This is a genomic window from Acinetobacter populi, assembly GCF_002174125.1.
GTDB lineage: Bacteria > Pseudomonadota > Gammaproteobacteria > Pseudomonadales > Moraxellaceae > Acinetobacter > Acinetobacter populi.
The window spans coordinates 1-203,265 of sequence record NZ_NEXX01000007.1 but is presented as its reverse complement, the minus strand read 5'-3'; the positions used below and the strand labels follow the sequence as shown (position 1 = coordinate 203,265).

General features: G+C 41.1%; 188 protein-coding genes, 6 tRNA genes, 1 rRNA gene, 1 other RNA gene, 3 pseudogenes, 1 CRISPR repeat array and 1 riboswitch. Of the genes and pseudogenes, 107 read left to right on the top strand and 92 right to left on the bottom strand.

Annotated features, from left to right (window positions below):
- A 5S ribosomal RNA gene (rrf, locus tag CAP51_RS17755) occupies positions 1-83 on the top strand; the annotation flags it as partial.
- 67 nt (positions 84-150) lie between these two features.
- On the opposite strand, the gene CAP51_RS16515 is transcribed toward rrf, so the two are convergent.
- On the bottom strand, positions 151-1,524 hold the full coding sequence (locus tag CAP51_RS16515; RefSeq protein WP_087621846.1) for a dihydrolipoyl dehydrogenase: 1,374 nt from the start codon (positions 1,522-1,524) through the stop codon (positions 151-153).
- Between the two features lie 180 nt (positions 1,525-1,704).
- On the opposite strand from CAP51_RS16515, the gene CAP51_RS16510 reads away from it, so the two are divergent.
- Positions 1,705-3,636, top strand: coding sequence for an Ig-like domain-containing protein (locus tag CAP51_RS16510; protein WP_087621845.1), 1,932 nt, complete (start codon positions 1,705-1,707; stop codon positions 3,634-3,636).
- A gap of 244 nt (positions 3,637-3,880) precedes the next feature.
- Here the strand turns inward: CAP51_RS16510 and CAP51_RS16505 are convergent, their stop codons facing one another.
- Positions 3,881-4,216, bottom strand: a complete 336-nt coding sequence (locus tag CAP51_RS16505; RefSeq protein ID WP_087621844.1) for a protein tyrosine phosphatase family protein — start codon at positions 4,214-4,216, stop codon at positions 3,881-3,883.
- A 127-nt stretch (positions 4,217-4,343) separates the two neighbouring features.
- Between CAP51_RS16505 and CAP51_RS16500 the strand changes: the two genes are divergently transcribed.
- The 3 genes from CAP51_RS16500 to CAP51_RS16490 are packed head-to-tail and all read left to right on the top strand — an operon-like array spanning position 4,344 to position 6,081.
- Positions 4,344-5,243, top strand: a complete 900-nt coding sequence (locus CAP51_RS16500) for an alpha/beta hydrolase (RefSeq protein ID WP_087621843.1) — start codon at positions 4,344-4,346, stop codon at positions 5,241-5,243.
- Positions 5,240-5,668, top strand: coding sequence for a thioredoxin TrxC (gene trxC, locus CAP51_RS16495; RefSeq protein WP_087621842.1), 429 nt, complete (start codon positions 5,240-5,242; stop codon positions 5,666-5,668). Before CAP51_RS16500 ends, trxC begins: the two co-directional genes overlap by 4 nt.
- 8 nt (positions 5,669-5,676) lie before the next feature.
- Entirely contained in the window at positions 5,677-6,081 is a 405-nt protein-coding gene (locus CAP51_RS16490; protein WP_087621841.1) for an acyl-CoA thioesterase, read from the top strand.
- A gap of 67 nt (positions 6,082-6,148) precedes the next feature.
- On the opposite strand, the gene CAP51_RS16485 is transcribed toward CAP51_RS16490, so the two are convergent.
- The 5 genes from CAP51_RS16485 to CAP51_RS16465 form a co-directional block, all read right to left on the bottom strand.
- Entirely contained in the window at positions 6,149-7,681 is a 1,533-nt protein-coding gene (locus CAP51_RS16485; RefSeq protein ID WP_245809190.1) for a flavin-containing monooxygenase, read from the bottom strand.
- A gap of 18 nt (positions 7,682-7,699) precedes the next feature.
- Positions 7,700-8,530, bottom strand: a complete 831-nt coding sequence (locus tag CAP51_RS16480; protein WP_087621839.1) for an SDR family NAD(P)-dependent oxidoreductase — start codon at positions 8,528-8,530, stop codon at positions 7,700-7,702.
- Between the two features lie 42 nt (positions 8,531-8,572).
- A complete protein-coding gene (locus CAP51_RS16475; RefSeq protein ID WP_087621838.1) occupies positions 8,573-9,541 on the bottom strand; it encodes a metal-dependent hydrolase in 969 nt (322 codons plus the stop codon).
- A 368-nt stretch (positions 9,542-9,909) separates the two neighbouring features.
- Positions 9,910-10,404, bottom strand: a complete 495-nt coding sequence (locus tag CAP51_RS16470; protein ID WP_087621837.1) for a DUF4442 domain-containing protein — start codon at positions 10,402-10,404, stop codon at positions 9,910-9,912.
- Positions 10,405-10,420: 16 nt separating this feature from the next.
- Positions 10,421-10,909 (bottom strand): YajQ family cyclic di-GMP-binding protein, encoded by a 489-nt coding sequence (locus CAP51_RS16465; RefSeq protein ID WP_087621862.1) that lies wholly within the window; start codon positions 10,907-10,909, stop codon positions 10,421-10,423.
- 90 nt (positions 10,910-10,999) lie between these two features.
- Between CAP51_RS16465 and CAP51_RS16460 the strand changes: the two genes are divergently transcribed.
- Positions 11,000-11,311: a rhodanese-like domain-containing protein gene (locus CAP51_RS16460; protein WP_087621836.1), complete on the top strand. Its 312-nt coding sequence runs from the start codon at positions 11,000-11,002 to the stop codon at positions 11,309-11,311.
- A gap of 156 nt (positions 11,312-11,467) precedes the next feature.
- A CRISPR array of direct repeats spans positions 11,468-12,995; the repeat unit is 28 nt; unit sequence TTTCTAAGTGGTGTATGCCACCGTGAAC.
- Positions 12,996-13,156: 161 nt separating this feature from the next.
- Here CAP51_RS16460 and CAP51_RS16455 read toward each other — a convergent pair.
- From CAP51_RS16455 to CAP51_RS16430, 5 genes are all read right to left on the bottom strand, one after another.
- A complete protein-coding gene (locus tag CAP51_RS16455; protein ID WP_087621835.1) occupies positions 13,157-13,567 on the bottom strand; it encodes a DNA-binding protein in 411 nt (136 codons plus the stop codon).
- 361 nt (positions 13,568-13,928) lie between these two features.
- Positions 13,929-15,800 carry a bifunctional tRNA (5-methylaminomethyl-2-thiouridine)(34)-methyltransferase MnmC2/FAD-dependent 5-carboxymethylaminomethyl-2-thiouridine(34) oxidoreductase MnmC1 gene (gene mnmC / locus CAP51_RS16445; protein ID WP_087621833.1) on the bottom strand — a complete coding sequence of 624 codons (1,872 nt, stop codon included), beginning with the start codon at positions 15,798-15,800 and terminating at the stop codon, positions 13,929-13,931.
- Between the two features lie 27 nt (positions 15,801-15,827).
- Positions 15,828-16,289 (bottom strand): SH3 domain-containing protein, encoded by a 462-nt coding sequence (locus CAP51_RS16440; RefSeq protein ID WP_087621832.1) that lies wholly within the window; start codon positions 16,287-16,289, stop codon positions 15,828-15,830.
- Positions 16,290-16,292: 3 nt separating this feature from the next.
- The gene (locus CAP51_RS16435; protein ID WP_087621831.1) at positions 16,293-16,598 is read right to left on the bottom strand and encodes a YciI family protein; all 306 of its coding nucleotides are present in this window, start codon (positions 16,596-16,598) and stop codon (positions 16,293-16,295) included.
- Between the two features lie 11 nt (positions 16,599-16,609).
- A complete protein-coding gene (locus CAP51_RS16430; RefSeq protein WP_087621830.1) occupies positions 16,610-17,221 on the bottom strand; it encodes a septation protein IspZ in 612 nt (203 codons plus the stop codon).
- A 45-nt stretch (positions 17,222-17,266) separates the two neighbouring features.
- On the opposite strand from CAP51_RS16430, the gene CAP51_RS16425 reads away from it, so the two are divergent.
- A complete protein-coding gene (locus tag CAP51_RS16425; protein WP_087621829.1) occupies positions 17,267-18,121 on the top strand; it encodes a PHP domain-containing protein in 855 nt (284 codons plus the stop codon).
- Positions 18,122-18,202: 81 nt separating this feature from the next.
- Positions 18,203-19,351, top strand: coding sequence for an acetyltransferase domain-containing protein (locus CAP51_RS16420; RefSeq protein WP_087621828.1), 1,149 nt, complete (start codon positions 18,203-18,205; stop codon positions 19,349-19,351).
- A gap of 61 nt (positions 19,352-19,412) precedes the next feature.
- Here CAP51_RS16420 and CAP51_RS16415 read toward each other — a convergent pair whose 3' ends face one another.
- Positions 19,413-21,236, bottom strand: a complete 1,824-nt coding sequence (locus CAP51_RS16415) for an acyl-CoA dehydrogenase C-terminal domain-containing protein (RefSeq protein ID WP_087621827.1) — start codon at positions 21,234-21,236, stop codon at positions 19,413-19,415.
- 270 nt (positions 21,237-21,506) lie between these two features.
- Between CAP51_RS16415 and CAP51_RS16410 the strand changes: the two genes are divergently transcribed.
- A complete protein-coding gene (locus tag CAP51_RS16410; protein WP_087621826.1) occupies positions 21,507-23,873 on the top strand; it encodes a hypothetical protein in 2,367 nt (788 codons plus the stop codon).
- A 146-nt stretch (positions 23,874-24,019) separates the two neighbouring features.
- Here the strand turns inward: CAP51_RS16410 and aroE are convergent, their stop codons facing one another.
- The 4 genes and pseudogenes from aroE to ribA all read right to left on the bottom strand — a co-directional run bounded on the left by aroE (position 24,020) and on the right by ribA (position 26,718).
- Positions 24,020-24,808, bottom strand: coding sequence for a shikimate dehydrogenase (gene aroE / locus CAP51_RS16405; RefSeq protein ID WP_087621825.1), 789 nt, complete (start codon positions 24,806-24,808; stop codon positions 24,020-24,022).
- A 74-nt stretch (positions 24,809-24,882) separates the two neighbouring features.
- A pseudogene (locus CAP51_RS17570) lies at positions 24,883-24,993 on the bottom strand (type II toxin-antitoxin system VapC family toxin); the annotation flags it as partial.
- A gap of 66 nt (positions 24,994-25,059) precedes the next feature.
- Positions 25,060-26,001, bottom strand: coding sequence for an oxygen-dependent coproporphyrinogen oxidase (gene hemF / locus CAP51_RS16395; RefSeq protein WP_087621824.1), 942 nt, complete (start codon positions 25,999-26,001; stop codon positions 25,060-25,062).
- Positions 26,002-26,130: 129 nt separating this feature from the next.
- On the bottom strand, positions 26,131-26,718 hold the full coding sequence (gene ribA, locus CAP51_RS16390) for a GTP cyclohydrolase II (protein ID WP_087621823.1): 588 nt from the start codon (positions 26,716-26,718) through the stop codon (positions 26,131-26,133).
- A 290-nt stretch (positions 26,719-27,008) separates the two neighbouring features.
- Here ribA and dxs point away from each other — a divergent pair, with 290 nt between their 5' ends.
- The 3 genes from dxs to CAP51_RS16375 all read left to right on the top strand — a co-directional run bounded on the left by dxs (position 27,009) and on the right by CAP51_RS16375 (position 30,686).
- On the top strand, positions 27,009-28,943 hold the full coding sequence (gene dxs, locus CAP51_RS16385; RefSeq protein WP_087621822.1) for a 1-deoxy-D-xylulose-5-phosphate synthase: 1,935 nt from the start codon (positions 27,009-27,011) through the stop codon (positions 28,941-28,943).
- A gap of 104 nt (positions 28,944-29,047) precedes the next feature.
- Positions 29,048-29,878, top strand: a complete 831-nt coding sequence (locus CAP51_RS16380; protein ID WP_087621821.1) for an inositol monophosphatase family protein — start codon at positions 29,048-29,050, stop codon at positions 29,876-29,878.
- Between the two features lie 76 nt (positions 29,879-29,954).
- Positions 29,955-30,686, top strand: a complete 732-nt coding sequence (locus tag CAP51_RS16375) for an AAA family ATPase (RefSeq protein WP_087621820.1) — start codon at positions 29,955-29,957, stop codon at positions 30,684-30,686.
- Between the two features lie 19 nt (positions 30,687-30,705).
- On the opposite strand, the gene CAP51_RS16370 is transcribed toward CAP51_RS16375, so the two are convergent.
- Positions 30,706-31,617 carry a bestrophin family protein gene (locus tag CAP51_RS16370; RefSeq protein WP_087621819.1) on the bottom strand — a complete coding sequence of 304 codons (912 nt, stop codon included), beginning with the start codon at positions 31,615-31,617 and terminating at the stop codon, positions 30,706-30,708.
- A 56-nt stretch (positions 31,618-31,673) separates the two neighbouring features.
- Positions 31,674-32,360, bottom strand: coding sequence for a RadC family protein (gene radC / locus CAP51_RS16365; protein ID WP_087621818.1), 687 nt, complete (start codon positions 32,358-32,360; stop codon positions 31,674-31,676).
- A gap of 140 nt (positions 32,361-32,500) precedes the next feature.
- Here radC and coaBC point away from each other — a divergent pair, with 140 nt between their 5' ends.
- Complete coding sequence (coaBC, locus tag CAP51_RS16360; RefSeq protein WP_087621817.1) at positions 32,501-33,766, top strand: bifunctional phosphopantothenoylcysteine decarboxylase/phosphopantothenate--cysteine ligase CoaBC; 1,266 nt, start codon at positions 32,501-32,503, stop codon at positions 33,764-33,766.
- A gap of 443 nt (positions 33,767-34,209) precedes the next feature.
- Here coaBC and CAP51_RS16355 read toward each other — a convergent pair whose 3' ends face one another.
- Entirely contained in the window at positions 34,210-34,992 is a 783-nt protein-coding gene (locus tag CAP51_RS16355; RefSeq protein WP_087621816.1) for a YdcF family protein, read from the bottom strand.
- Positions 34,993-35,202: 210 nt separating this feature from the next.
- Between CAP51_RS16355 and mscL the strand changes: the two genes are divergently transcribed.
- Positions 35,203-35,634 (top strand): large conductance mechanosensitive channel protein MscL, encoded by a 432-nt coding sequence (gene mscL, locus CAP51_RS16350; RefSeq protein ID WP_087621815.1) that lies wholly within the window; start codon positions 35,203-35,205, stop codon positions 35,632-35,634.
- Positions 35,635-35,696: 62 nt separating this feature from the next.
- On the opposite strand, the gene CAP51_RS16345 is transcribed toward mscL, so the two are convergent.
- On the bottom strand, positions 35,697-35,981 hold the full coding sequence (locus CAP51_RS16345; RefSeq protein ID WP_087621814.1) for a peptidylprolyl isomerase: 285 nt from the start codon (positions 35,979-35,981) through the stop codon (positions 35,697-35,699).
- Positions 35,978-36,826 (bottom strand): bifunctional DNA-formamidopyrimidine glycosylase/DNA-(apurinic or apyrimidinic site) lyase, encoded by an 849-nt coding sequence (gene mutM / locus CAP51_RS16340; RefSeq protein ID WP_087621813.1) that lies wholly within the window; start codon positions 36,824-36,826, stop codon positions 35,978-35,980. Before mutM ends, CAP51_RS16345 begins: the two co-directional genes overlap by 4 nt.
- A 101-nt stretch (positions 36,827-36,927) precedes the next feature.
- Here mutM and CAP51_RS16335 point away from each other — a divergent pair, with 101 nt between their 5' ends.
- From CAP51_RS16335 to CAP51_RS16325, 3 genes are read left to right on the top strand one after another with little or no spacing between them, the layout of a single operon-like run.
- Positions 36,928-39,033: a TonB-dependent receptor gene (locus tag CAP51_RS16335; RefSeq protein ID WP_087621812.1), complete on the top strand. Its 2,106-nt coding sequence runs from the start codon at positions 36,928-36,930 to the stop codon at positions 39,031-39,033.
- Between the two features lie 11 nt (positions 39,034-39,044).
- Positions 39,045-40,154, top strand: a complete 1,110-nt coding sequence (locus tag CAP51_RS16330; RefSeq protein ID WP_087621811.1) for an NADH:flavin oxidoreductase/NADH oxidase — start codon at positions 39,045-39,047, stop codon at positions 40,152-40,154.
- A 43-nt stretch (positions 40,155-40,197) separates the two neighbouring features.
- Positions 40,198-41,118, top strand: coding sequence for an AEC family transporter (locus tag CAP51_RS16325; RefSeq protein WP_087621810.1), 921 nt, complete (start codon positions 40,198-40,200; stop codon positions 41,116-41,118).
- A 245-nt stretch (positions 41,119-41,363) separates the two neighbouring features.
- On the opposite strand, the gene CAP51_RS16320 is transcribed toward CAP51_RS16325, so the two are convergent.
- From CAP51_RS16320 to ygfZ, 3 genes are all read right to left on the bottom strand, one after another.
- Positions 41,364-42,071 carry a DsbC family protein gene (locus tag CAP51_RS16320; RefSeq protein ID WP_087621809.1) on the bottom strand — a complete coding sequence of 236 codons (708 nt, stop codon included), beginning with the start codon at positions 42,069-42,071 and terminating at the stop codon, positions 41,364-41,366.
- 120 nt (positions 42,072-42,191) lie between these two features.
- A complete protein-coding gene (locus CAP51_RS16315) occupies positions 42,192-42,686 on the bottom strand; it encodes a DsbC family protein (RefSeq protein ID WP_087621808.1) in 495 nt (164 codons plus the stop codon).
- A 145-nt stretch (positions 42,687-42,831) separates the two neighbouring features.
- Positions 42,832-43,569 carry a CAF17-like 4Fe-4S cluster assembly/insertion protein YgfZ gene (gene ygfZ, locus CAP51_RS16310; RefSeq protein WP_087621807.1) on the bottom strand — a complete coding sequence of 246 codons (738 nt, stop codon included), beginning with the start codon at positions 43,567-43,569 and terminating at the stop codon, positions 42,832-42,834.
- A 269-nt stretch (positions 43,570-43,838) separates the two neighbouring features.
- Between ygfZ and CAP51_RS16305 the strand changes: the two genes are divergently transcribed.
- From CAP51_RS16305 to acnD, 4 genes are all read left to right on the top strand, one after another.
- Positions 43,839-44,492, top strand: a complete 654-nt coding sequence (locus tag CAP51_RS16305; protein ID WP_087621861.1) for a GntR family transcriptional regulator — start codon at positions 43,839-43,841, stop codon at positions 44,490-44,492.
- Between the two features lie 2 nt (positions 44,493-44,494).
- On the top strand, positions 44,495-45,379 hold the full coding sequence (gene prpB, locus CAP51_RS16300) for a methylisocitrate lyase (RefSeq protein ID WP_087621806.1): 885 nt from the start codon (positions 44,495-44,497) through the stop codon (positions 45,377-45,379).
- An 81-nt stretch (positions 45,380-45,460) separates the two neighbouring features.
- Positions 45,461-46,618, top strand: a complete 1,158-nt coding sequence (prpC, locus tag CAP51_RS16295) for a bifunctional 2-methylcitrate synthase/citrate synthase (protein ID WP_087621805.1) — start codon at positions 45,461-45,463, stop codon at positions 46,616-46,618.
- Complete coding sequence (gene acnD, locus CAP51_RS16290; protein WP_087621804.1) at positions 46,618-49,212, top strand: Fe/S-dependent 2-methylisocitrate dehydratase AcnD; 2,595 nt, start codon at positions 46,618-46,620, stop codon at positions 49,210-49,212. Before prpC ends, acnD begins: the two co-directional genes overlap by 1 nt.
- A 113-nt stretch (positions 49,213-49,325) precedes the next feature.
- Here the strand turns inward: acnD and CAP51_RS16285 are convergent.
- From CAP51_RS16285 to CAP51_RS16270, 3 genes and pseudogenes are all read right to left on the bottom strand, one after another.
- Positions 49,326-49,472: pseudogene (locus CAP51_RS16285) on the bottom strand (3-ketoacyl-ACP reductase); the annotation flags it as partial.
- Between the two features lie 382 nt (positions 49,473-49,854).
- Positions 49,855-50,715 (bottom strand): SDR family oxidoreductase, encoded by an 861-nt coding sequence (locus CAP51_RS16275; protein ID WP_213062707.1) that lies wholly within the window; start codon positions 50,713-50,715, stop codon positions 49,855-49,857.
- 45 nt (positions 50,716-50,760) lie between these two features.
- Positions 50,761-50,901, bottom strand: a pseudogene (locus CAP51_RS16270) (SDR family NAD(P)-dependent oxidoreductase); the annotation flags it as partial.
- A gap of 123 nt (positions 50,902-51,024) precedes the next feature.
- Between CAP51_RS16270 and CAP51_RS16265 the strand changes: the two are divergent.
- On the top strand, positions 51,025-51,921 hold the full coding sequence (locus CAP51_RS16265) for a LysR family transcriptional regulator (RefSeq protein WP_087621802.1): 897 nt from the start codon (positions 51,025-51,027) through the stop codon (positions 51,919-51,921).
- 82 nt (positions 51,922-52,003) lie between these two features.
- On the opposite strand, the gene CAP51_RS17565 is transcribed toward CAP51_RS16265, so the two are convergent.
- Positions 52,004-52,141, bottom strand: a complete 138-nt coding sequence (locus CAP51_RS17565; RefSeq protein ID WP_245809189.1) for a PIN domain-containing protein — start codon at positions 52,139-52,141, stop codon at positions 52,004-52,006.
- A 565-nt stretch (positions 52,142-52,706) separates the two neighbouring features.
- On the opposite strand from CAP51_RS17565, the gene CAP51_RS16255 reads away from it, so the two are divergent.
- The 4 genes from CAP51_RS16255 (at position 52,707) to CAP51_RS16240 (ending at position 55,442) form a co-directional block, all read left to right on the top strand.
- The gene (locus CAP51_RS16255) at positions 52,707-53,177 is read left to right on the top strand and encodes an Lrp/AsnC family transcriptional regulator (protein WP_087621801.1); all 471 of its coding nucleotides are present in this window, start codon (positions 52,707-52,709) and stop codon (positions 53,175-53,177) included.
- A gap of 181 nt (positions 53,178-53,358) precedes the next feature.
- Complete coding sequence (locus CAP51_RS16250) at positions 53,359-54,204, top strand: GGDEF domain-containing protein (protein WP_425426833.1); 846 nt, start codon at positions 53,359-53,361, stop codon at positions 54,202-54,204.
- Positions 54,205-54,259: 55 nt separating this feature from the next.
- Positions 54,260-54,925, top strand: a complete 666-nt coding sequence (locus tag CAP51_RS16245) for a pseudouridine synthase (protein ID WP_087621800.1) — start codon at positions 54,260-54,262, stop codon at positions 54,923-54,925.
- Positions 54,926-55,094: 169 nt separating this feature from the next.
- A complete protein-coding gene (locus CAP51_RS16240) occupies positions 55,095-55,442 on the top strand; it encodes a DUF488 domain-containing protein (RefSeq protein ID WP_087621799.1) in 348 nt (115 codons plus the stop codon).
- Positions 55,443-55,494: 52 nt separating this feature from the next.
- Here CAP51_RS16240 and CAP51_RS16235 read toward each other — a convergent pair whose 3' ends face one another.
- From CAP51_RS16235 to CAP51_RS16220, 4 genes are all read right to left on the bottom strand, one after another.
- Positions 55,495-56,679, bottom strand: coding sequence for an iron-containing alcohol dehydrogenase (locus CAP51_RS16235; RefSeq protein WP_087621798.1), 1,185 nt, complete (start codon positions 56,677-56,679; stop codon positions 55,495-55,497).
- A gap of 1 nt (position 56,680) precedes the next feature.
- A complete protein-coding gene (locus tag CAP51_RS16230; RefSeq protein ID WP_087621858.1) occupies positions 56,681-57,202 on the bottom strand; it encodes a hypothetical protein in 522 nt (173 codons plus the stop codon).
- A gap of 134 nt (positions 57,203-57,336) precedes the next feature.
- Positions 57,337-58,002, bottom strand: a complete 666-nt coding sequence (gene lipB, locus CAP51_RS16225) for a lipoyl(octanoyl) transferase LipB (protein ID WP_087621797.1) — start codon at positions 58,000-58,002, stop codon at positions 57,337-57,339.
- An 81-nt stretch (positions 58,003-58,083) separates the two neighbouring features.
- Positions 58,084-58,662 carry a TetR family transcriptional regulator gene (locus CAP51_RS16220; protein ID WP_087621796.1) on the bottom strand — a complete coding sequence of 193 codons (579 nt, stop codon included), beginning with the start codon at positions 58,660-58,662 and terminating at the stop codon, positions 58,084-58,086.
- A gap of 128 nt (positions 58,663-58,790) precedes the next feature.
- Between CAP51_RS16220 and CAP51_RS16215 the strand changes: the two genes are divergently transcribed.
- The gene (locus CAP51_RS16215) at positions 58,791-60,296 is read left to right on the top strand and encodes a SmvA family efflux MFS transporter (protein ID WP_087621795.1); all 1,506 of its coding nucleotides are present in this window, start codon (positions 58,791-58,793) and stop codon (positions 60,294-60,296) included.
- Between the two features lie 429 nt (positions 60,297-60,725).
- On the opposite strand, the gene CAP51_RS16205 is transcribed toward CAP51_RS16215, so the two are convergent.
- Together CAP51_RS16205 and rpoD are read right to left on the bottom strand one after the other, a co-directional pair.
- Positions 60,726-61,013, bottom strand: coding sequence for a YbeD family protein (locus tag CAP51_RS16205; RefSeq protein ID WP_087621793.1), 288 nt, complete (start codon positions 61,011-61,013; stop codon positions 60,726-60,728).
- 108 nt (positions 61,014-61,121) lie between these two features.
- Entirely contained in the window at positions 61,122-63,014 is a 1,893-nt protein-coding gene (rpoD, locus tag CAP51_RS16200; protein WP_087621792.1) for an RNA polymerase sigma factor RpoD, read from the bottom strand.
- Between the two features lie 376 nt (positions 63,015-63,390).
- Here rpoD and CAP51_RS16195 point away from each other — a divergent pair, with 376 nt between their 5' ends.
- The 3 genes from CAP51_RS16195 to gltS all read left to right on the top strand — a co-directional run bounded on the left by CAP51_RS16195 (position 63,391) and on the right by gltS (position 65,730).
- Positions 63,391-63,600 (top strand): PA3496 family putative envelope integrity protein, encoded by a 210-nt coding sequence (locus CAP51_RS16195; RefSeq protein ID WP_087621791.1) that lies wholly within the window; start codon positions 63,391-63,393, stop codon positions 63,598-63,600.
- Positions 63,601-63,648: 48 nt separating this feature from the next.
- Positions 63,649-64,176 carry a YecA/YgfB family protein gene (locus CAP51_RS16190; RefSeq protein ID WP_087621857.1) on the top strand — a complete coding sequence of 176 codons (528 nt, stop codon included), beginning with the start codon at positions 63,649-63,651 and terminating at the stop codon, positions 64,174-64,176.
- Between the two features lie 324 nt (positions 64,177-64,500).
- Positions 64,501-65,730 (top strand): sodium/glutamate symporter, encoded by a 1,230-nt coding sequence (gene gltS / locus CAP51_RS16185; RefSeq protein WP_087621790.1) that lies wholly within the window; start codon positions 64,501-64,503, stop codon positions 65,728-65,730.
- Positions 65,731-65,780: 50 nt separating this feature from the next.
- On the opposite strand, the gene CAP51_RS16180 is transcribed toward gltS, so the two are convergent.
- From CAP51_RS16180 to trhO, 3 genes are all read right to left on the bottom strand, one after another.
- Entirely contained in the window at positions 65,781-66,392 is a 612-nt protein-coding gene (locus CAP51_RS16180; protein ID WP_087621789.1) for a DedA family protein, read from the bottom strand.
- 87 nt (positions 66,393-66,479) lie between these two features.
- The gene (gene tmpT / locus CAP51_RS16175; RefSeq protein ID WP_087621788.1) at positions 66,480-67,142 is read right to left on the bottom strand and encodes a thiopurine S-methyltransferase; all 663 of its coding nucleotides are present in this window, start codon (positions 67,140-67,142) and stop codon (positions 66,480-66,482) included.
- A gap of 245 nt (positions 67,143-67,387) precedes the next feature.
- The gene (gene trhO, locus CAP51_RS16170) at positions 67,388-68,323 is read right to left on the bottom strand and encodes an oxygen-dependent tRNA uridine(34) hydroxylase TrhO (RefSeq protein WP_087621787.1); all 936 of its coding nucleotides are present in this window, start codon (positions 68,321-68,323) and stop codon (positions 67,388-67,390) included.
- A 140-nt stretch (positions 68,324-68,463) separates the two neighbouring features.
- On the opposite strand from trhO, the gene CAP51_RS16165 reads away from it, so the two are divergent.
- Positions 68,464-68,949 carry a DUF1289 domain-containing protein gene (locus tag CAP51_RS16165; RefSeq protein WP_425426832.1) on the top strand — a complete coding sequence of 162 codons (486 nt, stop codon included), beginning with the start codon at positions 68,464-68,466 and terminating at the stop codon, positions 68,947-68,949.
- A 29-nt stretch (positions 68,950-68,978) separates the two neighbouring features.
- Here the strand turns inward: CAP51_RS16165 and ribB are convergent, their stop codons facing one another.
- Positions 68,979-69,638 carry a 3,4-dihydroxy-2-butanone-4-phosphate synthase gene (gene ribB / locus CAP51_RS16160; protein WP_087621785.1) on the bottom strand — a complete coding sequence of 220 codons (660 nt, stop codon included), beginning with the start codon at positions 69,636-69,638 and terminating at the stop codon, positions 68,979-68,981.
- 91 nt (positions 69,639-69,729) lie between these two features.
- A riboswitch (FMN riboswitch) is annotated at positions 69,730-69,865 on the bottom strand.
- Between the two features lie 348 nt (positions 69,866-70,213).
- Here ribB and CAP51_RS16155 point away from each other — a divergent pair.
- From CAP51_RS16155 to CAP51_RS16145, 3 genes are all read left to right on the top strand, one after another.
- Positions 70,214-70,420, top strand: a complete 207-nt coding sequence (locus CAP51_RS16155; protein ID WP_483855336.1) for a DUF2798 domain-containing protein — start codon at positions 70,214-70,216, stop codon at positions 70,418-70,420.
- 189 nt (positions 70,421-70,609) lie between these two features.
- The gene (locus tag CAP51_RS16150; protein ID WP_087621783.1) at positions 70,610-71,137 is read left to right on the top strand and encodes a PadR family transcriptional regulator; all 528 of its coding nucleotides are present in this window, start codon (positions 70,610-70,612) and stop codon (positions 71,135-71,137) included.
- Positions 71,138-71,170: 33 nt separating this feature from the next.
- Positions 71,171-71,995 (top strand): siderophore-interacting protein, encoded by an 825-nt coding sequence (locus tag CAP51_RS16145; RefSeq protein WP_087621782.1) that lies wholly within the window; start codon positions 71,171-71,173, stop codon positions 71,993-71,995.
- Between the two features lie 74 nt (positions 71,996-72,069).
- Here the strand turns inward: CAP51_RS16145 and panD are convergent, their stop codons facing one another.
- The 11 genes from panD to CAP51_RS16090 all read right to left on the bottom strand — a co-directional run bounded on the left by panD (position 72,070) and on the right by CAP51_RS16090 (position 78,811).
- Positions 72,070-72,450 (bottom strand): aspartate 1-decarboxylase, encoded by a 381-nt coding sequence (gene panD / locus CAP51_RS16140; protein ID WP_087621781.1) that lies wholly within the window; start codon positions 72,448-72,450, stop codon positions 72,070-72,072.
- A gap of 113 nt (positions 72,451-72,563) precedes the next feature.
- Positions 72,564-73,154, bottom strand: a complete 591-nt coding sequence (gene pth / locus CAP51_RS16135; RefSeq protein WP_087621780.1) for an aminoacyl-tRNA hydrolase — start codon at positions 73,152-73,154, stop codon at positions 72,564-72,566.
- Positions 73,155-73,161: 7 nt separating this feature from the next.
- Positions 73,162-73,797, bottom strand: coding sequence for a 50S ribosomal protein L25/general stress protein Ctc (locus CAP51_RS16130; protein ID WP_087621779.1), 636 nt, complete (start codon positions 73,795-73,797; stop codon positions 73,162-73,164).
- A 99-nt stretch (positions 73,798-73,896) separates the two neighbouring features.
- The gene (locus CAP51_RS16125; RefSeq protein ID WP_087621778.1) at positions 73,897-74,850 is read right to left on the bottom strand and encodes a ribose-phosphate pyrophosphokinase; all 954 of its coding nucleotides are present in this window, start codon (positions 74,848-74,850) and stop codon (positions 73,897-73,899) included.
- Positions 74,851-75,183: 333 nt separating this feature from the next.
- Positions 75,184-75,258, bottom strand: a tRNA-Gln gene (locus CAP51_RS16120).
- A gap of 113 nt (positions 75,259-75,371) precedes the next feature.
- A tRNA-Gln gene (locus CAP51_RS16115) sits at positions 75,372-75,446 on the bottom strand.
- Between the two features lie 19 nt (positions 75,447-75,465).
- A tRNA-Gln gene (locus CAP51_RS16110) sits at positions 75,466-75,540 on the bottom strand.
- A gap of 20 nt (positions 75,541-75,560) precedes the next feature.
- Positions 75,561-75,635 (bottom strand) — tRNA-Gln (locus CAP51_RS16105).
- The gene (ispE, locus tag CAP51_RS16100; protein ID WP_087621777.1) at positions 75,634-76,476 is read right to left on the bottom strand and encodes a 4-(cytidine 5'-diphospho)-2-C-methyl-D-erythritol kinase; all 843 of its coding nucleotides are present in this window, start codon (positions 76,474-76,476) and stop codon (positions 75,634-75,636) included. Before ispE ends, CAP51_RS16105 begins: the two co-directional genes overlap by 2 nt.
- Before the next feature lies 1 nt (position 76,477).
- Positions 76,478-77,047, bottom strand: coding sequence for a lipoprotein insertase outer membrane protein LolB (gene lolB / locus CAP51_RS16095; protein ID WP_087621856.1), 570 nt, complete (start codon positions 77,045-77,047; stop codon positions 76,478-76,480).
- Positions 77,048-77,065: 18 nt separating this feature from the next.
- Entirely contained in the window at positions 77,066-78,811 is a 1,746-nt protein-coding gene (locus tag CAP51_RS16090; protein ID WP_087621855.1) for a tetratricopeptide repeat protein, read from the bottom strand.
- A gap of 78 nt (positions 78,812-78,889) precedes the next feature.
- On the opposite strand from CAP51_RS16090, the gene hemA reads away from it, so the two are divergent.
- A complete protein-coding gene (gene hemA / locus CAP51_RS16085) occupies positions 78,890-80,185 on the top strand; it encodes a glutamyl-tRNA reductase (protein ID WP_087621776.1) in 1,296 nt (431 codons plus the stop codon).
- A 68-nt stretch (positions 80,186-80,253) separates the two neighbouring features.
- Here hemA and CAP51_RS16080 read toward each other — a convergent pair whose 3' ends face one another.
- Entirely contained in the window at positions 80,254-82,122 is a 1,869-nt protein-coding gene (locus tag CAP51_RS16080; RefSeq protein WP_087621775.1) for a DNA primase, read from the bottom strand.
- An 83-nt stretch (positions 82,123-82,205) separates the two neighbouring features.
- On the bottom strand, positions 82,206-83,348 hold the full coding sequence (locus tag CAP51_RS16075) for an outer membrane protein assembly factor BamD (RefSeq protein WP_087621774.1): 1,143 nt from the start codon (positions 83,346-83,348) through the stop codon (positions 82,206-82,208).
- Between the two features lie 75 nt (positions 83,349-83,423).
- On the opposite strand from CAP51_RS16075, the gene rluD reads away from it, so the two are divergent.
- The 3 genes from rluD to CAP51_RS16060 are packed head-to-tail and all read left to right on the top strand — an operon-like array spanning position 83,424 to position 85,895.
- A complete protein-coding gene (rluD, locus tag CAP51_RS16070) occupies positions 83,424-84,473 on the top strand; it encodes a 23S rRNA pseudouridine(1911/1915/1917) synthase RluD (RefSeq protein WP_087621773.1) in 1,050 nt (349 codons plus the stop codon).
- 11 nt (positions 84,474-84,484) lie between these two features.
- Positions 84,485-85,312, top strand: coding sequence for a peptidoglycan editing factor PgeF (pgeF, locus tag CAP51_RS16065; protein ID WP_087621772.1), 828 nt, complete (start codon positions 84,485-84,487; stop codon positions 85,310-85,312).
- Positions 85,313-85,337: 25 nt separating this feature from the next.
- Entirely contained in the window at positions 85,338-85,895 is a 558-nt protein-coding gene (locus CAP51_RS16060; RefSeq protein WP_087621771.1) for a flavodoxin family protein, read from the top strand.
- A gap of 17 nt (positions 85,896-85,912) precedes the next feature.
- Here CAP51_RS16060 and CAP51_RS16055 read toward each other — a convergent pair whose 3' ends face one another.
- Positions 85,913-86,785: a DMT family transporter gene (locus tag CAP51_RS16055; protein ID WP_087621770.1), complete on the bottom strand. Its 873-nt coding sequence runs from the start codon at positions 86,783-86,785 to the stop codon at positions 85,913-85,915.
- Between the two features lie 131 nt (positions 86,786-86,916).
- On the opposite strand from CAP51_RS16055, the gene CAP51_RS16050 reads away from it, so the two are divergent.
- Positions 86,917-88,296 (top strand): aminotransferase-like domain-containing protein, encoded by a 1,380-nt coding sequence (locus tag CAP51_RS16050; protein WP_087621769.1) that lies wholly within the window; start codon positions 86,917-86,919, stop codon positions 88,294-88,296.
- A 27-nt stretch (positions 88,297-88,323) separates the two neighbouring features.
- On the opposite strand, the gene smpB is transcribed toward CAP51_RS16050, so the two are convergent.
- Positions 88,324-88,800: an SsrA-binding protein SmpB gene (smpB, locus tag CAP51_RS16045; RefSeq protein WP_087621768.1), complete on the bottom strand. Its 477-nt coding sequence runs from the start codon at positions 88,798-88,800 to the stop codon at positions 88,324-88,326.
- A 126-nt stretch (positions 88,801-88,926) separates the two neighbouring features.
- Between smpB and coaD the strand changes: the two genes are divergently transcribed.
- The 4 genes from coaD (at position 88,927) to CAP51_RS16025 (ending at position 90,231) form a co-directional block, all read left to right on the top strand.
- Positions 88,927-89,418: a pantetheine-phosphate adenylyltransferase gene (gene coaD, locus CAP51_RS16040; RefSeq protein ID WP_087621767.1), complete on the top strand. Its 492-nt coding sequence runs from the start codon at positions 88,927-88,929 to the stop codon at positions 89,416-89,418.
- Positions 89,419-89,430: 12 nt separating this feature from the next.
- Complete coding sequence (locus CAP51_RS16035) at positions 89,431-89,691, top strand: YfhL family 4Fe-4S dicluster ferredoxin (protein ID WP_087621766.1); 261 nt, start codon at positions 89,431-89,433, stop codon at positions 89,689-89,691.
- Between the two features lie 28 nt (positions 89,692-89,719).
- Positions 89,720-90,089: RNase P RNA component class A (gene rnpB / locus CAP51_RS16030), an RNA gene on the top strand.
- Between the two features lie 65 nt (positions 90,090-90,154).
- Positions 90,155-90,231, top strand: a tRNA-Met gene (locus CAP51_RS16025).
- 113 nt (positions 90,232-90,344) lie between these two features.
- Here CAP51_RS16025 and CAP51_RS16020 read toward each other — a convergent pair.
- Positions 90,345-90,587 (bottom strand): hypothetical protein, encoded by a 243-nt coding sequence (locus tag CAP51_RS16020; protein ID WP_087621765.1) that lies wholly within the window; start codon positions 90,585-90,587, stop codon positions 90,345-90,347.
- A 480-nt stretch (positions 90,588-91,067) separates the two neighbouring features.
- On the opposite strand from CAP51_RS16020, the gene serC reads away from it, so the two are divergent.
- Positions 91,068-92,147, top strand: a complete 1,080-nt coding sequence (gene serC / locus CAP51_RS16010) for a 3-phosphoserine/phosphohydroxythreonine transaminase (protein ID WP_087621763.1) — start codon at positions 91,068-91,070, stop codon at positions 92,145-92,147.
- A 53-nt stretch (positions 92,148-92,200) separates the two neighbouring features.
- On the opposite strand, the gene CAP51_RS17380 is transcribed toward serC, so the two are convergent.
- The 5 genes from CAP51_RS17380 to CAP51_RS15990 all read right to left on the bottom strand — a co-directional run bounded on the left by CAP51_RS17380 (position 92,201) and on the right by CAP51_RS15990 (position 96,448).
- On the bottom strand, positions 92,201-92,338 hold the full coding sequence (locus CAP51_RS17380; protein WP_171294815.1) for a hypothetical protein: 138 nt from the start codon (positions 92,336-92,338) through the stop codon (positions 92,201-92,203).
- A 36-nt stretch (positions 92,339-92,374) separates the two neighbouring features.
- Complete coding sequence (locus CAP51_RS16005) at positions 92,375-93,301, bottom strand: hypothetical protein (protein WP_087621762.1); 927 nt, start codon at positions 93,299-93,301, stop codon at positions 92,375-92,377.
- 169 nt (positions 93,302-93,470) lie between these two features.
- Positions 93,471-94,451 (bottom strand): bile acid:sodium symporter family protein, encoded by a 981-nt coding sequence (locus CAP51_RS16000; RefSeq protein WP_087621761.1) that lies wholly within the window; start codon positions 94,449-94,451, stop codon positions 93,471-93,473.
- 2 nt (positions 94,452-94,453) lie between these two features.
- Positions 94,454-95,641, bottom strand: coding sequence for an amidase family protein (locus CAP51_RS15995; RefSeq protein WP_087621760.1), 1,188 nt, complete (start codon positions 95,639-95,641; stop codon positions 94,454-94,456).
- Positions 95,642-95,650: 9 nt separating this feature from the next.
- Positions 95,651-96,448 carry a cysteine hydrolase family protein gene (locus CAP51_RS15990; RefSeq protein ID WP_087621759.1) on the bottom strand — a complete coding sequence of 266 codons (798 nt, stop codon included), beginning with the start codon at positions 96,446-96,448 and terminating at the stop codon, positions 95,651-95,653.
- Positions 96,449-96,607: 159 nt separating this feature from the next.
- Between CAP51_RS15990 and CAP51_RS15985 the strand changes: the two genes are divergently transcribed.
- The 12 genes from CAP51_RS15985 (at position 96,608) to CAP51_RS15930 (ending at position 111,330) form a co-directional block, all read left to right on the top strand.
- Positions 96,608-98,209: a gamma-glutamyltransferase family protein gene (locus CAP51_RS15985; protein ID WP_213062706.1), complete on the top strand. Its 1,602-nt coding sequence runs from the start codon at positions 96,608-96,610 to the stop codon at positions 98,207-98,209.
- Between the two features lie 237 nt (positions 98,210-98,446).
- Positions 98,447-99,481 carry a BMP family protein gene (locus CAP51_RS15980; RefSeq protein WP_213062705.1) on the top strand — a complete coding sequence of 345 codons (1,035 nt, stop codon included), beginning with the start codon at positions 98,447-98,449 and terminating at the stop codon, positions 99,479-99,481.
- 2 nt (positions 99,482-99,483) lie between these two features.
- Positions 99,484-101,055, top strand: a complete 1,572-nt coding sequence (locus CAP51_RS15975; protein ID WP_087621758.1) for an ABC transporter ATP-binding protein — start codon at positions 99,484-99,486, stop codon at positions 101,053-101,055.
- A 1-nt stretch (position 101,056) separates the two neighbouring features.
- Positions 101,057-102,124 (top strand): ABC transporter permease, encoded by a 1,068-nt coding sequence (locus tag CAP51_RS15970; RefSeq protein WP_087621757.1) that lies wholly within the window; start codon positions 101,057-101,059, stop codon positions 102,122-102,124.
- Positions 102,125-102,126: 2 nt separating this feature from the next.
- Positions 102,127-103,056: an ABC transporter permease gene (locus tag CAP51_RS15965; RefSeq protein ID WP_087621756.1), complete on the top strand. Its 930-nt coding sequence runs from the start codon at positions 102,127-102,129 to the stop codon at positions 103,054-103,056.
- Between the two features lie 27 nt (positions 103,057-103,083).
- Complete coding sequence (locus CAP51_RS15960) at positions 103,084-103,734, top strand: TetR/AcrR family transcriptional regulator (protein WP_087621755.1); 651 nt, start codon at positions 103,084-103,086, stop codon at positions 103,732-103,734.
- 69 nt (positions 103,735-103,803) lie between these two features.
- Positions 103,804-105,036, top strand: a complete 1,233-nt coding sequence (locus CAP51_RS15955; protein ID WP_087621754.1) for an amidohydrolase — start codon at positions 103,804-103,806, stop codon at positions 105,034-105,036.
- A gap of 79 nt (positions 105,037-105,115) precedes the next feature.
- Entirely contained in the window at positions 105,116-105,601 is a 486-nt protein-coding gene (locus tag CAP51_RS15950) for a YaiI/YqxD family protein (protein WP_087621753.1), read from the top strand.
- A 40-nt stretch (positions 105,602-105,641) separates the two neighbouring features.
- A complete protein-coding gene (locus tag CAP51_RS15945) occupies positions 105,642-106,544 on the top strand; it encodes a DMT family transporter (protein ID WP_087621752.1) in 903 nt (300 codons plus the stop codon).
- A gap of 185 nt (positions 106,545-106,729) precedes the next feature.
- Complete coding sequence (locus tag CAP51_RS15940; protein ID WP_087621751.1) at positions 106,730-107,965, top strand: lipoprotein-releasing ABC transporter permease subunit; 1,236 nt, start codon at positions 106,730-106,732, stop codon at positions 107,963-107,965.
- The gene (gene lolD, locus CAP51_RS15935; RefSeq protein ID WP_087621750.1) at positions 107,958-108,659 is read left to right on the top strand and encodes a lipoprotein-releasing ABC transporter ATP-binding protein LolD; all 702 of its coding nucleotides are present in this window, start codon (positions 107,958-107,960) and stop codon (positions 108,657-108,659) included. Before CAP51_RS15940 ends, lolD begins: the two co-directional genes overlap by 8 nt.
- A 157-nt stretch (positions 108,660-108,816) precedes the next feature.
- Complete coding sequence (locus tag CAP51_RS15930; protein ID WP_087621749.1) at positions 108,817-111,330, top strand: DNA internalization-related competence protein ComEC/Rec2; 2,514 nt, start codon at positions 108,817-108,819, stop codon at positions 111,328-111,330.
- Here the strand turns inward: CAP51_RS15930 and CAP51_RS15925 are convergent.
- Positions 111,286-112,197 carry a lysophospholipid acyltransferase family protein gene (locus CAP51_RS15925; protein ID WP_245809187.1) on the bottom strand — a complete coding sequence of 304 codons (912 nt, stop codon included), beginning with the start codon at positions 112,195-112,197 and terminating at the stop codon, positions 111,286-111,288. The genes CAP51_RS15930 and CAP51_RS15925 overlap by 45 nt on opposite strands.
- Before the next feature lie 224 nt (positions 112,198-112,421).
- Here CAP51_RS15925 and sppA point away from each other — a divergent pair, with 224 nt between their 5' ends.
- Both sppA and CAP51_RS15915 read left to right on the top strand, forming a co-directional pair.
- On the top strand, positions 112,422-113,450 hold the full coding sequence (sppA, locus tag CAP51_RS15920; RefSeq protein WP_087621747.1) for a signal peptide peptidase SppA: 1,029 nt from the start codon (positions 112,422-112,424) through the stop codon (positions 113,448-113,450).
- A 137-nt stretch (positions 113,451-113,587) separates the two neighbouring features.
- Positions 113,588-114,385: an alpha/beta fold hydrolase gene (locus tag CAP51_RS15915; protein WP_087621746.1), complete on the top strand. Its 798-nt coding sequence runs from the start codon at positions 113,588-113,590 to the stop codon at positions 114,383-114,385.
- A 70-nt stretch (positions 114,386-114,455) separates the two neighbouring features.
- Here the strand turns inward: CAP51_RS15915 and CAP51_RS15910 are convergent, their stop codons facing one another.
- The 3 genes from CAP51_RS15910 to CAP51_RS15900 all read right to left on the bottom strand — a co-directional run bounded on the left by CAP51_RS15910 (position 114,456) and on the right by CAP51_RS15900 (position 118,521).
- Positions 114,456-115,697 carry a CaiB/BaiF CoA transferase family protein gene (locus CAP51_RS15910; protein WP_087621745.1) on the bottom strand — a complete coding sequence of 414 codons (1,242 nt, stop codon included), beginning with the start codon at positions 115,695-115,697 and terminating at the stop codon, positions 114,456-114,458.
- A 60-nt stretch (positions 115,698-115,757) separates the two neighbouring features.
- Positions 115,758-117,080: an MFS transporter gene (locus CAP51_RS15905; RefSeq protein WP_087621744.1), complete on the bottom strand. Its 1,323-nt coding sequence runs from the start codon at positions 117,078-117,080 to the stop codon at positions 115,758-115,760.
- 226 nt (positions 117,081-117,306) lie between these two features.
- The gene (locus tag CAP51_RS15900) at positions 117,307-118,521 is read right to left on the bottom strand and encodes an acyl-CoA dehydrogenase (RefSeq protein ID WP_087621852.1); all 1,215 of its coding nucleotides are present in this window, start codon (positions 118,519-118,521) and stop codon (positions 117,307-117,309) included.
- A gap of 258 nt (positions 118,522-118,779) precedes the next feature.
- On the opposite strand from CAP51_RS15900, the gene CAP51_RS15895 reads away from it, so the two are divergent.
- From CAP51_RS15895 to sbmA, 3 genes are all read left to right on the top strand, one after another.
- The gene (locus CAP51_RS15895) at positions 118,780-119,727 is read left to right on the top strand and encodes a LysR substrate-binding domain-containing protein (protein ID WP_087621743.1); all 948 of its coding nucleotides are present in this window, start codon (positions 118,780-118,782) and stop codon (positions 119,725-119,727) included.
- 153 nt (positions 119,728-119,880) lie between these two features.
- Entirely contained in the window at positions 119,881-120,423 is a 543-nt protein-coding gene (locus CAP51_RS15890; protein WP_087621742.1) for a flavin reductase family protein, read from the top strand.
- A gap of 150 nt (positions 120,424-120,573) precedes the next feature.
- Positions 120,574-121,767, top strand: a complete 1,194-nt coding sequence (sbmA, locus tag CAP51_RS15885; RefSeq protein ID WP_087621741.1) for a peptide antibiotic transporter SbmA — start codon at positions 120,574-120,576, stop codon at positions 121,765-121,767.
- 49 nt (positions 121,768-121,816) lie between these two features.
- Here the strand turns inward: sbmA and CAP51_RS15880 are convergent, their stop codons facing one another.
- The 3 genes from CAP51_RS15880 to CAP51_RS15870 all read right to left on the bottom strand — a co-directional run bounded on the left by CAP51_RS15880 (position 121,817) and on the right by CAP51_RS15870 (position 123,820).
- Entirely contained in the window at positions 121,817-122,338 is a 522-nt protein-coding gene (locus tag CAP51_RS15880) for a chromate transporter (RefSeq protein WP_087621740.1), read from the bottom strand.
- Positions 122,335-122,883 (bottom strand): chromate transporter, encoded by a 549-nt coding sequence (locus tag CAP51_RS15875; RefSeq protein WP_087621739.1) that lies wholly within the window; start codon positions 122,881-122,883, stop codon positions 122,335-122,337. The genes CAP51_RS15880 and CAP51_RS15875 overlap by 4 nt, the downstream gene beginning before the upstream one ends.
- A 151-nt stretch (positions 122,884-123,034) precedes the next feature.
- Positions 123,035-123,820: a DUF4850 domain-containing protein gene (locus CAP51_RS15870; protein ID WP_087621738.1), complete on the bottom strand. Its 786-nt coding sequence runs from the start codon at positions 123,818-123,820 to the stop codon at positions 123,035-123,037.
- A gap of 259 nt (positions 123,821-124,079) precedes the next feature.
- Between CAP51_RS15870 and CAP51_RS15865 the strand changes: the two genes are divergently transcribed.
- The gene (locus CAP51_RS15865) at positions 124,080-124,592 is read left to right on the top strand and encodes a hypothetical protein (protein ID WP_087621737.1); all 513 of its coding nucleotides are present in this window, start codon (positions 124,080-124,082) and stop codon (positions 124,590-124,592) included.
- Here the strand turns inward: CAP51_RS15865 and CAP51_RS15860 are convergent.
- From CAP51_RS15860 to gatC, 5 genes are all read right to left on the bottom strand, one after another.
- Positions 124,587-125,183, bottom strand: a complete 597-nt coding sequence (locus tag CAP51_RS15860; protein ID WP_087621736.1) for a hypothetical protein — start codon at positions 125,181-125,183, stop codon at positions 124,587-124,589. The two genes, CAP51_RS15865 and CAP51_RS15860, sit on opposite strands and share 6 nt — an antisense overlap.
- Before the next feature lie 492 nt (positions 125,184-125,675).
- Entirely contained in the window at positions 125,676-126,125 is a 450-nt protein-coding gene (locus CAP51_RS15850; protein WP_213062704.1) for a GNAT family N-acetyltransferase, read from the bottom strand.
- 87 nt (positions 126,126-126,212) lie between these two features.
- Entirely contained in the window at positions 126,213-127,667 is a 1,455-nt protein-coding gene (gene gatB, locus CAP51_RS15845; protein ID WP_087621733.1) for an Asp-tRNA(Asn)/Glu-tRNA(Gln) amidotransferase subunit GatB, read from the bottom strand.
- Entirely contained in the window at positions 127,667-129,145 is a 1,479-nt protein-coding gene (gatA, locus tag CAP51_RS15840) for an Asp-tRNA(Asn)/Glu-tRNA(Gln) amidotransferase subunit GatA (protein ID WP_087621732.1), read from the bottom strand. Before gatA ends, gatB begins: the two co-directional genes overlap by 1 nt.
- Before the next feature lie 53 nt (positions 129,146-129,198).
- Positions 129,199-129,513: an Asp-tRNA(Asn)/Glu-tRNA(Gln) amidotransferase subunit GatC gene (gatC, locus tag CAP51_RS15835; protein WP_087621731.1), complete on the bottom strand. Its 315-nt coding sequence runs from the start codon at positions 129,511-129,513 to the stop codon at positions 129,199-129,201.
- Between the two features lie 134 nt (positions 129,514-129,647).
- On the opposite strand from gatC, the gene CAP51_RS15830 reads away from it, so the two are divergent.
- From CAP51_RS15830 to CAP51_RS17375, 6 genes are all read left to right on the top strand, one after another.
- Entirely contained in the window at positions 129,648-130,688 is a 1,041-nt protein-coding gene (locus tag CAP51_RS15830; protein ID WP_087621851.1) for a rod shape-determining protein, read from the top strand.
- Positions 130,689-130,706: 18 nt separating this feature from the next.
- Positions 130,707-131,561, top strand: a complete 855-nt coding sequence (mreC, locus tag CAP51_RS15825; protein WP_087621730.1) for a rod shape-determining protein MreC — start codon at positions 130,707-130,709, stop codon at positions 131,559-131,561.
- Positions 131,548-132,042, top strand: coding sequence for a rod shape-determining protein MreD (mreD, locus tag CAP51_RS15820; protein WP_087621729.1), 495 nt, complete (start codon positions 131,548-131,550; stop codon positions 132,040-132,042). Before mreC ends, mreD begins: the two co-directional genes overlap by 14 nt.
- The gene (locus tag CAP51_RS15815) at positions 132,027-132,605 is read left to right on the top strand and encodes a Maf family protein (RefSeq protein WP_087621728.1); all 579 of its coding nucleotides are present in this window, start codon (positions 132,027-132,029) and stop codon (positions 132,603-132,605) included. The genes mreD and CAP51_RS15815 overlap by 16 nt, the downstream gene beginning before the upstream one ends.
- 34 nt (positions 132,606-132,639) lie before the next feature.
- Positions 132,640-134,094, top strand: coding sequence for a ribonuclease G (gene rng, locus CAP51_RS15810; RefSeq protein ID WP_087621727.1), 1,455 nt, complete (start codon positions 132,640-132,642; stop codon positions 134,092-134,094).
- Between the two features lie 164 nt (positions 134,095-134,258).
- The gene (locus tag CAP51_RS17375) at positions 134,259-134,417 is read left to right on the top strand and encodes a PA1571 family protein (protein WP_171294017.1); all 159 of its coding nucleotides are present in this window, start codon (positions 134,259-134,261) and stop codon (positions 134,415-134,417) included.
- A gap of 98 nt (positions 134,418-134,515) precedes the next feature.
- On the opposite strand, the gene CAP51_RS15805 is transcribed toward CAP51_RS17375, so the two are convergent.
- Positions 134,516-135,898, bottom strand: coding sequence for a WS/DGAT/MGAT family O-acyltransferase (locus CAP51_RS15805; protein WP_087621726.1), 1,383 nt, complete (start codon positions 135,896-135,898; stop codon positions 134,516-134,518).
- Positions 135,899-136,237: 339 nt separating this feature from the next.
- Positions 136,238-137,140 carry a LysR family transcriptional regulator gene (locus tag CAP51_RS15800; RefSeq protein ID WP_087621725.1) on the bottom strand — a complete coding sequence of 301 codons (903 nt, stop codon included), beginning with the start codon at positions 137,138-137,140 and terminating at the stop codon, positions 136,238-136,240.
- Between the two features lie 266 nt (positions 137,141-137,406).
- Between CAP51_RS15800 and CAP51_RS15795 the strand changes: the two genes are divergently transcribed.
- From CAP51_RS15795 to CAP51_RS15770, 6 genes are read left to right on the top strand one after another with little or no spacing between them, the layout of a single operon-like run.
- Positions 137,407-138,705, top strand: coding sequence for a CitMHS family transporter (locus CAP51_RS15795; protein WP_087621724.1), 1,299 nt, complete (start codon positions 137,407-137,409; stop codon positions 138,703-138,705).
- Between the two features lie 12 nt (positions 138,706-138,717).
- The gene (locus tag CAP51_RS15790) at positions 138,718-140,079 is read left to right on the top strand and encodes an acyclic terpene utilization AtuA family protein (protein ID WP_087621723.1); all 1,362 of its coding nucleotides are present in this window, start codon (positions 138,718-138,720) and stop codon (positions 140,077-140,079) included.
- A complete protein-coding gene (locus CAP51_RS15785) occupies positions 140,076-140,417 on the top strand; it encodes an AtuA-related protein (RefSeq protein WP_087621722.1) in 342 nt (113 codons plus the stop codon). Before CAP51_RS15790 ends, CAP51_RS15785 begins: the two co-directional genes overlap by 4 nt.
- Before the next feature lie 2 nt (positions 140,418-140,419).
- Positions 140,420-141,127, top strand: coding sequence for a CoA transferase subunit A (locus CAP51_RS15780; RefSeq protein ID WP_087621721.1), 708 nt, complete (start codon positions 140,420-140,422; stop codon positions 141,125-141,127).
- Positions 141,128-141,130: 3 nt separating this feature from the next.
- Positions 141,131-141,760, top strand: a complete 630-nt coding sequence (locus CAP51_RS15775; protein ID WP_087621720.1) for a 3-oxoacid CoA-transferase subunit B — start codon at positions 141,131-141,133, stop codon at positions 141,758-141,760.
- A 25-nt stretch (positions 141,761-141,785) separates the two neighbouring features.
- Positions 141,786-142,964 (top strand): thiolase family protein, encoded by a 1,179-nt coding sequence (locus tag CAP51_RS15770; protein ID WP_087621719.1) that lies wholly within the window; start codon positions 141,786-141,788, stop codon positions 142,962-142,964.
- A 117-nt stretch (positions 142,965-143,081) separates the two neighbouring features.
- Here CAP51_RS15770 and CAP51_RS15765 read toward each other — a convergent pair.
- From CAP51_RS15765 to CAP51_RS15745, 5 genes are all read right to left on the bottom strand, one after another.
- A tRNA-Arg gene (locus tag CAP51_RS15765) sits at positions 143,082-143,157 on the bottom strand.
- A gap of 57 nt (positions 143,158-143,214) precedes the next feature.
- A complete protein-coding gene (locus tag CAP51_RS15760) occupies positions 143,215-144,594 on the bottom strand; it encodes an amino acid permease (protein WP_087621718.1) in 1,380 nt (459 codons plus the stop codon).
- Positions 144,595-144,860: 266 nt separating this feature from the next.
- Positions 144,861-145,535 (bottom strand): hypothetical protein, encoded by a 675-nt coding sequence (locus CAP51_RS15755; RefSeq protein WP_087621717.1) that lies wholly within the window; start codon positions 145,533-145,535, stop codon positions 144,861-144,863.
- A 28-nt stretch (positions 145,536-145,563) separates the two neighbouring features.
- Entirely contained in the window at positions 145,564-145,998 is a 435-nt protein-coding gene (locus CAP51_RS15750) for a ClpXP protease specificity-enhancing factor (protein ID WP_087621716.1), read from the bottom strand.
- Positions 145,999-146,010: 12 nt separating this feature from the next.
- Positions 146,011-146,676 (bottom strand): glutathione S-transferase N-terminal domain-containing protein, encoded by a 666-nt coding sequence (locus tag CAP51_RS15745; protein WP_087621715.1) that lies wholly within the window; start codon positions 146,674-146,676, stop codon positions 146,011-146,013.
- Positions 146,677-146,902: 226 nt separating this feature from the next.
- On the opposite strand from CAP51_RS15745, the gene CAP51_RS15740 reads away from it, so the two are divergent.
- Positions 146,903-147,901 (top strand): asparaginase, encoded by a 999-nt coding sequence (locus CAP51_RS15740; protein WP_425426830.1) that lies wholly within the window; start codon positions 146,903-146,905, stop codon positions 147,899-147,901.
- A gap of 212 nt (positions 147,902-148,113) precedes the next feature.
- Here the strand turns inward: CAP51_RS15740 and rpsI are convergent, their stop codons facing one another.
- The 3 genes from rpsI to CAP51_RS15725 all read right to left on the bottom strand — a co-directional run bounded on the left by rpsI (position 148,114) and on the right by CAP51_RS15725 (position 150,087).
- On the bottom strand, positions 148,114-148,500 hold the full coding sequence (gene rpsI, locus CAP51_RS15735; protein ID WP_070068517.1) for a 30S ribosomal protein S9: 387 nt from the start codon (positions 148,498-148,500) through the stop codon (positions 148,114-148,116).
- A gap of 12 nt (positions 148,501-148,512) precedes the next feature.
- Positions 148,513-148,941: a 50S ribosomal protein L13 gene (rplM, locus tag CAP51_RS15730; protein WP_087621713.1), complete on the bottom strand. Its 429-nt coding sequence runs from the start codon at positions 148,939-148,941 to the stop codon at positions 148,513-148,515.
- 117 nt (positions 148,942-149,058) lie between these two features.
- Entirely contained in the window at positions 149,059-150,087 is a 1,029-nt protein-coding gene (locus CAP51_RS15725) for an AraC family transcriptional regulator (protein ID WP_087621712.1), read from the bottom strand.
- Between the two features lie 271 nt (positions 150,088-150,358).
- On the opposite strand from CAP51_RS15725, the gene CAP51_RS15720 reads away from it, so the two are divergent.
- The 4 genes from CAP51_RS15720 to CAP51_RS15705 all read left to right on the top strand — a co-directional run bounded on the left by CAP51_RS15720 (position 150,359) and on the right by CAP51_RS15705 (position 155,417).
- A complete protein-coding gene (locus tag CAP51_RS15720) occupies positions 150,359-151,474 on the top strand; it encodes a CaiB/BaiF CoA transferase family protein (protein WP_087621711.1) in 1,116 nt (371 codons plus the stop codon).
- Positions 151,475-151,714: 240 nt separating this feature from the next.
- Positions 151,715-153,103, top strand: coding sequence for an NAD-dependent succinate-semialdehyde dehydrogenase (locus tag CAP51_RS15715; protein WP_087621710.1), 1,389 nt, complete (start codon positions 151,715-151,717; stop codon positions 153,101-153,103).
- A 177-nt stretch (positions 153,104-153,280) separates the two neighbouring features.
- Entirely contained in the window at positions 153,281-154,924 is a 1,644-nt protein-coding gene (locus tag CAP51_RS15710) for a nitrite/sulfite reductase (protein WP_087621709.1), read from the top strand.
- A complete protein-coding gene (locus CAP51_RS15705; protein ID WP_087621708.1) occupies positions 154,917-155,417 on the top strand; it encodes a DUF934 domain-containing protein in 501 nt (166 codons plus the stop codon). Before CAP51_RS15710 ends, CAP51_RS15705 begins: the two co-directional genes overlap by 8 nt.
- A gap of 56 nt (positions 155,418-155,473) precedes the next feature.
- On the opposite strand, the gene CAP51_RS15700 is transcribed toward CAP51_RS15705, so the two are convergent.
- The gene (locus CAP51_RS15700; RefSeq protein ID WP_087621707.1) at positions 155,474-156,649 is read right to left on the bottom strand and encodes a thiolase family protein; all 1,176 of its coding nucleotides are present in this window, start codon (positions 156,647-156,649) and stop codon (positions 155,474-155,476) included.
- A gap of 136 nt (positions 156,650-156,785) precedes the next feature.
- The gene (locus tag CAP51_RS15695) at positions 156,786-157,307 is read right to left on the bottom strand and encodes a GspH/FimT family protein (RefSeq protein ID WP_087621850.1); all 522 of its coding nucleotides are present in this window, start codon (positions 157,305-157,307) and stop codon (positions 156,786-156,788) included.
- Between the two features lie 349 nt (positions 157,308-157,656).
- Between CAP51_RS15695 and omp38 the strand changes: the two genes are divergently transcribed.
- Positions 157,657-158,703, top strand: coding sequence for an outer membrane protein Omp38 (gene omp38 / locus CAP51_RS15690; RefSeq protein ID WP_087621706.1), 1,047 nt, complete (start codon positions 157,657-157,659; stop codon positions 158,701-158,703).
- 157 nt (positions 158,704-158,860) lie between these two features.
- On the top strand, positions 158,861-159,967 hold the full coding sequence (locus tag CAP51_RS15685; protein ID WP_087621705.1) for an OmpA family protein: 1,107 nt from the start codon (positions 158,861-158,863) through the stop codon (positions 159,965-159,967).
- 77 nt (positions 159,968-160,044) lie between these two features.
- Here the strand turns inward: CAP51_RS15685 and CAP51_RS17370 are convergent, their stop codons facing one another.
- Together CAP51_RS17370 and CAP51_RS15680 are read right to left on the bottom strand one after the other, a co-directional pair.
- The gene (locus CAP51_RS17370) at positions 160,045-160,209 is read right to left on the bottom strand and encodes a hypothetical protein (RefSeq protein WP_171294814.1); all 165 of its coding nucleotides are present in this window, start codon (positions 160,207-160,209) and stop codon (positions 160,045-160,047) included.
- Between the two features lie 4 nt (positions 160,210-160,213).
- Positions 160,214-161,419, bottom strand: coding sequence for an RtcB family protein (locus CAP51_RS15680; RefSeq protein WP_087621704.1), 1,206 nt, complete (start codon positions 161,417-161,419; stop codon positions 160,214-160,216).
- A gap of 555 nt (positions 161,420-161,974) precedes the next feature.
- Here CAP51_RS15680 and CAP51_RS15675 point away from each other — a divergent pair.
- Positions 161,975-162,790, top strand: a complete 816-nt coding sequence (locus CAP51_RS15675) for a PhzF family phenazine biosynthesis protein (RefSeq protein ID WP_087621703.1) — start codon at positions 161,975-161,977, stop codon at positions 162,788-162,790.
- Between the two features lie 111 nt (positions 162,791-162,901).
- Positions 162,902-164,296 (top strand): FAD-binding oxidoreductase, encoded by a 1,395-nt coding sequence (locus tag CAP51_RS15670; RefSeq protein WP_087621702.1) that lies wholly within the window; start codon positions 162,902-162,904, stop codon positions 164,294-164,296.
- Positions 164,297-164,368: 72 nt separating this feature from the next.
- Here the strand turns inward: CAP51_RS15670 and CAP51_RS15665 are convergent, their stop codons facing one another.
- The gene (locus CAP51_RS15665; protein ID WP_087621701.1) at positions 164,369-165,304 is read right to left on the bottom strand and encodes a LysR family transcriptional regulator; all 936 of its coding nucleotides are present in this window, start codon (positions 165,302-165,304) and stop codon (positions 164,369-164,371) included.
- A gap of 105 nt (positions 165,305-165,409) precedes the next feature.
- Here CAP51_RS15665 and CAP51_RS15660 point away from each other — a divergent pair, with 105 nt between their 5' ends.
- From CAP51_RS15660 to CAP51_RS15635, 7 genes are all read left to right on the top strand, one after another.
- A complete protein-coding gene (locus CAP51_RS15660) occupies positions 165,410-166,741 on the top strand; it encodes a D-serine ammonia-lyase (protein WP_087621849.1) in 1,332 nt (443 codons plus the stop codon).
- 74 nt (positions 166,742-166,815) lie between these two features.
- Positions 166,816-166,983, top strand: coding sequence for a hypothetical protein (locus tag CAP51_RS17365; RefSeq protein ID WP_171294813.1), 168 nt, complete (start codon positions 166,816-166,818; stop codon positions 166,981-166,983).
- Positions 166,984-167,175: 192 nt separating this feature from the next.
- Positions 167,176-168,666: an alanine/glycine:cation symporter family protein gene (locus CAP51_RS15655; RefSeq protein ID WP_087621700.1), complete on the top strand. Its 1,491-nt coding sequence runs from the start codon at positions 167,176-167,178 to the stop codon at positions 168,664-168,666.
- Between the two features lie 646 nt (positions 168,667-169,312).
- Positions 169,313-171,736, top strand: coding sequence for a membrane-bound PQQ-dependent dehydrogenase, glucose/quinate/shikimate family (locus tag CAP51_RS15650; protein WP_087621699.1), 2,424 nt, complete (start codon positions 169,313-169,315; stop codon positions 171,734-171,736).
- Positions 171,737-171,937: 201 nt separating this feature from the next.
- Positions 171,938-172,450 carry an RNA polymerase sigma factor gene (locus CAP51_RS15645; protein ID WP_087621698.1) on the top strand — a complete coding sequence of 171 codons (513 nt, stop codon included), beginning with the start codon at positions 171,938-171,940 and terminating at the stop codon, positions 172,448-172,450.
- Positions 172,451-173,443 (top strand): FecR family protein, encoded by a 993-nt coding sequence (locus tag CAP51_RS15640; protein WP_087621697.1) that lies wholly within the window; start codon positions 172,451-172,453, stop codon positions 173,441-173,443. It begins immediately after the preceding gene.
- A gap of 140 nt (positions 173,444-173,583) precedes the next feature.
- Positions 173,584-176,121, top strand: a complete 2,538-nt coding sequence (locus tag CAP51_RS15635; RefSeq protein WP_140404454.1) for a TonB-dependent siderophore receptor — start codon at positions 173,584-173,586, stop codon at positions 176,119-176,121.
- Between the two features lie 60 nt (positions 176,122-176,181).
- On the opposite strand, the gene CAP51_RS15630 is transcribed toward CAP51_RS15635, so the two are convergent.
- Positions 176,182-177,468 (bottom strand): ribonucleotide-diphosphate reductase subunit beta, encoded by a 1,287-nt coding sequence (locus CAP51_RS15630; RefSeq protein ID WP_087621696.1) that lies wholly within the window; start codon positions 177,466-177,468, stop codon positions 176,182-176,184.
- A 322-nt stretch (positions 177,469-177,790) separates the two neighbouring features.
- Positions 177,791-180,622, bottom strand: coding sequence for a ribonucleoside-diphosphate reductase subunit alpha (locus tag CAP51_RS15625; protein WP_087621695.1), 2,832 nt, complete (start codon positions 180,620-180,622; stop codon positions 177,791-177,793).
- Between the two features lie 512 nt (positions 180,623-181,134).
- Here CAP51_RS15625 and CAP51_RS15620 point away from each other — a divergent pair.
- Both CAP51_RS15620 and CAP51_RS15615 read left to right on the top strand, forming a co-directional pair.
- Complete coding sequence (locus CAP51_RS15620) at positions 181,135-181,851, top strand: response regulator (RefSeq protein WP_087621694.1); 717 nt, start codon at positions 181,135-181,137, stop codon at positions 181,849-181,851.
- 43 nt (positions 181,852-181,894) lie between these two features.
- Positions 181,895-183,562 carry an ATP-binding protein gene (locus CAP51_RS15615; RefSeq protein ID WP_273338418.1) on the top strand — a complete coding sequence of 556 codons (1,668 nt, stop codon included), beginning with the start codon at positions 181,895-181,897 and terminating at the stop codon, positions 183,560-183,562.
- Positions 183,563-183,599: 37 nt separating this feature from the next.
- On the opposite strand, the gene CAP51_RS15610 is transcribed toward CAP51_RS15615, so the two are convergent.
- The gene (locus CAP51_RS15610; protein ID WP_245809184.1) at positions 183,600-183,956 is read right to left on the bottom strand and encodes a hypothetical protein; all 357 of its coding nucleotides are present in this window, start codon (positions 183,954-183,956) and stop codon (positions 183,600-183,602) included.
- 132 nt (positions 183,957-184,088) lie between these two features.
- On the bottom strand, positions 184,089-185,573 hold the full coding sequence (locus CAP51_RS15605; RefSeq protein ID WP_087621692.1) for a GGDEF domain-containing protein: 1,485 nt from the start codon (positions 185,571-185,573) through the stop codon (positions 184,089-184,091).
- Positions 185,574-185,897: 324 nt separating this feature from the next.
- Here CAP51_RS15605 and ndhC point away from each other — a divergent pair, with 324 nt between their 5' ends.
- The 13 genes from ndhC to nuoN all read left to right on the top strand — a co-directional run bounded on the left by ndhC (position 185,898) and on the right by nuoN (position 201,006).
- Positions 185,898-186,449, top strand: a complete 552-nt coding sequence (gene ndhC, locus CAP51_RS15600; protein WP_087621691.1) for an NADH-quinone oxidoreductase subunit A — start codon at positions 185,898-185,900, stop codon at positions 186,447-186,449.
- 6 nt (positions 186,450-186,455) lie between these two features.
- Positions 186,456-187,133 carry a NuoB/complex I 20 kDa subunit family protein gene (locus CAP51_RS15595; protein ID WP_087621690.1) on the top strand — a complete coding sequence of 226 codons (678 nt, stop codon included), beginning with the start codon at positions 186,456-186,458 and terminating at the stop codon, positions 187,131-187,133.
- Positions 187,134-187,222: 89 nt separating this feature from the next.
- Positions 187,223-189,007, top strand: a complete 1,785-nt coding sequence (gene nuoC / locus CAP51_RS15590; RefSeq protein ID WP_087621689.1) for an NADH-quinone oxidoreductase subunit C/D — start codon at positions 187,223-187,225, stop codon at positions 189,005-189,007.
- A 12-nt stretch (positions 189,008-189,019) separates the two neighbouring features.
- The gene (gene nuoE, locus CAP51_RS15585) at positions 189,020-189,529 is read left to right on the top strand and encodes an NADH-quinone oxidoreductase subunit NuoE (protein ID WP_087621688.1); all 510 of its coding nucleotides are present in this window, start codon (positions 189,020-189,022) and stop codon (positions 189,527-189,529) included.
- Positions 189,526-190,857, top strand: a complete 1,332-nt coding sequence (gene nuoF, locus CAP51_RS15580) for an NADH-quinone oxidoreductase subunit NuoF (RefSeq protein WP_087621687.1) — start codon at positions 189,526-189,528, stop codon at positions 190,855-190,857. Before nuoE ends, nuoF begins: the two co-directional genes overlap by 4 nt.
- An 11-nt stretch (positions 190,858-190,868) precedes the next feature.
- The gene (gene nuoG, locus CAP51_RS15575; RefSeq protein WP_087621686.1) at positions 190,869-193,568 is read left to right on the top strand and encodes an NADH-quinone oxidoreductase subunit NuoG; all 2,700 of its coding nucleotides are present in this window, start codon (positions 190,869-190,871) and stop codon (positions 193,566-193,568) included.
- A 2-nt stretch (positions 193,569-193,570) separates the two neighbouring features.
- Positions 193,571-194,581, top strand: coding sequence for an NADH-quinone oxidoreductase subunit NuoH (gene nuoH, locus CAP51_RS15570; RefSeq protein WP_087621685.1), 1,011 nt, complete (start codon positions 193,571-193,573; stop codon positions 194,579-194,581).
- A gap of 13 nt (positions 194,582-194,594) precedes the next feature.
- Positions 194,595-195,158: an NADH-quinone oxidoreductase subunit NuoI gene (gene nuoI / locus CAP51_RS15565; RefSeq protein ID WP_087621684.1), complete on the top strand. Its 564-nt coding sequence runs from the start codon at positions 194,595-194,597 to the stop codon at positions 195,156-195,158.
- Positions 195,158-195,697 (top strand): NADH-quinone oxidoreductase subunit J, encoded by a 540-nt coding sequence (gene nuoJ, locus CAP51_RS15560; RefSeq protein WP_171294816.1) that lies wholly within the window; start codon positions 195,158-195,160, stop codon positions 195,695-195,697. The genes nuoI and nuoJ overlap by 1 nt, the downstream gene beginning before the upstream one ends.
- Entirely contained in the window at positions 195,697-196,005 is a 309-nt protein-coding gene (nuoK, locus tag CAP51_RS15555) for an NADH-quinone oxidoreductase subunit NuoK (RefSeq protein WP_087621682.1), read from the top strand. The genes nuoJ and nuoK overlap by 1 nt, the downstream gene beginning before the upstream one ends.
- Positions 196,002-197,915, top strand: a complete 1,914-nt coding sequence (nuoL, locus tag CAP51_RS15550) for an NADH-quinone oxidoreductase subunit L (RefSeq protein ID WP_087621681.1) — start codon at positions 196,002-196,004, stop codon at positions 197,913-197,915. Before nuoK ends, nuoL begins: the two co-directional genes overlap by 4 nt.
- A gap of 1 nt (position 197,916) precedes the next feature.
- Complete coding sequence (gene nuoM, locus CAP51_RS15545; RefSeq protein WP_087621680.1) at positions 197,917-199,533, top strand: NADH-quinone oxidoreductase subunit M; 1,617 nt, start codon at positions 197,917-197,919, stop codon at positions 199,531-199,533.
- 3 nt (positions 199,534-199,536) lie between these two features.
- Positions 199,537-201,006 carry an NADH-quinone oxidoreductase subunit NuoN gene (nuoN, locus tag CAP51_RS15540; protein WP_087621679.1) on the top strand — a complete coding sequence of 490 codons (1,470 nt, stop codon included), beginning with the start codon at positions 199,537-199,539 and terminating at the stop codon, positions 201,004-201,006.
- 54 nt (positions 201,007-201,060) lie between these two features.
- Here the strand turns inward: nuoN and pcaU are convergent, their stop codons facing one another.
- Positions 201,061-201,870 carry an IclR family transcriptional regulator PcaU gene (gene pcaU / locus CAP51_RS15535; RefSeq protein WP_087621678.1) on the bottom strand — a complete coding sequence of 270 codons (810 nt, stop codon included), beginning with the start codon at positions 201,868-201,870 and terminating at the stop codon, positions 201,061-201,063.
- A 275-nt stretch (positions 201,871-202,145) separates the two neighbouring features.
- Here pcaU and CAP51_RS15530 point away from each other — a divergent pair, with 275 nt between their 5' ends.
- Both CAP51_RS15530 and CAP51_RS15525 read left to right on the top strand, forming a co-directional pair.
- Complete coding sequence (locus CAP51_RS15530; RefSeq protein WP_087621677.1) at positions 202,146-202,829, top strand: 3-oxoacid CoA-transferase subunit A; 684 nt, start codon at positions 202,146-202,148, stop codon at positions 202,827-202,829.
- Between the two features lie 2 nt (positions 202,830-202,831).
- Positions 202,832-203,265, top strand: a 434-nt coding sequence (locus CAP51_RS15525) for a CoA-transferase (RefSeq protein WP_087621676.1), incomplete at its 3' end; no start/stop codon positions are given.

Below are 203,265 nucleotides of genomic sequence, written 5' to 3'. Positions count from 1 at the left end.
TCCCTTCCCGAACTCAGAAGTGAAACCTCTTCGCGCTGATGGTAGTGTGGGGTTACCCATGTGAGAGTAAGTCATCGCCAGCTCATTATTCAAAACCCCCAAGCTGATGCTTGGGGGTTTTTTTTAGTCTGCGCTTAAATTCGCGTTTTATTAAGAGAGTTGCCGGCGTGCATGCTTAAATGCAGTTCTTAGGCCTTCTTCCAACGTCGGGTGATAATAAGGCTGTGCTAATAAATCGGATAAAGTGGCATCTTTAGCAATCATCCAGCTAAGTAAATGGGCGAGATGTTCTGCATGTTCAACAAATAACTCTGCGCCGAGTAATTTTTGAGTCACATGATCAATATACACTTCTATAGCTCCTTTATTTTTGCCAAGTACCAAAGCACGTCCTTGTTTTTCATAAGAAACAAAGCCAGTAACAAAATCTTTATTCTCTTTTTTGAGTTGTTGATAAGACTGTCCTACAATTGCCATTTCGGGGGCGCTAAAGACGATACTTAAAGGCGTAAGGGCTTTAATCTTTTCAACATGTGGATAATGCAAGCAGTTATGCACAGCCATTTTTCCTTCATGTGCGGCTTCATGCTGTAATGGCGTTAGGGTGAGTGCATCGCCAACAATAAAGATAGGTAAATCTGCTAACTGTTTGGTGTGAGTGTTAAGAGGTAGGTCTTTAAGATTTTCAAAGGCAGGGTTAATTTTTTGCAGATCCAGAGTGTTTAACAAAGAAGAGCGGCCTGTGGCACTTAATATATAATCCACATAAAGCGTTTTGAGTTCTTGATCAACTCGATATTCAATTTTAACCTGATCATTCTCAAGTGTTACATGTTGCGGCAATGTTTCAAATAAAATATCTAGTTCTTGCCCTAACTCTTGTTGGGCAAGTTGCTGTAAATCTGGTGATGATAGTGATCCAACCTTACGACTTCGTGCAAAGATTGTGGTTTTTACACCTAGACGATGGAAGGCTTGAGCTAGTTCAATGGCGATAATTCCACTTCCAATCACGGCAATAGATTGTGGTAATGTTTCAAGTTCGAAAATTTGATCAGTAGTGATTAAGTGATGTTTTAATTGTTTTTTCCAGTCCTGATCGAAATTTGGTGTGGAACCGACTGCAAGAATAAAACTCTTGGCTTGATATTGTTTTCCATTCACCTCGATTGTATTTTGATTGATAAAACTGGCCTTTCCAGAAATTTTATGTTGCTCATCCCAGTGATTTACTTCTTTTAATGTTGCTGTGGTAAAACGATCCCTTAATTTACGTAAATGTGTCATAACTAAAGTTGTGTCGGCATGAATCTTTAAATTCAGACCGACTTGGTTTGCATGCTCTGCATCATAAAGGCGATTTGCTGTTGAAATCATGACTTTGCTGGGCATACAGCCAACACGGGCACAAGTGGTATCCCAAGCACCATCGTTAATAATTAAAATGTTTTGAGTATGTTTTATGGCTGCTTTATAGGCACTAATACCCGCTGTTCCTGCACCAATGATGATGATGTCGTACATATTAAAACTCATATTTTAATTCCCTTGTAGAATAGTATTATCTTGACTAGATTTATGCTTAAAAAAATAGTTTAATTACTTATAATGTTATAGTTTGTAATTATAGATTAATATCTTAACGGAATTGTTAAAGAAATCTGAAAATAGACTGTTTAATTAAAGGAAATATTGGGGTAAAAGATGATTGATAGTAATATTTTAAAAATTACAGCATTGGCGGCTTCACTTGCCTTAGCTGGTTGTGGCGGTGGCGGCGGATACTATGGTGACAACTCTTCAACCTCTACAGATAGTAGTTCAACAAGCTCTTCGGTAAATGTTTCGAATATTACGTTGACAGACAGCAGCGGCAAAATAGTAACCACAGTTTCAACATCTGGTGTTACAGCAACAGTAACAGTTAAAAATGCGAGTGGTGCGCCAATTAGTGGCGCTATAGTTACATTTTCTGGCGATAATATGACATTTAGTACAACTAATGGTTCAGTTGTAACAAATGTTGATGGGGTTGCAACGATTGGAATCACCCCCACAGATTCCACAGTAACGGGTGCTTATGTTTTAACTGCATCAGCATCGTATGATGGAACGACGAATACCAATACTGCAAATGTAGAGTTTAGCAAAACAGATATTGTCATTTCAAATTTAACCTTAGCAAGCTCAACACTTGAGTCTGGTGGATCTACACTATTAAGTCTTGTAATAAATGATACTGATGGAAATTATCAAAACGGTCAGACTGTAAATTTTACAACAACATGTGGTAGCTTTAGTGATGCCAGTTTGGTTTCTTCAAGTGAAGGGAATGTGGCTACTACGTATTATGCGTATGATGCAGAGGGGAAGTTATGTAGTGGTTCACAAACAATTACAGCAACACCAGTGACAAGTACATCTAATACACAAACTGCATCCGTTACAATAGAAACAGCAACAGCAACCTCGATTGTTTATACTACTACAGACGAAATAAAATTGGCAATTAAAGGTAGTGGTTCTTCGTCTACTGGTCAGATTGAATTTATTGTTTATTCAAATGGTACAGCACTTGCAAATCAGGACGTAACATTAAGTATAAAAAATGCACCAAGAGGGTTTAGCTTTATCACTGAAGGAAATACTGCAAACAAAATTGTAAAAAGTAATAGTGCAGGAAAAGTTATTGTAAATTTATATCCGGGAAATACGCCTGGCCCTGTAGAGGTTGAAGCAACATTGACAAGTGGTTTCAGTGCATTATCTAAAAATGTAACAATAACAACAGGCCGTGCCACTCAAAATAGTTTTAGCTTATCTGTATCTAAAAATTCATTACAGACAGATATTGATGGGGATACTGCGACGATTACAGCAATGTTAGCTGATCGAAATGGAAATAGTGTTCCTGATGGTACCGTAGTTAACTTTGTTACAGAAGGTGGAAAAGTAGATGGTTCATGTTCGACCAGCAATGGTCAATGTTCGGTAACGATACGTACCCAAAATCCTCGTCCTGCTGATGGTCGTGTGAGTGTACTGGCTTATGTAGAAGGTGATAAATCTTATACTGATGTAAATGGTGATAATACTTATACTATAGGTACAGATAAACTAACTAGTAATATTGGTAGTTTTTTCCGTGATGATAATGAAAACAATACATATGATAGTGCTAATGGTGAATTTAAATACGATCGGGTTTTATTAGGTAATAGTCAGGATTGTGCAGCATCAACATTTACACAACCAAATATTGCGGGCACTTGTGATGATCAATTAGCTGCTATTTTACGCAGACAAGTTGTTATATATTTTGCATCAAGTACGGCAACGATTCCAGATGCTTCAGCCAGCGGTTCACTATTGAGCTTTAATCTTTATGGTAACAGCAGTCTAACAATACCTATGCCATCTGGAACTACAGTTGCTGTAACGCCAACAGATGGAACAAGTAGTAATAATCTAACTTGTTCGGCAGAGCTATCTTCTGGTAGTACACCAGTTGCGAATATTGCATCAAGTACCTATTATGCATATAAATTAACAGGATGTGCTGTAGGTGATAGTTTTAAAATAACTGTAACAGCTCCGAATGGAAAAATATCGAATGAATATGTAAACTATAAATAGAAATCATCAATAGAACAGCACTTCGGTGCTGTTTTTTTATTCTTATTATAATGCTGTACCAACACTGACAGTCGCTGTTGGGCGGAATTGCATAGATTGGCAGCCTACAATAGAAACAATACACAGGCTGATCAGGAGAAATTTTAACATTTGATTTTTGACCAAAGAAATAAAGCAAAATCATAGGGCAGCACAAATTGTTTTTATAGATTTGTGCTGTTTATTTTTGTATGAATAATTTTGACTAGTCGTCCAGCAAATCCATCTGTTTTGCCAACTGATATAGATTATTGGAACGATTGCCGGTACGGCAGAACATTAAAATGGGCTTGGGTAGTTCATTAAAATGATTGGCAAAAGTTCGGACGTCGAGTTCGGTGATCTGACCTGAAACAACCGGTTGATAGACATAGTCCAAGCCTGCTTTACGTGCAGCTTCTTCGATTTGTGCAGAGGTTGGTTGCTCGGTACCGCCCTCTAGATCAGGGCGATTATTAATTACAGATTTAAAGCCTTTTTCAACCACTTGCGGAATTTGTTCTGGCGAAATTTGACCTGCAAATCCAACATGTTGTTCCATCATAATTTCCTTTAATCGTACATTTAATAAGGGTATGATAACACTACAATCTGCTTTATAAAGATGGATTTTTATAGCAGATGATGAATTTTTTGGTAATAAAAATTAAGATAAAGGAAGTGCTTAAGTGTTTAGTTATACGATGGAGCCTTTATATTTTCAAAGTGAACAGGAAATTATCGCTGCCGATTTTTATCGACCCAAATTATTAAAAACACCTGCTGTGATTGTGATGGCACATGGTTTGGCCGCAGAGCGAAGTTTTGGTTTGGCGGTTTTTGCCAAACGATTTGCACAGGCAGGTTATGCTGTTGTGGTATTTGATTATCGAAATTTTGGTGGGAGTACAGGCAAGCCCAGAGGTTTGGTATCGATACGGCAACAGTTACAGGATTGGGAAAATGTATTATTACAATTACAAAAACGACGGGATATTAATACCAGAAAAGTGGTTTTATGGGGCACTTCATTAAGTGGTGGACACGTCCTTAGTCTTGCGCCGCAGTATAAATATGTACAGGCTGTGATTACACAGGTTCCCTATATCGATGGACAAGAGAGTCTAAAGATTTATCCCAAAAAATATTTAACCCGATTGTCTAGCATCGTGGCAAAAGATTTTATGAGTAAACAGTTGGGATTGGAACCGCATACCATTGCAGTGATTGCCGAGTCGGGGATTCGTTGTTTTGCTTCTGCTGATAGTTATTCTGGCTTTTTAAGTATTGTGCCACAGCATGTAGAACGTATCGAAGAAATTCCGGCACGTATCATGTTTAGCTTGTCACGTTATCGGCCAATATTAACCGTACGCAAAATCACGGTACCCGTGTTTTTACTTGGGGTGACGCAGGATCAAATCGTGCCGATAGAGATAACGCGCTTATGTGTTACCAATCTTGCACCATTTGTACAGTATCATGAGTTTCCGGTGGGACATTTTGATGTGTATCATGGGCAATGGTTTGAAAAAAATATTTCGATGCAGATTGATTTTTTGCATCAACATATAGGAGTTGAGTCATGATAGTTGTATGTCCGCATTGTATGAAAAAAAATAATTTGCCTGCTGATGTGCCAGTTGCAGAAGCACAATGTGGGCAATGTGATCAGGATTTATGGTCGGCGCATCCGATTGCACTCAATGATGATAATTTCATGCATTTTGTCCCGAATACTGAAATCCCGGTATTTGTTGATTTTTGGGCAGAATGGTGTGGTCCGTGTAAGGCAATGGCACCAGTATTTGAACGTTTGGCTGCACAATATAAAACAGTGCAGTTTGCCAAGGTGGATACAGAAGTTTCTCCAAAACTTAGTCAATTTTTTCAAATTCGCAGCATTCCGAGTTTAATTTTATTCAAACAGACGACTCAGCTAGGTCGAATTGCTGGTGCAATGAATGCGACACAGTTAGAATCATGGCTACATCAACATAAGATTCAGAAGTAGGAGTTAATATGGTCGCAGAGCCAAGAGGTAATCTTTCTTTACAGACGATTGCCATGCCAGCAGATGCCAATTGGAGCGGAGATATTTTTGGTGGATGGTTGGTATCACAAATGGATCTGGCGGGTGCCATTCATTCAGAGCGTATTAGTCGTGGGCGTTGTGCAACCATTTCAATTCATGAAATGACTTTTATGGTTCCGGTGAAGATTGGAGATGTGATTTCCTGTTATACCGAGATTGTGAAAGTGGGCAATAGCTCTATGCAGGTTCATATTGAGGTGTGGAGTAAGAGTAATCAGCGTGAATTTCCCAAAAAAGTAACTGAAGGTATTTTCACCTTTGTTGCTGTTGATGCAGAAGGTAAAAAACGTCAAATTCCTGACGATGTCAAAGCTGAATATCAAATTAAGTAATTTTTATCTGTGAAGATTGCACCTGTTTCATCTTGTATGTGTTGAAACAGGTGTTTTTTATTGTAGATTAAGAGGCAGTTTTTAGCGTCTGATCTTTTTGCATTTTGCCATCTTTTTGATAAATCACATCATAATCATCGAGGTTAAACTTGGACAAACGTTGTTTCAGCGTTTTTAATGACCATGGCCAAGCAGCAAAATTACGCCCGTTTTGATCCAGATAATAGCTTTTACAGCCACCACTATTAAACACGGTGCTTTGCAGGTGTTGCTGGATCAGTTGATTATGTTGTGCAAGCACATCAGCCTTGATGGTGAACTTGCGTATGGCTTGTTGTTTCATCTGGGTTAAACCGTCAACAATATAATCGAGTTGGGCTTCTGCAAGTCCGATAAAGGAATCATAGACCAATACATTCGGTCCCAAAATTAAAAAAGCATTGGGAACATGTGCAAGGCTTGTGCCTAGATATGCTTCTGGAGAACTGTTTTTCCAGCGATCTGCCAGAATTTCACCTTTTTCATCTTTAACACGTTTGCCAATCGGGGGATGTGATACATCAAATCCTGTACCCCAGATGATGACATCGACTTCATGACGTTCACCATTGGCTGCAATCACTACATTATTTTCAACTTTAACCAGACCATGAGGAATCAACGTGGTATTTTCTGCTTGCAGTGCAGGGTAATAGTTGTTTGCAAACAATAAACGCTTACAGCCAATGGTAAAGTTGGGCGTGACATCTTTTAATAGTTGTGGATCATTGATTTGATATTTCAATACTTGTTTAAACAATTGATTAACTGGCTTTAAAAATATCGGATGCCGTAATCCAAAATTAATGGCATTCAGTGAACGTGCCACTGTTTTGCGCCAGTTATGCTGTAAGGCCGGATACTTGGCAATCATTGACTGACTAAACTCACCCAGTGGTAGATCTGGCTTTGGCACTACCCATGGTGCTGTGCGCTGGAAGACATACAATGCTTTGGCTTTGGGCTGGATTTGTGGAATAAATTGAATGGCGGATGCGCCTGTACCAATCACTGCAATACGTTTGTCCGTTAGATCATAATCATGATTCCAGCGTGCAGAATGGAACATCTCGCCGTTAAAGGTATCAAGACCTTCTAATTTTGGAATTTGTGCTTCGGTAATTGGTCCGGTCGCGAAAATCACGGTTTTTGCCTGATAATCGCCTGTACTGGTTTTTAATTCCCATAAGGCCAGTTGTTCATTCCAATTGGCATCAAGAAGCTCGGTATTAAAGACAATTTTATCCTGAATATTAAACTGACGGCTGACATGCTCCAGATAATTTAGAATTTCTGGTTGCCTCGCAAATAAATGCTGCCATTTTGCATTGGGCGCAAAAGAATAGGAATATAATGCAGAAGGTACATCACAACCGCAGCCCGGATAAGTATTGTCACGCCAGGTTCCGCCAACACGATCCGCCTTTTCAATGATTTTGTAGTGAGATAGATTTGCCTGATCCAAACGATATGCGGCGGCAATACCGGAGATTCCTGCACCAACAATAAACGTATCATAAATTTGAGAAGGTGTGGAGTTGTCTTTTTTGCTTGTTGTCATCGTCATTTACCTGAAGAATTACTTAAAAAACTGGTAAGAGAAACCAAGGAATTTGTTATAAAACGTTGGAGAAGTTCTTTTCATTGACCAAAATAATTTTGCATCCATTTGTGGAATGGTATAAAGCTCGCCTTTGTCAAGGCGGTCTAAAGTGAGTTTGGCGACTGCATCACTGGTGGTAAAGGCATAATTCATTAAGGCATGATCTGCCAGTTTTGAATAGCGTCCTGGAATCCGCCCGTTCTTGATGATATTGGTGGGTACAAGCGTTGGACAAAGCACATTGACCTGAATCTGATATTTCTTTAATTCTGCCGCCAATGTTTCGGACAGGGCCATCACGCCTGCTTTACTGACGTTATACACACTCATTTCTGGCGCAGCAGTATAAGAAGCCGCAGAACCGACATTAATAATGCCACCAAAACCATTTTTCTTGAGCTGGGGCACAAAGGCGTGACAGCCATGAATTACGCCCCACAAGTTGATATTCAAACACCAATGCCAATCTTCCAGACGCATTTCTTCAAATTTTCCACCTAAACCGACACCGGCATTATTGATCACCAGTGTGACCGGATGTCCCATGATTTGTTCTGCCTGATCGGCTAGCGCTTGTACTTGATCGGCCTGTGCCACATCGCATTGATAGGCATAAGCAGTTGCGCCCAGAGATTCAATTTGCTGTACGGTGTCGTTAGCAGCATTTAAATCAATATCCGCACAAATGACTGTGCCACCACGTTTTGCCAGTTGTAGTGCAAAGCTACGACCAATGCCGCTACCTGCACCTGTGACCACAGCATAAGCGTGATGGCTGAGCTTTTTTTTCTTGCCAAATAAGTTCATGTTTTTATATCCTTATTTTTATTTCTAAAGTGTATTGGTCATTTATGCACTTGCCCGAACAGGCGGCACAAATTCTTTCACAAAATAAGGCGTTAACAGACCAGTTTCGGGATGTAATAATCTGTCCTTGTAATATTCTAGATAGGCCGTGGTATCGTGATCATTGGGATGAAAGCTGAAACGTAAATAATCGAAAATATGCGGTAGGCTACTACCAAATACACCTCGTTTGGGGCCAAACAGCAGTGACCAGCTTTCTTTTGCTTCTTTCCAGAAACTTAAATTTATCATATTGCGTGGATCACGCAGGAAGGGCAGCATCATTGCACCGCTTCCTACCCCGATCATCAAGGTAATGAATGCCAGAAAAAATCCAAAGACTCTTAATGGATAGTTTGCAGAAAGTAGTTGATAAACATCATAGGCAATATCCTTATGCTCGGATTCTTCCAGCATATGCCACATCCATAAAGCACGGGCCTTTTCGTCATCGGAATGGAAAAAATTGCTTTCATTTTCCATCATGTATTGTGCCAAAACCGCAGTAAAATGTTCGATGCCCGCCATTAATGATAATTTTAAGGGCTGGGGAAATTTCAAAAAAGTATAGTTAAAGACCTGTTCGGCCAGATAACGATAAAATTGCACCGGAATATTGTTGGGGATCATGATGTCGTTATATTCATTATGCAATTTGGAATGAATGGCTTCTTGTCCAATCAAGCTGGTTAGACGTTGTTTTAATACCGGATCATGGATCATGTCACGATGATAACGGGCTGTTTCAATGACCAGCTCTTCACCATAGGTCAGAAAAATTGATAAGGCTGCAAAATAGGCTGTCGCCCATTCTTTTTGCATATAAAATTTGATATCCAGTTTTTCCGGATCAAATTTAAAATTAAAATGGCGAATAGGAATTGGGGATTTTTGATTTGCAATCTGGATCTGCTTAAGCGTTTTATCTTTAAGCTTCGCTGAAACTGCTTTTTTGACTGTCGCAATAACCATAATCAATACCTTCTCAATATAAAGATAGATCACAAAAAATATCAACCTCAGCATAAAAAAGTTTGCTTAAGTTATTCCTGCAACAAGGTCTAGCCCATTGCATTTTTGAAGATTAAAACAGATAAATTTCACTGAATATGTCAATGATGCTAGATCCGCTTATATATCTACTTTTGATTCTAGGTAAAGAAATGTGCTGCGACTTTGGCGAGAATAGACAGAGTAATTGGCAAAAACTTACAAATTGAAAGCCATCATGTGGTAAAAGGACATTGTTGTAGAATGGTGTCCTGTAAGGACAATTTTTCACAAAATAAAAAACGCCTCGAAAATCGAAGCGTCATGAATTTAAAGCAGGGAAATGATGTCTACTTTTGTTTTTTGGGTAACCAAGCCCAAACCATATGACATTGAATTGGTGATTCACCGGAATCATCAATGACTGTCACCGGAATTTCCAGATCGCCTTTTTCCTGATTCAGAATAAACTGTTGTTGCTCGGCACTTAAAGTTGCGGTGGCAATTAAGCCACCTTTAGCCACTTTCAGATAATCCACATGTAGGGATTTAATCAATAAAATTCGGTCATCCGGTACATTTAAGCCGGTTACAAAACCAGTTGCAGTTTCGGCAAGCAGTGCCATGGCAGCAGCATGTACACCTTTAATATGATTTTGCATATTGCGCTGGTTTTCAAGCCGAACCACAACTTTTGACTGACTGACCTCAAGATAACGGATATTGGCAGTACCCACCATTGGGACAATACGACCAAATGCTTTGCTCCAGATCGTGCTACGTAAAGCTTTTGGGAGCTTATACGTTGCCTGTACCACCTTAAATAAACGGTTTGCTTTTGCCATGGTCTGCCTCAATCGATTAATCTTTAAAATTATTGAATTGTAGGGGAAGACCGAATTGCTGCTCTTTTAAAAATGCCATTACACTTTGTAAGGTATCACGCTTTTTATCAGTGACCCGAATCTTATCGCCCTGAATGGAAGATTGCACTTTAATTCCACTTTCTTTAATGGCTTTATTAATTTTTTTTGCAGTATCTGCGTCAAGTCCATCTTTAAGCTTAATCACCTGAATCACATGTTTACCCGACGCCGTTGCTTTTTGCGGATCGAGTGCTTGAACATCAACCTTGCGTTTAAAAAAATGATTTTCCAGCATGTTATAGACTTGTTCACACTGGAAATCACTTTCGGTGCTGATTTTAATTTCCTTGGCTTTTTCATTTAATTCTATGGACACGTCTTGACCACGGAAGTCAAAACGGGTCGCAATTTCTTTTTGCGTGTTTTGTACGGCATGATTGACTTCAAAAACTTCAAGTTCTGACACAATATCGAACGATGGCATAATATAGACCTTTACAACACTAAACATTATTGAGATGCTAAGGGTGTTTTCTATTTTTGCCAAGTGCTGTTTTGATCAAAGGAGTGCAGAATGATCCGCAAGCAAGAAATCACCACCTTTGAATTTCCCGAAGGTGCTGTTATTTGGGATGTACGAGATCCAAAATCTTATGCCGAAGGACATATTCAAGGTGCAATCAATTGTCCGATTGATACCTTAAACGAAAGTAATTTACAGCAAGTGCCGACTGATGCCACAATTTATATTCTATGTGGCGGAGGAAGCAAGGCACCTCGAGCGGCAGAACAGTTAAATCAGATTGATGAGCAGCGTGAGTATGTGATTTTAATGGGAGGAACTCGAGCTGCACGCGATGCAGGCATGACTTTAGAACAAAGTTAATAGAGATGCTCAAAAAAGTGCCCTGATGTGGCACTTTTTTATTTTGGCAGGGGATTGTTGATATTCCAATCATATAAAAAATGTTCATCACCCTTGAACCCTAAAGTTTAAAGGGCATGGTGAGCAAAATATTTTAGATAATGTTGTTTGATTTAAATTTTAAGCGGTGTATGCCACCGTGAACATAAAAAAGTTGTACATCGCACAATCAAACATTTTCTAAGCGGTGTATGCCACCGTGAACTTATTCCATCACGGACATCTGTAATCAATAATTTTCTAAGTGGTGTATGCCACCGTGAACTGCCTCAATTTGCTGGTTGTGTTCAATACGATTTTCTAAGTGGTGTATGCCACCGTGAACTGGGCCCTTTTTGATGATATCACTTCTAAAACTTTCTAAGTGGTGTATGCCACCGTGAACGTGCATTTGAAACTAAAAATATTGACGGTCTTTTTCTAAGCGGTGTATGCCACCGTGAACGCAGCAAAAGCAGAACAGCAGGTCAAAAGTCATTTCTAAGTGGTGTATGCCACCGTGAACTTACCGCTTGTACCAGTTCGTTTGACTTGCCCTTTCTAAGTGGTGTATGCCACCGTGAACTTTGAGATCATGATGTGCTCGTTTCGTGTCAATTTCTAAGTGGTGTATGCCACCGTGAACTTAACAAAGCTGTTTCAGCATGTTCAAATTTATTTCTAAGTGGTGTATGCCACCGTGAACGTTCAAAAATATTTGGATGGGACAATTATTCATTTCTAAGTGGTGTATGCCACCGTGAACAAGTATTGATAGTTGCTACCATCAAAGCCTTATTTCTAAGTGGTGTATGCCACCGTGAACATTATTGCAATATTAATAATTTAAAGGTCTGTTTTCTAAGTGGTGTATGCCACCGTGAACCTCTGCCGTTGTCATATTGGTTGGAACTAAAATTTCTAAGTGGTGTATGCCACCGTGAACCTTTTTCTTTGCCTGTATGATTGTTGCTAACATTTCTAAGTGGTGTATGCCATCGTGAACTACTTCCGAGTGATGCAATTAGTGTGTAAACATTTCTAAGTGGTATATGCCACCGTGAACAAGTATTTCGTTCTGCTCCGCACGGGAACACATTTCTAAGTGGTGTATGCCACCGTGAACATGAAACATTGTTTTGCGGAACTCGTGGTAATTTTCTAAGTGGTGTATGCCACCGTGAACAAGCGTTGTTGGCAAGGTAAATGTATTTAAATTTTCTAAGTGGTGTATGCCACCGTGAACAAAATGCACATGGGATATTGATACTCACCCATTTTCTAAGTGGTGTATGCCACCGTGAACTCATGTCCCAGAACAACGACTGACTATGCTTTTTTCTAAGTGGTGTATGCCACCGTGAACTATTTCAAATGTTAGATGATACTTGGCTTTTCTTTCTAAGTGGTGTATGCCACCGTGAACTACGGAATTTGCCACCGTGGTACCGAATAAGCTTTCTAAGTGGTGTATGCCACCGTGAACCAACAACCCCAACGGCTTGGAAAAAGATGTTATTTCTAAGTGGTGTATGCCACCGTGAACAGCTTTTGGCGTTGTCCGGTGAATTGCTTCATTTTCTAAGTGGTGTATGCCACCGTGAACTACACACTAGATGAAGATGGTGAATTTGTGGATTTCTAAGTGGTGTATGCCACCGTGAACATAAAAATAAAGTAAAAATTAAAATGAATAACAACAAGTTATCACCAAAATACTTACAATACCAAAGATTTTGGAATTATTTTTAACTTGTTGATTGTATTGGGCTATTAAAGAGTGAAAATATATTGGGTTATTTTAACAGAATGATCTAGGAATAAAAGTTAGTCATCTTTAGTTTGATATGCTTTGGCAAATGCCACAATCACTTCTCGAACAATTTTCTTTTGTGAAGCAGGAAGCTTGATAAAAGCATCAAAGATTTCTTTATCTCTATAACCAATTTCTTCTTGCCAGTGGGCTTCTCGTTGTTGAATTGCTTTTTGGATATCTTTATCAAAAGCAAGTTCTTCGGGTGGAAGGTTGAGCCATTTGGCAAGCGTGAGTAATTTATCCGCAGGTGGAATAGCTTCACCTATCAGCCATTTTCTTACCCCTTGAAGCGTGATGGGTTTTCCAGAATAACGTAAATTAAACTCCCGTTCTAAAACGGAAGCTTTCACTTTATAACCTTGGGCTTGCATTGCAGCAATAAGTCGCTGCGCAAATTGCATTTTTGCATCTTCATTTTCCATTAACTAAAAATAAAAGTTTAATTTTTTAGTTTACTTACTTTACTTATAGTTTAGTTTTAAAATAAACTATGATTTAGTAATAAGGGTGATTTTTTGTAAAATAAAGTGATGAGATAAAATGGAAATCGCAAGTTTTGTGTTAGAAATATGTTTTTGGCTTTTGTTATTCGGGGCAATCTTTTTTCTTATTCTTTCAATTATCTATATGGATTTTATGATATTTATATGTAGTATTTTAATGGTGATTTCCAGTATCTTGCTTGCCTGCGAATTTCGGTTAAAAGTATATGATTATTTTATGAAAAAAGATTAATGTTAAAAGTGATAATAAATAGTGAATTAAAATATAAAGTTAAGGCGTTTAGGGATTCTTTTTCACCTTTTTCTTAAAACGATTGGGTCTAAGCTGATGTGCCAGCATCGCAGGTACAGGTAATGCTTCGCCAAGCATTTGACTGACAATTATTTCACTACATAAAGGCGCAAATAGAAAACCTTTGGAACCAAGCCCAGCCAGACAATACAGATTTTTAGTATTTTCATTGATTGGTCCGACCAGTGGAAAATAATCTGGTGTCTGTGCTCTTAGCGAAGCACGTCCTTGCCATTGATCAATTGGAGCGAGCTGCTGTACCAAATCAGGCAATGCATGTTGCATTAACTGTAAATTATGTTGATGGTCGCTCAGGGTAATTTCTGTTGACGCTTGATGTGGCAAGAATGAGGCACCGAAAACAAGTTGATCGGAACTTAATGGCAGGGCATAGCCGCCATAGCTAAAGCCTGTCTGCATCTGCTCAGTGGTAAAAGGCGTTTTGACTTTACACCATGACACCTGCCCGCGAATAGGTTTCAGTTGAGTCAGTTCGGGAAATAGGTGATTAACGGCAAGTGCATTACAGGCAATGACATGGGTCACATCATAATGCTGCTGGTTTTGATCTATTAAACGATAACCATGCGCCGTGGTTTCAATGTGTTGAATGTCAGCCTGTTTCCATTCAATCAATGGATGTGCCAGTACCTGTTCGGCAAATTGATGGGGAGAAAGTGTTCCGGCATAATGTAATAAACTGGCTGGTAATGGCGATTGTGCGATATTTTGCCAGGATAAAATATCTTGTGGATAATCCTGTGTTAGCGTTTGTACCTGTTCTATATTTTTGTCTTGTAATTGATAAATTTGTACTGCCTGAAATGCGGAAAATTGTTGATAAAACTTAAGAGCATATTGCCAGCTAACAGTCATTAAATGGGTTGCGACTTGCTCAATCGGGCAAAGTTTTGGATTGAGTAATGCCCGTGGATTGCCAGAACCACCAGATAATGGCTGTTCTTTTTCAAATAGTGTGACTGCTACACCACGTTGTGCCAATGTCCACGCACAGTTGAGTCCTGCAATTCCTGCACCAATAATGCTGACATGCTGTGGTGGTGCAATCTCGGGTATTGCGATTGTGCTAGCCAACAGGTTTTGTCCATCTTCGTCATTTTGATGTTGCCAAATCGCTTTGAGCATTTCCCGTTTATGACCGAAACCTTTGGGACGACGAATTGTTACCCCGTAGCTTCGTAATGCACGTTTTAATATACCGGCCACACTAAATGAGGCAAAGCTGGTGCCAAAAGCTGAAAGCCGCATGATATGACTAAAAATCTGCTCTTGCCAAAGTTCCGGATTGCAGGATGGGGCAAAGCCATCCAAAAACCATGCATTCACTGGTTGTGCTGACTGGATCAAAGGAAAGGTCTGTGCTGCATCGCCTAACCATAAGTCAATAGAAATACGTTCTTCTGGGAATGACAACCGGTGACAACCTGCCAGAGGAAGGGGATATTGGGCAATCAATTGATCTGCCAAAGGTCTGAGCTCGGTCCAGACACCTAGGGCATGTTTTAAATCTGGCAAGGAAAGCGGATATTTCTCAACGCTAATGAAATGTAGATGGCTACGATTCGCTGGTCGAACCTGTTGCCAGAGTTGCCAGAGTGCCAGAAAGTTCAGACCTGTACCAAAACCGGTTTCACCGATTGAAAAATATTGTTGATCTTGCAGTTTTGCCAGACGTTCGGTTAAATCATTACCATTTAAAAATACATGCCGGGTTTCCAGTAAACCATTGGCCTTGGAAAAATAGACATCACCAAACTGCCGTGATAGGGGGATATCCACCCCATCAACCTGTTGCCAGTCCAGTTCGGCAGTTTGTATGGCAGGAAATTTTTCAGTCATGATTTGGCACGTATAGGCAGGAGTTTGTTACCACTGTCTGCGACGACGGGTATATAAAATGCTATAAATCACAATCCCTGCCAAGATACCAATACCAAAGGTGACGGCACCATAAATAAACATCTGGGCGCTGCGTTCACTTTGCAGAACTTGTACCTGAACACTCAGATTGTCGTTTTTAAGCTGGAGTTCCTGATTCTGTGCCAAAGCTTTTTGATTGGCCTGTTCCAGAAGTTCCAGACGTTTTTGTTGTTGTGCCAGTTCAAGTTTATGCTTTTGTTGCACATCAACCAATGTTGCAGAAACATTGGCAGGTGCAGTCCCCGAACTACCCTGACGTAACGGCGCAGAAGTCGGCGGTGTGGTTGTTGTCGCCACAGGATTAGGTTTTACTGCTGCATTGGTTGTGGTAGCAGGTTCGGTCACTGCCCAGCTTGCAGATGTCACCATACAACAAAGTAAGGACAATAATGCATGATGTTTTAACATGCGTTATTCATCCTTTGGAAAAACTTTGATAAACGGTTTGACATCCACACTTTTATATACGCCTGCATGTACATAAGGTTCATCTGCCAGCCATTGATCCAGCGCATCGTGCGAGTCAAAATCGACAATAATTACACTGCCATAAAAACCTTTGCTGGTATCATCCGCATCTTTGGGCATGGGACCTGCCACAATTAATCGTCCCTGTTGCTTTAATACATCCAAACGCTTTAAGTGCTGTGGTCGCACTTCCATACGTTTTTCTAAAATATTGTCATTGTCGGTACATTGCACAACAAATAATGGCATGGCAAGGTCTCTTATTCTGGAGATTTAAAGTGTTTGCGGACACAAAAAAACATGATCGCAATATAACTGAGGGTAAATATAATATCACCAAATGCAGTGAATTCGCCCCAGTATTTTCCGTCCATATACACAAAGCCAAAGAAGCCATGTAACGCCGCCAGAATAAAGAATTGTATGCACCAAATCCAGTTTAGACGAATCCAGCCTTTATCATCGAATTGCAGAATTGATTCAAACAATTTCTTGATGATGGGTTGTCTGTCTTTGGTGAAGTAGGGGGTTAACAGGAATGCAATACCTATACCTACATTAATGATAATGGCTTTGAGTTTGATATAGGTCACATCACTTAAAGCAAGCGTAATCCCGCCAAACACCAGTGACATGATGACGATAAACCATTGGGTTTTTTCCAGACGGAATTTCTGAAAAATAAATAAACAGCCATACACAATTAATGTTGCGATCAATAATGCACTGGTGGCGACTAAAATATGGTTTTGATCAGCATTGCCTGCGCTGCCTACCAGTTGTAATAATGGGTGATGATTGTCTTTTGGATCAGTCGTTTTATAAAAATAAAAGAAGATAATCAGTGGTAGGTAATCTAGCAGTGCTTTCATGTTACAGTAGCGTGATGAGTTTGGTGGGATAGCATAATACAAAGCATGATCGGTGTCGATTTACATATGCATAGCAATTTTTCTGATGGTGAGCTATCGCCAGTAGAACTGATTGAACTTGCGAGAGAAAAACAACTGCTGACGCTAGCATTGACCGATCACGATACGATAGACGGTAATGTTCTGGCTGCACAGCATGCTGCATTGCATGGCATTCAATTTATTCAAGGGGTTGAAATCTCAAGCTTTTGGCATCGACCCAGTATTAAAAAGACTCATGCTGTACATATCGTTGCTTTAAATATGCAAAACCTTGAACCCATGCAGCAACTTTTACTCAAACAAAAGCAGCTTCGTGCCAAACGTGCGCTATTGATTTGTGAAAAATTGCAACAGATCCTCAAAACCGACTTTTTACCTGAAATTCGTGAGCTGGTTGATGGACATGATGAGCGTATTACGCGTAGCCATATTGCAAAAGTTTTATTAAAACGCAATGTGGTGACTCGAGCGCAACAGGCATTTGATCGTTTTCTTAAAGAAGGAAAAGCGGCTTATGTACCATTTCTGGGGGTGGAAATGGTAGATGCCATAGCGATTATTCATCAGAGTCAGGGCTTTGCTGTGCTGGCGCATCCAACCAAATACGATCTGTCGGCCACCAACATTCGTTATATGATTGAGCAATTTGCCGCTGCTGGTGGTGATGCCATTGAATTACCACCTGCCAATACACCATTATCGACGCGTCAAATGCTGGATCGAATGGTGGAGCAACATCAGCTTAAAGTGTCGATTGGCAGTGATTTTCATGGTGCACATATGCCATGGTTAAGTTTGGGTCATGTACCAAAACTGAAAGATGGGCAACAGGGGATTTGGGAGTTTTTTGAACTTTAGAGATTTATTAGGAAAGATTCTCAAGTAAATCATCAATATTTATGAAATAATATAACATTTCATTTATTCTAAATTTTGATTATGCCCATTGAGAAAACTGCCTCACGTTTACAAATGATTGATGCTTTGCGGGGATTGGTCATTATTTTTATGATGCTTGATCATGTGCGTGAAACCTTTTATTTATACCATCAGGCGTCTGATCCGGTTGATATTGCCCATACCGAACCCGCATTGTTCTGGAGTCGGATGCTGTCACATTTATGTGCACCGATTTTCGTTGTTTTAACGGGTTTATCAGCCTATCTTTATCAACAGAAACGCCAGAATCTTCAGCAAACTCGTGAGTTTTTATTAAAACGTGGTTTATTTCTGATTGTATTAGAGTTAACACTGGTCAATTTCGCATGGACCGCACAATTCCCACCACAAGTGATTTATTTGCAAGTGATCTGGGCTATTGGGCTGAGTATGGTGGCTTTGGCATGTTTGATTGGTCTGCCTTTACGTATCCAGCTTGCTTTGTCTTTATTGATTATTTTTGGTCATAATTTGCTGGATCAAATCACCTTTTCTCAACCGTTTGTACAGAACATCTGGCATGTGCTACATCAACGGGGCTGGATTGAGTTTGGTGAAGATCTAAAAGTTCGTACATCTTATCCTGTATTGCCGTGGATTGGAGTGATTCTATTCGGCTATGTGCTGGGACATTTGTTTAATCAGAAGATTGCACCTGCCAAACGCAATCAATATTTGATCATGATTGGTTCGGGAAGTATCGCTTTATTCATTGTATTGAGATTGCTGAATTTTTATGGTGATCAGCCATGGTTAGAGATGAATACATGGCAACAGACTTTGATGAGCTTTTTTAATTTAACCAAATATCCACCATCTCTTTTGTTTCTTTTATGGAATATTGGATTGGGTATATTGATTCTGGTGGCAATTGATCGCTATTCCAAATTAAAAATTATGCAGCCTTTGGTGGTGTTTGGCTCTGTGCCGATGTTCTTTTATTTATTGCATTTGTATGTCTTAAAAATTCTCTATGTGATTTGCGTGATGTGGTTTGGTCACAATTATGGTGAATATTTTGGCGTTTCTTCTGTGGCCATATTATGGATTTTAACTGCAATATTTTGTGTCTTGTTATATCCGGTGGTGAAAGCTTTCTCACAATATAAGCATAGTCATCCAGAGATCAAAATTTTGAAATACTTCTAATTAATTGAAATAATAAAGGGCAATCAATTGAATTGCCCTTTATTTTTTGTTTCAGAGGCTATTAATAGTCAAAACTAAAATGTTCTGCTTTTAAACTGGTGATGCCACGCGATGGATTCACCATGGCTTCGGCATGCCCTTGGGTACGAGGCAACAAGCGGTCAAAATAGAAATCAGCCACTTTGATTTTTGCCTTGTAGAAATCGACTTCCTCCTTACCATCGCCTTTTTCCAGTTTTTCTGAAGCAACGGCAGCTTGTTGCGCCCAGAAATATGCCATCATGGCATAGCCTGAGAACATCAGATAATCAACTGATGCGCTGGATACAATGTCACGATCTTTACGTGCAGTTAGCATGATACGTAAGGTCAAGGTATTCCACTGTGCGCAGATCTTGGTTAGATCCCAGACAAAGCGGCGCATATATTTATTACGGGCATGACGACCACAGAATTTTAGGATTTCGGCAGTGTATTCACGGACTACTTTGCCTTTGGAAGACAGTAATACTTTACGTCCTAATAAATCCAGTGCCTGTACGCCAGTTGTACCTTCATACAGTGTGGCAATACGTGCGTCACGTGCGATTTGCTCCATGCCCCATTCTTTGATATAACCATGTCCACCAAAGACTTGCATACCATTGTTTGCAGATTCCAGACCCAGTTCGGTCAGAAAGCCTTTAAGAATTGGGGTATAGAAACCGAGTTTGTCATCATAGGCTTCAAATGCAGCATTATCGCCAGTGAGCAAGGCATCAGTCATTTTGTCTGCCAGTTGTGCAGCATGATAAATCATGGCACGACCACCTTCGGCCACGGCTTTTTGTGTTAACAGTAAGCGGCGGACATCGGCATGATGAATGATGGCATCGGCAACTTTATCCGGATCTTTTTTCCCAGACAGGGCACGCATCGACATACGTTCCTTGGCATAAGGCAAAGCGCCTTGGAAGGATAATTCAGCATGGGCAATCCCTTGTACCGCTGTACCAATTCGTGCGGTATTCATAAAGGTAAACATGGCATGTAAGCCTTTGTTTGGTTCACCAATCAGATAACCGGTTGCTTCCTCAAAGTTAAGTACCGCAGTTGCAGAGGCACGGATCCCCATTTTGTGTTCGATTGAACCACAGAATACTGGGTTGCGATCGCCGATTGTACCGTCTGTTGCCGGAATGAATTTTGGCACGATAAATAACGAAATCCCGCGTGTACCCGCAGGTGCATCCGGCAGACGAGCCAGCACGATATGAATGATATTTTCGGTTAAGTCATGCTCACCGGCAGAAATAAAGATTTTTGTACCCGAAATTTTATAGGTGCCATCAGCTTGTGGTTCTGCTTTGGTTTTGACCTGTCCCAGATCGGTACCACATTGTGGTTCGGTTAAACACATCGTACCAGACCAAGTGCCTTCAACCAGTTTTGGCATATAGGTCTGTTTTTGCTCATCGGTACCGAATTGCAAAATGGTATTCATACATCCCATGGATAAACCGGGATACATGGTAAATGACCAGTTGGCAGTTCCCATCATTTCTGATTTGATCAGATTGAGCGACATTGGCAAGCCTTGACCACCAAACTCGACCGGATAGGAAAGGCCTTGCCAGCCACTTTGGACAAAAATGTCATACGCTTCTTTAAAGCCTTTAGGCGTGGTGACATTGCTGTCTTCCCAATGACAGCCTTCAGCATCACCTGACTGATTTAATGGTGCGATCACATTTTCACAGAAATCTGCTGCACCTTCGAGGATCATATCAATGGTATCGGCGTCGGCAAGATCACCATTAGAGAGTGTTTGATAATGTGTGGTGTAATCTAAAACTTCGTTCATCAAGAAACGAATATCACGCAAAGGGGCTTTATATGTTGGCATAGCGTTTTCCCGTATTAGTCATAATTCGATAGCAGAATTAATCATTTCATTATTCATATTTGGCACATAATGACATTGATTGATTGTTACTAAAAAAATGTCAGAAATGCGAATTCGCCATGCGAAAGATGGGTTGATTCATATAGAATACCTAGGTTATTTGACATTTTTCGTATTCCGGAAAAGATAATTTTATAAGTTTGGTTAAAGGATTAATTGAACATTGATGTAATGAATATTCAAGCGATCCTCATCATAAGAGTATTGGTAATGAAATATAATTTTTTGGCATTTTCTATTATGGCATTGGGTTTGTTTGGTTGTGCAACCCAGCCTGTTCAGCATTCATCATTGGCAATTGATCAAAAAGTTTATCAAGGCTATGAACAGTTGCTTTCAAAACAAAGTTATGCTTTTGATGGTAAGGTAAGTTTTAATTTTGAGCCGACTTCCTCCCAAGCCGTCAATGCCACCAAGTCAGAAGAATATCTGCTGCGTCAGAAAGTATTACAGGATATTTTTGCACAGCAGAAATTTAATCCCGAGCAGCAAGCAGTGTTGCAAGACGGTCTGGAGAAATTTAACAAGACAAAATCATCCAGCAAAAAAGATAAACAGTTTGCTACGTTAATGAAATCTTTTATGGATCGTTATTACTACTCATTTGATGGGGTCGTGGACCTCAAGCGTGGCCAGATGAGTATGAATCCTAAACTTGGTTATACTGCCAAAAACTTACAGGCTTGGATTAGTCTGCCACTGGCAGTTGATTTTCAGCAATATAAAGCCTATGCCGATATTTCGGCGTTGTCTCCAATCGTGACTGATCCGCAATATGATGGTCGTTATGTGGTCTTTGATTTTGCCGATTTAGCCAAAAATTCCAAGCTAAATTTTAAACCTGCTTTACAGCTGGCACGTGAATGGATGTTGGTTGGACCAGCCTTGGCAAATGCCACAGATTATCAGCAGGTCAAATTAACTGCACAAGACCGACAGCAAGGCGGGATTGAGCGGATTCGCTATGTCGGCAGCTATGAAAATATATTGGCAGATTACTATTTATATTTTTATTTGAACAGTGATTATCTGAAGACCATTGTTGCCAATAAAGATAATAAATTAGCGAATGATTTGGGAATTGATGATCTGATCAGTGGCGATCAAATCAGCCTTCAAAAGAAAATTTTAAAAGCTACAAAAAATCTGGATACAGCAAGCACTTTGACAGATCGTGCTTATACCAAGCAGGAGTTAGCAAATCAGGCAGTTGACCGATTATATATCGCGATTGATGAGCGCTACTATCAAAAAGAAAATAGCCAAACAAATAATAGCCAGAATCAGATTGCTGTGACACCACCATTAGGCAAAACTTCGAATGTAACTGAAGCGGCGGGTCAAGCCGCCGATGACGCTGCGCAAGCCGCAGCTGATGCACTCGCTTCTTCTAACGTTACTGAGTCATCGTATGCTGCAATACAGCAATCCGAAACAGATCAAGAGAAGGATTGGAATGATGCTGTAGAGGAAGAGTATTCCTCAAGTTATGGCAAATTGGCTGCACAGCAAAAACTGCGTGAACAGATTTTACAAAAATTTGCACCCTATAAATCCAGTGAGTTGGTTGATGCAAAGCGCTTGAAACAAATTATCAATGCACAGCCAGATGCATATCAGGAACTGATTAAGCTAGTAAAAGATGAGTTTGGCACGGCTGATATGTTAAAGGGTGCAAAATACACTATGGATATGGTGTTAGACCAAAAAGGTCGCTTGGTTCATATCGATGTAGATGCTGGTTTTGCTGGGCTTGAGGATATCGGAATTAAATCGGTATCGTCCAAAATGCAGATGAATATTTTTAACTATGGCACAGCCCAGGTTGATCAACAACAGTTAAAGCAGGCAGTTAGCTTTAAGGAAGCAGCAAATCAGAATACTTTACTAAATCTCGGTGAGAAGTTTGGTAAATTCCAGCAAAGTCTGGAACCCAAGACAGGATCAGCGACTGAAAAAAGCACGACTTCATGGTCGAATGATGAGCGTTATCAGGCTTTGGTAGAGCAATTGAATGCAAAAAATGTCAATTTTATTGATGCCTATACAACAGTCTATAAATATGCCTATTTACTCGATGGACTTGATCTGGACGAGGGTGAGTTCTCTGCACCAGATTTAAATAAGACGGCATACTGGACTGCAATTTATTATGCCAGTGAAAAAGGCCTGCCTTACAGCAAGAAGCAATATCAGGAATATGAAAATGCGCCTGAAGAATGGCCTTACTACGATGAATATGTGGCAGAAAAAGTCTGGAAAGTGTTTGCAACACAACAGGAGAATAGCCAGCTTTTAAAAACATTTCAGCAACTTAACAAACAGGGTAAATCTACTGCCGAGATTTTTAGCCAGCTTTATATGCAAGAAGAGCTTGCCAAAAAACATCGTTACGATGATAAAGCACAATTAAAGCCGCGTTTGGTAGAATATATTCAGGCGCTGGGTAAAATTGCCGAAGGTGATCTAAAAAATCAGAAAATTGACAGTGATTTGTTAACCCCATTTACTGTGGTAGAGCTTGATCAATTAGATTCTTCGATTTACCGTAAAATATATCAATTGTTTTTAAAGTAATGCTTTATTTTGATTGACTGATTTTTAATGCGACCCCGAAAGTTACGATCAATTTTCGGGGTCGTTTTTTTATGATGCTGTTTTAGTCTTAAAGCGGATTTTCAATCCGTAATTTATAATGAACGTACAATTGCAAAATACCTAGATTAAATAAAGTCTTCCAGATTTGGACGTTCACCATTCCAGATAGCAAATGCTTCAATGGCTTGACCAACCAGCATGGAAAAACCCTCGGCATAGGGAATTTGACGAGCTTTGGCCTCGGCAATAAAACTTGAATCTTTACCATAGGCCATTTCATAGGCTGCATCGAAAGTCAGGCTTTGCGGCAATTGTAAATGGTCACCACTTAAACTTGCAGAGGTTGCATTGACGATAATGTCAAACTCGCCGTTAAGTTGATTCAAGTCCAATGCTTTAAGCTGTACATCTGCAACAAAGGGCTGTACATCTGCGATCAGTTGTTCAGCGCGAGCAAGCGTGCGATTGGCAATGACAATCTGTTTAACGCCAGCTTGTGCCAAAGGATAAATTACCCCCCGAGTTGCCCCGCCAGCACCAAGAATTAAAATTCGGGCATCTTGTAAATTCCAGCCTTGTGCCTGTAATGCAACGACTAGGCCTTGTCCATCGGTATTGTCACCATGTAATTTGCCATTTTCCATCCATAGAGTATTGACTGCTTTAGCAATTTTTGCCCGTTCTGTGAGCACATCACATAAAGCAAACGCTTGTTCCTTAAAGGGAACGGTAATATTTAAACCAGAACCACCTTGCCCAAAAAACTGTTTAACCGTCTGCTCAAAGCCATCTAAAGGCGATAGAATTTTTTGGTAATGCAGATCAATGCCTGTTTTGGCAGCAAAGGCATGATGTAGTTCGGGAGAGCGTGAATGTTCAATCGGATTTCCGACAACGGCAAATTGTTTGGTCATGATTCAAAAGTGATATTGATATTGTTTAAAGTGTATGGCAATAGAAGTACAGACTGCAATAAAAATGATGAGGTTTAAAGTTCAAACCAGTTTCTTAATCTTAAACCTTCTATATTCTGAAAGTCCTTAATATTCCGAGTAATGAGGATTAGACCATTTGCTATTGCTGCAATTTGACCATCAACAAGATGTCTATAAATACAAAAATCCCTGACCAAAACGATTAGGGATTATGTTTTAGATACAATGTATTAGTTATCTAAACCCAACCAATCCCTCGGCTTTAGATAAAAATCAGTTAAACGTTTTTCCGCAGAATCTTCATCCCATTCCGGACGATACGACCATGCTGCCAGATTCGGCAAGCTCACCAGAATGGATTCAATCCGACCACCAGTTTGTAGGCCAAAGATTGTGCCCCGATCATGGACAAGATTAAATTCTACATAACGACCTCGACGATAAAGCTGAAACTCACGTTGTGCTTCGCTATACGGTTTATCCTGATTGCGCTGATAGACCGGTATGATAGCTTCTAAATAACCATTACCAACAGCTTGAATATATTTAAAGCAGGTTTCAAAGTCCCATTCGTTTAAGTCGTCAAAGAACAGTCCGCCAATGCCACGCTGCTCATCACGATGGGTTAAATAAAAATAATCATCACACCATGCCTTATGTTTGGCATAGACATCTTCACCAAATGGCTGGCATAGATCATAGGCTTTTTGATGCCATGCCACGCAATCTTCATCATTTGGATAAAACGGGGTTAAGTCAAAGCCACCACCAAACCACCAGACAGGTGGTTGACCTTCTTTTTCAGCTACGAATAGGCGCACATTGGCATGTGATGTTGGCACATTGGGATTTTTAGGATGAATAACCAGTGATACACCGAGTGCCTGCGCTTTGGCACCTGCAATTTCTGGATGGCGTGCGGTAGCAGATGCTGGCAGGTTTTTGATGTCAATATGTGAGAACATGACACCACCTTTTTCGATGACTTTTCCATCCTGAATCACACATGATCGACCACCACCGCCTTCCGGGCGTTCCCAATCGTCAATCATAAATTTTGCAGTGCCACCACCAGCTTGTTCTTGTTGTTCTAAGCCAGCACAAATACGCGCTTGTAAATCGAGTAAAAATTCCCGAACACGTTGAATATCATCAGAAGTTGGGTGTTGCATTTTGAATCACCGAGTTTCGATTGAGATTGTTTCAATCAAAGCATAAAACCATAAAAAAAGTAAGGCTTTTTGCATTTAAATTTTTACTTATGATCAAAAAAAGTGCGCCAGAGGATCATGTTGATGCACTTAATACATATGATCCATACGGTCACGTTTGGTTTTCAAATAAGCCTCATTCAATGGATTTTTTCCGACCAGCAAGGGCAGCCGATCAACCACATTGATACCTAAGTCTTTGAGTGCCTGAATTTTAAGCGGGTTATTAGTAATCAGCTTGACTTGTTGCACACCCAGATGATGTAACATAATAGAGCACATATCATATTTACGTGCGTCGGCCGGTAGATTGAGCAATAAATTGGCATCAACTGTATCATGGCCCTGATCCTGTAATGCATAAGCACGGATTTTATTGGTTAATCCAATACCACGACCTTCCTGACGTAAATATAAAATGACGCCACGGCCCTGTTTTTGAATCAGATCCATAGTGGCATTGAGCTGTGGACCACAGTCACATTTTAATGATGCAAAAGCATCGCCGGTTAGACATTCGGAGTGGATACGCACCAGTGTAGGCGCAGAGTTGGGTATCTCAAGCCCTTTGGACAATGCAACATGTTCTTCTTTGGTTTCAGGGTCCTGAAACACACTGATAATAAAATCGCCATGTGCAGTAGGGAGTTTTGAGCTGGCAACAAATTCAATCGACACCGTAAAATACTCGTAAACTGGATTAAAAAGGGCTTAAGTATAGCGTAATGTGCTAGAGTTGTTAGAATTCTTCTATATATTTTATGCAATCTATCATCTTTTTTTGTACAAAGCAGTCAATAATAGTTGATAAGTAAGGGCATTATTCAGGATAATCTACTCTTGCTTTGCTACTTTGCAATCTTGATTGCAGTTTTAAAATGTGGCGGTTGAATGATGTTTGACATCATAAACATGACGTAAACTTTATCCTAGCGTAAACTTGCAAGGTATATCTAAGGCTAAGCCACATGTTGTATACACAGATTCCTACACATCGTCCAGAGACACCCCTGTTAGATAGCATAGACTATCCTGCACAGTTACGCCTATTATCTATAGAGCAACTCAAAACGCTTGCAGATGAGTTACGTCTCTATCTACTCTATGCCGCAGGACAAAGCGGTGGCCATTTTGGTGCAAACTTGGGTGTGGTCGAGCTCAGTATTGCATTACATTACTGTTTTAATACACCACACGATCGCCTGATTTGGGATGTCGGGCATCAAGCCTATGCACACAAAGCTTTGACGGGTCGTCGTGAAGCTTTGACCAGTATTCGTGCGCAAGGTGGTCTGGCTGCATTTCCTGCCCGTGAAGAGTCCGAATACGATACCTTTGGGGTGGGGCATTCATCTACTGCAATTTCTGCCGCCTTGGGCATGGCATTGGCAAGTCGTTATCAACAACAGCAACGTGATATTATTGCAGTGGTTGGTGACGGTGCGATGACAGCCGGCATGGCATTTGAAGCCATGAATGATGCGGTTGCACATCAGGCCGACATTCTGGTGATTCTGAATGATAACGACATGTCCATTTCCTGTAGTACAGGTGGTTTTGCCAAACATCTGGCAGCGATCTGGCAAAGTGGACAACTGGTCAGTATTAGTGAAACAGGCGAAGTCGGCGTATTCCCACATCCGGAGTGGGACTACACGTCCAGATTACATCAGGCAGCGACAGATGCCGCGGATAATTTGTTTAAGGCCATTGGCTTTGAATATTTTGGTCCTTTTGATGGTCATGATCTTAAGCAACTGGTTCATGTTTTAAATGCTGTCAAGCAGCGTAAAGGTCCACGGCTGATTCATGTCTATACCAAAAAAGGGAAAGGCTTTGCACCTGCCGAACAGGATCCGATTGGCTATCATGCCATTGCCAAAGTTAATCTTTTAACCAGTCCTGCGACGTCTGGTAAAAAATTAAAAAAATATTCTGATGTCTTTGGAGACTGGTTATGTGATGAAGCCAGACAGAGCGAGCAATTATTGGCAATTACTCCTGCGATGTGTGAAGGTTCGGGCATGGTGGCATTTGCCAAAGCATTTCCCGAACGGTTTTTTGATGTAGCCATTGCCGAACAACATGCCGTCACTTTAGCTGCTGGTATGGCGTGTGAAGGTGTAAAACCTGTCGTTGCAATTTATTCAACCTTCTTGCAGCGGGGTTATGATCAACTGATCCATGATGTAGCACTTCAAAATCTAGATGTCACCTTTGCCATTGATCGTGCTGGTCTGGTGGGAGAGGATGGACCTACACATGCTGGCGCATATGATTATGCTTATATGCGTACCGTGCCGAATATTGTGATCATGGCGCCAAAAGACGAAAATGAATGTCGTCAGATGTTGCATACAGCCTATGTTTACCCGGGTCCTGCGGCGGTGCGTTATCCTCGTGGTACCGGGGTTGGTGTAGAAATTCATTCAGAGCTTAATACATTGCCGATTGGTCAGGCAGAAATTGTTGCAGAATTTGGCGATAGTCCTTTACGTATTTCCATACTGGCCTTTGGTAGTAGAGTATATCCGGCGATTGATGTCGCCCGTCAGCTTTATGAACAGCATGACGTCGCGGTACGTGTAGTGAATATGCGTTTTGTGAAGCCACTCGATGATAAAATGCTGAAACACTGTGCGGGTGATAGTCATCTGATTGTTACGGTTGAAGAACATGCTGTGATGGCAGGTGCCGGTAGTGCAGTGAATGAATGGCTGGCAGAGCATTTATATACTTTACCTATCCTGAATGTTGGCTTGCCGGATAGCTTTTTACATCAGGCCACACATGATCAGATGCTGGCATCTGTAGAGTTAGATTGTGCTGGCATCTATAAACAAGTGGAAAAACGCCTATTGACGATGCAGCAGGAACCAGCCCAGTTTTCATTAAAAGTGTAAATTTTAAAATTCTTGTCACCTATTTATGACAAACTTTGCTAGAATATGCGCCGCTTTATGCATTATTCTTTGTCAAATTTCGTTAATTTAGGGTCGGGTGTTCAATGGAACCTATGGTGGTTATGGCTGCGCGTGCAGCGCAAACAGTTGGTCAAGAGCTATTAAAAGCACATAAAAATCGTCATATGCTCGATTTGCAGGTGGAAGAGAAAGGCATTGATGGTCCTGTGACACGTGTTGATCGCTATATTGAACAACTGACAATCGATACCCTAAAACGAAGTTATAAAAACCATAGTTTTCTTGGTGAAGAATTTGGTTTACAAGAAGGCAAAGGCCATGATGCCGACTGGTGCTGGGTCATCGATCCGCTTGATGGCACGCAAAATTTTATTCATGGTTTTCCACATTTCTGTATTTCCATCGCTGTACAACACAAAGGTGTGACACAGCATGGTGTCATTTATGATCCTGTGCGTGACGAATTATTCTCGGCCAGTCGTGGTCGTGGTGCCATGCTGAATCAACGCCGTATTCGAGTCAATATCAAAGATACACTGGAAAATAGTTTTCTGGCAGTTGGTCATCCATTTAAAGCTTTGCGTGGTGAAGAAGTGGTGTCTTATGCAGAGCAGCATTTTGCTTCTTTGTTGGCAGTGACTAAAGCTGGTGCCAATATTCGTCGTGGTGGTTCGGCTGCACTGGATCTGGCATATGTTGCAGCTGGTCGTTTTGATGGTTTCTTTGAAGTCAATTTAAAACCGTGGGATATTGCTGCGGGTGAATTGTTGGTGCGTGAAGCCGGTGGCACAGTGGTTGACGTGCGTGGTGGCCAAGATTCCATGAAAAATGGTCAAGTGCTGGCATGTTCAATGAAATTATTAAAACCATTGATGCAAACTGTTGTGCCTGCATGGGGCGATGCGGTTAAATAAATAATGCATATGTGACAAAAAACACCATTCTTTGGTGTTTTTTTTATTGTAGTATCAAAAAAACGAGATGACAATAATGCAGGCAAGACCTTATTTACGTTCCCTGAATTTTTATAGCGAAATAGATGCGGACTGGAGTCAATATCCTCTATCCATTCCTGCGGTGAATGATCTCGATAAAATTGAATTTCATCCCGATGTGAATTTTTTCGTGGGTGAAAATGGCGCTGGAAAATCTACGATTTTAGAAGCGATTGCCAGAGTTCTGGGATTCCCGGAGGAGGGCAGCACAAAGAATGTTAATTATCAGACTGTCGGCACCACATCCAAATTATCACAATATCTAAAACCGATTCGTAGCTATAAAAAGCCTAAAGACGGTTATTTTTTGCGTGCAGAAAGTTTTTATAATGTGGCATCTTATATGGATGAAGTACATTATCTGGGCGGATATGGTGGAAAATCCCTGCATGCACGTTCGCATGGTGAAGCATTTCTATCGATATTGACCGATAAGTTGCAGGGACACGGCTTATATTTATTTGATGAGCCTGAAGCAGCACTTTCGCCTTTGCGTATATTGACCATGATTGCCATTATTGATCAACTGGTGAAGCAGGAGTCGCAATTTATTATCGCAACGCATTCCCCGATTTTATTGGCTTATCCCAATGCAAAAATATTGCAGTTTTCAGATCAGGGCATCAAAGAAGTTCAATATGAAGAAACCGATCATTTTATGGTGACCAAAGATTTTCTAAATAATTATCCAAAACGTATTCGTCAACTCATTGAAGACGAACATTAATTAAAAGAATATTTATGTGTTACAACAAATTATGATCATGCGCCTGTATCGGTGGTGGAGTAGGTTTACCCAAACTGCTGAGTAAATCGATTTCAATGGTACGCACCATAAAATCAAGCGGTAAATCATTACTTTGTGTGCCAAATGGCTCTTCGATTTCGGTACTTAATGCATCAAGACCCAGAAAAGTATAAGCCAGCAAACCGACGACTAGTGGTGTTGCCAGACCTAATAATCCACCCAGACTAAAGGGTAACAGCAGACAGAAACAATAGACGGTGCGATTCAGTAACACAGAATAGGCATAGGGAATCGGTGTGGTGGCGATACGATCACAACCGGTATGAACCAAGCTTAATTCATGTACATGCTGGTTTAGCTGGGCATAGCAAATATCTGAAATTTCACCTTCTTTTAAGGCCTGCATAAATTCCCACTGAATGAGGCTTAAAGTATATTGTGGCGCATTGACATGTTGATGGAGCTGGCGTAATTGAGCTTCACTTAAACCAATCGCTGTATTTAACGGGGTAGGATTATTGGTTTGCTGGCGTAGTCGATCTCTTAGAATATTGGCAAAAACAATGGTTTGTTCAATCACTCGTTCACGACGTGCCTGCGTTAGAATACGACAATCACGATCTAGATGGCGGGCAGTTGCAATTAGAATTCCCCATAACTTACGCGCTTCCCACCAGCGGTCATAACATGCGGTATTTTTAAAGCCTAAGAAAATCGAAAGTACCAGACCAATTAGGGTAAATGCAATCAAGGGAAGTTCAGGAAAATGGTAAATATTATTGTATTCAAGGCCACCGATAATCGCTGACAACAGCATGACGAAACCTAAAGGTGGCAAAATTTTGGGCAATAATGTACCTCGCCATGAAAACAGCATTTTAAAGGTATTTGTTGTATGTCGAATAATCATGACTTGTATGCATCATTTTTTTTGAATTAAATAGACCTAAGATATTAGCATGCTTTTTATGGTACTAAAATTCCTTGCTCTGCAAAGGAAAAGTAATCGTTACAATTAATAATAAAATGATCAAGTAAATGTAACTCTAAAAGTTTGCTTGCCTCTGCAAGTTTTTTGGTAAATTGTAAATCTTCTGGCGATGGCAAGGCATGTCCCTGTGGATGATTGTGAACAGCAATGATATGACAGGCATGTTTATCAAGAGCAAAACGGACAATTTCTTGTGTAGAGACGCTACATTGGGAAAATGTGCCACGAAACAGAACTTTATATTCAACAAACTGACAATGTTGATTGAGCAATAGCACCGCAAACAGTTCCTGTTTTTCACTGCGTAGTTGTACTTTCAGGAAATCTACAATTAAGGCAGACGAATCTAGTTTGTCTTCGGTTTTTAATTGTTGTTTTAAATAACGCTGTGCCAGTTCTTTACTTGCCAGCAGTTGAGAAAACTTACTGTGTCCCATACCTTTAAAATTAATAATGTCTTCATTCGGCGCATCAAGGATTTGTCTTAATCCACCAAAGTGATGTAATAATTGGCGTGCCAGTTCAACGGCACTATGTTCTTTGTAGCCTGTACGCAGAAAAATGGCCAGTAACTCGGCATCGGAAAGTACATGTCCGCCATGCTCAAGCAAGCGTTCGCGGGGACGCTCCTGTGTCGGCCAATGTTTGATGGATTTTATCATTTTTATTTCACACATCTCAAAGTTATCAGTTGTTTAAACCAAGACTATCACCAAGATCATATTTCTGACGACATCACTTGGGCATCTTCATATTTAATGCTATTGTGTGCGTCATTGCAATAATAAGGGTGCCTGCTGCAATGAAACTTGATGCAAATGCATTACAAACACGACGTATCGTATTAGGCGTAACAGGCGGTATTGCCGCCTATAAGAGCGCAATTCTGGTAAGGCGCTTGAAGGATTTTGGTTTCGATGTTCGTGTGGTGATGACGCATGGTGCACAGGCTTTTATCACACCTTTAACTTTTCAGGCTTTATCTGGAAATCCGGTACATACCGAATTACTTGATCCAACTGCGGAATCGGGTATGGGGCATATCGAACTGGCACGCTGGGCCGATTTATTACTGGTTGCACCGGCAAGTTGCGATACCATTGCCAAGTTTGCCAATGGTTTGGCAGATGATTTACTCAGCACCATTTATCTGGCAACAAAAGCTCCTGTTTGGCTTGCACCTGCCATGAATCAACAAATGTGGGCGGTCAAATCAACCCAGCGTAATTTAACCACACTGGTACAAGATGGCATTCATGTGGTGATGCCGGAAGCTGGCGAACAAGCTTGTGGTGATGTGGGGTTGGGACGTCTGGCAGAGCCAGAGATTATTGCAACATGGGTCAATGATTTCTTTGCACAGGCAGAACGTGAAATTTGGGAAAAATTTGGTTTACTGGCCGGACATCATGTGGTGATCACCGCAGGGCCCACCCGAGAGTCGATTGATCCTGTGCGTTATATTTCCAACCATAGTACCGGAAAAATGGGTTATGCCATTGCCACGGCATGTTATGCCGCAGGCGCAGATGTCACACTAATTTCGGGACCTGTAAGTTTACCCACACCCAATGGTGTAAGGCGTATTAATGTGCAATCCGCACGAGAAATGCTTACACACAGTATGCAATTGGTTGAGCAGGGATGTGATGTGTTTATTGCCACTGCCGCAGTTGCAGATTATCGTGTGGCGCAGGTTGCTGAGCATAAAATTAAAAAAGCCGGTGATGAGCTCAATGTATCACTGGTCAAAAATCCAGATATTGTCGCGACCATTGCCCAACAGAAAAAAAGACCATTTATGGTTGGTTTTGCCGCAGAAACACAAAATATTGAAGAATATGCCAAAGCGAAGCTACAAGCCAAACGTCTGGATATGATTGCCTGCAATGATGTCTCACGTAGCGACATTGGTTTTGCTTCCGATGAAAATGCCATGACAGTATTTTTTGCCGAACAATATCAGATGGATAAAGAGGAACTCGAAAAAGCCTCTAAACTGGACATTGGCAAGCAATTGGTTGAGGCGATTGCCAAAGCGTTAAACAAGCATGTTCCGGTATCTTGAGTTATACAGCATTTAGTTGTGAACAAGATGATTTTAGACATTGATTACATCATTTTTAACGTCAGTTCTGGATAACAGCACTTGTTTTGTATAAATAAAATTAATTCCAATAAAAGAATTACGACGGAGTCTTGCAAGATTAGGCATATTTCAGGATAAACTCACTTCGCCTTGCACTGCGATTGAAATATATTTCAATCTTGTTCAGGTTCGACCTGAGAGGCATTGCCTCGCAAGGCTTTCGGGATGAGAAACATCGTTTCGCAAGGGCAAAACCATCTTGCGCAGCGGTGCTGCTCACTGCAAACTCAGTCAAATACCGCTAAAAAAACAAATTAATTGAAAAACATTATTTTGCAGATAATCTGCTGACCTCGAACAAGCAGCGGACGCTGCTACGAAATTGATTTCTTCTACTCATCTTACCCCAAATTTACGTTTTTTTAATACTCGTTTAGAATCCAGCCACTGACAAAAGCGAAATACTCACGCAAGATGGCATTATAGCGAATCGAAAGCGGGGTTTCGCTGCTTAACATCAGGATATTTTGATAACCTTGCTTTCGGGCAATGGCTGCCGAGCGAATAATATGAAAATCATTGGTGATAATCGCAATCGGTTGATTGAGTTGGATATCGTGTTCTGCCAGTATGTGTTTGCTGTTGATTAAATTTAATTCGGTGCTGGTGCTTTGATCTTCTAGTGCAATTTGTTGTAGAGGAAGATGGTATTTTGCATGTAAATAATTGGCCATCACTTCGGCTTCACTTTGTTTTTCATTAAACCCGACACCACCACTGACAATGACCAATGCTTTGGGTTGAGCCAGTGCAATCGGTGCTGCACGATCAAGTCGTTTGGCCAATGCAGGTGAGGGTTGTCCATTTTTTTCAATTCCGGCGCCCAATACAATCATGGCTTTAACCGGAGGCACGAGAGCGTGATCATCAATCTTTTGCTGTAATGCCCAGACAAAATAAAAGAAACTTGCACACCAGATGAGAAAAGCAACCCATATGGTTTGCCAGAGTCGTTTTAATTTGATTCGATTGTGTAGAAAGGATTGAATCTTGGTCCAGTAAAAAGCATGAATCAGGAGAATCAATCCGAGTAAAAAAGGAATGACTGTACCAAAATTAATCTTTGCTTTAAGGATTAGAATTAATCCATCTAGAAATAGAATACTACCGATGAATAATAAAATAATGCGAATAATTTTAGTCATATTGACAATCTTTTCTATTTTAAAAATTGCTGATTCATGGTTACCGATATTGCCATGCTGTCGAGGATAATTGCGCTTCTTTTTGTAATTTTATAGTTTTTTGTGCTGAAATACTTGGAATTTCCTGAAAACCGAGTAAATTAGTCGTCATCAGATTCGGTTCATTGAGAAATCGAAAAACATAGTAAACAAATAATCTGGAGCAATTTAATGAGTATTTTAAAAGAGTTTAAAGAATTTGCCATTAAAGGCAATATGATGGATTTGGCAATTGGTGTCATTATCGGTGGTGCATTCGGGAAAATTATCGATTCGCTGGTAAAAGATATTATTATGCCGTTAATTTCATGGATCTTGGGTGGCGAAGTTGATTATACCAATTGGTTTATTGTTCTGGGTGATAATCCGAACAATATTACCAATCTTGCGGCAGCACAAGCAGCCGGATTAAACGTGTTTGCCTACGGTAGTTTCCTCACCATTCTGATTAATTTCTTATTATTGGCATGGGTGGTATTCCTGTTAGTCAAAGTGATGAACCGTTTGCGCAAACAAGAAGAGGCTGCGCCAGAACCAGAGGCTACACCAGAAGATATTCAGTTATTACGTGAAATTCGTGACGAGTTAAAAAATAAATCCTAATCCTTATTCTTCCAGATCATGAACTTGAAACGGTGCTAATTACGCACCGTTTTTTTTATGAGTCAAAATTCCATGCGGAATTTAATTTCCAGTAAGTGCCAGCCGAACTGGCTTTTAATGGGGCCATGCAACTCACGCTCTTTTAAGCGAAACACAGCTTGATCAATCGTGCGTACCAGATCGCCTTGTTTGACTTCACCGAGCTCACCGCCACGTTTGGCAGAATTACAGACCGAATGCTGTTTGGCAATTTTGGCAAAATCAGCACCTTGTAGAATTTGTTGTTTGAGTTGTTCTGCCAAGGTTTTGTCTTTGACCAGAATATGCCGTACGATGGCTGTTTTCATGTTGATTTTACCTTGGGCATACTTACTTTCTTAATCTTTTTAAGTGGTTGGCATTGTGGACAAAATACACTGGCACGTTGTCCGAGTTTTAAATTTTCAAGTAGGGTTTCACAGTTAATGCACATCTCGCCTGCACGTCCATAAGCGAGTAAAGTTTGCTGAAAATAGCCATTTTCACCCATGGCATTGGAATAGTCACGTAAGGTAGAGCCGCCTAGATCAATGGCTTGTTTTAAAATTCTTTTAATCTCAATGACTAACATTTCGATTTGTTTACGGGAAAGGCTGGATGCCGGTTGTGCTGGATGAATCCCGGTATTAAACAAACTTTCGGTTGCATAGATGTTACCAACGCCGACCACAACATGGTTATCCATCAGGGCTACTTTAACCGCAACATGTTTGTTTTGTAGTTTTTTGAATAAATAATCGGAATTAAATACCTCGGATAAAGGTTCAGGTCCAAGCGGATTAAGCAGTTTGCTTTGTGTATTGTCATCAAGCCACAATAAACAACCAAAGCGGCGTGGATCATGATAGCGTAACTGTTGCTCACCAAAATCAAAAATGACATGATCGTGTTTACGCAACTCTTCTTCCGGCTGACAGATCCGGAAACTGCCAGACATCCCCAGATGCCATAGCATCTGTTGTTCGCCAAAATCAGCAATAATATATTTGGAGCGGCGTTGTAAAGAGCGTAATTGATGATTGACTAACTGATTTAAATCATCAGGCACAGCCCATCTTAAACTGGCATTGCGTACGGTCACCTGTTTTACGGTTTGTCCGATTAAGGGACTGAGACTGACTTTGGTGGTTTCAACTTCGGGTAATTCGGGCATAGGAATTTTATTCAACAAAACTAAAGATCAAGATGAGGCCGATTTTAGAAATTTCAATTTCTAGGCTAAGATAGGCTGCATTACATCATAGGAACAGATCAATGTTTTTAAAAGCACAGCATCAACCTTTTTTTAAAATTCTGACTTTAACTGCGGCAGTTGTGCAGTCCATGTCGATTTATGCTGAAGACCCTGTTCATCAACTCCCTGTTATAGAAGTACAAGCAATTCATACCGATAATAATATCTTGACTACACCTGCATCAATTTATCAGATTGATGCCAGTCCACAACAAAATAATAGCAATGTGAATGTTTCTGAAGTGCTACAGGGTGTTCCTGGTTTACAAATCAATAATCGTGAAAACTATGCACAGGATTTACAGATTTCCATGCGGGGTTTTGGCGCACGATCAACCTTTGGGGTGCGTGGTATTCGTTTATATGTGGACGGGATTCCTGCAACCATGCCGGATGGACAAGGGCAAAGTTCTAACATCGATTTAAATAGTTTAAGCAATATCGAAGTATTGAGTGGTCCGTTTTCTTCTCTTTATGGGAATTCTTCCGGAGGAACGATTCTAGCCCAGAGTAAAGAAGGCGAGGGTAGAGATTCCATTCAACTGGGCTACAATGCCGGTAGCCATCAAAAACAACAGGGCAATATTGTTTTGCAAGGTGGTTCGGATCATGCTGGTGCACCCGCCTATGTGATTAGTTCCTCTTATTTTGATACCAATGGTTATCGTGAGCATAGTGGTGCTGATAAAGTCATGACCAATGCCAAACTGACATGGCAGCTGGATGATGGCAGTAAAATTAACTGGGTGCTTAATCGGGTCAATATCAATGCCGATGATCCACAGGGTTTAACCCGTGCACAATGGCAAGAAAATCCGAAACAACAGGTTGCATATTTAAAGCAGTTTGATGTACGTAAAGAAATTGAACAGACCCAGACGGGATTAACCTGGACCAAGCCGATTAATGATAAAAATGAACTCTATGTGATGGGTTATTTTGGTAATCGGGCGGTCACGCAATATCAATCTATTCCTGCTACGACCCAGACCAATCCACAGCATGCAGGTGGGGTAATTGATTTTGCTCGTAATTATTATGGGCTGGATTTACGCTGGAAAGGCACAGATTTATTACCGAATACGGTTTTTGTCGCAGGCGTTGCACTCGATCAGATGGATGAAGACCGTAAAGGTTATGAAAATTTTAATGCATCAGGTCAGTACGGGGTAAAAGGTAATTTACGCCGTAATGAAGACAATACCTTATGGAATATTGACCCTTATTTACAGGCTTCATGGCAGTTTTTACCTGCATGGCGTATTGATACAGGGGTTCGTTATAGCAATGTGCATTATAAGTCTCAGGATCATTATTTAAGTAATGGTGATGATAGTGATGCCACAGACTATCAAAAAGTTTTACCTTCGGTTGCACTGAGCTGGGAAATTTTACCATTCTTGAATGCATATGCCAGCTATGGCAAAGGATTTGAAACGCCAACCTTTACAGAAATGGCCTATCGTCCAGATGGTGAGGCAGGCTTTAATTTTGCCTTAAAACCTGCCAGCAGTGATACTTATGAGTTGGGTTTGAAATCACAAAATGATTGGGGCTTATGGACTGCCGCAGTTTTCCATACCAAAACTCAAAATGATATTGTCAGCTACAAATCGGTTGAGGGACGCGCAACTTATCAAAATGCAGATGAAACTCTGCGTAAAGGGGTAGAGTTATCATGGCAGAATAAATTCTGGAAAGAACTGGCAGCACAGGCGAGCTATAGCTATATCGATGCCAAATTTAATGCAGATTATAGTGCGTCTTCAGGCGTAGTGGAAAAAGGCAATGCTATTCCCGGTATTGCAAAAAATCAGGCTTTTGCCCGTTTGGCATGGCAACCAGAACAAGGTTTTCAGGCCGGGGTTGATGTACGCTATATGGATCGTATCTTTGTCGATGACATAAATTCGGAAGATGCCCCAAGTTATACAGTTGTCGGAGCAAATATTGGTTATTTATGGAAAAATGCCGACTGGACAGTGAATAGTTATCTACGCATTGATAATTTATTTGATCGCGATTATGTGGGATCGGTTATTGTAAATGATGGTAACGGACGCTTTTTTGAACCCGCAGATGGGCGTAATCTAAATGCTGGGCTGAGTGTGACCAAAGCATTTTAAAGGAAAGCGTTATGTCATTGTTATTTGAACCGATTAAATTCGGGACTTTGCAATTAAGTCATCGTATTGTGATTGCACCGATGTGTCAGTATTCTGCCAAAGATGGTTTTCCGACCTATTGGCATGCCCAGCAATGGGGAACCTATGCATTGTCTGGTGCAGCACTGGTGATTATTGAAGCAACTGCTGTACAGGCCGAAGGTCGCATTACCTATGCCGATGTCGGAATATGGACGGATGAACACGCAGAAAAAATCAAGTATCTGATTGATGAAATTCATCAGTTTGCGCCTACACCTTTTGCCATTCAGCTTGCCCATGCAGGGCGTAAAGCCTCGTGTGACAAGCCCTGGCAGAGTAATGGCGAACAGTTAACACCACATGATCCTTTAGGTTGGCAAACTGTCGCACCAAGTGCCATTGCCCATAATCCGAGTGATGTACCACCATCTGCATTGAGTATTGAGGAAATCAGGAAAGTACAGGAAGATTTTGCTGCGGCGGCAAAACGTGCGGTAGCTGCCGGTATTGCATTGATCGAAGTACATGCTGCACATGGCTATTTACTGCACCAGTTTTTATCGCCGTTGTCCAATCAGCGTGATGACCAATATGGTGGGAGTCTAGACAACCGTATGCGTATGACTCTGGAAACATTCAAGGCAATTAAAGCAGTCGTGCCAGAAGATTTTCCCATAGGCGTGCGTATATCGGCAACCGACTGGATGGAACAGGGCTGGGATGTGGCATCTTCCATTGAACTCTCCAAACAATTGGAAGCACTGGGGGCAGCTTATATTCATGTGTCTAGTGGTGGCCTGCATCCAGATCAGAAAATCGATATAGGTCCGGGTTATCAGGTGCCATTTGCAGATGCTATTAAAAAAGTCATCAATATTCCGGTGATTGCGGTAGGATTGATTACCGAAGCTGAGCAGGCAGAAGACATTTTGCAAAAACAGCAGGCGGATGCGATCGCGATTGCACGCGCACAATTGTATGATCCGCGCTGGGCTTGGCATGCCGCTGCAACTTTGGGGGATGAGATTGGGGTTGCACCCCAATATTTGCGCTCACAACCGCATGGGTTAAAAGACCTGTTTCATTCTTTTGCACCATAAAACCGGATTGAAATTAAATATTTACAAATGACATGGACGTATCATGGTTTTAACGGTGATTTTACCGATTATTTTTTTAGCGATACTGGGTTATCTCAGTGTCGCTTTTAAGATAATTACACCTGCACAAATACAGGCACTCAGTGCATTTGTGATTAAAATTGCCTTACCGGCTTTTTTGATTTATGCCTTAAGTAGCAAAAATATTCATGAACTTTGGCATCCGTCCTATGTGATTGCGTATGCTGTCGGATCCCTGATTATTTTTGCATCTGCCTATTTACTGTTTTGGCGTTATTTTCATTTCAACCTGACACAAAGTGCCATCATGTCAATGGGTGCATCGATGTCCAATACCGGATTTATTGGTACAGCGATTCTCACCATGTTAATTGGCAGTCATGCGGCTGTATATATTTCCCTGACACTGATTATTGAAAATATCGTGATTCTGATGTTGGTATTGATCATTGCCGAAATGGGGCAGCAACAGGGACAGATGCTACGTGTAATCAAGTTAACGCTTAAAAATGTCAGTAAAAATCTGGTGATTGCCGCAATTTTTATTGGGTTATTACTATCATGGTTTAATGTCGATTTACCTGCGCAGGTACACTATGCGCTGGAGATGCTAGGCAAAACCGCAGCACCACTGGCTTTATTTGCCATTGGTGGTAGCTTATATGGAATCGGACTTAAAAGTATTGAGATCAATGGTGTCATTCTGGTCATATTTAAAGTGTTGCTGATGCCCTTGGTGATTTTCTTATTATTTTTACTGTTACCTGATGTCAGTTTGGAAATGCGACATGCCGGCACATTGATTGCTGCCTTACCTATGCCGATCGCCTTTGGAATTTTCGGGCAAATGTATGGATTAAATGAACGTGCTCTAACGCCTTTGATGTTGAGCACATTCCTTGGCATGCTGGGTGTCAGTAGTCTGATTTATCTCTGGTACTAGGGCCTGTTGAGAATTAATCACATATTAAATTTAAGCTAGAAATAAGGCGTTTTATGTTCTATTTTTGCATGAAAAATGGCTAAATTAGACTTATACTGCGTTAACCAGCTTGCCAATATACACATATTGCCTGTGCTGGTTGCCTTGTCTAAGCCATAATTTTTCTCATTTTTCATTGCAAAGATCAAATCTCAACAAGCCCTAGCCAATTGAGATGATCAAGATTTCAGATTAAATCACCGCCATTATTTTTGGCTATTCAGCAAGTTTTCAATGTCTTCTGCTTCACGGGCGCCAGAGATACGTTGACCATCTTTTAGGAAAATTGTCGGTGTACCACTGATTTTTAAGCTTTGTCCTAAAGCTAGATTTTTATTGATCGGATTGCTACAGGTCGGCAATGCCGTAGGCGCTTGCTGATTGATCATATGATCTTCCCACGCCGCATAGCGGTCACTGGAACACCAGATTTGCTTGGCAACTGTTTCTGCATTGGGGTGGATTGATTTTAGCGGATAAAGGAACAGGTAAATGGTAACATTATCAACACTGGTTAATTCCTTTTCTAGTTGTTGACAATACGGGCAATCAGGATCACTAAAGATATAGAGCACACGGCTACCATTACCTTTGACATATTTAATCGCCTGATCCAGAGGCAGTTTTGTCACATCAATTTTATTGATTTGCTGTTCACGTTTGGCAGTGAGATTTTCTTTATTTTTAAAATCAACCAAATTACCCACAAAAAAATACTGACCTTTGTCATCGGTATAAACAATTTGATCCCCTACAGTCACTTCATATACACCTTTGAACGGTGTTGAGCCAGAGACTTTGGCATTCATTTCCGGATAATTTTTTTGCAAATTTTTTTCTAAACTTGTTTGATCGGCCTGTGCAAAAGTGGCAGCAAAAATGCTCAGGCTGACCATAGATAAAAATTTCTTCATGTGGAAGCTCAAATAATAGAGAAGTGAAATAAAAACCACGCAGTTATACCAGCATCAATATGCTGTCAGAGCGTTATCATAGACAAAACTCAGCGCTGTATTTGTGAAAAATTGTTGAAATTATTCGGCCTGATAGAGCAAGCGTTCGATATCTTCTGCTGGCAAAACGCCCTCGACACGGAAACCATTTTCCAAGAAAAAAGTTGGTGTTCCTGTAATCTCCAGTTGACGTCCAAGTGCGATATTTTGTTCAATCGGGGTGTTTTCACCATCTCCTGACGTATCTGGAGCTGTACGATACAGCATATAATTTTCCCATGCAGCATAGCGGTCTTTGGCATTCCAAATTTGATTGGCCCGAAATTCTGCATTCGGATGGATTTCAGTAACCGGGAATAAGAACAGGTAAATGGTTAAATCGTTAATATTTAACAGCAGTTGCTCTAACTCTTCACAAAAAGGGCAGTCCGGATCGCTAAATTCGTAAATGGTTCGTTTACCACTGCCTTTCACATATTTGATGGCCTGACTTAGAGGGAGTAAAGTGGTATTGATATGATGTTCATCAATGATAAAACTAGATTGAGTATGAAGAGAATCGTTATTATATGACATCAAGATATGCTCCGTTTTTCTGTTGTTGTTTGAATTATGAGCTTTTTAAATGCAGATGCACATTGAATATTGTTGAGAAATTGTGAGCTTGTATAAAAGCCTTAACGCTTGGGTTTAAGGCTATAAAAAAACATCTTGAGTATTTTTACTTTGGTCTTGCCACATCACCATTTAAAGCTTCGGGTAGATCCAGAACCTCTACGTTCAGGTCAATCAGACTTTCCGGTTTAGCTGTCACTAATGCAATCCAGCCATTGGCATCATTTAAACGATTGACCACTTGCACATCTTTATTGAGTTGTTCGGCCACATTCGGTGCTTCCCCTTGACCCTGAATCAGATGCAGCCAATGTTTGGGTTTTGCCTTAAACCATAGTCTGGCAATAATTTCCTGACCCAGATAGCAACCTTTGTCATAATCGACACCGCCACGCTGATGCAGACGTAATTCCTGTGGCTGGAATAGATGTGAGGTCGCCTGACTAATCCATGCCTGCCCATTTTGAATGGCTGTTGTTTGCCAGTCAAAAATTGTCGCTGCCTGATTTTCTTCTGGCGTAAATGTCGCTTGATTGTCAATAATCGCCGGATAAATGGTAGAAGCCATGCTTAAAGTAGCTTTAGAAAATGCGCCGAATTTTTTTACGTGTGCGGCAAATTCTTCTGCCAGATCTTCTGTCATGACAATTTCGATCAGTTCTGCGGATTGGCGTTTTAACCATAGTCCAAACTGGATACGACCTTTTAAATCACAAATCGCAGTCGGACGAAATTCGTTATTGCCAAGTTTGCTGACATTTACCGTAACCTGACCTTGTAGAAATTTTTCCGCATCTACACCGGCGTACTGGAAATGTGCAAATTGCAGCGTATCTTGAGACATAACAGTTTAAACCTCAGAAAATTTTAATAGATATCATCGGCTATTTTGCCTGATTTTGCACGATGTGGAGACGTTTACAAAATTTTTTTATACGACAACTACGACGATAAATGTGTGTCGCCCTATTAGACTTTGGACGCAATTTTACTTTATTGTAGACAATTATGTTGAAATTGGCGTAAAAAAATGCTTTATTAAGCTTATATTCTTAATATTGTCTACAATATGGTGTGTGCGTGTTATTGGAAGAATTAAAAAATGATCAGGACATGACATTGTCAGATCAAATATTTCAAACCATTCAGGCGGCGATTGTCAGTGGCGAGATTCCTGCTGGCAAAAAAATTTCCGAACCTGAATTGGCGCGTATGTATGGCATCAGTCGTGGACCATTACGTGAGGCGATTCGGCGGCTGGAAGGACAAAAACTGGTTGAACGGACTGCCCATGTTGGGGCAAGGGTAGTATCACTCTCACATCAACAATTGTATGAGCTATATCAGATTCGGGAAAATCTGGAAGGGTTGGCATGTCGTCTGGCAGCAAAGCGGATTGATAAACAGCAGATTCTGGCACTACGCGATGTGTTAAAAAAACATGCCGAAGATGATGCTTTTAAGGCTGGCAAAGGCTATTACTTGCAGGAAGGTCAGGATGATTTTCATTATTGCATTATCAAAAATAGCGGCAATAAAACGCTGGAAAAAATGCTCTGTGATGAGTTGTATCACCTGATCCGTATGTATCGTATTCAGTTTTCCAATACCCCTAATCGTCCGCCAAAAGCTTTAAATGAACATATTCGTATTTTAGATGCCATTGCCGAAGGTGATGGCGAATTGGCTGAGCTATTAATGCGTCGACATATTGCACAGTCATATAAAAACATTGAACAACACTGGATGTCATCTCAAGGAGAATAAGGATGTCAACATTATCCGCAGGTCAACGCTTTCGTGATGCAGTTGCCGAGGAACACCCTTTACAGGTGGTGGGTACGATTAATGCCAATCATGCACTTCTGGCCAAACGTGCCGGTTATAAAGCCATTTATCTATCAGGCGGTGGCGTTGCAGCAGGTTCGTTGGGTTTACCTGATTTAGGCATCAGTAATCTGGATGATGTACTTACCGATGTGCGCCGTATTACCGATGTCTGTGATCTGCCTTTACTGGTTGATGCGGATACCGGTTTTGGTGCCTCTGCTTTTAATATTGCCCGTACCACCAAATCACTGATTAAATTTGGTGCTGCTGCCATGCATATTGAAGATCAGGTCGGTGCCAAACGCTGTGGCCATCGTCCCAATAAAGCCATTGTTTCGACACAGGAAATGGTCGATCGTATCAAGGCAGCTGTTGATGCACGTGCCGATGATCGATTTGTGGTGATGGCCCGTACTGATGCTTTGGCAGTAGAAGGTTTACAGGCTGCAATTGATCGTGCGAGTGCATATGTTGAAGCGGGTGCAGATATGCTGTTTCCGGAAGCAATTACCGAGCTTGCGATGTATCGTCAGTTTGCGCAGGCGACACATGTACCGATTCTGGCCAATATTACCGAGTTTGGTTCGACGCCACTTTTTACCACAGAAGAGTTGGCATCTGCCGATGTGAGTTTGGCACTTTATCCTTTGTCGGCATTTCGTGCCATGAATAAAGCCGCAGAAAATGTGTATCAGGCATTGCGTCGTGATGGTACACAAAAAAATGTGGTTGATACCATGCAAACTCGTCAGGAATTGTATGAACGTATCAATTATCATCAATTTGAACAGCATCTGGATGCATTGTTCAATCAGGCCAAGTAAATGGTCTTGATTTAATTGCAAAGCTGCATGACATGATGTCATCAAAAATAAAGTTACCCATCAGGATGAAAGGAAAGAATTATGAGTCATTTAGAACAGGTTGCAGGATTTAAACCGAAAAAATCAGTGGCATTAAGTGGTCAGGTTGCAGGGTCTACTGCTTTATGTACCGTTGGTCGCAGTGGCAACGATCTACATTATCGTGGTTATGACATTCTTGATTTAGCCGTGAACTGTGAGTTTGAGGAAGTCGCTTATTTGCTGGTACATGGCAAATTACCGACCAGCTCAGAACTTAAGGCCTATAAAGCCAAACTCAAAGGTTTGCGTGGCTTGCCAGCCGCTCTAAAAACTGCCTTGGAACAGTTGCCGCCATTGTCACACCCGATGGATGTGATGCGTACAGGGGTATCGGTTTTAGGGTGTTTAAGACCTGAAGCTGAAGAACGTAGCTATGCCGCAGCACGGGATATTGCCGACAAACTGATGGCATCACTTGGTTCGATGTTGTTGTACTGGTATCACTTTAGCCATAATGGTAAACGTATCGATGTGGAAACCGATGATGATTCTATTGGTGCACATTTTTTACATCTATTGCATGGTGAAAAACCGAATGAGCAATGGATTCAGGCGATGCATACTTCATTGATTTTATATGCAGAACATGAATTCAATGCCTCAACTTTTACCTCTCGTGTGATTGCAGGTACAGGCTCGGATATGTATTCCTGTATTGCTGGCGCAATCGGTGCTTTACGTGGACCCAAGCATGGCGGTGCCAATGAAGTGGCATTTGTAATTCAGCAGCGTTATAACAATGCCGATGAAGCCGAAGCTGATATTCGTCGCCGAGTAGAAAACAAGGAAGTCGTCATTGGCTTTGGTCATCCAGTCTATACCATTGCCGACCCACGCAATGATGTCATTAAAAAAGTCGCTTTTGATCTGGCCGAAGCACATAACAATAAGAAAATGTACCGCATTGCCGAACGTCTGGAAACAGTAATGAAAGAGGCCAAAAACATGTTTCCAAATCTGGACTGGTTTAGTGCGGTGAGCTATCACTTGATGGGTGTGCCGACCGAAATGTTTACGCCATTGTTTGTGATTGCACGTACCGCAGGTTGGTCGGCACATGTGCTAGAGCAGCGACAGGATGGCAAAATCATTCGTCCAAGTGCAGATTATACCGGCCCGGAAAACCTAGAATTTGTTCCTATTGCAGAGCGTGATTAATGAACACCCAGTATAGAAAAAACTTGCCAGGCACGTCATTAGATTATTTTGATGTTCGTCAGGCAGTCGAGGAGATTCAGCTAGGAGCCTATGAGGGCTTGCCCTATACCTCAAAAGTTCTGGCTGAACAATTGGTCCGTAAAGCGGACAGTGAAAACCTGACCGATTATTTAAAACAGTTAATTGAACGTCGTCAGGATATGGATTTTCCTTGGTATCCAGCGCGTGTGGTATGTCATGATATTTTGGGACAAACTGCACTTGTTGATCTGGCTGGTTTGCGTGATGCGATTGCCGATCAAGGCGGTGATCCTGCCAAAGTCAATCCGGTTGTGCCGACACAATTGATCGTGGATCATTCGTTGGCAGTAGAATATGGCGGTTTCGACCCGGAGGCCTTTGCCAAAAACCGTGCGGTGGAAGATCGCCGCAATGAAGATCGTTTTCACTTTATCGAATGGACCAAGACTGCATTTAAAAATGTTGATGTGATTCCCGCAGGTAATGGCATCATGCACCAGATTAATCTGGAAAAAATGTCGCCTGTGATTCAGTCAAGAGAAGGTGTTGCATTTCCGGATACTTGTGTGGGTACGGATTCACATACTCCACATACTGATGCACTGGGTGTTATTTCAGTCGGTGTTGGTGGTCTGGAAGCAGAAAATGTCATGTTGGGTCGTGCTTCATGGATGCGTTTACCCGATATTATCGGCGTGGAATTGGTTGGACAGCGTCAGGCAGGCATTACCGCAACCGATATTGTATTGGCACTTACCGAGTTTTTGCGTAAGGAACGGGTGGTCGGCGCCTATCTGGAATTTTTTGGTGAAGGTGCAGATACCATGTCGGTGGGTGATCGTGCCACCATTTCCAATATGACACCGGAATATGGTGCAACTGCGGCGATGTTCTATATCGATCAGAATACGATTGATTACCTGACCTTAACAGGACGTGAGGCGCAGCAAGTACAACTGGTTGAGCAATATGCCAAGCAAATTGGATTGTGGGCAAGTGATATGACACAAGCGGTTTATCCTCGTGTCTTGCATTTTGATTTATCCAAAGTTACGCGTAATATTGCCGGACCATCTAATCCGCATGCGCGTGTTTCTACTACTGATCTTAAAGAGAAAGGCATTGCCGGTGTGGTAGAAAATCGTACCGATGGTCTTATGCCGGATGGTGCCATTATCATTGCAGCGATTACCTCGTGTACCAACACCTCAAATCCACGTAATACTGTTGCGGCAGGCTTACTGGCGCGTAAAGCCAATGAACTAGGCTTAACCCGTAAACCGTGGGTAAAATCCTCATTTGCACCGGGTTCAAAAGCCGCAGCACTCTATCTGGAAGAAGCAGGCGTATTAAAAGATTTGGAAAAACTCGGCTTTGGTATTGTCGCCTATGCCTGTACTACGTGTAATGGAATGTCGGGCGCACTTGATCCTGTGATTCAGAAAGAAATTATTGATCGTGATCTCTATGCCACTGCGGTATTGTCTGGCAATCGTAATTTTGACGGGCGTATTCATCCCTATGCCAAACAGGCATTTTTGGCATCACCACCTTTAGTCGTGGCGTATGCGATTGCAGGGACGATTCGTTTTGACATCGAAAAAGATGTATTAGGTACGGACAAAAATGGCAATCCGGTTTATCTGAAAGACATTTGGCCTTCAGATGAAGAAATAGATGCCTTGGTCAAACAGTCAGTGAAACCTGAACAATTCCGTAAAGTCTATATTCCGATGTTTGATCTGGGTAAATTTGAACAGGCAGAAAGTCCACTATATGACTGGCGTCCACAAAGTACTTATATTCGTCGTCCACCTTATTGGGAAGGTGCACTGGCTGCACCACGCACTTTAACCGGAATGCGCCCACTGGCGATTTTGCCTGACAATATCACTACCGATCATTTATCACCATCCAATGCCATTGTACTGAACAGTGCTTCAGGTGAATACTTGGCAAAAATGGGCGTACCGGAAGAAGATTTTAACTCTTATGCCACACATCGAGGCGACCACTTGACGGCGCAGCGTGCGACACTGGCAAATCCCAAAACATTTAATGAAATGGTATTAAATGCTGATGGTACAGTGAGACAGGGATCCTTGGCACGCGTTGAGCCAGAAGGTCAAGTGATGCGTATGTGGGAAGCCATTGAAACTTATATGAACCGCAAACAGCCATTAATTATTATTGCTGGTGCAGATTATGGACAAGGTTCGAGCCGTGACTGGGCGGCCAAAGGTGTACGTCTGGCAGGAGTAGAAGTTATTGTGGCAGAAGGTTTTGAGCGGATTCACCGCACCAATTTGATTGGTATGGGAGTATTGCCGTTACAGTTTAAACCCGGTACCACGCGTAAAACTCTGCAACTTGATGGTACAGAAACCTATGATGTCAAAGGTGAACTATCACCACGTAATGACTTAACTTTGGTGATTCACCGAAAAAATGGGGAAGTAGTTGAAGTCCCTGTCACTAGTCGTCTAGACACCCTTGAGGAAGTATCTGTCTATGAAGCAGGTGGCGTATTACAACGCTTTGCACAAGACTTCTTGGAAGGGCAGGTGGCTTAGATAAGTTATTGTAAAGAAAATCCCTATATCTATTTGATCTAGGGGTTTTCTATTTACCGTGACCGCAATGATTTTATTTATGATGACTAGAGATGCTGCAATGACATTCTTTATTAGGCAAAAACACCATTTACACGAATGACTTGCGAATTAACCCAGCTTCCGTCAGGTCCTACCAAGGTTGCAACGATATTTGCAATCTCTTCTAGTGTTGCAATAGGTTCCAGCGGAGCGAGCTTTACAATTGTTGCGATCTGTTCTTTGATTTAGTCATAGTGAGAAGTTAATCTAATATTTAAACGGATATTTAAGCCAAATCAGTATCAAGGGCAACGCTAAAAATGGAATTTCGATTAACGTTATTTTGTAGTTTCCTGTTCGTAATGCCAATGCCATAATCAAGACAATTGAAATTGCGTTCAGCAAATTTCCGATGAAAAATGTTTTGGGAATGAGTAATAAAATTCCAATAGCAATAGTCAAAATGCCCAAGAAAGGGATTAGCGGTTCGCTAATCCCTAATGCATACATCAACTTGACCGATTCCGGATTGTTTTTATAATTAAATATGTCCCAACCATGTTTAAAACTTAATACTACGGAAATTAATTACCACTAACACTAATGAAATTATATTCTTTGTCATTTGTTTTTCATTTCCTTAAATTTCTTAAACTCCTTGTGTCCAATATTCAAAATAGAATTGGGTGCAATTCTACTCGCAATTTTTATTATGCCGGCTAACCCTGGTTTGATTTCAAATTGGTCGTTCAAAATTCCTTGAACTGCAACATGTACCATTTTGTCCACTTGCATAAACTGATTTTTGTTGTGTCGGTGTGTCCAATCTTTTTCAAGTGGTGTGTCTACGGCTGGCGGTACCAGTTCAAAAACTTTTACATTCGTGTCTTCCAATTGTAAACGCAATACTTGTGTATAAGCCCGAACACCAGCTTTTGAGGCACTATAAATGGGGGAAATTGAATATGGCATAAATGCAATACCTGATGAAACATTGACAATTGCCGATGTTTGTTGTTTTAGCAAATGTGGTAAAAACTGGTGCACCATTTGGATTGTCCCAGAGAGGTTGGTTACAATTTCACGGTTTATGTTTTCCAAACCCAAAGTAGTGTCCTGTAAATCTATTTCTCTCATAATTCCCGCATTATTGATGATAATGTTCAGTTGTGGAAATTGCTCGGTGATATCTTTGTAGAGTTGTTCAATGTCTTTCGGTTTGCTCACATCACTTTGAAAGGTGTGGACTTCTGGGAACTGCTTTTTCGTTGTATTTAATGCGTCAAGATTACGCCCTGTAACGATAATGTTTGCGCCTTGTTCGGTGAGTTGTTTTACAAGCTCTAAACCAATTCCGCTTGTTCCACCTGTGATGAGGATGGTGCTGTTTTTTAATTCCATTTTTTCTGCCCTTTTTTGTTGCTGCAAAATTGCGATGATGTCAAAAAAAGATTTAGCCAAAACGATTTTTGTCTTAGCCAAAAACTAGTATGTTTATGAGACGAAGTATCTGTTAGCTTTGTACACAATAGTTTCATTTGCACTTATCGGATTGTGAACATAATTTACAATGACATAAAAACTATCCTGTGCAAGACGTTTGGCAACGGCTTGACCTATGCCACGTGAGGCACCTGTTACCAATGCTGTTTTGATTAAATGATTCATGTATTTTTTCCTTTTGTAGAAATTTGATTAAATTTTACTGTTTATTTATTTGGGATAAAGTCCGATAAATTGATAAGATAATTCCATTTAAATTAATAATTTAAAGTATTATTAGGCCGACTCATGGATAAATTTGAAACCTTACAATTATTTACTCGTATTGTTGAATTAGGCAGTTTTAGCCGGGCAGCGGATCAATTAGGGATCCCCAGAGCAACGGCTAGTAATGCAATTAAACAACTGGAAAAAAATCTACAAAGTCGCTTATTGGAACGAACAACTCGTTATGTACGTACATCACAAGATGGACAAGCTTTTTATGAGCGTTGTACTCAGATTTTATCTGAACTAGAGGATGCAGAGTCCTCATTAAAAAATGTAATAACACGACCCTATGGGCGCTTACGAGTGGATTTATCAGGTGCACAGGCAACTCGAATTGTATTACCACATATTGATGATTTTCATCGTAGTTATCCTGAGATTGAATTGGTAATCAGCAGTGGTGATCGATTAGTTGATCTGGTGCGGGAAGGTATAGATTGCGTGATTAGAGCAGGTCATCTGGAAGACTCTTCTTTAGTTGCCAAACATTTGGTTGATGTACCCCAAGTGATTTGTGCTAGTCCTGATTATTTAGAGCAATACGGTATTCCTCAACATCCTAAAGAATTAAATCAGCATTATTGCGTTAATTTCTTTTCGGTGACAGGTGGTCGCTATTACCCGATTGAATTACAGGAGAATGGTAAAATACAAGATTATTTTCTTAAAAGCTGGATTGCGGTAAATGATGCTGAAAACTATGTTTTATGTGCTTTACGCAATATGGGATTAATACAAGTACCACGTTACCATGTGTTAGATCAGTTGAAAAATGGACAATTAATTGAAGTCTTATTATCATGGAAAAGTCCGGATATGTCTATTTCTGTGTTATATCCCCAGCATCGGCAATTATCTCCAAGAGTAAGCGTATTTGTGGAGTGGTTGAGCCGATTGTATGGAAATTTTTTATGAAATATCAAGTTATTATGTAGTTTCATTTTTAGAGTACAGGCGGTTTTACTTTTTGTGGAAAAGATTGTCCATTCATCATATATCACTCAAACGGATTAAATAACTTCGCTCCAAAGTCTTTAAAATCTGCAATATTACGCGTCATGACAGTTAAATCATGGACTTTTGTTGTTGCTGCAATCATAAGAGTTTCATACAAAGTATCAGAAGTACGATGCATGAGTTTTGCCCAGGCTCTAAAAATATCAGTTGTCATGGGTAAAGTATTGTAGGTATCGGCAACAGCATTTAACCATTGTTCTAATCTACTACAGCCCCTTATTTTTTAGTCAAACTTTATGAGGAACTTTCAATAAATTGATTAAGATAAGAATAAAAATGAAGCTAAATTTATTTAGTTCGTAAAAAACTCTCTTTATTTTATTAAATACGAAAATTTTTCCCAAAATTTATATCAAAGGCTTTATTTAAGGGAAATAATTTAATCCTTAAATTGTTATCTTATATCGCAAGGGTGTGAGAGGGACGAAAAGATCAATATGCGCTAACAGGGTAATCCAACCTAAGCGTATTGACTCAAAAGGTCTCAATTCGGCTAACAACGCTATAGATCAAAAGTCTGTAGGCAAAGCGATATCTTACCAAGATGAAGTGGTTACAGTGAAACGTAAGTTTTCCCTTAACACCCTAAAAAATTCTTGCAGATACAAACTTTTTTATAGATAAAATAATAATTACCCCATCTCATAGTAAAATTTACAGCTTAAAGGCACAGGACAGTTATGATGGAACTTGATAATTTTGATAAACAGATTCTGGAAATTCTTACCCATGAAGATATGAATCTGAATGAACTGTCGGAGCGGATTCATTTATCGGTCAGTTCTGTGCATCGCCGTATCAAGCATTTAATTGATAATAATATTCTGAGCCAGCTTAAACGCAGTATCAACTATCAGAAATTGGGGTTTAGCCTGCATGTGATTCTGCAAGTGTCGTTAAGCAAACATGATACCGATACCTTTGATAAATTTCTGGAAGAACTCAAAGACATTCCGGAAGTGATTAATGCATTTTTGATTACTGGACAATCCGCAGATTTTCTGGTCGAAGTGGTGGCTAAAAATATGGAAAACTATAGTGATGTGCTACTTAAACGTATGGGAAAAATTGAGCATGTGGCTGCACTGCATTCCAGTTTTGTGATTAAGGAATATGATGTATTTAATTGCAATGGATTGCTACGACGAGTATAGCCGTTTGCTTTATTTTATGTCATATTGTTCTAAATGCTGATTTATGTTTAAAAATCAATCGTTGTAAGTGCTGTATGTTTTTATTTGCTGTAATATGATAAGAATATTGAAAATTGATTGGTAAGTTCAGGAGACTGCACTGCGCGTGGGTAAAACGATTAGACTATTTCAATTAAAAAAATTGTCTTTTGATAGAATAATTTCTACGAATCCTTCTGTTCGTCGGGCACTCATTGTTGCGATTATTTTAGTCTTTGGTTATATCGATTTTCGCACTGGTTATGAATATTCCTTTGCAATATTCTATTTATTACCAGTTGCGATTGCTGCGTGGTATGACAATACCAAAATGACAATGCTGACCGTTTTTATGTCTATCGGGACATGGTTTGTTGCTGATATAAGTGCTGGTCATCTTTATTCAAACTTTATTATTCCTTTTTGGAACGGTCTGGTTCGCGTCATATTCTTTTGTATTGTTGCCTTCTTATTAATAAAGGTGCGAAAAAACTGGAATGATCTGAAAAAGATGGCGATGAATGATCCTTTAACTGCATTGGATAATACTCGTGCTTTGGATATTGAATATCGAATATTACGAAAATTAAGTTTTAGGAAAAAAATTTCTTTTGCAGTCGCGGTGATTGATCTGGATGGTTTTAAAGCAGTAAATGATACACATGGACATATTCGCGGTGATGATATCTTGGTGACATTTGCCAGTATATTAAAAAAAGCCAATCGTTCCTCAGATGTTGCAGCCCGATTAGGCGGCGATGAATTTGCTGTGATTTTACTAGATATCAATGAATATGGTGCCTATCATTACGATTCAAGATTAAGAGAGCTGTTTGATCTAAGTGCTTTAAAGCAGAATTATCAGGTCGATTTTAGTATGGGACTAGCGATTTTCGATGATTTTCCGTCGAGTCTGGAAGATGCATTGCATATTGCAGACCAGTTGATGTATCAATCAAAAGGACAAGGAAAATCACAAACCACCATTCAATACTGTCAGCACAATTGACAGGGTAAATCTTGCCTGTTATTTTGCAGCCGATTTTGTCGTACTGATCCTACCAATGTCACATACCGATCATTTTATTTATATGCCACCGCAAGCACCTTTAATCACGCTTTATGAAGATGATGATTTTGTGGTAATTGATAAACCCGCAGGATTATTATCTGTGATGGGACGTTTGCCACAGCATCAGGACAGTGCCTATCTGCGTATTTTGGAAAAATTTCCCAATGCCAAAGTCACGCATCGTCTGGATATGGCAACATCCGGCATCCTCATGTTTGCCAAGCATCGTGATGCGGAAGTTGCGATGAGTAAATTATTTCAGGCAAGATTGGTCAAAAAAAACTATGTGGCATTGGTGCAAGGAAAATTAGAGGGTGAGGGCAGTGTCGATGTACCACTGATCACTGATTGGGACAAGCGTCCCAGACAAAAGGTGGATTTTGAAACGGGTAAGTCGGCAAAGACTTTATATTATGCTTCGCAATATGATCAAGAACAGAAAATTAGTCGAATTTTACTGGAACCCATCACTGGGCGTTCTCATCAGTTACGTGTGCATATGGCCTATATTGGTCATCCGATTACCGGAGATAAACTTTATCATCCCAATCCTGAAAATAGCCCATTAAAACGTATGGCATTACATGCTTGTCACTTGTCTTTTGTGCATCCGTTACGACATCAAGACATAGACATATATTCTACTGCACCTTTTTAGACAGGATATTGTTGTTTATATATTTTGGTAGCTTAAGTTTTAATTTTTATTATAAGTAATTGAATTATAAAATTAATATTTTTTTATCTGTATAGTGTTGGTTTTGATCTTAGCTTTGATCATGACAAAGTGAGCTGCTATACTGAGAAAAAATCGGAGTCACTTTAAGATGACAATTTTACTTAAACGTATTTATGATGCACCTGCTGCAAGTGATGGTCTACGTATTTTGGTTGATCGATTATGGCCAAGAGGTGTAAAAAAGGCCGATGCAAAAATTGACTGGTGGATGAAGGAAGTTACACCTTCAACAGAATTGCGTCAGTGGTATGGACATGATCCAGATAAATGGATTGAATTTCAGCAAAAATATCGTGCTGAACTAAAAGGTAATCCGAAATTAAAAGAACTACATGATCTGGCAAAACAGCAAACCATTAGTCTGATTTATGCTGCTAAAAATACTGCAATTACGCATGCAATAGTGCTAAAGCAGATGATCGAAGAAGCAAATTAAAACTTGCCTTATGCAGTGATAAGGCAAGAGAAAATCGAATAATGTATGGTTTTTACCAGGCTTTTTCCAATATTCCTAATAAATCATTTAGATTGGCCTCTTTAGGATTATAGATAATCGATCCATCATCCAATGCTTTTGTTGCCACTTCTACAAGCTGTTCACGTGTGACTTTTCCTGTTTCCTGTAGCGTACGGGGTAATTTTGTCTGGATATGTAATTGGTCACGTATTTGACGAATATAATCAATGGCTTTATCTGCACGTTTATCGGCTGGTGTATGCGCATAAATATCTGCACCAGCTAGCGGTAATAATAAATCTGCAATTTTATCGCCATTTACTTCTTTATTATAATCCAGCACATAGGGCAAGAATAAATTCATACATAAGCCATGAGGTAAGTGTGCAACTGCACCTAGTGCATGACCTAGAGAATGCACCACACCAACCATTGAATTTGAGAAAGCGATTCCTGCCATGGTCGAAGCCTGCGCCAATTCCAGACGGCCTTGGGCATCGGTTGGATTATCCAGTACCTTAAATAAATTCGCACTGATCTTTTTGATTGCAGCGGTGGCATAAGCATCACTGATTGGATTTGCTGCTAGACAGGTATAGGCTTCAACTGCATGGGTCATTGCATCCATTGCAGTCATTGCAGTTAGATGTGGTGGCAGGGTCTGGGTCATACGAGGATCAAGAATTGCTGCGTGCGGCATCAAATAATAAGAGGCAAATGGTATTTTAATATTTTTCTCGGTATCAGATACCACAGCAATCATGGTCACTTCGGAACCTGTTCCCGATGTGGTCGGAATCACAAACAATGGTTTAAGTGGTTTGGGGAGATTGTGTGCCCCGGAATATTTTAAAAGGTCATCACCACCTTCAGATACCAGAATATTGGTGGCTTTTGCAGTATCAATGACCGAACCCCCACCAATTGCCAAAATGGCATCGCAGCCATGCTCACGATAAATGCGGGCAGCTTCACGTACTGTTGATAGGCTACTATCAGGTGGAACGTCATCAAAAATCGCACTGATATCGACATCCGTTTCACTAAATGCGTTTTCAATCGGGGCTAATAAGCCGTTGCTGCGTACACCTTTATCGGTGATGATTAAGGCTTTTTTTGAGCCTAAAGCAGCCAGTTCAAAAGGAATATGTTCTAAGGCAGCGTTTCCTGCAATGACTTTGACAGGACAAAAAAATTCGTAATAAGGCTTTGCCATGTTATGTACTCCGTTTTAAATAGGATTGGGCAATTTTGAGATAAATACTGGCTGCTTCCGTTGCTTTTTCTTTTAAGGATAAATTTTTTGGATATTCCTTAACTGCCAGATCTGCGACCAATTTTGGTAGAATTAACGCTTCCATTTTGTTTAGGCAACGTACCAGACGAATGGCATAAGACAGCTCGCCATCGGCCACCATCCGATCATTGGCAAATGCTTGTGCCGTGCCTTCCTGAAAAGAAAACACCAGAAACGCATGAGTCAGATGTTTAAACGTAATAGTTAAATCAGGTCTGCCAGAAAAATTTTTAAGTAGTTTTAATTGATGATCACGCTGGATCTGAATCACAAAACTTGGTCCTTTGGGAAAGACTTTCATGGAAAAAACGAAATTGGTTGGAAAACCCGAAATTTCCGATTTAATTTCAGGGTCAATTTGATTCGCCACCACCAAACCACGCCCGATGACATCCATCATCAGGCTAACATATGCATGCTGTAATGTCGGTTTCACCGTCATTAGACTGGCATACGCATGTTGAAGTGTGGGTTTTACAGATTTTGTAGAGATCACACGCCTGTCCTTGTTCATGTAAAAACAATTAAGATTAGAGTAATTACTCTAGGTGTGTTTTCCCGAGAACGCAAGTGCTTTTAATGAACTTGAGTGTCAATTTTTGCAAAAATATTTTGCTGTTTGATAAACTTCTGGGCCAGATCACAGACTTGCAAAAAAGTAGGGGTTGGCTGGACCAAATCACACAGTCTTACCATTTCTAGACCAGCATAACCACAAGGATTAATGGTGTGAAAGCCATCTAGGGCACAATCTATATTTAATGCCAGACCATGATAACTACGACCACGGCGGATTTTAAAGCCTAAGGAACCAATTTTTCGTTGATCAACATAGACGCCTGGTGCATCTTTTTTGGTATAGGCATCGATGCCATATTGTTGCAAAATCCAGAGCATCATATTTTCGGCAAAATCCACCAGATCGCGCACATGCCATTTCAGGCGGTTGAGATCAAACAAAAAGTAGGCCACCAGCTGACCCGGACCATGCCAAGTCACTTGACCGCCACGGTCCGTATGTACTACGGGAATATTGGTTGGAATTAGAATATGTTCCGCTTTACCAGCCTGTCCTTGGGTCAGGGTAGAAGGATGTTGTAATAACCAGAGTTGATCAATACTATGTTCATCGCGGTTGAAGGTAAATTCCTTCATGGCTTCAAATTTTTCAGTGTAATCTTGTAATTGCTCAAATGTATGAATGATTAATTGTGGTTGAATCAATGGTGCAACATTGCTCATAGCGTCCTAATCCAAAAAAATTAAGTGATATATAAAAATCATATCACTTTCCTGAGTGTAATTTGGGGCAGAATAAATCACTTAGAATAATTCTGCTTTTATTATAATTTGAGTGTGACGCGTGAAGTCTTGTTCCTTCAAACCCTGTAATCCTAATTTATAAATACCATCTAAGCCACAAACAAAGGCGATCAATCGCCAGGCAATATCTTCGCTTGGATGATTTTTTTTAAATATATTTTGATCTTGTCCTTGCTGAATGACCTGCTGAATCGATTGGTGCCATTCCTGCATGGCTTGGTTATAGGCATTATTTAATTCTGCATCATGTTTTGCCAATATTTCTGCTTCATTCCATAGTCTAAAATAAGGTTGGGCATATTCTAAATTTATACAGCCCAGTAACAATAATAAATGTGCAATGGAATCTTGAGTTTCCATAGTGTTGGCAATCTCATCTAACTGCTGCATCAAGCAGAGAAATACTTCTGCTTTGAGATGGGAGGAAGAGGAGAAGTGGTGATGAATTTGCCCTACGGATATTTGGGCTTCACTTGCGATTTTACGCACGGTCATTGCAGCTAGACCTTCAGATAGAGCAATTTTTTTCGCTGCATCTAAAATGCTTTCTCGTCTTTGTTCACGGTTAAGATAGCTCATAAGATCTGATATTTCATTTATGGGATAGGGGAATAAATTCAGTTTACAGAATAACCTAAAAAACTAATTGGACAAATGTTCAATTTTGGCTAAAATTTAATTTGAACGTTTGTCCAGTTTGGTGTGTTATGTTTCGTAGGTGGTTGATTTTAGCAATTGTGATTTTGATTTATCTTCCTGTGGCGATGGATGCGACCATATTACATGTGGCTGCACCGACGTTAAGTGAAGCACTGGCTTTATCCAATAAAGAATTGCTCTGGATTATTGATATTTACTCCCTAGTCATGGCTGGCTTGATTTTGCCGATGGGAGCATTGGGTGATCGTATTGGATTCAAACGATTGATAATCATCGGTAGTACTTTATTTGGTATTGCATCTGTTTTTGCTGCATTCTCTGATTCCGCAATGCGTTTAATCGCCTCTCGTGCTTTGCTTGCTGTTGGTGCGGCGATGATTATTCCGGCTACATTATCAGCCATTCGTAATACCTTTCTGGAAGAAAAACAGCGTAATTTTGCATTAGGGATATGGGCAACAGTCGGCGGTGGAGGTGCAGCATTTGGCCCCTTATTAGGGGGAGCAATTTTGGGACATTTTCATTGGGGGGCTGTTTTTTTAATTAATATCCCTGTGATTATACTTGTTTTACTGATGACAATATTTTTTGTACCAAAGCAAAAAGTTCAAACCACGCAGAATTTAAATTTGCTACAGGCTTTAATTCTTGTCATTGCAATTCTCAGTATTATTTATGCATTAAAAACTGGAATCACAGCGTTTAATTGGATGAGTATTACAATATTTACGGTCGGTTTTGCGCTGTTGGCTGGATTTATTCAAAATCAGTTCCGTTCTGCATCTCCAATGATTGATTTTCATTTGTTTAAAAATCGCTTTATTTCTACCGGAATTATTATGGCCATTGTGGCAATGATGGCATTGGTCGGATTTGAGCTTTTGATTTCTCAAGAATTGCAATTTGTTTATGGCTATACAGCACTTGAAGCTGGATTGTTTGTTTTACCATTTATGCTTGCTATTAGTTGTGGTGGACCGATTGCGAGTGTTTTAGTGAATAAATTTGGTCTTAGAAGAATTGCAACAACCGGCATATTATTGAGTGGTTTAAGTATGTTTGGCTTGGCGCATACCGACTTTGCTTCGGCGCAATTGCAGGCATGGGGGATGATGATTTTACTTGGTATAAGTGTGCAAATTGCTTTGTTGTCGTCAACCGCAGCAATTATGTCATCTGTTTCGCCTGAGAAAGCAGCTGCGGCCGGGGCGATAGAAGGAATGGCCTATGAGTTGGGGGCAGGTTTTGGTGTGGCATTTTTTGGTCTCATGTTATCTTGGTTTTATATGCAGTCTATTGTCATGCCAAGCGATTTACCCCAAGCACTGATACCCGCAGTAAGTAGTTCAATTGGTGAAGCAATGTATGTTGCAAATGATATGGATATCTCATTAGCCACACAAATTCAGGACAATGCCAAGGCTGCATTTATCCGATCACATCGTCAGGTATTAAATACCTCAGGCATTTTATTGATGATTCTAGCTGCTTATGTTTGGTTAAGGCTGCCTAATCCGCACAGAAAAGATCGCGTTGTGGAGAGCTTAGGTTAAATATTTATCGGTAGAGGTATAAGCAATATATCGAAGCGTAAAGTGAGTATTATATTCACTTTACATCTACTGATGTTTGAATGTCTGTTCTTTTTAATTTTTTATATTTGACATGATAATATAAAAGCTGGAGCAGATTTAATATCACTAGAAGTACTGCAATTCCAATAATAACAGGAAAGTCCTGAGCACTTTGTAAACCTATAAAATAATAAATAATCAGAAACATGAATATCGGTTGCAAGATTGATGTAATGAATAAACTACGGCGCTTAGTTTCTAGACGTTTTAGTTGTTGTGAAGTAGATAGATTATTCATGGTTACTCTTTTTAAAAATATAAATAGGGTAAAAATATAATATGAAGCGCTTATATCATGTTTAAAATAGTTAAAGCTCCTACGTGGAGGAGCTTTAAATCATCTCAATTTTAGAGTGCAGTTTTGATATGTGGACAAGCAGCCAGATCTGCATAAAGGGCATGTACTTGTTCCAGTTCTTCAAAACGCAATTGCGCAGTAATCGAATGGTATTTGCCTGAACTTGAAGGCTGAGTTTTAAGGGTTGCTTCATCAAATTCTGGAAAATGTTTGACCAGAATATCGATAACGGCAAGACGTAAATCATCGCCTGCATTGCCAATCAATTTGATCGGATAGTCCATAGGGAATACCCAAAGATGTTCTTGTAACTCACGAGATGGTGTGCGGTCTGTCATGATATTCCCCTAGTTGAAACGCCTGCGTGAGGCAGGCGTTTTTATGTTTCTTTTCATTTAATGGGGCTGAATGATCATATTTCAATACCCCATCGGCATGATGCCCATTTAGTCATTCTCAAGGAATGAACGTAAATGTTCTGAACGGGAAGGGTGGCGTAATTTGCGTAATGCCTTGGCTTCAATCTGACGAATACGCTCACGTGTTACATCAAACTGTTTGCCGACTTCTTCCAAGGTATGGTCGGTTGGCATATCAATACCAAAACGCATTTTTAATACTTTCGCTTCACGTTCAGTCAGGTTTTCCAAGACTTCACGAGTTGCTTCACGTAGACCTTCTGAAGTCGCTGCATCAACCGGAGAGGTGATGTTTTGATCTTCGATAAAATCACCAAGATGCGAATCTTCATCATCCCCAATCGGTGTTTCCATCGAAATTGGTTCTTTGGCGATTTTTAACACTTTACGGATTTTGACTTCGTCCATTTCCAGACGTTCGCCCAGTTCCTCAGGTGTCGGTTCACGACCCATTTCCTGTAAAAGCTGACGTTGTACACGATTGATCTTGTTGATGGTTTCAATCATATGCACTGGAATACGAATGGTCCGTGCCTGATCGGCAATCGAACGGGTGATTGCCTGACGAATCCACCATGTTGCATAAGTCGAGAATTTATAACCACGGCGATATTCAAATTTATCTACCGCTTTCATCAGACCAATGTTACCTTCCTGAATTAAATCAAGGAATTGTAAGCCACGGTTGGTATATTTTTTAGCAATCGAAATCACCAGACGCAAGTTGGCTTCAACCATTTCTTTTTTGGCACGGCGTGCTTTTGCTTCACCAATTGCCATACGTTTGGAAATATCTTTGATTTCTTTAACACTCAGACCCAGCTCGTTTTCAATTTCGCCAATCTTTTGCTGGAAAGCCAAAATGTCAGGGCGAACTTTTTCAAGATGGCCTTTAATATTGCTGTCTACAGCATTGATTTGTTCTTCAATCCAAGCCTGGTTAGACTCGTTACCTGGGAAGGTATTACGGAATAGATCACGGCTCATACGACCACGGCGGATACTATAGCGCATGATTTCTTTTTCGTTAAAGCGGATTTGATCATGAGTGCCACGAATCATTTCGGAAACCAGATCAAATAAACGAGGGGTCAGCTTAAACATCATAAAGATGGACGCCATTGCCTCAAGTTGTGCTTTACCTTCTGGGCTATTACGACCATGTTTGGCCAAGACAGCTTTGGTTTCGTTCCAGATATTTTCCAGTTCGTTAAAACGTTGTCTGGCAATTTCAGGATCCGGACCAGATTCACCTTCAGAATCACTGTCATCCGAAGATTCTTCATCTTCTTCGTCGTCATCATCAAGTTTAACGTCTTTGGTCGATGTGCTCGTGCTTTCATCATCGTCATCTAGTGCTTCATCTTCAAGCACTTCTGGAATTTCTTCTTCTGATTCCAAATCAAGATAGCCGGATAATACATCGGCTAAACGACGTTGTGGTTCGTCTGTCAGTGTTTCTTTATATTCGTTTAAAACGACTTCTACAGTATTCGGCCAGTAAGCGATGGCATGTAGAACATCACGGATCCCGTCTTCAATCCGTTTGGCAATACTGATTTCACCTTCACGTGTTAACAGTTCAACCGTACCCATTTCACGCATATACATACGTACTGGGTCGGTGGTACGACCTGGCTCACTTTCTACCGAAGCAAGCACAGCTGCTGCTTCTTCTGCTGCAACTTCATCACCGGCATCCGGTGAATCTTCCAGCATCATGTCATCAGATTCTGGAGCGCGCTCGTGAACCGGAATACCGACGTCATTAAGCATTTGAATGATATCTTCAATTTGCTCACTTTCGGTAATCGAGTCCGGGAGATGATCGTTAACCTCAGCGTAAGTTAAATAACCCTGCTCCTTGCCTCGGCTAATTAATGCCGCAACTTGAGAGGTCGGGGAATGCATATCGCTCATCTTAGCTCACTCTTGTTTTGAATCTGTGATCGTGAAACAGTGCATCATAGCACAAAAACCACTGTTGTAATTTTACAACAACGGTTTTATGTAGAAAAATTTTGCACCATACGCCTAAAAACCCGGTACTTGACTAGGTCAGTAATTCGTTGATCCTTGCAATATTGGGATAAATTTTTAAATTTCAAGTTTAAATGATATCGAAATCGGAGAAATCGGCTAGCCCTAAAAAATTTGAACCGATGGTAAAAAACCAAATTGTAACATAGGGATTAATCTTATAAAAAACAGTTAATTAATATTTAGTGCTTGACAATTTTATTTAGCCCAGATAAATAGCGGCTAACGCTCTCATTTTTTATTTGGGGTAATTTGCGTGGCGAGTTCTCAAGATTTTGAATTAGATGATAACTTTTCTGATGATGATACGCAGTTTGATGAAACTGCCAGTAAAATCAGTGCAAAGGAGTCATTGGAAAAACGTCGATTGATTGATGATCTTTTAGCAGAGCGTCGTTTACAGCGCGAGTTAAAAGAATTTGATTATGATTTCGATGACGACGATCTGGACGATGATGAAGATTAATCCGTTGTTCAAATTGAGTAGTGATGTTTTTGTGGGATGGGCAATGGTATGGCAGCATTAGATTTAGACAAGTTAAGTGATTACTTGGATGGTGAAAATAACGAATTTGGTTTAGATTTTGCTGCTACACATGGTTTCTTATGTGCTGTTGCAGTGGGTCCGGCATTAACAAATTGGCTGTCTTTATTATTCGATGAGCAGGACAAACAAGTTCCCAAGCAGGTAATTGAACAGATCGAGCTTTGGCTTGCAGATATTCAGCAAACACTGGCGAATGAAGAATTAATCGAATTTCCTTTCGAAATCGAAGAAGCGGATGTCGATTCAAGTCTAGGCGACTGGAGTGTTGGTTTTGTCGATGCGATGTTTCTTAACGAAGAAGCATGGTTTGTTCCAGAGCTGGAAGATAATCTGGTTGAACTGACATTGCCGATCATGGTGTTTAGTGGCATTGATGAAGAAGATCCACAAATGGAATCCTTCCGCCGCAATGGTCAGTTGATGGATGATCTTGCTCAGGAAATTCCGGATAATTTAACCGAAATTTATTTGCTTTATCATGCACCAAGTGCTTGATCTGCATCTTGCTTTAAAATAAGAGTAATGCCTGTTCAGGTTGGCGAGATTAATCGTTTGAAGTGACTGCTTTAGACATTATATCGATATTCGCCACGTCCTGAATTTAGGGATTACTCTTTTATTTTTCCCATAAAAATAAATAAATTTGTGACGATAAAGGATTTATCAGGTATCATCTCCCGTCTTTAATTTTACCCGATCTCATTGCTTGGGTATTATCGGCTATTCTAATCACAATCTACATCTTTAGATTAGTTCATTTTCAATCATTTATGATTTTCATCATCTGTATAAATGAATCTATATAAATAGGAGTGTTGGATGGAATATATTCTGAATCCTACTTTTAGTTTAATGCTTGCGGTTTTGGTGCTCTATACCGGACGTATCTTAAATAAAAAAATCCCTTTCCTGACAAAATATAATATTCCCGAGCCTGTTGCAGGTGGTTTGATTGGTGCGATTATCTTTTTCATATTGCATAATTATTTCGGCTATACGGTCTCTGTAAATAAATTGATGCAAGATACATTTATGCTGATGTTTTTTGCATCAATTGGTTTAAGTGCAAATTTTGCCAAACTGCGCGAAGGCGGCAAACCCTTGGTCATTTTCCTGGTTGCGATTTCTGCATTTGTTGTGGTGCAAAATGGTGTGGGTATGATCGTGGCAAAAGCTGTTGGTCTGGAACCATTGATGGGTGTCGTTGCCGGATCAATTGCACTGATTGGTGGTTTGGGTACAGCAGGTGCATGGGGACCAATCTTTGAAACCAAATATGGTATCGAAGGCGCGTTACCCATGGGGATTGCCAGTGCTACTTTTGGTATGGTGATTGGTGGTTTGATGGGTGGTCCTTTGGCCAGATATCTGATTCGTAAGCATCATCTTGCTTCGCCCATCAATCAGCAAAAAGAGCAGGACAGTAATAGTCAGGTATCGACTGAACCGGAATATATTTTTGAACAACCTAAACGCGTTCGGTTGATTACCTCAGACAATGCGATTTCAACTTTGGGTATGTTTGCTTTTGCGCTGGCGTTTGCCAATATTATGCGTGATTTAACGGTGGATACAGTATTTGAGTTGCCGACTTTTGTCTGGGCTTTAGGTGGCGGCATTATTATTCGTAATGTTCTGGAAACTGTATTTAAACGTCAAATTTTTGATCGTGCAATTGATGTATTTGGTAATACCGCTTTGGCATTATTCTTGGCAATGGCACTGGTGTCCTTAAAATTATGGCAATTGACTGATTTGGCTCTGCCAATGATTATCTTATTGATTGCACAAACTGTTGCAATGTGGCTTTTTGCTGTCTATGTAACATTTAAGGTCATGGGCAGTAATTACGATTCAGCCGTATTGGGTGCGGGCTTATGTGGTTTTGGTATGGGCGGAACAGCCAATGCCATTGCCAATATGCAGGCCATTACCAATATGTATGGCCCATCGCATAAAGCCTTTTTGATTGTACCTTTGGTCGGTGCATTCTTTATCGATCTGGTCAATGTGGTGGTGATTCAGGCGTTTCTTAAAATATTTGGTTAATTAGAAAATAAGTATGGCAGATTCAATGGATAGCATTGGATTTGCCATTTTTAATGGTGTTTTTTAGCCAACTTTTTATATAAAAATAGCATTAAATAAGCAACCAATCCTATTAAGATCACCAAGCCAGCCTTGTTTAATACACTGTGCATCAGTGCCTGATTTTCACCGAAATAAAATCCTATACAGGCTAAAAATGTCGTCCAGATCAGTGTGCCGACACTACTGTACAGTATGAATTTTCCAAAAGGCATACCACTGATTCCAGCTGGGATACTAATCAGGGAACGAATTGCTGGAATCATCCGGCCAAAAAACACAATACGATGACCATATTGCTCGAACCAATGCAATGCCTTGCTGACATCTGTGGATTTGATAAACAGATATTTGCCATAACGATCAACCCAATTGAACAGAACAGACTTAGGGATTTTTCGTCCAATCCAGTACAACACTGCCGCAGCGAGTATTGAGCCGATACTACCGGCAATAATCACACCAAACAATTGTAGTTGCCCCTGTGAGGCAGTATAACCGGCCGAGGGCATAATGATTTCTGAGGGAATAGGTGGAAAAATATTATCCAGAAACATCAGCAGGGCAATACCTAAATAGCCTAGTTGTTCCATGATATTTAAGACCCATTCTTTTAAATCCATGCTATATATTTGATGTTGATAAGGGATTAAAAGTTTGCAAAAGAAATATGATAAATACCAGATGTTTTAGGTTATTTTGTTTTGACATTATCGATGGGGTTTTGGCATCAGTTGCCAGATATTTTCATCAATTGTCCCTTGACCCTTAAACTTTTCTGCCAGTTTATCTTCGATTAGCACATGTCGCTGTAACAAGGTAATCTCATAGCTGGACTGATAATGTCGCAGAATTTCATGCTCAGATACTGCAAAGGGTGGGCCTGCATAAAGCTGTTGGGGGTAGTCATAGCTAATTAATAGCTGGGGCGCAGCTTGTGTGAGTTGAATTAAATGTTGTGTGTACTTTTTGCGCATATCTAAAGGCAGCGCCACGAGAGCAGCCCGATCATAAATGGCATCAACTTGATCTAATTGATTCTGTTGTAAATCAAAGATATTCCCGACATACACATCCAGATGTTCTGCCTGATAATAGTGTAACTGGTCTTGTACAGTTATCTGATAGGGAATATCAAGTTCGCTAAACAGCTGTTCAATCGCAAGCGAACTTAGTTCTATGGCACAAACCCGATACCCTTGTGCCAGTAACCATGAGATATCTAGAGTCTTGCCGCATAAAGGCACAAAGATACGTGCATGTTTAGGTAATTTAAAATTTTTAATATATTGAATGAGGTAAGGATTAACCCGTGCCTGATGAAAACCTATCTGATGGTTGTGCCAGCGTTGTTGCCAAAATTCAGTATCCATATAAATTCCATATTGAAATGATCATAAATGAAGCTAAACTGACAGTGTACAAGTTAAAATTGATCAAATGATTGTCGAACTGGATATTTTAGGCCGTACATTACGTCATGTTGCCAATTGTCCTTATGATAATCCGATAGACTGTGAGAAGTTTCAGGCGATTCTTAATTCAATAAAATAAATACTATAAACATAAAAATGCCATAGACAAGCTATGGCATGGAAAATACTGCTAGATATATAGATTACAGACGTTTGCGTTTTGCTGCGACGATTTGTGCCTGACGCATACGGAAACCCTGTTTTTGTTTTTCAGTGGTTTTGTCGATGCAATGGATACAGGAAACGCCATGTTCATAACTTGGCAAGGCTTGTTCTTCTGGTGTGACAGGCCAACCACAGGCATGACATTTTTCATGAATGCCTTCTTGAACACCATGTGTAACCGCAGTACGACCATCAAAAACAAAACATTCACCTTCCCACAGGCTTTTTTCTGGTGGGGTTTCTTCAAGGTATTTTAAAATACCACCTTTAAGGTGATAAACTTCTTTAAAACCTTCTTGTAAAAGTAGGGAAGTCGATTTTTCACAGCGAATTCCACCCGTACAGAACATGGCAACTTTTTTATCTTTTTTATCTGCCAATTGTTGACGTACATAGTCCGGGAATTCACGGAAAGTTTCGGTTTTCGGATCAATCGCCCCTTTAAATGTGCCCGCTTTATATTCGTAGTCATTACGGGTATCGATCAAAATCACATCGTCTTGCGCAATTAATTCGTTCCATTCTTCCGGATTTAAATAATGACCCACCAAATCACGGGGCTTAACTTCTACGCCCAGCGTTACAATTTCTTTTTTCAGTTTGATTTTCATTTTACGAAATGGTTTATCATGGCTGAAAGATTCTTTATATTCCATCGCCGTGAAACCTTCATCAATCAAAAATTGATGAATTGTGTCAATCGCCTGTTGATCACCTGCAACTGTGCCGTTAATCCCTTCACCTGCTACAATCAGCGTGCCGCACAAATTAATCGTTTTTACGAGATCAAGCAGGCGTTGTTGTAAATCTGCTGGATCTGAAACTTCACGAAATTGATAAAGTGCTGCCACAACCCACTGGTTGTCGGTCGCTTGTGCTGCGACAGGTGCAAGCTGTTCTACAGTAGCGTTCATGGGATTAACTCCGAGATAAGGTTAGTTATTAGGTTGATAAAAAAAATCAGTGCGCTATTCTAGCGAATTATGAAAGATAAAGCGATAAAACCCTATACAAAATATGGGTTATAGAGATAGGTTGCTGCATGTCAAATATGATCATCAAAACACACACGCTTGGCGCATTGACACCTTGTGCTGGTCGCTGCTCAACCGTTTTTGGTGATAGTGTCTGTCGCGGCTGCCGACGTTTTAATCATGAAGTGATCAACTGGAATCGTTATACCGCCGAAGAAAAAGCTGCGGTGTGGCAGCGTTTAGATGCCCAGCTTGATCAAATTTTAGTGCCAATGTTGCCTGAGTATAACTTGATCAAGATTATGCATTTTTTACAGCATAAGCGGATTCGACTGATGCCCAATGCAAGTGTGGGACGTAAGTTATACCATGCCTTAAAGCTGTGTGAAAAAATGCCGTCCTGTGCAGAAGAAAGTGGTTTGGGTTTAACACAGCAACAAATTAAACCCACATGGAAAGCATTTGAAAATCGTGTACTGGCATTGGCACAAGCCAGCTATGAACTGGCCTGGTTACGCGCGAGTTTTATTCATCAGAACATCAATGAATTTGATGACGATGAATAAATTATCAAGGGAATGATAAGAGCAGTTCATCAAACATTATTGCTTAAGCGATAACTGACAATTTCTTCAATGGTTAATACTGTTAACTGATGAGTTTGTGCATAAGACAGCACTTGTAGCCCCTTCGCCATAGAACCATCAAAATTGGTTAATTCAACCAGTACACCGGCAGGTTTTAATCCTGCCAGTCTTGCCAGATCGACACTGGCTTCGGTATGGCCTCGACGTGTCAATAAGCCACCTGTGCGTGCACGTAATGGAAATACATGGCCCGGACGGTTTAAATCCGAAGCAACGGCACCGTCTTTAATCGCTGCTTTGATTGTGGTGACCCGATCCTGTGCAGAAACACCAGTGGTTACACCTTCTTTGGCTTCAATGGTAATGGTAAATGCGGTCTGGAATTGGCTGGAGTTGTGTTCCACCATCGGACAAAGTTCCAGATGATTAGCCAGTTGTTCAGTGAGACAAAGACAAACAATACCAGAACCGTCACGGATCATTTGTGCCATAGTCGGCACAGTGAGGGTTTCGGCAGCAATGATCAGATCGGCTTCGTTTTCACGATCAAAATCATCCATGACCAAGACAGGTTTGCCTGCTTTTAGGTCAAGCAAGGCTTGTGCAATGCGTTGTTCGATAGGCGCAAGTGCAGCGTAAAAAAATTCGGCAGGAAGTAAACTAGACATAATGAAACGCTCTCGTAAAATATACGTGGGAACATTTCAGGACATATTAAGAAAAGCAGGCGTATTCCAACAATACTAAAGATTATTAGAGAAATGTCTTCTTTCATCCGGACTATACCGTCGGCTTTGGATTTACACCAAATCTGCAATTTAAAAAATCGCTCGTGGGCTTTTGCAAGATGCAATTTACCACCGGTGAGGAATTGCACCTCGCCCTGAAGATAAATTTATTTTAGTAGCATTCACTTGAAAAAAGCAATCTAAAGTTAAGTATCCTTAATTTAAATTATAGATATTGTTATATGAATATGTTTTAAAAGAATTTAAATTCATGGTTGTGGCGATGATTATTATTATAACTTGACATTTTGTGTGTAGATGAATAGGATTTAAACCGCAAAAATAAATGCCGTAAGCGTTTACGTTAATCAACGCACCAACAGATGCCAGCTGAGCGTGGCACTGTGTGATGTCTTTTTGATGACGTTAATTGGTGCAAAAGTTGGTTGGCTTACGGAGATAAATCTTAATGAATTACTTTTATTTAAAAAAAATTACCCGCTCGTTTTAATCCCATTGTGATGCCTTTTTTATTGTCCTTGTTGATGACCTGCGTGGTTTCAATGATCAGTACCTTAAAGAGTCTCGGATTTAGCAATTTTACCCTGCCAGATTGGATTGGGGCTTGGGTCATTTCATGGCTGATTGCTTTTCCAGTGCTATTGCTCGCATTGCCTATTGTTAAAAAATTGACACTTATGCTAGTAGAGCCACCGCATTAAGCAATTTTGAGTTAAAGACTGCTTCTAGATTTTAGTAAATCCGTTAATGTGTTGTCTTGACAGAATATCTATGTCATTCATTGATCATTTAATCTATCGAATGCATTTGGTTTTTAAAGACAACAAAAAATGGGTTGCTAAAAATATTATTTAGATATATCTTTTTTATATCTGGAAAGGATAATTCATATGAAATCATCTGAAGAAAATGACTTTGGCACACCTCGTATCAAGAAGCAACGTGGTTTTGGTCATGGTGGTTTACGATTGATTTTGTTGCACTTGTTACAGCAAAAAGCGCAGCATGGATATGAGTTGATGAATGCAGTTGAAGCATTAAGCTTTGGCTTATATCGACCGAGTGCGGGTGTGATTTATCCTGCACTGAATCAACTGGTTGATGAGCAATTGCTGGTTAAGCTTGAACCTGCACCGGATATAGAACAAGAGCAGCCTGGAACCCATGCAAAAAATAAAGTGTTTTACCAAATTACTGCATTGGGACAGGAAGAATATCAACGCAATGCCACACATATACAGCATATTCTGGATCGAGTAAAACAAAGAGCGGCTCGTCCACTGGTTGTTATTCGTGCCATTGAAAATCTTAAATTTGCCATACATTTGAAACTGGAACAACAAGGTTTAACTGCACAACAGGCACAACAGTTGGCAGATATTCTGGACCAAACTGTACGACAAATTGACCAAATTTAATCAAACAGCATGCCTCATGCTGTCGGAGTAATCATGAATCAACAAACATTGATCGAACAGCGTAAAGCCTATCGAGTACGTCACGAATTAAAATTTAGAACCATTACTGTGCGTGAGGTGCAATTATTGTCACCTACACTCAAAAGAATCGTTTTTACTGGAGAGAGTCTAAAAGATTTTGTCAGTGCGAGCTTTGACGATCATATCAAAATGTTTTTCTATGCCGATCCAGAACATGCAGTGGTAATCCCGACATTCTCGGGGCGTGGGCTGGACTTCCCTAATCCGGAAGATAAGCCTGTGGCAAGAGATTATACACCTCGATATTTTGATGCAGATCAGGGTACATTAACCATTGATTTTGTCTTGCATGATACTGGTTATGCAACAAGTTGGGCCAAGCAAGCCAGAGTCGGTCAACAATTGGGAATTGGTGGACCAAGAGGGTCAATGGTTCAGCCACTTGCATTTGATCATTATGTATTGATTGGTGATGATACTGCAATTCCAGCAATTGCTCGTCGTCTGGAAGAGTTGCCAGCAGCGAGTCATGCACATGTCTGGATTGAGGTAGAAAGCGAGCAGGATCAAATTACGTTGCATAGTGCTGCGCAGACACAAATTCACTGGTTATACCGCAATGGTCAGGACGCTGGACAAGCAGATGGGTTACTTGCTGCATTGGCACAGTATCAGTTCCCGGCAGAGGATTTTCATACATGGATTGCCGCAGAAACCAATGTGGCCAGACAGTTAAGAAAAGAAATGCTGGAGCACGGTGCACAAAAACAGTGGACTAAGGCAAGTGGCTACTGGAAAAAAGGAAATCCCGGTGCACATGATTCAATTGAAGATTAACTGGTGATTAAAAATGAAAAAACATCTTCTGGATAAAGAAGATGTTTTTTTGATAAAATTTTTATGAAATTGGTTTAGGCAACCTGTACCGGAATGCAATTTGCAGTATGGTTTACGGTATTGTTCGGATTTGCATACACGAGGCGAGGCTGATGTGCAGCCGCTTCTTTCTCATCGAATAAACCAAAAGTTGCAATAATAATAATATCACCGATTTCGGCTTGATGTGCTGCACCACCATTGACAGAGATAATGCCGGAATCATCCTCACCACGAATGGCATAAGTAGTAAAACGCTTGCCATTGGTGACATTCCAGACATGGATTTCTTCGTATTCACGAATACCTGCCAGATCCATCAGCGTGCCATCAATTGCACATGAGCCTTCATAATGTAGTTCGGCCTGAGTGACTACTGCACGATGGATTTTGCATTTTAATAAGCGAGATTGCATGGGAATACTCCTCAGTAAAATCTCATGACGACGACATCATGAGCTGCTACAACCTTTCAGTTGTGCATTTTGCAATTTTTGATAGTGGAATACAAGTTGATTTGGTCATTACCCTAGATTTTGAATGCATTAATGGCATTCATCGCCTGAGCAACATCTCCGTTGATGAGCGCTTTAGTTTGTGCCAAGGCATGATCGATGGCTTGATCAATCAGAGTTTGTTCAGCACTAGGTGCTTTACTCAATACATGACCTGATACTCGCTCTTTGCTACCCGGATGACCGATACCAATGCGTAAACGTAAAAAATCTGCACCGAGATGGGGGACAATATCTTTTAAACCATTATGTCCACCGTGCCCACCGCCATTTTTAAGACGAATGACACCAGGATTCATATCTAACTCATCGTGTGCGATAAGGATATTTTGGGTTGGAATTTGATAGAACTTGGCAAAGGGAACAACACTTTGACCGGAACGATTCATGTAGGTGAGCGGAAGTAATAACCGGACATCACGTCCTTCAATTTGACCTCGCCCGGAAATCGCATGATATTTGCTGTCATTTTTGAGTTGAATATTATAGCGATCGGCCAATTGTTCAACATACCAAAAACCAGCATTATGTCGGGTTTGGGCATATTCCGCACCCGGATTGCCCAAACCGACAATGAGCGACAGCGATTGATCACGATCACTCATCAAAGGATTACTCGCCTTTGTCTTCTTCTTCAGCAGCTTCTGGCGCCGCTTCTTCAGCAGCTTCCGCCTTAACTACAGTGATAGACGCAACTGTTAAGTCGTGACCTTCACCTTGAAGTGCAGTTAAAGTTACACCTTTTGGCAATTTGATGTCAGACAGGTGAATTACATCACCAACGTCTAAATCTGCCAAATCAACAGTGATTGATTCAGGTAAATCGGCTGGAAGTACAGAAACTTCAACTTCAGCTGCATTGATTGATACAACACCACCTGCTTTAACGCCTTTGGCTTCTTCTTGATTTGCGAAGTGCAACGGAACATTTACAGTAATCGCTTCACCAGCTTTTACACGTAAAAAGTCTGCGTGTAATGGTGTGTTTTTGGAAGGGTGACGTTGTAATGCTTTGATGATCACACTTTCTTTTTTACCGTTTAAGTTGATTTCAACGATAGAAGAGAAGAATGCTTCGCTTTCAAGCACTTTAACCACTTCACGTAATTCCAGAGTGATAGATGCTGGTTCTTGGTCTGCACCATAGATGATAGCAGGAACTTTAGCTTCACGACGAAGGCGGCGGCTCGCACCTTTCCCTTCTTGCGCAGCGTCACGAACGCTAGCATTTAATACAAAATTGCTCATGAGAATACCTCAAAAGTTTAAAGAAACCGCTAAGTTTGCGACCAGCTTAGCGAATAAAAACCCTATGAATCGATATCCATAGGGTTCGAAAGTGCAATATTATAGATAACTATCGAACATTGCGCTAATAGATTCTTCATTATTTATACGACGAATTGTTTCCGCGACCATAGAAGAGACCGAAACCTGACGTATTTTACCTAAATCCAGTGCAGCTTGAGACAGTGGAATGGTATCTGTCACCACCAACTCATCAATCACAGAATTACGAAGATTTTCAATTGCCTTGCCAGACAGCACCGGATGCGTTGCATAAGCCAGTACACGACGTGCACCAAATTGCTTTAAGGCATCCGCAGCTTTACATAATGTACCCGCTGTATCCACCATATCATCAACGATGACACAATCACGATCTTTTACATCACCAATCAGATGCATGACTTGTGATTCGTTGGCTTTTTGACGACGTTTGTCGATAATGGCGAGGTCGATATCACCCATTTGTTTGGCAACCGCACGAGCACGTACCACACCACCTACGTCTGGAGAAACAACCATCAGATTGTCGTGGTGTTGTTGGCGTAAGTCTGCCAATAACACGGGTGTACCGTAGATATTATCCACTGGAATATCGAAGAAACCCTGAATCTGGTCGGCATGTAGGTCGATCATCACCACACGGTCAATACCGACGGTGGTCAGCATATCTGCAACGACTTTTGCGGTAATTGGTACACGGGCAGAACGTGGACGACGATCCTGACGAGCATAGCCAAAATATGGAATAACAGCGGTAATACGACCTGCGCTTGAACGGCGCAGCGCATCGGCCATCACTAAAATTTCCATCAAATTGTCATTGGTTGGCGCACAGGTTGATTGTACGATAAATACATCTTTACCACGAACATTCTCGGTAATTTCCACAGCGATTTCGCCATCAGAAAAACGATTGACAGAGGCAGAGCCTAAAGGGATATGTAAGTGGCTAACAACTTTGTGGGCTAATTGTGGATGAGCATTTCCACTAAATACGACAAGATTGGGCATGTAACACCTGAGCGAGGATTAAGCGAAGCACTGCTTCGCCCGAGCGCAAGGGAAAAATCTGGGATTTTTCCAACGAGGATTAAGCAATATGCAACTTTGTCCGAGCATAAAATCTATGACTTTTCCCAAAAAAATCAAGCAATATACTGTTTTGCTCGAGTGCAAGGGAAAAATCCATGACTTTTGCGACGAGGACCAAGTTCGATGTATGCATCTTTGTCTGAAGGTAGAATCTAAGATTTTTCCCACAAAAAATAAGCGATATGCAACTTTGTCCAAGCGTAAAATCTATGATTTTTTCAACGGTAATTTAAAAAAATATACTATGGAAACTGGCAGGGGCGGCTGGATTCGAACCAACGGATGCCGAGATCAAAACCCGGTGCCTTACCACTTGGCGACGCCCCTAATGGGTGTGAACTTTAATAGGTAATCCACGATTTGTCAACAATAGAATACAATAAAAATTTTATGGGATTTTTACAAACTATTGAATTATCTGGATTAATTTTGCAGGTAATTGGCAGGGGCGGCTGGATTCGAACCAACGGATGCCGAGATCAAAACCCGGTGCCTTACCACTTGGCGACGCCCCTAATAGAACTTATAAGATAATGGCAGGGGCGGCTGGATTCGAACCAACGGATGCCGAGATCAAAACCCGGTGCCTTACCACTTGGCGACGCCCCTAAATAGAACTTATAAGATAATGGCAGGGGCGGCTGGATTCGAACCAACGGATGCCGAGATCAAAACCCGGTGCCTTACCACTTGGCGACGCCCCTACAGCGATTGTACGATGTCAAGTACAGGTGAGCTTGTTAAACTATTGGCAACATACCCGGGGTATGGTGCATGGGTCAACATTACATCTGTATCTGCATCACAATCTATTTCAACAAAAACACAAGCCCCTGTACCTGTCAATCTTACTTTGCCGTATTGATTTAAATACTGAAAAGCCTGTTCAACCTCTGGATATAATGTTCGGGCAATTGCTTCGAAGTTATTTCCAAAATCACTTGGGTTTTGTTGATAGGCGGCAAATTTAGTTGGCTTTGAATTTCTTGTCAATAATTTTTGTGAAAATAATGATTGAGTGCTGATAAAACAGTCAGGTTTTAAGATCAAATAGCGTTTCTCTGGTAAATCTGTGATCGGTGTAATGATTTCCCCGATTCCTTCAGCCCATGCATTTTGTCCATAAATAAAAATAGGAACATCGGCACCGAGCTGAATCGCAAGATCAAGTAATTGTGACTGATCGAGTCCGCATTGCCATAATTTGTTCAGTACCAGCAAAGTCGTTGCGGCATTGGAAGATCCACCGCCGAGTCCTGCACCCATGGGAATATGTTTCTCAAGCGTAATACTGCAACCTTGTGTTGTTTTCCGATAAGGTAATAATAATTGCGCGGCACGATAGATCAAATTGTGCTGCTGCTCGACCTGCTGTAAACCTTTGACTTCAATGTGATCCTGAACGGTATATTCAAAACTCAGATAATCATATAGATCAATCAGGGCAAAAATGGTTTGTAATTCATGGTAACCATCTTGCCTGCGACCAGTGATGTGTAAAAACAGGTTAAGTTTTGCCGGTGAAGGTATGCGAATCGGGTTCATATCAATTGCGGGTTTGAATCGTCAAGGTCACACGATTTTGCTGTGCATCATCAATTAAGACAAGTTTATTTGGCAATTTTTGTTGATCTGAATAACTTAAGGTTGCAGACCAGCCACCTTCCTGAATATTTTCAATACGTCCCGCAGTATCTTTTTTGACTTCGGCATTTTTGCTGGCAGGTTCGGCATTGATCCATGAAATCAGATAGGTAATGGGGGCTTGCCAACCAGTTGCCTTGAACAGTAATTCTTCCGGTGTTTCGGCCTGAATGGTGCCTGTTTTACTACTGGTCAAGGTGACATCGCCAACTTGTCCGCGAATACTGGTCTGCCCAATACCCAGTGCACCGGTAAGATCAATGGCAAACTGATCGCCAACCTGAGTCCAGCCATAAAATGCCGAACCATTTTGCTGTGGTGTTCGTACACCGATTTTACCGGTAATTTTAAATTGCTGTGCTGTTTGCTGTTGGGATGTAATTTTGCTTGGGCTTTGCATGGTCTGACAACCGGTTAAGGCAAGACCAAGGCTGATGGCAGTACAAAAAAACAGTGTAGGTTTTAACTTCATAGACATAGACTTAAACTGCTAAGAGGGTTGAAGATGTGGATTTGGCACCAGAAGGTGTAGCAATTGCGCCACTTCTTCTGAATCCGGATATTGATTGTGGAGGGTTTCACAGATTTGAGCAAAATATTCGATATCACCATGCATATATAATGCCTTGGCATAACGCACACCGATGGACAGATTAGGCGATAAAGCATAGGCTTCAGCCAGTGCTTTTACTGCAAGATCAAAGTCATTCTGTAAAAATGCAATATAACCCAGTGTATCTAAAATAGATGCTTGCTGCGGTGCATAACTCAAGGCTTGTTCGGCATATTTTCTGGCGACATCGAGTTTGCGGTTCTGACGAGCCAGTGTATAAGCGTAGGCATTTAGAAAGGTTGGACTGTTTGGTTCGATTTCCAGGAGTTTATTTAAGGCATTATCCAATGCATCACGATCGGTAAATGGATCATACAACAGAACTTGTGCATAAATGAGTTCCGGATCCTCAGGCATTTGCTGGATCGCTTCATTTAACAAGATGATTGCCCGTTGGTTTTCGCCCATCATTTGTAAAATTTGTGCCTGTAACTGATAGAGAAAACTGGCTTGATGTGGATGGCTCACGCGTTCCTGCGTGAGTAAACGAATGGCATCGGCAGGACGTTGTTGTTGTAGATAAATAGAGACCAGATTTTTTCTGGATACGGTATAAAAATTGCCATCAACAGCTTTGTATAATTCAATCGCAAGCGCATCATCTTTTTTACGTTCGGCATTCACCGCAAGATAATAATTGGCCTGATCCTGATATGCGTTTGAACGCTGCAATTGCGTGAGATATTTTTCAGCCTGACTAAATTGTTTTAGGTCAATACTGGTGATACCGGCAAGAAAAAGTAATTGTTCATTATCTGGCCATTTTTTTAACATGCGTTTTAGTTTTTTTAAGGCATCTTCGGTTTTATTTTGCCTGATCAGATGTTGTACTTCATAAAGTCCGACATCCGGTGTCTTCTGATAGCGGCTACTATAGTCCAGCCATTTAAAGGCATCATCATTTTGATTGGCAGCAAAATATAAATTGGCTTTCAGAATCACAAAACTCGGTACATTTGGTCGTTTACGCAGCGCAAGATTCACTTTTTTGAGTGCACTTTCAAATTGCCCACTTTGTGCCTCAAGACCCGCGATCATCACCAGAACAGAAGGATTTTCTTTTTTATTAATTTGATTGAGCGCCTGTAAAAGTGCTTGCCGGGCTTCAGTTGATTCAGGATAAATTCCTTCCAGAATTCCTTCCAGATCGGCATTTGGATCGATTTGTAAAATGCGGTCCAGCGTTTTTGCAGCCAGCGCATACTGATGCGCTCTTAAGGATAGATGTGCCAGATAAAACATGGCTGGCACATCATCGGGATAATTTTCTACCCAGAGTCTGGAAATATTGAGTGCCGTATCGATATCATCAAATTCCAGTGCAATATTCAAAGCACGTTCATTGATGTTGGGTAAATTATAATTTTCGACCAGATACTGATAGGTATTGAGGGTTTGATTAATATTTCCCTGACTGAGTGCAAATTCAGCGATAAATACGGGTAAAAATGCGCTATGATTCGTATCGGTTGTTGTCTGATGAGTAGATGTTGTGATATTCGTTGTTGTAATCGGTGTTATTGCATAAATTTGAGACGCGTAAGCAATGCTTCCTAAAAGAAGGAATGTGATAGAATGGCAAGTTGCAGGTAACTGCAATATTTTTCTGGATTTTATCCGCATTAATTTTAAATTTTGAGTCATGGTTGTTTAAACATATATGCGTCTTTGTATCATACCTTTTCTAATTGATGAAGTACTATGGGTTTCTTGGCTTTAGGTGTCAATCATCATACGGCTTCTGTCGAAATGCGTGAAAAAATTGCTTTTAATACAGAGCGATTGCTGACGCTATTTGAACAAACCAAACAAAATCAAAATCTTAATAACATGGTGGTGGTCTCCACCTGTAATCGCACCGAAGTTTATGCCCTTACAGAACAGCCAGACGATGTACTGCACTGGATCGCACAGTCTAACGGAATTGATGTAAACACTCTGTTAAGACATGTTTATCATTATGAAAATGTACAGGCAATGACACATTTGATGCGTGTCGCCAGTGGTCTGGATTCCCTGATGCTGGGTGAACCACAAATTCTGGGACAAATTAAAAGTGCACTTGCCTTAGCCAAAACATCGGATAACGTATCGCCACAGCTCAATCGTTTATTTGAATATGCATTCTATGCGGCCAAAAAAGTTCGTACCGAAACTGCGGTCGGCGAGCATGCTATTTCGATGGGCTATGCAGTGGCACAGCTTGCGGCACAAGTGTTTAGCCATGTTTCACAACTCACAGTGATGATTGTTGCCGCAGGTGAAATGAATACCTTGGTGGCAAAGCATCTGGCCGAGATGGGGGTAGCAAAAATGTTGATTTGTAATCGTACCCGAGCCAAGGCAGAGCATTTGGCACAGGAGCTTAGTACACGAGTAGATGTAGAGGTCATTGATTTTGATCAACTTGATGCCAATCTGGCGCGTGCTGATGTCGTATCTAGTTGTACAGGGAGTCTACATCAGGTGATTCATTATGCTGCGGTTAAGCAAGCGTTAAAACAGCGTAAATATCAACCCATGTTACTTGTGGATTTGGCTGTACCCCGCGATATTGATTCAAAAGTCGAACAGCTTGATAGTGTCTATCTTTATGGCATTGATGATTTGCAGGCAGTGATTGATGAAAATTTATCACAGCGTCGGCAGGCCGCACTTGATGCGGAAGTGCTGGTTTCACAGCTGGCATCTCAATTCGTGATTAACGAAAAAGTACAGCAAGCCGGGGAAGAGATTCAGCATTATCGTGACTATGCCGAGCAACAGCGAATTAGGGAACTAGAATTTGCCTTGCAGCAATTGAAAAAAGGTGCAGATGCTGAGCAATTATTAACACAATTATCCCATCGTTTAAGCAATAAAATGCTGCATATTCCCTCAAAATTATTTCGTGAAGCCGCCAAAGCAGAAGATCCAGCGCATTATGAATGGTTAAAAGACACCGTGCAGTCGGTAGAAGCGCATTCCCGTGAAGCGAAGAAAAATAAATATGAATGAGATTGTATGTTCATTCCTAATCAATAAACAGATTACGATTTAACCAAAGTCCTGTGTTTGCAATAGCATCAGTTGGTATTTTTAATCACTGTATTACTTAATTGCTTGGTAATTTGATGCAGTTGCTGCATCAGGTTCTTTGACTCCTGTACCGAAGACGGTTTTTTGATTTTTTGTTTTAAGTATTTATATTTTAAAGAAATAAATAATGATTGGGCATGGTTATCCAGCTCTTCTGGATTTTCAATTTGTAAATCATCCAGATCAATCGAGTTGAGTATGGCTAAAAGTTGTTGTTGCAATTCATGGCAGGCGCCTAAAGCAAAATAACGGCTGAGTTCAACCTCTTTGGGCAACTGATCATAAACTTGATTCAGGGTATCCAACAATTGGCGGAGTAGGCCATTTTGCGGTATGAATGCGCGTAGTGTTTCAAATTGTGGAAACAAGACAGGATAATGCAGCAATAAGGCAATCAGTAAAGCATTGCGATCAATACGACTAAAGCTTAAATCCTTGTCCTGTAATGCCTGATCAAAGCGTTTGCGTCCAAATCCTAGGCGTTCACGGAAAGATTGAGAGAGCAGATATTTGTATGAGCCATTGGGTAATTGATTGCTTAAATTGCGTAGTTCTGCCATCACCATTCCTTTACCTTCGGGATGGCTGACATCAAATTGCTTGGTCAACTGGGCAAATAAATAATCGGAAAGTAACGGTGCTTTATTCAGTAATTGCTGGAATTGTTCTAAGCCGATTTGACGCATTAAGGAGTCGGGGTCATGTTGTTCGGGTAAAATAAAGAAGCGTAATTCCCGACCATCCTGAAGCAAGGGTAGGGCAATTTCTAGTGTACGCCATGCTGCTTTTTGTCCGGCATTGTCTCCGTCAAAAGCCAAAGTCAGACGTGAGCTTTGTTTAAATAATATATTGAGATGTTCGCTATTACTGGCAGTTCCCAAGGTCGCGACAGCACCACTAATCCCGGCCTGATGCAGGGCAATTACATCCATATAACCTTCAACCATCAGCCAGTCATTGGCTTTAGATTTTCGTCCTTCATATAAACCATAGAGCAATTGGTTTTTATGGAAAATTTCCGAATCCGGCGAGTTGATATATTTGGGTTTGATTTCGTCATTGAGCGCACGACCACCAAAACCGACTACGCGACCCTTACTGTCCCGAATCGGAAAAATCACCCGATCACGTAGCAAATTAAAGGTTTTGCCATTTTCATTTTCACGAATCAGACCCACCAGTTTTAAGCCTTCAATATCTTGAGGGAAGGCCTGTTCCAGATGTTGCCAATCACTGGGCGCATAGCCTAATCGCCATTGCTGAATGGTATTCTCATTTAAGGCACGGTTATGGAAATAATTTTGTGCATGTGCAGCATTGCCGAGTTGCTGTTGATAATAAAGCGTGACTTGCTCCAGCAGATCATACAGACTGACTTCTTCATTATTTGCACCACCACTAAAATCTTCAATGAAATACTGTTCCAAATCATGATGATCGTTTTCTGGTGGCAGATTAAATGGATCACTTTCTGGAATAGTCGGCGAATTTTGTTCGGAAGATTGAGGGGCAGAAATTGGTTTTTGCTGACGCTGATAGGTGGCCTTTTTGACATTGAAGTCATCTTTGGGCAATTCGATGCCGGCATTTTGAGCCAGATCCTTAATCACATCAATAAAGCTGCGACCTTCTAATTCCATCAAGAATTTAATGGCATTACCATTGGCCTGACAACCAAAGCAATGATAATAGGCTTTGTCCCGATAAACATGGAATGAAGGTGTTTTTTCCTGATGAAACGGACAGCAGCCAGAATAGGTTCTACCTGTTTTTTTAAGTTTAACCCGTTGTCCGATCAAGTCGACAATATCAACGCGATCCAGAATCTGGTCAATGGTATGCTGAGGAATTGCCATATTAAAATTTGCTAGCCCTAAAAGTTATTGAGCATCTTAACGATGCTCAATATATTAACCTGATTTTTTAAACCTTGCCTGCCTTAGTTATCCTGTGGTGAGGCATTGTCTGGTAAGGCAAGATTAATTCGGGGTTTTTTTTCTTCAATGATATTGGAAAGTTTTTGCTGTGGTGTAGTGGTTTCTTCACTCTCAACTTGAGTTGCTGGTGCAGTAAATGTGACAGCATCTACGTTTTGAGTTGTCGTATTCGCTACCTCAGTGTCATTTTCCTGATCACCCAGTAAGCCAAAGCTCAGACGATTCAACCAACTTCTTTGAGTCGTATCTTCACTGTTGGCAACCACTTCACCATTTTTAACTTCGGCATGGTCAGATGAGCGACCTAAAATTCCGAGTGTTAATTTATTCAGTAAGCTACCCTGATGACGTGCTGCACGAAGATCGACTTCACCATTACGTTTGAGTAATTGTGGATAATTGGCTTTTAACAGTTCGGTATATTGTTGTGCAGACTGTTTATCACCCAGTTGGTCATATGCATAGGCCAGTGTTGCAATCGCTTCTGGAGTCTGGGGTGCTTGTGGATAATATTCCAGAACCCAGCGTGCACGTTGTATTGCAGCGACCCATGCTTTACGCTGAAGGTTGTAACGCGCAACATTCATTTCACTTTCGGAAAGTTCTTCGCCGATGAATTTCATACGTTCGGCAGCATCTACAGCATATTTACTGCTTGGGAAGCGGCGAATAAAATCGGCAAAATTCTGATAAGCAACTTTTAAATAACTGGTATCACGATGTGCCTGTTTTAAAGAGGTATAACGTAATAAGCCATCGTAGTTTTGTTCCATATTGGACACACCACGTAAATAATAGGCATAATCTACTTGCGGATGTTGTGGATTCAGACGAATAAAACGCTCTGCCAGTGCAATCGCGCCGGGATAATCTGCCTGTTTAAAACGTGTGTACATCAAATCCAGTTGCGCTTGCTGGGTATATTGTCCAGTTGGGAAATAAGTATCCAGTGCTTCGAGCTGTTTGCTTGCTTCGCTGTATTGCCCTTTATCCAATGCTTTTACAGCATTTTGATAATATGCCTGCTCACTAGATTGAGGACCTGCATCGGTGACTTTTTTTGGATTGCTGCTACATCCCACCATTACAGAAGCGATGCCTATGGATAAAGACAGCACTAAAATATTAAAACGTGGTAGCGACATAAAAACTCCTCTGTGTCATGATGGGCAATCAGCTACAATACGCCTATTAAACCATTTTTATTGAAATGTGAGCAAATGACTTCCACGCAATCTGCACAAAATTCTACATTAATTACAGCTCAACCAGAATTTGAAGATTCAATAGATCTTCAAGAACAAAATTCTGAACTGCAAGCTACGCATATTCATCGCCAATGTCAATTGGATGAGCGTTATATTGGACAGCGATTTGATCAAATTGCTGCACAAATCTGGGATGACTTCTCCCGGGAAAAGCTCAAGACATGGATGACAGATGGTGTCTTGCGGGTGAACGGGCAAAAAGTAAAACCCAAAGCACGCAGTGAAGGTAATGAAATTTTTACACTAGATGTCGAGCTGGAAGCACAGCTTTTTAATCAGCCGGAAAATATCGCGCTGGATATTGTCTATGAAGATGATGATCTATTGGTGATTAACAAGCCGGTAGGTATGGTGGTTCATCCCGGCGCAGGGAATCCGACAGGGACATTGGTCAATGCCTTACTTTATCATTATCCAAAATCACGCGAACTGGCCCGGGCGGGTCTGGTACACCGGATTGACAAAGACACCAGTGGATTGCTGGTGGTGGCCAAGACGCTTGAAGCACAGCATAGTTTAACCCGACAACTTTCCAGTAAATCCGTCTATCGGTTATATGATTTGGTGTGTTATGGCCGAATTATTGCCGGTGGGACTATTGATGCGCCAATCAAACGCCATCCTGTCGATCGTACCAAAATGGCTGTTGTTAATGGCGGCAGAGATGCTGTGACGCATTATAATGTGATAGAACGTTTTCAGGATTTTACCTTGGTGCAGGCACAACTGGAAACAGGACGGACGCATCAGATTCGCGTACATTTTAGTCATATTTCTCATCCATTGGTGGGTGATCAGACCTATGCACGCTTAAAACTGCCAAAAGGTATCAGTTCGGAATTGGCGACTTATTTACAGCAGTTTAAACGTCAGGCACTGCATGCCTGTGTACTGGGCCTGATTCACCCGACTACAGGTGAGGAAATGGAGTTTGAAGCTGCATGGCCGGAAGACTTTGCAGAATTGGTCAATCTACTGCAACAGGAAGAACGGGGACAATAACAGGACAGAACATGACAGAAACAGCCAAATCAGCAATCATCGATTCAGATTTTTTCCAGTCACAGTATTGGCAGGCTGCAACAGGCTTGCCAGATCATATTTATGCCGGACAAACGCTGGCGATTGTGGAGAAAATCCAAAATTCTTCCCAAGCTTCTGTTGTACAGGATTTTGGTCAACAAAATTTGGGATTACATGTCGGTGATGTTGCTGAGGCTGTGCAGCATCGACGTATAGCGCTACTCAAACACTTACAGCCATTTGGAGCAAAGCGACTACAGTGGCTCAATCAAACCCATAGCACAACCGCTTATATCGTTGACGATCGACCAGTTTTAACCCTGCTTGATGGCGATGGATTGGTGACGCAAAGTAAAGGTGTGGCCTTGATGATGATGACTGCCGATTGTCTGCCAATTGTGGTGAGTAATGCACAAGGAACAGAAATTGCCTGTTTACATGCCGGCTGGCGTGGACTGGCAAATGGCATCATTGAATCTACACTTGGCAAAATGCAAACTCAGCCTGCTTATGCATGGATTGGGGCGGCCATTAGTCAGCCGAATTTTGAGGTGGGCGCAGAAGTAAAAGCGGCTTTTGTTGATCAAAATTCTGATTTTGAGGCTGATTTTCTTGCCCGAGAAAATGGTAAATATCTTGCTGATTTATACGGCATAGCCCGTAAAAAATTAAAGGCTTTGGGCATAGGTTCGGTGACAGGCGGTGATCGTTGTAGCTATGCTGAAGATCAATATTTTTATTCTTATCGCCGACATGCTCAGACAGGACGTATGGCAACGTTCATCTTTATTTCTGCAAAAGATGATAAACTTGTGTAAATTATTCAATGTCTGCATTTAGATTATGTCGGTTACAGCGCAAGCCATAAGTTCCAAAATAACAGTCTGTGTGGTTTATCATAGTGCCTATGGGCATACTGCCAAAGTTGCACAATATATTGCCAAAGGTGCCGAAAAAGCCGGTGCTGAGGTGCATTTTATGTCCGTTGCTGCAATTCAGTGGGAATTGCTGGATCAGACGGACATCATGATTATGGGTTGTCCGACTTATATGGGTAATATCACCGCAGCCTTTAAGCAGTTTATGGAAGATTCCTCCAAGCGCTGGAAAGCACGTGCATGGCAGGGCAAATTGGCTGCTGGTTTTACCAATGCTGGTGGCTTAAGTGGCGATAAACTTGCAGTGTTACAACAAATCAATTTATTTGCCATGCAGCATGGCATGCTCTGGGCTGGCATGCCTTTTATGCCGACAGGCGATGGAAAAGAAGACATTAACCGTATGTCGAGCTTCTTGGGTTTGATGACACAATCGGATAATGATCATATTGACGTTACCCCACCGGTCGGTGATTTAAATACAGCGGAAATGTTTGGTGCCTATCTGGCTGGCCTAAAATAGATAGTTTTTTTAAGTCATCATGCTGCATAGGCATATTTTTTTGCAAAACCGACACAGCATAAAACTGCTAGCGTGATGACAACAAATTGCCAGTGAATGGTTTCATGTAAAAATAAAGCCGCTAGCACAAAACCAAAAAATGGTTGTAATAGCTGTAATTGCCCTACCGCGGCAATGCCACCTTGTGCCAATCCTTTATACCAGAACACAAATCCCAAAAACATACTAAAAATAGACACATAGAGCAGACTTAAAATTCCAGAAAGTTGCACATGCGCAAAACTTTTCGGTAGATAAAACACGGTAAAAATCAACATGATCGGTAGAGAAAGAATGAGTGCCCAGGCAATTACTTGCCAACCACCGAGCGTACGCGATAATTTCCCGCCTTCGGCATAGGCCAGACCACAAACCATAATGGCACAGATCATCCAGAGATAACCAATCAGGTCGTTTTTGCTATGGGTTTGCAGATAAATAAAATAAACAATACATGCACTACCTAGCACGGCAAATAACCAGAATTTGGGTTGAGGATGTTCCTTACCGCGTAATACTGCAAAAATTGCTGTCGATAACGGCAATAAACCGATAAATACGATGGACTGGGCAGAACTGATATATTGCAGTGCTAAAGCGGTAAAAAATGGAAATCCGAACACAGCACCTAATGCCACAATCGCAATTGAAGGATAGTGCATGAGTTGTGGTTTGTTTTGCTTGAATATCAATACCATGAACAAACTCAATATTCCTGCAATGCAAGCTCTGGCACCGGTTAAGAATTCCGGACTAAAGTCTGCTAGAGCAAGCCGTGTGGCAGGTAATGACCCTGCAAAAATAAGCACACCAAGTAAACCATTTAACCAGCCTTGTGATTCTTGACGCATGAGTAACTCCCTGAAAATAGGTTTACTTTAGCTTTGGAATGGGCCAATCGCTATGTACAATCCAGTACAATTTAAGCTAACTGTTAGGTATGATATTCCAGTACAGTGTATCGAACTGGAAAATCCGAGCCATGACCAAGATAGAAAAAACCATACACCATATCAGGCTGCAAATTGAAAATCGCAGTCTAATGATGGGCGCGCGTTTGCCTTCGGTAAGAACTTTAGCCAAAACATTGGATTATTCTGTTTCCACCATTGTCGAAGCCTATGATCGGTTGGTTGCAGAGAAGGTAATTGAGTCACGACAAGGTGCAGGTTATTTTGTGTCGGGTACTCAGGTGACTTTTCCTTATCATGAACTCGCAAGACCGATAGAACGGGAAATTGATCCTTTGTGGATTTCTAGACAATCCCTGATAGCACAGCCGCATGTACTTAAACCCGGCTGTGGTTGGTTGCCCGAGCATTGGATGCCGGAACTCAGTATTCGTAAGGCGCTGAGAAAAGTGTCGAAACAACATACCGATCTATTGGTGAATTATGCCAATCCATGGGGGCATCAGCCATTACGCCACTGGATTGCCAGACGAATAGAACGACGTGGAATTCAAATTCAACCCGATCAGGTTCTGTTAACGGAATCAGGTACGCAGGCAATAGATTTAATTTGTCGGTTATTTTTACAGGCAGGTGATAGCGTACTGGTTGATGATCCGTGTTATTTTAATTTTCAAAGCCTATTAAATGTCCATCAGGTCAATATTGTCGCCGTACCGTTTCAATCCCATGGTCCGGATCTGGAGCAATTTGAGCAGATTGTACAGCAGCATAAACCCAAACTTTATATCACCAATGCCGGAATTCATAATCCTACAGGCGCAACCTTATCCACACATACTGCCTACCAAATTTTAAAACTGGCAGAGCAAGCCAATTTAACCATTGTTGAAGATGATATTTTTGCAGATTTTGAAGTGGTTTCGGCACCTCGTTATCTGGATTTGAATGGTTTTGCCAATGTGATCCAGATTGGCAGTTTTTCCAAAACTGTTTCCGCTTCGATTCGATGTGGTTATATTGCTGCTCATCCGCGCCTGATAGACAGTTTGATAGACTTAAAAATTGCAACCAATTTTGGTTGTGGTTTATTAAGTGCAGAAATCATTTATACGGCATTGTCTGATAGTAGCCATCGAAAGCATCTGGACGGATTAAAACTGCATTTGGCCGATGCCATGAGTAAAACCATTCGACAATTGGGGAAATTAGGCATTACGCCATGGGTGATTCCTAAAGGTGGACTTTTTTTGTGGTGTAAACTACCTGAACAGATTGATTCTGCCGAATTATCCAAAATCTGTCTGGCGCATCATGTGATTTTGGCACCCGGCAACGCTTTTAGCCAATCGCATAGTGCAAGTCATTTTTTAAGATTTAATGTGGCGCAGTGTAATGATCAACGCATATATCAGGTGTTGGAGATGGCGATGCAGCAATTATCGGGATAGTGTTTCATCATAAATAAAGCATTCACTTTATTTATGAAAAATCCTTGCCTTATCTCTTTGCCAATCACGATCTTTTTCAGTCTGACGTTTGTCATGTAACTGTTTACCTTTTACCAAAGCAATTTCCAGCTTAACCAGATGACCTTTCCAGTAACAGGCTAAGGGTACACAGGAATAGCCTTTTTGATTGACGGCACCGAGTAAGGTGTCAATCTGACGACGATTCAGTAATAATTTACGCGTACGGTTGGCTTCTGCAACCACATGGGTAGACGCGGAGAGCAAAGGCTGAATTTGTGCGCCAAATAAAAAGGCTTCATTATTTTTTAAAATAATATAGCTTTCGACTAGACTCATACGTCCAGCACGTAAGGATTTGACTTCCCAGCCCTGTAATGCGAGTCCAGCTTCAAATTTTTCTTCGATAAAATAGTCATGGCGTGCACGTTTATTCTGTGCAATCGTCCCACCATTGTTTTTTTTAACGACTTTAACATTAGCCATAAAAAGAAAATCTTCCAAAATATATTAATGCAGTAAACCACTCATCATAACATTTCAATAAGGACTTTAGCTAAAAAATCAAGTTTTTGTTAGAATATAAAAGATTTTTCAAAGAGCCTCTCTGCAATGGTTAAAACTCGAGTCATTTATCCAGGTACATTTGATCCAATTACCAATGGTCATGTTGATCTTGTTACTCGTGCATCCAGAATGTTTGATGAAGTGGTGGTCGCAATTGCCATTGGTCATCATAAAAAGCCATTGTTTTCGCTAGATGAACGTGTTGAACTGGCAAAACAATCTTTAAGCCATCTTTCCAATGTCGAATTTGTTGGTTTCGATGGATTGTTGGTGAATTTTTTTAAAGAGCAAAAAGCCACTGCGGTCTTGCGTGGTTTACGCGCGGTATCCGATTTTGAATATGAATTTCAGCTTGCCAATATGAATCGGCAACTGGATAATCAGTTTGAAGCAGTATTTTTAACACCATCTGAACAATACTCTTTTATCTCTTCGACATTGGTGCGTGAAATTGCCCGATTAAAAGGCGATGTTAACAAGTTTGTACCCAAGGCTGTGTGTGAAGCATTTGCACTCAAGCATCAGCAAGGCTGGTAAATAGGAAATCGTATGGCTTTAATTATTACAGATGAATGCATCAATTGTGATGTCTGTGAACCTGTATGCCCAAATGAAGCTATTTACATGGGCGAGGACATCTACGAGATTGATCCTAACCTATGTACCGAATGTGTGGGACATTTTGACCAGCCACAATGTGCTTTGTTTTGTCCGGTGGATTGCATTCCCCATGATCCTTTGCATAAAGAAACAGAGCAACAACTGCTACAGAAGTATCAAAGGATATTATCCGAAAAAAATAGCGCATAAACGGTATTTTTTTGCTAAGATGTGCGCCGAAGTGAGCTAGACGATCGCTGCTGTGGAGGTCTCCGTGACTAAAACAGGGGAGGAAAGTCCGGGCTTCAAAGGGTAAGGTGCCAGATAACGTCTGGGCGGCGTGAGCCGACGGCAAGTGCAGCAGAGAGTAGACCGCCTGATTTTGCTTTTGGCAGAGTCAGGTAAGGGTGAAAGGGTGCGGTAAGAGCGCACCGCATGGCTGGTAACAGTACATGGCAAGGTAAACCCCACCTGAAGCAAGACCAAATAGGAATCCATTAGGTGTGACCCGCATCGGATTCGGGTAGGTTGCTTGAGCATGTGAGTAATTGCATGCCTAGAGGAATGATCGTTCTTGACAGAACCCGGCTTATCGGCTCACTTCACTAAATTTTTAATTATTTTTTTCTTGACGATGTGTTGAGAAATCAACATAATGCGCAAACAGTTTTTTGGCTATGTAGCTCAGTTGGTTAGAGCACAGCACTCATAATGCTGGGGTCACAGGTTCAAGTCCCGTCATAGCCACCATTTTATAGATCATGCATCCCTGCATGATCTTTTTTTTTTGCCGAAAATATAAAAAGATTGAGATGGGGGCATCTCAATCTTTTTATATACAACAAACGTTAGGAGGAAAGGGATTATTCCTGAACTTGTTTGTTTTGATCTTCGTCTATCGCAGCATCCTGAGCACCAGGTTGTTCAGTTTGTGGTTGAGCTGCAACAGCGGCATTTGGATCTTGTGTACCATCAGCTTGTGTGGTCACAATCACTGGTTGTTGTGTACCAGCTTCAGCTTGGCCAAGTTCTTGGGTTTCAGCTGCAAATGCAGAAATTGATAATGCAGATAAACCACTAATCAGTAAAGCTTGAACGAGTTTCATATTTGTCATCCTTTTAACACTATAAGAGATAATTGCATGACACTCAAAAAACATAAGAGCATAAAGGAGTGCATGCAAGTTGCAAAATGTATTTGGCATCAACATTTGCTACTGAACGAATGCTATGAGAAAACGCAGGAATTATGAAGTGTTTTGACAGTTGCTTAACAAAATGGATTAGACAGAAAACAATAAGTATAGTTTTGTTAATTTTGTGTGAAAAAACAGGTTAAATCACAAAAATAATTGTGTGAAAATATGAAAATGCGGTCAAATAATAATCACATTATTTACTCATACTTAACATAAGAAAGATAAGCAACAAATTTACTGGCAATCATTTTATAGAGTTTTGTAACTTCTATGTGATAAAAATCACGAAACTGATAGATATAACTGATTTTCTCTGTCGCTAAAATTATGTTTAAATAGCCATCTTTATCATCGCCTTCTTTAATCACCTCACTTAAGGGAAATCTCATGCGTGCTTATAATTTCTGTGCTGGTCCTGCTGCCTTACCGACAGCCGTATTGGAAAAAGCTCAACAAGAGTTATTAGATTGGCATGGTAAAGGGCTTTCCATCATGGAAATGAGCCATCGTAGTAAAGATTATGTTGCTGTTGCCGAAAAAGCCGAAGCAGATTTTCGTACCTTATTGAATATTCCAGGAAATTATAAGGTGCTTTTCCTGCAAGGTGGCGCATCATTACAGTTTTCAGCAATTCCACTGAATTTACTGGGTAAGAACCAACAGGCCGATTATATTCATACCGGTATCTGGTCAGAAAAAGCCTTAAAAGAAGCCAAGCGTTATGGTGATATTCATGTGATCGAAGCCGGAACCGAGCTTGATGGCAAAAAAGCGATTCGTGCACAAAATGAATGGAACTTATCTGATCATGCGGCTTATGTACACTATGCCGAAAATGAAACCATTGGTGGAATCCAGTTTCCCTTTATTCCAGATGTAAAGGCGCCTTTGGTTGCCGACTTGTCTTCAAGTATCTTATCTGCACCCATTGATGTTTCAAAATTTGGTTTGATTTATGCCGGAGCACAAAAAAATATTGGACCTGCCGGTTTAACATTGGTGATTGTTCGTGACGATTTACTGGATCAGACCAAACCTGAAATTCCAAGTATTTTAAAATATGCAGATCAAGCCAAAAATGGCTCTATGGTCAATACTCCTGCAACATATGCCTGGTATCTTGCGGGACTGGTCTTTGAATGGTTACTGGCACAGGGCGGTGTGGATGCCATTCATCAAATCAATCAGCAAAAAGCAAAATTATTGTACGATTATATCGATGAGAGCGGTTTTTATCAGAACCCGATTGCCAAGGATTATCGTTCATTAATGAATGTACCGTTTACATTGGCAGATGCAAGTCTGGAAAAAACCTTTTTGGCTGAAGCAGAAAAACATCATTTACTCAATTTGGCAGGACATCGTTCTGTGGGTGGTATGCGTGCTAGCATTTACAATGCTGTACCATTAGAGGGTGTAAAAGCTTTGGTCGAATTTATGCAAGACTTTGCCCGTCAAAACGGCTAAATCTAAAATTTTAAAACATAAAAAAATCGGTATTTATGCCGATTTTTTTATGCTTAAAAAATAAAACGATGTAGAAACCATGCACTGATCATTATCCCTAGGATAAAAAACAGACAAGCGAACTTGTCAACTTTTAAGCCGGATAAAGAGAGTGCAACCATACGCTGAGGTTGTTGGACATTGCTTTTCATTGTTATGCCTTTGTCATTACTGCATAAAAATTATACTTACAATGTAGTTGTATCATAAATTTTAAATTGAATCCAGATATTCCCGCGAATATAGTCACCAATTTCAAATTGTTGCTGTTGTTCTGGATAAGCAATACGCACAATGACTGGTTTTGCTTTTTCTTCCCGCATTAATGCAACGTCATATAATACAAAATTTCTGTCCATAAATTGTGATGACGTTTTACCTACAATATCGCCCTGGAACCAAGCTTCATCTTCTTGCCCCATAGTTTCACCATAGAGATAGGCCACCATTTTGGAAATGTCCAGTGTGACAGGCAGTTCATCATCGGGTGAAGAGGGCTGCCATGCGGCAAGTAATTCTTGTAGATTATCAGGTGTTTCACCGTGATGGTCGGCCAAAATATCATTTAAAGCACGATGATGACGAATCGCCACAGGGTCTTCAATCAGCATGGTCTCTTTATCTGGCACTGCTTCAAGTGCGTAGGCCCAAGCATTGATTTCAATATCATAGGATTGATTGGCATGATATTGTTGCTGGTTAACAGCGTATAAGGTGTCATAACCATAAATCACACTGCCATTTTCTAACTCTACGCTTAACACTGCTTCATGATTGTCAGTACATGCCAGAATACGGGAAATTTTTGCCTGAATCTTGTAGGGACTTTGAAATACAGGGAAAGCTGTTTTTAATGATTTTGGACGATTATTTTCGACATCGACGATTTGTGCAACTTGAATATTTTGTTGTGGACCCAGCAATAACCAGACATTTTCCGGTAAATCCTGTTCGGTTTTGCATAATCCCATCGGTGAGCTGGCTTGATCCAACGCCTGATGTAACCATTTTCCCACGTCCTGCTCGGGTGTTGCCGTAATGATTTTCCAATGTTCGGCATGACCACCAAAATTTTCACAGTTTAGTGCGATGGTTTCAGGTTGTTGATTGCTCATAATGATCCAATATTTAAAAATAGTTATCTTCCTATTAAATAAGGGAAAGGGCTAGTTTTTCAAGAGCTAAAAGGTAAAATCGTTTGTCAAATACGATTTCGATTAAAAATTGATGTAAAAATTATCCTTTTATGATGGATTAATCAATTCAACCCACCGATTCACTTAATTAATCCAGATTTTCATCTCGCTTTGCAAAGTGACTAGCTAAAATACCGCATACCAGCAACTGGATTTGGTGAAATAGCATTAATGGCAGCAGAATTAAACCAATCGGATGACCTGCAAAAATAATTTTTGCCATGGGTACGCCACTGGCAAGCGTTTTTTTGGAACCGCAAAACAAAATGGTAATTTGATCTTTTTGATTAAATCCAAGTTGTTTACTACTCACTAGTAATATGACCATGATGATAGCAAGCAAACTTAGACATATGCCTATTAAGATCAATAGAGTGTTTATCGATACCTGATGCCAAATTCCTTCTTGTGTAGCTTCACTAAATGCAGCATAGACCACCATTAAAATCGAACCCTGATCGACTATTTTGACCAGTCGCGGTTGTTGTTTTATTAACGGAAAAATACGTTCACGAAAAATTTGACCGAGGATAAAGGGTAAAAGTAATAGAAGAAGAATATTGATGACCGCCTCAGTGGACGTGTCTGAGGATGTATAAGTAGATTGTGCAATAAATAGACTGACTAAAAATGGCGTTAGAAACATGCCCAAGATATTGGAGGCTGAAGCACTACATAAGGCAGCAGGGACATTTCCTTTGGCAATAGAGGTAAATGCAATCGAAGATTGTACGGTAGAGGGTAAAAGACATAAATACAAAATACCCAAATAGAGCTGCTCATGCAGAAGTGGTTCAATAATGGGTTTAAGCAGTAATCCTATCATCGGGAAAAAGACAAAAGTTGAAGCAAAAATGGTTAAATGAAGTCGCCAGTGGGTGAGGCCCTGAATCACTGCTTGACGGGAGAGTTTTGCGCCATGAAGAAAAAATAATAGGGCAATTGCAATATCGGTGAAATGATTAAAAACATTGGCCGCTTGGCCTGTAATAGGCAAAATGCTGGCAAGGATCACCATAGCAATAATCATTAAACTAAAATGATCTGGCAAATATTTAGGTTTAAGCATGCCTAATATCCTATTACTTGATTTGAATGCACCTGTTGATAAAGTGAACTGGCAAGGTTAATTAATTGCCGGTCACTATAGCGTGGACCAATAATGGAAATAGCGATGGGATAATCATCATGCTGTGCAATAGGAATATTGACTTGAGGTAATCCGGCAAATGCGGCAATGGCATTAATGGTTAATGCCTGTTGATAAAATTTATATAAATCCTGTGGATTGATATCTTTTGGAACGAGTGCCAGCGGTGTGGTGGGAAGAATGAGTATATTTTCATTCACAATTGTATTGATATGTACTTTTGCAATCGCAATCTCGGTTTCAAAATGTTCGATTTGGTCTCCGGTATTGGCAAGGACACGGCGGAAATTTACATCCATTTCTGGACCAAATTCTGGATGATTGTTTTTAATCCATTTTCCTAGTGCGGTTTTAATATTATGGTCCTGTAGGTATTGATAGCAGGCTAACCAGTGTTTGGGATGGCGGTTTAAAATTGGTGTGGTCTTTTGCATGCCTAATCTTTGACAGACCTGAAAGATTTCTGCTGCCTGTTCAGGCGCATTGTGCTGGCGATAGTCAAAAGCTTCTGCAACACCTAATAAGGGTAAGTCTTCAAGATTCATAGACGAGAGATCTGAGGGCAATAAAACTTCACCAACTCGTTTAAATATATCTTTATCTTGGCTCAACCATCCGACTGTATCAAAACGTGGTGCGAAAGGAATGACGCCTTGTGTAGAGATAACATCATGGGAAGGACGTATTCCCCATAAACCACAAAACGCAGCAGGCACGCGCACAGAACCACCAGTATCTGTGCCTAATGAAAAATCTACCAAGCCTTGTGCTACGGCTGATGCAGAACCACTAGAAGATCCGCCTGGCAATGCCGAAGGCCAGCGTGGATTAATCGGTGTGCCATAAAAATAATTATGACCCTCCAGACTATAGGCGAGTTCATCGGTAATGGTTTTCCCAGTTAAAATTGCGCCCTGATCCAGAAGTTGTTGCACACAAGGAGCATTTTTTTTTGCTGCGGTGTGTAGTTTGCGCCAGCTTGGGTTGCCTCCGCCAGTAATGGTATTTTGCACATCAATGAGATCCTTTACTGCAAATTTTAAATGCGCCAGTTGGCCAGTTGTATGGCACTGTAGGTCTGGGAGCATTTGTATAAATGCGCTATTCATCATGGCGTCCTATTGTTCAGGTGATGTAATGGCTTCCATTACATCGGTTGAATCACAGACAAAGCCAAAGCATTTTTTTACATTCCAGATGGTCGCCTCAGTACAAAAATCAGGAGAACTGGTGGCACAGCAATCTTTAAGCATAATGCAGCCATAACCTAGAAAGTTGGCATCAGTCAGGGTATGTAATACACATTGATCAGTATTTACTCCGGCAAATAATAGGGTACGGATATCCAGATTACGCAAAATACTGTCCAGTTCGGTATCCCAAAAGCCAGAAATACGATATTTATTCACCAGAATGTCATTATCCAGTGGCTTTAATTCATCAACCGTTGCTGCTGCCCATGAACCTTGTTCAAGTACGTGGGCCTGATGCTCGGGTAAAGGTTCACACAGTCCAATCCCACGACCAGTCGGTTTGTAGAGATGATGTTGATTGGCTGGTGCATTTGCCAGATCCGGGCGATGCCCCCAGTTGAGCCAGATCACAGGAACATCGTGCTGGCGCAGTGTAGGTAAAAGTTGTTGTAAAGGTTCAATTGGGCTACGATCAATTTGATAATTGCCGCCAATATGATCTACCCAACCTTTTGCCGTACAAAAATCATTTTGCATATCAACAATGACAATAGCAGTTTGATTTAAATCAATAATGAGTTTTTGGGGTTCTGTCTCAAGATGAAGCGGTATTACAGGCTTACGTAGTGCAAGCATGGAAACGGTATCTTTAGAAGCTTGCCATGCAGTTTGTGCATAGGTACCGATAGGTAATAGCGTATCAAGATCATCTTTATGATTCATTACTGCTCCTTAAAACATTAAAATTGAGCCGGGTCAAAACCTCATCAGCCAGAATGAGTGCTTTGGCATCTTAATTGCAGATAAGTAAATACTTACTTACAATGAAATTAGCAATATTAATGCCAACTTTGCTATTTGCTTTACAGGTTTATGCTACTTATGAATAAAGATCAATTGGCTCCGACAAAAAGTACATTTGCTAGGCAAGGGATGGTAACCAGCCCGCATACCGTGGCAAGTCAGGCAGGACTGGATGTGCTTCAACAGGGTGGCAATGCCATCGAAGCAGCCATTACTGTGGCATCGGTATTAAGTGTGACCTATCCACATTTTAATGGCTTGGGTGGCGATGCTTTTATGGTTTTCAGTGATGCACATGGTGAGGTAATGACCTTATCCGGTATTGGGCAGTCTTTCCAGAATCTTGAACATATTGAGCAAAAAATTCCTGAAAGGGGTATTGGTGCTGCACTTACCACTGCTTGTACTGTAGATACATGGGGAAAGGCTTTTGAATACAGTCAGCAGCATTGGCAAGGGGAAATGGCGTGGCAGGATCTCTTTAAGGTCGCCATTGATTTGGCTGAACATGGGACGCAGGTAACTAAATCACAAAAATTCTGGTTTGATTATCGCCAACAGGAGGTGGCAAAGTGGGCAGGATTTAATGCAATTTTTAGTCAGTATGGAAATGGTTTTTTATCTGATCAATTGATGTTACAACCACAATTAGCACAAAGTTTAAAACGAATTGCCGAGTATGGTTATCGCGATTTTTATGAAGGTGAATTGGCAGTAAGGATTGTACAGGGTTTGCAAAAATTGGGATCGACTATCCAGTTGAGCGATTTACAGCGTACACATGCCCGGTTGGAAAAGCCATTGAGCATACCTTACCGTAATGGCATTTTATATAGTCTGCAACCGCCCACCCAAGGCATTACAACCCTAGAAATTATGGGTATTTTATCAAAATTTGATTTAAGACAATCGATTAAAGAAGGTTCGGCAGATTATTACCATATACTGGTAGAGGCCATTAAACGGGCATTTCTGGATCGTAACAAATATGTCGGAGATCCTGATTTTTCAACGCATTGTAATGATATTTTATTAAGTAAAGCACATTTAACCCGGCAAGCAGAGAGGATTTCTCTACAACAGGCTGCACCATGGAGCGAAGTTTATCAGCATGGTGATACGGTCTACATTGGTGTTGTGGATGCACAGGGACATGGTGTCAGTATGTTGCAAACCATTTATTATGATTGGGGGAGTGGTGTGGTAGCAGGAGATACTGGCATCTTATGGCATAACCGTGGTGCTTCATTTTCTCTTGATCCAAACCATGTGAATTGTCTGGCACCTTGTAAAAGACCTTTTCATACTTTAAATCCCGGCATCTATACAGAAAATGGACAGACTAAACTTTTATTTGGTACGCAGGGTGCGGACGGTCAGCCGCAAACGCTGGCAACTATCTTAACCCGTTTGATTGATTATGATTTTCCCCCTTATGAAGCCTTACAGGCACCCCGGTTTTTACTGGGTAAAACATTTTCCAGTAGTAAAAATAATTTAAAGATTGAGGAAGATGCGGATATTCAAGCACTTGAAACGCTCCTACAGATGGGACATCAGGTAGAACGTATCACTGCTCAGAATCCACTTTCTGGGCAACCCGGTGTCATTTGTATAACACCTGAAGGTTATTATGGTGCACATGATCCACGTAGTGATGGCCGGGCACTTGGATATTAAAAATGTTTTATGGCAAATATATTAATGATCGATTTCTGTGCATAAATTGCAAAATAATAGGGCATATTGCTTTATTTAAATGCCGGAAGATATCGGGATTTTACTTTTTTGCATGCTGTGTTAAGGCTGGAAGATAAAAAACCTTTCTCTATTTTATTTTAAAAGTTGGCACAGTGGTTGCTTAATAGTTATGTAAGTAAATACTTACTTATGTGGAATAGGCTGAGGAATATAACCATGGGCGCATTTAAAAAAAGTTTTATGGCATCAATGATGATATGTACTACTACGGCAGGTCTGTTGACGGGTTGTGATAGTAAAAAAGAAGCCACAACAGCTAATAGTGGAACTGATACTGCGGCAACAGCGCCCAGTGATGATATGAGTGTAGGAATTTTAATTCCCGGTTCGAAAACAGATAAAGGCTGGATGGAGTCAGGTTATCAGGGTATTACTGATGCACAAAAAGAATTTGGAAATAAACTGAAAACCCAGATTATCGAAAATATTAATTATGCCGATATGGATCAGGCCATTACTACGCTGGCTTCTAAAAATGAAATGGTTATTGGTGTAGGTGGCCAAACCCAAGCGTCAATGTTTAAAGTGGCAAAAAAATTCCCACAAGTAAAATTTGTGGTGATTGGAGGAAATCAAGAGCCTAATATGCCAGCCAATGTTGCTGGCTATGATGTGAAACAATCGGAAATCTTTTTTGTGGCAGGTGCAGCTGCAGCAATGCTCAGTAAAACCGGTACTATTAGTTATGTAGGCGGTATGGAAATTCCTGCCATTGTTAACGCAGGGACTGAATATGCCAATGGCGCACATTATATCAATCCACAGATTAAAGTGATTACTAATTATACCGGTGATTTTGAAGATGTGACCAAAGCGCATGAGGCAACATTAGCTGCCATTGCACAAGGTGCAGATATTCATAGTTATATTGTGAATCTGGGAACCAAAGGTATCGAACAGGCAGCTAAAGAGAAAGGCACCCACATTATTGGTGGTTATACCGATCGCTGTGATGACAAAAATCCCCTTTATCTTGCATATAGCACCACCGGTGTAGGTTATCAGGTGGAATATGCCATTGAGCAATTAGATAAAGGGACTTGGCAAGCCGGTTATAAGCCTTTTGGATTGGCAATGGGGCCAAAATCTTCCGGTTTTAGAATTTGTAATGGTACTGCCGAAATGAACCAGAAAATTGAACAAATCGAAAAAGATTTGGTGGACGGCAAAATTAAAGTTGCAGAAGGTTAATTATGTCATACGTTGATCATTCTGATTGTCCCGTCAAGCAAGATACATCTAGTGTATTATCTTTACAGGGTGTCAAAAAATCATTTGGTGCTTTTCAGGCATTAAAAAATGTGTCACTTACGCTTGAAGCAGGAGAAATACATTGTCTATTAGGTGAAAATGGTGCAGGAAAATCAACGTTATGCAATATTATTTTTGGTTCCCTGCAGGCAGATGAAGGGCAGATTTTACTTCAGAATGAAGCTTTTCAGCCTGCCAGCCCAAAAGATGCCTTAAAGCATGGCATTGCTATGGTGCATCAACATTTTTCCTTGATTGAAAATACCTCTGTTCTAGACAATTTGTTATTGGGGCGGGTTACGGGAGTTTTAAACCGTAAACAACAGGCAGAACAAATTAAAAAACTTCTGGTTGAGTTGAATTTTGATATTGATTTAAATGCCCAGATCAGTGACATGGCGGTCGGTGAAAAACAGCGTGTTGAAATTATTAAATGTTTGATTCGCAATCCGCGTGTTCTGATTCTTGATGAACCTACAGCTGTATTGCTACCCAATGAAATTGCTGCCTTGCTGGAGATTTGTCAAAGGGTTGTCGAGCGTGGTTGTAGCATTTTACTGGTGACTCATAAACTGGCTGAAATTACTCAGGTTGCGTCTAAAGTGTCGGTATTGAGAGCCGGTACGATTGTGGACTATTCAGATCATCCACGTGAAGACATTCATCGTTTGGTCAATTCGATGATGAATGGGCAACAGCAACAACAGACGGTAAAACTGATACAACGTGAGTCATCTTCTTCTACAGCTAATCCCAATACCCGTGCCATTGAAGATGAAGTTTTGCATGTTAATGGTTTGTCTTATGTCGATACGGAAGGCGTAACCAAGCTGGACAATGCAACTTTTATTGTCAATAAAGCTGAAATTGTGGCAATTGCTGGTGTAGAAGGAAACGGACAAAGTGAACTTGCCAGCATTTTATCGGGAATGTTACCGGCAAGTCGTGGACAGTTTTTAATTGAGCGACAGGATTTTACTCATGCAACACCACGGCAATTAACCCGATGTGGTGTTGGTGTGATTGCCGAAGATCGGCATGATACTGGCTGTGTAGTGGAAATGTCGCTGGCCGAAAATATTTTGTTCAATCATCTGGATCGATACTGCAAATATGGATTTTTAAATCGAAAAAAAATTAGGAAGGATGCACAACAACTGATGCAACAGTTTGATGTACGTGCTGCTTCTCCCGATGTGCCATTTGGACGTTTATCGGGAGGGAATCAACAAAAAGCGGTATTTGCACGGGAACTGACCTTAAATCCTCTGAAATTTTTATTGGCTTCACAACCAACCCGTGGTTTGGATGTGGGTGCAGTTGCAGCAATTTACCAGCATATCCGTGCAGCACGTGATAAAGGACTGGGGGTGTTATTAATTTCTTCAGAGCTGGATGAATTGCTTGCAGTGGCAGATCGAATTCTGGTGTTTTACCGCGGCAAAATTGTAGGCGAAGTCAGTGGCGAACAAGCAACACGTGAAAAAATCGGGGCTTGGATGGCGGGACAATGAAATGAATATACATCAGCTTTTAAAACATTCCTATATCAGACTTTTACTGATTTTATTGTTGGTTACCGCCATTTCCTTAAGTATTTCCTTTTTGATTGTAAAGGCTTATGGTCTGTCATTTCAGGATGCCTTAAGTGCTTTTGCTGAAGGTGCATGGGGATCACCCTATGTGATTGGTGCTTCAATCAATCGTGCAATTTATTTTGCCTTGATTGGCCTAGGCTTTATTCTGGCTGATCGTGCCAAACTCGCCAATATTGGCGCAGAAGGTCAGATCGCTGTAGGTGGAATTGCTGCAACAGCTTTGTGTTTATATGGCGGTGCATCTGGCTTGCCCGCTGGTTTAGTATTTTTATATCCATTGTTGGGGGCAATGCTGGCTGGTGCATTCTGGGGAGGCATTGCCGGCTTTTTGAAGGCGAAAATGGGGACCAATGAGGTCATTAGTACCTTGTTGCTTTCCTTTATCGCGGTCTGGTTATTGTATTGCTGTGTACAAAGTGAAAATTTATTAAAACAACCGATGACTACAAGTGCATCTTTACCAGAATCTTTGCCAATTCCTGACGCCACTACTATTCCACTATTATTTGCAACGAGTGGTTATAACCTAAATCTGGGTTTGATCATTACTTTGCTTCTGGCAATTGCAGTCTATCTAATTTTGAATTACAGCCGGTTTGGTTTTAATCTGAAAAGTGTGGGTTTTAATGCACATGCCTCAAAACGTGCGGGAATTTCTGTATTTTCCACCATCGTTTTGGCGCTGGTAATTTCTGGTGCATTTGCTGGTCTAGCAGGCGGATTAATGTTGCAAGGTGATCAGCAGGTGTTAAAAACAGGTTTTTCTTCTGGTTATGGTTTTGATGGACTGGTTGTTGGTTTACTGGCACGCGGATCGGTACTAGGGGTATTTGCTGCGGCACTGGTTTTCGGTTTTTTAAGATCTGGCGGTATTAATCTGGAAATGGTGGCACAACTGCCTTCCGCATTGGTACTGGTGATTCAGGGCATCATTATTCTGGTGATTGCTGGTGCTTCAACCTGGTTAGGACGTCGAGGTGAATAAATATGGGAATTGATATTCTGGCAATCTTTATTGGCTCTGCGATTCGTCTATCTGCACCGTTATTAATTGCTTCGACAGGTGAATTAATCAGCCAAAAAACCGGTGTGATTAATACCAGTGTGGATGGCATGATGTTATCGGGCGCGTTTCTGGGAATTTATGGTGCTTATTTGACAGGCAACCCATGGTTGGGGTTTTTAATTGCGATTATTGGCACCATTCCTTTAGCCTTGCTTCAGGCTTTTTTGAGTGTGACCCTAAAAGCCAATCAACTAGTCACTGGTATTGGGATCAATATTCTGGTATTGGGGGCGACCACTTTAATGTATCGGAAAGTTTTTTTTGAAAATTCGGCAGGGGCTGCTGTACAAAGTAGTTTTGGTTTTGCCAAACTTAAACTGTTTGATCCAGTCCAGTTTCCAAGTCTGGCCAATATTTTTAATCAATCCTGGATCGTCTATTTAGGCATTGTCTTATTGCTTGCAATTTTTGTAGTGATGAAACGAACTGCTTTAGGTGTTTCGATTAACGCAGTGGGTGAAGAACCTAAAACTGTAGATCAGGCCGGTATGTCGGTCACTGCTTTACGCTATCTCGGTGTTATGATTTCGGGCATAATGGCAGCCATTGCAGGGAGTTTAATTTCCCTTGGGGATATTCACACGTTTACCGAAGGGATGACCAACGGTATTGGCTTTCTGGCATTGGCAGCCATCATTTTTGGCAATTGGGGAATTTTAAAAACGGCTTTGGCTTGTGTATTGTTTGGTGCGGTGAGTGCATTGCAATATCAATTACCAGCCATGCATATTAATATTCCGCCTGCGTTATTGATCATGCTGCCTTATGTATTGGCACTTTTTGCAGTTGCAGGATTTATGGGAAAACAAACTGCGCCTAAAGCCTTAACTGTGCCTTATGTACGTCATTAATCCTACAGCATTGATATTGAGAATCAGATGATGAATATAACGGAAAACGCTAGTCATGAAACAGTCGCTCCGCTTTCCAATCGGGATAAAATTTTACAGGTAGCGCTGGAAGAATTTTCTGAAAAAGGATTTAGTGGCGTTCGGGTAGAACAACTGGCAAAAGCTGCACAAGTCAATATCCGGATGATCTATCATTACTTTAAAAGTAAGGACCAACTTTATCTGGATGTATTAGAATATACGGTCAATGAGTTGCGTAACAATGAATTGCAACTGAATCTTGATATTGCCAGTATTGATCCGATTCAGGGCATATTAAGTTTGTATGATTTTACCGAACAACATTTTGCCACACATCGTGAGTTATTCCGTATTTTGCAATATGAAAATCTGCACAATGCAGAAAATATCCAGCGTTCCAGTCATATCCCGTTAATTTCTTCGCATTTATTACATTACTTTGAAGTGTTACTGCAACGTGGTGAGCAAATTGGAAGTGTCCGCTCCGGAATCGATCCTCTGCATTTATATACCATGATGGTTAGTCTGGTGGTTTTTCCAAAATCCAATGCCTATACCATGTCATTTATGTTTAAAACAGATTTGTTGCAGGTCGATTGGCAAAATGAGCACAAGTTGATGTGTCGGGAAGTATTAAACAGTTTTTTAAAAGCATAGATATATGACAACAACCGAGATATTTTTTATTGAAAACATCAGTATTGACTGATACATCATGGTACTCGCATGCAACATCATCACAACTATATATTATCCAATATCTTACTTGAAGTCGGCTTTGAATATGATGATCTGGGTGAGGTACAGGCAACCAAAACCCGTACAGTTGCGCTTCATATTCAGGAAGGCAAAATTGTTGGTATATATTTTGACGCTTTACCTGAAACCTTAATGGCACTACCACATATTGATGGACAAGGTTATCTGGCTTTACCTGGTATTCAAGATGCCCATATTCATCTGGATAAAACCTATTATGGGGGTACATGGCAAGCGGCAGAGCAAGATAAGTCCGTGGCGGAAATGATTGCGATGGAAAAGCAGTTATTACCCAGACAATTGCCAGTTGTAGAACAACGTGCACAAGCTATTCTGGATCTGATCATCTCTAAAGGTGCAGTCAAAACACTGGCACATTGTAATGTTGATCATTCAATAGGCGTAGAACACTTTTTAAAAACTCAACAGGTATTGCAACAGTATCGATCCCGAATCTGTGGACAAATCGTAGCTTTTCCACAGCATGGTTTATATCGGGACAATACTGTTGCTTTAATGCAGCAGGTGTTACAACTGGGATGTGACTATGTTGGGGGAATTGATCCACAAACACTTGATGGCGATCGGCAAAAATCTCTGGAAACCACCTTTCAGCTGGCGCTGGATTATAAGGTGGGAATTGATCTTCATTTACATGAACGAGGAGAAGTCGGAAAACAGACGCTCAAATTGATTTTGAGATTGATTGAAGAAAATCCTCAGTTAAAAAATAAGTTTCACCTCAGTCACGGCTTTGTAATTTATGATATTGCACAGGATGGGGAACTTGAAGAATATGCTGAGCAGATGAAACGGTTGGGTATCACTTTAATCAGTGGCGTGCCGATCCAGTTTAGAATGCCATTAGCTGAGTTGCATCAGTTGGGTGTTAAGGTGCAGGTGGGTACAGACAGTGTCATGGACCATTGGTATCCTTTTGGTCAGGGCGATATCATTGAACGCAGTAATGTAATCGCCCAGTTATATGGCTGGAAAAATGAATATTCATTGTCACGTGCCTTATATTTTGCCACTGGTATTTTACCCTTGAATCAACATGGTGAGCGGCAATGGCCTCAAATACAGGATGCCGCTGATATTATGTTGGTGCAGGCCAGTTGTTCAGCCGAAGCGATTGCTCGTGTTTCTATGCGTAAGATGACAATCTATCGCGGACAGGTTACTTATCAGGAAAAATGATTTTTGTCTTCGGCATTTCGAGCATTGCGATATAGAAATCGGCTACAATGCAGATTAATTTTATTGATCTGCATTTTTTATGTCCACCACACCAAAGTTCCAGCTCTGGGTTGATGCCGATGCTTTGCCCAATGTCCTGAAAGACGTGATTTTACGTGCTTCTGATCGCTTTATGCTGAATATTATTTTTGTCGCCAATCAACCGTTGAATATTCCTCGTTCTACACGTATTAATACCTTACAGGTATTATCCGGAGCGGATGAGGCAGATAAAACCATTGTCGAGAAAATGCAGGGCAATGATATTGTAGTGACACAGGATATTCCGCTTGCTGCACAGGTGATTGAAAAGGGCGGTGTTGCCATCCATCCACGCGGTGAAATTTTTACCGAGAGTAATATTAAGGCTCGATTGCATCTGCGTGATTTTATGGATACTTTACGCGGTGCCGGTGTACAAACTGGTGGGCCTGCACCGATGAATATCAGAGATAAACGCGAATTTTCCAATGCACTGGAACAAACCATTCGCAAGCAAATACAAAAAACAAAGATCGAACATTAGGATTAAAGACAAATTGATCATATTAAGATGGGATGTATAAATGGCGATTAGCAAACAAAATGCCATATTCACTTATATCATTTTGGTTTTTATCTGGGCGTCTACACCACTGGCGATTGTTTGGAGTGTGGAAAGTATGCCTGCACTCTGGTCTATGGTCTTTCGTTTCTTGTTGGCGTTGCCTTTAACCTTTTTTATCTTGTGGCTGTTTAAATCGCCTTTGCCTTTACATCGTCAGGCATGGCTTAGTTATCTGGCGGGCAGTTGTAGCCTGATTGTTTCGCAAACATTCACCTACATGGCAACAGCTTATTTGTCATCGGGCATTATTGCGCTGATGTTTGGTTTAGCACCGATTATTGCAGGTTTGATCGGGGTATTATGGTTTTCATTACGATTAAGTGCGGTGCAATGGCTGGGCATGTGTATTGCCTTGTTGGGCTTGGGTAGTATCTGTTTATTTGCGCAGCAATCCATGCATTTTAGTTTGTATGGGATCGCCTTGATGCTGATGAGTGTTTCGGTCTATTGTTTATCAATTTATCTGGTGAAAAAGGTCAATGCCAACGTCACGCCTTTTGCTCAGGCCACAGGCTCAATTCTATGCTCAACAGTCATGGCGATCTGTATAGTGCCTTTTATCTGGCAGAATTTTCCCACACAGTTACCCTCTTTAAAATCCATATTGGCACTGTTTTATACTGTGATAATGGCATCTATTGTCGCCATGTTCTGCTATTTTAAACTGGTGCAAAATATTTCTGCCACGACCTTGTCACTCACTACAGTTTTAACACCGATTATCGCCTTGGTGATTGGTGCTGCATTGAATCATGAACATCTAGCTCTCACCACTTATGCTGGTGTCATGGTAATTTTCATTGGCATGGCGCTCTATTTTTGGCGGGATATCAGTGCAAAGTTGCGCTTGGTATCAAAATAAATGATCCCGAAAAGATATTGAATATTCCTTTCACTTCAAATTTCCTTTAAATTTAAAGAGTTTTGTTTGAATTATGCAAGTACGATAATTTATCATGCTAACATTCTGCGCAAAGATGATATGGCTGTAAGGTTGTTTTCCCAAAAGCTATAAATATAGAAATTAAACTCTGGATATAAGGTCGTATGTTTAAACCGATCTCGCTATTTGTTGGGCTGCGTTATACTCGGGCTCGACGCAGTAATCATTTTATTTCCTTTATCGCACTGGTTTCCATGATCGGCTTGATGCTTGGCGTCGCTGTATTGATTACTGTGCTTTCGGTGATGAATGGTTTTGACCGTGAACTCAAAAATCGTGTGCTGGGTATGGTGCCACAGGCGACTGTCTCGTCGAGTCATATCGTGACTGACTGGCAGGAGATGATTCCGGCACTGGAAAAATATCCGCATGTCAAAGGTGCAGCGCCCTTTACCCAGTTACAGGGTATGTTGACTGCACAGGGACAGGTATCGGGTATTCTGGTCAACGGGATTGATCCCAAATATGAACCTAAGGTTTCAATCATTCAGGATTATATGGTTGCAGGTTCACTGAATGATCTGAAAGATGGCGAGTATGGCATTATTCTGGGGAAATCTTTGGCGGATGCCTTGGGATTACAACTGCACGATAAAATTACGCTGGTTTTACCTGAAGCCACGCCTTCACCTGCTGGTGTAGTCCCTCGTTTTAAACGCTTTACCATTGTCGGGATATTTAGTATTGGTGCAGAAGTCGATGGCATGATGGGTTATATCTCATTAAATGATGCATCGACCTTATTGCGTTTACCCAATGGTGCACAAAGTATTCGGTTAAAACTGGATGATATTTTTGCGGCACCGGAAGTGGTTCAAAGTGTCTTAAAAGATTTGCCACCTTATTTCTATGGTTCTGACTGGACTTACACGCATGGCAATTTATTTAGCGCCATTCAAATGGAAAAAGCTATGGTCAGTTTGCTACTGTTTCTGATCGTACTGGTGGCAGCATTTAATATTGTTTCATCTCTGGTGATGGTGGTGACCGATAAAAAAGCTGATATTGCGATTTTGAGAACGCTAGGTGCTTCACCGGCTACGATTACCCGTATTTTTATGGTACAGGGAACGGTGATTGGCGTGATTGGAACATTGTCGGGTGCAGTGCTTGGGGTCATTCTGGCAACATCAATCAGTGGTATTTTGGGCTGGATCAATAATGCGCTCGGCTTAAATTTATTTGCAGCTTACTTTATTAATTATTTGCCATCGGAATTGTTATGGCGAGATGTCGTTGTGATTGTTGGTTTATCACTGATTTTGAGTTTCCTTGCCACCATTTATCCTGCGTTACGTGCAGCAAAAATTCAACCTGCGGAGGCTTTACGCTATGAGTAGTCATATCAAGAGTGGTCAGGTGATTCTTGCGGCAAAAGATGTATATCGTAGTTTTGATGATGGACGCAATCAAGTCGAGGTATTAAAAGGCATCAATCTGGAGGTACATCAGGGCGAATTTGTTGCGGTAATTGGTGCCAGTGGTTCCGGTAAAAGTACCTTATTACATGTTTTGGGCGGATTAGATCGTCCGAGCAAAGGTGAAGTCTTGCTCAATGGTCAACGTTTTGATCATCTTGATGAAACCACACGTGGTAATTTGCGTAATCAGCATTTGGGCTTTGTCTATCAATTTCATCATCTATTACCGGAATTTTCTGCGTTGGAAAATGTCTGTATGCCATTGATGTTACGCAAAGGTACCGAGTTTAAGCAGGTCAAACAAAAAGCGGAAAAATTGCTAGATCAGGTGGGTTTATCCCATCGTTTGACCCATAAGCCCGGCGAGCTTTCCGGTGGTGAGCGGCAACGTGTGGCACTTGCCCGTGCACTGGTAACAGAGCCGGAATTGGTACTGGCCGATGAACCAACAGGAAATCTGGATCGCCATACCGCAGAAGGGATTTTTGACTTACTGACCGAATTGCGTAAAGAACATAATATGGCGATGTTGGTCGTGACACATGACGAGTCTTTGGCAAAATCCGCAGATCGTATCCTACAGATGCGAGATGGTCGTTGGTTTGAAAATTAAGCTCGCTTTTTTAGCAAAAGTTTTGGCAAAAGCGTGTTATTAAATCTGAATGTATAACAGAGCATTTAACACGCATTAAAATTACGTTAATATCAAAATAATCAATACACATGATAATGGTGTGTGAACAACAAAAACAAATTGAGTAGTCATAATAATGATTCGATGGTTATGTGTCGGATGGATTGCTGCGATCAGCTGTATTGGATTGACGCAAAGTTTTTTTCAATATTGCCATGCATCAGTGTGGTGGTTTTCCTTATTTTTTGCCTTGCTCTTCTATTATCTACTCTGGTTTAAGGATTATTCCCGATCTTATTTTATTCTTTCACTTTTGCTGAAAAGCATTGCCGTGCTTTCAATTTTTGCCTTGGGTTGGTCCTATGCCGATCATCAATTGAAGCAACGACTGGCCGATGAGGTGCAATATAGACAAACAGTGCAGGGTATTGTTTATATTCAGAGTATCAGTGATGGAAAACTGGAAAATTGGCGGCAAAATGCCGAGTTATTAATTCCGAATGAAAATCGCAGTTTAAAAATATTGCTCTATCCAAAGCGGATTTACAATGCAGCGGGTGAGGCAATTGGCTTAAGCACAGAAAAATTACAGCTTGGTCAGTTTTATCAGGTCATAGTCGATATCAAACCACCACATGGCTATGTCAATCCCGGTGGTTTTGATCAGGAAAAATGGTTATTACAAAACGGCATTCATGGTACAGCGACTGTTCTGTATAGCCAGCCTTTAAGTGCAGATGAAATCCAGCGTATGGGCTGGTATCGCTTTGTGGTTGAGCAACAACGGCCTTTGGCACAGTGGCGGTTATGGATTGAACAGTTACGTTTGAGCTATCGGCAACAATTGGTGGGTGATACGGCTGCCAATCAAAATAAAGCATTATTATTGGGTTTATTGACTGGGGATCGTAGCGGGATCAGTAAAGATAGCATTGAATTGTATCAAATGATGGGCATCAGCCATTTACTGGCAATTTCCGGTCCGCATGTGTTGATTCTTGCCGCCATGTTGACTTGGGTATTGATGCAGATTTTACATGCGTTGATGCGCCGTGGCGTATGTCGTAATCTTTATCAGTATATTCCCAAACCTTATGTCTGTTTACCGATTTTTTTACTCTGCGTTAGTTTTTATGTGGCATTTACCGGATTTGAAATTCCGGCACTACGCACATGGATTATGGTTTTCATCTGTAGTCTGGCATTGTTATTACGGATCAGGATTTCTCCTTTTACGACCTTGTTATGTGCTGCCTGTGTGGTGCTCTGGTGGGATTGTTTTGCGATTTTATCGGCAGCATTCTGGTTGTCTTTTGGGGCTTCGGCCATTCTTTTATTGATCTATCAGCAAGTTCAGGAGAAAAAGCAAGAGCCTTCCCTTGGTTTAATCGAACGTTTTAAGGTTTTGATTGCGCTGTTATGGCAATCGCAGTGGCGTATTTTTATTGCACTTTTACCTATCGTGTTATGGCAGTTTCAGGCGGTTTCGTTGATTTCACCTGTGATCAATTTAATTGCCATTCCATTTTTAAGTCTGGTGATTGTGCCGCTTGATATTATTGCTGCGTTGATCTGGCTGATTATTCCGAGTTTTGGACATCTAATCTGGTCGATGGCCGCTTTTTTGCTGGCGATGTTTAATCATGTTTTATTGCTTTTGCAACCTGTTGCAGCGTGGTTGTATCTGCCAAGCTATCTTAATGTTTTTGCTTTGCTCAGTCTAAGCATTGGCATCATATTGATTTCTTTGCCCAAAGGGTTGATTCCCCGATATTGGGCGGCTTTTTTCATCTTGCTGACGTTTATTCCCCAAAAACGTGCACTATTACAGTTTGATATTCTGGATGTCGGGCAGGGACAGGCGACCTTACTCAGAACAGCAAATCATCAGCTATTGATTGATACGGGGGGACCCGCTTGGCAAGAAGGGCAAGCATCGATGGGAGATCGGGTAATTGTGCCATTTTTACGCAGTCAGGGCATACGTTCACTGGATGAAATTTTATTGTCGCATTTGGATCTGGATCATAGCGGTGGTGCCGCGGCAGTCATTGATCATATTCGGGTCAAACAGTTACGCAGTAATAGCTATGATAAAGTATTGACTAATTATCCAGCGGTTCCATTTATACGTTGCGATCAGGGACAGGCTTGGCAATGGGATGGCGTGAATATAGAGATTCTTTTCCCAAGAGAAAATTATTCAAGGCGTAATCAGAATGAATCTTCCTGTGTGGTATTGATTCAAACAGAAATGTTGGGGCAACCGTTTAAGATTCTGGTGATGGGTGATTTAGGCTGGGAAGGTGAATTTTATCTATTGCAGGATTATCCAGATTTAACGGCTGATATTCTGGTGCTGGGACATCATGGCAGTCGGCATAGTTCTGCCTATGATTTTCTAGCGCAGGTCAATCCCAAACTGGCTGTGATTTCGGCAGGCTTTGATAACCGTTATGGACATCCTACGCCGGAAACACTGGCTCGATTACAGGCATTGAATATTGCCTATGTGAATACCGCAGATTTAGGGGCAATTCATATTGAATTAAAACAGCACCAATCCATCTGGTCATGGCAGAGTGCGCGTGCCACACGACAGTGGTTATTGCCCAAAAGTACTGCTTTGCGTCTGGATTTTGCGGATTAATGCGAGCGCTTTGTCGTTTGGAAGTGTATATAGAGCTGAAGTGGCGGGATTGGCCTTAAAGCGTTTATAACTCCAGTGGTAATGTTCTGGATAACGGCGGATCAATGCTTCCATGGTTTTATGAATCAGTAATGTGCCATTTTTGCTGGTGTCATAAATCTCCTCCGACATTGGTTCGATAAACATATCGAAACCTTCATTTTCATTCCGCAGGGCATAGAGCAACAGGGATCTGGCTTTGGTTTTTTGAATCATTTTGGCACTTAATTGGCTGGAATATAAGGGAACGCCAAACCAGTCAATTAATTCACCGCCATGATCCGGACTATGGTCTGGCAGAATTGCCGTAATGCCACCAGACTTAAGTGCCTTGAATATTTGTTTCACACCAGTTTCATCGGTTGGAACCAGATGTGCCTGTTCACGACTACGTGCCTGTAAAACGAATTTATTGACCGCTGAATTTTTCAGGGGTTTATACATAATGGTCATCGGGGTAAATTGACTGACCCAAGCATTCATAATTTCCCAAGTACCGAAATGTGGCACAATTAAAACAATTCCCTGTTTGGCTGCCAGTGCTTCATGTAAATATTCTGCACCGGTGACAGAATGTAGCATCGCCAGATTTTTTTCGGTACGGTTGCCCCAGATATGAATAAACTCAAAATAGGATTTTAGTTCATTGATGGCTGAAGATTGATAAATCTGTTGTATTTTTTCAGGTGAGGCATCGGGAAACGCAATTTCGATATTGAGTTTTGCATATCGGGGTGTTTTTACAGGAAGTGCTTTGGTGATAATAACACTGATACCTGTAGCACATGTTTGTAATAATTTTAAAGGTAACTTGCTGATGAAGCGCATGCTGGTTACCAAGCCATCTAGTTGTTTCTGCATCATAAAAAAAATTAAAATCTCAATATTTGTATATTATAGACTTATTTGAGTAAATTTACGTAGTATAGGGTGATTATCTATGCAAGATTTTTGACAACCTGTTAGAGTAGGGCCTGTTGAATCTTGTGACTTCATTTTGAAAAAAGACGTTCAACACGCTTTCATTACTTTTAATCATTGGGATAAATTTCATGTCGGAATGGCCACCAAAACCACCTGTCGAACAACAAAAACCATCAACATCCGAACAAACGACCGGACAAGAATGGAAAATCCTTGAAAAAGCTGTACTGGCTTCTGTTGAAGAACAGCGGCGTAGTCGTCGATGGGGGATTTTTTTTAAATTACTTTCTTTTGCTTATCTACTTTTTATTATTGTATTAATGGGCAAAAGTTGTAGTGTCAGTCGTCAGGTTGATGGTGGTCCCATGGTTTCCGAATCGCATCTTGCCGTGGTGGATATTGAAGGGACTATTGCCAATGCACCCAATAGTGTTAACAGTCAAGACACCAACAAGGCATTAAAGCGTGCTTTTGAGGCCAGCAATAGCAAGGCCGTTGTTTTAAATATTAATTCGCCCGGTGGTTCACCAGTACAATCAGATGAAATCTGGCAAGAAATCCGCTATCAGAAACAACAGCATCCGGATAAAAAAGTTTATGCTGTGATTGGTGATACCGGTGCTTCTGGTGCATATTATATTGCCTCTGCCGCAGATGAAATCTATGTTAATCCATCAAGTATTGTCGGTTCGATCGGGGTAATTATGCCCAATTATGGTTTTTCTGAATTGGCTAAAAAACTGGGCGTTGAAGATCGTACCATGACTTCCGGTGATCATAAGGCATTGCTGAGCATGACCAAACCGATCAATCCGGCTGAAAAAGCGCATGTACAGGCATTATTGGACAATGTGCATCAACACTTTATTGACGCAGTCAAAGCGGGGCGTGGTAATCGTTTAAAAGCGGATACACCGGATATTTTCTCTGGTTTGTTCTGGACTGGCGATCAGGCCATCAAACTGGGTCTGGCGGATAAAACCGGCAATATCACCACACTTGCCCGTGAATTGAATGTGGATAAGAAAGTGGATTACACCATACAGCGCAGCCCATTTGAGTCTTTGCTTGGTAAAATGGGAACCTCTATTGGTCAAGGCATTGGTCAGTCCATTTCGCAACAGGTAGAAACCCAATCGCAACCAAACTTGCAGTAACCTATTTGCTCATCGCTGGTTTAATCATGCCATCTGTATAAAAATTGCTGTATAAAACTGGCTAGTTTCCCCTCTTGAATGTTGAATATGTTCAAGAGGAAGATATTCATCAGGTCCCAAAATGAAGAACAATCGCCATGAAACCATTAATTCACTTTGCTCATGCCAACGGAATCCCATCCCAAACTTATCAAAAATTATTTGATGCCTTATCAGATGAGTTTGACATTATTTATGTCCCGCTGATTGGTACTGATCCGCATTATCCGGTCACTGATCAATGGCAATTACTGGTTCAGCAGGTCATTGACAGTATTGAAACACAAGCACAAGGTCGTCAGGTTATTGCAGTTGGTCATTCATTGGGTTCATTATTAAGTTTTATGGCATCCAATTTACGCCCTGATCTGATTTCGCAGGTGATTATGCTGGATCCTCCGCTGATTATGGGGAAATCCTCTTTTGCTTTCCATGTAGCAAAATTATTCAGTCCAAAACTGGTGGATAAAATGACCCCGGCAGGATTGTCATCACGACGTCGTGATCATTGGGACAGTCGCGAACAGGCAGCCAATTTGTTACGCACACGAGGATTTTTTAAAGGGTTTGATCAACAATGTTTTGATGATTATATTCGTTATGGCTTAATGGAAGATGTACAACAGGGTGGGGTAACACTGACGATTCCCAAAGCTGTTGAGGTAGAAATCTTTAGAAAAAATCCGTCTTTGTGGTGGTTACCACAGCCTAAACCAAAAGTTCCTGTGCATTTGCTGGTCGGGCAGGAAAGTTTGTTCTTAAAGAAAAAATTTCCACAACAGGCGCAAAAGAAGTTGGGAATTCCCTATACCGTAGTGCCGGGTGGACATATGTTCCCGCTGGAATATCCATTGCAGACTGTAGAAAAAATTAAAAGTTTAATTCAAGCTGAATAATAGATTGCTTTGATAAGACCGTATCAGCCTTAATTGATTCGGTCTATTTTTCTACTATTCAATTTTCTTGCTATTCAAAATGCCAGGCAATTTTGCCATCAATCACACCCTGCTGTTTTAATCGGGCAAGTTCCTCTGCTGATTTAAAGCGCGATAATATCTGTTGGGTATGCTCGCCTAATTGAGGAGGCGCATGATGATATTCCACCGGCGTATCTGATAATTTGAGGGGAGAGCCGATGACTTTAAATTGCTGGTTTAAGCGATGGGGCAGATCAACTACTAAATTTCTAGCCTGAATTTGTGGTTCTTGTAAGGCATCGGCAATTGAGTTAATGATGCCTACCGGCACTTTTACTGCATCAATGACATCTACCCAGTCCTGTGCATTTTTAGTCAGAAAGTAATCTGTCAGTAAAGTAACCAATTCATCACGATATTTTACCCGATCCTGATTACGCAAATATTTTTCGCTTTCAAGAAGTTCCGGTTTGCCAATGGCAATACATAAGTCCCTGAACTGTTTATCATTGCCGCAGGCCAGAATAAATTCTTTGTCTTTGGCTTTAAAGGTTTGATAAGGAACAATATTCGGGTGATGATTCCCCATGCGTTTGGGTGCAATGCCGGAACTAAGATAATTCATTCCCTGATTGGCTAGCGCAGCAACCTGTACGTCGAGTAGTGACAAATCAATATATTGTCCGCGCTGGGTATGTTGTCTAGCAAGTAAGGCCGCTTGAATGGCAATGGTGGCATATAAACCGGTCTGGATATCGACTACGGCCACGCCAACTTTCTGGGCACCGCCACCAGGTAAATCATCAGATTCACCTGTAATACTCATTAATCCGGACATGCCTTGAATGATAAAATCATAGCCGGGCTGTTCTGCGCGTGGGCCTGTTTGACCAAAACCTGTAATGGAGCAATAAACCAATCCGGGATTGAGCATTTGAAGGGTTTCATAATCCAGCGCATATTTTTTTAATGAGCCTGCCTTATAATTTTCAATCACCACATCTGCGGTTTTTACCATGGCATGAATCAGTGCCTGTCCTTCGGGGCTGGTAATATCAATGGCGACCGAATATTTATTGCGATTTGCACATTGATAATAACCGGATTCCCGTGTGGATTGTCCCTTATCATCTTTCATCCATGGTGGTCCCCACATACGGGTGTCATCGCCCAAATGTGGGCGTTCAATTTTGATGACTTCTGCACCTAGATCGGCCAAGACTTGCCCACACCATGGACCGGCTAATACCCGACTCAAATCCAGTACACGAATTCCCTGTAATGCACCCATAATATTTTCCTTTAATCAGATTTGCAGGAAGGTAAAGCAAGACCTTCCTGACAAGGTGAGTTATGAATGTTGTGGATCGTATTGACGATCTTTGATAAATAGTCCGGGTAAAACACCGGCAATAAAATAAGCCGCACCCATAACAATAAACGCCATGGTGAAAGTGCCGCCGGAAGCAAGGAAACCAATGGTTGCAGGTGCAATTGCCGCACCGACACGACCAATATTATAGGCACCGCCAATGGCTGTACCACGCACATCGGTAGAGAATGATTCCGCCATATAGGTGGCATTTACGCCATAAGGAATACCGTAGAGAAAACCAAAAGTAATCAGTAAATATAGAATATTGTCAGGCGTATTAAAGAAAATGATGATTGGTAAGAATATGGCACTGGCAATGGTACCAAACACAAATACCGCACGACGATTAAATTTATCTGCAAGATAGCCTGCAATTATTTTGCCCAGAATCATCGCAGTGTACGAGCCGACCATATAACTGGTTAGATTTTTAAAGTTCATATGCACTTCGGTTTCCAGATAACTTGGCATCCAGTTATTAATACCGTAATAACCAAATTGCAGGAAAAATGCAGTGGTCATCCACAATAAGAACATTTTGCGATGTTTGAAATTGATAAAAATCTGTTTGTAAATACTCTTACTTTTACGAGGCGTTTCTTTGACTTTGCTCGTCTCAACTGCTGGTGTGCCTTGCGCTGCTTTGATTTTGGTGAGTTGCCATGATTTGGGCTCAGGCACAAAACGTTGCAGAAAAATATTAATAAAAGCTGGAATGACGGTAATAAAAAATAATACACGCCAGCCATGATCCGGAATAATCGCTCCGGCTAAAAGCGTGGCAACAATATAGCCCACGGTCTGTCCAGTTTGTAAGGTACCTAAAACCGTGGTGCGATATTTGGTGGGAACGTATTCTGCCATCAGGGTATTACATGCCATATATAGGGCGCCAATTCCTAATGCGCCAATAAAGCGTAGCGCCATAAACTGCTCAAAACTCTGGGTAAAACCGAGAATACAGGTAGCAATTGAAAAGAAGGTAACCGAACTGGCAATGGTGCGTACTCGGCCGAACTTATCACATGCCCATCCACCCAGAATACCCCCAATTCCCATGCCGGCTAAAGATGCACTGCCTAGAGCACCCGCTTGAAAAGTGGATAAACCGAATTCGGTTTTTAAACTGGTCAGGCTGTACGATAACAGCATGATGTCTACACCATCGACTACCATGGCGAAATAGGCAAATAAAAGTGCCCATTTCCATGTATTTACACCGATTCTCTCAAAAGTCCCGACATTGGCGGGGAGAGGATATTTGCTGATCTCTGCTGCTACTGGAACTTCATTGTTCATTTTTTACCTCATTTAATCCTAAAATGAGTCATCGCAAATTTTTTTGCCTGAGTATCTTCTTAATATACTTGGATATGGTTTTGCTGTTTTACTCAGGAAAGTAGGGTGAAAAGTCGCTGTTAAAATAAATTTACGATGATTCCTTGATGTGTATTTCACTGTTTTAAAGACATAGCGCTCTTAAAGCGCTCTTGGTAGAGCACTTTAGGCATGAAAGAATAAGAAATTAATTTGCGAAGGCAGCAATGCCGGTTTGTGCACGACCTAAGATCAGAGCGTGTACATCATGTGTTCCTTCGTAGGTATTGACCACTTCAAGATTGACCAGATGACGTGCGACACCAAATTCATCGCTAATACCGTTGCCACCCATCATGTCACGTGCCAGTCGGGCAATATCCAATGCCTTACCACAGTTGTTACGTTTGATCAGGGAGGTTCCTTCTACCGCAGCGATTCCTTCATCTTTCATGCGGCCAAAACGCAAAGCTGCCTGTAAACCCAGAGCAATTTCTGTTTGCATATCGGCAAGCTTTTTCTGAATCAATTGATTTGCTGCCAAGGGTCGATCAAATTGCTTGCGATCCAGTGTATATTGACGGGCAGTGTGCCAGCAAAATTCTGCGGCACCCATTGCACCCCAGGCAATGCCATAACGGGCACTGTTTAGACAGGTAAATGGCCCTTTTAAACCACGTACTTCTGGAAAGGCATTTTCTTCCGGGACAAAAACATTATCCATTACAATCTCACCAGTAATGGAAGCCCGTAATCCGACTTTGCCATGAATTGCTGGAGCAGAAAGCCCTTGCCAGCCTTTTTCCAGAATAAAGCCGCGAATTTGTCCGACATTGCCTTCTGCGGAAACTTCCTTGGCCCATACCACAAATACATCGGCAATCGGACTGTTGGTAATCCACATTTTGGCCCCGCTCAGACGGTAACCACCATCGACTTTTTTCGCCCGGGTGATCATACTGCCGGGATCAGAACCATGATCCGGTTCGGTTAAACCAAAGCAGCCAATGTATTCGCCTGTGGCAAGTTTGGGTAAATACTTTTGTTTTTGTTCTTCCGTACCAAATTCATGGATGGGGACCATGACCAGAGAACTTTGTACGCTGGCCATCGAGCGATAACCGGAATCAACCCGTTCAATTTCACGGGCAATCAAACCATAGCTGACATAATTTAATTCTGAACCACCATATTGTGCCGGAATGGTCGGACCTAATAACCCCAGTTCACCCATTTCGCGAAAGATACTTGGATCAGTTTTTTCGTAACGGAATTGTTCAAGAACGCGAGGCATGAGTTTATCCTGACAATAGCTATATGCTGTGTCTTTAATCATGCGCTCTTCTTCACTAAGTTGTTGTTCCAGTAAGAACGGATCCTGCCAGTCGAATTGAACTTTGTTGCCATGTTTGGGCTGAGTCATTTGATTCATTGCGTCCTCTGCAAAAAATGATCTTGTATCGTTGTAAGATGATGCTACGAAGATCAGAACACACTTTCAAACGATAAATTTGCATGCAGATATACCAATATCTCATATCTGAATTGCGGATCAGTGTTATGAATTGCATTATTTGCTATTGATTGGTTAAAAATATGGAGACTAACCAGAGAAATCGCTTAGGATAAGCGAGAGATATGTGATGATGTCATATCTAGGCCGGATAAAAGGAATTTATCGATGCGTCGCAAAATCCCCTCGCTGCAAAGTCTGCTGTGCTTTGAATCGGCTGCAAAACATGCCAGCTATACTTATGCTTCACAGGAACTTTGTATTACCCAGAGTGCGGTTTCCAGACAGATTCAACAACTGGAACAGTTTTTACAGGTTGAATTATTTACCCGTACACGGCATGGTGTAGAGCTGACCCCAGCCGGAGAACAATATTATAAGAATATCAAAGCACCATTACTGGCACTGGAACAAAACACACTGGACATGATGTCGCATAAAGGGCTGGGCGGAACACTCAAACTCGGCGTTGTACCGACTTTTGCAACACGATGGTTACTGCCTAAATTACATCGTTTTAATGCTATTTATCCGGAAATCACCATTCATTTGGAAACCAGTACCAAACCTTTTTTGTTTAATGAAAATATTTTTGATGCAGCAATATATACTGGTACACAACAACAAATTGAGCACTGGCCGGGAACCACCGCCCATCATTTATTGAAAGAAGATGTTGTGGCAGTTTGCGCGCCTTATTTGATTGATAAGAATTTTCCACAGGCAAAAAAAATCAATGAATACAGTTATGATTTAAGTGCCGATCAACTCATTCAATTGCCGCTTTTGCAGCAAACGACTCGTCCTACCATTTGGCAGGAATGGTTTCAAACGCATCATATTGTGCATGCCCGACCTTATGATGGACAGCGACATGAATTGTTTACCATGCTGGCCGTTGCGGCAAGTCATGGCATGGGGATGGCACTTATCCCGCAAATGCTGATTGAAAAAGAATTATTAAAAAAAGAACTGGTGATCGTTTCTCCTAAAAAATTGGAAGGTCGTCGTTCTTACTATTTGGTTCATTCCAGTCAGGATTCTTCTGCGCTAATACAAAAATTTATTGACTGGATTCAGACCGAATTAACTTCTTATCAGGCGGCGGCTGTTTAAGAAACAATGACATGATTTATACATTTTCAGCGTACATAACACGGGAGATCATGCTTGAATATTTTACCCCGAGCATTTGAATGATGATCGCATGACTTGAGCCTCGCACCATGTATCATTCAAATCAAGCATTCTGGCGTAGTGGAGAAAAGCATGGATCAATTAGCGCTGACGAGAGCCTTTACTTTATTAGAGTCCGGCCCTGTGATTTTACTCACTACACAGGATGGGGAAAAAAGCAATATCATGACTTTAACCTGGAGTATGGTTTTGGATTTTCCTGCATCTTTTGCGATTAGCACAGGCGAATGGAATTATTCTTATGCTGCATTAAGTAAAAATCGGGAATGTACACTTGCCATTCCAACGGTCGATTTACTGGATCGCGTGATTGGCGTGGGAACATGCTCTGGGGCAGATACCAATAAATTTGAAAAATTTGGTTTTAGCAAAAAACCAGCCAAATATATACAGGCGCCTTTAATTAAGGAATGTGTGGCCAATATCGAATGTAAAGTAGTGGATATGATCGAGCGTTATCATATTATTGTGCTGGAAGGACTGGCTGCCTATTATGATCATTCACGTCTTGAGCAACGCACTTGTCACGCCGTTGGTGATGGCACATTTATTGTTGATGGCGAAAGAATTGATCGTCGGGAAATGATGAAGTCCAAATTGCCTGATGGATTATAAATTTCTTATGACGATATTTTCTATGTACATCACCAAAAAATCTTTAAAAAATTGTATTTTGTTGGATTCCAAAATCCATAAGATTATCTTACAGTGCTGATATGCAACAGCCAATGTCCGATATATAAATCAAGGGATTATTAGCCATCTATGTTTAAATCATTTTTTCCCTCCCCACGTTTGTTTTTTATCAGTGTCCTTGTTTGGATGATTTTTAATTTGATTTTATGGCATAGCGGTGGTCATGCATGGGGAGAGTATTTAGGTTTTCCCAAAGGCTATGCAGAGATTGAATCACCTGTTGGCGTAAGCCGATTCTGGACGGCATCTTCCCTGTGGTTTTATCTGTGGTTTTTGCTGGCGACAGCACTTTTTGCCGGGTTTTGGCGGTTTTTTTCCGATAACAAATGGCAAAAATGGTCGATCTGGGGTTCTGCCTTTATCCTTTTTAATATCTGGTTTGGCGTTCAGGTCAGTGTTGCGGTCAATGCTTGGTATGTGCCGTTTTGGGATTTAATCCAGAAGATGCTCTCTGAAGGGGGCGGTAATATTGAAGATTTATATCGTGAAACCTTAACCTTTCTGTATATTGCCATGGTTGCTGTCACATTGGCGGTGATCAATTCATTTTTTGTCAGTCATTATATTTTTCGCTGGCGTACTGCAATGAATGAATACTATACCGAGTATTGGGATCAACTACGTCATGTGGAAGGGGCATCGCAACGGGTACAGGAAGATACCATGCGCTTTGCCACCATTATGGAAGATCTGGGGGTCGAACTGGTCAAAGCGGTGATGATTCTGATTGCTTTCCTGCCAATTTTATTTCAATTGTCCAAACATGTACCGGAATTACCGATCTTTGGTGCTGTTGAGCATTCATTGGTCTGGGCTGCGATTGTCTGGGCAATTTTCGGTACGGTCCTGTTAATGGTGGTCGGGATTAAGTTACCCGGACTGGAATTTAATAACCAAAAAGTCGAAGCGGCTTACCGTAAGGAATTGGTCTATGGTGAAGATCATGAAGAACGTGCGCAGCCTGCGACCTTAAAGGAATTATTTTCCAAAATCCGCAAAAACTATTTCCGCCTTTATTTTCATTATGCTTATTTTAATTTGGTCGCAACGTGGTATCGCCAACTGGATATTTTATATAGTCTGGTGGTGTTGTTTCCTGCGATTGCCTCCGGAAAAATGACCTTAGGCTTGATTAACCAGATTGGTGGTGTCTTTGATAAGGTCCGTGAATCATTTCAATATCTGATTAGTTCATGGAAAACCATTATTGAATTATTGTCGATTTATAAACGTCTAAAAGCTTTTGAGTCGATTTTAAAATAAAGGATATAGGAAGTGATGTGTATAAATAAAATACATCACTTCTATTTTTTTATAATAATACAATGGCAGTTAATGCTCCGGTGACCATCACCCATAATGGATGAATATTTTTAAAAAAACTCATGCTGGCTGTGAGGAGAATAATGGCAGCGAGCCAGTAATTTTGTGCAGAAGACTCCGAAATAATCACAGCACTGACCATAACTAAACTTACAGTAATGGGTTTTAAGGCTTTTTCAAATTGAATGCGTACATTGTGATGTTTATAACGCTCCCAATATTGCACAGTTGCCATGGTAATTAAAGAAGAAGGGACAAATTTTGCCAATGAGGTGACCAGTAGACCTGCCATACCTGCAACATGCCAGCCAATGAGCGGTACAATCATCATATTGGGTCCGGGCGCTGCTTGTGACATGGCAAACATGGCACTAAATTCCTGTGCTGTCATCCAGTGATGCACATCGACCACTTGATGTTTCATTTCGGGTAAGATGGCATTGCCACCACCAAAAGCCAATACCGATAATTCGATAAAGACCAGTGCAAGGTTCAATAGCACAATGTTCATAGCGGTTTAATTCGCAAAAAAATTAAATTGATGATAAAGAGCAGACTTAAAGTCATAATCAGTGGAAGTTTAATCCACAGGGTAAAAATAAATGTAAGACCAAGGGTAATCGGCATTAAATAGTTTTTTAGCAGCGGTTTTAGCATTTTAAAGGCTGTGGCAAACAGTAAACCTGCGGCAGAGGCGGCCAGACCCAGCATTAAATGTTGAACCCACAGAATGTCTTTAAACTGTTCATAAAATTGATAGCAGCTTACGACAAATATTGTGGGCACAGTAATCAATCCCAAGAGTGCACATATTGCACCTTTGACTCCTTGAAACTGCATACCGATTGCAACCGACATATTAACAATATTTCCACCCGGTAAAATCTGACAAACGCCCAATAAATTGGTGAATTGATTTTGATCCAGCCAGTGTTTTTCTTCCACAATGACGTGATGGGCGATCGGTAATACCCCACCAAATCCCATCAGGCCCAGTTTAAAAAATCCAAAAAATAATGCACGGCAATCGGGAGTGATATTTTGTTGCATAGTCATAAAAAGTTTAACAATAAGCGAGTATCATGCAGGCGTTGAGCATTATTTTCCAATGAAATTTGTAGAAATGAGTCTATTCAGCCAAGACTGCTGTGGCATAAAAACGAATCATCGCCACATATAACACTATGATCATTTGGTTCGTTTTAGGCTAATGACTATAATGATAGAAATTTAAAATTGTTGTCACCAATGCCTGCTGATTTGTATGTTGCTGATTGGTTTGCTGCGGGTTAAACGTCACTTGAATCTCCCTGAAATTAAAATCGCCATCATCCTGATATTTGGCAACACCGTGGGTTTTATATGGAAGTCCAGGAATTTGATAACTAAAAAATGCCACATTTTTTGCAGGATAAACCACAGTTAATAATTTATTGCGATCCTGATAGCCACCATATTCATATTCCACGCTCTGTTTTAATAATTTGGGAAAAAACAAAGTGGCCGGACGCATACCACAACCGACACAAAATGCTGAGTCTGACAGTTCAATCGCCTGTTGCTGATCTGGGCTCATGATGAGGGCATAGCCGGTACCATTTGCACCTGCATTGGCTTGAATCTCTTGCCAGTGACGTGGTACTAGTGTTAGACCAATACTCGGTATGGCAAGCAATTTAAGCTGTTTGGCCTGACTGGCATCAAGTTTAAATTTAAAGTCGCAAGTTTCATCAGTACATTTGCGAAAATCCCTAATCAATTTTTCTCCATCACCATCAGCAGGATTTTCCGCAGTTACCCCATAAAAAGGCAGCGTAACATGATCCTGAAATTTGGCTTCACCAAGATAGTAAAGTTGATTATTGGCTTTTCGTTCCGCCGATGAATTATAAAATTTGGGGAAGCTCGGTTTAAAGTTTTCAACTTCGGCATGGCTAAGCTGAACCATAGCCAATAATCCAAAGAATAGTGATAGATATAATTTTGATGTCATATTTTTCTAAAAATTAAATTGATGATTTTAAAATCTAGCAGAATTTAAGTGGTAATTGTGATGAAAATTTTTAACATGGCTCAGTTTTTAACAGGAAAAATTTTTAAAAAATTGCCCACTATTTTGTAGAACAGATTACTTTGTTTTAACACGGATTTTGTGGATACCATTTTTGGGATACTCGGGTGATACAGTTGTAAGTGGTGAAATATGGCAGGCTGTGATACAAAGGGATAGAATTTTTATTAGAGTCTGCGCTATGTTAGGTCATGTTTATGGCATTGTTCGTCGCCAATGTTCTCATTTAAGTCGTTCTCTATGTTTGGCTGTTGCTGTGTTGGGGACTTCACAAGTTGCTATGGCGAGTCCCTCGGTCGATCAATTGAGTGATTGTCTGGTGAAAGCGACCACAGCAAGCGATAAAACTGCGGTATTGCAATGGACCTTTGTGGCGTTGTCTGCACATCCCGATCTTGTAGCATTTAGCAATGTCACTGCCGAGCAAAAAAATCAGCTTGATCAAAAGTTGGCACAGGTCTTACAACGTGTGATTGTTGAGCAGTGTGCAGCACAAACCAAAGCCGTGATCCAAAGCGATGGCGTACAGGCAGTGGCAGAGAGCTTTCAGGAGTTGGGTCGTCAGGCAGGTGAGGATATTCTTAAAGATCCGGCAGTGCGCCAGCAGTTGCAGGGCACTTTGCGCTATATTGATTTAAATAAGCTGGTAATGACTTTTTTAACGCCGGATATTTTTGGTAAGTTGGGGTTATAAATCGGGATAAAACTTTTCAAAGGACGGATCAACATTTTCACTACGTAATAAATAACCTCTAGGTTGAATATAACTATAGATTTCACGTAATGGTTGTTCATGCCAGTTAATATTAAAAGCACAAAGTTTAGGAAAAAATTCTAATCGGCTATACGGCAAATGATTATGAATCCAATAGGCAATTTGCTGCCAATTTGCTTGGTCTTTATCGTATAGCTCTAAAAATGAGGGGATCACAATGCATGCTGTAGCACCATAGCCTCGGTCATTTGGATAATCCCAAATATGACTGGCAAAATTTTTCTCATTATTTGCACAACTTAGATTTTTTTCATTACCAAGTTGATTTATCTTCGGTGAGCGATAAGCAGAACGAATAGCGATTCTTCCAAACTTATTTTGTAATGGTTCTAGTAATTTTTCACAGAGTTGTTTTCCATTTTGAACGGCAATATCGGGAAAATCAGGAAAGTTTTGAATGCCGTACCAGTTGGCAATTTCGCTATAAAGGAAGTCACGCATAAAAAAGGATTGAGACAGTTGAATGCGTCCTAAATCTTCGAGTTTGTCGATGGAGGTAATTTTTTTCATTGATAGATTCTTCAAATTTGCATTACATTAATTATGTTTAAATAATTTTACTAAGAAATTCTAAAATAGCAATAAAAACCAATAGCATAATTATGGGAATTGGATTTTATTATGACATAAAATATGACGATTGGAGAGGTAAAATTACACTTCTAATAAATATAAAATATCTATCAAATTTGCTTATGTTTTTCAGAAAATCAAATTGTTTTTGTTCCCATGATCTAAAGTGGTTTTTTAAGTCAGCAAGTGAACCTTTGAAAAAGCTACCCTTTAAGACACTATTCCTGATGTGACATTTATCCAATAAGTACATAACATAAGCTTCAGGATTATTTTTAGTTTTACATATAACGAATTCTATAGGAGAAACTAAATCACATGGTTGTTCATTAGGAAAGGTATTAAATTTTATTTATACAAAATAAATACTTATATCCGGAACTGACGTTATTATAGATTTTTAAATCTTGTCTTTGTGTCGTGCTAGATTTAGAATTTTTCCAGAAAGATTACAGTGGTTTTTCCTAAAACTTCCTGTTTAAAAATTCGATAACCTTTGCGTTGGTAAAGTTGAAGGTTACGGATACTTTTTTCTCCGGTATATAATTCAAAGCGTTTCGCAGATGAATACTCTTGTTCTAATTGATCTAAAATTGCCGAACCTAATCCTTGCCCTTGAAATTCGGGGTGTACAATCAAACGTCCAATATAACAGGTGTCATTCTCAATATAAGCCTGACCACTGGCGATAATACGGTCATTTTTTTCAATTTTTAGAATCAATCTTTGGGGAAATTCTTCGATATATTGCGTTAAAGTTTGGGTAAGTGGTGGAATATTATCATCATTATTGAGTTCGGCCTCGGATTGGTAAGCCAACTTTTGTAATGCCAATAATTCTTCTGAATCGGAAAGTCTGGCCTGTGTAATCAACATCATATTTGTCCTAACTATTTTTATTTAAATGAAAAAAACCTCGTACTCAACGAGGTTTTTATCTCATAAAAAATAAGGATTAGTCAATAATTAACCAATCAACTTTTTCATCAATTCATTGACTTGTGCTGGATTGGCCTTACCACGAGAGGCTTTCATCACCTGACCCACTAGACCATTAAAGGCTTTGTCTTTACCGGATTTGTACTCTTCCACCATTTTTTCATTGGCAGCAAGGACTTCTTTAATGATGGCCTCAATCGCACCGGTATCGGTTTCCTGTTTTAAGCCTTTTTCGCTGATAATCTCATCAGCAGATTGACCGTTGGATTCCCACATAAAGCCGAAGACCTGTTTGGCAATTTTACCGCTGATGGTGTTGTCCACGATACGTGCGATCATACCGCCTAGTTGTTCTACCGATACAGGGGAATGGGTAATTTCAAGGCCAGCTTTGTTTAGTGCACCGGACAGCTCACCCATCACCCAGTTGGCTGCGAGTTTGGCCTGTTTTGCGCCGCCAGCAAATTTCACCACATCTTCAAAGAAATCTGCCATTTCACGGGAAAGAGTCAGTACACGGGCATCATATTCCGGGATTTGGTACTCACTGACAAAACGTTCACGACGTGCCGCAGGTAGTTCCGGTAAATCGGCCTGAATGGTTTGAATTTGTTGTTCCGTGATATGCACAGGTAACAAGTCGGGATCGGGGAAGTAGCGGTAATCGTTGGCTTCTTCTTTGGAACGCATGGAACGAGTTTCCATTTTATTCGGGTCGAATAAACGGGTTTCCTGAATAATACGTCCACCACTTTCCAGAATCTCGATTTGACGTTCGATTTCGACATCAATGGCTTTTTCGATAAAGCGGAAAGAGTTGATGTTTTTCAGTTCGCAACGGGTACCGAATTCATCGCCAGGACGACGCAGGGACACGTTACAGTCGCAGCGGAACGAACCTTCTGCCATATTCCCATCGGAAATCCCGAGCCAGCGTACCAATGTATGAATGGTGCGGACATAGGCAACAGCTTCTTCCACCGAACGCATATCCGGTTCAGATACGATCTCAAGTAACGGTGTACCCGCACGGTTCAGGTCGATTCCGGTATAACCTGCAAAGTCTTCGTGCAGCGATTTTCCGGCATCTTCTTCCAGATGGGCACGGGTTACGCCAATACGCTTGGTGCTGCCATCTTCCAGATGAATATCGACAAAGCCTTTCCCGACAATAGGATTGTCCATCTGGCTGATTTGATAACCTTTAGGCAAATCCGGATAAAAATAGTTTTTACGGGCAAATACCGAGTTACGGTCAATTTCTGCGTTAATCCCCAAGCCGAAACGAATGGCTTTGTTGACGACTTCGGCATTTAACACTGGTAATACGCCGGGCATGGCAAGATCAACCAGACTGGCTTGGGTATTTGGTTCTGCACCAAATTCGATGCTGGAGCCAGAGAAAATTTTGGAATTTGTGTTGAGCTGAGTGTGAATCTCAAGACCGATAACGACTTCCCAGCCTTCAATGAGTTTTGCCATTATGCATTCTCCTCAGCAATTGCCGCACGTTTTGTATGCCAGTCAGTGACCTGTTGATATTGATGAACGATTGATAGCAATTGTGATTCAGACCAGTAGTTACCAATCAGTTGCAGACCAACGGGTAAATTGTGCTGATCAAAGCCAACCGGTGCATTGATGGCGGGTAAGCCTGCCAGATTCACTGCAATGGTATAAATATCACCAAGATAAATTTCAACCGGATCCAGTGAAGCCCCGATTTTATAGGCAGTAGTTGGCGCAGAAGGTGCAGCAATCACATCCACCTGCTCAAATGCTTTTAAAAAGTCTTGTTGGATTAAACGACGTACTTTTTGTGCTTTGACATAATACGCATCGTAATAACCGGCAGACAGGGCATAAGTCCCGATCAGGATACGACGTTGTACTTCTGCACCAAATCCTTCCGAGCGAGAACGACGATAAAGATCATTCAAATCCTGCGGATTTTCACAGCGATAGCCATAACGCACGCCATCATAACGTGACAAGTTTGAAGAGGCTTCGGCAGGTGCAATCAGGTAATAGGTGGGTACATAGGCATCGACCATGGATAGATCAATCTCGACCAGCGTTGCGCCAAGTTCTTCCAGTTGTTTTAAAGACTGTTCGACTCGTGCACGAACTTCAGCATCCAGACCTTTGACATCAAAATACTGTTTTGGAATCCCAATGCGTAAACCCTTGATGCTGGTTTGATTCAGATTGGCGACATAATTATCGACCTCTTTATCAATAGAAGTGGAATCCTTGGCATCATGACCGGCCATCACATTGAGCAAATAGGCACAATCTTCGGCTGAACGTGCCAGTGGACCACCTTGATCCATAGAAGAGGCGTAGGCAATCATACCGAAGCGTGAGACGCGGCCATAAGTCGGTTTTAAGCCTGTCAGGCCACAGAACGATGCCGGCTGACGGATAGAACCGCCGGTATCTGTTCCGGTGCTAAATGGTGCTAGATCAGCCGCAACGGAAGCTGCCGAACCACCTGATGAACCACCTGACACATGTTGTAAATTCCATGGGTTTTTAGTTGCGCCGTAATAGGAGTTTTCAGTGGCAGAGCCCATGGCAAATTCATCCATGTTGACTTTGCCCAGCGTTACCAAGCCTGCGGCTTTGGCTTTGGCCACCACAGTCGCATCATAGGGTGAAATAAAATTATCCAGCATTTTTGAACCGGCAGTGGTTTTAATCCCTTGGGTACAAAAAATATCTTTATGAGCCAGTGGAATACCAGTTAAGGCAGTGGCTTTGCCTGCCTGAATGGCTACATCGGCAGTATCGGCCTGTGACAATGCAAACTCGGGCGTAACTGTGACAAAACTATTGACTTGCGCATCAATTTTTTCGATACGGTTTAAATAGTGCTGTGTCAGTTCACGAGAGGAAAACTGTCTCGATGACAAACCTTCGGACAGTTGTTGGATAGATAAACGGTGTAAATCAGTCATAAGTCTTTTCTTTATATATTCAAATTTATTTCAAAAAAACAATCGAACAAATTTTATTCAATCACACGAGGTACAAGATACAATCCATCCTGTGTTAATGGGGCGACAGCCTGATATTGCTCCCGATGATTGGTTTCACTTACAACATCGCTACGTAATGGCTGTGGATGGTCAAAAGGACTTTTCAAAGGTTCAATACCCTCGGTATTAATGCCTTTTAAATGTTCCATCATCAATAAAATTTTATTTAAACTTGTAGCATATTCAATTGCTTGTGCATCATTGAGTGAAAGTTTTGCAAGCGTTGCAATGCCTGATACTGTCTGTGCATTCAAGTCTGTAGATTGTTGCGCTTCCGATGAAGACATGCCGTCACCTAATTCATTTTCAAAAAAAATCAAAATATCGTGCGTTATAATAAGCGATTGACTTGTTCAAATCATCACATTTCGTTAAAGTTGCGGTCTTGAGTCGCCACTTGATTATACTGAGAACACCCGTGATATTTTTTAAACGAATTTTTGGCTGGTTTTCCCCGAATTTGGCCATCGATCTAGGAACTGCAAATACACTGATCTACGCACCAGATCGTGGCATTATTTTAAATGAACCGACTGTGGTTGCGATTCGTCAAAGCGGTTCGCAGAAAATTGTTGCCGCAGTTGGAGAAGATGCAAAGCAGATGCTGGGTCGGACACCTGCCAATATTGCAGCAATTCGTCCAATGAAAGATGGTGTGATTGCTGATATTGAAGTGACAGAAACCATGTTGCATCAATTTATTACCAAAGTAAATGAACGTGGTTTATTACCAAATCATCCCAAAGTTGTGGTCTGTGTGCCTTGTAAGTCTACACTGGTTGAGCGTCGAGTCATTCGTGAAGCCGTTTATAATGCAGGGGCACAGGAAGTTCGTCTGATTGAAGAACCAATGGCAGCAGCGATTGGTGCAGGTATGCCGGTTGAACAGGCTTGTGGTTCGATGGTGGTGGATATCGGTGGGGGAACGACCGAGATTGCCATTATTTCCTTACAGGGTTGTGTTTATGCCGATTCATTACGTGTCGGTGGTGATATGTTTGATGAACATATTATTAACTATGCGCGTAAGGCACATGGCTGCGTGATTGGTGAAACCACAGCCGAACGCATCAAAAAAGAAGTCGGTATGGCTTTTTCCGATGGTATCGTAGAGGAAATCGAAGTACGTGGCCGTAACCTTGCAGAAGGTGTACCACGATCATTTACCATGAATTCGGATGAAGTCCTGTCTGCCATTACTGATCCTTTACAAAGTATTGTTAGTGCAGTAAAAACTGCGCTTGAGCAAACTCCACCAGAATTGTCTTCAGATATCGCAGAGCGTGGTATTGTATTGACTGGTGGCGGTGCATTATTGCGTAATCTGGATAAACTGTTGGCACAGGAAACAGGTTTGCCTGTTGTGGTTGCAGAAGATCCTTTAACTTGTGTGGCGCGTGGTGGTGGTAAAGTACTCGAGTACTTTGATAATCCGAATCATGAAATGTTATTTATCGAATAAGTATAAGGAAGAAAGACGGTGCAAGCCATTTTAACTAGACAGCCACCGTCTTTTCGTTCGTTCGTTCTTGCGATTATCGTTTCGATTGTTGCCTTGTTTATCAACTGGCAATTTCCTCAAGTCGTTCAGCCTGCCCGGGAAGTACTCAAAGCTGCTTACAATCCTATTTATGCAGTGGCGAATTATCCTGTGCTTTCTGGTGACTGGATGCGTTTACAGGTGAAATCAGAGCAGGATTTACGTCGTGAAAATACTGCATTGCGTGCAGAATTATTACAGGCTCAGGTTCGCTTACAAAAACTTTCGGAACTGTCTGCTGAGAATACCCGTTTACGTGGACTGGTGAATACGCCCTTAATTATTGATGGTCGTGTCTTGATTGCAGAAACGATTGGAGTGGATGCCAATCCGCTCAATCATATTTTGATTATCAATAAAGGTCGTGCTGATCATTTACAAGAAGGACAAACCATACTCGATGACAAGGGTATTATGGGACAGATTATCAATGTATATCCGCATAGTGCTCGTGTCATGTTGTTATCGGATAAAGATAGCTCAATCTCAGTTCGTTTGGAACGTACCGGCATGCGGGCGATTGTTTCTGGAAAAGGCGATTATGGTGAGCTTGAAATGGAATATGTGCCTTCCAGTTCGGATATCAAAGTAGGTGATCAAGTCTATAGTTCTGGTTTGGGTGAGCGTTATCCGGCTGGTTATCTGGTGGGTATGGTCAGTAAAATTCAGCGTCATCATTCCGGTGAGTTTGCACAAATTATGGTGAAACCGGCAGCACAACTGGCAAGTGGGCATCATGTGGTGGTGTTGTTTTCTCAGGGATTAGCGCAGGAGCAACCGAATGCAACTCGCTAAAAAAGAAAATTTCCAAAGCAAAGATCCTTTGTGGGCAATCATTTTCTCGATTGTGATTGCTTCGGTGTTGATGGTTTATCCGCTATCTTATGAACTCAGTGCATGGCGGCCAGCATTCATGTTGCTGGTCATGCTATTTTGGGTGTTATGTCAACCAGCTTGGTGTGGTGTGTGGTTCGCGTTTGCACTGGGTATGGTCACCGACTTACTCATGGAAATGCCTTTGGGTGCAAATGCCATGAGTTTTGTCATATTAGCATTTGCTGTTCGATATTTTACCCGTGATAAACGTATCATGACCGAATACAATCTCTGGGTGATTTGTAGTTTGTCTATGGTGGCGTATTTATTACAAACCTGGTTGATTTTGATCATGTCTGGTGAATACGTATCGATTATTCGTCATTGGACACCTTTATTGAGTAGCATTTTAATTTGGCCATTGGTTTATTTTGGATTGAAAAAATGGCGCGCCGTATAATTCTTGCGTCACAATCACCTCGACGTAAAGCGTTATTGCAACAAATTGGTTTAACATTTGATGTTGTGGCTGCCGATATTGATGAAGCAGTGCAGGTAAATGAGCCTGCTGATGCTTATGTGCTGCGGGTGGCAAGAGATAAGGCACTGACAGTTGCAAGACAGTATCCTGATGCCATTGTAATTGCTGCCGATACCACCGTGAGTATTGATGATCAAATCCTGACCAAACCACTGGATTTACAGGATGCAATACGGATGTGGCGTTTACTCTCCGGACGGACACATACGGTAAAAACCACCGTTGTGATGTGCTGTTCAAATAAAATTTGGCATGATACAGTCACTACACAGGTCGACTTTAAAGATTTAACAGATACAGAAATGTTTGCTTATTGGCAAACAGGCGAACCGCAGGACAAAGCTGGCGGTTATGCCATTCAGGGACGTGCGGCGGCATGGGTCAAACGAATCGAAGGCAGTTATTCCAATGTTGTGGGATTACCGCTTTATGAAACATTACAATTATTCGCTCAGGCACAGCACGCACCAACTCTGAACTGAAAGGAATTTATATTTAACATTTAGGTTAATCATCATGGCTGATGAGTTATTAATTAATATCACTCCGATGGAGTGTCGTGTTGCTTTAATTGAAAATGGCACGGTGAATGAGTTATTTGTTGAGCGGGCTGCAAAACGTGGGCTGGTCGGCAATATTTATAACGGTAAAATTGTGCGTGTTTTACCGGGCATGCAGGCTGCATTTGTTGATATCGGACAATCGCGCACCGCTTTTTTGCACCTGAATGACATGGTCTGGTCGCGTACCCAGTCTGCGCCTAATATTTTTGAACTGTTGCATCCGGGACAGATTCTATCGGTACAGGTCATGAAGGATATGCTGGGCTCGAAAGGTGCACGATTGACCACCGATCTATCCATTCCCTCGCGTTATCTGGTGTTGATGCCTTATGGCAACCATACCGGTGTATCACAGCGTATCGAACAGGAAGAAGAACGCCTAAGATTAAGAAATTTAATTGAGCAATTGCAAGAACAACTGAAATTACCCGGTAGTTTGATTGTCCGTACCGCGGCCGAAGGAATTTCCGAACAGGAAATTTGTCAGGATATGGCTTATCTGGCAAAGCTATGGGAATATATTCAGCGTAAACAAAAACAAGTCGAAGCAACAGGACTGATTTTTGAGGAATTACCGCTACCACAACGGGTCATTCGTGATCTTGCCAGTGAAGACACCAGTAAAATTTATGTCGATTCCAGGGAAATTTTCCATAAATTACAGGAATTCGTAGCCGAATTTGTACCCACCATTCAGGATCGTTTGATTCATTACCCTGGTGAACGTCCGCTGTTTGATTTATACAATGTTGAAGAAGATATTCAGAAAGCCTTGCAAACCCGGGTTGATTTAAAATCCGGTGGTTATCTGATGATTGATCAGACCGAAGCCATGACCACCATTGATGTTAATACTGGTTCATATGTGGGTGGACGTTCACTTGAAGATACAGTATTTAAAACCAATCTTGAAGCAACCCAAGTAATTACCCGACAGCTTCGCTTAAGGAATCTGGGTGGTATCATTATCATTGACTTTATTGACATGCAGGAAGCAGAGCATCGTGATGAAGTGATGAAAATTCTCGAAAAAATGCTTGAGCGTGATCATGCCAAAACCAAAATTACCCAAGTGTCTGAACTTGGGCTGGTTGAAATGACACGTAAACGTACCAGAGAGTCATTAGAACACCTGCTTTGTGAGTCTTGTCCTACCTGTCAAGGCCGTGGTTATGTAAAAACAGCAGAAACTGTGTGTTACGAGATATTTCGTGAAATTATGCGATATGCAAGAGCTTACGAATCTCAGCGTGCTTATACCATCGTTGCCCATCCATCAGTGATTGATAGCTTACTCACCACAGAGGCTGCTGCGGTGGCGGATTTAGAGCATTTCATTGATCGTATTATTAAGTTTCAGGTCGAAAATTTATATACGCAAGAGCAGTACGACATCATTCTGAGTTAGCAAAAGTTACCAAACTGTAACTGAATTTATTCAATGCTTTGTTACATCTGCAATTTTACTTTTTGCCTATAGTTTTGAATACTATAACCATCATCAAGGTGATAGCCAAGTGTTAGCCAAAAGTCATCTTTAATGATGATTTACAAGCCAAGAGGTGAATGATTATGGATGCAAAAGTGATTTTAAAAACAGGTGCGACAGCAATCGAATTTGCAAGATTTAATCGTTGCTATTTGCTTGCAGAGTCTGGCGAAGAAATTAAAGTAACCAAAGAAATGGTACGTCTTGCATGTACACAGCTTTTATCACGCTGTAAAAAATAATGTTATTTAAAGTAGGAAGGGAAATAGATTTCCCTTTCACTGGGCACGATTCAATACGCTCTTCTCATCAACAATATAAGATAACTAGCGCTAAGCGACTAATTACCTGATCCAATTTTTTCAAGCTTGGATTGTGTCTGACACAGATGCTCAAAGGTTTGAATTTCCTCTTCCAGCAATGCCAATAATGATTGCATTCTTGGCATGGCCTGACGACAAGCAGTTAAACCCACTTCAAGTTTATCCAGATAACTGGTCATGGTGATATTGAGTGCCTGACCATCCAGCACAATTGATGCAGGGTAGAGCGCATCAAGTTGTGCACCGTTCCAGTATAGAGGTTCGGTTGGTCCCGGTACGTTTGAAATTACCAAGTTAAAAGCCTGATGTTTAGGCATCAAGCCAGACAAAATATTGACACCTGCCGGACCATAAACCAACGCACTATAGTTCAGGATTTGTTGTGCAGTCATGCGTTTGAAGCGTTCTTTGGCATGTTGCATGCTGCGTTGAATGATCGCAATACGTTCCAATGGATTGGCTTTATGCGTTGCGAGATTGGCCAAAATCATGGTGATTTGGTTACCATGGTCTGAATCATCATTACGGATGGATGCCGGGACCATCGCAATTAGTGGTCGTTTAGGTAGTTGATTAATAGACAATAAATATGAACGAATTGCACCGGCACAAACTGCCAGCACCACATCATTCAGGGTGGTATGTAAATTTTTTGCGATATTGCGGAAACGTTGCAATTCAAAAGATTGCGCTGCAAAACGGCGTGATGAACTGACCCGTTGATTTAAAATACTGGCAGGCGCCTGAAAGGTCGAGACATAATCCGGATGTTTACCTAATTCTTTGGTAATGGCTTGTGTCAGCTCACGTAATACAATTGGTGTGGCTTGCAGTTGAGTTTTTGCCAATTTAAAAATGCTTTTTACTGCACTGATTGGTTTGGTTTCCGGTCGCTTTAATTTATTATTTCGTACACACCATGGCGGGACAATGGTTTCATTTGGTGCGTGTGCCAGTGATTTTTCAATCAGGCGCATACCGGCAACACCATCGACCATGGCATGATGAATTTTAAAATACATGGCAAAGCGATTGCCTTCAATACCTTCAATAATATGACAGGTCCAAAGGGGTTTGGCTCGGTCAATCAGTGCGCTGTGTTCTTGTGAAATATAGGTTAATAGTTCTCGAATTCGTCCTGGCGCAGGCAAAGAAATATGACGGAAATGATGGTCAAGATCAAACTCTTCATCAACATCCCAAAATAAACCGTTTAATACCTGATTAAAGGGCGGTACGGGAATAGCTTTGGATTGCCGAATATCTTGCACTAAATCTTGAAGAAAACTTGGGGCTGCATCATCGGGAATTTTGAACAAGAACAAACCACCTACATGCATAGGTTGTTGCCTTTTTTCTAATGATAAAAAAATAAAATCGATTGGGTTGAGTGGTCGCATAAGTTCCGCCTTGATTCTCAAAAGCCTTCCGTGGAATGTTCTTATTTAAATGTTCTCCTCTTCCGAGAATATTAACATAACATTATTGATGTGAATATCTTTAATCCTTTACAGGATAGAATAGAACGTCTAAATAGAATGATGGGGGCAGAATTTCTAAATCTGCAAAAACTGATGAGGTTTAGACTCAGCTAAATATCATCATGACTCAAAGGGCAGGTTTGTAGCTTCTCCAATCCATATCGTTTGCTGTCTGTTATAGTTAGTATTGTCATTATTTATATTTTTGAAATCAGTTGGTGGGTTTGACAAATTTGGTATGTAGGCAAAGACTATTTGTTAGAAAAGTCTATGGTTATTATAAATCACCTTGATAAAGCTGTTTAATAACAATGATTCATGGGCAGATTTTAGTCGCATCAGATGAATGGTTCTGGTATCAGGAAAATCAATAATTTTCTTTTTTTGGATATATATTTGTTTGATATTGATAGGGGTGGATTCCGGTAGTATCGCAATACCGATATTGGATTCAATTAATCCCATTGCTGTACTTAAATATCTGACCTCACAGGCAATATCGAGATTCTCCAGCGTTAAACCCATATTTTCGATAGCATGTTTAACCGTGTTATATACGCTGCTGCCAGGCATGGTAACAATTTGTGGGAAATGGATGACATCCTTTAGATAAATATCTTTTTTTGCCGCTAATTCATGATCTGGGGGAAAGAACACACGTAACTCATCTTCAAATAAGCGATTAAATGTTAAATGTGGATCGGATAATTCCACTGTACCAATCCCAAGATCGGCAGTACCAGATTTAACCGCATGGTGAATTTCGTTGGCATTTAAATCCTGAACAATAATTTTTACTCTAGGATATTCTTTTTTAAATTCTTTAATCCATAAAGGTAATAATGAACTGGCAATGGTTGGTAATACGGCAATATTAATACTACCGAGAACATGCTCAGAAATATTCTGGCTAAATTCTAGGGCATATTCATATTCCGTTAATACCGCTTTAAGCGGCAGAATCATTTGCTGTCCTTCCGGGGTAATATGTACGCTCCGTTTCGTACGATCAAATAATTTTAGGCCTAATTCTTCTTCTAATTGCTGAATTTGCAAGGTCAAGGTGGATGGGGAAATATATAATTGACTGGCTGCCCGTCCAAAATTTTTAAGCTCTGCCACCATGAGGAAAGCTTTAATATGTCTTAATCCCTGTTTCATGTAAAAGTCCTGTTTGGAATGTTTGAAAAACTTAAACCAAATTTGATGTTTAAACAAAAAAATCCAATTTTTTCGGTAAATAAATTATATAAGATAAGTTTTTGTACATTTTACCAGCGTTATTATCATAATATTTAAAGATAATTTAAGTCCAATGTTTTTTTTATTCAGTTTTTCCGAATACAGAATTTAAATAATATCGATTCAGACCAGTCACAAAACCGAATACGATGCAATGGAAGGAAACGCTAATACAAGGGAAAGATATGTTAGCAGGATTAGGATTAATCACCATTATTTTACTATTTGTCAGTATTTTGACAAAGAAATTGTCACCTTTAATTGCGCTGATTACCATTCCGATCATTGCCTCTTTAATTGGAGGTTTTGGTCTGGAAACCAGTAAATTTATTATCACAGGCATTAAAAACATTGCACCTATGGCGGGCATGTTTGTTTTTGCAATTTTATTTTTTGGCATTATGACTGATGCCGGCATGCTTGATCCCATTATCAACCGTATTTTAAAAACGGTTGGATTAAAACCTGCACGTATTACGGTTGGGACAGCATTACTGGCTTTAATTATCCATCTGGATGGATCTGGTGCAGTCGCTTTTTTAATCACCATTCCGGCGATGTTGCCTCTCTACGATAAGCTGGGTATGGATCGCAGAATTTTAGCGTGTGTTGCATCCCTAGCATGTGGGGTAAATTTTTTACCATGGACAGGTCCTGTCATTCGGGCATCGGCTTCATTAAATATTCCAGTGACCGAAATTTTTACACCATTAATTTGGGTACAGATTATTGGATTGGTGTTCACATTTAGTGTTGCTTGGCTATTGGGTAAAAAAGAAGAGAAGCGTCTGGGTCTTGCCAATGTGTCAGGTAAATCAGATTTTCTCACCTATGATATTGATGAAAAAGATTTAGCATTACGTCGTCCCCATCGCTTCTGGCCGAACGTTATTGTTACGGTTATTGTTCTTGGAGTCATGATTAGCGGCAAAGTTGATCCGGTTGTGATGTTTATGATCGGTGTCGTAATGGCTTTATTATTAAATTATCCGCATGTAGATGAGCAAAGACAACGTATAGATGCACATGCCAAAGCTGCTTTGAGTATGGTCAGTATTTTGTTGGCTGCTGGTGTGTTCACTGGTGTGATGAGTGGTACGGGCATGTTAAAAGAAATGTCCGAACATGCTGTCAATTTTATTCCACCAGGTGCTGGACAACATATTCCATTTGTATTGGGTATTGTTGCCATGCCTTTGTCTTTATTATTTGATCCAGATTCTTTCTATTTCGGTGTTTTGCCAGTCGTCGCCCATACTGCTGAAGCATTTGGTATTGCGCCTGTTCAAGTTGCTCAGTCAGCAATTTTAGGACAAATGACCACAGGTTTTCCTGTCAGCCCATTAACGCCTGCCACTTTCCTAATTGTTGGGCTGTGCAAACTGGATTTGGCTGACCATCAAAAATATACCATTCCTTATTTATTTGCTGCGTCTGTAATCATGACAATTGCTGCGGCAGCATTTGGTGTATTTCCGTTTTAAGAGATTATATAAATGAATACATTACCAAAAATCCGTATAGGTAGCGGTGCCGGTTATGCCGGTGATCGGGTAGAACCGGCTATTGAACTGGCTGAAAAAGGTAATCTTGATTATCTGGTTTTTGAATGTCTGGCAGAGAGAACCATTGCACTTGCCAATCAGGAAAAATTAAAAAATCCGGATGCAGGTTATGATGCCTTGCTGGAAAAAAGATTCTATGGAGTTTTACCTTTTATTAATGATCAACAAGGCAATCGTCGTTTTAAGATCATCAGTAATATGGGTGCAGCGAATCCTGTAGCTGCGGCAAAAAGAATACGTGAGATTCTGGCAGATTTAAATATTCACGGGATTAAAGTTGCAGCGGTCACAGGTGATGATGTCCTGCATCAATTGCAAAATCGTGCTTTAACACTAGATAATGGTTTAAAAATCGATGTACTTGCTGCACAAGTCGTTTCAGCAAATGCATATCTGGGTGTTGAGGGAATTCTTGCGGCACTCGAACAGAATGCCGATATTATTATTACTGGACGTGTGGCAGATCCTTCCTTATTTCTTGCACCTTTGATCCATGAGTTTAATTGGTCGTTATCAGACTGGAATAAATTGGGTAAAGGTACGGTCATTGGTCATTTGCTGGAGTGCGCAGGTCAAGTCACGGGTGGTTATTTTGCTGATCCGGGCGTTAAGGATGTCCCTCATCTGGATCGGTTGGGCTTTCCGATTGCCGAAGTGGACAGTGAAGGTAATGCCATCATTACCAAAGTTGAGGGTTCAGGTGGTTTTGTGACAGAAGCTACCTGTAAAGAACAGCTATTATATGAAATTCATCAACCTGATGCTTATCTCACGCCTGATGTGATTGCAGATTTTTCCCATGTTTATTTTAAGGAAATTGCACCTGATCAGGTGGCAGTTTATGGCGCAGCAGGCTATCCCAAGCCGGAAAAACTCAAGGTTACCGTAGGCTTTACCGATGGTTTTATTGGTGAAGGCCAGATCTCCTATGGTGGACCAAATGCCAGACAACGGGCAGATTTAGCACGAAAAGTTGTGTTGAGCCGGTTACAACAAACCAAAATTTGTTATGAGGATATTCGCGCTGATCTTATGGGAATTGATTCACTTTATGGGGATTGTTCGCAATCCGCTAGTGACCATATCTGGGAGGTCCGCTTACGTGTTGCAGCACGCTGCAAGAAAAAAACCGATGCAGTGGCCGTAGCCAATGAGGTTGAGTCTTTATATACCAATGGTCCTTATGGTGGAGGTGGTGCTGTGAAAACGGTTCGGGAAGTTCTTGCGGTGGCAGCACTTTATTTGCCACGCGATGAGGTACATGTCAATGTGGTGATGGAGTCTGCATCATGAAACTACGAAAAATAGCACATAGCCGTACTGGTGATAAAGGCGATACTTCCAATATTTCCGTGATTGCATTCGAATCAAAAGATTATGACTTTTTATGTTCAACTTTGACAACACGAGTGATTCATCAACAATTACAGCCAGCCTTGAAACATTTTGCTGTCGATGAAATAAAAATCGAGCGTTATGAGTTAGCGCAAATTGCTGCGTTAAATTTTGTGATACGGGGAATTTTGAAAGGCGGGGTAACTCGTTCACTTTCTCTCGATGCCCATGGCAAATCCCTATGCTCGGTAATTTTGAATATTGATCTGCGCGAATATGAAGGGAAAGGAATCTGAAGATGAAAAATAAAATATTTTGCAGTGCCAAAGCTGCCCTTGCTGATCTTGTCAATGATGGACAAACCATCGCGGTCGGTGGTTTTGGATTATGTGGAATTCCGGAAGCCTTAATTGATGCATTAAAAGATACCGGCGTCACAGCACTTACCTGTATTTCAAATAATGCCGGTATTGATGATTTTGGTCTGGGTAAATTATTGCAAAGCAAACAAATCAAAAAAATGATTTCATCTTATGTGGGTGAAAACAAGGAATTTGAACGGCAGTATTTAAACGGAGAATTGCAAGTTGAATTAACACCTCAGGGCACGCTGGCAGAGAAATTACGTGCAGGCGGTGCAGGTATTCCAGCGTTTTATACTGCCACTGGGGTCGGTACATTAATTGCTGACGGTAAAGAAATACGTAAATTTGAGGGCAAAGAATATCTTCTTGAAGCATCTTTAACAGCAGATATTGCTCTGGTCAAAGCTTATAAGGCGGATAAAGCTGGAAATCTGGTGTTTCGTAAAACTGCTCGTAATTTTAATCCAGAATGTGCCATGGCCGGTAAAGTAACTGTAGTAGAGGTGGAGCAATTGGTCGAAATTGGTGAACTGGACCCCGATGAAATTCATTTACCCGGTATTTATGTCAGCCGTATTGTGGTCAATTCACAGCCTGAAAAACGCATTGAACAAATGACGATAAAAACAGAGGAAGTATAAATTATGGCATGGTCAAGGAATGAAATGGCACAACGTGCTGCGCAGGAACTCGAAGATGGATTTTATGTCAATCTGGGGATTGGTTTACCAACGCTAGTTGCCAACTATATTCCCCAATATAAGGATGTCTGGTTACAGTCCGAAAATGGTTTACTGGGAATAGGCGAGTTTCCGACCCGACAAACAGTCGATGCCGATTTAATTAATGCCGGGAAACAGACTGTGACGGCCCGTGCTGGTGCGTCATTTTTTTCTAGCAGTGAATCTTTTGCCATGATTCGTGGGGGACATATCAATATTGCAATTTTAGGTGCCATGGAAGTTTCACTTCAAGGTGATCTGGCGAACTGGATGATTCCTGGCAAGAAAGTAAAAGGGATGGGCGGTGCCATGGATTTGGTGGCAGGTGTACAAAAGGTTGTGGTACTGATGGAACATTGTGCTAAAGATGGTACACCAAAAATTGTCGACCAATGTAGTTTACCCTTAACGGGCAAAGGTGTAGTCAACCGGATCATTACCGATTTAGGTGTATTCGATGTGACTGTACAAGGCATTAAAGTGGTAGAGTTGGCTTCAGGTATGGAAGTGGAACAGGTACAGGCTGTTACAGGTGTACCTTTACTTGTTTAGGGAATAAATTTAAAAAGGGATAACAATGACAGAAACAATCCTCATCACTGCTGTAGCACGAACTGCAATGGGAAGTTTTCAAGGAACAGTATCCGGATTGACTGCGCCAAACCTGGGTGCAGTTGCCATCAAGGCAGCGGTTGAACGGGCAAATCTTAGCCCAAATGATATTGATGAAGTGATTTTTGGCTGCGTCTTACCAGCGGGCGTTAAGCAAGGTCCTGCCCGTCAGGCCATGCGTGAAGCTGGATTACCTGATTCTACCGGTGCTGTCACCATCAATAAAATTTGTGGTTCCGGTATGAAGGCTGTGATGCAGGCAGCAGACATGATCAAAGCAGGCAGTGCCAGTATTGTGGTGGCTGGTGGTATGGAATCCATGAGTAATGCCCCATATCTGTTACCCAAAGCTCGCACAGGCTATCGTATGGGACATGGTGAGATCAAGGATCATATGTTCCTTGAAGGTCTGGAAGATGCCGAAACAGGTTTGTCTATGGGTGTGCTGGCACAGCAAATGGCCGATCAAAAAGGCTATAGCCGTGAGCAAATGGATCAGTTTGCCATTCGTTCACTGACTCGTGCTCAGACAGCCATTGGCGAAGGTTACTTTAAAGACGAAATTGCACCGATCACGGTTAAAACCCGTAAAGGTGAAGTCATTTTTGCACAAGATGAACAACCGGCTAAAGGCAATATCGAAAAAATCCCAACACTGAAACCTGCATTTGCCAAAGACGGTACCATTACTGCGGCAAATTCAAGTTCCATCAGTGATGGTGCATCTGCATTGGTCATCATGTCTGAAGAGCAAGCACAGCAACGTCATTTGCAACCCTTGGCAAAAGTGCTGGCCTATGCATCCCATTCACAGCATCCGTCAGAGTTTACTATTGCGCCCGTTGGTGCCATTGAAAAAGTATTAAAACAGACTGGCTGGCAAGCAAGTGATGTGGATTTATGGGAAATTAATGAAGCCTTTGCCATGGTGACTATGGCTGCGATTGATGCTTTTGCGCTTGATGCAGAAAAAGTCAATATCAATGGCGGGGCCTGTGCATTGGGTCATCCATTGGGTTCATCCGGTTCACGCATTATTGTCACGCTGATCCATGCCTTAAAACGCACTGGTGGAAAAAAAGGTATTGCGGCATTATGTATCGGTGGCGGTGAAGCAACTGCAATCGCGATTGAATTAATGTAAGAAATGAAAGGGAAGGATACTTAAACTATTTTAGTTTAAGTATCAATATCGTATGATTTTTATTTAAATTAATGAACGTGATTCATTGAAAATTCTAAGTTCTACTTTTATCAAAAATGGTGCGCTCTGCGGGACTCGAACCCACGTCGGTCGCTTAGGAGGCAACTGCTCTATCCAGTTAAGCTAAGAGCGCACAATATAATGATTATAAATGAAAAAGTTACTGCACTTGCAATAACTTTTAAAAAAATTAATCTTCTTTCTGTGTTGTGTTCGGAATTTCTGGAGGATTTAAGTAATCATAGAGTAACAGCATTGCCGTAATCCAGACCGGAATCATCAATACAGATTCCTGAAAACCCTGTGTCCACATGATATAAAGCACCAATGCAATAAAAATCAGTACCACATAATTACTTACGGGTGACCAGGGCGCAGGATATGAGGTTTTAATCTTCATTGCCTTGACATAACGACGATATTTTAAATGGGTCAGTGTAATCATAGCCCAATTCAATACCAAAGCACCAACCACGATGTACATTAAATGTCCCAGTGCTTCTTTGGGTACAAAGTAGTTAAGTAAGACACAACCGAAAATCAGGACAGCTGATAAAATAACCGCAGCAATGGGTACACCTTGTCGATTGGTTTTGGTGAAAATTTTAGGTGCATTGCCTTGTTTAGCCAAACTATATAGCATGCGGCTATTGGCATACATACCACTGTTATAGACCGATAATGCCGCCGTTAGAATAATGAAGTTGAGTAAATGTGCAGCCCAGTTGATACCTAATTGGCTAAAGATTATCACAAACGGACTTTTGTCTAGTCCACCAAGATTCAACTGATCCCATGGTACAAGGGATAACAGAATGGTTAATGAACCTACATAGAAAATCAGAATACGAAAAACCACCTGATTGATGGCTTTGGGAATGGTTTTCTTAGGATCTTCAGCTTCTGCTGCGGCCATACCGATCAGTTCAATACCGCCAAATGCAAACATCAAAAAGGCCAGCATATAGAATAGCCCATCGAAACCATTAGGAAAGAAACCACCATGTGTCCATAGGTTACTAAAGCTAGCGGTTGAATTGGCATCGGCAGTGAGCAATAAATACAGACCAAATACAATCATCGAAACTACTGCGGTCACCTTGATGATGGCCAGCCAGAATTCCGATTCCCCATAAAATTTGACATTCAATAAGTTGATCAAGGTAATGATGACAAAGAAAAATAAAACCGAAGACCATGCTGGAATATGGGGCCACCAATAATTGATATATTTGGCGACGGCAGTTAACTCGGTCATTGCCACCAGAATATATAAAATCCAGTAATTCCAGCCAGTGAGAAATCCCGGAAATTTACCCCAGTATTTATTGGCAAAATGGCTAAATGAACCGGCAACTGGCTCTTCTACAATCATTTCACCAAGTTGGCGCATAATCAGGAATGCAATCAGGCCGCCAATGGCATAACCTAAAATAATTGATGGTCCGGCAGACTGGATGACCTCGGCAGATCCCAGAAATAAGCCTGTACCGATTGCCCCACCCATTGCAATCAATTGAATATGGCGATTCTTCAATCCTCGATGAAGCTCTGATTTTTGTTGACTCAAAGGATTTAACTCAAATATAAAAGACGGGTCATTTTAATAGAACAATGTAGTTTAGCCTAGACGTTTATTTGAACTCTACATTTTTAATTTTTTTGAGGCTATTGTGTTTTAACGCACAGTGTATAGGGAGACGAATAGGATAGTTTGGTATGCGCGATAATTTTAAGGAATTTCATGATCGACTGATAAAATGAAATTCCTAGAATATGTTTAAAATAGTGCCTGATCTTCTAAAGTTTTTCAGATCAACCAGAAGCGTAGCGTGTTTAAAAAATAAAACTAAAAATCCATAGAATAATTAGCAATGCAATGAGTGGATTTAAAATTTTAAAGAATGTTGATGGGGCAATTGGTGTTATCTCTGCAACTGGAGTATGAGGTGCAGTATGGTCTTGCGGATTGTGCTGTGCTTGTTGTTGAAGCATATGATTAAACTCCTGCATAATTTCATTAAAGTCGGGTTCATCTGCGGGTTGTGATGAGGTTGATAATTTCAATTCTGGATGATCTATACTGTCCCAGAACCATTGTTCCACCTGATCCTGCATCCAAGCATATTGTCCATCTAATAGCTCTTTAATGCCAGCAACGCCCAAATGGGCATTTTGATCAAGCTGGGCAAATTCATTGATAATAATCGTTGCGATTTTATGATTACTGTCAGAGAGTTTTGTGGCAATCGGCTGGAAATATTCGCTGGCCCGTTGATCTTGTGTAATGGTATGTTGAGTCATGTCTACTAGCCAGGCGCTATCTAACTGCTGAATCTTTTCATAGACTTTATTTTCATCGTGTTGTGTTGTTTCAATTAATGCAGACAGTTGAAACGCAATTAAATGAATGAGGTATTGATTTTTAACCTGTTTGGATTGATCAGCCAATAGATTAGGTTGCTGTTGTCCAACCTGCTGTGCAATGTAGCTTATAAAGTCAAATGCCATAATTGTTCCTTTTTATTTTCATATTGCTTTAATCCAGTACCCGTAATGATGGCTTTTTCTTTGCTTCAGTCGTTGTTTCACTGGATTGGGCAGATGTTTCCTGATGGGCATCCTCACTAGCAGTACTGGCCTGATCATATTCCTGCGGATCAAAGAATAAACCCTGTCCATTTTCACGGCTATATATACCAATCAGTGCCGACATCGGCACATAAATGTCTTGAGAAACACCACCAAAACGTGCACTAAAGTGAATGGCTTCATTTTCAATCTGGAATCGGTGTACAGCATGTGGGGCAATATTCAGGACAATTTGTCCGTCCTTGATATGTTGCTGTGGTACCTGTACGAATTTCTGGGTTGCGTCTACAAGTAAATAAGGCGTAAGTTGATTGTCACAAATCCACTCGTATATTGCACGAGCAAGATAAGGGCGAGTTGGTGTCAAATTAGTTTCACTCATTTCTTATAAACCTTAACGATTAAATTGCTTAAGTGTTTCACTATAACGTGTTTGCTCAAAAGTTGTTAGTGATTGCCTGAAACTGTCACGATTAAAAACACGCTGGCAATATAATAATAGTCCTTTGGCATGTTTGGGTGATATATCAATTTTCATATACCACAGGCGCAGTAGCATCGGTGCAAGTATGCAATCAATAATTGAAAATTGTTCAGACATAAAGTAAGGATAATGCTGAAATAGTGGATTCAAACTGCTTAAAATATCAGCCAATTCACGTTTGGCAACGCTTTGCTGTTGTTGATCCAGTGTGTCTGGATGGCGTAATAAAATATCTGCCCATTTAAACCAGTCCTGTTCAATCCGCCATAGAAATTGCCGTTGTTCGGCTTTTTCGGCAGGGCTATCGGCATAGAGTCGATTTTGTCGATAGCGTTCATCCAGATATTCATTGATGATGGAGGCTTTAAATAATTTGATTTGAGGATCAACCAGTGTGGGCAAGGAACCATAAGGATTGAGTTGAGTTAAATCTTCCTCATCTAGTTCATCGACCAAAATTAAACGATATTGAATTTTTTTTTCTGCCAGTAGAAAACGAACGCTATGGCTGTAGTGGTCATTGGGATGACTATATAAAGTGACACCATGAAAGGGAGTCTTATCCATTACCGACATATACTTTAAAATTAAATCAAGATGTTAAGCATACAATATAATGCCTCACTTAAAAAATAAAAATTGTGTGGATTGCGATAAGCACTTAGACATTTTGATCTATTACTTGGTATAAAGATTGCTTTATGAATCAGATACACCATCAATGGAGAATATAGTGTCTAAAACGCAATTAACATATAAAACATTGGCGATCAGCTTAACTTTTTTATTTAGTTCGGTGGTGATGGCAAAACCGAATGTCACCATCGTTGCAACTGGTGGGACCATTGCCGGAGCGGGAGCAGATGCCACCAATAGCGCAACTTATAGTGCAGCCAAGGTGCCTGTCGATACGTTAATTAATGCTGTGCCACAAATCCAGAATCTTGCCAATGTCAATGGTGTACAGGCTTTACAGATTGCCTCTGAGAGCATTAGTGACAAAGAGTTATTAACCATTGCCAGACAAGTCAATGAGTTGGTTAAAAAAGATGATGTAAATGGGGTGGTGATTACCCATGGTACCGATACACTCGAGGAAACAGCATTTTTCCTGAATCTGGTGATTCATACCGATAAACCGATTGTGGTCGTGGGTTCAATGCGTCCTTCAACAGCAATTTCTGCTGATGGTCCTTTGAACTTATATGGTGCAGTGGCTTTGGCTGCATCACCAGAAAGCAAGGGTAAAGGTGTGCTGATCTTTATGAATGACAGTATTTTTGCAGCACGCGATACCAGTAAGCGAATTAATATTCATACCAATGCCTTTGGTAGCCAGTGGGGTGCATTGGGTATGATTGTAGAAAGTAAACCATACTGGTTTCGAGAGGGTGTGAAACGTAATACCAGCAAATCTGAATTTAATATCGATCAGATCAAAGGCGATAGTCTGCCATTGGTACAGATCACCTATGGTTCAGATTCTATGACACCAATCGCCTATGATGCCTATGCCAAAGCGGGTGTGAAAGCCATTGTACATGCTGGTACTGGAAATGGTTCTGTACCGAACTATCTGGTAGATACATTTAATAAATTGCGTAGCGGTGGTATGCAGATCATTCGTTCCTCACGTGTGGCTGATGGCTTTGTATTGCGTAATGCAGAGCAGCCTGATGATAAATATGATTGGGTTGTGGCACATGATTTAAATCCACAAAAAGCACGGTTATTAACAGCATTGGCATTAACCAAAACCACGGATACCAAAGAAATTCAGAGAATGTTCTGGGAATATTAATCGTCTGAAATAGATTGTTCTGGTACGAAAGCAGCCGGAATTTTATAAAAATGATGACCTGACAAAGGCGATGCTTTTGTCGGGTTTATTATTGTGATTTACAAGGGATTGCGCAAATATATTCTAACTTAGGAAGATTTATCTAGTCATAACAGACTTTCATAAAAAAACCTCGGAAAATCCGAGGTTTTTTGTCCAATTCGAAAAACGAATTAACGTTTAGAGAATTGAGGACGTTTACGTGCTTTACGTAAACCAAGTTTTTTACGTTCAACTTCACGCGCATCACGAGTCACGAAACCAGCTTGACGTAGTGCAGGTTTCAATGTTTCGTCAGAAGCGATCAATGCACGAGTAATGCCGTGACGAATCGCACCAGCTTGACCACCAATACCACCACCTTTAACAGTGATGTAAAGGTCATATTTGCCAGTTGCTTCTAACAATTCAAGCGGTTGACGAACAACCATTTGAGCTGTTTCACGACCGAAATATTCTTCTAAAGTACGGTTATTGATTACCAACTTGCCTGAACCAGGTGATAAGAATACACGCGCAGTTGCGGTCTTACGGCGACCAGTACCATAATTTTGTGCCATGTGCTTTATCCCTTAAATGTCCAAAACTTGTGGCTGTTGTGCAGTATGTGGATGTTCACTACCTGCATACACTTTCATTTTCTTGATCATTGCATAACCAAGAGGACCTTTTGGTAACATACCTTTTACAGCACGTTCTAAAACTTCAGTTGGTTTATGCGCAATCAATTTTTCAAAATTGGTTTCTTTTAAACCGCCTGGAAATTCTGTATGGCGATAATATTTTTTATCAAGTGCTTTTTTACCAGTTACTTGAACTTGTTCAGCATTGATAACGATGATGTAATCACCAGTATCGACATGAGGTGTAAAAGTTGTTTTATGCTTACCACGTAAACGGCGAGCAATTTCAGTCGCTAAACGACCAAGTGTTTTACCTGATGCATCCACAACGTACCAGTCGTGTTGCACCTCAGCAGGCTTTGCACTGAGAGTTTTCATTCACTACTACCTATTATAGTTGGTTTGGAAAATAAAACTTCCAAACGAAAAGGAGCGCAAATTATATTGATTTTTGCAGTAAACATCAAATTATTTTTACGCTCAAAAGGCTTTTATTTACAGCACATCATTATGCATGAAGCCACCATGCAACTGACGATATAGACCTGGTGTGACACCTGTCCATTTTTTAAAGGCACGATGGAAGGTACTGGTTTCACTAAAACCGACCTGTTGGGCTACATCTTCAAGGGTGAGTTCTGGACGTAACAGCAAGTGAATCGCAGCATCTCGGCGTAAGGAGTCTTTCACACCTTGATAGCTTTTGCCTTCAGCAGCAAGACGACGGCGTAATGTTTGCGGTGAGAGGTATAACATTGCAGCGACATCATTTAAGGTCGGCATCTCTTCACCAATCTGGCTTTTAAGCACATCACGGATACGATTGGTCAGTGAATTGGTATTCTTAAATTTCACCAGAAGTTGCGCGGGTGCTGTTTTTAAAAACTCTTCCAATGTTTCTTCTGTTTGACGAATCGGTAAATCCAGATAATCAGCGGCAAAAGTGATTTCTGTACGACTGGCATTGAATTGCATGACTGGTGCAAAAAATAAAGCATCATATTCTTCGGCATGATTGGGACGTTCATAACCGAAATGTACACGTTCTAGGGACAGACGACGTTCAATTAACCATGAAGCCAGACCATGCCAGATCATCAGGATACTTTCGGTAATAAAGTGGTCTGGATCGCGATCTGAGGGAATAAGTGGAATCAGGCGTGCTTCGTGTTTGTCTCGTTCCAGCGTCACCGACCAGTCATCACCAAACAGACGATAAAATTCGGTCGAACGTTCTAATGCCTCACCAAGCGTTTTACAATGAATAATGAGTTGGCACATCATTGCGAATGTCCCCAAGCGGCGAGGTTGACTGTCAAAACCAACGTGTTCATCTTGGGTGACCAGCCATAACATCTGTACAAATTTGGTGTACTGATCGGGAGAGATACGTGCCTTGGGTTGGCGCAGTAATTCTGCCTCAATGCCGACATGAGAGAGCAAGTTATCGACATCCAGCCCCATTCGTTTTACGCCGGTTAAGGCTGCATTGACAAAATGGATGCTAATCGTATCACGACTCATAATAAGTATCTTCCTGTTGAGTACAACTGTTCACTGACGCTAAGTTATACCATAAATTTTTATTTTAAAATGATAAATTTTATTACCCATACCACATAATTATGAGTAATTTCATTGGCTTAATTTTATTATAGGCTGCTTTTAACTTTGGTCTAATATGATCTATTTTGGTAGAAAAAATCAATCAAAATGATGAAAAAGAATATTGTTGTGCTGCTTCTTTATGCGTAGTGTAGAGATTATCTATACTATTTTTAAAGGAATAATGCGTATGGAAGGCACTTTATCCGGATTAAAAGTCATTGATTTTTCAACGCTTCTTCCTGGCCCTTTTGCAACCATGATGTTGGCAGATATGGGCGCAGAGGTAATACATATCGAATCACCCACACGTATTGATCTGGTTCGAATAATGCCACCTTATGCCAATGGACAGGCAACAGCACATAGCTATCTTAATCGTAACAAACAATCGATTGCCATGGATTTAAAAGATCAAAAAAACATCGATCTGGTCAAGGAAAAGATTCGGGATTTTGATATTTTGCTGGAACAGTTCCGTCCCGGGGTAATGCAGCGCCTCGGTCTGGATTACGAAACATTGTCAAAAATAAATCCCAAACTGATTTATTGCTCAGTCACGGGTTATGGACAAAGCGGTGATTATAAAGATCGGGCAGGGCATGATATCAATTATTTGGCTGTATCTGGTATTGCCGGACATTCGGGTCGACAAGTGAGTGGGCCACCACCCTTGGGCATTCAAATTGCTGATGTGGCAGGTGGTTCATTACATGCCGTGATTGGCATCTTGGCCGCAGTGATTGAACGACAGCGCAGCGGATTGGGACAATATATTGATATTTCGATGACAGATTGTAGTGTGACCTTAAATAGTATGGCAGCCGCCGCCACTGTGGCAGGACAACAGCCACAGTCCGCAGAAAGCGCGACATTGAATGGTGCAAGTTTTTATGATTATTATGTGACAGCCGACCAACAGTATTTATCAATTGGTAGTTTGGAACCCCAATTTATGCTTGGGTTGGCTGAGGTTTTACAATTACCGATTTTGGCAGAAAAAGGTGCTTCTTTTTTAGCAGAAGATCAGAGCTGTGTAAAACAAGCTTTAACTGAAAAAATTGCTTCCCAACCTTTGGCATATTGGTGTGCATTATTTCAAAGATTGGATTTGTGTGTCGAACCAGTATTGAGTTTAGCGGATGCATTAAAGTCTGAACTGGCACAGCAAAGACAATGGTTGGTGAATGTCCCTTTGGCAAATGGTAAACACACCGAGCCACAACTGGCGCATCCAATTAAATTTTCCCGTTCTAAAGCCCGCTATGATTTTGTTGGGCAGCAACTTGGTTCAGGCGTATGGTAAATCAATGGAATATTTGCAGTTGCCAATCAGGCAATAGGTCAGCGAAAAGCTAGATAGATATGCCAGAAAAATAATAGGCGCTCGTGCAGGGTTTTTGTTTGTACTTTGTATTCTTGGGTGTAGAAATGTAAGCAGATCAGGAATTTAATTGAATTTTATCAATCCTGCCCTATGTTATTAAACACATTTATCAATTAAACAGCAGACACAAAAATTTGCTGGACATAGAGGACAATAATCATGGCATATGCATCAGTAAACCCCTACACTGGAGAAACTTTAAAAACCTTTCCGAATGCAACTGAGCAGGAAGTTAAACAGGCGATTGATGCTGCTTATGAAACGTTTTTACAGTGGCGTGAAACAAGTTTTGCAGAACGTGCTGCGATTTTAAATAAAGCTGCCAGTATTTTACGTCATGAAACAGATAAATATGCAAAATACTTAACTGTTGAAATGGGTAAATTGTTTTCCGAAGCAAAATTAGAAACCATTCTTTCAGCAGAGATTTTGGAATATTATGCCAAAAATGCAGAAAAATTACTGGCGCCTGAAAAGTTACCTACGGATGCTCAAGGCGTTGAAGCAGAACTATATCATGAACCACAAGGTGTATTATTAGCGATTGAGCCTTGGAATTTTCCGTTCTATCAAATTGCTCGTATTCTTGCACCGCAATTGTCGGCTGGTAATACAGTATTACTTAAACATGCTTCCAATGTACCGCAAAGTGCCAATGTTTTTGAACAGTTGATGCTTGAAGCAGGCTTGCCAAAAGGCGGCTTTAAAAACCTGTATCTGGCACATGAGCATACTTCACTGGTTTTAAATGATCCACGCGTTTGTGGTGTTGCCTTGACAGGTTCTGAAGCGGCTGGCGCAATTGTTGCTGCCGAAGCAGGTAAAGCATTGAAAAAAGCCACACTGGAATTGGGCGGTGCTGATGCATTTGTGGTATTAGAAGATGCAGATTTACAAAAAACAGTGGATTGGGCGGTTATGGGGCGTCACTGGAATGGCGGTCAGGTATGTGTATCTTCAAAACGCTTAATTGTTGTCGATGCCATTTATGACAAATTCCTTGAGCTTTACAAAGCTGGCGTTGCAAAATTAAAAGCAGGTGATCCAATGGATCCTGAAACTACACTTGCGCCATTATCCTCTCAAAAAGCAGCGGACGATTTGAAAAAACAAATTGAAGAGGCGAAAGCCGCTGGTGCAGAAGTGGAAGTTATCGGCGCAGCTGTACCGGAACAAGGTGCATTTGTTCAACCTGTATTGATGACCAATCTGCATGAAAATAATGAAGCGCGTCATTGGGAATTTTTTGGTCCAGTAACCCAGTTATATCGCGCCAAAGATGAAGCCGATGCCATTCGTATCGCCAATGATACGCCATTTGGTTTGGGTGGTTCTGTTTTCACTAAAGATCATGCACGTGGTGTAAATGTCGCAAAACAAATTTATACCGGTATGGTGTATATCAATCACCCTACTATGGTAAAAGCAGATTTACCTTTTGGTGGTGTGAAACATTCAGGTTTTGGTCGTGAATTGATTGGTTTGGGTATCAAAGAGTTTGTTAACCATAAATTAATTGGGGTTGCTGATATTGATGCACCTTTCTAATTAACACGCAATATACCGTTGATAAAAGCTGATTCTGCACGAGTCAGCTTTTTATTGTCATTTTAAAATCTATGCTTATCAATAAAATCGAATTTTAATATACAAAAAAAGCATTTTATTGATGAGAGAAATACCGTTATGCTGCACCTCTTTATTATTATCTACTAGCCATACGCCATGTATTTATATACCGACTTCGATCAACAACTTGTCAATGAACGCGTTGCCCAGTTTCGTGATCAGACTGAACGTTACCTAGCAGGTAAGCTGACGGAAGATGAATATCGTCCTCTACGCTTACAAAATGGTTTATATGTTCAACGTTATGCACCAATGCTTCGTATTGCAGTGCCATACGGTTTGATGAATTCCAAACAATTGCGCAAGATTGCTGAAATCAGTCAAAAATATGATCGTGGATATGCACACGTTTCTACCCGTCAGAATATCCAGTTAAACTGGCCTGCGCTAGAAAGCGTGCCAGATATTCTGGAAGAGTTGGCATCAGTACAAATGCATGCCATTCAGACGTCAGGTAACTGTATCCGTAATACCACAACCGATCAATATGCTGGTGTTATCGCAGGTGAACTTGCCGATCCACGTCCGACTTGTGAGTTGATTCGTCAATGGAGTACGTTCCATCCGGAATTTGCCTTCTTGCCGCGTAAATTCAAAATTGCCGTGTCTGCATTGGAAGAAACTGATCGTGCGGCGACATCTTTTCATGATATCGGTGTGTATATCGTAAAAAATGAAGTAGGTGAGTTAGGCTATAAAATCAAAGTGGGCGGTGGTTTGGGCCGTACCCCGGTGATTGGTACATTTATTCGTGACTTTTTACCACGTGAAGATTTAATCGGTTATCTAGAAGCAGTATTACGTGTATATAACCTGCATGGTCGTCGTGACAATAAATACAAGGCGCGGATTAAAATTCTGGTTAAGGCGTTAACACCACCAGTTTTTGCGGAAAAAGTTGAAGCAGAATTTTCAAAAATTCGTGAACAAAAGCAAGTATCTAGTGGTCTGCTGGCAAAAATGGATAAAGAATTCCATCCATTTGATTATCAGGATTATGCAGATGTAGACTTTAGTGAATTATTTGTACAACACCCAAAATTCAAGCAGTGGTTTAATGTCAATACCAATGCCCATAAAGTAAAAGGCTATCGTATTGTCACCATCAACCTAAAACGTGCAGGTATTGCACCGGGTGACATGACCACTGAAGAAATGAATTTTATTGCTGATCTGGCTGATCATTATACCTTTGGCGAGCTACGTACTACACACGAACAGAATATTGTGCTGGCAGATGTGCCACAAAAAGATGTATTTGAATTGTGGCAAAAACTGGATCAGGCAGATATGGCTCGTGCCCATATTGGTTTTATTACCGATATTATTTGCTGTCCTGGCGGTGATTATTGTTCACTGGCCAATGCCAAATCTATTCCAATTTCCGAAGCGATTACACGACGTTTTGAAGATCTGGATACTGTATACAATCTGGGCAAACTGGATTTGAATATTTCCGGTTGTATGAATGCCTGTGGTCACCATCATGTGGGTAATATCGGTATTTTAGGTGTGGACAAAAAAGGTGCGGAGTTCTATCAGATTACGCTTGGTGGTAACTCTGATCATGACTCATCCATTGGTGATATTCTAGGACCATCTTTTGCTGCCGAAGCTGTGCCTGATGTGATTGAAGAAATTTTAAATACTTATCTGGATTTACGTCAGGAAAATGAACGTTTTCTGGATACCTATCGTCGTGTTGGTATTCAACCATTTAAGGAGCGTGCATATGCTTAACTCTCCATTTTATCATTCGCAATTAAAAGTGCTCGCCAAAGATGGCAGTATTTTTGAAAATAGCTATCAGGTTGTTGGTGAAGATGGTGCATTGCCACAAGGTGATGTTGTACTGACGGTTGAGCAGCTTGATCAACTCGCCAATATTAGCGGTAAAAAAGCTTTGTATGTGACGGTTGATGCTTCACCTGAAGATCATCAATTTCCACTTGAACAACTTGACACTATTTTTATTGAATTTGCAGGATTCAATGATGGCCGTGGCTATTCTTTTGCAGCTTTATTACGTCGTCAAGGTTATCAGGGTGAGTTGCGCGCGGTGGGGGATATTTTTAAAGATGTTCTCAATTATTTAAAGCGCAGTGGTTTTGATAGTTTTGTGATTAAAGAAGGTAAAGATATTGAGGAAGCTGCTGCTGGTTTAAATGATTTTACCCAGCCGTATCAGTCATCTACAGCAGTTGCAACTGCACATTATCAAACCGGACGTTAAGCTGGTTAAATTTGAGAATCCCGCAAAATGTTTGCGGGATTTTTTATGAGAGAAAATTAAATTAATTCAATGGCTACAGCGGTTGCTTCACCACCACCAATACATAAGCTAGCAACGCCTTTTTTGCCACCTGTACGTTTCAGTGCATGAATAAGTGATAAAATAATACGGGAACCAGTTGAACCAACAGGGTGGCCCAAAGCACAGGCACCACCATGAATATTGACTTTTTCTGCATCAAGCTGGAAATCATCAATCGCTGCCATGGTTACCATTGCAAAAGCTTCATTGATTTCCCAAAGATCGACATCTTGTGCTTGCCAGCCAGCTTTCTCTAAAACTTTTTTAATAGCACCCACTGGAGCAATGGTAAATTCAGATGGATGTTGTGAGTTTGATGCTGTTGCAACAATTTTTGCCAGTGGTTTTAAACCACGTTGAGTTGCGATTTCGCTGGAAGTCAGAACAAGTGCAGAAGCACCATCCGAGATTGAGCTGGCATTGGCTGCGGTGATTGTTCCATCTTTTGCAAATGCAGGTTTAAGTGATGGGATCTTATCCAGTTTTGCATTCAGTGGCTGTTCATCCTGATCAACGACAATGTCACCTTGACGTGATGAAATGGTCACAGGTGTGATCTCATCTTTGAAATAGCCCTGATTGATGGCCATTTGTGCACGTTTTAACGAGCGAATCGCAAATTCATCCATTTGCTCACGGCTATAATTGCGTGTATTTGCCATATCCTGTGCAAAAGAACCCATTAAGCGACCTGTTTCTGCGTCTTCCAGACCATCTAAAAACATATGGTCTTTGATTTCGCCATGTCCCATGCGATAACCTGCACGTGCCTTGGGCAAAATATAAGGTGCATTACTCATTGATTCCATGCCGCCAGCCACCACAATTTCGGCGCTGCCTGCTTTAATCATATCTGCTGCCTGCATTACCGCTTTCATGCCTGAGCCGCATAACTTGTTAATCGTTACTGCACCTGTATTATCCGGCAGACCTGCCTGACGCATTGCCTGACGTGCAGGACCCTGTTTTAAACCAGCAGGTAATACGCAGCCCATAATGACTTCTTCAATGTCTGTGGGTTGTAATCCAGCACGGGCAACGGCTTCCTTAATGGTAATTGCACCGAGTTCTGGGGCTGTTTTTGCTGATAGAGCACCCTGAAAACCGCCCATTGCAGTACGTGCACCGTTAATGATGACAATCTCTGTCATTTTTTTCTCCCTCGAATGTCGCTTTTTATCAAACGCATTGACTATATCGTTTTTATTCGTGCTTGTACAAAACATAGACTGACTATTCAGTAGTGTTTCATTGTCAGGCATTTGAAAATGACCATTTAATCAATGTTCAACACTCATGGGATTCTATTCTACTGTGCCCCATTGGACTAACAACGATCCGCCGTGTATTTTCGGTCTGATTGGCACAATAGTAGAAGGAACCATTGGAACCGCGTGGTAAACCTGTATCGGGTTGGAAAACAATATTTTTGGAAACGCCAAAGCCTTTCCAATCAAGATCGCCATATTTTAGATTTAAACGAATAAATTGATAGATATCCTCATGTGCTTCTCGAACCCTATTCGCAGTTGCATCATGGAATATCAGTAATCCTGTGCTCCAGGCCTCTGCATCACAAGTTATTCCATCATGACTACCACAAATGGCAATTCTTTTTTGCTGGGTAAAAGCATGGTGACGGGAATCACGCAGGATTGCCTGAAGACTTGTGGATATTTTTTTTGATTCCATTCGTGCCAACATCGAGGAAAAGTATGGGGCAGTGATGGCAATCATGATCGTCAATATTAAAATTGTGATCATCAATTCGATCAAGGTAAAGCCAGAAGGCATATGCTTTGCATTCATTTTTTGTCTTGCTTTTTGTTTAAATTTTAGAAAAATATAATTGATGGCAAGAAGCAGTCATAGTGTTTAAAAACTATTCTTTTTAAAAACTATAGAAAAAACTGAAAAATAACACTACACTTAACTATATCCCTGAAAAGTGTATTCTTTACTTAAATACAACGGAAATTGTAAACAAATTTGTCAATAATATTGACAAATGAAGGTTGTAGACTATTGGAAAACATTTTTAATCGCTGTAAAATTAAGAGTAAGTGGCTTAAAATACATAAATCTGTGTATACTATGCGCGCTTATAATAAGTTTTAGGCTTGCGTTAAACAACAAATTGTTAATCTGGAGGAAATCCATGAAAATGAGTCGTATTGCTCTTGCAATGTTAATTGCAGCTCCATTTGCTGCGGCAAATGCTGGTATTACTGTTACCCCTTTGATGCTGGGTTATCATTGGTATCCTGAAAACTTTGATCGTCAAATTGATCATTGGACAACAGGAAATGATTCAACTGATGTAAAAGATGATTTGTCCGTTGGTGCTGCGATTGGTGCAGAATTAACTCCATGGTTACAAGCTGAAGTTGAGTATCAAGAAACTAAACCAGATGTTGAAAGCTCAGCAGGTAAAGTTGATGCTAAACATCAAACTGCTAGTTTGAACTTCATTGCAACATCTGATCTATTTACTGGTAACTATGATAGTAAAGTTAAGCCATACGCATTGATTGGTGGTGGTTGGTCTAAATTTGAAGCAAAAGATATCGGTGTTTCTACCAAGGATACTATTGGTAACATTGGTCTTGGCGTTTTATGGCAATTAAACGATGCTTTAACTTTACGTACAGAAGCTCGTGCTACAAATAACTTTGATTTGAATACTTGGGATCATCAAGGTATTGCTGCTCTACAAGTTGTACTTGGCGGTCACTTAAAACCAGCTGCACCTGTAGTTGAAGTTGAACCAGTTCAGCCTCCTGTTGAAGTTCAACCTGAACCGGAACAACCAAAAGAAATCACTGAAGATCTTAAAATGGAGCTTCGTGTATTCTTTGATACCAACAAGTCTAATATCAAAGATCAATACAAACCTGAAATCGCTAAAGTTGCTGAGAAACTGGTTGAATATCCAAATGCAACAGCTAAGATCGATGGTCACACAGATAACACTGGTCCACGTAAGTTAAACGAACGTTTATCTTTAGCGCGTGCTGATTCTGTGAAATCTTCACTTGTTAACGAATTTGGTATTGATGCGAACCGTTTAAGTACTCAAGGTTTTGCATGGGATCAACCAATTGCTGACAACAACACCAAAGAAGGTCGTGCAATGAACCGTCGTGTATTCGCTACAATTACTGGTAGCCGTACAGTTCTGGTACAACCAGGTCAAGTTCAATAATAAATTGTTACATTTTATAAAGAAAAGCAGCCTTAGGGCTGCTTTTTTTATACCAAAACTTCATATTGTAATTTCTTTCTGATCACTATAGTTCAATCAAATAGATAAATCTTTATATCTACAAGCAAATTTACATTGGTTCTACTGGAGAGATAGAATGAAAATGAATCATATGGCATGTGCATTATTACTTGCCACACCATTTGCCATGGCAAATGCGGGTGTCACGGTTACGCCATTAATGTTGGGTTATACTTTTCAAGATACCCAAAGCAATAATGGTGGTGATAAGGGGAACCTTACCGATAGAGGTGAGATTCAGGATGATTTATTCGTTGGTGCAGCGGTCGGTATCGAGTTGACACCTTGGTTAGGTTTTGAAGCAGAATATAATCAAGTAAAGGGTGATATCAATGTTGAAGGAAATAAATTAGAGGGTGCACAATATAAACAGCGTCAAATTAATGGTAATTTTTATGTGACCTCGGATTTAATAACTAAAAATTATGATAGTAAGTTTAAGCCTTATGTTCTGCTAGGGGCTGGTCATTATAAATATGATTTTAACGGTGCAACTGCTGCTGAATTAGGTCGTACAGGACGTGGTCTGAAAGAAGAAGGAACATTAGGAAATGCGGGGGTAGGTGCGTTCTATCGTATCAATGATGCGTTATCCTTACGGACTGAAGCACGTGCTACTTATAATGCTGATGAAGAGTTTTGGAATTATACTGCGCTAGCCGGTTTGAATGTAGTATTAGGCGGTCATTTAAAACCCGCGGCGCCAGTGGCTGAAGTACAACCCGTTGCCGAACCAGTACCTGTTCCACCTCCAGCACCACAACCTCGAGTAGAAAGTGAAACCATTAACTTATCTGCTGATGCGTTATTTAAGTTTAATGGTTCTTCGGTGTCTGATTTATTACCACAAGGTCAGGAGACCTTGGATCGTCTGGTACAGTCAGTGACCAATTCCTATGTAACCATTAATAATATTGATATTGTAGGTCATACAGACCGATTAGGTTCGGAAAAATATAACTATGAATTGGGTATGAAACGTGCACAAACCATCCAGTCTTATCTGGCAAGTCGTGGTATCAGTACACAAATGAATGTGTCTAGTGCAGGAAAATCTCAACCTGTCACCACCAATTGTACGGGTACCAAAGCAACCGCAGAACTTAAGGCATGTTTACAGCCAGATCGTCGCGTGACTTTATATATCACAGGGGTTAAAAAAGTGGTAGTCCAACCGCAATAAGCATATCTTTAAATTAAGTGATCTTTAATTTTAATAAAAAGCAGCCCTCGGGCTGCTTTTTGATGTAGTTTAAGCAGTTATTCTAACCAATTCGTTTTGCGTAGATTCAACTTTTGCTGTTTACGTACTTTACGATGAACTACTTTGGGCTTTTCTGTTTCATGTACTCCACCTTTATGGAGTAAAGGGGAGAGTGCAACAGGATTGCGCACTTTGATTTTTGGCATTGCTTTGATTTTCATTGGATTATCCTTTAATACACATGACTTGTTTTAGCGTATGTACCACTTCAATCAAGTCTGTTTGATTTGCCACCACCTGATCAATGTCTTTGTAGGCACTTGGTATTTCATCGACAACACCTTTGTCTTTTCGACATTCAATGCCTTGTGTTTGTTTAATCAAATCTTGTTGATTAAACAGTAATTTGGCTTTACTGCGGCTCATTTTTCTTCCTGCGCCATGAGAACAGGAACAAAATGATTCCGGATTGCCTTTACCTTTGACGATAAAGGATTTTGCACCCATTGAACCCGGGATAATACCGTATTCATTTTGTCCCGCTCGAATTGCCCCTTTACGTGTAACAAAAACCTCCTCATCGAAATGTAGTTCTTTTTGCACATAATTGTGATGGCAATTAATCGCTTCTTTGGTCATCTGGAAGCTGGGTAATAGTGGACGAATGGCTTCTAAAATCAGACGCATCATTTCACGACGATTTTCAAAAGCATAATCCTGTGCCCAATGTACTGCTTCGACATAATCATCAAAACTTGCCGAGCCTTCGGCAAAGTAAGATAAGTCTTTATCTGGGACATGACCAAAACGATGTTGCGCTTCTTTTTTGGCTCGTTCGATAAAATATGTTCCAATCACATTGCCTAAACCTCGACTACCCGAATGCAACATGATCCAAACATCGGCATTTTCATCGATACACAGCTCGATAAAGTGGTTACCGCCACCTAAAGTGCCAATTTGTTTTTGCCAGGTGGCATCAAAACTTCTTAACATTCTGCGTAGGGCAGGATGCTTGTCGGTGATGACCTTGAGCCGTTTGTCCAGTGGTGACAGTGTCGAGGCTTTGGCCTTGATCTGTTTATGCATCTCAAAACCGACCGGGACTTTGCGTTCAATGGCATTGCGTAAAGCACTTAAGTTATCGGGTAACTGTGATGCGGTTAAACTCAACCGCAAGGCATTCATACCACAGCCAATATCAACTCCCACTGCTGCGGGGATAATCGCATTTTTGGTTGGAATTACACTGCCAACGGTTGCACCTTTACCTAAATGTACATCTGGCATCACTGCAATATGAGAATGAATAAATTGCAGCTGTGCCATTTTGCGTAGCTGATTCATGCTGTCCTCATCTATATCATTGGTATAGATTTTGATGGGGACACCATACTCAGCTTTGGTATTTAAAATTTTTTGTATGGCCATAATATTTCTCTGATCAAATTTATTTTTGTCCGAATTTTAAGGCTTGTTGAGATTTGATCTTTGCAATGAAAAATGAGAAAAATTATGGCTTAGACAAGGCAACCAGCTTGCCAATATGAGCATATTGGCAAGCTGGTTAACACAGTATAATCCTAATTTAGCCATTTTCCATGCAAAAATAGAACCTAAAATTCTTTACTTGTGGCTTAAGTTTAATATGTGATTAATTCTCAACACGCCCTAGGTTTCTTGTCTTTATTTCGGATCAAATAGACATAAAAAAAACCTAGCGAATGCTAGGCTTGAATCTTGGCATTCGGACATATGGTAGATACAACATATGTCCGTGAGCTGACGTATGCTGAATCAGATTAAGTTGTTCTCTACAGATAAAAGCATAACGTCCTCCTCTAAAATATCTGGTGGCTAAAAAATAGCATGCGGCGTGATTGTAGAGTAAAAAATATTCTTGTCAAGACCTGACGGCTAACTTTTTCTTTTGTCAAAAAGGTACAAATGTTAATCTTGAGGAAGAAAATTTTAAAGAGAATTATCATGAAAATGTATCAGGTCGATGCGTTTAGCCAGCAATTATTTCAGGGTAATCCAGCAGCGGTGATTGTGTTAGAGGACTGGCTAGATGATCAATTGATGCAGCAAATTGCCTTGGAAAACAACTTATCAGAAACCGCATTTGTTAAAATTCTGGATCTCGATCAATACGAAATTCGCTGGTTTACTCCATTGGCAGAGGTGGATTTTTGTGGACATGCCACGTTAGCCAGTGCATTTGTGCTATTTAAGGATTTTACCGAGCAACAAACCATTTATTTTCATGTGAAAAAATTAGGGGTTTTTATTGTCAATCAGGCTGCTGATGGCAAAATTCAGATGAATTTTCCAATACGCCGTGCAGAACCGATAGCAGATTATCCATCAATTTTACGTGATGCAATGCGCAAGCCATTTAAGGCAGTTTATCTGAATGCACAGGCTTATATCATTGAATATCAATCTGTTCAGGACGTTTTAGATGAAACCCCAGATTTTGCAAAATTGGCAGAACTGGGAAGTTTACGCACGGCAATTACCAGTGATAATCGAGATGTGGCAATAACCGCGACAGATGAAAAATATGATTGTGTTTCCCGTTATTTTGCGCCGGCAATGGGGATTAATGAAGATCCGGTGACGGGTTCGATTCATACTGCAATTGCACCCTTATGGGCAGAAAAACTGGGAAAATCCGAGTTGATTGCCTATCAGGCATCACAACGTGGCGGTACACTATATTGTAAAATTCTGGATCAAGAGCGTATTGAAATTTCGGGTTATGCACGTCTGTTTTTGGTAGCACAACTCTTTGTTTAATTAAAATTATTTTAAAGGAAAATAGCTTTATTTTTCTTATAAATTGGAAATTTCTAAGATTGGCCCAATACTATTAGCAGAAATACATTTCAAATGGTAAAAGGATCAATTATGAGTACCCAGCATCAAGCCATTGCACGTTGTCGTGAATTTTTGGCTGATCATCAAATTGCGATGGGTGAAGCAATTAATATTCGACATTATACCGATTGGAGTAACTACAAGCATATTCAGCCTTTTGCAGTAGTATTTCCGAAAACAACGGAACAAGTCTCGAAAATTCTTGCCATTTGTAATGAGTTAAAGCAGCCAATCGTGCCGCAAGGTGGCATGACTGGGGTTGCTGGTGCTGGTATCGCAGAAGCCAATGAAATCGTGATTGCACTGGACAAGATGAATCAAATTGAAGAAATTGATCCCTATGCCTCAACCATGACTGTAGAAGCTGGCTTAACATTGGAAGAAGCACAGAATGCAGCACGGGCAGCAGATTTGTATTTTCCGGTCGATGTTGGTGGTCGTGGTTCTTGCCAGATTGGCGGAAATATTGCGACTAATGCCGGTGGCCTTTCGGTAATTCGCTATGGCATGATGCGTGATCACGTCTTGGGCATGGAAGTGGTCTTGGCCGATGGTCGTGTTTTAAATCTGATGAATAAAATGATTAAAAACAATGCCGGTTATGATCTAAAACAAAACTTTATTGGTGCAGAGGGTACACTAGGTATTGTGACACGAGCTGTACTAAAACTTTCACCACAGCCCAAAGAGCTCACCACATGCTTATGCGCATTTCCAGATTATTTATCCGCTGTAAAATTATTAAGACATTTGCAAAAACGCTTAACCACACCCAATGCATTTGAAGTGATGTGGGATGAGTATTATCAACTCAGTCTTTCTTGGATGCAAAATCATGCCAATCCTTTGAGCCAACATTATCCGATTTATGCGGTATTTGATGTAGAAGGCAGTGCCGAAGATCTTGAAAATATTCTGGCGGAATTATTTGAAACCGGTGAAATTCTCGATGCTGTGATCGCACAAACGCAGGCACAGGCGCATCAGTTATGGTTGATCCGTGAAACAGTGCCTGCCGAAATTTCTAGTACTGGTCGACCATTGTGTTTTGATGTGAGTATGCCGATTGGTCAATTGGGTGAGTTTAAGGCGATTTGTCAGGATCGCATTGCAAAACAATATCCGCAATTGGTGAGTTTATTCTTTGGTCATATTGGCGATAGTAATATGCACATTATTCTCGACTTAAAAGATCAGGAAGAGCAGGTTATTGATGACTTGATTTATGGTCTTGATGAAATTGTTTATGATGTGGTGCGTCAATTTAAAGGTTCTATTTCGGCAGAACACGGCATTGGTTTATTAAAACGGGATTATTTACATTATTCTGTCGATGAAAATGCATTAAATGTGATGAAGCAGTTAAAACAATTATTTGATCCCAATGGGATTTTAAATCCGCATAAAGTGTTTAAATCAAGTTAAACGGTTATTTTAACATTATAATCTTCAGGGAGATTTGATTCTCCCTGAATACGTTAATTATTAAGTATTTAATTAAAGATCAAAACAGACATTGCGATTTTTGCAATATATCGCAGATTCTTCTTTTAACCATTTTAAGAAAGTATGGATTACTGCATGTTGTTCCTCGGCATATAAAATTTTATAACTTGCTCGGGAACGTACCGGTAAATTAAAAACATTAACCAAATTTCCATTCATGATGTCATCATAAACTAGCGCTGTTCTGCCAATCGCTACACCTTGATGATTAAGGGCTGCACTGATGGCCAAACTAGACAAATTAAATTCAATTCCACCTAGGTCTGTTAACCATTCTGGTTTGGCATTTTCCATCCATGTTCGCCATTCAATATATTGTGGTGCGTCAATCCAGGGCATAGAGTCGTGTAATAAGGTGACATTTTCTAAAGAATGCCCGGCTGCAAATAACGGATGTTGTTTTAAGTATTGTGGTGTTGCCACAGGAATTAAATATTCATCCATCAAAATTTCTGTATGCAGATCAGTCTGTCCATCCGGATCGAATCTTATGCCTAGATCAATATTATCAGTTTGCATCTGATAATGATTTAATTCCTGAAACTCAGCTTTTAATTTAATGAGAATATTGGTTTGATTTAAATAAAAAGTACTTAAACGTGGCATTAACCATTGTAAGGCAAATGATGGTAGACAATTAATTTGTAATTGTGTATTCGGTTCATCGAGATAATTCAGGGTACGATTAATTTCATAAAAAGATTTTGAGATGGATTCAAATAATATTTTGCCTTTTTCAGTCAGAACCAGACTTCGCGCCAGACGAATAAAAAGAGGGTAGCCTAATCTACTCTCCAGCATCCGTATTTGCTGACTTACCGCACTTTGGGTGATATTGAGGTGAAGTGCGGCTTTGGTAAAGCTTAATTCATGTGCTGAAACTTCAAAAGTTCGTAGCGCATCAAGACTGATCATATCGAGTCGCATAGATTAGCTCCACTAATAGCACCTAAAGTAAATATCATTTTTCATCACAATCCAATTGTTTCATATTTTTAGCGTAGATAATTTTATGAGCAAAGAGATCATATGATGGATTTGGATTCTATTGGTTTTCCGGACGAACTGTTAAGCAAGTTATGCGCCAAAACACCGACATTTTGGATTAATGCAAAATTGGGTGCAACCCTAAGCTATCCTGATACGCTTCAAATAGAGGATATCGAAGTAGCGCAAAACAGATTGTTAAGAAGCAGAGACTTGCTGATGCGTCTTTTCCCTGAACTTGAACAGACACAGGGTGTGATTGAATCTGAGTTGGTTGAGTTAGCTCAATTACAGCAACATTTGGATCCTACATATCATACACAGCACGACCAGAAATGGTTTCTAAAATCAGATCATGCCTTGCCGATTGCAGGTTCAGTCAAGGCTAGAGGTGGCTTTCATGAGGTGATTGCAGTTGCAGAAAAAATTGCAATTGAAAATCACCTGATTGCAGAAAATGAAAACTTAGTCACATTGGCATCAGATCAAGCCAAGGCACTATTTTCTCAATATTCAGTTGCTGTAGGCAGTACCGGTAATCTTGGACTAAGTATTGGCATCATGGCAGCAGCCTTAGGCTTTTCTACCATTGTGCATATGTCTGTAGATGCCAAAGAATGGAAAAAAGAGCGCTTACGTCGTCGAGGTGTAAAAGTCATTGAGCATAGCGGTGATTATGTGGAAGCGGTAGAAGCCGGTCGTAAAGAAGCTCTGAGTAATCCGAAATGTCATTTTGTTGACGATGAACAGTCGATTTTACTTTTTCTAGGCTATGCTGCTGCTGCGGAACATCTTGCAGCACAACTGAAAGCACAGCATCGTATTGTTGATAAAGAACATCCGTTATTTGTATACATTCCCTGTGGTGTCGGCGGTGCACCCGGCGGGATCACCTATGGCCTTAAAGCAATTTTTGGTGAACATGTGCATTGTTTCTTTGCAGAGCCAGTAGCATCTCCGTGTATGCTGGTTCAGTTGGCTTCTGGCCAAGATACATCAGTTTCGGTATATGACATTGGTTTGGATAATCGTACCGAAGCAGATGGATTGGCGGTTGGTCAGGCTTCCTATTTGGTCAGTCCGATCATGCAATCCTTACTCTCTGGTGTATTTACCGTTTCTGATAACACTTTATATAAAAACCTGCATATGATCAAAGCAACGGAAAATATTGAACTTGAGCCATCTGCTGCGGCGAGTTTACATGGGTCGGTATTATTAACACAAACCGATGAAGGACAACGTTATTTGACCGATCACAACATCGCGACCAGTCAGGCAACCCATATTATCTGGAGTACAGGAGGTTCTTTAGTTCCCTCTGAAGAAATGCAAAAGTTTCAAAAGTATGGTGAAGAGGTGTATTTGAAGGATTGAATCGATCTCTAATCTTAAGGAAGGATAGATCGGTATTTCACTACCATATCATCAAATATACTGATCCCCAGCATATGACAATACACCTTAAAAGCATGATTGATGTTGAACTTGTGCAACTGCATCGAGTCAGTATTAAGCATGCACAATTAAACATGGAATTTGCTTCATCATTGAATAAATTAATCAATGAGTTAAGAGTAGGTTCGATTCTTGCATTCGATGGACGAGGTATTTTATAAACCAACATTTCTGAGTTTATAAGTTTTTGGACTTAGTGCATCTATTGCTAAGTAAAATTTCATAAATGTAGAAATTATCTATGTAATCAGCTGATTTTTGAAACTTGCTGATGGTAGACGATTTCTGCAAATGCTAAATAGATGATGATACGCAAATCAGGTGTATCCACTAAATATTTAAGGGTGACCACAATGCAAAAAATATTTACAGCATTATTTTTTATGTTTGTTTCGACGTTTAGCTTTGCATCAGACGCTACCCCAAGATCAATTGATCAAATCATTGCTGATGCTGTTGAACCCACTGCCAATGCAATCAGTAAGGTTGTATTTGCCAATATCCCGGGAACTGACATTATCTGGATTGTCGCCTGGCTTGGTATTGCTTCGGTTGTCTGTACATTTTATTTTGGTTTTATTCAAATTCGGGAATTTAAACTTGCCACACAAATCTTGCGTGGCAAATTCAGTGACAAGGCACATCCTGGTGAAGTCAGCCATTTTCAGGCCTTAAGTGCTGCGCTTTCAGGAACACTTGGTCTCGGAAACATTGCCGGGGTTGCGATTGCGATTGCACTTGGTGGACCGGGGGCTGCATTCTGGATGGTCATGATGGGTTTTTTTGGTATGGCAACCAAATTTACCGAATGTACTTTAGGTGTGAAATACCGTCATATTGATGCCCAAGGCAATGTATCTGGTGGGCCGATGTACTATCTCAAAGCAGGACTCACTGAACGAGGATTTCCCCGCTTTGGTAAAATCATGGGTGTAGTGGCAGCGATTATTTTGGCAGTGAGTGCTTTTGGTATTGGTAATCTGTTTCAGGTCAATCAGGCAACCAGTCAAATTATGCATCAGTTTAAAATGGAAAGTGGTGCAGTCTGGTTAGGATTATTCTTTGGTGTTGCTTGTGGTATCGTCATTATTGGTGGGATTAAAAGTATTGCTAAAGTTGCCAGTTTTCTGGTGCCATTGATGGTATTTGTGTATATGGGTGCTGCATTTATTATTCTTGCTAAGCATTTCTCTGCAATTCCTGGCGCATTTGCCCTGATCATTAGTAGTGCATTTACCCCTGATGCTGCTTTTGGTGGTTTTATTGGTGCATTAATGCAAGGGTTAAAGCGTGCATCGTTTTCCAATGAAGCCGGCTTTGGTTCTGCACCGATTGCCCATGCTGCAGTAAAAACAAAAGAGCCTGCGACAGAAGGTTTGGTTGCCCTACTTGAACCATTTTTTGATACGGTGATTCTCAATACGATTACGGCATTGGTGGTCGTGGTGACAGGTTCTTATTTGTTAAAAGAATATTCAGGTGTATTAATTACTACACATGCATTTAATTCTGTATTACCTGGTTTTGATATTGTCCTCACCATTTCCATTGTGTTGTTTGCTTTTACCACCATGTTGACTTGGTCTTATTATGGTCTAAAAGGCTGGCAATATTTGTTTGGTAATCGTGGTGCAACAGCCTATAAGTTTGTGTTCTGTGCTGTCAGTATTCTTGCAGCAACCATGAGCCTAGGTTCAGTTATCGATTTGGCAGATGCGTTGGTATTTGTCCTTGCGTTCTTTAACGTGCTTGGTCTGTATTTCCTATTGCCGATTGTAAAAAAAGAAGTCAATGGCTTCTTGGCAAAAGTGAAATCGGGTGAAATTAAACCGAATGCAGACTGATTGAGTTTTCATTGTTTGTCCAGCCCTTTGTAGAGCAAAGGGCTTGGTCTTTTTTAATGCCTTTTATTTACTTTACAACCTCTTAGCTTACTTTTATGGAGAGATAGCTACTATTTATTTTATTGATGATGTGATTAATTTTGGCGCCAATACGGTTCAAACTGTTTTTATTTTAGTTAAAAATTGAAGATCTTATAAATTAATGTCACACTTTGTTAAATTTTGGTGCACAATAGTAGTCGGATTGAGAGTATTGTTATTTGGTAATAAGTTTTATTAGCAATTGCATCCATACATTGTTATCAAAACTAAAAATACTCAACGCTAAGGATGAAACAGGGAAATGAGCTTTTGTCTTATTATATTTTGTCCTTAGGATTTAAACAATCACTTCGAAACAAACATAAAGCGGTTGTCTAGTGACATAACAGGAAAAGTTATGTGCTTTATGTGGAGTGTATAGCATGGTGAGATGCGTTCACCAAACTGCTTCTTATGTGGATAGCAGAATTAAGTTCAACTCTTTATCTCTGGTGTTATCGGAAAACTTGTAATGAAAAGATTTTGCAAAGTATATTTTTCCTGTTGCAGCCATAGATAAAATGTCAAAAATTTTATATCACCCGTTTTAAGATGGACAATAAATATGCGTACAGCGTTTATTACATTGCTTAAGATCGCCGGAATTATTCTGGCGATTTTAGGTTTGTGTCTAGGTGCAGGCGGCATTTATTTAATTAGTCTGGGCGGATCATGGTTCTATTTTATCGCAGGTGTTGCGATGATCGTGATTGGTCTAGGCTTTTTTAAATTACGTGCTTTTGCATTATGGTGGGCTCTGGCTCTTTTAATCGTCGATATTGCGTGGGCATTATTTGAAGTCGGTTTCGACTTCTGGCAACTTGTACCACGTGTGATTACTTTCCTTGTTATTGCGGCTGTGGCAAGTTTTGCTGCACCTTTATTATTAAATAATAAAGGCAATACTGCGTTGGCTAAAATGCCTGCATTTGGCTTGGGCGCAATTTTAACTCTGGGCTTTGTTGCCTTCATTGCTGGAATGTTTAAAGTACATCCATTGGTTGAATCAGATGGAACGCAAGCGGTAGAGATTAAGCCGGATGCGGGTCAGGTTGATGGCAACGATTGGCCGGCTTGGGGACGTGATACGCTTGGTAATCGTTTTGCCCAGTTTACCCAAATCAATAGGGATAATGTCAAAGACCTAAAAGTGGCCTGGACTTATCGTACCGGTGATCTGGCAGTAGATGGTGCAGAATATCAGGTAACACCGCTTAAGATAGACAATACCATGTATCTGTGTACACCTTTAAACAAGGTTATTGCACTGGATCCAGTCACAGGTCAGGAAAAATGGCGTTTTGATCCGCAAGCCAAAATTACTGAAAGTACCAAAGGCTGGAAGCGTTGTCGTGGTGTTGGCTATGCGGATTTAGCCAAACTTCAACCTGCTGCTAATACAGAAACGCCAGCATCTCCTGCGACTACGCAGGCAGTTGCAACCACATGTCAAAAACGTATTATCGAAACCACCATTGATGCTCGTTTACTGGCGCTGGATGCCGAAACAGGTAAATTGTGTGAAGGTTTTGGTAATGGCGGTTATGTTGATCTTACCGAAGGTTTGACACCAACACCTAAAACCAGTGATCAAGGTACATATAATGTTACGTCAGCACCATTGGTTGCGGATGGTGTGATCATGGTCGGTGGCCGTATAAATGATAACCTGACCGTGGGCGAACCTTCTGGGGTTGTTCGTGGTTATGATGTCGTCACAGGTCAATTGCTTTGGGCTTGGGATGCTTCACGTGGTGCAAAAGACAGTACACCTTTGCCAAAAGGCCAAGACTATGCACCTGAAACACCAAATTTCTGGGGAACTGCTGCCTATGATCCTAAACTGGGATTGGCATATTTTCCAACAGGTAACCAAACACCTGACTTCTGGACTGGCAATCGTCATCCATATTCTGATGAATATAATGATTCCATTGTTGCTGTGGATTTAAAAACAGGGAAAGAGCGCTGGCACTTCCGTACCGCCAATATTGACCAGTTCGATTACGATGTGTCATCACAACCAATTTTGTATGATTTACCGAAAGACGGTAAAACCATTCCTGTGATTATCCAGTTGACAAAACGTGGTCAAATTTTTGTACTTGATCGTCGTGATGGTCAACCTGTATTCCCAGTTGAACAACGCAAAGTATCAACTGATGCCATGCCGGGCATGCAAGTTGCGCCTACACAGCCACATTCTGCGCTTTCTGTGGGAACTGAACCCTTTAAAGAAAAGGATATGTGGGGTGGTACAATCTTTGATCAGTTGATCTGCCGTATTGAGTTTAAACAAATGCGTTGGGAAGGGGAATTCACACCGCTTTCAGATAAAAAACGTACTCTGATTTATCCGGGTTATTACGGTGGCTTTAACTGGGGTGGTGGCGCAATTGATGCTTCTACAGGCACCTTGATTGTCAATGATATTCGTATGGCACAATGGGGACAATTTATTAAACAGGAAGTGGCCGAACGTACTGGTTTAAAACCAAGTACCGAAGGTGAATATTCTGTGCAATATGGTACGCCATGGGGTGTAGTACGTTCAATGTTTGTTTCTCCACTGGGTGTTCCTTGCTTTAAACCACCTTTTGGTTCCATGACTGCAATTGATTTGACTACAGGTAAAACCAAATGGCAGGTTCCAGTTGGTTCCATTCAGGATGCGCCTGTACACGGAATCGTGCCAGGTGTGTATATGCCGATTGGTATGCCAACCATGGGTGGTCCTTTGGTCACCAAAGGTGGTCTGACATTCTTCCATGGCTCACTGGATTACTATATTCGTGCATTTGATAATGACACTGGTAAAGAACTATGGCGTGGTCGTCTGCCTGTAGGTGGACAAGGCGCACCAATGAGTTATATCGGTCAAGATGGCAAGCAATATGTCGTTGCGGTTGTGGGCGGTGCAACACGTACCGGTACCAATGCCAATCGTGGTGATTACGTCATTGCCTATGCATTGCCTGATAAAAAATAATCAGTCTATATAAATGCTTAGAATCCTTTCTACTTCGGTAGGAAGGATTTTTTATTGCCAAGATGTAAGAAATTTTTTTTTATTGAAAAATTAAAAAATCATTGGATTTGATTTAAAATTTATAGTTAGTAATAGAAATCATTATCAGTTATATGTAATATAGCTTATTTATATTCATTTTAAACTTGATTTGGTACTGCGATGCACTTTTCATCTGATCCGATAAGTGAAAGTTTTTCCAAAATTTATACAGAAAATTACCACTGGCTGAGTCAGTGGTTAAGTCGTCAATTAAAAAATAAAGCAAATCTCGAAGATATTGTACAGGATACTTTTTTTAAACTATTTATTGCCAAAACTGCACATTTAATCAAGGAACCACGGGCCTATCTTGCAACTACCGCACGTTGTATTGTGATTGATCAGGCTCGACATCAGATTGTCGAAAAAAAGTATCTGGAATACTTACAACAAAATGAGCAGGAATTACAAGTTTCACCTGAGCAAACAGTGATGGTGCTTGAATTATTGCATCGTATGACACTTGCAGTCGGTGATCTGCCGCAACGGCAAAGATTATGTTTGTTATTGTATTATCTGGAAGGATTACCACAGGAAAAAATTGCAGAACAATTAAAGGTTTCCAGACGTACAGTACAACTTGATCTGGTAAAGGCGATGGTCTATTGCCATCAATGGATGCAACAGCATTAAATGCAGCATTCCAACCAGCAGCATTCGAGCACTTCATCAGATACAGAATTGATGGAGCAGGTGGCTGAATGGTTATTAAAAATGGACAGTGCCGAATGCACTGAACAGGATCGTAAGGATTTTCAGCATTGGCAGCAACAGAATCCCAAGCATGCCGAAATGGTACAGCAAATGCAGGCCACTTTTCAGCAATTTAATCCGCTTAGACAACAGGCACTTTCGCATCAAATTGTTGAGCAGGCAGTCCGGCAAACCAGAGAAGATGAGGTCTTTAAACCTTATAAATTATTGTCGATTATTTTTCTGGTATGTTTGCTTGGCTCGTTCTGGTATGTATCATTTACCCAGCACTGGTTTGCCGATCAACGCAATGATTATATGAGCTGGAATGAACAGGTTTTACCAGATCAGTCTGAGATTCGGATCAGTGGACAGACTGCATATAATATTAAATATAATCAACAGCAGCGGTTAATTGAATTGCTGGATGGTAATATTCTGGTAGATGTAGCGAAAGATAGTACACGACCATTTATGATTCAAACCCGTTTTTCCAAAATTCGAGCTTTAGGGACACGGTTTATTGTTCAGCATCATGATCATGCAACGATTTTGACCATGTTGCATTCCACGACAGAAGTGACTGCAACCCTAGCCGATGGACAACTGCAACGACGACAGGTACAAGCAGGGCAACAGGTAATTATTGATGCACAGGGTATTCATGCCGTGCGTGATATATCAATTGAAATGGCAGAAACTGCATGGCAAAAACATATGCTTGCCATTGATCTGATGCCATTGGATCAGGTTTTGGCAATTTTACAGAGCTATGATGATCGACATTTTAAATATGATGCACAGGCATTAAATGACATTGAAGTAACGGCGATGTTGCCACTTGATGGCAGTGGCCTAGACCTATTACAACAGAGTCTGGCGATTACTGTAACGCAAGATGTATTGGGGCGTACCATTATCTCGAAAAAATAAATTCATAAAATATAAATAGTTAGATTTAAAATAAAAATATTTTTCATTTTGATTGCGCAGTTTGGATTCTCATCCGACCTATATATGAATAAACAGGTCAATACACAGTATTGGGATTTTACTTTTTACGGGGCAATGCGATGAAAAAGCATCCATATTTAAAACAAACATTGGTAAAACCTTTAGTTCTTTCGATCCATCTAGCGATAACGACTGGTTTGGTGTTTTCTAGCCAGAGTTCAATCGCCGCTGATACAGTACAAACCAACAATTATAAAATTCCAGCAAATTCGCTTAATCTGGTATTAAACCAGTTTGCAGCACAGTCTGGTGTTGCAATTGCGATGGATGCGAAACAACTGGCAACTATTCGCAGTGAAGGGCTAAATGGAAACTATTCCATTGCCGATGGATTTGCCAGAATTTTGCAAGATACCAATTTCCAAGTACAAAAAAATAGCACTGGTTATGTAATTGTTGAAAAAGCAAAAACGCAAGTGCGTGATATGGGGCAGTTAAATCCGATTGATGTGAATGCGAGAACAATAAGTAGTCGGGTAGGGACTGCAAAGAGCGAGGTGGCACAACTTCCAGTTATTACTGTCAACGCTGATCAGAATACAACAGAAGGGACAGGTTCTTATACGACAGGTAAAATGCAGACCGCAACCAAACTGAATTTATCCATAAAAGAAACGCCCCAATCAGTGAGTATTCTAACCCGTTCACAAATTGACGATTTAGGTTTAACCACTTTAGATGATGCGGTACAGAACGTTACTGGTTTGGTGATGCAAAAAGGATATTACCAAGGTGAGTCGGGTAGTTTTAGTGCCCGTGGTTTTGCCATTTCCAATATCAATGTCGATGGCTTAACATTGGATACAGGTGCCAATGGCACTTTTAATGCAGACAATGACTCTCTGGATATTTATGATCATGTCGAAGTAGTTCGTGGCGCAACGGGATTAACAACAGGTTCGGGTACACCTTCTGCCACCATTAATCTGGTACGTAAACGTCCAACAACGGAAACACAGGGTGCAGTGTCCTTAAGTGCAGGAAGTTGGAATAACTATCGTGCCAGTGTAGATGTTGGTGGTGCATTAAATACAGATAAAACTATTCGTGCCAGAACAGTAATTGCTGCACAGGATAGCGAACAATTTTATGATAATGCCGATGCACGAAATTATCAGCTCTATGGAATAATTGAAGCGGATATTGCCGCAAACTTAATGGGTACACTTGGAATCCATTATCGTAAAGTGGACAATAATGGTGGAACGCAAAATCTTCCAAACCATGTTGATGGCAGTTTTTTTAATATTAGCCGGAAAACCAATTTATCCAATGATTTTGACTTCTGGAAACAGGAAGATTTAACCATCTTTTCCGATCTGACTTATACTTTCGCCAATGACTGGAAACTAAAATTTGCAGGTAACTGGAAGCGACCTGAACAGGATATTTTATTCTCAACTCAAACCGGCAGTGGCAGCTTGTATTCCAACAATCCAGTTGATGGCAGCCCATTTTATCAAAGCACCCAACACTATAAATTAGATAATAAAGCAGACAGTTATGAACTGACTTTAAATGGCGACTATACTTTATTTAACAAGACACATGAATTGATTCTGGGTGCAAACTCTCGGGAGCGGTATAATAAGAACTGGGGTGGCTGGTCTGCGGATAGCTGGACTACAAATGCACCGGTTGTAAATCCTTATCATTGGGATTCCTCAAGTATTAGCAGACCTGATATTGATATGACCCGATGGAATATTAAGACTAAAACCAAACAAACCGGTTTATATGCTGCAACGCGTCTATCTGTGAGCGATAGCTTAAAATTTATTTTGGGTTCACGCTTTAACTGGTATGAAAGTGACAACTTAATCGCCAATAGGAGTTACGATGAAAAAGGTGAAATAACGCCTTATGCTGGTGTGGTTTTTGATTTAAATCCACAGCATTCACTCTATGCCAGCTGGACAGAAATTTTTGAACCACAAAGTGATATTGATCTTAATGGAAATCAACTTAAGCCAATTACCGGTACAAATTATGAATTGGGATTAAAAGGCGAATATTTTGATGGTCGATTAAATACAAGTTTGGCAACTTTTTTAATAGAACAGCAAAATCGTGCAGTCGATGATTTATCTAGCCTCAATCCATGTCCGGGCAGTGCCTATGGTTATTGTAAACGTGCTTCTGGTGAGGTTGAAAGTAAAGGCTTTGAAACAGAAATTAGTGGCGCATTGACAGATCATTGGCAACTGACTGCGGGTTATACTTATGTAAAAACCAAATATACCAAAGATGTTGATACAAATATAATTGGTACAATTTTCAATCCAAGTTTGCCCCGCCAACAATTTAAACTTTCAACCAGTTATCGGTTACCGGCACAATGGGAAAAATGGCGTATAGGTGGTAGTGTTTATGCACAAACTGTAACACAAGCCACCGATAATGAACTGATTAAACAAGGTGGTTATACCTTGTTATCATTAAACGGTTCCTATCAGGTTAATCCCAATGTTAATGTACAGTTGAATATTAATAATCTATTTGATAAAACTTATTATATTGGTTTGGGGTATGGAAGTGCTGGTACAACCTATGGAATACCTCGTAATATTGTTGCGACGTTAAACTATAGGTTTTAATATGGCGAGATATAAAAAAATGCCGACTATATCGTCGGCATCTCTATGTTTTTTAATAACTTACCAGCTCAATGCCCCACCAGTTTGATAATCAGTCACGCGGGTTTCAAAGAAGTTTTTCTCTTTGCGTAAGTCCATCATTTCTGACATCCACTGGAATGGATTGTTTACACCCGGATATTGTTCCGGTAAACCAAGTTGTACCAAACGACGGTTACAGATAAATTTCAGATATTCTTCCATCATGCTGGCATTCATACCCAATACACCACGTGGCATTGTGTCACGTGCATATTCGATTTCAAGCAAAGTGCCTTCAAGGATCATTTGAATCACTTCTTCTTGGAATTCTTTGGTCCACAAGTTTGGATTTTCGATTTTGATTTGGTTAATCATATCGATACCAAAATTCACATGCATTGATTCATCACGCAGAATATATTGGAATTGCTCGGCAACACCATTCATCTTGTTGCGGCGGCCCATACTCAAGATCTGGCTAAAGCCACAATAGAAGAAGATCCCTTCAAGTACACAATAGAACGCGATCATATTGCGTAGCAAGTCTTGATCTGTTTCTGGTGTACCAGTACGGAAATTTGGATCACCCAAAGATTGTGTATATTTTAAACCCCATGCTGCTTTACGTGCGACAGATGGAATCTCACGATACATATTAAAGATTTCACCTTCATCCATACTTAAGGACTCAATACAATATTGATAAGCATGAGTATGGATGGCTTCTTCAAAGGCCTGACGTAAAATGTACTGACGACATTCAGGATTGGTAATCAGGCGGTAAATTGCCAGTACCAGATTATTTGCCACCAGTGAATCGGCAGTGGAGAAGAAACCTAGTGAACGTTTGATGATGGTACGCTCATCTTCGGTTAAACCATTTTCAGATTTCCACAGGGCGATGTCATGGTTCATGTTGACTTCTTGTGGCATCCAGTGGTTGGCACACCCATCCAGATATTTTTGCCAAGCCCATTCATATTTAAATGGGACAAGTTGGTTAAGGTCGGCGCGGCAGTTGATCATGGCTTTATCATCTACCTGAACACGACCAGCACCCATTTCCAGTTCTTCAAGACCTGGGGCAATATCAAGTGTTTCTAGGGATTTAGATGCTCGAACCAGCGGATCGGTTGAATCTGTGGTTCTTCCAGCAGCAGATGGTTGATTGGATTGTGTACCAGCCACGCTCTGCGGTGTTGGCTGTGCATCAGATACCACTTGCGGCACAGGCGCTTTTTGCGGTGCGACGGGCGCAGGTTGGGCTGTCTTAGTCGCAGATTTTTGCGAATCATCGTCAAAATCGTCCCAGCTTAGGATTGACATATCATACTCTCTTTCGGTTACTTTATTAATATCTGTATGACATCTTCGGTGTTCGGATGTCGTAACTTTAAGCTTAATTGGATATAAGCAAAATTAAGTGATGTCGATATCTGTTTAAAAAAAATGCTGTATGGTTCAGATATCCCCATGACTTATTTTGATTACATTGCTGTTTGTCATGTTCTATCGGCAAACATCAGTACCAGACTGATTTTTACAGCGTATGCTTTTTAAAAATCTTTTTGCCAAGCATACATTTGCCATATTCTGGCAACTTCACATTGCCTGATACGGTGATCAGGCAATGTATTGATTTAAGCTATTACTGACAAGCTTCACAATCCGGATTGTCGATAGAGCATGCTTGCGGTACCGGAGCAGCCTGTGCAAATCCATCGTCCTGAGCAACTTGTGCTTGTGGGGCTTCAACGCTTGCAGCACCAACTTTTACCGCATTTAATGCGCCAGTATTGATGGTCGATTTTTCCGCAGAGGTTGCACCCAGTGCACGCAGGTAATAGGTGGTTTTCAGGCCACGTAACCATGCCATTTTATAGGTGATGTCCAGTTTTTTACCGTTAGCACCAGCAATGTAGAGGTTCAGGGATTGTGCCTGATCAATCCATTTTTGACGACGTGAAGCAGCATCAACAATCCAGCGTGGCTCGATTTCAAATGCGGTAGCAAAAATGGTTTTTAATTCTTCCGGAATACGGGCAATTTTCTGTACAGAACCTTCGTAGTGTTTCAGGTCATTGACCATCACCACATCCCACAAACCACGTTCTTTTAAAGCACGAACAAGATAAGGGTTAATTACGGTAAATTCACCAGAAAGGTTAGATTTTACATACAGATTTTGGAACGTCGGTTCGATCGATTGTGATACGCCACAAATATTGGAAATGGTTGCAGTGGGTGCAATCGCCATTACGTTCGAGTTGCGCATACCGTCTTTTTGTACTTTGGCACGTAACGCATCCCAATCTTGTGTTTGGCTGCGATCAACATCGAACATGCCTTCCGGACGGGTTTGCGCCACAATATCCAGTGAGTCAATTGGTAAAATACCTTGATCCCATAATGAACCTTTATAGCTCTCATACGTTCCACGTTCTACTGCCAAATCACTAGAAGTATGGATCGCATAGTAACTAATTACTTCCATAGAGCGATCTGCAAATTCTACTGCCTCGGTTGAACCATAGCCAATATTCAGTTCATATAGTGCATCCTGAAAGCCCATGATGCCCATACCAACTGGACGATGTTTCAGGTTCGAATTGCGTGCTTGTGGAACGGCATAGTAGTTGATGTCAATTACGTTATCGAGCATACGAACTGCGGTTTTAACCGTGCGCTGCAATTTCTCTTCATCGAGTGCGCCATCTTTAATATGACGAACCAGATTGATTGAACCAAGGTTACATACCGCAATTTCATCCTGATTGGTATTTAGGGTGATTTCGGTACATAGATTTGATGAATGCACCACGCCTACATGTTGCTGTGGCGAACGCAGGTTACAGACATCTTTAAATGTGATCCAAGGATGACCAGTTTCAAACAGCATGGACAGCATTTTGCGCCATAAATCCTGAGCACGTACTTTTTTATGCAGGATTTCTTTTTTCTCTGCCAAATCTTCGTAATATGCATAACGCTGTGCAAATGCCTGACCAGTTAAATCATGTAGATCAGGGGCATCAGATGGGCTGAATAACGTCCATTCGCCATTTTCCAGTACCCGTTGCATAAACAGATCAGGAACCCAATTGGCAGTATTCATGTCATGGGTACGACGACGATCATCACCTGTGTTTTTACGCAATTCTAGGAATTCTTCAATGTCCAGATGCCAGGTTTCAAGATAGGCACAAACCGCACCTTTACGTTTACCACCTTGATTAACTGCGACAGCGGTATCGTTGACCACTTTAAGGAAGGGTACAACACCTTGCGATTTACCGTTGGTACCTTTGATATAAGAGTTTAGGGCACGTACCGGTGTCCAGTCATTTCCTAGACCACCAGCCCATTTGGACAATAAAGCATTGTCACGAATCGCACTATAGATGCCATAAAGGTCATCAGGTACAGTGGTTAGATAGCAGCTTGATAACTGTGGACGTAAGGTACCCGCATTAAACAGGGTCGGTGTAGACGCCATATAATCGAAACTGGATAACAAGTTATAGAATTCGATAGCGCGATCTTCACGGTCTTTTTCCTGAATCGCCAGACCCATTGCAACACGCATAAAGAATAGTTGTGGTAATTCAAAACGCACACCGTCTTTATGAATGAAATAGCGGTCAAACAAAGTTTGTAGACCTAAATAGGTAAACTGATTGCTGCGTTCTGGACGAATTGCTGCTGCCAGTTTTTTTAGATCGTAATTTAATAATTCCGGATCCAGCAAATCATGTTCTACACCTTTTTGCAGGAATGCTTCTAGTGCATCATTTTCCAGTGTATCTGAAGCCAGTCCAAGGAAGTTTAATCCGACCAGAACCAGATCATCACGTAATAAACGGGCAGTCACATAAGTGTAATTCGGTTCATGCTCAATACGGGTACGGGTTGCCATCATCATCGTGGTCGAGATGTCAGACTCTTTTACGCCGTTATACAGATTTTTTACTGTTTCATCGATAATGGCATCGACATCAATACCTTCCAGACCAGCACTGGCTTTTTCCACTTGCGTACGTAAAGCAGCAAGATCCAGTGGTTTTAATTCGCCGTCTGCGCTGGTGATTTGTAAAGTTGGATGATGATTTTCATTTTTCCCAGAGCGTTCTAAGGCACGTTTTTCACGATAAATGACATAGGCACGGGCAACTTTTTGTTCGCCAGTACGCATCAGTGCCAATTCCACTTGATCCTGAATTTCTTCAATATGGATGGTGCCGCCAGAAGGCAGGCGACGTTTGAATGTATTTAGCACCATTTCAGTCAATTCGGAGATGCGATCATGAATACGACTCGAGTCATGGCTTTGCCCACCTTCAACCGCCAAAAATGCTTTACCGATTGCGACTGATATTTTTTCTGCATTAAATTCTGCAACATCCCCTGTGCGTTTAATTACACGTATTTCACCGGGTGTTGAGTTGAGTACGCTCATGACAGCACTGCTCCGTTTCGTCATTTGGTTTTTATAGTGGAAGTGATGTTTATAAAACACTATAGGTTGTGTTAAATAAAAATATTAGACACAAGATAAGGGATTTTTTTCTGTGAATCAATCTTGACATTCCAGAACTTTTCTTTTCCTTCCGGCAATCGATTTATATTCCGACACTTAGCAAAAAAAAATTTTTTGCGTGACAAAAATAGTATGGATTGCGCCCTGCATAGGGTAACAGTAAGCCTATGTTTTACGTTATAGATAACTTTGTGGATAACTCTATTTATATAAATATTTACAAATTCAAATTTTCGATAAATGCACCTTTATGTAAGTGTCATGTAACGCTGTAATTCTTTGTTTACATAATTTTACTTTGTAACCAGCACAACAGATACAAAAGCCCTAGCTGTGTATTTATTTGGTGAAAGGGGGCTTGTTTACAATGTAAACGAGTGTATATTGATTTCATCGACACGGACTTATCTTTTTAATTTTTAATTAGATAGGTTTATTTATACTGAGGAAGGATTATGACCCAAGAAGAAAAGTTACCAAAAATCTTGATCGTTGAAGATGACGAGCGTCTTGCCACATTGACTCAGGAATATCTGATTCGTAATGGGCTGGAAGTTGGGGTTGAAACAGATGGAAACAGAGCGATTCGCCGGATTATCAGTGAGCAACCGGATATGGTGGTTCTGGATGTGATGTTGCCGGGTGCAGATGGTTTAACCGTATGTCGTGAAGTACGCTCACAATACCATCATCCTATTTTAATGCTAACAGCCCGCACCGAAGATATGGATCAGGTATTGGGACTGGAAATGGGTGCCGATGATTATGTGGCAAAACCTGTACAGCCGCGTGTTTTGCTGGCCCGTATTCGTGCTTTGCTGCGTCGTACTGATAAAACCACTGAAGAAGAAACATCACAACGTATCGAATTTGATGATTTAGTCATTGATAATGGTGGACGTTCAGTCACGCTTGCAGGTGAACTGGTTGATTTTACCAGCGCAGAATATGATTTATTATGGTTGTTGGCTTCCAATGCAGGTCGGATTTTATCTCGTGAAGATATTTTCGAGCGTTTACGTGGCATTGAATATGATGGTCAGGACCGTTCGATTGATGTACGAATTTCTCGTATTCGTCCAAAAATTGGTGATGATCCGGAAAATCCAAAACGTATTAAAACAGTACGTAGTAAAGGTTATTTATTCGTAAAAGAATCAAATAATATGTAAAACATACGGTTATAGCGATATTAGCCAATGATAAGGATTACAAGTGTCATTTCTGAAACATAGTATTTTCTTGAGAATATACACAGGATTGGTATGTTTGGTGGCACTGGTTGCGTTGTTGGCGTATATCATTGTGCAGGTGATTAACTATCAACGGGCACAAGATTATCGCGAAGAAATGGCAGATGGTGTGGCTTATGTCGTTTCGCAAGTAATTGCGCGGCAACCTACACCACAAAGCCAGTTAGATTGGATGATGGATGTCTCGCGGGTACTGGAGCTACCATTAGACCTTGTGCCAGCTGCCAAACTCGATACTTCACGTAGCGAAAGACGGCGGCTTGATTCAAAGCATGCCATCGTGCGTTATAACGACAAAACTGCGACGGGTGATATTTATACTCGGGTTGAAGGGATTCCGGATGCCTATTTACATATTCAGGTCAATAAGCTATCTGAAGTTCAGATTAAGATGATTCCGATCCTGATTTTGGAAGATCTGGTTTATTATCCGGGTAGTGAAGAACAGCGGTTAAAAGAATTACAACCTTATTTCCCTTATCCTTTGAGTTTTCGCAATTTGTCTGATCTATATCTGGATATGGATCAGTTAAGTCGTTTGCGTATGGATAAAACACAAACGATACTGCTTTATCGTGATAGTGCCACCATGCAGGGCACAACGATTACCGCAGTGTCTGCCTATACCAATGTGCCGAATAAGGTGCTGGTGCTTGGTCCTGTGCCGGTATTCAACTGGTTACCGTTTAGATTATTTGCCAGCATTACCTTATTTAGTCTGTTTATGCTGATTTTGGGGGTATATGCATTGATGCGCCCATTAGAGCATAAGATTGGAAAAGTAAAACAGGCGTTGAATGAAGTGCGTTCCGGTAATCTGGATACCCGAGTGACAGTTGAAGGCAGTGATGAAGTTGCCAATCTGGGCTTGAGTTTCAATATGATGACGGAGCATATCCAGCGATTGATTGAAGCACAGCGTGAGTTAACCCGGGCAGTATCGCATGAGTTACGTACGCCGGTTGCCAGAGTACGTTTTGGTATGGAAATGCTGGCAGATACCGATGACTACGATAGCCGTATCAAGCAAATGGAGATGATTGATAAGGATATTGAAGCATTAAATAGTTTGATTGATGAGATCATGACTTATGCCAAACTGGAACAGGGCACACCGTCATTGCATATTGAGACCTTTGCATTAAAAGGTGTGCTTGAACAGGTGTTACAGGAAACAGAAGTTATTAAAAAAGATAAAAAGATTACTAGCCAGTTGCCGGCAGAAGACATTATGGTTGAAACCGAGTACCGTTATTTGCATCGAGTGATCCAGAATTTTGTTGGTAATGCTTTACGTTACTGTAATTCAACGGTGCGTGTCAGTGGTGGCGTAAACAACGGCATGGCATTTGTTGCTGTAGAAGATGATGGTGCGGGTATTCCCGAAAAAGATCGTGAAAAAGTATTTGAAGCATTTGCCCGCCTAGATGATAGTCGTACCCGAGCTTCGGGTGGTTATGGTCTGGGATTGTCTATTGTGAGTCGTATTGCCTACTGGTTTGGTGGTTCAGTTACGGTTGACGAGAGTCCTTTGCTCGGTGGGGCAAGATTTGTGATGACCTGGCCGGCCATGAGATCTACAGAGAATAAAAGAAAGTCGAGACGTAGTAAAAAAGAAAGCCCGATCTAAGAATCGGGCTTTTTTCTAAGAATGTCATGTTGAAAAATTATTCGTAAATATGTGCATCCGGTGCAATAATGCTTTGTCCTTGTTGCAAGGCTTGAACCGCTGTTTCATTTAATTTGAAGGAGATGGTATTGGCTTCTGCATCAATTTTATAGGATGAGATCAGCAGATGCTCAGGATCATTCGAGCCAACATGATAATTATCGGCAATATTTAAGATACCTTCCAGATTTGATGTGGTTGCTGCAAAATCCTGATGGAAAACGTCATAAATATCTGCAAGCGGAAAGTTGAATTCAACGCCTGGATTTTTTCCAACTTTATTAACCAGAAAATTAACCAAGGTTTGTGCAAAGAAAAAGTAATTGGGCTTATGGGTAAAATTTAAAGACATCATTGTTCTCCTTTTAATTTATTTATAAAAGTAGAGGATTTTTAAGGAGATAAAAAGCATCTTTTTGTAAATTCAAATGACGTTATTTGAAACTAATAGACGTTTGTCATCAGCAAAATTGCGTATCAAAAAATGCTAATAGCTTTCTGATTGTTGAATAATACAAATACGGTTACGCCCTTCACGTTTGGCTTGATAAAGTGCCTGGTCGGCGCGGTGAATCAAATGATCGAGGTGATAGATATCACTTAGGTTTTCGACATGAAATAAGCCAATACTCAACTCAATGGTAATATGTTGTTCATCATTAAGACGTAAAGGATGATGGGTTAAAGCATCCTGAAGTTGCAGTGCAATTAATTCGGCTTGTGCAGATGAAGTTTGATCGAGCAGAATGGCAAATTCCTCACCGCCAATTCGTCCAAATAAATCGCTGTCTCTTAATGTGCTTTGGGTCATCTGGGCAAAATGTTGTAATGCCAGATCGCCGATTTGATGGCCATAGAGATCATTAATCTTTTTGAAGTGATCAATGTCGATCATCAGCAAGGCCAGTTCATGTGATTTATTTTGTGATTTATTGAGCAAATTTTGCGCTGATTGCATAAAGTGATGTCTGGACATGGTCTTGGTCAGCGAATCATGTTCGACCAAAAAGAGTAGTTCCTTAAACAAAAAGCGCCGGTTGGTGCTCACCAGACATACCGTTAATGAGGAAATCATCAGCATTAAAAGACCAATACGGACGGACACAGTAACCGACAAATATTGATTTATCGGTACATCCGGATGTAAAAGGTTAAGATTGTAGAATAAAGCAACACAAATAATGGCATTGATAAGTGCTAAACTAAAAAAGTTATACCGTAAAGCTGCCCAGATGAGTGCGGCAATGGGAAATGCGAGTGTCCCCGGACCATCTACAATTGCAGCAAGCAGTGTGGAGAGTGCCACTAGAATAAGGGGGATAATATTGGCCCATTTAAAGATCTTGGTATTGATTGAAAAATAGAAATTTTTAAACTGTTTTAAGGTGGGAAATGCCAGAATCAACGGTAGAAATAAAACCATATTCTGCATTTCACCAGTCCACCACAAAATAAATTCATAAAATAGATAGGCACTATTCATAAAGGATTGTGGTAAGTAGGGGACGATGGAAATTGCTGCAAAAGCACCGAGCGCACTACTTATGGTGATCAGTATTAAAATATAAAAGAAAGTAAGTCCATGATTATATTGTTTATAATGTAAGTGAAAAAAACGCATTAAGAAAAGAGCAGTAACGACATTGATCAGATTGGCGAATGTTAGTCCAACTGTTAATGGGAAATTACTCCCGGTAAGCAGGTCGGCAGCGAAAAATCCAATAACTGCCCCAATAATGCTTTCAACACGCTGTAAGGAGGGAAATCGTAATAAAAGGCCTAGCAATAAAGCATTTGCAGGCCAGAAAAAGGCTAGAAACGAAGAGGGGCGTGACCAGATTCCGATCAAAGCACCAATAAAAATTGCAACGGCAATCACAACAAAACGTAGCATGACCAAAGTGAATGGTGAAATTATTCGAGAAGATCGAACAAACGTTGTCATAATCACAGAATGGTTTGGAATTTGCATAAAATTATACCAAACAAAAGTAAACTAAAATACTCGGGATAAATAATAATTTATCGGAAAATCCACTACTAAATATTGGTAAAATCCTTTTAATTAATTGAAAAATATAGAAAATAAAAGGTAATTTTGTTGATAATGTATCTTATTTGAAAAAAGGCGATAAGGTCAAAAATAAATTGCTGCGAAAGTATAAGACTTATCTCTAGAAACCTTATCTCAAAATCAGTACAATAAATAAGATTTTATTAATGTGTTTGGTGTATTTTGGGGCCAAATACACTCGATTCTTAAATATTGAATAGGCCTGCCAGGAGTCATCCCCGCATGAGTGCCATTACTCCCTACGATTGGGCTACTATAGCTTTTGTCATTGGCGTCGCATTTTTATGTGCCTTTATGTTAACTGTGCCTTTGCTACTGGGTGGAAAATCCTGGGGGCGTGCAAAACAGGACCAGTTTGAATCAGGCGTAGTAAGTGCCGGTGGTGCACGTATTCGTTTGTCTGCCAAGTTCTATCTTGTTGCAATTTTCTTCGTGGTGTTCGATTTGGAGGCACTGTATCTTTATGCATGGTCTACCTCTGTCCGCGAAGTGGGTTGGATAGGTTTTACCACGGCAGCTGTTTTTATTTTGGTGTTATTGATTGGTCTGGTCTACGAGATGAGTACCGGTGCATTAAACTGGGCACCTTCAGATCGTCGTAAGGCTGCCGGCATTAAGCCGAAAATTGGTTCACCAAATATGGATATTGCTGAGATTACACGATTTAATTCCATTGATGAGCTTGTTCAAGATCCTACAGGTAAAGTTCCTGCACAATCAGCAGTGAAACACCCTCAGGTTAAGCTTGAATCTCTCAAAAATAGTAAGGAGTAATACGGGATGAAATATACCCTTACCCGTGCGAATCCTAATGCGGATCAATATCCTCTTCAAGAGCGTCAAGTGGTTAATGACCCGCTTGAAGATGAAGTGAATAAAAATGTCTTCCTCACCAAGTTGGAAGACATTGCGCATACTGCGGTCAACTGGGGACGTAAAAACTCGGTTTGGCCATTTAACTTTGGTACCTCCTGCTGTTATGTCGAATATGCAACGACTTTGACAGGCGTGCATGATATGTCACGTTTTGGTGCAGAAGTTATTCGTGCATCGCCACGTCAGGCAGATCTGATGATTGTTGCGGGAACCTGCTTTATCAAAATGGCTCCGGTTATTCAGCGCCTTTATGAACAGATGCTGGAACCGAAATGGGTAATCTCAATGGGTGCCTGTGCAAACTCTGGCGGTATGTACGATATCTATTCCGTTGTACAGGGTGTGGATAAAATTATTCCTGTCGATGTTTATGTACCAGGCTGTCCGCCACGTCCTGAAGCATTGATTCAAGCATTGTTGCTATTACAAGACCAAATTCAGTTGGAACGTCGTCCTTTATCTGCCGTCATTGGTGATGATCTCAAGCCTGTTTACAAGCCGAAGATGATGCCTGAACGTGACCGCAAAAATGCCGAACGTATCGCAGTGAAAAACTTGCGTTCAATGGATGAAATTAAGTAATAGAGCTGACAAAAACAAAATGACTGTGCATCTGCACAGTATTGTCAGTTTAGCGAACCGAATTTTTTTAAAAATAGGAAGCCAAGCCAATGGCTGAAACTGAAATTGCTATGCCAGAAGCGGAAGTGGATACACGTCCAGCATTTGCAATTGTAGAAGAGTTAAAAACCAAGTTTGGTGAAAACTTCTACGTGCAAACGACGTTTGATAATTTCCCGACTGTCTGGGTTGAGCGTTCTCGCATACTCGAAGTTCTGATGTTTTTAAGGACAGTTCCACGTCCTTATGTGATGCTATTTGACTTGTCTGCAATGGATGAGCGCTTGCGTACACATCGTGAAGGATTGCCTGCATCAGATTTTACCGTGTTCTATCACCTGTTGTCGCTGGAACGTAATAGCGATATCCGGATCAAAGTCGCGCTGAATGAAGATGATTTGAATGTTCCGACTGCCACCAATATCTGGCCAAATGCCAACTGGTATGAACGTGAAGCGTATGACATGTTCGGTATCAAGTTCGATGGTCATCCGATGTTACGTCGTATTCTGTTGCCAACTTATTGGGAAGGTCATCCGCTACGTAAGGAATATTCTGCACGTGCGACTGAATATACTCCGTATATGCAGAATCAGGCCAAACAGGATTTTGAACAGGAACATTTACGCTTTGTACCTGAAGACTGGGGCTTAAAGCGCGGCAATAAGGATGAGGACTTTATGTTCCTGAACCTTGGGCCAAACCATCCTTCTGCACACGGGGCATTCCGTGTGATCTTGCAGCTTGATGGCGAAGAAGTGCTGGATTGTGTGCCGGATATCGGTTATCACCATCGTGGTGTGGAAAAAATGGCTGAACGTCAAACATGGCATTCATTCATTCCATATACCGACCGTGTTGATTATCTCGGTGGTGTTGCACAAAACATGCCGTATGTGATGGCTGTTGAGCAAATGGCAGGAATCACTGTGCCGGATCGTGCGCAATGTATTCGTGTCATGCTGTGTGAATTATTCCGTATCAATAACCACTTGCTTTATATCGGAACAGCAATTCAAGATACCGGTGGTATGACACCGGTATTTTATATGTTTGCCGACCGTCAGAAAATTTATGATGCGATTGAAGCGATTACTGGTTTCCGTATGCATCCGGCCTGGTTCCGTATCGGTGGCACAGCGCATGATTTGCCGAATAACTGGCAAAAGCTGATCAAGGATATTCTGGACTGGATGCCAAAACGTCTGGACGAATACCACAAAGCAGCATTGAAAAACTCCGTGTTTCAGGGACGTACCAAGAATGTGGCACAGTATGATGCCAAGTCTGCACTGGCATGGGGTGTAACAGGTACAGGTTTACGTGCTACGGGTATTGATTTTGATGTGCGCAAATATCGTCCATACAGTGGTTACGAAAATTATGATTTTGAAGTCCCTGTTGAGTATGAAGGCGATGCGTTTGCCCGTGTCATGGTGCATTTCCATGAAATTCGTGAATCATTGAAGATTGTTAAACAGTGTCTGGATCATATGCCATCAGGTCCTTATAAGGCAGATCATCCACTGGCTGTTCCACCGCCAAAAGACAAGACTTTACAGGATATTGAAACCTTGATTACGCACTTCCTGAGTGTGTCATGGGGACCTGTTATGCCTGCGGGCGAGTCGTCATTTATGGCAGAAGTGGTGAAAGGTGCAAGTACCTATTACCTGACGTCGGATAAGGCAACCATGAGTTATCGTACCCGTATCCGTACACCGACATTCACGCACTTACAGCAAATTCCTTCAGTGATTAACGGTAGTTTGGTTTCTGACTTAATCATTTATTTGGCAACCATTGACGTGGTTATGGCAGATGTGGATCGCTAGGGGTAACGTATTATGATGATTTTGACTGATAAAAAGCCTCGTGTGAATGTGGAAGGGATTTTGACCAGTGAAGAAATTCACGAGATTGATCATCACATTCACCATTATCCGGATCCACGTGCAGCGTCACTGGATGCCTTGAAATGTGTACAGCGCCGTAATGGCTGGGTTGATGATGCACAGGTGAATGCCATTGCACAACTGCTGGGTATTACTGTGGCAGATCTTGAAGGTGTGGCAACATTCTATAACCGCATCTACCGTCGTCCCGTAGGCCGTCATGTGATTTTATTGTGTGATTCTATCGCCTGCTTTCTGATGGGTGCTGAAACACTGGCAGAAGCATTCCAGCGTGAACTGGGTATCCAGTTTGGTCAGACCACTGCCGATGGACGTTTTACCTTGTTGCCAATTTGCTGTCTGGGTAATTGCGACAAAGGACCAACACTTATGATTGATGAAGATACACATGGTCTAGTTGCTGTATCTTCGGTCAAACAGTTATTGGAGAAGTATGTATGAATACTGAACCAAAACCGATTTATGGCGACGGCAATCCGGAAACGCATCCTTTAACATGGCGTTTAAGCAAACAGGATCATGTTCGCAGTGCAGATGATTATGAAGCACTGGAAGGTTATGCTGGCTTTAAAAAGGCCATTGCCATGCAACCTTCAGAAGTACTGGAAGTAGTGAAAGCTGCTACAGTCAAAGGGCGTGGTGGTGCAGGTTTCCCTGCCGGAATCAAATGGTCGTTGATGGCACCGAATGACGGTGGTCCGCGCTATTTGATCTGTAATGCCGATGAGATGGAACCTGGAACCTTTAAAGACCGCTTGTTGATGGAGCGTTTGCCACATCAATTAATTGAAGGTATGTTGATTGCAGGTTATACCCTTGAAGCGACTCAGGGCTATATCTTTATTCGCGGTGAATATATTGAAGCGGCGAAGTATTTGAATGAAGCACTGGAACAAATTCGTGCCAAAGGTTATCTCGGTGAAAATATTCTGGGAACTGGCTGGAATTTTGACTTACATGTGCATACCGGTGCAGGACGTTATATCTGTGGTGAAGAAACCGCATTGATCAACTCGCTGGAAGGGCGTCGTGCCAATCCACGGACCAAACCACCATTTCCGCAGGTTGCAGGTGCATGGGGTCGCCCAACCATCGTGAATAACGTGGAAACTTATAATAACTTGCCAGCGATTATGCTCCGTGGTCCAGAATGGTATATCGGCTTATCGGCTGGTAAATCCAAAGATCCAGGCACAAAAATCTATGGTGCTTCCGGTAAAGTCAATTTCCCGGGACTATGGGAATTGCCATTTGGTACTACCGCACGTGAAGTGATCGAAGAGCATGCCGGCGGTATGCGCGATGGTCTGAAACTTAAAGCATGGTTACCGGGTGGTGCATCGACCGACTTTCTTGCCGCAGAGCACATTGATCTGCCGATGGACTCGGAAAGTATCATGAAAGCAGGTTCACGTTTGGGGACATGCCTGCTGATGGTGGTTGATGAAACCCAGTGTATGGTTTCCGCAGTGCGTAATCTTGAAGAGTTTTTTGCACGTGAATCCTGTGGCTGGTGTACCCCATGTCGTGATGGTTTACCATGGGCAGTAAAAGCACTTAAAGCCCTCGAAAATGGTGACGGCACCATGGAAGATATACAGCATCTTCAGGAACTCACCAGAAAATTATGGATTGGTAAAACCTTCTGTGCCCATGCGCCCGGTGCAATGGAACCGTTAATGGGTGCATTAAAATATTTCCGTAGCGAGTTTGAAGCAAAAGTGACCAATCGTCCGGTTGCTCAAGCCAGCCACGTTGAACAAGTTTAAGGAATTCGACTATGGCTACAATTCATGTCGATGGAAAACAATATGAGGTCAATGGCTCAGAGAACCTGCTACAAGCATGTTTGTCTCTGGGGATTGATATTCCTTATTTTTGTTGGCACCCATCCTTAGGTTCAGTTGGTTCTTGTCGTCAATGTGCAGTCACGCAGTATGCAAATCCTGAAGACACACGCGGACGTCTGGTGATGTCATGTATGACACCAGCGGCTGACAATACCTATATTTCGATTGAAGACAAAGAAGCAGTTGATTTCCGTGCTTCGATTGTTGAATTACTAATGACCAACCATCCACACGATTGTCCAGTGTGTGAAGAGGGTGGTCATTGTCATTTACAAGATATGACAGTGATGACACAACATGATCGTCGTCGCTATCGTTTCACCAAACGTACCCATCATAATCAGGAACTGGGTTCGTTTATTGCACATGAAATGAATCGTTGTATCGCGTGCTATCGTTGTGTGCGTTACTACAAGGATTATGCTGGCGGCACCGACTTTGGTGTGTATGCCAATGCATCTCGGGTTTATTTTGGCCGTCCTGAATCAGGTACGCTGGAATCGGAATTTTCAGGCAACCTGACCGAAGTTTGTCCAACAGGTGTATTTACCGATAAAACTCATTCCGAACGTTATAACCGTAAATGGGACATGCAGTATGCGCCTAGCGTATGTCAGGGCTGTTCTTCCGGTTGTAATATTTCACCGGGTGAACGCTATGGTGAATTACGTCGTGTCGAAAACCGTTTTAATGGTGAAGTCAATCAATACTTCCTGTGTGATAAAGGACGTTTTGGTACTGGTTATGTCAACCGTACCGATCGTCCACGTCAGCCACAATTACGTGCCAATGGCAATGTGGTGACTTTATCCACTGATGAAGCACTGGATCAGGTGTTACTCAACTTAAAAGGCAAAAAAGTCCTCGGTATTGGTTCACCACGTGCCAGTCTGGAATCCAACTATGCACTTCGTGAACTGGTAGGACGTGAGCATTACTCCACTGGGATGAGTCAGAAAGAACAATCTCTGGTGGAACTGGCTGCGGACATCATGCAAAGTGAAGGGATTTATAATCCTGGTATGCGTGAAGTAGAAAGCTACGATGCGGTATTGATTCTGGGCGAAGATTTAACCCAGACTGCACCACGTATGGCATTGTCGGTACGTCAGGCAGCAAAAAACAAAGCCAAGCAAATGGCAGCGGAAAAACGCACACAGGAATGGCTGGCAGAACCGGTACAACGTATCGGACAACATGCCAAATCACCAGTGTATATTCTGGCAGCAACACAAACTCGCTTGTCTGATATTGCAGAAGCAGAAGTGGTTGCATCGCCGAATGATATTGCCCGTTTAGGTTTTGCCGTGGCTGCTGCATTAAAAGGTGAAACACTGACTGGTTTGGCTGATGATGCAAAAGCATTTGCACAAACTATGGCAGATACCTTAAAAGCTGCGAAAAAACCATTGGTGATTTCAGGCACCAGTTTACAGGATCCGGCAATCATCGAGGCAGCAGCAGCAGTTGCACAAGCCTTGGGTGAACCTGCTGGCTTAAGCCTGACTGTACCAGAAGTCAATTCAATGGGCTTGGCAATTTTCGGTGGTTTAAGTCTGGAACAGGCATTTGCACAAGATTACGACACAGTGGTGATTATCGAAAATGACCTTTTCCGTCGTTTACCTGCGGTACAAGTTAAAGCTGCGCTCAATAAAGCACAATGTGTCATTACACTGGATCACAGTGAAACCGAAACAGTAAAAGCGTCTGATTATGTCTTGTCTGCGGCCAGCTTTGCCGAAGGTGATGGTACAGTCGTGAGTCAGGAAGGTCGTGCACAACGCTTCTACCAAGTTTATGATCCTGCTTATTACAAACCTGAATATGTGATCAAGGAATCTTGGCGCTGGTTGCATGCCATTAAAACTGAACTGGATGGTCGTGAGATTTCATGGACCTTGCTGGATCATGTGATTGAAGATGTGGCGCGTTCTACACCGCAACTGGAAGCTGTACGTGAGGTTGCACCTGATGCCAATTATCGTATTCATGGTCTGAAAATTGCTCGTGAACCACGCCGTTATTCTGGTCGTACCGCAATGCGTGCACCTATTTCTGTGCATGAACCCAAACAGCCGGTTGATGTTGATTCTGCCTTGACTTTCTCTATGGAAGGTTATGTTGGTCCACAAAAAGAATCTTCACTGATTCCATTTGCATGGGCACCGGGTTGGAACTCACCACAATCCTGGAATAAATATCAGGATGAAGTTGGTGGTCACTTAAAAGGCGGTGATTCTGGCGTGCGTTTATTTGATCGTTTGCCAAAACGTCCTGCGCGTAGTTATGTGGCACCAAATGCTGTCGTTGAAAATCCGGATGTTTTCCGTCTGGTACCGATGCATCATATTTTTGCTTCAGGTGAATTTACGGTGAAAACACCTGCCATGCAATCTCGTATTCCCGAAGCTGTTTTTGCAGTTGGGGAACAGGATGCAGCACGCTTGAATTTGCAGGATGGTCAGCGTATTACAGTAAAAGCAGGTGACAGCATTGTGAACTTGCCGATTCAGGTGATTGAATACTTACCAACGGGTTATATTGGTTATCCGATTGGTCAGGCACCTACAGTATCTCTTGCCGAACCTGTAGCAATCTCAGTCGAAGCACAAGCGGTAGGAGTGTAATCATGAACGAATCTTTACGCGTTCTGCCGACTTGGGTTGCAGGCTATGAAACTGCCTTTTTGGTGATTCAGGCGATTGTGATCTTGCTGGTCGTTGTCGTGATGGCTGCGTTGATGTCATTTATCGAGCGTCGTTTGCTCGGTTTATGGCAAGACCGTTACGGTCCAAACCGTGTTGGTCCTTTCGGGATGTTCCAGATCGTTGCCGACATGTTGAAAATCATGTTTAAAGAAGACTGGACGCCTAAATTTGTTGATAAATTGACGTTCCGTTTGGCACCTGCGGTGGCGATGGCGACTGCGGTATTATCCTTTATGGTGATTCCGGTGAGTCCATCACTGGGTGTGGCAGACATGAACATTGGCCTATTGTTCTTTATGGCAATGGCTGGTATTGCTGTCTATGCAGTGTTATTTGGTGGCTGGTCTTCCAATAACAAATACGCCTTACTTGGTGGTTTACGTTCTGCGGCACAAACCATTTCTTATGAAGTCTTTTTAGGGATTTCATTAATGGGTGTGGTGGCGATTGCCGGCTCATTCAACCTGCGTGAAATTGTTGAAGCGCAGCGTGATGTCTGGTTTGTGATTCCACAATTTTTAGGTTTCCTCATCTTTGTGGTGGCTGGTGTTGCAGTAACACACCGTCATCCATTTGACCAACCGGAAGCCGAGCAGGAACTGGCAGAAGGTTATCACGTCGAATATGGTGGTATGAAATGGGGGATGTTCTTCGTTGCCGAATATGTCAACATCATCCTGATTTCTGCATTGATGACCACATTATTCTTCGGTGGATGGCTTGCGCCGTTTAATCTCGAAATTCCATTTATTCCACCAATCTTCTGGTTCGTGATCAAAACATTGTTCTTTATGATGATGTTTATCCTGGCGCGTGGTTCGTTAATTCGTCCGCGTTATGATCAGGTGATGAACTTCGGTTGGAAAATATGCTTGCCACTGGCACTTGTAAATTTACTGGTGACCGGCGCAGTTATTCTGTGGTTGAACTAAGGAGGCAGGAAGAATGATTAAAATATTAGCTTCCTTAGGGAAGGTTGTAATTGGTGCAGGAACGATTGTACGTTCTTTATGGATGGTGTTCAGCCATGCAACACGTCCGCGTGACACCATTTTATATCCGGAAGTGAAGGGTGAAGATATTGTTCCGCCACGTTATCGTGGACGAATCGTACTGACCCGTGATCCGGATGGTGAAGAGCGTTGTGTGGCCTGTAACTTATGTGCTGTGGCATGTCCGGTGGGCTGTATTTCTCTGCAAAAAGCAGAAAAAGAAGATGGTCGCTGGTATCCGGAATTTTTCCGTATCAATTTCTCACGTTGTATTTTCTGCGGAATGTGTGAAGAAGCATGTCCAACCACTGCGATTCAACTAACACCGGATTTTGAGCTGGGTGAATATGTGCGTCAGGATCTGGTGTATGAGAAAGAAAACTTACTCATTTCTGGTCCAGGTAAATATCCGGATTATAACTTTTATCGTGTAACAGGTATGGCTGTGGCAGGTAAAGAAAAAGGTCAGGCACAAAAAGAAAGTGCACCGATTGATACACGGAGCTTATTACCATGATGTGGCCATTTTACTTAATGGCTCTTGTGGCCATTATCTCTACGATTCGAGTGATTACCAACTCGAATCCTGTACATGCTCTGTTAAGTTTGATTATTTCCTTACTTGCAGTTGCGGGTATTTTCTTTATCGTGGGTGCACCGTTTGCCGGTGCACTGGAAATCATTGTTTATGCGGGTGCGATCATGGTGTTGTTCGTATTCGTGGTAATGATGCTCAACCTTGGCTCACATACGGTTGCTCAGGAAAAATCCTGGTTGACTTCTGAAACTTGGGCATATCCGGCAGCCATGAGTTTTATCATGGGATTGATTCTGGTATGGACATTGAGCCATAGCACAACCGATGCTGTGATGGGACAACAATTGATTGGTCCAAAACAGGTGGGTATCGCCCTATTTACCAAATATTTATTATTGGTAGAAGTGGCTGCATTGCTTTTACTTGCATCATTGGTGGCTGCTTACCATCTGGGGAAACGTGGCTTAGGTGATGGGCAGAGTGAAAATTATAGCGAAGACAAGAAGGAGCAAGGCTAATGGGACATATTCCTTTAGAGCATGGCTTAATCCTTGCGACGATTTTATTCGCTTTAGGATTCTGCGGTGTCATGGTGCGTCGTAATGTATTGTTCATCCTAATGAGTCTTGAAGTGATGATGAATGCGGCAGCACTGGCGTTTGTACTGGCAGGTAGTGCTTGGGGACAGGCGGATGGACAGATTATGTTTATCTTTATTCTGACGCTTGCAGCAGCAGAGGCCTGTATCGGTTTGGCGATCGTACTTCAGTTTTATCACCGCTTCCATCACTTGGATGTGGATGCAGCTAGTGAGATGCGCGGATGAGTTATTTATATTTAACAATTCTTTTTCCGCTAATTGGTTTTATCTTATTGGCGGCAGGGCGTGATAAGCTCTCTGAAAATGTAGCAGCAGTGATTGGTGTTGGGGCAGTGGGGTTGTCTGCACTGGCTGCACTGTTTGCAGGTATTGATTTTTACAATGTCAAAGCTGCTTTGCCAGCAGATTCTACGGTGCTGGGTTTTAATCAGCATTTATGGACATGGTTCAATGTTGGTGGTTTTGCACCGGCGATAGGCTTACATCTTGATGGTTTGTCATTATTGATGACCGGTATGATTACTGGTGTAGGTTTTCTGATCCATATTTTCGCATCATGGTATATGCGTGGTGAAGAAGGCTATGCGCGTTTCTTCTCTTATTTCAACCTGTTTGTGGCAAGCATGTTGGTGCTTGTACTGGGTGATAACCTTGCGTTGTTATTCCTGGGTTGGGAGGGTGTAGGTCTGTGTTCATACCTGTTGATTGGTTTTTATTATGCCAATCCTGCCAATGGTTGGGCGGCAATTAAAGCCTTCACTGTGACCCGTGTGGGTGATGTATTTTTGCTGATTGCATTATTCCTGTTGTATCAGCAGTTTGGTACCTTGGATATTCGTACCATTGTTGACCATGCATCTACAGTATTAACCGATAGCAATATTGCATTCTGGACAGCATTGATGTTGTTTCTGGGTGCTGCGGGTAAATCTGCACAAATTCCATTACAAACCTGGCTTGCCGATGCGATGGCAGGTCCGACACCAGTTTCTGCATTGATCCATGCAGCAACGATGGTCACTGCCGGGGTATATTTAACCAGCCGTTTATTCAGCGTGTTTGAAATGGCGCCTGAGATTTTACAATTTATCTCAATTGTTGGTGCGATTACATTGCTGGTTGCTGGTTTTGCGGCACTGGTACAAACCGATATCAAACGTATTTTGGCTTACTCGACCATGAGTCAGCTCGGTTATATGTTTATGGCGGTTGGTGCAGAAGCCTATCAGGCTGGTTTGTTCCATATGCTGGCACACGCATTCTTCAAGGCATTATTATTCTTGTCTTCCGGTGCGGTGATTTTGGCATGTCATCACGAGCAAAACATTCTCAAAATGGGTGGCCTGTGGAAAAAGATTCCATTTGTCTTTGCCTGTTTTGTGGTTGGTGGCGGTGCTTTGGCTGCGCTTCCATTTATTACCGTCGGGTTCTTCTCCAAAGATGCGATTCTGGGTGCGGTCTATGCCCATGCAACGATGGCCAACTTACCACTGTATAACACTTTATACTGGGTTGGTGTGATCGGTGCTTTCCTTACTTCAATTTATACCTTCCGTTTAATTTGGCTGGTATTCTTTGGTCAGGAAAAAACACATGCACATGAAATCAAGGGCGTGACCTATTGGGGACCATTGTCGATCTTACTGGTTCTTTCTACTGGCGTGGGTGGTTTATTAAAAGCACCTGTGGAAAGCTTGCTGAATTCTGCCAAAATTCCTGCATTCATTATCCCAGAAAGTCTGGAACATGCAGTACATGGTGCAGAACATCTGGCTGTCGGTATTGCTTTGGCTGGCTTGTTATTGGGTGTAGTGTTGTTTGTGTTTGCATACGGTAGCGTAAAAAATATTGCAAATACTTCATTTGGTGCGGGTATCGCACATATCTGGCGTACTGCATTCGGTTTTGATGCCTTATATGACATCGTGTTTGTAAAACCATATTTATTCATGGCACGTCTATTGGGACGTGATCCGATCGATGGTTTATGGCTTGTGCTGCCTGCGCTGGTAAAAGGTGGTCATAAATTTACGAGCTGGCGTCAAACTGGTTCATTACGTGAATACGCTTCGAGTATTGGTTTAGGGGTTGTGGTGTTATTGATCATCCTCGTCATTACTCAGGTGGGGGTATAAGATGGATAACAATTTACTTCTTCCCGCACTGATTCTTGTTCCATTTATTGCAGGGTTTTTATGCTGGATTGCAGATAAAACCAGTTCAACACTGCCAAAATGGATTGCACTGATTGGTATGCTAATTACCCTTGGTTTGTCAGTGGTATTGTGGCAAACCGGTAACTATCAATTTGTGCCACAAGGTGCTGTACCGGAATGGGCTGCACAGTTTCAGGTGCAATGGATTCCAACTTTCGGTATTAGCATTCATTTGGCTGCCGATGGTTTGTCCATGCTAATGGTTGCCTTGACTGCCTTACTCGGTGTCATGGCAGTGGGTTGCTCGTGGTCTGAAATTCAAAAGAATGAAGGTTTCTTCTTCCTGAACTTGTTATGGAGTTTGGGCGGCGTTATTGGGGTCTTCCTCGCAATCGATATGTTCCTGTTCTTCTTCTTCTGGGAGATGATGCTGGTACCGATTTACTTTTTGATTGCGCTATGGGGGCACAAGGGTTCGAATGGTCGTTCCCGTGTCTATGCTGCAACCAAGTTCTTTATCTATACTCAGGTTGCCGGTTTGATCATGCTGGTCGGTATTTTGGCACTGGTATTGATCAACTATACTCAGCAATTACAGCTAACACCTGAAACTGCACGTATTACCTTTGACTATATGGATTTGCTGGGAACACAAATTCCGCATGGTTTGGATTATGCGTTAATGCTGTGCTTCTTCATCGGTTTTGCGGTGAAACTTCCAGTATTCCCGTTACATGGCTGGTTGCCGGATGCACATGCACAGGCACCTACTGCCGGTTCTGTTGACTTGGCAGGGATTCTGATCAAGACTGCGGCCTATGGTTTAATTCGTTTTACCATTCCATTCTTCCCAGAAGCTTCGGCTGAATTTGCCAATATCGCCATTATCCTTGGCTTGATTGGTATTTTCTACGGTGCATGGTGTGCATATCAGCAAACCGATATGAAACGCCTGCTAGCCTATACCTCTATTTCACATATGGGCTTTGTATTATTGGCTATCTATGCCGGTAATATTCTGAGTTATCAGGGTCTGATGGTGATGATGCTGGCACATGGTCTGTCTTCTGCGGCATTGTTCATTATGTGCGGTCAGATTTATGAGCGTTTACATACCCGTGATATGCGTTTGATGGGTGGTATGCGTGGTCAGTTCCGTTATTTACCATTCTTCCTAATGTTCTTTGTGGCAGCCCTTGTGGGTATTCCGGGTCTAGGTAACTTTATTGGTGAATTCCTGATCCTGATGGGTGCATTCAGTATCTATCCTGTATTTACTATTATCGCTGCGGTGAGTCTGGTATTTGCCGGCTTATACGGTCTGATTCTGATTCACCGTGCTTTGTTTGGTGAACCGAATGCAGAGCAAGCCCAACATTACAGCCAACCATTGAAAGATTTGTCTGCTCGTGAAATCGGCATTTTGATGGTTGCTGTGGTGGGCTTGGTATGGTTGGGTCTGTATCCGCAAACCATACTTGATGTATCAAATTCAAGCATGGAATGGATCGTAAATAGCTATTTGCCGCAGGCTGGTACACATATTGGTACTGTGGCTGAGCCTATTGCTCATCTTAACCCTACGGAGATCCAATAAGCCATGAACTTCACAATTTCATTTTCGGAGCTATTGCCATTAGCACCTGTGATGATCGTGGCAGTGACAGCGATCATCGTCATGCTTCTGGTTGCGCTCAAACGCAACCATACGCTTGCCGCAACAGTGAGTGTGATTGGTTTAAACCTTTCTGCATTCGTGATTCTGCGTGATTTATGGGTTGGTGTAGCACCAGCAAATGTCATGGGTTTATTTACTGTAGATCCATTTGCACATATTTACATGCTGATGATTCTGGTCGCAGCACTGGCATGTTGTACACTCTCACATGCCTATATCGACAGCTATAAAGACAATAAAGAAGAACTTTATATTTTATTATTGAGTTCTGTAGCGGGTGCAATGTTAATGGTATCTAGTACCCATTATGCCTCGTTCTTTATCAGTCTGGAATTGATGTCTATTCCGGTTTATGGCATGTTGGCCTATACCTATCAGCGTGGTAAATCACTGGAATCAGGGATTAAATATCTGGTGCTGTCTGCGACTGCATCTGCCATGTTGTTAATGGGTTTTGCCTACGTCTATGCCTATACAGGCGAAATGTCCTTTACTGGTTCTGCACTCAAAATTATTGAAGTCCTGCATGAACCACTGGTGGTGATGGGGCTGGCATTGGTGTTATTTGCCTGTGCATTCAAATTGTCATTGGCACCGTTTCATAAATGGACCCCTGATGTTTATCAAGGTGCGCCAACACCGATGGCAACTTTCCTTGCCACTGTGTCAAAAGTTGCCATGCTTGGTCTGTTGTTACGCTATATCCTGACTTCCGGTACGCTGGTACTGGAAGGTATGATGACAGTATTAACAGTTATCGCAGTACTCTCTATCGTTGCTGGTAACCTGCTGGCGGTCACACAAGTCAACATTAAACGTATTCTGGCGTATTCATCCATTGCACACTTTGGTTATTTACTGGTGGCATTGGTGAGTACCGATGTATCCAGTGTTAGTACTATTACCGTATATATTGCGACCTATGTTTTGACAACAATTGGTGCTTTCGGTGCAGTGTCCTTGATGTCAAGTCCATACAATAATCTGGATGAGGCAGAAAGTCTGGCAGATTATCGCGGTCTATTCTGGCGTCGTCCAATTTTGACGGCAACTTTGACCGTGATGATGTTATCGCTTGCAGGGATTCCATTAACCGCCGGCTTTATTGCAAAATTTGTGGTGGTATTGGCTGCGGTTGCTGCAACCAACTGGTTCCTGGCTGCAATGATCATTGTCGGTAGTGGTATCGGTTTGTACTATTATCTGCGTGTGATGGTGGTGATGTATATGACAGCACCTGATGTACCACGTATTGATGCACAAGGTAACTGGGGTAAAACTGCGGGTGGAGTAATGGTCTTACTTGCAGCATTACTGGTATTGGTACTCGGTGTTTATCCGGAACCTTTATTAAACTTTGCCGAAGCTGCAAAAATTGCTGTAGTGCGATAATTTAAATCGATGTTTTACAAAACCAGCGGTGACATATCGCTGGTTTTTTTATGCTTAAAGCAATTGTCGAAGTTCCCTTGCTGTGTCTTGTAATAGTGGCAGAATATTTTCAATCAGATAGTCTTGTGTGGTACGCATACTGGGCGACACAATATTCAGCGCTGCCACCACTTTGCCAAAACGGTTATAAACCGGTACCGCCAAGGCATGTACACCAAGTTCATGTTCCTCACAGGAATAGCACCAATCCTGTTCTCGAATGTCCTCTAAGAGTGCTAAAAACTGATTATTATCGGTATGTGTGTATTTAGTTAGACGTTGAAGCGGATATTTTTCCAGCCATTCCAGAATTTCCTGTTCTGATAAATGTGCCAATAAAATTTTACCTGCCGAGGTGGCATGTGCAGGTAAGCGATTGCCCAGATGTAAACCATAAGGATTGACCCGATCTGTTTGTTGGTGAGCGGCACTTCGTGCGATGGTGATTGCTTCATAACTTTCAAGCACCATCACCGAAAAAATTTGTGATGTTTGATTGGTCAGTAGATTTAACAAGGGCTGTGAAATTTTTGGTAATTGTGCGGCACCAAGATAAGCACCGGAAAATTTTAAGACTTTGGGTGTTAAATAAAAATAATGTCCATCAGATTCTAAATAGCCCAGATATTCCAGTGTGAGCAAATGGCGTCTTGCTGCTGCACGGGTCATCCCGGTTTTTTCAGCTGCCATGGAAATATTCAATCGATGTCGATCGGTACCAAAGCTGTCTAAAATTGCCATGCCTTTACTGATTCCGGCAATAAAATCCTCATGGCGAATGGTTTTTTTATTTTCATGATTGAAGATCAATTTTTCCGTGGTCATGTATATATCCTTACTTTATCCATCCTAAGTCACCATATTAATATACGTTAAAATCAGGATAAAATGTTCGATGATTAGATTTAATTACTAATGATCGAACAAAAACCGGCATAGTGACTAGTATTTCAGAACAAAATTATAAAAAATGAGCATAACGGAATGTTAAGTAAAATACTCAGGATTAGAGATTAAAAGTTTACTAGTTGCATAGTACTGATTACTCAATTTGTATTTGCATTCCAAACAAATTTTTTGTTGTGTAATGGAGTCACCCCATGATTGATAAAAGCCAGGCTTCTCTTTCGGAAGTATTGTCCCAGATAAAAGATGGAGCAACCATCATGATAGGTGGCTTTGGCACAGCAGGACAACCCGCCGAATTGATTGATGGTTTGATCGAATTGGGTGTCAAGGATCTGGTGATCGTTAATAATAATGCCGGTAATGGCGACTATGGTCTGGCCAAACTGTTAAAAACCGGTGCAGTCCGTAAAATCATTTGTTCTTTTCCACGTCAATCCGATTCTTGGGTATTTGATGAACTCTATCATGCCGGCAAAATTGAGCTTGAGTTAGTACCGCAAGGCAATCTGGCCTGCCGTATTCAGGCTGCCGGTATGGGATTGGGTGCAGTATTTACCCCAACCGGCTTTGGTACATTATTGGCTGAAGGCAAGGAAACCCGTCATATTGATGGCAAAGACTATGTACTGGAATATCCGATCAAAGCAGACTTTGCCCTGATCAAGGCACAACAGGGTGATCGCTGGGGCAATCTGGTTTACCGTAAATCGGCACGGAATTTTGGTCCGATTATGGCGATGGCTGCTGATATTACCATTGCTCAGGTTTCAGAAGTGGTAGAACTGGGCGCACTTGATCCGGAACATATCATCACCCCGGGTATTTTTGTACAACATGTGGTGGCTGTGGGTACATCACAAGGTCAAGGAGCATAAAAATGAGCTATACCAAACTGACCCGTGATCAAATTGCTGAGCGTGTGGCACAAGATATTCCCGATGGTGCTTATGTCAATCTCGGTATTGGTTTACCAACCAAAATTGCCAGTTATTTACCGTCCGATAAAGATGTGTTTTTACATTCCGAAAATGGGTTGCTGGCTTTTGGTCCACCACCAGCCAAAGGTGAGGAAGATCCGGAATTGATCAATGCCGGAAAAGAATATGTCACCATGTTACAAGGTGGTTGTTTTTTCCATCATGGTGATTCCTTTGCCATGATGCGTGGTGGACACTTGGATATCGCAGTATTAGGTGCATTCCAGATTGCTGAAAATGGTGATCTGGCCAACTGGCATACTGGAGCCAAAGACGCCATTCCTGCGGTTGGTGGTGCCATGGATCTGGCTGTGGGGGCCAAGAAAGTGTTTAT

Coding starts and splice junctions, on each gene's coding strand:
- CAP51_RS16515 (WP_087621846.1), bottom strand. CDS start 1,524: ATGTACGACATCATCATCATTGGTGCAGGAACAGCGGGTATTAGTGCC.
- CAP51_RS16510 (WP_087621845.1), top strand. CDS start 1,705: ATGATTGATAGTAATATTTTAAAAATTACAGCATTGGCGGCTTCACTT.
- CAP51_RS16505 (WP_087621844.1), bottom strand. CDS start 4,216: ATGGAACAACATGTTGGATTTGCAGGTCAAATTTCGCCAGAACAAATT.
- trxC (WP_087621842.1), top strand. CDS start 5,240: ATGATAGTTGTATGTCCGCATTGTATGAAAAAAAATAATTTGCCTGCT.
- CAP51_RS16490 (WP_087621841.1), top strand. CDS start 5,677: ATGGTCGCAGAGCCAAGAGGTAATCTTTCTTTACAGACGATTGCCATG.
- CAP51_RS16485 (WP_245809190.1), bottom strand. CDS start 7,681: ATGACAACAAGCAAAAAAGACAACTCCACACCTTCTCAAATTTATGAT.
- CAP51_RS16480 (WP_087621839.1), bottom strand. CDS start 8,530: ATGAACTTATTTGGCAAGAAAAAAAAGCTCAGCCATCACGCTTATGCT.
- CAP51_RS16475 (WP_087621838.1), bottom strand. CDS start 9,541: ATGGTTATTGCGACAGTCAAAAAAGCAGTTTCAGCGAAGCTTAAAGAT.
- CAP51_RS16470 (WP_087621837.1), bottom strand. CDS start 10,404: ATGGCAAAAGCAAACCGTTTATTTAAGGTGGTACAGGCAACGTATAAG.
- CAP51_RS16465 (WP_087621862.1), bottom strand. CDS start 10,909: ATGCCATCGTTCGATATTGTGTCAGAACTTGAAGTTTTTGAAGTCAAT.
- CAP51_RS16460 (WP_087621836.1), top strand. CDS start 11,000: ATGATCCGCAAGCAAGAAATCACCACCTTTGAATTTCCCGAAGGTGCT.
- CAP51_RS16455 (WP_087621835.1), bottom strand. CDS start 13,567: ATGGAAAATGAAGATGCAAAAATGCAATTTGCGCAGCGACTTATTGCT.
- mnmC (WP_087621833.1), bottom strand. CDS start 15,800: ATGACTGAAAAATTTCCTGCCATACAAACTGCCGAACTGGACTGGCAA.
- CAP51_RS16440 (WP_087621832.1), bottom strand. CDS start 16,289: ATGTTAAAACATCATGCATTATTGTCCTTACTTTGTTGTATGGTGACA.
- CAP51_RS16435 (WP_087621831.1), bottom strand. CDS start 16,598: ATGCCATTATTTGTTGTGCAATGTACCGACAATGACAATATTTTAGAA.
- CAP51_RS16430 (WP_087621830.1), bottom strand. CDS start 17,221: ATGAAAGCACTGCTAGATTACCTACCACTGATTATCTTCTTTTATTTT.
- CAP51_RS16425 (WP_087621829.1), top strand. CDS start 17,267: ATGATCGGTGTCGATTTACATATGCATAGCAATTTTTCTGATGGTGAG.
- CAP51_RS16420 (WP_087621828.1), top strand. CDS start 18,203: ATGCCCATTGAGAAAACTGCCTCACGTTTACAAATGATTGATGCTTTG.
- CAP51_RS16415 (WP_087621827.1), bottom strand. CDS start 21,236: ATGCCAACATATAAAGCCCCTTTGCGTGATATTCGTTTCTTGATGAAC.
- CAP51_RS16410 (WP_087621826.1), top strand. CDS start 21,507: ATGAAATATAATTTTTTGGCATTTTCTATTATGGCATTGGGTTTGTTT.
- aroE (WP_087621825.1), bottom strand. CDS start 24,808: ATGACCAAACAATTTGCCGTTGTCGGAAATCCGATTGAACATTCACGC.
- hemF (WP_087621824.1), bottom strand. CDS start 26,001: ATGCAACACCCAACTTCTGATGATATTCAACGTGTTCGGGAATTTTTA.
- dxs (WP_087621822.1), top strand. CDS start 27,009: ATGTTGTATACACAGATTCCTACACATCGTCCAGAGACACCCCTGTTA.
- CAP51_RS16380 (WP_087621821.1), top strand. CDS start 29,048: ATGGAACCTATGGTGGTTATGGCTGCGCGTGCAGCGCAAACAGTTGGT.
- CAP51_RS16375 (WP_087621820.1), top strand. CDS start 29,955: ATGCAGGCAAGACCTTATTTACGTTCCCTGAATTTTTATAGCGAAATA.
- CAP51_RS16370 (WP_087621819.1), bottom strand. CDS start 31,617: ATGATTATTCGACATACAACAAATACCTTTAAAATGCTGTTTTCATGG.
- radC (WP_087621818.1), bottom strand. CDS start 32,360: ATGATAAAATCCATCAAACATTGGCCGACACAGGAGCGTCCCCGCGAA.
- coaBC (WP_087621817.1), top strand. CDS start 32,501: ATGAAACTTGATGCAAATGCATTACAAACACGACGTATCGTATTAGGC.
- CAP51_RS16355 (WP_087621816.1), bottom strand. CDS start 34,992: ATGACTAAAATTATTCGCATTATTTTATTATTCATCGGTAGTATTCTA.
- mscL (WP_087621815.1), top strand. CDS start 35,203: ATGAGTATTTTAAAAGAGTTTAAAGAATTTGCCATTAAAGGCAATATG.
- CAP51_RS16345 (WP_087621814.1), bottom strand. CDS start 35,981: ATGAAAACAGCCATCGTACGGCATATTCTGGTCAAAGACAAAACCTTG.
- mutM (WP_087621813.1), bottom strand. CDS start 36,826: ATGCCCGAATTACCCGAAGTTGAAACCACCAAAGTCAGTCTCAGTCCC.
- CAP51_RS16335 (WP_087621812.1), top strand. CDS start 36,928: ATGTTTTTAAAAGCACAGCATCAACCTTTTTTTAAAATTCTGACTTTA.
- CAP51_RS16330 (WP_087621811.1), top strand. CDS start 39,045: ATGTCATTGTTATTTGAACCGATTAAATTCGGGACTTTGCAATTAAGT.
- CAP51_RS16325 (WP_087621810.1), top strand. CDS start 40,198: ATGGTTTTAACGGTGATTTTACCGATTATTTTTTTAGCGATACTGGGT.
- CAP51_RS16320 (WP_087621809.1), bottom strand. CDS start 42,071: ATGAAGAAATTTTTATCTATGGTCAGCCTGAGCATTTTTGCTGCCACT.
- CAP51_RS16315 (WP_087621808.1), bottom strand. CDS start 42,686: ATGTCATATAATAACGATTCTCTTCATACTCAATCTAGTTTTATCATT.
- ygfZ (WP_087621807.1), bottom strand. CDS start 43,569: ATGTCTCAAGATACGCTGCAATTTGCACATTTCCAGTACGCCGGTGTA.
- CAP51_RS16305 (WP_087621861.1), top strand. CDS start 43,839: ATGACATTGTCAGATCAAATATTTCAAACCATTCAGGCGGCGATTGTC.
- prpB (WP_087621806.1), top strand. CDS start 44,495: ATGTCAACATTATCCGCAGGTCAACGCTTTCGTGATGCAGTTGCCGAG.
- prpC (WP_087621805.1), top strand. CDS start 45,461: ATGAGTCATTTAGAACAGGTTGCAGGATTTAAACCGAAAAAATCAGTG.
- acnD (WP_087621804.1), top strand. CDS start 46,618: ATGAACACCCAGTATAGAAAAAACTTGCCAGGCACGTCATTAGATTAT.
- CAP51_RS16265 (WP_087621802.1), top strand. CDS start 51,025: ATGGATAAATTTGAAACCTTACAATTATTTACTCGTATTGTTGAATTA.
- CAP51_RS17565 (WP_245809189.1), bottom strand. CDS start 52,141: ATGCATCGTACTTCTGATACTTTGTATGAAACTCTTATGATTGCAGCA.
- CAP51_RS16255 (WP_087621801.1), top strand. CDS start 52,707: ATGGAACTTGATAATTTTGATAAACAGATTCTGGAAATTCTTACCCAT.
- CAP51_RS16245 (WP_087621800.1), top strand. CDS start 54,260: ATGTCACATACCGATCATTTTATTTATATGCCACCGCAAGCACCTTTA.
- CAP51_RS16240 (WP_087621799.1), top strand. CDS start 55,095: ATGACAATTTTACTTAAACGTATTTATGATGCACCTGCTGCAAGTGAT.
- CAP51_RS16235 (WP_087621798.1), bottom strand. CDS start 56,679: ATGGCAAAGCCTTATTACGAATTTTTTTGTCCTGTCAAAGTCATTGCA.
- CAP51_RS16230 (WP_087621858.1), bottom strand. CDS start 57,202: ATGACGGTGAAACCGACATTACAGCATGCATATGTTAGCCTGATGATG.
- lipB (WP_087621797.1), bottom strand. CDS start 58,002: ATGAGCAATGTTGCACCATTGATTCAACCACAATTAATCATTCATACA.
- CAP51_RS16220 (WP_087621796.1), bottom strand. CDS start 58,662: ATGAGCTATCTTAACCGTGAACAAAGACGAGAAAGCATTTTAGATGCA.
- CAP51_RS16215 (WP_087621795.1), top strand. CDS start 58,791: ATGTTTCGTAGGTGGTTGATTTTAGCAATTGTGATTTTGATTTATCTT.
- CAP51_RS16205 (WP_087621793.1), bottom strand. CDS start 61,013: ATGACAGACCGCACACCATCTCGTGAGTTACAAGAACATCTTTGGGTA.
- rpoD (WP_087621792.1), bottom strand. CDS start 63,014: ATGAGCGATATGCATTCCCCGACCTCTCAAGTTGCGGCATTAATTAGC.
- CAP51_RS16190 (WP_087621857.1), top strand. CDS start 63,649: ATGGCAGCATTAGATTTAGACAAGTTAAGTGATTACTTGGATGGTGAA.
- gltS (WP_087621790.1), top strand. CDS start 64,501: ATGGAATATATTCTGAATCCTACTTTTAGTTTAATGCTTGCGGTTTTG.
- CAP51_RS16180 (WP_087621789.1), bottom strand. CDS start 66,392: ATGGATTTAAAAGAATGGGTCTTAAATATCATGGAACAACTAGGCTAT.
- tmpT (WP_087621788.1), bottom strand. CDS start 67,142: ATGGATACTGAATTTTGGCAACAACGCTGGCACAACCATCAGATAGGT.
- trhO (WP_087621787.1), bottom strand. CDS start 68,323: ATGAACGCTACTGTAGAACAGCTTGCACCTGTCGCAGCACAAGCGACC.
- ribB (WP_087621785.1), bottom strand. CDS start 69,638: ATGTCTAGTTTACTTCCTGCCGAATTTTTTTACGCTGCACTTGCGCCT.
- CAP51_RS16150 (WP_087621783.1), top strand. CDS start 70,610: ATGAAATCATCTGAAGAAAATGACTTTGGCACACCTCGTATCAAGAAG.
- CAP51_RS16145 (WP_087621782.1), top strand. CDS start 71,171: ATGAATCAACAAACATTGATCGAACAGCGTAAAGCCTATCGAGTACGT.
- panD (WP_087621781.1), bottom strand. CDS start 72,450: ATGCAATCTCGCTTATTAAAATGCAAAATCCATCGTGCAGTAGTCACT.
- pth (WP_087621780.1), bottom strand. CDS start 73,154: ATGAGTGATCGTGATCAATCGCTGTCGCTCATTGTCGGTTTGGGCAAT.
- CAP51_RS16130 (WP_087621779.1), bottom strand. CDS start 73,797: ATGAGCAATTTTGTATTAAATGCTAGCGTTCGTGACGCTGCGCAAGAA.
- CAP51_RS16125 (WP_087621778.1), bottom strand. CDS start 74,850: ATGCCCAATCTTGTCGTATTTAGTGGAAATGCTCATCCACAATTAGCC.
- ispE (WP_087621777.1), bottom strand. CDS start 76,476: ATGAACCCGATTCGCATACCTTCACCGGCAAAACTTAACCTGTTTTTA.
- lolB (WP_087621856.1), bottom strand. CDS start 77,047: ATGAAGTTAAAACCTACACTGTTTTTTTGTACTGCCATCAGCCTTGGT.
- CAP51_RS16090 (WP_087621855.1), bottom strand. CDS start 78,811: ATGCGGATAAAATCCAGAAAAATATTGCAGTTACCTGCAACTTGCCAT.
- hemA (WP_087621776.1), top strand. CDS start 78,890: ATGGGTTTCTTGGCTTTAGGTGTCAATCATCATACGGCTTCTGTCGAA.
- CAP51_RS16080 (WP_087621775.1), bottom strand. CDS start 82,122: ATGGCAATTCCTCAGCATACCATTGACCAGATTCTGGATCGCGTTGAT.
- CAP51_RS16075 (WP_087621774.1), bottom strand. CDS start 83,348: ATGTCGCTACCACGTTTTAATATTTTAGTGCTGTCTTTATCCATAGGC.
- rluD (WP_087621773.1), top strand. CDS start 83,424: ATGACTTCCACGCAATCTGCACAAAATTCTACATTAATTACAGCTCAA.
- pgeF (WP_087621772.1), top strand. CDS start 84,485: ATGACAGAAACAGCCAAATCAGCAATCATCGATTCAGATTTTTTCCAG.
- CAP51_RS16060 (WP_087621771.1), top strand. CDS start 85,338: ATGTCGGTTACAGCGCAAGCCATAAGTTCCAAAATAACAGTCTGTGTG.
- CAP51_RS16055 (WP_087621770.1), bottom strand. CDS start 86,785: ATGCGTCAAGAATCACAAGGCTGGTTAAATGGTTTACTTGGTGTGCTT.
- CAP51_RS16050 (WP_087621769.1), top strand. CDS start 86,917: ATGACCAAGATAGAAAAAACCATACACCATATCAGGCTGCAAATTGAA.
- smpB (WP_087621768.1), bottom strand. CDS start 88,800: ATGGCTAATGTTAAAGTCGTTAAAAAAAACAATGGTGGGACGATTGCA.
- coaD (WP_087621767.1), top strand. CDS start 88,927: ATGGTTAAAACTCGAGTCATTTATCCAGGTACATTTGATCCAATTACC.
- CAP51_RS16035 (WP_087621766.1), top strand. CDS start 89,431: ATGGCTTTAATTATTACAGATGAATGCATCAATTGTGATGTCTGTGAA.
- CAP51_RS16020 (WP_087621765.1), bottom strand. CDS start 90,587: ATGAAACTCGTTCAAGCTTTACTGATTAGTGGTTTATCTGCATTATCA.
- serC (WP_087621763.1), top strand. CDS start 91,068: ATGCGTGCTTATAATTTCTGTGCTGGTCCTGCTGCCTTACCGACAGCC.
- CAP51_RS17380 (WP_171294815.1), bottom strand. CDS start 92,338: ATGAAAAGCAATGTCCAACAACCTCAGCGTATGGTTGCACTCTCTTTA.
- CAP51_RS16005 (WP_087621762.1), bottom strand. CDS start 93,301: ATGAGCAATCAACAACCTGAAACCATCGCACTAAACTGTGAAAATTTT.
- CAP51_RS16000 (WP_087621761.1), bottom strand. CDS start 94,451: ATGCTTAAACCTAAATATTTGCCAGATCATTTTAGTTTAATGATTATT.
- CAP51_RS15995 (WP_087621760.1), bottom strand. CDS start 95,641: ATGAATAGCGCATTTATACAAATGCTCCCAGACCTACAGTGCCATACA.
- CAP51_RS15990 (WP_087621759.1), bottom strand. CDS start 96,448: ATGAATCATAAAGATGATCTTGATACGCTATTACCTATCGGTACCTAT.
- CAP51_RS15985 (WP_213062706.1), top strand. CDS start 96,608: ATGAATAAAGATCAATTGGCTCCGACAAAAAGTACATTTGCTAGGCAA.
- CAP51_RS15980 (WP_213062705.1), top strand. CDS start 98,447: ATGGGCGCATTTAAAAAAAGTTTTATGGCATCAATGATGATATGTACT.
- CAP51_RS15975 (WP_087621758.1), top strand. CDS start 99,484: ATGTCATACGTTGATCATTCTGATTGTCCCGTCAAGCAAGATACATCT.
- CAP51_RS15970 (WP_087621757.1), top strand. CDS start 101,057: ATGAATATACATCAGCTTTTAAAACATTCCTATATCAGACTTTTACTG.
- CAP51_RS15965 (WP_087621756.1), top strand. CDS start 102,127: ATGGGAATTGATATTCTGGCAATCTTTATTGGCTCTGCGATTCGTCTA.
- CAP51_RS15960 (WP_087621755.1), top strand. CDS start 103,084: ATGATGAATATAACGGAAAACGCTAGTCATGAAACAGTCGCTCCGCTT.
- CAP51_RS15955 (WP_087621754.1), top strand. CDS start 103,804: ATGCAACATCATCACAACTATATATTATCCAATATCTTACTTGAAGTC.
- CAP51_RS15950 (WP_087621753.1), top strand. CDS start 105,116: ATGTCCACCACACCAAAGTTCCAGCTCTGGGTTGATGCCGATGCTTTG.
- CAP51_RS15945 (WP_087621752.1), top strand. CDS start 105,642: ATGGCGATTAGCAAACAAAATGCCATATTCACTTATATCATTTTGGTT.
- CAP51_RS15940 (WP_087621751.1), top strand. CDS start 106,730: ATGTTTAAACCGATCTCGCTATTTGTTGGGCTGCGTTATACTCGGGCT.
- lolD (WP_087621750.1), top strand. CDS start 107,958: ATGAGTAGTCATATCAAGAGTGGTCAGGTGATTCTTGCGGCAAAAGAT.
- CAP51_RS15930 (WP_087621749.1), top strand. CDS start 108,817: ATGATTCGATGGTTATGTGTCGGATGGATTGCTGCGATCAGCTGTATT.
- CAP51_RS15925 (WP_245809187.1), bottom strand. CDS start 112,197: ATGCGCTTCATCAGCAAGTTACCTTTAAAATTATTACAAACATGTGCT.
- sppA (WP_087621747.1), top strand. CDS start 112,422: ATGTCGGAATGGCCACCAAAACCACCTGTCGAACAACAAAAACCATCA.
- CAP51_RS15915 (WP_087621746.1), top strand. CDS start 113,588: ATGAAACCATTAATTCACTTTGCTCATGCCAACGGAATCCCATCCCAA.
- CAP51_RS15910 (WP_087621745.1), bottom strand. CDS start 115,697: ATGGGTGCATTACAGGGAATTCGTGTACTGGATTTGAGTCGGGTATTA.
- CAP51_RS15905 (WP_087621744.1), bottom strand. CDS start 117,080: ATGAACAATGAAGTTCCAGTAGCAGCAGAGATCAGCAAATATCCTCTC.
- CAP51_RS15900 (WP_087621852.1), bottom strand. CDS start 118,521: ATGACTCAGCCCAAACATGGCAACAAAGTTCAATTCGACTGGCAGGAT.
- CAP51_RS15895 (WP_087621743.1), top strand. CDS start 118,780: ATGCGTCGCAAAATCCCCTCGCTGCAAAGTCTGCTGTGCTTTGAATCG.
- CAP51_RS15890 (WP_087621742.1), top strand. CDS start 119,881: ATGGATCAATTAGCGCTGACGAGAGCCTTTACTTTATTAGAGTCCGGC.
- sbmA (WP_087621741.1), top strand. CDS start 120,574: ATGTTTAAATCATTTTTTCCCTCCCCACGTTTGTTTTTTATCAGTGTC.
- CAP51_RS15880 (WP_087621740.1), bottom strand. CDS start 122,338: ATGAACATTGTGCTATTGAACCTTGCACTGGTCTTTATCGAATTATCG.
- CAP51_RS15875 (WP_087621739.1), bottom strand. CDS start 122,883: ATGACTATGCAACAAAATATCACTCCCGATTGCCGTGCATTATTTTTT.
- CAP51_RS15870 (WP_087621738.1), bottom strand. CDS start 123,820: ATGACATCAAAATTATATCTATCACTATTCTTTGGATTATTGGCTATG.
- CAP51_RS15865 (WP_087621737.1), top strand. CDS start 124,080: ATGTTAGGTCATGTTTATGGCATTGTTCGTCGCCAATGTTCTCATTTA.
- CAP51_RS15860 (WP_087621736.1), bottom strand. CDS start 125,183: ATGAAAAAAATTACCTCCATCGACAAACTCGAAGATTTAGGACGCATT.
- CAP51_RS15850 (WP_213062704.1), bottom strand. CDS start 126,125: ATGATGTTGATTACACAGGCCAGACTTTCCGATTCAGAAGAATTATTG.
- gatB (WP_087621733.1), bottom strand. CDS start 127,667: ATGGCAAAACTCATTGAAGGCTGGGAAGTCGTTATCGGTCTTGAGATT.
- gatA (WP_087621732.1), bottom strand. CDS start 129,145: ATGACTGATTTACACCGTTTATCTATCCAACAACTGTCCGAAGGTTTG.
- gatC (WP_087621731.1), bottom strand. CDS start 129,513: ATGTCTTCATCGGAAGCGCAACAATCTACAGACTTGAATGCACAGACA.
- mreD (WP_087621729.1), top strand. CDS start 131,548: ATGCAACTCGCTAAAAAAGAAAATTTCCAAAGCAAAGATCCTTTGTGG.
- CAP51_RS15815 (WP_087621728.1), top strand. CDS start 132,027: ATGGCGCGCCGTATAATTCTTGCGTCACAATCACCTCGACGTAAAGCG.
- rng (WP_087621727.1), top strand. CDS start 132,640: ATGGCTGATGAGTTATTAATTAATATCACTCCGATGGAGTGTCGTGTT.
- CAP51_RS17375 (WP_171294017.1), top strand. CDS start 134,259: ATGGATGCAAAAGTGATTTTAAAAACAGGTGCGACAGCAATCGAATTT.
- CAP51_RS15805 (WP_087621726.1), bottom strand. CDS start 135,898: ATGCGACCACTCAACCCAATCGATTTTATTTTTTTATCATTAGAAAAA.
- CAP51_RS15800 (WP_087621725.1), bottom strand. CDS start 137,140: ATGAAACAGGGATTAAGACATATTAAAGCTTTCCTCATGGTGGCAGAG.
- CAP51_RS15795 (WP_087621724.1), top strand. CDS start 137,407: ATGTTAGCAGGATTAGGATTAATCACCATTATTTTACTATTTGTCAGT.
- CAP51_RS15790 (WP_087621723.1), top strand. CDS start 138,718: ATGAATACATTACCAAAAATCCGTATAGGTAGCGGTGCCGGTTATGCC.
- CAP51_RS15785 (WP_087621722.1), top strand. CDS start 140,076: ATGAAACTACGAAAAATAGCACATAGCCGTACTGGTGATAAAGGCGAT.
- CAP51_RS15780 (WP_087621721.1), top strand. CDS start 140,420: ATGAAAAATAAAATATTTTGCAGTGCCAAAGCTGCCCTTGCTGATCTT.
- CAP51_RS15775 (WP_087621720.1), top strand. CDS start 141,131: ATGGCATGGTCAAGGAATGAAATGGCACAACGTGCTGCGCAGGAACTC.
- CAP51_RS15770 (WP_087621719.1), top strand. CDS start 141,786: ATGACAGAAACAATCCTCATCACTGCTGTAGCACGAACTGCAATGGGA.
- CAP51_RS15755 (WP_087621717.1), bottom strand. CDS start 145,535: ATGGCATTTGACTTTATAAGCTACATTGCACAGCAGGTTGGACAACAG.
- CAP51_RS15750 (WP_087621716.1), bottom strand. CDS start 145,998: ATGAGTGAAACTAATTTGACACCAACTCGCCCTTATCTTGCTCGTGCA.
- CAP51_RS15745 (WP_087621715.1), bottom strand. CDS start 146,676: ATGTCGGTAATGGATAAGACTCCCTTTCATGGTGTCACTTTATATAGT.
- CAP51_RS15740 (WP_425426830.1), top strand. CDS start 146,903: ATGGCAAAACCGAATGTCACCATCGTTGCAACTGGTGGGACCATTGCC.
- rpsI (WP_070068517.1), bottom strand. CDS start 148,500: ATGGCACAAAATTATGGTACTGGTCGCCGTAAGACCGCAACTGCGCGT.
- rplM (WP_087621713.1), bottom strand. CDS start 148,941: ATGAAAACTCTCAGTGCAAAGCCTGCTGAGGTGCAACACGACTGGTAC.
- CAP51_RS15725 (WP_087621712.1), bottom strand. CDS start 150,087: ATGAGTCGTGATACGATTAGCATCCATTTTGTCAATGCAGCCTTAACC.
- CAP51_RS15720 (WP_087621711.1), top strand. CDS start 150,359: ATGGAAGGCACTTTATCCGGATTAAAAGTCATTGATTTTTCAACGCTT.
- CAP51_RS15715 (WP_087621710.1), top strand. CDS start 151,715: ATGGCATATGCATCAGTAAACCCCTACACTGGAGAAACTTTAAAAACC.
- CAP51_RS15710 (WP_087621709.1), top strand. CDS start 153,281: ATGTATTTATATACCGACTTCGATCAACAACTTGTCAATGAACGCGTT.
- CAP51_RS15705 (WP_087621708.1), top strand. CDS start 154,917: ATGCTTAACTCTCCATTTTATCATTCGCAATTAAAAGTGCTCGCCAAA.
- CAP51_RS15700 (WP_087621707.1), bottom strand. CDS start 156,649: ATGACAGAGATTGTCATCATTAACGGTGCACGTACTGCAATGGGCGGT.
- CAP51_RS15695 (WP_087621850.1), bottom strand. CDS start 157,307: ATGAATGCAAAGCATATGCCTTCTGGCTTTACCTTGATCGAATTGATG.
- omp38 (WP_087621706.1), top strand. CDS start 157,657: ATGAAAATGAGTCGTATTGCTCTTGCAATGTTAATTGCAGCTCCATTT.
- CAP51_RS15685 (WP_087621705.1), top strand. CDS start 158,861: ATGAAAATGAATCATATGGCATGTGCATTATTACTTGCCACACCATTT.
- CAP51_RS17370 (WP_171294814.1), bottom strand. CDS start 160,209: ATGAAAATCAAAGCAATGCCAAAAATCAAAGTGCGCAATCCTGTTGCA.
- CAP51_RS15680 (WP_087621704.1), bottom strand. CDS start 161,419: ATGGCCATACAAAAAATTTTAAATACCAAAGCTGAGTATGGTGTCCCC.
- CAP51_RS15675 (WP_087621703.1), top strand. CDS start 161,975: ATGAAAATGTATCAGGTCGATGCGTTTAGCCAGCAATTATTTCAGGGT.
- CAP51_RS15670 (WP_087621702.1), top strand. CDS start 162,902: ATGAGTACCCAGCATCAAGCCATTGCACGTTGTCGTGAATTTTTGGCT.
- CAP51_RS15665 (WP_087621701.1), bottom strand. CDS start 165,304: ATGCGACTCGATATGATCAGTCTTGATGCGCTACGAACTTTTGAAGTT.
- CAP51_RS15660 (WP_087621849.1), top strand. CDS start 165,410: ATGGATTTGGATTCTATTGGTTTTCCGGACGAACTGTTAAGCAAGTTA.
- CAP51_RS17365 (WP_171294813.1), top strand. CDS start 166,816: ATGACAATACACCTTAAAAGCATGATTGATGTTGAACTTGTGCAACTG.
- CAP51_RS15655 (WP_087621700.1), top strand. CDS start 167,176: ATGCAAAAAATATTTACAGCATTATTTTTTATGTTTGTTTCGACGTTT.
- CAP51_RS15650 (WP_087621699.1), top strand. CDS start 169,313: ATGCGTACAGCGTTTATTACATTGCTTAAGATCGCCGGAATTATTCTG.
- CAP51_RS15645 (WP_087621698.1), top strand. CDS start 171,938: ATGCACTTTTCATCTGATCCGATAAGTGAAAGTTTTTCCAAAATTTAT.
- CAP51_RS15640 (WP_087621697.1), top strand. CDS start 172,451: ATGCAGCATTCCAACCAGCAGCATTCGAGCACTTCATCAGATACAGAA.
- CAP51_RS15635 (WP_140404454.1), top strand. CDS start 173,584: ATGAAAAAGCATCCATATTTAAAACAAACATTGGTAAAACCTTTAGTT.
- CAP51_RS15630 (WP_087621696.1), bottom strand. CDS start 177,468: ATGTCAATCCTAAGCTGGGACGATTTTGACGATGATTCGCAAAAATCT.
- CAP51_RS15625 (WP_087621695.1), bottom strand. CDS start 180,622: ATGACGAAACGGAGCAGTGCTGTCATGAGCGTACTCAACTCAACACCC.
- CAP51_RS15620 (WP_087621694.1), top strand. CDS start 181,135: ATGACCCAAGAAGAAAAGTTACCAAAAATCTTGATCGTTGAAGATGAC.
- CAP51_RS15610 (WP_245809184.1), bottom strand. CDS start 183,956: ATGATGTCTTTAAATTTTACCCATAAGCCCAATTACTTTTTCTTTGCA.
- CAP51_RS15605 (WP_087621692.1), bottom strand. CDS start 185,573: ATGCAAATTCCAAACCATTCTGTGATTATGACAACGTTTGTTCGATCT.
- ndhC (WP_087621691.1), top strand. CDS start 185,898: ATGAGTGCCATTACTCCCTACGATTGGGCTACTATAGCTTTTGTCATT.
- CAP51_RS15595 (WP_087621690.1), top strand. CDS start 186,456: ATGAAATATACCCTTACCCGTGCGAATCCTAATGCGGATCAATATCCT.
- nuoC (WP_087621689.1), top strand. CDS start 187,223: ATGGCTGAAACTGAAATTGCTATGCCAGAAGCGGAAGTGGATACACGT.
- nuoE (WP_087621688.1), top strand. CDS start 189,020: ATGATGATTTTGACTGATAAAAAGCCTCGTGTGAATGTGGAAGGGATT.
- nuoF (WP_087621687.1), top strand. CDS start 189,526: ATGAATACTGAACCAAAACCGATTTATGGCGACGGCAATCCGGAAACG.
- nuoG (WP_087621686.1), top strand. CDS start 190,869: ATGGCTACAATTCATGTCGATGGAAAACAATATGAGGTCAATGGCTCA.
- nuoH (WP_087621685.1), top strand. CDS start 193,571: ATGAACGAATCTTTACGCGTTCTGCCGACTTGGGTTGCAGGCTATGAA.
- nuoI (WP_087621684.1), top strand. CDS start 194,595: ATGATTAAAATATTAGCTTCCTTAGGGAAGGTTGTAATTGGTGCAGGA.
- nuoJ (WP_171294816.1), top strand. CDS start 195,158: ATGTGGCCATTTTACTTAATGGCTCTTGTGGCCATTATCTCTACGATT.
- nuoK (WP_087621682.1), top strand. CDS start 195,697: ATGGGACATATTCCTTTAGAGCATGGCTTAATCCTTGCGACGATTTTA.
- nuoL (WP_087621681.1), top strand. CDS start 196,002: ATGAGTTATTTATATTTAACAATTCTTTTTCCGCTAATTGGTTTTATC.
- nuoM (WP_087621680.1), top strand. CDS start 197,917: ATGGATAACAATTTACTTCTTCCCGCACTGATTCTTGTTCCATTTATT.
- nuoN (WP_087621679.1), top strand. CDS start 199,537: ATGAACTTCACAATTTCATTTTCGGAGCTATTGCCATTAGCACCTGTG.
- pcaU (WP_087621678.1), bottom strand. CDS start 201,870: ATGACCACGGAAAAATTGATCTTCAATCATGAAAATAAAAAAACCATT.
- CAP51_RS15530 (WP_087621677.1), top strand. CDS start 202,146: ATGATTGATAAAAGCCAGGCTTCTCTTTCGGAAGTATTGTCCCAGATA.